The organism is Luteimonas sp. YGD11-2 (assembly GCF_004118975.1).
Lineage (GTDB): Bacteria > Pseudomonadota > Gammaproteobacteria > Xanthomonadales > Xanthomonadaceae > Luteimonas > Luteimonas muca.
Window position 1 is genome coordinate 792,543 of the sequence record NZ_CP035376.1, and the last position, 226,462, is coordinate 1,019,004.

At 70.3% G+C, this 226,462-nt stretch carries 202 protein-coding genes, 1 tRNA gene and 2 pseudogenes (1 of these 205 running past the window's edge); 103 read left to right on the top strand and 102 right to left on the bottom strand.

Annotation, left to right across the window (positions count from 1 at the left end; all coding sequences use genetic code 11):
* The first annotated feature begins 179 nt into the window (after positions 1–179).
* The 13 genes from ERL55_RS03595 (at position 180) to tkt (ending at position 15,871) form a co-directional block, all read left to right on the top strand.
* Positions 180–1,238 (top strand): pilus assembly protein PilM, encoded by a 1,059-nt coding sequence (locus ERL55_RS03595; protein WP_129135209.1) that lies wholly within the window; start codon positions 180–182, stop codon positions 1,236–1,238.
* Positions 1,238–1,879, top strand: coding sequence for a PilN domain-containing protein (locus ERL55_RS03600; protein WP_129135210.1), 642 nt, complete (start codon positions 1,238–1,240; stop codon positions 1,877–1,879). The genes ERL55_RS03595 and ERL55_RS03600 overlap by 1 nt, the downstream gene beginning before the upstream one ends.
* Positions 1,880–1,893: 14 nt before the next feature.
* Entirely contained in the window at positions 1,894–2,544 is a 651-nt protein-coding gene (pilO, locus tag ERL55_RS03605) for a type 4a pilus biogenesis protein PilO (protein WP_129137186.1), read from the top strand.
* Entirely contained in the window at positions 2,544–3,086 is a 543-nt protein-coding gene (locus ERL55_RS03610; protein WP_164972110.1) for a pilus assembly protein PilP, read from the top strand. Before pilO ends, ERL55_RS03610 begins: the two co-directional genes overlap by 1 nt.
* Before the next feature lie 13 nt (positions 3,087–3,099).
* Positions 3,100–5,106 (top strand): type IV pilus secretin PilQ, encoded by a 2,007-nt coding sequence (gene pilQ / locus ERL55_RS03615; protein WP_129135211.1) that lies wholly within the window; start codon positions 3,100–3,102, stop codon positions 5,104–5,106.
* A 128-nt stretch (positions 5,107–5,234) separates the two neighbouring features.
* Entirely contained in the window at positions 5,235–6,230 is a 996-nt protein-coding gene (locus ERL55_RS03620; RefSeq protein ID WP_129135212.1) for a MoxR family ATPase, read from the top strand.
* An 83-nt stretch (positions 6,231–6,313) separates the two neighbouring features.
* Positions 6,314–7,246 carry a DUF58 domain-containing protein gene (locus ERL55_RS03625; RefSeq protein ID WP_129135213.1) on the top strand — a complete coding sequence of 311 codons (933 nt, stop codon included), beginning with the start codon at positions 6,314–6,316 and terminating at the stop codon, positions 7,244–7,246.
* Positions 7,246–7,692 carry a DUF4381 domain-containing protein gene (locus tag ERL55_RS03630; protein ID WP_129135214.1) on the top strand — a complete coding sequence of 149 codons (447 nt, stop codon included), beginning with the start codon at positions 7,246–7,248 and terminating at the stop codon, positions 7,690–7,692. The genes ERL55_RS03625 and ERL55_RS03630 overlap by 1 nt, the downstream gene beginning before the upstream one ends.
* Positions 7,689–8,705 carry a VWA domain-containing protein gene (locus ERL55_RS03635; protein WP_241685823.1) on the top strand — a complete coding sequence of 339 codons (1,017 nt, stop codon included), beginning with the start codon at positions 7,689–7,691 and terminating at the stop codon, positions 8,703–8,705. Before ERL55_RS03630 ends, ERL55_RS03635 begins: the two co-directional genes overlap by 4 nt.
* Positions 8,702–10,426, top strand: coding sequence for a VWA domain-containing protein (locus tag ERL55_RS03640; RefSeq protein WP_129135216.1), 1,725 nt, complete (start codon positions 8,702–8,704; stop codon positions 10,424–10,426). The genes ERL55_RS03635 and ERL55_RS03640 overlap by 4 nt, the downstream gene beginning before the upstream one ends.
* Positions 10,426–12,099, top strand: coding sequence for a BatD family protein (locus tag ERL55_RS03645; protein WP_129135217.1), 1,674 nt, complete (start codon positions 10,426–10,428; stop codon positions 12,097–12,099). The genes ERL55_RS03640 and ERL55_RS03645 overlap by 1 nt, the downstream gene beginning before the upstream one ends.
* 108 nt (positions 12,100–12,207) lie before the next feature.
* Positions 12,208–13,512 (top strand): dicarboxylate/amino acid:cation symporter, encoded by a 1,305-nt coding sequence (locus ERL55_RS03650; RefSeq protein ID WP_129135218.1) that lies wholly within the window; start codon positions 12,208–12,210, stop codon positions 13,510–13,512.
* 355 nt (positions 13,513–13,867) lie between these two features.
* Positions 13,868–15,871: a transketolase gene (gene tkt, locus ERL55_RS03655; RefSeq protein ID WP_129135219.1), complete on the top strand. Its 2,004-nt coding sequence runs from the start codon at positions 13,868–13,870 to the stop codon at positions 15,869–15,871.
* 151 nt (positions 15,872–16,022) lie between these two features.
* Here the strand turns inward: tkt and ERL55_RS03660 are convergent, their stop codons facing one another.
* The 11 genes from ERL55_RS03660 to ERL55_RS03710 all read right to left on the bottom strand — a co-directional run bounded on the left by ERL55_RS03660 (position 16,023) and on the right by ERL55_RS03710 (position 23,758).
* A complete protein-coding gene (locus tag ERL55_RS03660) occupies positions 16,023–16,694 on the bottom strand; it encodes a M23 family metallopeptidase (RefSeq protein WP_129135220.1) in 672 nt (223 codons plus the stop codon).
* A 6-nt stretch (positions 16,695–16,700) separates the two neighbouring features.
* The gene (locus ERL55_RS03665) at positions 16,701–17,672 is read right to left on the bottom strand and encodes a L,D-transpeptidase (protein WP_129135221.1); all 972 of its coding nucleotides are present in this window, start codon (positions 17,670–17,672) and stop codon (positions 16,701–16,703) included.
* A 74-nt stretch (positions 17,673–17,746) separates the two neighbouring features.
* On the bottom strand, positions 17,747–18,022 hold the full coding sequence (locus ERL55_RS03670; protein ID WP_129135222.1) for a PQ-loop domain-containing transporter: 276 nt from the start codon (positions 18,020–18,022) through the stop codon (positions 17,747–17,749).
* A complete protein-coding gene (locus ERL55_RS03675; RefSeq protein ID WP_129135223.1) occupies positions 18,019–19,011 on the bottom strand; it encodes a cation transporter in 993 nt (330 codons plus the stop codon). Before ERL55_RS03675 ends, ERL55_RS03670 begins: the two co-directional genes overlap by 4 nt.
* Positions 19,008–19,484: an ABC transporter substrate-binding protein gene (locus ERL55_RS03680; RefSeq protein ID WP_129135224.1), complete on the bottom strand. Its 477-nt coding sequence runs from the start codon at positions 19,482–19,484 to the stop codon at positions 19,008–19,010. Before ERL55_RS03680 ends, ERL55_RS03675 begins: the two co-directional genes overlap by 4 nt.
* 55 nt (positions 19,485–19,539) lie before the next feature.
* The gene (locus tag ERL55_RS03685) at positions 19,540–20,148 is read right to left on the bottom strand and encodes an ATP-binding cassette domain-containing protein (RefSeq protein ID WP_129135225.1); all 609 of its coding nucleotides are present in this window, start codon (positions 20,146–20,148) and stop codon (positions 19,540–19,542) included.
* 4 nt (positions 20,149–20,152) lie between these two features.
* A complete protein-coding gene (gene modB, locus ERL55_RS03690) occupies positions 20,153–20,836 on the bottom strand; it encodes a molybdate ABC transporter permease subunit (protein ID WP_129135226.1) in 684 nt (227 codons plus the stop codon).
* Positions 20,837–20,843: 7 nt separating this feature from the next.
* A complete protein-coding gene (gene modA, locus ERL55_RS03695; protein WP_241685824.1) occupies positions 20,844–21,617 on the bottom strand; it encodes a molybdate ABC transporter substrate-binding protein in 774 nt (257 codons plus the stop codon).
* A gap of 11 nt (positions 21,618–21,628) precedes the next feature.
* Positions 21,629–22,183, bottom strand: a complete 555-nt coding sequence (locus ERL55_RS03700) for a hypothetical protein (RefSeq protein WP_129135228.1) — start codon at positions 22,181–22,183, stop codon at positions 21,629–21,631.
* Positions 22,184–22,266: 83 nt separating this feature from the next.
* A complete protein-coding gene (locus tag ERL55_RS03705; RefSeq protein WP_129135229.1) occupies positions 22,267–23,088 on the bottom strand; it encodes a S1/P1 nuclease in 822 nt (273 codons plus the stop codon).
* Between the two features lie 49 nt (positions 23,089–23,137).
* Positions 23,138–23,758, bottom strand: a complete 621-nt coding sequence (locus tag ERL55_RS03710) for an OmpW family outer membrane protein (protein ID WP_129135230.1) — start codon at positions 23,756–23,758, stop codon at positions 23,138–23,140.
* A 178-nt stretch (positions 23,759–23,936) separates the two neighbouring features.
* Between ERL55_RS03710 and gap the strand changes: the two genes are divergently transcribed.
* The 7 genes from gap to ERL55_RS03745 all read left to right on the top strand — a co-directional run bounded on the left by gap (position 23,937) and on the right by ERL55_RS03745 (position 33,804).
* Complete coding sequence (gap, locus tag ERL55_RS03715) at positions 23,937–24,941, top strand: type I glyceraldehyde-3-phosphate dehydrogenase (protein ID WP_129135231.1); 1,005 nt, start codon at positions 23,937–23,939, stop codon at positions 24,939–24,941.
* 111 nt (positions 24,942–25,052) lie between these two features.
* A complete protein-coding gene (locus tag ERL55_RS03720) occupies positions 25,053–27,743 on the top strand; it encodes a DUF2339 domain-containing protein (RefSeq protein WP_129135232.1) in 2,691 nt (896 codons plus the stop codon).
* On the top strand, positions 27,740–29,092 hold the full coding sequence (locus tag ERL55_RS03725; protein WP_129135233.1) for a DUF3999 family protein: 1,353 nt from the start codon (positions 27,740–27,742) through the stop codon (positions 29,090–29,092). Before ERL55_RS03720 ends, ERL55_RS03725 begins: the two co-directional genes overlap by 4 nt.
* A 206-nt stretch (positions 29,093–29,298) precedes the next feature.
* The gene (locus ERL55_RS03730) at positions 29,299–30,471 is read left to right on the top strand and encodes a phosphoglycerate kinase (protein ID WP_129135234.1); all 1,173 of its coding nucleotides are present in this window, start codon (positions 29,299–29,301) and stop codon (positions 30,469–30,471) included.
* A gap of 148 nt (positions 30,472–30,619) precedes the next feature.
* Positions 30,620–32,083 (top strand): pyruvate kinase, encoded by a 1,464-nt coding sequence (gene pyk / locus ERL55_RS03735; protein WP_129135235.1) that lies wholly within the window; start codon positions 30,620–30,622, stop codon positions 32,081–32,083.
* Between the two features lie 101 nt (positions 32,084–32,184).
* Positions 32,185–33,192, top strand: coding sequence for a class I fructose-bisphosphate aldolase (locus ERL55_RS03740; RefSeq protein WP_129135236.1), 1,008 nt, complete (start codon positions 32,185–32,187; stop codon positions 33,190–33,192).
* A gap of 141 nt (positions 33,193–33,333) precedes the next feature.
* A complete protein-coding gene (locus ERL55_RS03745; RefSeq protein WP_129135237.1) occupies positions 33,334–33,804 on the top strand; it encodes a hypothetical protein in 471 nt (156 codons plus the stop codon).
* Positions 33,805–33,918: 114 nt separating this feature from the next.
* Here the strand turns inward: ERL55_RS03745 and cysK are convergent, their stop codons facing one another.
* Positions 33,919–34,875, bottom strand: a complete 957-nt coding sequence (gene cysK / locus ERL55_RS03750) for a cysteine synthase A (RefSeq protein WP_129135238.1) — start codon at positions 34,873–34,875, stop codon at positions 33,919–33,921.
* Positions 34,876–35,108: 233 nt separating this feature from the next.
* Here cysK and ERL55_RS03755 point away from each other — a divergent pair, with 233 nt between their 5' ends.
* The 5 genes from ERL55_RS03755 to ERL55_RS03775 all read left to right on the top strand — a co-directional run bounded on the left by ERL55_RS03755 (position 35,109) and on the right by ERL55_RS03775 (position 42,417).
* On the top strand, positions 35,109–36,215 hold the full coding sequence (locus tag ERL55_RS03755; RefSeq protein ID WP_241685825.1) for an efflux RND transporter periplasmic adaptor subunit: 1,107 nt from the start codon (positions 35,109–35,111) through the stop codon (positions 36,213–36,215).
* A 32-nt stretch (positions 36,216–36,247) separates the two neighbouring features.
* Positions 36,248–39,385 carry an efflux RND transporter permease subunit gene (locus ERL55_RS03760; RefSeq protein ID WP_129135240.1) on the top strand — a complete coding sequence of 1,046 codons (3,138 nt, stop codon included), beginning with the start codon at positions 36,248–36,250 and terminating at the stop codon, positions 39,383–39,385.
* Positions 39,378–39,914 carry a GNAT family N-acetyltransferase gene (locus tag ERL55_RS03765; protein WP_129135241.1) on the top strand — a complete coding sequence of 179 codons (537 nt, stop codon included), beginning with the start codon at positions 39,378–39,380 and terminating at the stop codon, positions 39,912–39,914. The genes ERL55_RS03760 and ERL55_RS03765 overlap by 8 nt, the downstream gene beginning before the upstream one ends.
* A gap of 92 nt (positions 39,915–40,006) precedes the next feature.
* The gene (locus ERL55_RS03770; RefSeq protein WP_129135242.1) at positions 40,007–41,443 is read left to right on the top strand and encodes an alanine/glycine:cation symporter family protein; all 1,437 of its coding nucleotides are present in this window, start codon (positions 40,007–40,009) and stop codon (positions 41,441–41,443) included.
* A 203-nt stretch (positions 41,444–41,646) separates the two neighbouring features.
* Positions 41,647–42,417, top strand: coding sequence for a TrmH family RNA methyltransferase (locus ERL55_RS03775; protein WP_241685826.1), 771 nt, complete (start codon positions 41,647–41,649; stop codon positions 42,415–42,417).
* A 52-nt stretch (positions 42,418–42,469) separates the two neighbouring features.
* Here ERL55_RS03775 and ERL55_RS03780 read toward each other — a convergent pair whose 3' ends face one another.
* The 4 genes from ERL55_RS03780 to ERL55_RS03795 form a co-directional block, all read right to left on the bottom strand.
* A complete protein-coding gene (locus ERL55_RS03780) occupies positions 42,470–43,867 on the bottom strand; it encodes a M20/M25/M40 family metallo-hydrolase (RefSeq protein WP_129135244.1) in 1,398 nt (465 codons plus the stop codon).
* Between the two features lie 170 nt (positions 43,868–44,037).
* Complete coding sequence (mscL, locus tag ERL55_RS03785; RefSeq protein ID WP_129135245.1) at positions 44,038–44,469, bottom strand: large-conductance mechanosensitive channel protein MscL; 432 nt, start codon at positions 44,467–44,469, stop codon at positions 44,038–44,040.
* Between the two features lie 30 nt (positions 44,470–44,499).
* Entirely contained in the window at positions 44,500–45,219 is a 720-nt protein-coding gene (locus ERL55_RS03790) for a fumarylacetoacetate hydrolase family protein (protein ID WP_129135246.1), read from the bottom strand.
* 10 nt (positions 45,220–45,229) lie between these two features.
* Positions 45,230–45,514 (bottom strand): hypothetical protein, encoded by a 285-nt coding sequence (locus tag ERL55_RS03795; protein ID WP_232141966.1) that lies wholly within the window; start codon positions 45,512–45,514, stop codon positions 45,230–45,232.
* Positions 45,515–45,606: 92 nt separating this feature from the next.
* Between ERL55_RS03795 and ERL55_RS03800 the strand changes: the two genes are divergently transcribed.
* Positions 45,607–45,930: a Rieske (2Fe-2S) protein gene (locus ERL55_RS03800; protein ID WP_129135247.1), complete on the top strand. Its 324-nt coding sequence runs from the start codon at positions 45,607–45,609 to the stop codon at positions 45,928–45,930.
* A gap of 15 nt (positions 45,931–45,945) precedes the next feature.
* Here ERL55_RS03800 and ERL55_RS03805 read toward each other — a convergent pair whose 3' ends face one another.
* From ERL55_RS03805 to thiS, 4 genes are all read right to left on the bottom strand, one after another.
* Positions 45,946–47,784 carry an SLC13 family permease gene (locus ERL55_RS03805; RefSeq protein WP_129135248.1) on the bottom strand — a complete coding sequence of 613 codons (1,839 nt, stop codon included), beginning with the start codon at positions 47,782–47,784 and terminating at the stop codon, positions 45,946–45,948.
* A 20-nt stretch (positions 47,785–47,804) separates the two neighbouring features.
* Positions 47,805–48,554, bottom strand: coding sequence for a tRNA (guanosine(46)-N7)-methyltransferase TrmB (gene trmB, locus ERL55_RS03810; RefSeq protein ID WP_129135249.1), 750 nt, complete (start codon positions 48,552–48,554; stop codon positions 47,805–47,807).
* Complete coding sequence (locus ERL55_RS03815) at positions 48,554–49,351, bottom strand: thiazole synthase (RefSeq protein WP_129135250.1); 798 nt, start codon at positions 49,349–49,351, stop codon at positions 48,554–48,556. Before ERL55_RS03815 ends, trmB begins: the two co-directional genes overlap by 1 nt.
* A 90-nt stretch (positions 49,352–49,441) precedes the next feature.
* A complete protein-coding gene (gene thiS, locus ERL55_RS03820) occupies positions 49,442–49,642 on the bottom strand; it encodes a sulfur carrier protein ThiS (RefSeq protein WP_129135251.1) in 201 nt (66 codons plus the stop codon).
* Positions 49,643–49,780: 138 nt separating this feature from the next.
* Here thiS and ERL55_RS03825 point away from each other — a divergent pair, with 138 nt between their 5' ends.
* On the top strand, positions 49,781–51,598 hold the full coding sequence (locus tag ERL55_RS03825; protein WP_129135252.1) for an autotransporter domain-containing protein: 1,818 nt from the start codon (positions 49,781–49,783) through the stop codon (positions 51,596–51,598).
* A 252-nt stretch (positions 51,599–51,850) separates the two neighbouring features.
* On the opposite strand, the gene ERL55_RS03830 is transcribed toward ERL55_RS03825, so the two are convergent.
* Positions 51,851–51,924, bottom strand: a tRNA-Gly gene (locus tag ERL55_RS03830).
* 171 nt (positions 51,925–52,095) lie between these two features.
* On the opposite strand from ERL55_RS03830, the gene ERL55_RS03835 reads away from it, so the two are divergent.
* Complete coding sequence (locus tag ERL55_RS03835; RefSeq protein WP_129135253.1) at positions 52,096–53,457, top strand: MFS transporter; 1,362 nt, start codon at positions 52,096–52,098, stop codon at positions 53,455–53,457.
* 11 nt (positions 53,458–53,468) lie between these two features.
* Here ERL55_RS03835 and ERL55_RS03840 read toward each other — a convergent pair whose 3' ends face one another.
* A complete protein-coding gene (locus tag ERL55_RS03840) occupies positions 53,469–53,864 on the bottom strand; it encodes a hypothetical protein (RefSeq protein WP_129135254.1) in 396 nt (131 codons plus the stop codon).
* Positions 53,865–53,989: 125 nt separating this feature from the next.
* The gene (locus ERL55_RS03845; RefSeq protein ID WP_129135255.1) at positions 53,990–56,470 is read right to left on the bottom strand and encodes an acyl-CoA dehydrogenase; all 2,481 of its coding nucleotides are present in this window, start codon (positions 56,468–56,470) and stop codon (positions 53,990–53,992) included.
* 155 nt (positions 56,471–56,625) lie between these two features.
* Here ERL55_RS03845 and ERL55_RS03850 point away from each other — a divergent pair, with 155 nt between their 5' ends.
* Both ERL55_RS03850 and ERL55_RS03855 read left to right on the top strand, forming a co-directional pair.
* On the top strand, positions 56,626–57,237 hold the full coding sequence (locus ERL55_RS03850) for a TetR/AcrR family transcriptional regulator (RefSeq protein ID WP_129135256.1): 612 nt from the start codon (positions 56,626–56,628) through the stop codon (positions 57,235–57,237).
* A gap of 131 nt (positions 57,238–57,368) precedes the next feature.
* Positions 57,369–59,150 (top strand): phosphoenolpyruvate carboxykinase (GTP), encoded by a 1,782-nt coding sequence (locus ERL55_RS03855; RefSeq protein WP_129135257.1) that lies wholly within the window; start codon positions 57,369–57,371, stop codon positions 59,148–59,150.
* A 297-nt stretch (positions 59,151–59,447) separates the two neighbouring features.
* Here the strand turns inward: ERL55_RS03855 and ERL55_RS03860 are convergent, their stop codons facing one another.
* From ERL55_RS03860 to ERL55_RS03870, 3 genes are all read right to left on the bottom strand, one after another.
* Positions 59,448–62,420 carry a TonB-dependent receptor gene (locus tag ERL55_RS03860; protein WP_129135258.1) on the bottom strand — a complete coding sequence of 991 codons (2,973 nt, stop codon included), beginning with the start codon at positions 62,418–62,420 and terminating at the stop codon, positions 59,448–59,450.
* Between the two features lie 483 nt (positions 62,421–62,903).
* Positions 62,904–63,791, bottom strand: a complete 888-nt coding sequence (locus tag ERL55_RS03865) for a hypothetical protein (protein ID WP_129137189.1) — start codon at positions 63,789–63,791, stop codon at positions 62,904–62,906.
* Between the two features lie 95 nt (positions 63,792–63,886).
* Entirely contained in the window at positions 63,887–64,792 is a 906-nt protein-coding gene (locus ERL55_RS03870; protein ID WP_129135259.1) for an Hsp33 family molecular chaperone HslO, read from the bottom strand.
* 91 nt (positions 64,793–64,883) lie between these two features.
* Here ERL55_RS03870 and mtgA point away from each other — a divergent pair, with 91 nt between their 5' ends.
* The 3 genes from mtgA (at position 64,884) to ERL55_RS03885 (ending at position 67,164) form a co-directional block, all read left to right on the top strand.
* Entirely contained in the window at positions 64,884–65,627 is a 744-nt protein-coding gene (gene mtgA, locus ERL55_RS03875) for a monofunctional biosynthetic peptidoglycan transglycosylase (protein ID WP_129135260.1), read from the top strand.
* A gap of 120 nt (positions 65,628–65,747) precedes the next feature.
* On the top strand, positions 65,748–66,773 hold the full coding sequence (locus tag ERL55_RS03880) for a glycosyltransferase family 2 protein (protein ID WP_129135261.1): 1,026 nt from the start codon (positions 65,748–65,750) through the stop codon (positions 66,771–66,773).
* Positions 66,733–67,164, top strand: a complete 432-nt coding sequence (locus tag ERL55_RS03885) for a CBS domain-containing protein (protein ID WP_129135262.1) — start codon at positions 66,733–66,735, stop codon at positions 67,162–67,164. The genes ERL55_RS03880 and ERL55_RS03885 overlap by 41 nt, the downstream gene beginning before the upstream one ends.
* 108 nt (positions 67,165–67,272) lie before the next feature.
* Here the strand turns inward: ERL55_RS03885 and ERL55_RS03890 are convergent, their stop codons facing one another.
* The 4 genes from ERL55_RS03890 to ERL55_RS03905 all read right to left on the bottom strand — a co-directional run bounded on the left by ERL55_RS03890 (position 67,273) and on the right by ERL55_RS03905 (position 72,114).
* On the bottom strand, positions 67,273–69,225 hold the full coding sequence (locus tag ERL55_RS03890) for an AsmA family protein (RefSeq protein WP_129135263.1): 1,953 nt from the start codon (positions 69,223–69,225) through the stop codon (positions 67,273–67,275).
* 82 nt (positions 69,226–69,307) lie between these two features.
* Positions 69,308–69,700: a hypothetical protein gene (locus tag ERL55_RS03895; protein ID WP_129135264.1), complete on the bottom strand. Its 393-nt coding sequence runs from the start codon at positions 69,698–69,700 to the stop codon at positions 69,308–69,310.
* Between the two features lie 46 nt (positions 69,701–69,746).
* Complete coding sequence (locus tag ERL55_RS03900; protein WP_129135265.1) at positions 69,747–70,400, bottom strand: hemolysin III family protein; 654 nt, start codon at positions 70,398–70,400, stop codon at positions 69,747–69,749.
* Between the two features lie 109 nt (positions 70,401–70,509).
* Positions 70,510–72,114 carry a peptide chain release factor 3 gene (locus tag ERL55_RS03905; protein ID WP_129135266.1) on the bottom strand — a complete coding sequence of 535 codons (1,605 nt, stop codon included), beginning with the start codon at positions 72,112–72,114 and terminating at the stop codon, positions 70,510–70,512.
* A gap of 143 nt (positions 72,115–72,257) precedes the next feature.
* Between ERL55_RS03905 and ERL55_RS03910 the strand changes: the two genes are divergently transcribed.
* Complete coding sequence (locus ERL55_RS03910; protein WP_206733362.1) at positions 72,258–73,724, top strand: hypothetical protein; 1,467 nt, start codon at positions 72,258–72,260, stop codon at positions 73,722–73,724.
* On the opposite strand, the gene ERL55_RS03915 is transcribed toward ERL55_RS03910, so the two are convergent.
* From ERL55_RS03915 to ERL55_RS03925, 3 genes are all read right to left on the bottom strand, one after another.
* A complete protein-coding gene (locus tag ERL55_RS03915; protein ID WP_129135268.1) occupies positions 73,660–74,547 on the bottom strand; it encodes a peptidoglycan DD-metalloendopeptidase family protein in 888 nt (295 codons plus the stop codon). The two genes, ERL55_RS03910 and ERL55_RS03915, sit on opposite strands and share 65 nt — an antisense overlap.
* A gap of 7 nt (positions 74,548–74,554) precedes the next feature.
* Positions 74,555–75,658 (bottom strand): phytase, encoded by a 1,104-nt coding sequence (locus tag ERL55_RS03920; RefSeq protein WP_129135269.1) that lies wholly within the window; start codon positions 75,656–75,658, stop codon positions 74,555–74,557.
* Between the two features lie 92 nt (positions 75,659–75,750).
* Positions 75,751–77,133: an L-serine ammonia-lyase gene (locus ERL55_RS03925; protein ID WP_129135270.1), complete on the bottom strand. Its 1,383-nt coding sequence runs from the start codon at positions 77,131–77,133 to the stop codon at positions 75,751–75,753.
* 55 nt (positions 77,134–77,188) lie between these two features.
* Here ERL55_RS03925 and ERL55_RS03930 point away from each other — a divergent pair, with 55 nt between their 5' ends.
* A complete protein-coding gene (locus ERL55_RS03930) occupies positions 77,189–77,440 on the top strand; it encodes a glutaredoxin family protein (protein ID WP_129135271.1) in 252 nt (83 codons plus the stop codon).
* 19 nt (positions 77,441–77,459) lie between these two features.
* Here the strand turns inward: ERL55_RS03930 and ERL55_RS03935 are convergent, their stop codons facing one another.
* A complete protein-coding gene (locus tag ERL55_RS03935; RefSeq protein ID WP_129135272.1) occupies positions 77,460–78,101 on the bottom strand; it encodes a YceI family protein in 642 nt (213 codons plus the stop codon).
* A 147-nt stretch (positions 78,102–78,248) separates the two neighbouring features.
* On the opposite strand from ERL55_RS03935, the gene ERL55_RS03940 reads away from it, so the two are divergent.
* From ERL55_RS03940 to pdeM, 6 genes are read left to right on the top strand one after another with little or no spacing between them, the layout of a single operon-like run.
* A complete protein-coding gene (locus ERL55_RS03940) occupies positions 78,249–81,758 on the top strand; it encodes an ATP-binding protein (protein ID WP_164972111.1) in 3,510 nt (1,169 codons plus the stop codon).
* Entirely contained in the window at positions 81,755–85,324 is a 3,570-nt protein-coding gene (locus ERL55_RS03945; RefSeq protein ID WP_129135274.1) for an ATP-binding protein, read from the top strand. Before ERL55_RS03940 ends, ERL55_RS03945 begins: the two co-directional genes overlap by 4 nt.
* A 60-nt stretch (positions 85,325–85,384) precedes the next feature.
* Complete coding sequence (locus ERL55_RS03950) at positions 85,385–86,386, top strand: ligase-associated DNA damage response exonuclease (protein WP_129135275.1); 1,002 nt, start codon at positions 85,385–85,387, stop codon at positions 86,384–86,386.
* A 36-nt stretch (positions 86,387–86,422) separates the two neighbouring features.
* Positions 86,423–88,111 carry an ATP-dependent DNA ligase gene (locus tag ERL55_RS03955; protein ID WP_129135276.1) on the top strand — a complete coding sequence of 563 codons (1,689 nt, stop codon included), beginning with the start codon at positions 86,423–86,425 and terminating at the stop codon, positions 88,109–88,111.
* Between the two features lie 11 nt (positions 88,112–88,122).
* Complete coding sequence (locus tag ERL55_RS03960; RefSeq protein WP_256386145.1) at positions 88,123–90,792, top strand: ligase-associated DNA damage response DEXH box helicase; 2,670 nt, start codon at positions 88,123–88,125, stop codon at positions 90,790–90,792.
* A complete protein-coding gene (gene pdeM, locus ERL55_RS03965; protein WP_129135277.1) occupies positions 90,782–91,447 on the top strand; it encodes a ligase-associated DNA damage response endonuclease PdeM in 666 nt (221 codons plus the stop codon). The genes ERL55_RS03960 and pdeM overlap by 11 nt, the downstream gene beginning before the upstream one ends.
* Before the next feature lie 16 nt (positions 91,448–91,463).
* On the opposite strand, the gene ERL55_RS03970 is transcribed toward pdeM, so the two are convergent.
* The 6 genes and pseudogenes from ERL55_RS03970 to ERL55_RS03990 form a co-directional block, all read right to left on the bottom strand.
* A complete protein-coding gene (locus ERL55_RS03970) occupies positions 91,464–92,309 on the bottom strand; it encodes a DMT family transporter (RefSeq protein WP_129135278.1) in 846 nt (281 codons plus the stop codon).
* Between the two features lie 18 nt (positions 92,310–92,327).
* The gene (gene hemE / locus ERL55_RS03975) at positions 92,328–93,401 is read right to left on the bottom strand and encodes a uroporphyrinogen decarboxylase (RefSeq protein WP_241685827.1); all 1,074 of its coding nucleotides are present in this window, start codon (positions 93,399–93,401) and stop codon (positions 92,328–92,330) included.
* Between the two features lie 43 nt (positions 93,402–93,444).
* The gene (locus tag ERL55_RS03980) at positions 93,445–93,705 is read right to left on the bottom strand and encodes a WGR domain-containing protein (protein WP_100323599.1); all 261 of its coding nucleotides are present in this window, start codon (positions 93,703–93,705) and stop codon (positions 93,445–93,447) included.
* A 75-nt stretch (positions 93,706–93,780) separates the two neighbouring features.
* Positions 93,781–94,875: a 3-dehydroquinate synthase gene (gene aroB / locus ERL55_RS03985; RefSeq protein WP_206733393.1), complete on the bottom strand. Its 1,095-nt coding sequence runs from the start codon at positions 94,873–94,875 to the stop codon at positions 93,781–93,783.
* Between the two features lie 120 nt (positions 94,876–94,995).
* Positions 94,996–95,454, bottom strand: a pseudogene (locus tag ERL55_RS15020) (shikimate kinase); the annotation flags it as partial.
* A gap of 60 nt (positions 95,455–95,514) precedes the next feature.
* Complete coding sequence (locus ERL55_RS03990; protein ID WP_241685828.1) at positions 95,515–96,345, bottom strand: kinase; 831 nt, start codon at positions 96,343–96,345, stop codon at positions 95,515–95,517.
* Between the two features lie 23 nt (positions 96,346–96,368).
* Here ERL55_RS03990 and pdxH point away from each other — a divergent pair, with 23 nt between their 5' ends.
* From pdxH to ERL55_RS04005, 3 genes are all read left to right on the top strand, one after another.
* The gene (gene pdxH / locus ERL55_RS03995; RefSeq protein WP_129137192.1) at positions 96,369–96,965 is read left to right on the top strand and encodes a pyridoxamine 5'-phosphate oxidase; all 597 of its coding nucleotides are present in this window, start codon (positions 96,369–96,371) and stop codon (positions 96,963–96,965) included.
* Entirely contained in the window at positions 96,962–97,783 is an 822-nt protein-coding gene (locus ERL55_RS04000) for a cobalamin-binding protein (RefSeq protein WP_129135281.1), read from the top strand. Before pdxH ends, ERL55_RS04000 begins: the two co-directional genes overlap by 4 nt.
* 63 nt (positions 97,784–97,846) lie before the next feature.
* On the top strand, positions 97,847–98,242 hold the full coding sequence (locus ERL55_RS04005) for a DoxX family protein (protein WP_129135282.1): 396 nt from the start codon (positions 97,847–97,849) through the stop codon (positions 98,240–98,242).
* 19 nt (positions 98,243–98,261) lie between these two features.
* Here the strand turns inward: ERL55_RS04005 and ERL55_RS04010 are convergent, their stop codons facing one another.
* The 3 genes from ERL55_RS04010 to ERL55_RS04020 are packed head-to-tail and all read right to left on the bottom strand — an operon-like array spanning position 98,262 to position 100,319.
* Entirely contained in the window at positions 98,262–98,735 is a 474-nt protein-coding gene (locus ERL55_RS04010) for a DUF4426 domain-containing protein (RefSeq protein ID WP_164972112.1), read from the bottom strand.
* A gap of 7 nt (positions 98,736–98,742) precedes the next feature.
* On the bottom strand, positions 98,743–99,591 hold the full coding sequence (gene proC / locus ERL55_RS04015) for a pyrroline-5-carboxylate reductase (protein WP_129135284.1): 849 nt from the start codon (positions 99,589–99,591) through the stop codon (positions 98,743–98,745).
* A 17-nt stretch (positions 99,592–99,608) separates the two neighbouring features.
* A complete protein-coding gene (locus tag ERL55_RS04020; RefSeq protein WP_129135285.1) occupies positions 99,609–100,319 on the bottom strand; it encodes a YggS family pyridoxal phosphate-dependent enzyme in 711 nt (236 codons plus the stop codon).
* A 166-nt stretch (positions 100,320–100,485) separates the two neighbouring features.
* Between ERL55_RS04020 and ERL55_RS04025 the strand changes: the two genes are divergently transcribed.
* The gene (locus tag ERL55_RS04025) at positions 100,486–101,523 is read left to right on the top strand and encodes a type IV pilus twitching motility protein PilT (protein WP_100323593.1); all 1,038 of its coding nucleotides are present in this window, start codon (positions 100,486–100,488) and stop codon (positions 101,521–101,523) included.
* A gap of 87 nt (positions 101,524–101,610) precedes the next feature.
* The gene (locus ERL55_RS04030; RefSeq protein ID WP_129135286.1) at positions 101,611–102,741 is read left to right on the top strand and encodes a PilT/PilU family type 4a pilus ATPase; all 1,131 of its coding nucleotides are present in this window, start codon (positions 101,611–101,613) and stop codon (positions 102,739–102,741) included.
* Positions 102,742–102,750: 9 nt separating this feature from the next.
* Here ERL55_RS04030 and ERL55_RS04035 read toward each other — a convergent pair whose 3' ends face one another.
* Positions 102,751–103,707, bottom strand: coding sequence for a DUF72 domain-containing protein (locus ERL55_RS04035; protein ID WP_129135287.1), 957 nt, complete (start codon positions 103,705–103,707; stop codon positions 102,751–102,753).
* A 175-nt stretch (positions 103,708–103,882) separates the two neighbouring features.
* Between ERL55_RS04035 and ERL55_RS04040 the strand changes: the two genes are divergently transcribed.
* From ERL55_RS04040 to ERL55_RS04065, 6 genes are all read left to right on the top strand, one after another.
* Complete coding sequence (locus ERL55_RS04040) at positions 103,883–104,503, top strand: superoxide dismutase (RefSeq protein ID WP_129135288.1); 621 nt, start codon at positions 103,883–103,885, stop codon at positions 104,501–104,503.
* Positions 104,504–105,204: 701 nt separating this feature from the next.
* Positions 105,205–105,663 (top strand): peptidylprolyl isomerase, encoded by a 459-nt coding sequence (locus tag ERL55_RS04045; protein ID WP_129135289.1) that lies wholly within the window; start codon positions 105,205–105,207, stop codon positions 105,661–105,663.
* Positions 105,664–105,750: 87 nt separating this feature from the next.
* Entirely contained in the window at positions 105,751–106,317 is a 567-nt protein-coding gene (locus tag ERL55_RS04050) for a YqgE/AlgH family protein (protein WP_129135290.1), read from the top strand.
* Complete coding sequence (gene ruvX, locus ERL55_RS04055; protein ID WP_129135291.1) at positions 106,317–106,781, top strand: Holliday junction resolvase RuvX; 465 nt, start codon at positions 106,317–106,319, stop codon at positions 106,779–106,781. Before ERL55_RS04050 ends, ruvX begins: the two co-directional genes overlap by 1 nt.
* Before the next feature lie 27 nt (positions 106,782–106,808).
* Entirely contained in the window at positions 106,809–107,753 is a 945-nt protein-coding gene (locus tag ERL55_RS04060; protein WP_129135292.1) for an aspartate carbamoyltransferase catalytic subunit, read from the top strand.
* A 129-nt stretch (positions 107,754–107,882) separates the two neighbouring features.
* Complete coding sequence (locus tag ERL55_RS04065; RefSeq protein ID WP_129135293.1) at positions 107,883–109,262, top strand: amino acid permease; 1,380 nt, start codon at positions 107,883–107,885, stop codon at positions 109,260–109,262.
* A 64-nt stretch (positions 109,263–109,326) separates the two neighbouring features.
* Here the strand turns inward: ERL55_RS04065 and ERL55_RS04070 are convergent, their stop codons facing one another.
* The 5 genes from ERL55_RS04070 to ERL55_RS04090 form a co-directional block, all read right to left on the bottom strand.
* On the bottom strand, positions 109,327–109,941 hold the full coding sequence (locus tag ERL55_RS04070) for a cold shock and DUF1294 domain-containing protein (protein WP_129135294.1): 615 nt from the start codon (positions 109,939–109,941) through the stop codon (positions 109,327–109,329).
* Position 109,942: 1 nt separating this feature from the next.
* Entirely contained in the window at positions 109,943–111,304 is a 1,362-nt protein-coding gene (gene mgtE, locus ERL55_RS04075) for a magnesium transporter (RefSeq protein WP_129135295.1), read from the bottom strand.
* A 208-nt stretch (positions 111,305–111,512) separates the two neighbouring features.
* Entirely contained in the window at positions 111,513–113,237 is a 1,725-nt protein-coding gene (gene ptsP / locus ERL55_RS04080) for a phosphoenolpyruvate--protein phosphotransferase (RefSeq protein ID WP_129135296.1), read from the bottom strand.
* Entirely contained in the window at positions 113,237–113,506 is a 270-nt protein-coding gene (locus ERL55_RS04085; protein ID WP_129135297.1) for an HPr family phosphocarrier protein, read from the bottom strand. Before ERL55_RS04085 ends, ptsP begins: the two co-directional genes overlap by 1 nt.
* 33 nt (positions 113,507–113,539) lie before the next feature.
* Positions 113,540–113,932: a PTS fructose IIA subunit family protein gene (locus tag ERL55_RS04090; RefSeq protein ID WP_129135298.1), complete on the bottom strand. Its 393-nt coding sequence runs from the start codon at positions 113,930–113,932 to the stop codon at positions 113,540–113,542.
* Between the two features lie 152 nt (positions 113,933–114,084).
* Here ERL55_RS04090 and ERL55_RS04095 point away from each other — a divergent pair, with 152 nt between their 5' ends.
* Together ERL55_RS04095 and ERL55_RS04100 are read left to right on the top strand one after the other, a co-directional pair.
* The gene (locus tag ERL55_RS04095; RefSeq protein WP_129135299.1) at positions 114,085–114,429 is read left to right on the top strand and encodes a hypothetical protein; all 345 of its coding nucleotides are present in this window, start codon (positions 114,085–114,087) and stop codon (positions 114,427–114,429) included.
* A gap of 4 nt (positions 114,430–114,433) precedes the next feature.
* The gene (locus ERL55_RS04100; protein ID WP_129135300.1) at positions 114,434–114,751 is read left to right on the top strand and encodes a hypothetical protein; all 318 of its coding nucleotides are present in this window, start codon (positions 114,434–114,436) and stop codon (positions 114,749–114,751) included.
* Positions 114,752–114,791: 40 nt separating this feature from the next.
* On the opposite strand, the gene rapZ is transcribed toward ERL55_RS04100, so the two are convergent.
* The 9 genes from rapZ to ERL55_RS04145 form a co-directional block, all read right to left on the bottom strand.
* Positions 114,792–115,658: an RNase adapter RapZ gene (rapZ, locus tag ERL55_RS04105; protein ID WP_129135301.1), complete on the bottom strand. Its 867-nt coding sequence runs from the start codon at positions 115,656–115,658 to the stop codon at positions 114,792–114,794.
* Positions 115,655–116,614, bottom strand: coding sequence for an HPr(Ser) kinase/phosphatase (gene hprK / locus ERL55_RS04110; protein ID WP_129135302.1), 960 nt, complete (start codon positions 116,612–116,614; stop codon positions 115,655–115,657). Before hprK ends, rapZ begins: the two co-directional genes overlap by 4 nt.
* A 264-nt stretch (positions 116,615–116,878) precedes the next feature.
* On the bottom strand, positions 116,879–117,205 hold the full coding sequence (gene raiA / locus ERL55_RS04115; RefSeq protein ID WP_129135303.1) for a ribosome-associated translation inhibitor RaiA: 327 nt from the start codon (positions 117,203–117,205) through the stop codon (positions 116,879–116,881).
* Between the two features lie 147 nt (positions 117,206–117,352).
* On the bottom strand, positions 117,353–118,783 hold the full coding sequence (locus ERL55_RS04120; RefSeq protein ID WP_129135304.1) for an RNA polymerase factor sigma-54: 1,431 nt from the start codon (positions 118,781–118,783) through the stop codon (positions 117,353–117,355).
* Positions 118,784–118,814: 31 nt separating this feature from the next.
* On the bottom strand, positions 118,815–119,534 hold the full coding sequence (gene lptB / locus ERL55_RS04125) for an LPS export ABC transporter ATP-binding protein (RefSeq protein ID WP_100323575.1): 720 nt from the start codon (positions 119,532–119,534) through the stop codon (positions 118,815–118,817).
* Positions 119,534–120,013: a lipopolysaccharide transport periplasmic protein LptA gene (gene lptA / locus ERL55_RS04130; RefSeq protein ID WP_232140887.1), complete on the bottom strand. Its 480-nt coding sequence runs from the start codon at positions 120,011–120,013 to the stop codon at positions 119,534–119,536. The genes lptB and lptA overlap by 1 nt, the downstream gene beginning before the upstream one ends.
* A gap of 4 nt (positions 120,014–120,017) precedes the next feature.
* Positions 120,018–120,578 (bottom strand): LPS export ABC transporter periplasmic protein LptC, encoded by a 561-nt coding sequence (gene lptC, locus ERL55_RS04135; protein WP_129135306.1) that lies wholly within the window; start codon positions 120,576–120,578, stop codon positions 120,018–120,020.
* Positions 120,575–121,114 carry an HAD hydrolase family protein gene (locus tag ERL55_RS04140; RefSeq protein ID WP_129135307.1) on the bottom strand — a complete coding sequence of 180 codons (540 nt, stop codon included), beginning with the start codon at positions 121,112–121,114 and terminating at the stop codon, positions 120,575–120,577. Before ERL55_RS04140 ends, lptC begins: the two co-directional genes overlap by 4 nt.
* A 27-nt stretch (positions 121,115–121,141) precedes the next feature.
* The gene (locus tag ERL55_RS04145; protein ID WP_100323571.1) at positions 121,142–122,140 is read right to left on the bottom strand and encodes a KpsF/GutQ family sugar-phosphate isomerase; all 999 of its coding nucleotides are present in this window, start codon (positions 122,138–122,140) and stop codon (positions 121,142–121,144) included.
* Between the two features lie 128 nt (positions 122,141–122,268).
* On the opposite strand from ERL55_RS04145, the gene ERL55_RS04150 reads away from it, so the two are divergent.
* Positions 122,269–122,505, top strand: a complete 237-nt coding sequence (locus tag ERL55_RS04150) for a BolA/IbaG family iron-sulfur metabolism protein (protein ID WP_100323570.1) — start codon at positions 122,269–122,271, stop codon at positions 122,503–122,505.
* A gap of 61 nt (positions 122,506–122,566) precedes the next feature.
* Complete coding sequence (gene murA, locus ERL55_RS04155) at positions 122,567–123,826, top strand: UDP-N-acetylglucosamine 1-carboxyvinyltransferase (RefSeq protein WP_129135308.1); 1,260 nt, start codon at positions 122,567–122,569, stop codon at positions 123,824–123,826.
* Between the two features lie 87 nt (positions 123,827–123,913).
* Here the strand turns inward: murA and ERL55_RS04160 are convergent, their stop codons facing one another.
* From ERL55_RS04160 to purM, 4 genes are read right to left on the bottom strand one after another with little or no spacing between them, the layout of a single operon-like run.
* The gene (locus ERL55_RS04160) at positions 123,914–124,639 is read right to left on the bottom strand and encodes a DUF3108 domain-containing protein (RefSeq protein WP_232140883.1); all 726 of its coding nucleotides are present in this window, start codon (positions 124,637–124,639) and stop codon (positions 123,914–123,916) included.
* Between the two features lie 2 nt (positions 124,640–124,641).
* A complete protein-coding gene (locus ERL55_RS04165; RefSeq protein WP_129135310.1) occupies positions 124,642–125,361 on the bottom strand; it encodes a DUF3108 domain-containing protein in 720 nt (239 codons plus the stop codon).
* A 9-nt stretch (positions 125,362–125,370) separates the two neighbouring features.
* Positions 125,371–126,039: a phosphoribosylglycinamide formyltransferase gene (gene purN / locus ERL55_RS04170; RefSeq protein ID WP_164972229.1), complete on the bottom strand. Its 669-nt coding sequence runs from the start codon at positions 126,037–126,039 to the stop codon at positions 125,371–125,373.
* Between the two features lie 19 nt (positions 126,040–126,058).
* Positions 126,059–127,192: a phosphoribosylformylglycinamidine cyclo-ligase gene (gene purM, locus ERL55_RS04175; RefSeq protein ID WP_129135312.1), complete on the bottom strand. Its 1,134-nt coding sequence runs from the start codon at positions 127,190–127,192 to the stop codon at positions 126,059–126,061.
* A 58-nt stretch (positions 127,193–127,250) separates the two neighbouring features.
* Here purM and ERL55_RS04180 point away from each other — a divergent pair, with 58 nt between their 5' ends.
* From ERL55_RS04180 to hda, 3 genes are read left to right on the top strand one after another with little or no spacing between them, the layout of a single operon-like run.
* Positions 127,251–128,330 (top strand): DUF2066 domain-containing protein, encoded by a 1,080-nt coding sequence (locus ERL55_RS04180; protein WP_129135313.1) that lies wholly within the window; start codon positions 127,251–127,253, stop codon positions 128,328–128,330.
* Positions 128,331–128,336: 6 nt separating this feature from the next.
* On the top strand, positions 128,337–129,497 hold the full coding sequence (locus ERL55_RS04185; RefSeq protein ID WP_129135314.1) for an AI-2E family transporter: 1,161 nt from the start codon (positions 128,337–128,339) through the stop codon (positions 129,495–129,497).
* 13 nt (positions 129,498–129,510) lie between these two features.
* Positions 129,511–130,254 (top strand): DnaA regulatory inactivator Hda, encoded by a 744-nt coding sequence (gene hda / locus ERL55_RS04190; protein ID WP_241685829.1) that lies wholly within the window; start codon positions 129,511–129,513, stop codon positions 130,252–130,254.
* Positions 130,255–130,272: 18 nt separating this feature from the next.
* Here hda and murU read toward each other — a convergent pair whose 3' ends face one another.
* Entirely contained in the window at positions 130,273–130,977 is a 705-nt protein-coding gene (gene murU, locus ERL55_RS04195; RefSeq protein ID WP_129135315.1) for an N-acetylmuramate alpha-1-phosphate uridylyltransferase MurU, read from the bottom strand.
* A gap of 89 nt (positions 130,978–131,066) precedes the next feature.
* Between murU and ERL55_RS04200 the strand changes: the two genes are divergently transcribed.
* The 3 genes from ERL55_RS04200 to cysC all read left to right on the top strand — a co-directional run bounded on the left by ERL55_RS04200 (position 131,067) and on the right by cysC (position 135,402).
* Positions 131,067–132,470 (top strand): mannose-1-phosphate guanylyltransferase/mannose-6-phosphate isomerase, encoded by a 1,404-nt coding sequence (locus ERL55_RS04200; RefSeq protein ID WP_129135316.1) that lies wholly within the window; start codon positions 131,067–131,069, stop codon positions 132,468–132,470.
* Positions 132,471–132,562: 92 nt separating this feature from the next.
* Positions 132,563–133,567 (top strand): sulfate adenylyltransferase subunit CysD, encoded by a 1,005-nt coding sequence (cysD, locus tag ERL55_RS04205; RefSeq protein ID WP_256386136.1) that lies wholly within the window; start codon positions 132,563–132,565, stop codon positions 133,565–133,567.
* A gap of 8 nt (positions 133,568–133,575) precedes the next feature.
* On the top strand, positions 133,576–135,402 hold the full coding sequence (cysC, locus tag ERL55_RS04210) for an adenylyl-sulfate kinase (RefSeq protein ID WP_241685831.1): 1,827 nt from the start codon (positions 133,576–133,578) through the stop codon (positions 135,400–135,402).
* Between the two features lie 109 nt (positions 135,403–135,511).
* On the opposite strand, the gene ERL55_RS04215 is transcribed toward cysC, so the two are convergent.
* On the bottom strand, positions 135,512–135,775 hold the full coding sequence (locus tag ERL55_RS04215) for a GlsB/YeaQ/YmgE family stress response membrane protein (RefSeq protein ID WP_129135319.1): 264 nt from the start codon (positions 135,773–135,775) through the stop codon (positions 135,512–135,514).
* 99 nt (positions 135,776–135,874) lie between these two features.
* A complete protein-coding gene (locus ERL55_RS04220) occupies positions 135,875–137,368 on the bottom strand; it encodes a M20 family metallopeptidase (protein ID WP_129135320.1) in 1,494 nt (497 codons plus the stop codon).
* Between the two features lie 203 nt (positions 137,369–137,571).
* Here ERL55_RS04220 and ERL55_RS04225 point away from each other — a divergent pair, with 203 nt between their 5' ends.
* Together ERL55_RS04225 and ERL55_RS04230 are read left to right on the top strand one after the other, a co-directional pair.
* On the top strand, positions 137,572–137,913 hold the full coding sequence (locus ERL55_RS04225; protein WP_232140919.1) for a ComEA family DNA-binding protein: 342 nt from the start codon (positions 137,572–137,574) through the stop codon (positions 137,911–137,913).
* Between the two features lie 182 nt (positions 137,914–138,095).
* A complete protein-coding gene (locus ERL55_RS04230) occupies positions 138,096–138,707 on the top strand; it encodes a HutD family protein (RefSeq protein WP_129135322.1) in 612 nt (203 codons plus the stop codon).
* A gap of 51 nt (positions 138,708–138,758) precedes the next feature.
* Here the strand turns inward: ERL55_RS04230 and ERL55_RS04235 are convergent, their stop codons facing one another.
* The 8 genes from ERL55_RS04235 to ERL55_RS04270 form a co-directional block, all read right to left on the bottom strand.
* The gene (locus tag ERL55_RS04235; protein WP_129135323.1) at positions 138,759–141,176 is read right to left on the bottom strand and encodes a TonB-dependent receptor; all 2,418 of its coding nucleotides are present in this window, start codon (positions 141,174–141,176) and stop codon (positions 138,759–138,761) included.
* Positions 141,177–141,342: 166 nt separating this feature from the next.
* Positions 141,343–141,663, bottom strand: coding sequence for a non-heme iron oxygenase ferredoxin subunit (locus ERL55_RS04240; RefSeq protein ID WP_129135324.1), 321 nt, complete (start codon positions 141,661–141,663; stop codon positions 141,343–141,345).
* Positions 141,664–141,761: 98 nt separating this feature from the next.
* Positions 141,762–142,316 (bottom strand): GNAT family N-acetyltransferase, encoded by a 555-nt coding sequence (locus ERL55_RS04245; RefSeq protein ID WP_129137194.1) that lies wholly within the window; start codon positions 142,314–142,316, stop codon positions 141,762–141,764.
* A gap of 234 nt (positions 142,317–142,550) precedes the next feature.
* Positions 142,551–143,798, bottom strand: coding sequence for a cysteine desulfurase (locus tag ERL55_RS04250; protein WP_129135325.1), 1,248 nt, complete (start codon positions 143,796–143,798; stop codon positions 142,551–142,553).
* Positions 143,795–145,075 (bottom strand): Fe-S cluster assembly protein SufD, encoded by a 1,281-nt coding sequence (gene sufD / locus ERL55_RS04255; RefSeq protein ID WP_129135326.1) that lies wholly within the window; start codon positions 145,073–145,075, stop codon positions 143,795–143,797. Before sufD ends, ERL55_RS04250 begins: the two co-directional genes overlap by 4 nt.
* Positions 145,075–145,836: a Fe-S cluster assembly ATPase SufC gene (gene sufC / locus ERL55_RS04260; protein WP_129135327.1), complete on the bottom strand. Its 762-nt coding sequence runs from the start codon at positions 145,834–145,836 to the stop codon at positions 145,075–145,077. The genes sufD and sufC overlap by 1 nt, the downstream gene beginning before the upstream one ends.
* A 56-nt stretch (positions 145,837–145,892) precedes the next feature.
* Entirely contained in the window at positions 145,893–147,368 is a 1,476-nt protein-coding gene (gene sufB / locus ERL55_RS04265) for a Fe-S cluster assembly protein SufB (RefSeq protein ID WP_129135328.1), read from the bottom strand.
* A 13-nt stretch (positions 147,369–147,381) separates the two neighbouring features.
* Positions 147,382–147,849, bottom strand: a complete 468-nt coding sequence (locus ERL55_RS04270; protein ID WP_129135329.1) for an SUF system Fe-S cluster assembly regulator — start codon at positions 147,847–147,849, stop codon at positions 147,382–147,384.
* Between the two features lie 166 nt (positions 147,850–148,015).
* Here ERL55_RS04270 and ERL55_RS04275 point away from each other — a divergent pair, with 166 nt between their 5' ends.
* Together ERL55_RS04275 and ERL55_RS04280 are read left to right on the top strand one after the other, a co-directional pair.
* Entirely contained in the window at positions 148,016–148,492 is a 477-nt protein-coding gene (locus ERL55_RS04275) for an SET domain-containing protein (RefSeq protein ID WP_129135330.1), read from the top strand.
* Between the two features lie 123 nt (positions 148,493–148,615).
* Positions 148,616–150,877, top strand: coding sequence for a DUF5916 domain-containing protein (locus ERL55_RS04280; RefSeq protein WP_241685832.1), 2,262 nt, complete (start codon positions 148,616–148,618; stop codon positions 150,875–150,877).
* Between the two features lie 4 nt (positions 150,878–150,881).
* Here ERL55_RS04280 and ERL55_RS04285 read toward each other — a convergent pair whose 3' ends face one another.
* The 6 genes from ERL55_RS04285 to ERL55_RS04310 all read right to left on the bottom strand — a co-directional run bounded on the left by ERL55_RS04285 (position 150,882) and on the right by ERL55_RS04310 (position 155,121).
* Positions 150,882–151,616 carry a hypothetical protein gene (locus tag ERL55_RS04285; protein WP_206733363.1) on the bottom strand — a complete coding sequence of 245 codons (735 nt, stop codon included), beginning with the start codon at positions 151,614–151,616 and terminating at the stop codon, positions 150,882–150,884.
* A gap of 44 nt (positions 151,617–151,660) precedes the next feature.
* On the bottom strand, positions 151,661–152,092 hold the full coding sequence (locus ERL55_RS04290; RefSeq protein ID WP_129135332.1) for a hypothetical protein: 432 nt from the start codon (positions 152,090–152,092) through the stop codon (positions 151,661–151,663).
* A gap of 77 nt (positions 152,093–152,169) precedes the next feature.
* On the bottom strand, positions 152,170–152,712 hold the full coding sequence (locus tag ERL55_RS04295) for a M23 family metallopeptidase (RefSeq protein ID WP_241685875.1): 543 nt from the start codon (positions 152,710–152,712) through the stop codon (positions 152,170–152,172).
* Between the two features lie 131 nt (positions 152,713–152,843).
* The gene (locus tag ERL55_RS04300) at positions 152,844–153,518 is read right to left on the bottom strand and encodes a tellurite resistance TerB family protein (RefSeq protein WP_129135333.1); all 675 of its coding nucleotides are present in this window, start codon (positions 153,516–153,518) and stop codon (positions 152,844–152,846) included.
* A 682-nt stretch (positions 153,519–154,200) separates the two neighbouring features.
* A complete protein-coding gene (locus ERL55_RS04305) occupies positions 154,201–154,593 on the bottom strand; it encodes an HU family DNA-binding protein (protein WP_129135334.1) in 393 nt (130 codons plus the stop codon).
* A 120-nt stretch (positions 154,594–154,713) separates the two neighbouring features.
* Entirely contained in the window at positions 154,714–155,121 is a 408-nt protein-coding gene (locus tag ERL55_RS04310; protein ID WP_206733364.1) for a DUF2784 domain-containing protein, read from the bottom strand.
* An 86-nt stretch (positions 155,122–155,207) separates the two neighbouring features.
* Here ERL55_RS04310 and ERL55_RS04315 point away from each other — a divergent pair, with 86 nt between their 5' ends.
* Positions 155,208–155,522 carry a hypothetical protein gene (locus tag ERL55_RS04315; protein ID WP_129135335.1) on the top strand — a complete coding sequence of 105 codons (315 nt, stop codon included), beginning with the start codon at positions 155,208–155,210 and terminating at the stop codon, positions 155,520–155,522.
* Here the strand turns inward: ERL55_RS04315 and fusA are convergent.
* The gene (fusA, locus tag ERL55_RS04320) at positions 155,443–157,491 is read right to left on the bottom strand and encodes an elongation factor G (protein WP_129135336.1); all 2,049 of its coding nucleotides are present in this window, start codon (positions 157,489–157,491) and stop codon (positions 155,443–155,445) included. The genes ERL55_RS04315 and fusA overlap by 80 nt on opposite strands.
* 263 nt (positions 157,492–157,754) lie before the next feature.
* Here fusA and ERL55_RS04325 point away from each other — a divergent pair, with 263 nt between their 5' ends.
* Together ERL55_RS04325 and ERL55_RS04330 are read left to right on the top strand one after the other, a co-directional pair.
* Entirely contained in the window at positions 157,755–158,189 is a 435-nt protein-coding gene (locus tag ERL55_RS04325; protein WP_129135337.1) for an OsmC family protein, read from the top strand.
* Positions 158,190–158,355: 166 nt separating this feature from the next.
* A complete protein-coding gene (locus ERL55_RS04330) occupies positions 158,356–160,056 on the top strand; it encodes an amidohydrolase (RefSeq protein ID WP_129135338.1) in 1,701 nt (566 codons plus the stop codon).
* A gap of 39 nt (positions 160,057–160,095) precedes the next feature.
* On the opposite strand, the gene ERL55_RS04335 is transcribed toward ERL55_RS04330, so the two are convergent.
* Positions 160,096–160,980 (bottom strand): PhzF family phenazine biosynthesis protein, encoded by an 885-nt coding sequence (locus ERL55_RS04335; protein WP_129135339.1) that lies wholly within the window; start codon positions 160,978–160,980, stop codon positions 160,096–160,098.
* Between the two features lie 194 nt (positions 160,981–161,174).
* Here ERL55_RS04335 and ERL55_RS04340 point away from each other — a divergent pair, with 194 nt between their 5' ends.
* From ERL55_RS04340 to ERL55_RS04355, 4 genes are all read left to right on the top strand, one after another.
* The gene (locus tag ERL55_RS04340) at positions 161,175–163,790 is read left to right on the top strand and encodes a bifunctional aspartate kinase/diaminopimelate decarboxylase (protein WP_129135340.1); all 2,616 of its coding nucleotides are present in this window, start codon (positions 161,175–161,177) and stop codon (positions 163,788–163,790) included.
* The gene (gene murL, locus ERL55_RS04345; RefSeq protein WP_129135341.1) at positions 163,787–165,148 is read left to right on the top strand and encodes a UDP-N-acetyl-alpha-D-muramoyl-L-alanyl-L-glutamate epimerase; all 1,362 of its coding nucleotides are present in this window, start codon (positions 163,787–163,789) and stop codon (positions 165,146–165,148) included. The genes ERL55_RS04340 and murL overlap by 4 nt, the downstream gene beginning before the upstream one ends.
* Entirely contained in the window at positions 165,129–166,529 is a 1,401-nt protein-coding gene (murD, locus tag ERL55_RS04350) for a UDP-N-acetylmuramoyl-L-alanine--D-glutamate ligase (RefSeq protein WP_241685833.1), read from the top strand. The genes murL and murD overlap by 20 nt, the downstream gene beginning before the upstream one ends.
* A gap of 63 nt (positions 166,530–166,592) precedes the next feature.
* Complete coding sequence (locus tag ERL55_RS04355) at positions 166,593–167,378, top strand: dienelactone hydrolase family protein (protein ID WP_129135343.1); 786 nt, start codon at positions 166,593–166,595, stop codon at positions 167,376–167,378.
* A gap of 31 nt (positions 167,379–167,409) precedes the next feature.
* Here the strand turns inward: ERL55_RS04355 and ERL55_RS04360 are convergent, their stop codons facing one another.
* A complete protein-coding gene (locus ERL55_RS04360; RefSeq protein ID WP_129135344.1) occupies positions 167,410–168,414 on the bottom strand; it encodes a polyprenyl synthetase family protein in 1,005 nt (334 codons plus the stop codon).
* Positions 168,415–168,604: 190 nt separating this feature from the next.
* Between ERL55_RS04360 and ssb the strand changes: the two genes are divergently transcribed.
* Both ssb and ERL55_RS04370 read left to right on the top strand, forming a co-directional pair.
* Positions 168,605–169,108 (top strand): single-stranded DNA-binding protein, encoded by a 504-nt coding sequence (gene ssb / locus ERL55_RS04365; RefSeq protein WP_129135345.1) that lies wholly within the window; start codon positions 168,605–168,607, stop codon positions 169,106–169,108.
* Between the two features lie 161 nt (positions 169,109–169,269).
* Entirely contained in the window at positions 169,270–169,806 is a 537-nt protein-coding gene (locus ERL55_RS04370) for a DUF4019 domain-containing protein (RefSeq protein ID WP_129135346.1), read from the top strand.
* 67 nt (positions 169,807–169,873) lie between these two features.
* Here ERL55_RS04370 and ERL55_RS04375 read toward each other — a convergent pair whose 3' ends face one another.
* The gene (locus tag ERL55_RS04375) at positions 169,874–170,509 is read right to left on the bottom strand and encodes a hypothetical protein (RefSeq protein WP_129135347.1); all 636 of its coding nucleotides are present in this window, start codon (positions 170,507–170,509) and stop codon (positions 169,874–169,876) included.
* Positions 170,496–171,041: a sigma-70 family RNA polymerase sigma factor gene (locus tag ERL55_RS04380; protein WP_129137198.1), complete on the bottom strand. Its 546-nt coding sequence runs from the start codon at positions 171,039–171,041 to the stop codon at positions 170,496–170,498. The genes ERL55_RS04375 and ERL55_RS04380 overlap by 14 nt, the downstream gene beginning before the upstream one ends.
* Positions 171,042–171,156: 115 nt before the next feature.
* On the opposite strand from ERL55_RS04380, the gene ERL55_RS04385 reads away from it, so the two are divergent.
* Positions 171,157–172,212, top strand: a complete 1,056-nt coding sequence (locus tag ERL55_RS04385; RefSeq protein ID WP_129135348.1) for a sensor domain-containing diguanylate cyclase — start codon at positions 171,157–171,159, stop codon at positions 172,210–172,212.
* 9 nt (positions 172,213–172,221) lie between these two features.
* Here the strand turns inward: ERL55_RS04385 and ERL55_RS04390 are convergent, their stop codons facing one another.
* Positions 172,222–173,184, bottom strand: a complete 963-nt coding sequence (locus ERL55_RS04390) for a DMT family transporter (protein ID WP_129135349.1) — start codon at positions 173,182–173,184, stop codon at positions 172,222–172,224.
* An 18-nt stretch (positions 173,185–173,202) separates the two neighbouring features.
* Positions 173,203–174,126: a LysR substrate-binding domain-containing protein gene (locus tag ERL55_RS04395; protein WP_129135350.1), complete on the bottom strand. Its 924-nt coding sequence runs from the start codon at positions 174,124–174,126 to the stop codon at positions 173,203–173,205.
* 100 nt (positions 174,127–174,226) lie between these two features.
* Here ERL55_RS04395 and ERL55_RS04400 point away from each other — a divergent pair, with 100 nt between their 5' ends.
* On the top strand, positions 174,227–175,123 hold the full coding sequence (locus ERL55_RS04400; protein ID WP_129135351.1) for a DMT family transporter: 897 nt from the start codon (positions 174,227–174,229) through the stop codon (positions 175,121–175,123).
* 36 nt (positions 175,124–175,159) lie between these two features.
* Here ERL55_RS04400 and ERL55_RS04405 read toward each other — a convergent pair whose 3' ends face one another.
* The 7 genes from ERL55_RS04405 to ERL55_RS04435 form a co-directional block, all read right to left on the bottom strand.
* Entirely contained in the window at positions 175,160–176,125 is a 966-nt protein-coding gene (locus tag ERL55_RS04405) for an aldo/keto reductase (RefSeq protein WP_129135352.1), read from the bottom strand.
* Positions 176,126–176,201: 76 nt separating this feature from the next.
* Positions 176,202–177,023 (bottom strand): heme ABC transporter ATP-binding protein, encoded by an 822-nt coding sequence (locus ERL55_RS04410; RefSeq protein WP_129135353.1) that lies wholly within the window; start codon positions 177,021–177,023, stop codon positions 176,202–176,204.
* Positions 177,020–178,039: an iron ABC transporter permease gene (locus ERL55_RS04415; RefSeq protein ID WP_129137199.1), complete on the bottom strand. Its 1,020-nt coding sequence runs from the start codon at positions 178,037–178,039 to the stop codon at positions 177,020–177,022. Before ERL55_RS04415 ends, ERL55_RS04410 begins: the two co-directional genes overlap by 4 nt.
* Positions 178,040–178,089: 50 nt before the next feature.
* The gene (locus ERL55_RS04420; RefSeq protein WP_129137200.1) at positions 178,090–179,130 is read right to left on the bottom strand and encodes an ABC transporter substrate-binding protein; all 1,041 of its coding nucleotides are present in this window, start codon (positions 179,128–179,130) and stop codon (positions 178,090–178,092) included.
* Between the two features lie 92 nt (positions 179,131–179,222).
* The gene (locus ERL55_RS04425) at positions 179,223–180,611 is read right to left on the bottom strand and encodes a YncE family protein (RefSeq protein ID WP_241685834.1); all 1,389 of its coding nucleotides are present in this window, start codon (positions 180,609–180,611) and stop codon (positions 179,223–179,225) included.
* Positions 180,612–180,831: 220 nt separating this feature from the next.
* Positions 180,832–181,764, bottom strand: coding sequence for an alpha/beta hydrolase-fold protein (locus ERL55_RS04430; RefSeq protein WP_241685835.1), 933 nt, complete (start codon positions 181,762–181,764; stop codon positions 180,832–180,834).
* Between the two features lie 133 nt (positions 181,765–181,897).
* Positions 181,898–184,132, bottom strand: coding sequence for a FepA family TonB-dependent siderophore receptor (locus tag ERL55_RS04435; protein ID WP_241685836.1), 2,235 nt, complete (start codon positions 184,130–184,132; stop codon positions 181,898–181,900).
* A 251-nt stretch (positions 184,133–184,383) separates the two neighbouring features.
* Here ERL55_RS04435 and ERL55_RS04440 point away from each other — a divergent pair, with 251 nt between their 5' ends.
* The 9 genes from ERL55_RS04440 to ERL55_RS04480 all read left to right on the top strand — a co-directional run bounded on the left by ERL55_RS04440 (position 184,384) and on the right by ERL55_RS04480 (position 197,162).
* Complete coding sequence (locus ERL55_RS04440; RefSeq protein WP_129135355.1) at positions 184,384–185,595, top strand: MFS transporter; 1,212 nt, start codon at positions 184,384–184,386, stop codon at positions 185,593–185,595.
* Positions 185,595–186,782, top strand: a complete 1,188-nt coding sequence (locus ERL55_RS04445) for an isochorismate synthase (RefSeq protein WP_129135356.1) — start codon at positions 185,595–185,597, stop codon at positions 186,780–186,782. The genes ERL55_RS04440 and ERL55_RS04445 overlap by 1 nt, the downstream gene beginning before the upstream one ends.
* A gap of 16 nt (positions 186,783–186,798) precedes the next feature.
* Positions 186,799–188,454, top strand: coding sequence for an AMP-binding protein (locus tag ERL55_RS04450; protein ID WP_129135357.1), 1,656 nt, complete (start codon positions 186,799–186,801; stop codon positions 188,452–188,454).
* A 112-nt stretch (positions 188,455–188,566) separates the two neighbouring features.
* Positions 188,567–189,202 carry an isochorismatase family protein gene (locus ERL55_RS04455; RefSeq protein WP_129135358.1) on the top strand — a complete coding sequence of 212 codons (636 nt, stop codon included), beginning with the start codon at positions 188,567–188,569 and terminating at the stop codon, positions 189,200–189,202.
* Positions 189,203–189,231: 29 nt separating this feature from the next.
* Positions 189,232–189,456 (top strand): phosphopantetheine-binding protein, encoded by a 225-nt coding sequence (locus ERL55_RS04460; RefSeq protein ID WP_129137203.1) that lies wholly within the window; start codon positions 189,232–189,234, stop codon positions 189,454–189,456.
* Positions 189,457–189,630: 174 nt separating this feature from the next.
* Positions 189,631–193,596: a non-ribosomal peptide synthetase gene (locus ERL55_RS04465; protein ID WP_129137204.1), complete on the top strand. Its 3,966-nt coding sequence runs from the start codon at positions 189,631–189,633 to the stop codon at positions 193,594–193,596.
* 35 nt (positions 193,597–193,631) lie between these two features.
* Positions 193,632–194,390 (top strand): 2,3-dihydro-2,3-dihydroxybenzoate dehydrogenase, encoded by a 759-nt coding sequence (locus tag ERL55_RS04470; RefSeq protein WP_129135359.1) that lies wholly within the window; start codon positions 193,632–193,634, stop codon positions 194,388–194,390.
* Positions 194,391–194,656: 266 nt separating this feature from the next.
* Positions 194,657–195,898: an HD-GYP domain-containing protein gene (locus tag ERL55_RS04475; RefSeq protein ID WP_129135360.1), complete on the top strand. Its 1,242-nt coding sequence runs from the start codon at positions 194,657–194,659 to the stop codon at positions 195,896–195,898.
* A 31-nt stretch (positions 195,899–195,929) separates the two neighbouring features.
* Positions 195,930–197,162: a GGDEF domain-containing phosphodiesterase gene (locus ERL55_RS04480; protein ID WP_164972113.1), complete on the top strand. Its 1,233-nt coding sequence runs from the start codon at positions 195,930–195,932 to the stop codon at positions 197,160–197,162.
* Between the two features lie 40 nt (positions 197,163–197,202).
* Here the strand turns inward: ERL55_RS04480 and ERL55_RS04485 are convergent, their stop codons facing one another.
* Entirely contained in the window at positions 197,203–199,014 is a 1,812-nt protein-coding gene (locus tag ERL55_RS04485; protein WP_129135362.1) for a DUF885 domain-containing protein, read from the bottom strand.
* 189 nt (positions 199,015–199,203) lie between these two features.
* Here ERL55_RS04485 and ERL55_RS04490 point away from each other — a divergent pair, with 189 nt between their 5' ends.
* The 10 genes and pseudogenes from ERL55_RS04490 to ERL55_RS04535 all read left to right on the top strand — a co-directional run bounded on the left by ERL55_RS04490 (position 199,204) and on the right by ERL55_RS04535 (position 212,515).
* Complete coding sequence (locus ERL55_RS04490; protein ID WP_164972114.1) at positions 199,204–200,832, top strand: TldD/PmbA family protein; 1,629 nt, start codon at positions 199,204–199,206, stop codon at positions 200,830–200,832.
* Between the two features lie 161 nt (positions 200,833–200,993).
* On the top strand, positions 200,994–202,625 hold the full coding sequence (locus ERL55_RS04495; RefSeq protein ID WP_164972115.1) for a TldD/PmbA family protein: 1,632 nt from the start codon (positions 200,994–200,996) through the stop codon (positions 202,623–202,625).
* A gap of 17 nt (positions 202,626–202,642) precedes the next feature.
* Positions 202,643–203,977, top strand: a complete 1,335-nt coding sequence (locus tag ERL55_RS04500; protein ID WP_129135363.1) for a TldD/PmbA family protein — start codon at positions 202,643–202,645, stop codon at positions 203,975–203,977.
* A gap of 190 nt (positions 203,978–204,167) precedes the next feature.
* Complete coding sequence (locus tag ERL55_RS04505) at positions 204,168–204,869, top strand: DUF4159 domain-containing protein (RefSeq protein WP_129135364.1); 702 nt, start codon at positions 204,168–204,170, stop codon at positions 204,867–204,869.
* Positions 204,870–204,948: 79 nt separating this feature from the next.
* The gene (locus ERL55_RS04510; protein ID WP_129135365.1) at positions 204,949–205,950 is read left to right on the top strand and encodes a MoxR family ATPase; all 1,002 of its coding nucleotides are present in this window, start codon (positions 204,949–204,951) and stop codon (positions 205,948–205,950) included.
* A complete protein-coding gene (locus ERL55_RS04515; protein ID WP_129137207.1) occupies positions 205,947–206,840 on the top strand; it encodes a DUF58 domain-containing protein in 894 nt (297 codons plus the stop codon). Before ERL55_RS04510 ends, ERL55_RS04515 begins: the two co-directional genes overlap by 4 nt.
* A complete protein-coding gene (locus tag ERL55_RS04520; RefSeq protein WP_129135366.1) occupies positions 206,840–208,003 on the top strand; it encodes a BatA domain-containing protein in 1,164 nt (387 codons plus the stop codon). The genes ERL55_RS04515 and ERL55_RS04520 overlap by 1 nt, the downstream gene beginning before the upstream one ends.
* Positions 208,000–210,264 (top strand): hypothetical protein, encoded by a 2,265-nt coding sequence (locus tag ERL55_RS04525; RefSeq protein ID WP_129135367.1) that lies wholly within the window; start codon positions 208,000–208,002, stop codon positions 210,262–210,264. Before ERL55_RS04520 ends, ERL55_RS04525 begins: the two co-directional genes overlap by 4 nt.
* Entirely contained in the window at positions 210,261–212,132 is a 1,872-nt protein-coding gene (locus ERL55_RS04530; protein WP_129135368.1) for a carboxypeptidase regulatory-like domain-containing protein, read from the top strand. The genes ERL55_RS04525 and ERL55_RS04530 overlap by 4 nt, the downstream gene beginning before the upstream one ends.
* A gap of 31 nt (positions 212,133–212,163) precedes the next feature.
* A pseudogene (locus ERL55_RS04535) lies at positions 212,164–212,515 on the top strand (GFA family protein).
* An 18-nt stretch (positions 212,516–212,533) separates the two neighbouring features.
* On the opposite strand, the gene ERL55_RS04540 reads toward ERL55_RS04535, so the two are convergent.
* Positions 212,534–212,836: a hypothetical protein gene (locus ERL55_RS04540; RefSeq protein ID WP_129135369.1), complete on the bottom strand. Its 303-nt coding sequence runs from the start codon at positions 212,834–212,836 to the stop codon at positions 212,534–212,536.
* An 85-nt stretch (positions 212,837–212,921) separates the two neighbouring features.
* Complete coding sequence (locus ERL55_RS04545; RefSeq protein WP_129135370.1) at positions 212,922–213,836, bottom strand: peptidylprolyl isomerase; 915 nt, start codon at positions 213,834–213,836, stop codon at positions 212,922–212,924.
* 134 nt (positions 213,837–213,970) lie between these two features.
* On the opposite strand from ERL55_RS04545, the gene ERL55_RS04550 reads away from it, so the two are divergent.
* Both ERL55_RS04550 and ERL55_RS04555 read left to right on the top strand, forming a co-directional pair.
* A complete protein-coding gene (locus ERL55_RS04550; RefSeq protein WP_129135371.1) occupies positions 213,971–214,348 on the top strand; it encodes a PadR family transcriptional regulator in 378 nt (125 codons plus the stop codon).
* Positions 214,345–215,253, top strand: a complete 909-nt coding sequence (locus ERL55_RS04555; protein WP_129135372.1) for a sensor domain-containing protein — start codon at positions 214,345–214,347, stop codon at positions 215,251–215,253. Before ERL55_RS04550 ends, ERL55_RS04555 begins: the two co-directional genes overlap by 4 nt.
* A 159-nt stretch (positions 215,254–215,412) precedes the next feature.
* On the opposite strand, the gene phaZ is transcribed toward ERL55_RS04555, so the two are convergent.
* Together phaZ and ERL55_RS04565 are read right to left on the bottom strand one after the other, a co-directional pair.
* A complete protein-coding gene (phaZ, locus tag ERL55_RS04560; RefSeq protein ID WP_129135373.1) occupies positions 215,413–216,714 on the bottom strand; it encodes a polyhydroxyalkanoate depolymerase in 1,302 nt (433 codons plus the stop codon).
* 78 nt (positions 216,715–216,792) lie between these two features.
* Positions 216,793–217,386, bottom strand: a complete 594-nt coding sequence (locus ERL55_RS04565) for a class I SAM-dependent methyltransferase (protein WP_129135374.1) — start codon at positions 217,384–217,386, stop codon at positions 216,793–216,795.
* 58 nt (positions 217,387–217,444) lie between these two features.
* Between ERL55_RS04565 and ERL55_RS04570 the strand changes: the two genes are divergently transcribed.
* Both ERL55_RS04570 and ERL55_RS04575 read left to right on the top strand, forming a co-directional pair.
* Positions 217,445–217,897, top strand: coding sequence for a CopD family protein (locus ERL55_RS04570; protein ID WP_129135375.1), 453 nt, complete (start codon positions 217,445–217,447; stop codon positions 217,895–217,897).
* A gap of 85 nt (positions 217,898–217,982) precedes the next feature.
* Positions 217,983–218,330, top strand: a complete 348-nt coding sequence (locus ERL55_RS04575) for a hypothetical protein (RefSeq protein ID WP_129135376.1) — start codon at positions 217,983–217,985, stop codon at positions 218,328–218,330.
* Positions 218,331–218,391: 61 nt separating this feature from the next.
* On the opposite strand, the gene ERL55_RS14900 is transcribed toward ERL55_RS04575, so the two are convergent.
* From ERL55_RS14900 to ERL55_RS04585, 3 genes are all read right to left on the bottom strand, one after another.
* Positions 218,392–218,538, bottom strand: a complete 147-nt coding sequence (locus tag ERL55_RS14900) for a hypothetical protein (RefSeq protein ID WP_164972116.1) — start codon at positions 218,536–218,538, stop codon at positions 218,392–218,394.
* Between the two features lie 130 nt (positions 218,539–218,668).
* Positions 218,669–219,454 carry a 3-hydroxybutyrate dehydrogenase gene (locus tag ERL55_RS04580; protein ID WP_129135377.1) on the bottom strand — a complete coding sequence of 262 codons (786 nt, stop codon included), beginning with the start codon at positions 219,452–219,454 and terminating at the stop codon, positions 218,669–218,671.
* A gap of 219 nt (positions 219,455–219,673) precedes the next feature.
* Entirely contained in the window at positions 219,674–221,368 is a 1,695-nt protein-coding gene (locus tag ERL55_RS04585; RefSeq protein WP_129135378.1) for an alkaline phosphatase, read from the bottom strand.
* A gap of 134 nt (positions 221,369–221,502) precedes the next feature.
* On the opposite strand from ERL55_RS04585, the gene ERL55_RS04590 reads away from it, so the two are divergent.
* From ERL55_RS04590 to ERL55_RS04600, 3 genes are all read left to right on the top strand, one after another.
* Positions 221,503–222,795, top strand: coding sequence for a dicarboxylate/amino acid:cation symporter (locus ERL55_RS04590; protein WP_129137208.1), 1,293 nt, complete (start codon positions 221,503–221,505; stop codon positions 222,793–222,795).
* A 79-nt stretch (positions 222,796–222,874) separates the two neighbouring features.
* Positions 222,875–224,296, top strand: a complete 1,422-nt coding sequence (locus ERL55_RS04595) for a pitrilysin family protein (protein ID WP_129135379.1) — start codon at positions 222,875–222,877, stop codon at positions 224,294–224,296.
* A gap of 10 nt (positions 224,297–224,306) precedes the next feature.
* Complete coding sequence (locus tag ERL55_RS04600; protein WP_129135380.1) at positions 224,307–225,770, top strand: pitrilysin family protein; 1,464 nt, start codon at positions 224,307–224,309, stop codon at positions 225,768–225,770.
* A 48-nt stretch (positions 225,771–225,818) separates the two neighbouring features.
* Here the strand turns inward: ERL55_RS04600 and ERL55_RS04605 are convergent, their stop codons facing one another.
* A protein-coding gene (locus tag ERL55_RS04605; RefSeq protein WP_129135381.1) for a bile acid:sodium symporter family protein crosses the window boundary here: on the bottom strand, positions 225,819–226,462 show its 3' portion. It continues 235 nt past the right edge of the window; the window shows 644 of its 879 coding nt (coding positions 236–879); its start codon lies off the right edge, out of view; the stop codon is at positions 225,819–225,821.

The following is a 226,462-nucleotide window of genomic DNA, read 5'->3' on the forward strand; positions in this document are numbered from 1 at the left end:
TCACGCGGCAATGGCCCGCCTGACGTGGTCCGGCAGGGGAGCCGGGCAGGAAGCACGCCGGAAGCGGGTACTGCGGCACGGTCCCGCGGTTCGCGTGTTGCCAAGGGGTGAAAAGTCCGTTATTTAATGCGCCGGGGCACGTAGCGCAGCCAAGCGCCCGTGGCATAAGGGGAAATCCTGTGGGGCTCATCACAAAAAATCAGTCGCCACTCGTGGGCGTCGATATCAGTTCGACTGCGGTCAAGCTGCTGCAGCTGTCGCGCTCGGGAGAGCGCTACCGGGTCGAGCACTATGCGGTCGAGCCATTGCCGCCCAACGCGGTGGTGGAGAAGAACATCGTCGAGGTCGAGGCGGTGGGCGATGCCATCCGCCGCGCGATGTCGCGCTCGGGTTCGAAGGCGAAGCATGCCGCGGCGGCCGTGGCCGGTTCGGCGGTGATCACCAAGACGATCCCGATGCCCGCCGAGCTCGACGAGGACGAGATGGAATCGGCCGTCGAGCTGGAGGCCATCAACTACATCCCGTACCCCATCGACGAAGTGAACCTCGACTTCGAGGTGCTCGGGCCGGTGCCCGGCAATCCCGAGATGGTCAACGTGCTGCTGGCGGCCTCGCGTTCGGAGAACGTGGAGATGCGTGCCTCGGCGCTGGAGCTGGGCGGCCTCACCGCCAAGGTGATGGACGTCGAGGCATTCGCGATCGAGAACGCCTACGCGCTGCTGGCGGGAGGCCTCAACGCCGCGCACGACGGCATCGTCGCGCTGGTCGATGTCGGCGCGACGATGACCACCCTCAACATCCTGCGCGGCGGGCGCAGCCTCTACACCCGCGAGCAGGTCTTCGGTGGCAAGCAGCTCACCGACGAGGTGATGCGCCGTTACGGCCTCAGCTACGAGGAAGCGGGCCTGGCCAAGCGCCAGGGCGGCCTGCCCGAGAGCTACGAGATCGAGGTGCTGGAACCCTTCAAGGAAGCGCTGGTGCAGCAGATCAGCCGCCTGCTGCAGTTCTTCTATGCCGGCAGCGAGTTCAACCGCGTCGACCACGTGGTGCTGGCCGGCGGCTGCGCGTCGATCGGCGGGGTGCCGGAGATGGTCGAGGAGCAGCTGGGCGTGCAGACCGTTGTCGCCAACCCGCTGGCGCAGATGACGCTGGGTCCGCGCGTGCAGGCGCATGCGCTGGCCCAGGACGCCCCCGCGCTGATGATCGCCTGTGGCCTGGCCCTGAGGAGCTTCGACTGATGGCGCGGATCAACCTGCTGCCCTGGCGCGCCGAACGCCGCAAGCAGCGTCAGAAGGAGTTCGGCGTCATGCTCGGCCTGGCCGCACTGGCCGGTGTCGTGCTGTGGTTCCTGGTGAACATGTATTACAACGCGCAGATCGAGGGTCAGCAGGCGCGCAATGCCTACCTTGACCAGCAGATCGCGCAGGTCGAGCAGAAGATCACCGAGATCGACGAACTCGACCGCCAGAAGGCCCGCCTGCTGGCACGCAAGGAAGTCATCGAGAAGCTGCAGGCCAGCCGCTCGCAGATGGTGCACCTGTTCGACTCGCTGGTGCGCACGATCCCGGACGGCGTGATGCTGACCTCGCTCAAGCAGGAGGGCGAGCGCCTGACCCTGGAAGGTCGTTCGCAGTCCAACGCACGCGTCAGTACCTACATGCGCAACCTCGAAAGCTCGGGCTGGATGACCCGTCCGGAGCTGTCGATCATCGAGGCGCGTCCCGCAGAGGGTGGCGTGTCGAATACCGGCCTGCCGTATGCCTTCACCCTGGTGGTGACGCTGGCCAATCCCAGTGCGCGTGACGACGACGCCGACGGCATCGATACCGAAGCCGCCCCGGCCGATGCCGCCGCCCCGACCGCAGGAGCCGCCCCGTGAGCCAGAAGCGCAAGATGTCGCTCAAGGAACTGGACTTCAACAACACCGGGTCCTGGCCGCGCGAGTACAAGATCGGGTTCTGCATCCTGATGGGCCTGCTGATCTTCGGCCTGCTGTGGTGGCTGGTGATCCGCGACAAGCGCGCCGAGCTGCAGACACTGGAAGGCCAGGAGGTCACCAAGCGCGAGGAGTTCGCCCTCAAGCAGGGTCGTGCTGCCAACCTCGAGCCGCTCAAGCTGCAGCTCGCGCAGATGGAACAGCAGCTGCAGCAGATGCTGCGCCAGCTGCCCAGCCGCACCGAGATGCCCGACCTCATCGTCGACATCTCGCAGACCGCGCTGGCCACCGGCATCCAGAACGACCTGTTCCAGCCCGGTCCGGAGTCGCCGCAGGAGTTCTACGCGGAGAAGCCGATCGCGCTGCGCATGCAGGGCAGCTACCACCAGTTCGGTGCCTTCGTCAGCGGCGTGGCTTCGCTGCCGCGCGTGGTGATCATGACCATGCACGACATCTCGCTGAGGCCGCGCGATGGCACCGCCATCCGCCCGGGCGGGCAGCTGGAGCTGGCGGGCACGGTCAAGACCTATCGCTACCTCGACGAGGAAGAAACCGCCGCGCAGGAATCGACTGCCGCCGCGGCAGCGAACGCTGGGGGGAGCCGCTGATGCGCAAGCCGTTGACTACTGCCGGACGCGCATTCGTGTTCGCCGCCGTTGCCATGTCGCTGGCTGCGTGCGGCCGCGACATCACCAGTTCGCCGGGCGATGCGCCCAATCTCGAGGAATGGGTCGCCGACGTGCAGGCGCGCCCGGCACCGCCGCTGGATCCTCTGCCGGTGATGCAGCAGTTCGAGACCTTCGAATACGCCGCGCAGGGCCTGCGCGATCCCTTCAGCGATGCCTTCACCTCGGACAGCGGGGGCAGCGGGCCGCGGCCGGATTCCAACCGCCGCAAGCAGCCGCTCGAGGAATTCCCGCTCGACAGCATCGACATGGTCGGCACGATCGGTCGCGGCAGCGGGCTGGTGGCACTGTTGATGGCACCGGACAAGGTGACCCACCGGGTCCGCGCAGGGGACTACGTGGGCCAGAACGATGGCCGCGTGACTTCGGTTGCCGAAGATCGCGTGGAACTGGTGGAACTTGTGCCGGATGGCGCGGGCGGCTGGCTGGAGCGGCCGGCTTCGATTGCGCTCAATGACAATTGAAAGGGGATTCAAGATGATCGTGAGTAAAGCGCAAGCTCCGCGTCCGGCGCGCAGCATCCCGTTCGGCGTGGTGACCGGCCTCGTGGCCGGCCTGCTTGCCGCCACCGCGGGCGTCCACGCCGCACAGCCGGTGTCGTACGCGGTTCCGCTGCTGGCCCAGTCCGGGCTCCCGGCCGCGGCCGACCCGGCCCGCCAGCTGCCCGGTGCGGTCGGCGTCTCCAAGATCGACTTCAAGCGCGGAGAAGGCGGCTCCGGCAAGCTGATCCTGAGCTTCGACGGCGAGGGCGCCGCGCCGGACATGCGCGCGCAGGGCAACAGCATCGTCGTCGACGTCGGCAACAGCACGCTGCCGCCGGCGCTGCAGCGTCCGCTCAACGTCTCCGACTTCGCCACCCCGGTGCAGCGCATCGATGCGGTGCAGAGCGGCACCGGCACCCGCATCGTGCTCAGTGCACAGGGTGACTTCGAGCCGATGGCCTACCAGACCGGCCGCGACTTCATCGTCGAGCTGGTGCCGCGCGCGGCCGCACCGCAGCGTGCGGTCGGCGGCACCGCGCTGGCCACCGGCGCACAGTCGTCGACCACCAGCGTCCTCGCCGAGGACGCGCCGCGCGCCTACAGCGGGCAGGCGGTGACCTTCAATTTCCAGGACATCCCGGTCCGTACCGTGCTGCAGATGATCGCCGAGGAATCGGGGCTCAACATCGTGGCGTCGGACAGCGTGCAGGGTAACGTCACCCTGCGCCTGATCCAGGTGCCGTGGGACCAGGCGCTCGACATCGTCCTGCAGGCCCGCCAGCTCGACAAGCGCCGCAACGGCAACGTCGTGTGGGTCGCTCCGCAGTCCGAGATCGCCGCGTTCGAGCAGGCCCGCGAGGACGCGCGCCTGGCGATCGAGGATCGCGCCGAGATGGTCACCGAGTACATCCCGATCAGCTACGGCAATGCCGAGGACATCGCCAAGCTGCTGACCGAGGAGAGCAAGACCGGTGCCGGTGGTGGTTCGGCCGGCGGTGGCGGTGGCACGCAGACCAGCCGCGGCTTCCTGTCGTCGCGAGGCAGCCTGAGCTTCGACCGTCGCACCAACACCCTGCTGGCAATCGATATCCCGGCCCGGGTGCAGGAGCTCAAGCGCATCGTCGCTGCGCTCGACAAGCCGGTGGACCAGGTGGTGATCGAGGCACGCATCGTGATCGCCAACGAATCGTTCGCCCGTGACATTGGTGCGCGCTTCGGCATCAACAATCACGGACTGATCGGCGGGCGCGCGATCACTTCGGGTTCGCTCGACAGCAACGTGAACTACCAGAACTCCTTCGCGGAGTACCAGCAGGCGGCGCAGAACGCGCGCGCGCAGAATCCGACCAATCCCAACCCGCCCGTCGACGCCGACCTGCCGTCCCACCTGTTTCCCTCCGGCCTGAACTTCGCCCGCGCAGCCCCTTCCGGTGCCGGCGCACTGGCCCTGACCATCCTTGGCAACACGATTGACTGGAACGTCGAGATCTCGGCGCTGCAGCAGGAAGGTCGTGGTGAGGTGATCTCCAACCCGCGCATCATCACCAGCAACCAGCGCGAGGCGGTGATCAGCCAGGGCCAGGAGATCGGCTATCTGACCGTGACCGGCGGACAGAGCAACAACGTGCCGACCGTCGAGTTCAAGGACGTGCTGCTGGAGCTGCGGGTCACCCCGACCATCACCAACGATGGCCGCGTGTTCCTCGCAATGGACATCAAGAAGGACGAGATCAGCGGCTACACCGACGTCGGCGCCTTCGGTTCGATCCCGAACCTCAACAAGCGCACGATCACCACCGCCGTGCTGGTCGACGACGGCCAGACGGTGTCGATCGGCGGTGTGTACGAGTTCCGCGACCGCAACGACCTGTCGAAGATTCCGTTCCTTGGCGACCTGCCGATCGTCGGCAACCTGTTCAAGAACCGCAGCCGTTCGAAGGAAAAGGCGGAACTGCTGATCTTCGTGACGCCCAAGGTCATCCGCGTGGCACAGCGCACCTGATCTGGCGGGACGATGCGTTACACGACGGGGCCTTCGGGCCCCGTCGTCGTTCAGGGCGGGCTTGAATCCCCGCCGGCGTCATGGGGCACACTGGACGCCCGCCGCATGCGCTGCCGACACGCCGCCCCATGGATTCACAGGCTGTTTCCGATATCCCCCGCCTCCACGATGCCTTCCGGGCGCTGCGCGATGACCTGTCCGCGGAGATCGTCGGACAGTCGGCGCTGATCGAGCGGTTGCTGATCGCGCTGCTGGCCGATGGCCATCTGCTGGTCGAAGGCGCACCGGGGCTGGCCAAGACCAGCGCCATCCGCGCACTGGCCGCGCGTCTGGAGGCCGACTTCGCCCGCGTGCAGTTCACTCCCGACCTGCTGCCTGCCGATCTCACCGGCACCGAGGTCTGGCGCGCGCAGGACGGCCGCTTCGAGTTCCAGCCCGGGCCGATCTTCCACCCGCTGCTGCTGGCCGACGAGATCAACCGCGCGCCTGCGAAGGTGCAGTCGGCGCTGCTGGAGGCGATGGGCGAACGCCAGGTCACCGTCGGGCGCGAGACCTATCCGCTGCCGGCGCTGTTCCTGGTGATGGCCACGCAGAATCCGATCGAGCAGGAGGGCACCTTCGCCCTGCCCGAGGCGCAGCTCGATCGCTTCCTGATGTATGTGCGCATCGGCTATCCCGATGTCGACAGCGAAACCGAGATCCTGCGGCTGGCGCGCGAACGGGCGCGGCAGACCCTGCGAGAACCGGCATCCGCGCCTGCGCGGATGCCGATCGGCGACGTGTTCGATGCGCGTTCCGCAGTGCTCGACCTGCACCTGGCACCGCAACTCGAGCGCTATCTCGTCGAGCTGGTGCTGGCATCGCGCGATGCAGGCCGGTACGACGACGCACTTGCGCGTCGCATCGCCTGGGGCGCCAGCCCACGGGGCTCGATCGCACTGGAGCGCTGCGCGCGGGCGCGGGCGTGGCTGGCCGGTCGCGATTACGTGACGCCCGAGGACGTGCGCGCGGTGGCACCGGACGTGCTGCGTCATCGCGTGCTTCCGAGTTACGAGGCGACGGCCGAAGGCTGGGATGGCGACCGCCTGGTCGCCGAGCTGATCGAGCGGGTGCCGCTGCCGTGATCGCGCCGGGCCTGTCGCGGATCGGCCGGGTCGACGTGGAGCAGACGCTGCGGTCGCTCGACCGCCACCTGTCCGTGTAAGCCATGGCGGAAGACCTTTCGACCGTGGAACAGCCCGGGCGCCCTGTGGGCGACGACGGCGTCGTGCCGACGCTTGCGGAACTCGTCGCGCTGCGCGCCACTGCACAGGGGCGCCGGCCGCGCCGCGTCCGCCATGTGTCCGCGGGGCAGTCGCCTTCACCATTGCGGGGGCGCGGAATGGAATACGCGGAATCGCGCGAGTACACCGCTGGCGACGATGCCCGGCATATCGACTGGCGGCTGACCGCGCGTACCGGCCGTGCCCACACCAAGCTGTTCCAGGCCGAACGCGAACGGCTGTCGCTGGTGGTGGCCGATACCGCCCCGGCGCTGTACTTCGGCACCCGCACGCGCTTCAAGTCGGTGCAGGCGGCGCGTGCGGGCGCGGTCGCGGCATGGCGCGCGGTCGGCGAGGGCGATCGGGTCGCCGCATTGCGCGGCAGCCTGCGCGAGCCGCCGGTGCCCCCGGCCGGTGGGGCGCGTGGCGCGCTGCGCGTGCTGGATGCGCTGGTGCGCTGGTATGCGCGGCCACCCGACGAGGATGCCGGACTGACGGTTGCACTCGACCATGCAGCACGGGTGCTGCGTCCCGGCGCGCGCCTGCTGGTACTGGCCGATGCCGGCAGCCTGCAGGACATCCCGCGTTCGCGCTGGACCGGCCTGGCGCTGCACGCCGATGTCACCGTGGTGCTGCTGACCGATCCGCTCGAAACCGCGCCGCCGCACGCCCGGCTGGCGTTCGAGGCGGGGCGACAGCGCGTCGAGCTCGACCTTGCCGCCGCCGCGCAGCGGCAGCGCTGGCACGAGCGTTTCGTGGCGCCGCTCGACGCGATGCTCGCCGAGCTGCCCGGCCGCGGCGTGCGGGTGCGCACGCTCGCCAGCGACATGGCCAGCGATGCATGGCTGCAACCGCAGCCCACAGGAGCGGACAGCTGATGGCCACCGGGCTGGTCCTGCGCGACATCCACCAGCCGCAGGCGCCTGGCTGGTGGCCTCCGGCGCCGGGCTGGTGGCTGCTGGCGGCCGTGCTGCTGGCGCTTGTGGCCGCGGGGCTGTGGTGGCGCCGGCGCGCGGGTCGTCGTCGCCTGCAGATGCAGGCCCTGTTCGATGACGCGGTGGCTGCAGCGCCCACCGCCGCCGCGCAGGTGGCGGCGATCTCCGAACTGCTGCGCCGGGCCGCCCGCCAGCGGGAACCGCACGCGGCCGCGCTGGCTGAAGCCGAATGGATCGGCTTCCTGCAACAGGCGACGACGGAGCTGGGGCCGGAATCGCTCGGGCTGTTGCGCGATGGTGGCTACCGTCGCGAGGTCGACGCCGATGCGGTGGCACGGCTGCGTGGTGAAGCACGCGCGGTATTCCTGGCGTGGAGCCTGCGGCGGTGAGCTGGCTGCAGGATCTCGCCTGGCCGTGGCTGCTGCTGGCGCTGCCGCTGCCGTGGCTGGTCCGGCGGCTGCTGCCTCCGGTCGCTACCGGTGCGGCGCTGCGGGTGCCGTGGGCGGACCGGCTCGATACGGCCGCCGGGGTCACGGGCGGCCGCAGGGGCGCGCGCGGCGGCCTGCGGTTGTGGCTTGCCGCCGTGGCCTGGGCCTGCCTGTGCGTGGCCGCGGCGCGCCCGCAGGCACTTGGCGAGGCGGTGCAGCCGCCGCAGGCCGGGCGCGACCTGATGCTGGCGGTAGACCTCTCCGGCAGCATGGCCGAGGAGGACATGCTGCTCGGCAACCGGGTGGTCGACCGGCTCACCGCGGCCAAGGCGGTGATCGCCGACTTCCTCGACCGCCGCGGTGGCGACCGCGTCGGCCTGCTGGTGTTCGGGCGTCGCGCCTATGCGGTGGCCCCGCTCACCCTGGACCGCGACAGCGTGCGCGAGCAGCTGATGACCAGCGTGGTCGGCCTTGCCGGCAGAGAGACCGCCATCGGTGATGCGATCGGTCTCGCCGTCAAGCGCCTGCGCGGCCAGCCGGAAGGGCAACGGGTGCTGATCCTGCTGACCGACGGCGTCAACACCGCCGGCCTGCTGGAGCCGCTCAAGGCCGCCGAGCTGGCCCGCGATGCCGGGGTGCGCGTGCATACGATCGCCTTCGGTGGCGCTGGCGGCGCGATGCAGTCGCCGTTCGGGTTCCGCCTGCCCGGTCCGGTCGAGGAGATCGACGAGGACACTCTGCAGCGCATCGCCGACATGACCGGTGGGCGCATGTTCCGGGGCCGCGACACCGGGGAACTCGCCGGCATCTACGCCGAGATCGATCGCCTCGAGCCGGTGGAGCGCCCGGCGGAGGCGGTGCGGCCGCGCATCGAGCGCTACCACGTGCCACTGGCGTGGGCACTGGGCCTGGCGTTGCTGGCGTGGATGCCGTGGCCGCGTCGCCGGCGTGGCCTGATGGAGGCAGCCGGATGAGCCTGGTGTTCCTGCGCCCCGAGTGGCTGTGGGGCCTGCTCGCGCTGCCGCTGCTGGTGCTCTGGTGGCGGCGCAGGCGCCAGCGCGACGACGCCTGGCGCAATGTCGTGGATCCACACCTGCTGCCACACCTGCTGGGTGCGCGATCACGCCGCGGCGGCTCCGGGCTCGTGGCGCTGCTGATCGGCTGGACGCTCGCGGTGGCGGCACTCGCGGGCCCGAGCTGGCGCAGCGGCGACCAGCCACTGGTGCAGCCGGCGGCACCGCTGGTGATTGCCCTCGACCTGTCCGGCGCCGCGCTCGCAAACGACCTGCCGCCCAGCCGGCTGGCGCAGGCACGATCGAAGATCGCGACCCTGCTGCGCGAGCGCGCCGGCGGCGAGGTCGGGCTGGTGGTATGGGCGGACGACGCGTTCACCGTCGCCCCGCTCACCAGCGATACCGCGAACGTGGCGCTGTATCTCGACGCGCTGGCGCCGGGCGTGATGCCGGTCGACGGCCACCGCCCCGATCGTGCGATCCGGCACGCCGCGCGCCTGCTGGAACAGGCCGGCTTCCGCCGCGGCGAGATCCTGCTGCTCACGGGCGAAGGGTCAGGCGCTGCCGAACGTGCGGCTGCCGCGGTGGCAGCCGACGGCTACCGCGTGTCGGTGCTCGGCCTCGGCACGGCTGCCGGCAGTGCCTACCGCAAGGCGGATGGAGGCTTCGGGCGCGCGCGGCTGGATGCTCCGGCAGTGCGCGCGATCGCCGGCGCCGGCGGTGGCGCCTACGCGGCATTGCAGGCCGACAGCGGCGACCTGCGCGCGCTCGGCGTGCTCGAGCCGCGCAGTGCGTCGGGCGATGTCCGGGATGCCACCACGATGCTGCGCCTGGACGACGGCTACTGGCTGCTGCTTCCGCTGATGCTGCTGGCGGCGTTCGCCTTCCGGCGCAACGCGCTGGCACTGGTGCTGGCGGTCGCGTGTCTGCCGGCATGGATGTCCGCTCCCGCGCATGCGCAGGCCCCGGCGCAGGATCCGCCTGTGCTGGACGGGAGTCTCTGGCGGCGTGCGGACCAGGTCGCGCATGCACGCATGCAGGCCGGTGCCGATGCCTATCGCGCCGGCGACTACGCAGCCGCCATCGCCGCCTGGCGCGGGCTGCCCGGTGCCGATGCCGCCTACAACCTCGGCAATGCGCTGGCCCGTGCCGGCCGCTACGAACAGGCGGTGGCCGCCTACGACGAGGCCCTGCGGCGCGAGCCGGGCATGGACGACGCCCGTGCCAACCGCGAGGCGGTGCTGCAGGCGATGCAGCAGCAGCCGCCACCGTCCGGCCCGCAGCCGGATCCGGACGGCGATTCGGGGGAGCAGGGTAAGCCGCAGCCGGGCAACGAATCGCCGCCGGACCGCCAGGACGAGGGCCAGGCTGGCGACGACCCCGGCGACGCACCCGCGTCCGATGCGCCGCCGGCCGAGGCCCCCGCGGCACCCGATGCACAGGCGCAGGAAGCTGCCGACGAAGCGCAGCGCCGGCGGATGGAGGAGGCGCTGCGCCAGGCCGACAACGCCAATGGGCAGGACGATCCGGCAGAGCCTGCGATCTCCGAAACCCGCGAGGAGCGCGAGCAGCGCGAGGCCAATGAAGCCTGGTTGCGTCGGGTGCCCGACGACCCGGGTGGGCTGCTGCGCGAGAAGTTCCGCCTCGAACACCTGCGACGCCAGCAAGGCGGAGGACCCTGATGACGATCCATCCAATGCGTGCAGGCTTCCTGCCACTGCTCTGCCTGCTCGCCCTGCTCGCGGGCTGGCCGGCGACAGCCGCGCAGGCCCAGGCACGTGCCTGGCTGGATCGCGACCGCATCGCGCTCGACGAGACCGCGACCCTCAACGTGGAGACCACCCAGGCTGGCGCGGGTGCGCCGGACTGGTCGGCCTTGGAGGCCGATTTCCGGCTCAGCGGGCACACCAGCAGCCGCCAGGTGGAGATCGTCAACGGGCGCAGCCAGGCGCGGGTGCTGTTCGCGGTGGCGCTGTCGCCGCGGCGCACCGGCACGCTCACGGTTCCACCGCTGCAGGTCGGCAATGCAAGCACGGATGCGCTCGCACTGACCGTGACCGCGGCCGATGCCACGCCGGCGCGCGCAGGCGACCCCGCCTTCATCGAATCCGAGCTCGATGCCGACCGTGCGTACGTGCAGCAGGCGATCGGTTACGTCCTGCGGCTGTACTACGCAACGCCGCTGATTTCCGGCGAGCTCGAGCAGCCGTCACCGGAAGGCGCCGCGTTGCAGCGCATCGGCAATGACGTGCAGTACAACCGCGACATCGGCGGCCGGCGCTACACGGTGGTCGAACGCCGTTTCCTGCTGGTGCCCGAGCGCAGCGGCACGCTTGCCATCCCCGGCGCGCGTTTCACCGGCCGCGGCACCGGCAACTTCTTCGATGACCTGTTCCGCGACGGTTCGCGGCTGCTGCGTGCCGATGGCGCGCCACGTTTCCTCGAGGTCCGCCCGGTGCCCGACGGCGCGCCGCAGCCGTGGCTGCCGTTGCGCGGGCTGCAACTCAAATACCTGTCCACGCCGCAGCAGGCACGTGCCGGCGAGGCGGTGGAGATCGTGGTCGAGGCGCGCGCCGATGGTGCCAGCGGCAGCCAGCTGCCGGCGCTGGAACTTGCCGTCGATGGCGGCGCGCAGGTGTTCCCGGAGCCGCCAGAGGTGGAGGAAAGCTTCGACCAGGGCCGCCCGGTGGTGCGGGTGACGCGACGGTTCGCGGTCGTGCCCGCAGCCGCCGGCACGCTGACGGTGCGCGGCCCGCGGCAGTCATGGTGGGACGTGGCGGCCGATGAGGCGCGGATCGCCGAGCTGCCTGATCTCACCCTGGATGTGGTGGCCGGGCAGGGCGGCCGCGGAATCGCTGCGATGGACGACGGCGTGCGCAACGCACCGGGCGGCATCCGCCTGCCCGGCGTGCAGGATCCGATCGGCGCCTGGCCGCTGGCGACGGTGGTGTTTGCGCTGCTTTGGCTGGTGACGCTGGGCTGGGCACTGCAGCGTCGTACCCACGTGGCGGGAGCTGTCACGAACATCGGCGTTGCAACACGCGAGACCACCGGTCCGCGCGTGGCGCAGCGCGCGCTGCGTGATGCGCTGCAGACCGGCGACCTGCACGCCATCGCCGACGCGCTGTGTGCGCTGGCACAGCCCCCGGCGGACGGTCTCGATGCGCTCGCCGCGCGCCTGGCTGATCCCGCGCAACGCGACGCGATCGACCGGTTGCAGCGTGCGCGCTGGGCGGGCGGCGATGCGGTCTCGGCGCGTGCGGCGGTACGCGACGCGTTCCGCGACGGACCGCGCTGGCATGAACCGGTGGGCGGTGGGCCTCCGGCCGTGCTGCCGCCGTTGTATCCACGCTGACGCGCCCCGCGTGCCGCGGTCAGGGACGCCCGCATACGCTTTGTTAAGCTTGCCGGCCTTCTCGATGAGCCTTGCCGCATGACGCCAGCCACTCCGGATGTCCGCCGTATGCCGTTGCACACCCGGATGCTGATCGGCTTCATCGTAGGCGCAAGCCTGGGCCTCGCCGCCAACGTGCTGGTCGGAGAGGCCGCATGGCTGGCTGGCGTGATCACCTACGTCACCGATCCGATCGGCCAGCTGTTTCTGCGCCTGCTGTTCATGCTGGTCGTACCGCTGGTGTTCTCGGCGCTGATCCTGGGCGTGGTGGAGATCGGCGATCCGCGCTCGCTCGGGCGCCTTGGTGCGAAGACGCTGGCATGGGTGTTTGGCAGCACCTCGATCGCGGTCGTGATCGGCATGGTGGTAACGCACCTGCTGCAGCCGGGCGCGGGCATCCCCGACGAGCTGCGTGACCAGGTGATGGCCGACGTCAGTGCATCCGGCACGGCGATACCGAGTGGCGGCATGCCCATCGGGTTCGTCGAGATGCTGCTCAACATGGTGCCCCGCAACCCGATCGCCGCAGCCGCCAGTACCGACCTGATCGGCGTGATGTTCTTCTCGCTGGTGTTCGGCGTGGCCGCGACGGTGCTCAACACCGCCGGCACGCGCAGCTTCGTCGGCGCGGTGCAGGGCGTCTACGACATCAGCCTGAAGCTGATCGACTGGGTGATCCGGCTGGCGCCCTACGCGGTGGCTGCGCTGCTGTTCACGCTGACCGCGCGCATGGGCCTGGGGCTGATGGTGCAGCTGGGCTGGTTCGTGCTGACCGCGGTGCTGGCGATGGCGCTGCACTTCTTCGGCACCTATTCGGTGGCGATCGCGGCCATCGCCCGGCGCTCGCCGCTGGACGTGTTCCGCAAGTCGCAGCCGGCGCTGCTGACCGCGTTCTCGACCTCGTCGAGCGCGGCCACGTTGCCGACATCGCTGAAGGTGGCCGAGGAGAACCTCGGCGTGCCGCGGCGGGTGGCGCGCTTCGTGTGCACCCTGGGTTCGACCGTGAACATGAACGGCACGGCGCTCTACGAGGGCGTGACCGTGCTGTTCCTGGCGCAGCTGTTCGGGGTGGAGCTCACCCTGGTGCAGCAGGTCATGATCCTGGTGATGTGCATCATGGGAGGCATCGGCGCCGCCAGCGTGCCGGGCGGGTCGCTGCCGGTGATCGCCACGATCCTGGTGATGTTCGGGATCCCGCCGGAAGGCATCGGCATCATCCTCGGCGTCGACCGTTTCCTCGACATGTGCCGCACCACGGTCAATATCGGCGGCGACATGGTCGGCTCGGTGGTGATCGCGCGCAGCGAGCCGGATGACGCGGACCCCGGGTCCGTGCAGCCGCATCCCGTTGGGGTGGCGCTCGAGAACGGCTGAGGGAGCCGGCGTGCTGCGGTGACGTCAGACCTCTGGCTGCCTGTGGTTCGGCGCGGACTGTACGAAGCGCATCGAGCTCATGCCGCACAGGTGAAGATGTCCGTGTTCGTCCGGAGCGGTACGCAGGGGCGCCAGCCGGGTATTCCGCCGGGTCGGCGCCCGATCCCGCCCTGGTCGTCGGAACACCCGGCAGGCGCCTGAGCGCAGCACCACGAGCCCAGGGGAAAGCACGCTTACGGGTCCGGATGACCGCGGCGTCCGGGCGTGGCGATTGAACAGACGCCCACGGGCCGCGGAGGCACGTCGTGGGCCGCCGTGGGACAATAGCGGGCTCCCGCCGCCGCCCGCCGATGACATGACCCAGCCGACCCGTCGCGATCTCGCCAACGCCATCCGTTTCCTTGCCGCCGACGCCGTCGAGGCCGCCAAGTCCGGCCATCCGGGCATGCCGATGGGCATGGCGGACATCGCCGAGGTGCTGTGGAACGACTACCTCAGCCACAACCCGAACAACCCGAAGTGGTTCAACCGCGACCGCTTCGTGCTCTCCAACGGCCACGGCTCGATGCTGCAGTACGCGTTGCTGCATCTGTCCGGTTACGACCTGCCGATCGAGGAGCTGAAGAACTTCCGCCAGCTCGGCCACCGCACGCCGGGCCACCCGGAAAACTTCGTCACCCCGGGCGTCGAGACCACCACCGGCCCGCTCGGCCAGGGTTTCGCCAACGCGGTCGGCTTCGCGCTGGCCGAAAAGCTGCTGGCGCAGCGCTTCAACCGCCCCGAGTTCGCGATCGTCGACCACCGCACCTGGGTCTTCCTGGGCGATGGCTGCCTGATGGAAGGCATCTCGCACGAGGCCGCTTCCCTGGCCGGCACGCTGAAGCTGGGCAAGCTGGTGGCGTTCTGGGATGACAACGGCATCTCCATCGACGGCGAGGTCCGGGGCTGGTTCACCGACGACACCCCGAAGCGTTTCGAGGCCTACGGCTGGCGCGTGATCCGCGACGTCGACGGCCATGATGCCGATGCCATCAAGGCCGCGATCGAGGACGCGCTGTCGCAGGACGAGCGCCCGACGCTGCTGTGCTGCCGCACTACGATCGGCTTCGGCTCGCCGGCCAAGGCGGGCAAGGAGTCCTCCCACGGTGCGCCACTGGGTGGCGACGAACTCGCCGCCACCCGCAAGGCGCTGGGCTGGGAGCACGGTCCGTTCGAGCTGCCGGCGGCGATCCAGGACGGCTGGCGCGCGGGCAATGCCGGCCTGGTGCGCGAGGAACAGTGGAACCGCCTGTTCGACGCCTACGCGCAGAAGTACCCCGACATCGCCGACGAGTTGACCCGCCGTTCGCATGGCGAACTGCCGGAAGGCTTCGGCGCGGCCGCGGATGCGTATATCCGCAAGCTGCAGGCCGAAGGCCCGGTAGTGGCATCGCGCAAGGCCTCGCAGATGGCGATCGAAGCGTTCGCGCCGCACCTGCCGGAACTGGTCGGCGGTTCCGCGGATCTCGCAAGCTCCAACCTGACGATGTGGAGCGGCAGCAGGGACGTCGGCAGCGACGACCCCTCCGCCAACTACATCTATTACGGCGTGCGCGAGTTCGCGATGACCGCGATCTCGAACGGCCTGGCGCTGCATGGCGGCTTCATCCCGTACGACGCCACCTTCCTGGTGTTCTCCGACTACGCCCGCAACGCGGTGCGGATGAGCGCGCTGATGGAAGCGCACGCCATCCATGTCTACACCCATGACTCGATCGGCCTCGGCGAGGACGGCCCGACGCACCAGCCGGTCGAGCACCTGGCCAGCCTGCGGCTGATCCCCAACAACGACGTGTGGCGCCCGTGCGACGCGGTGGAATCGGCGGTGGCGTGGCGCGCGGCGATCGAACGCCGCGACGGCCCGTCCTGCCTGGTCTTCAGCCGCCAGAACCTGCCGCACCAGGCACGCGACGAAGCGCAGCTGGGCGATATCGGGCGTGGCGGCTACGTGCTCGCGGAGGCCGGTAATGGCGCGCCGGAGATCATCCTGATCGCCACCGGCTCGGAAGTCGGCCTGGCGGTGGAAGCGCGCACGATGCTGGAAGCCGAGGGCATCGCCACGCGCGTGGTGTCGATGCCGTCGAGCGACGTGTTCGACCGCCAGGATGCGGAGTACCGCGAAGCGGTGCTGCCGATGGCGCTGCGTCGCCGCGTCGCGGTGGAAGCGGGCGTGACCGATGCATGGCGCAAGTACGTCGGCCTCGACGGCGCTGTCATCGGCCTCGATCGCTTCGGTGCGTCGGCACCGGCGGGGGTGCTGTTCAAGCACTTCGGTTTCACCGCGCAGGCGGTGGCCGACGCGGCGCGCGCGTTGCGCTGAGCAATACCCTCCCTCTCCCGCGTGCGGGAGAGGGAGCCCGGCAGGGCGGGTGAGGGCGTTCTCCGGGGCGCAGCAGCTCCTGGTCGCTGTCGCGCACCAGCGGATCCTGCAACAGCAGGGGCCGCATCCGTCGTGCATGGGGCCCAGCCCCTCAACGCGGCACTGTGCCCTCGCGCAGATGCGGGTACGGGTTGATCGCCTCGCCTTCCCACCAGCGCCGTTCCGGCCCGAGCCGGAAGATCGCGAAATGCAGGTGCGGGGCGTCGTCGCTGGCATTGCCGGTGCTGCCGACCGTTCCCAGCACGTCGCCGCGGCGCAACTGCTGGCCTTCGGCGAGCCCCGGTGCGTAGGCCTGCAGGTGGGCGTAGTAGTAGGCGAACTGTCCGGACGGATCGAACTGGTACACGGTGAGCCCGCCGCGCTCGCTGTCGAACAGCTTCTCGACGTGGCCGTCGGCGACTGCCAGCACCGGCGTCCCGGCGGGGGCCATGATGTCGATCGCGTCATGCGGGCGGCCCTCGCTGCGCGCGTCGGTGAAGGTGTCGGCCAGCTGCCCACGGTCGATGCCCTGCACCGGCACCAGCAGGGCATCGCCGGGCGCCGGCTGCAAGCGCGCTGCGGGTGCGGTACCGGGCCCGGGTGCGGCCGGCTGCCTGCCGGTGTCGGGCGGATAGGGCGCGGGTTCCGGCATGGCCCGCGGCGGGACAGGCGCCGTCGTGTCCATCGTGGCTGCCGCCGGGGTCACCCGGATCGGCCGTGACCACCACGCCCAGGCGGCGAGCGCCACCGCCAGCAGCATGGCGAGAAGAGCGGTGATCCGCATGACGGCCTACTTCCGCATTTCCACCGGGGTGCCGGCCTCGACCGCGTCCACCAGCGCCAGAACGTCCCAGTTGGTCAGGCGCACGCAGCCGTTGGAGGCGGTTTTGCCGACGCGCGCCGGCTCCGGGGTGCCGTGGATGCCGTAGTGCGGCTTCGACAGGTCGATCCACACCGGGCCGACGGGGTTGTTCGGGCCCGCGGCGACGGTCGCCTTGCTGTGCTCCGGGTCGGCGTCCCAGAACAGCTCCGGGTTGTAGTGGAAGGTCGGGTCCATGGCCACGGTCTCGACCGTCCATTCGCCGATCGGCAGAGGATCCTTCTCGCTGCCGGAAGTAACCGGGAACTGCGCCATCACCCGGTCGTTGCCGTCGAGCACCACCAGCGTGGCGTCGGATTCGCTCACCACGATGCGCGCGGCCTTTGCCAGCGGCGGCAGGTCACGCACGTTGGGCACGCGCAGGGTCGCGCCCACGCGCGGATCGACATCGGGATTGAGCGACTGCAGCAGTTCCGGGCTGGAGTGGAAGCGCTCGCCAAGAGCCTCCCAGGCCGATGCATAACCGAGGCGGTCGAGTTTCGACTTCTCCATCATGTCGTCGGGCACCTCGACGTACGGCGCCGCGAGGTCCTCGGCGGTCAGTGTGTGGTCGATCAGCGCCGGCGACACATCGGCCGCCAGCGCGTCCCAGGTGGCGTCGTCGAGTTCACCGCTGACCTCGAGACCGCGCGCGGCCTGGAAACCGCGCAGTGCGCGTGCCTGGTTGGAACCGGCGACGCCATCGATCTCGCCCGGGGAGAATCGTGCCCGCGCCAGCAGCACCTGTGCATGCAACGGCCGGCTCACCTCTTCCTGCGCAGCAGCCGGTTGCGTGTCTGCTCGCGCCGATCCGGCAGCGGCGGGCGCCGGGGTCGGCGGGTCCGCGGCGAGCGCGGGAAGCGAGCAGGCGAGCGAGAGGAGCAATACGGGCAACAGGCGCATAAGCGGGTTCCATCGGGACATTGGCGCAACCATGGCGACGCCGGCGCCAGCCACGCGTGAAGACAACGCCCCTGTTATTGCGTGGCGTTCTGTCGCCGACGCTTGATCACCGTCAGCACCTGGCCGACCACGGCGGTGCCGAGGATCAGGACGTTGGTCACCACGAACACCGGGTTGGAGACCAGTGCGCTGTAGATGATGAAGAGCACCGAGGCGGCGATCTGGCCGACGAACAGCCACACCGAGACCGATTCGACGCTGTCGGCGATCCACTGCTTGCGGATCTGCCGGATGAGGGTGGCCATCAGCACCGCGGTCGCGGCCCAGCCGATCCAGTCCGCGCCAGTCATGCCGTCGTGTCCATGTGGTGCCCGTCCTCGTCGATGGTCACGTCCACGGTATCGATCCGCCAGTGGGTATCGCGTACACGCCGCTCGGCCTCCACCCGCTGGGTGGACGTCAGCGCGCCGGAGCCGGTGCGCACCCACACCACGCCGCTCAGGCGCAGGCCCTCCTCGTGCAGGCGCACGCGCACGCCGCGGACCCACGCGAGCCCGGCAACCGCATCGTGCACCCGGTCAACGAGGTCGTCGGTATCGTTGCGGTCGACCTGCTGCGGGCGCGCGTCGTGGTGGTCGCGGATCGCGTTGCGCAGGTTGCGCACGCCGTCGCGCAGCACTTCGACCGCGATGAAGATCGCCGCCGCCGCATCCGTCCACCACAGCCCGAAGCCGATCCCCGCCACGCCGACGATGCCGGCCAGCGCGGTCATCCAGTCGGCCTTGTTCATGTCGGCGTCGGTGTGCAGCGGCTTGAGCTGCAGCTCGTGCGCGAGCTCCAGCTTCATCCGCCCCAGGACCACCGGCGGGATCGCCGACAGCGCCAGCACGCCCATCATCAGCCAGCCTTTCCAGATGATGGTGCCGGCGATCTCGACATTGCCGATCACCGGGTGCGCACGCGTGGCCAGCGTATGCACGCCATCGAACACCAGCAGCAGGCCGACGGCGGTCAGCGCCACCGCCGAAGCCAGGAACGCGACATCGAACGCGCGCTCGCGCCCGTTGAGGTATTCGGTGTCCGCCGCACGGCGCCGGAAGCGCGCCGCGACCAGCAGGCCGATCGGCGGCAGCAGGCTCAGCAGGTCCTCGGCCAGCGCGGTCTTCATCGCCTGCGAGCCGCCCATCGCCAGCACCATCAGCACGCTGGTGGCGCCCAGCAGCACGATCGACCACCAGCTCAGCCGCGCGGCCTGCGCAAGCAGCCGTTGCTGGGCATCGGGCAGTGGATGCGCATCGCGCGGGCGCGACGGGCCCGCGGGCGGGTCGGTGCGGGTCATCGCGATGCTCCGTTCGCCAGTGCGGGCGCATCGGCATGCAGCTGGCGGTCCAACACCAGCTGCCAGGCATTCTCGCCGGGCGGCAGCGCGAAGCGACGTTCGACGAGACCGTCGGCGGTGGCGATCTTCACCGGCAACGACCACGAGGCATCCTTCCACGGCGAATCGCGGCGGTGGCCGCCAGCGACCAGGTGCAGGCGGAAATCGAGCAGTTCAAGCATCAGCGCGTCATGGCCGTCGACCACCCACTCCACCTCCATGCCGCGGCCGTGGGCGAAGCGGCGGATCCAGTCGACCTCGATGCCCGCAGGCTCGCGGCCCGAGAGGTCGACGAATGGCGGGTCGTGGCTCAGGCCCACCCGCAACCCATGCTCATGGGCGCGCGCCAGGCTGTCTTCGGGATCGCGGGGGTAGTCGCTGCAGGCGCACAGCACGAGGAAAACGCACAGGCAGGCGAACCGGGTCATCGACATGGCCGGCGTTATCCGCTGGCCGGTGTGCACGGCTGGCGAAGGCCCGGGGCGTGCGCTACCCGAGGTGATGCACCGCGCCGGCCAGGCGGCGCACGTCGTCGAGCGTGTGGCTGACGTAGAGCATGGGCAGGCCGGTCTCGTCGCGGACCCGTTGCAGCCAGGGGATCAGTTCCGCGCGGCGGTCCTGGTCGAGCGCCGACAACGGCTCGTCGAACAGCAGCAGCGCCGGCTGCGACAGCAGTGCGCGGCCGATCGCGACCCTCTGTGCCTCGCCGCCCGACAGGTTGCCGGTGCGGCGCCCGAGCAGCGCGCCGATGCCCAGCAGTTCCACCACCGCATCGAACGCGAAGCGTTCCCCGGCGCGGCGCGCGTAACGCAGGTTGGCGCGCACGTCGAGATGCGGAAACAGGCGTGCGTCCTGGAACACGTAGCCGACCCGGCGGCGATGTGCCGGCAGGTCCACGCCCGCTGCGTGGTCGAAGAGCACGCGGCCGTCGATCTCGATGCGCCCGGATCGCGGTCGCAGCAGGCCGGCGATGGCGTTGAGCACGGAGCTCTTGCCGGCGCCCGATGGCCCGGTCAGCGCGACCACGCGCGAGGCCTCGTCGATGCGCACATGCCGGCGGAAGCCGCCGCGGACGAGTTCGATGTCGATATGCAGCATGCGCTCAGTCCGCCACGTCGCCGCGCTGGCGGCGCACCAGCCAGTCCGACAGCAGCAGCGCGCCGAACGACAGCGCCAGCGATACCGCCGCCAGGCGCCAGATCGCCGCTTCGCCACCCGGCACCTGCATCAGGCCGTACACCGCGGACGCGATGGTGAGCGTTTCGCCCGGGATCGCCGAGACGAAGGTGATGGTGGCCCCGAACTCGCCCAGTGCCTTGGCGAAACCGAGCACCGCGCCGGCGACCACGCCGGGCCAGGCCAGCGGCAGCGTGACGGTGCGGAACACCCGCCACGGCGATGCACCGAGCGTGGCCGCGGCCTGTTCCAGCCGCCGGTCCACCTGTTCGATCGACAACCGGATCGCCCGCACCATCAGCGGGAAGCCCATGATCGCGCTGGCAAGCGCGGCACCGGTCCAGCGGAACGCGAACTCGATGCCGGCGGCGCCCAGCACACGTCCGATCGTGCCCTGGCTGCCGAGCGCCACCAGCAGCAGGTAGCCGACCACCACCGGCGGCAGCACCAGCGGCAGATGGATCAGCGCGTCGAGCACGGCCTTGCCGGGGAAGCGCCGGCGCGCCAGCAACCAGCCGGCGGCGATCGCGAACGGCAGGCTGGCCACGGCGGCTGCCACTGCCACGCGCAGGCTCAGCGCGACGATCTCCCATTCCGCGGGCGTCAGCATGCGTGGCTCATGGGGCGGTGAACCCGCGAGTGCGGAAGATCGCCTGTGCCGGTGGCGTTTGCAGCCAGTCCACGAATGCCGCCGCCTGCGGATGGTCGCTGGACGCGATGCGTGCGGCCGGGTAGACGATGGGTGGATGGCTGCGGGCGGGGAAGGTCGCCACCACCCGTACCGCTGGCTCGGCCAGTGCATCGCTGGCGTACACCACCCCCAGTGGTGCTTCGCCACGTGCCACCAGCATCAGCGCGGCGCGCACGTTGTCGGTCTCCGCGACGTGCGCGGCAATGCCGTCCCACATTCCGAGGGACTGCAGAGCGGCCTTCGCATAGCGGCCTGCGGGCACGCTGCCGGTCGCAGCCAGCGCGAGCCGGCCGCCCTGCAGGCGGGCGGCCAGGTCCGTGCCGGGCGCGAGCAGGAACGCGGGTGCAGCCTCGCCGGCCGGCGCGACCAGCACCAGCGTGTTGCCGGCAAGCACCCGGCGCGTACCGGTATCGATGCGTTCGCGCTGCTGCAGCCACTCCATCCATGCGAGGTCCGCCGACACGAAGACGTCCGCCGGTGCACCGTGATCAATCTGCCGCGCGAGCGCCGGGCTCGCCGCGTACGAGACCTGCACTGCCTGCCCGGTGTGTGCATGGAAGTCCGCTGCCGTGATATCCATCGCCTCCTTGAGGCTGGCGGCGGCGAACACGGTCAGCGGCCGGCTGGTGTCGGCGTCGCTCTGGCGTGGGCTGCAACCGGCAAGCAGAGCGAGCGCGGCCAGCACGATGATGAGGCGCATGGCCGGCTGCCTCATGGCGCGACCACGACGGTGAGCGTGTGCAGGCCGGTCAGGGTCCGTGCATCGTCCAGCCGGCCATCGACCAGCAGCAACAAGGCATCGTCAGGTATCCCGAGGTCGTGGTCGCAGGTGTCGACCACCGCAACCGCGCGGCTGCCGCCGGCGGGGGCGAGTTCCGCCAGCGAGAACAGCACGCGGCGTCCGTCGCGTGCCTGCGCCAGCACGTAACGCGCCAGGTGCGGACCATGCAGCGCGTCCATCGGAGCCGCGCCGCTGGTGCGCAGCAGGTCGATCAGCGCGACGCCCACGCAGCGCAGGGTCTGCCCGGCAATCGGTATGGCGATCGGCCTGCGGGCAGCGTGTGACAGGGTCCTGGCATCCAGCGGCACTGCGACCGGCGACGGCACCGCCGGTGCGCGCGGAACGGACGCGCGCAGTCGCGGGTCGTGGGTCGTGCGGGCGGGCGGGGAAACGTCAGCATCCACGGTGGCGATCGACGGATGTCCGGCACAGCCCGCCAGCAGCGGGACCAGCAGCAGCGGACGGAGGCGGGCGGCGCAGGGCATCGGACGCTCGACGTGCGGATGCGCCGCAGTCTACGCGCTCACCCCAGCGGTACAGGCCTACGCGCGCTGCGCGCAGGCGCCGGTCAGTCGTCGTCGCGCGGCGCCAGCGCGTGGTTCAGCAGCGCGGCCAGGCGGCTGCCGGCCAGTGCGATCTGCTGTTCCGCCACCGGCCGCCAGGTGGCGATATAGCGGCCGTCGATCTTCGGCCGCGGCGGGTAGACACCGTCGGTGGTGGCGATGCGGCAGGCCCCTTCCGCCCAGCCGGCCGGGTCGCCGGCATCCGCCGCCATCGCGCCCTTGCCGGTCAGCCGCGCGCGCTGCGCCGCTTCGCTTTCCTGCATGTCGCGGAACAGTCCGCTGTCCCACAGCGAATGCAGGTTGGTGCCGCGGCCGTCGCGGGTGCCGTCGGGCTGGTTGATCTGCGTACTGTTGCCGCCGCGGTCGTGCGCGTAGCCCGCGTGCATCGGCTGGTGCACGTCGCCGACGAAGTGGACCACGAACTTCAGCGCCTGGCGGCGCGCATCGACGGGCTGTCGGGTGTCGGCGAGGATCGCCGCCTGCGTACGGATCGCCTCGACCACGCAACCGCCGGAACGGCAGTGGCGGTCGGCGTCGTAGTTGCAGTCCTGCTCGGCGATGTTGACGTAGTGCCAGCTCGCGGAGCGGCGGCCGAGGTCGGGATCGTTGGCGCGCAGTTCGTCGGCCCAGGTGGCTACCCCGCCAAGCGTCGGTTCGGCCTCGCCCCGCAGCAGCGCGTCCACCTGTGCGCGGACCTGCGGCTGCAGCTGTGCTTCGGCGATATCGGCCACCAGCCGGTGGCCGCGCGGGCCCCAGGCGTAGGCGGGGGCGGAGGCCAGCACGAGGCCGGCGGCGAAGGTGGCGATGGCGAGAGCAGTCCGGGTCATGCCGGCAATTCTACCGGCATGACCCGCTGCACCCCTTGATCGGATCGGCTCAGAACCGGTGCACGTAGGCGGCGCCGTAGACCCAGGGGTCGATATTGGCGGTGCCGAGCCCGGCGCCATCCAGGCGCACGCTGCTGTCGATGTCGATCCAGCGCGCATCGATGCGGATCGCACCGCCGTTGCCGAGGCGGAAGTCCACGCCGGCATGCGCGGCCAGGCCCCAGGAATCGCCAAGCTCGAGGTCGGCGCCGGCCAGCGCGCCGCGGGTGTCCTCGCTGAAGAAGGTGGTGTAGTTCACGCCCAGGCCCAGCAACGGCGACACCGCGCCGCCATGGTTGAAGTGGTACTGCAGGCTCACCGTGGGCGGCAGGTGCTTCGTGGTGGCCACGGTGCCGAGGCCGTCGATGGCGATGTCGTGCTGGAACGGCAGTGCGGCCAGGACCTCGATGCCGAGGCCGTCGCGCACGAAATACTCGAGCGCGATGGTCGGGCGCACGTTCGAATCCACCGACACCGGCAGGGTGCCGGCGGCGAGGGTGCCGTTGTCGGACTTCGGGTCGACGTTGTGCGCGCCGATGGCGACGGTCCAGTCGCCGGCGGTCTGGGCGGCGGCCGGCAGCGCGACGGTGGCGAGTGCGAGGGCAAGCAGGGAAAAGCGCGTGAATCGCATGTGGGGGTCCGTTTCTTGTGGTGGTCAGGTACGGGCCCAGTGTCGGCATCCCGGGCACGGCACGCCTTGATCGCGATCAAGGCGGCAGCACGGACCGCCCGGCGCCCGGCTGGTAGAATGGCCGGCCACGCTTTCCACCCATCCAGGCCGCAACGTGCGGCGTGAGGAGTCTTCGGTAATGGCGATCAAGGTTGGCATCAACGGCTTCGGCCGCATCGGCCGCAACGTGCTGCGCTCGGCAGTGGAGAACTTCGACGGCGACATCGAGATCGTCGCGATCAACGACCTGCTGGAGCCGGACTACCTGGCCTACATGCTGCAGTACGACTCCGTGCACGGCCGCTTCAAGGGCGAACTGTCGGTCGATGGCAACACCCTGATCGTCAACGGGAAAAAGATCCGCCTCACCCAGGAGCGCGACCCCGCCAACCTGAAGTGGGACGAGGTCGGCGCTGACGTCGTGATCGAATCGACCGGCCTGTTCCTGACCAAGGAGACCTGCCAGAAGCACCTCGATGCGGGCGCGAAGAAGGTCATCCAGTCGGCCCCGTCCAAGGACGACACGCCGATGTTCGTCTACGGCGTCAACCACGACAGCTATGCCGGCGAGGCGATCATCTCCAACGCCTCGTGCACCACCAACTGCCTGGCGCCGCTGGCCAAGGTCGTCCACGACAAGTGGGGCATCAAGCGTGGCCTGATGACCACCGTGCACGCCGCCACCGCCACCCAGAAGACCGTCGATGGCCCCAGCAGCAAGGACTGGCGCGGCGGCCGCGGCATCCTCGAGAACATCATTCCCTCGTCCACCGGCGCGGCCAAGGCCGTGGGCGTGGTGATCCCCGAACTCAACAGGAAGCTCACCGGCATGTCGTTCCGCGTGCCGACCTCGGACGTGTCGGTGGTCGACCTCACCGTCGAGCTCGAGAACCCGGCCAGCTACGACGAGATCAAGGCCGAGATGAAGGCGCAGAGCGAAGGCGCGTTGAAGGGCATCCTCGGCTACACCGAGGACAAGGTGGTGGCTACCGACTTCCGCGGCGAGACCTGCACCTCGGTGTTCGACGCCGACGCCGGCATCGCGCTCGACCCGACCTTCGTCAAGCTGGTGGCCTGGTACGACAACGAGTGGGGCTATTCGAACAAGTGCCTGGAAATGGTGCGCGTGGTCGCGGCGAAGTAGTCGCCGGCCCAAGCGTAGCCCGGAGCCCCGCCACTGGCGGGGCTTCTTGTTTGCGCGGACGGTTGGGTAAGGTGTGCGCTGCGCCGGCCGGCGCGAACGGATGCGCGAACGATGGAATTGCTGGTGCTGCTGGGTCTGGCGTTGCTGGCGGTGCCGGTGCTGCTGGTGGTGGCGCTCGTGAAGCTCTCGGGCCTGCGCCAGCGGGTGGTCGAGCTGGAGATCGCGGTCGACGCGTTGCGACGCGCCCCGGTGGCAACGTCGGCGCGCGCGGACTCCGCGTCGGCGGATGCGATGTCCCGCGTGGTCAGCCCGCCGCTGCGCGATGACGGCGCGCCGCGGCCCGCGTCCGTCGGGCCTGGCGTCGAAGCAGCGCCGGCGTCGGCATCGCAGCCGTATGCAGCGGTGGAACGCGGAACCGCCGGGCCGGTGCATCCCGCGCCCGCCGGCGAACTGCCGCCGCCGCGGACTCCGCCACCGCCCGCGCCCGCACCGCCAGGCATGGTCGAGCGTGCCGCGGCGGCCGTGCGGCGCTGGTTCACCACCGGCAATGTGCCGGTCAAGGTCGGCATGCTGGTGCTGCTTGCAGGCGTGGGCGCGCTCCTGAAGTACGCCAGCGACCAGGGCTGGCTGGCGGTGCCGGTAAGCCTGCGGCTGGCGGGCGTCGCCGCGGCGGCCGTGGCCGGGCTGGTGTTCGGCTGGCGGCGTCGCGCGAGCCATCGCAGCTTCGCGCTCAGCGTGCAGGGCGGGATGATCGGCATCCTGCTGCTGGTGGTGTTCGCGGCGTACCGGCAGTTCGATCTGTTGCCGCCGTCGCTGGCCTTTGCCGCGAGCGTGGTGCTGGTCGCGGCCACCGGTGTGCTTGCTGTGGCGCAGAACGCACGCGCACTGGCGGTGTTCGCCATCCTCGCCGGCTTCCTGGCACCGATCTGGCTGTCGACCGGCGGCGGCAACCACGTGGCGCTGTTCGCGTACTACGCGGTGCTCAATGCCGCGATCCTGGCAATCGCCCGGTTCCGTGCCTGGCGCGAACTCAACCTGCTCGGCTTCGCCTTCACCTTCGGCATCGCCACGCTGTGGGGCGTGCTGTCGTACGCACCTGCGCACTACGCCTCGGCGCAATCGTTCCTCGCGCTGTTCTTCGCGTTCTACCTGCTGATCCCGCTGCTGTACGCACGCCGTCGCGCACCCGCGCGGCGCGACATCGTCGATGGCGCACTGGTGTTCGGCACGCCGCTGGTGGCGTTTTCGCTGCAGGCGGGACTGTTGCACGACCGCACGATGGCGCTGGCCCTGTGCGCGCTCGGTCTCGGCGCGCTGTACGCGATGCTTGCACGCGCGCTGCTGCAGCGGCCGGGACATGCGGTGCTGGTGCAGTCCTACGCGCTGCTGGCGGTCGGCTTCGCCACCCTGGCGGTTCCGCTGGCGCTGTCCGCGCAGGCCACCGCCTGCGTGTTCGCGCTGGAAGGCGCGGCGCTGGTGTGGCTGGGGTTACGCCAGCAGCGGCGCTGGCCGCAGGTGTCCGGCGTGGGCCTGCAGCTCGCCGCGGCGGTGGCGTACATGCTGGCGGGACCGTTGCCGATCGGCGCGGTGGTCATGCCCTTCGCCCACGGCCGGTTCGCCGGCGGGATGCTGATCGCGGTGGCGGGACTGGCCACCGCGTGGTCCTTCCGGCAAGCCGGGTCGAGGTCGCTGGCCGGCATTGCCTACGGATGGGGGCTGGCGTGGTGGCTGGGCGCCTGGACCGCGGAGCTGCTGCGGGTGGCACCTGCGGCAATGGAGCCGGACCTGCTGCTGGTACTGGCCATCGGCAGCGGCTGGCTTGCGGCCGAACTGCATCGTCGCCGGCCGGAGCGCATGCTCGCCGCCACGTTCTTCGCCGCGTTGCTGGCGGCGGTGCCGCTTGCGCTGTGGCAGTCGTCGGTGCATGCGCAGCCGTTCGCCGGCCATGGGGCATGGGCGTGGGCGGTGTTCGTGATCTGCGGGTTGCGTGGGCTGGCCTGCCTGCGCAGCGGCGATGCGTCGATCGCACGGGCGGCGCAGTTCGCATGGTGGCTGTTGTGGCCACTGCTGCTGTCGCTGCTGGGCAGCTGGCTGGCCGGGCGTTTCGGGCTGGGGGCGGGCTGGTGGTCGCTGGCGGTGGTGGCGCCATGGCTGCTGGTCACTGCGCTGGCGCTGTGGCGGTGGACATGGCTCGCCCGTCCGCTGGGCGATGCGTTCATGCCTGTGCGCGGGGCGTTGCTGTGCACCTTCCAGGTCCTGCTGCTGCTGTGGTGGCTGCCGGCGCTGCGCAGTGCCGGCGATGCCTCGCCGCTGCCGTGGCTGGCGGTGCTCAATCCGCTGGACCTCGCCCAGTTCGCGGTGCTGGCGCTGCTTGCGCGCTGGCTGTGGTCGGAAGATGCACCTGATGCATGGACGCGCCATCGCCTGCCGTTGCTGGCCGCGGCGGGCTTCCTGCTGCTGACCGCGATCACCCTGCGCGGCGCCCATCACTGGGGCGGGGTGGCGTGGGATGCGGGGCTGCCGTCGAGTGGCCTCGCACAGGCCGCGCTCACCGTGGTCTGGAGCGTGCTCGGCGTGCTGGGCTGGGTGCTGGGCTCGCGGCGTGGCCATCGGGCGCTGTGGCTGGCCGGTGCACTGCTGATGGCGGTGGTGCTGGCCAAGCTGGTGCTGGTCGACCGCGGGCACCTGGGCAACCTGTGGGGTATCGCCTCGTTCATCGCCTACGGGCTGCTGTGCACGGTGGTCGGCTTCTTCGCGCCGGCGCCGCCGCGCGCCGTCCACGCCACGGAGCAACCCGCATGATCCGCTGCATCACCCGCTGTGCCGCCGCCTTCGCGGTGCTGGTCCCCCTGGCCACCGCCGGCGCGCAGCCGCTGGATGCCGATTACGGTTGGCAGTGGCCACTGTCGCTGTCGAGCGGCGATGCCGGCGCCTACCGCGTGGAGCTGACGCCCGGTATCTATGCCGCCGCGTGGTCGCCAACGCTCGCCGATGTGGTGGTGGTCAACGGCGACGGCCATGCGGTGCCGGCGACACTGGTGCCGGCGGCCGTCGACGATCGCCCGCTGCTGCACGAACTGCCGTGGTTCCCGCTGCCTGCAGACCGCGCGCAGCGCGACATCGCCGCGATCAGCGAGATCGCCAGCGACGGCCGCCTGCGGCGCGTCGAACTGCGCGTCACGCCGGATGCCGCCACCGCGTGGCTGCTCGATGCCAGCCAGTCCGACGGCCCGCTGCACGCGCTGCGGCTGTCGTGGGCGGACGACCAGGTCCCGTTCGAACAGGTCTTCCGCGTGGATGCATCGGATGACCTGCGCCAGTGGACGTCCGTGCAGCCGGAGGGACGGGTGTTCGACCTGCGCCGCGATGATGCCCGCCTGGTGCAGGGACGGATCGCCTTCGTCGCGCCCATGCGGTCAAGCTATCTGCGGCTGGTCCCGCTGCGCGCAACCATGCCCGCGCTGCAGCTCACCGGCGTGCAGGCGGAGACGCGCCCGCCGCTGGCGGCGGCGTCCTGGCAGTGGCGCCGGCTGGAACCCGTGCAGGTGCGGCGCGATGGCCGCGACGGCTACGAGTACCGCCTCGACGGCCGCTACCCGGTGACCCGCGCGGACCTCGCCACGGCGGGACACGCGGGCAGCCGCTGGACCCTGTCGGTACGCGATCACGACGATGCACCGTGGCGCGTGGTGGCCGCGGACTGGGTCGCGTTCCGGCTCGGCGGGGATCCGGCCACGCGCTCGCTGCCGCGCGAGCTGCCGACGGTGATGCGCGACCGCATCTGGCGGCTGGAGCCGCAGGCCCCGGTGGCCGCGCCGCCCGCGTTGCTGCTGGGCTACCGTCCGGAGGCGCTGGTGTTCGTGGCGGAAGGCTCCGCGCCGTTCGCCGTGTATGCGGGCAGCGCACGCGCGGCGCGCGTCGCGGCCCCGGTCGGGCAGGTGCTGGAGGTCCTGCGCAGGCGCCACGGCGCGGGATGGCAGCCGGCGACGGCGGTGCCTGGCGCGCGCGTCGACCTGGCCGGCGAGGATGCGCTCCGGCCCGTACGCGACTGGACCACCTGGGTGCTGTGGGCGGTGCTGCTGGCGGGCGTGGCGGTGGTCGCCGGCTTCGCGGTCAGCCTGCTGCGTCGCCGTCCGGCCCCTTCGCAATAGCGCAGCCGCCGGCACGGCGGGCGCCGGGCATCGCCGTGCCGGCAGTGCGGACGGGCGCGACCACCTTCACGCGAGGCCGGCGGGGCGATCCCGCTCCGGTTTGCCCCCCTGTGCGCACAGGCCGACAATAGCGCGCTGCCGACGCCGGTCCGGCCCGTCCAGGGTCGCCACGTCGGCGCTTCCTTCCTGAGCGAGTCTTGCGTCCCATGTCCATCCTGCGAATGACCGACCTCGACCTGACCGGCAAGCGTGTGCTGGTGAGGCAGGACCTCAACGTCCCGATCGAGGACGGCCGCATCACGTCCGACCAGCGCATCGTCGCATCGCTGCCCACCCTCAAGCACGCGCTGGACCAGGGCGCGGCGGTGATGGTGATGTCCCATCTCGGCCGCCCGACCGAGGGCAGCTGGAGCGAGGCCGACTCGCTGGCGCCGGTGGCCGCGCACCTGGGCAGGCTGATCAGGCGCGAGGTGCGGCTGGTGCGCGACTGGGTCGATGGCGTCGACGTGCAGCCCGGCGAACTGGTGATGCTGGAGAACTGCCGCATGAACGTCGGCGAGAAGGCCGACGACGAAGCGCTGGCACGCAGGTACGCCGCGCTGTGCGACGTGTATGTCATGGATGCCTTCGGCACCGCGCACCGCGCGCAGGCCTCCACCCATGGCGCGATCCGCTTCGCGCCGGTGGCCGCGGGCGGCCCGCTGCTGATGGCCGAACTCGACGCACTCGGCCGTGCGCTCGGCGACCCCGCGCGACCGCTGCTGGCCATCGTCGGCGGCAGCAAGGTGTCGACCAAGCTGGAGCTGCTGACCAACCTCGTCGGTGAAGTGGACCAGCTGATCGTCGGTGGCGGCATCGCCAACACCTTCATCGCTGCGCAGGGCTATGCCGTCGGCAAGTCGCTGCACGAGCCCGACCTGCTCGACACCGCGCGCCGGATCCTCGCCGAGGCCAAGGCCAAGGGCGCCGAGATCCCGATCCCGCTGGACGTGGTGGTGGCGCGCGAGTTCAGCGCCAGCGCCGAGGCGGTGGTGAAGCCGGTGGATGCGGTGGCCGCCGACGAGATGATCCTCGACATCGGCCCGAAGACCGCCAGGCACTACGCGCAGCTGCTGGGCGAGTCCGGCACGGTGGTGTGGAACGGCCCGGTCGGCGTGTTCGAGTTCGATGCCTTCGCCCGCGGCACCGAGGCGGTGGCGCGTGCAATCGCGCGCTGCCATGCGTTCTCGATCGCCGGAGGCGGCGACACCATCGCCGCCATCGACAAGTTCGGCATCGCCGGCGACATCGGCTACATCTCCACCGGCGGCGGCGCGTTCCTCGAGTTCCTCGAAGGCAAGACCCTGCCGGCGGTGGCCGCGCTGCGCAGCCGCGGCTGACCGCATCGGGGCCCGCCCGCGTGCGCGTGGGCCGGGCTCCGACGGCCCGGTGCGGCGTGCCGCGCCGGATCGGGCAGGGCACCGCACTACCGCGTGAACGCGCTATGTTTGCGTTCACATTTCAAGCCCAGCCTCATTGCGAGCTTCCATGGACCACCGCCGCCGCACCCGCATCCTTGCCACCCTTGGCCCCGCCACCGACCCGCCCGGCGTCCTCGATGCCATCCTGCGTGCCGGCGTCGATGTGGTCCGGCTGAACTTCTCGCATGGCGATCCCGCCTCGCAGAAGGCGCGCGCGCAGGCGGTGCGCGAGGCGGCGGCACGGGTCGGCACGGAGGTCGGCATCCTCGCCGACCTGCCGGGGCCCAAGATCCGCATCGAGCGCTTCGAACAGGGCCGCGTGCAGCTGCGCGCCGGCGAGCGCTTCGACCTGGTGGCCAGCGACGACGCCGGCCCCGGCACCGTGCACGAGGTCGGCGTGAGCTATCTCGGCCTGCCCGATGACCTCAATGCCGGCGACGTGCTGCTGCTCGACGACGGCCTGATGCAGCTGCGGGTGGAGTCCATCGACGGCCCTCGCATCGTGACCACCGTGCTCAACGATGGCGCACTGTCCGACCGCAAGGGGCTCAACCGCCTCGGCGGCGGGCTGTCGCTGGGCGCACTCACCGACCACGACCGCGCGCTGATCAGCGTGGCTGCCGAGCTCGACGTCGACTTCATCGCGGTGTCGTTCTGCCGCAACGCCGCCGACATGGAAGAGGCGCGCGCGCTGGCGCGTGCCGCCGGCAGCGATGCCGCGCTGGTGTCGAAGATCGAGCGCGCGGAGGCGATCGAGAACCTCGGCGAGATCATCGATGCCAGCGACGTGGTGATGGTCGCGCGCGGCGACCTCGGCGTGGAGATCGGCGATGCCGAGCTGCCGGGCCTGCAGAAGAAGATCATCCGCGAGTCGCTGGCCCGCGACCGCGTGGTGATCACCGCCACGCAGATGCTGCAGTCGATGGTGGAGTCGCCGATCCCCACCCGCGCCGAAGTGCTGGACGTGGCCAACGCGGTCATCGACGGCACCGACGCGGTGATGCTGTCGGCCGAGACCGCGGCCGGCAACTTCCCGGTGCGCGCGGTCGAGGCGATGGCGCGCATCTGCCTCGGTGCCGAGCGCCAGTTCAACCACGACACCAATTTCGAGCAGGCGCAGCGCAACCTCGAGCGTGCCGACCAGGCGATCGCGATGGCGGCGATGTTCCTGACCGAGCACATCGGCGTGCGCGCGATCGTGGCGATGACCGAATCCGGCGGCACCGCGCGCTTCCTGTCGCGGTTCCGTTCCAACGCACCGGTGTACGCGTTCTCGCGCCACCCGGGTGCGCGCCGGCGCATGCGGCTGATGCGCGACGTGTTCGCGTTCGACTACGACAGCCGCGGGCAGACCCCGCGCGAAGCCGCGCGCGGCAGCATCCAGCAGCTGGTCGAGGCCGGCATGCTCGAGTGCCGTGACCGGGTGGTGTTCACCAGCGGCGAGCACATGGAAACCCACGGCGCCACCAACACGCTGCGGCTTCTGCGGGTGGGCGAGCAGGGCCGCGCCGAAGGTCTGGGCGAGCTGTAGGGCATCTGCGCCGCGGCGCGCCTGCGCGGCCGCCGCCACCCGGGGGCGCAAGGGGCGCGGGCTATACTCCGCGGCCCTGACGCCCTGCCGGAAACGCCCCCATGAGCATCGAACAGCTTGCCGAAACCGCCCAGGCGATGGTCGCCCCCGGCAAGGGCATCATCGCCATCGACGAGTCCAACGGCACGATCGGCAAGCGCTTCGAGGCCGTGGGCATCGCCAACAGCGAGGACAACCGCCGCGCCTACCGCGAGATGCTGTTGACCACGCCGAAGCTCGGCGAGCACATCAGCGGCGCCATCCTGTTCGACGAGACACTGCGCCAGTCCACCCGCGACGGCGTGCCGTTCGCCCGGGTGATGCGCAACGCCGGGATCATCCCGGGCATCAAGGTCGACCGGGGCACCCAGCCGCTGGCCGGCTTCCCGGGTGAAGTGGTGACCGAAGGTCTCGACGGATTGCGCGAGCGCCTGCGCGAGTACTACCGGCTCGGTGCGCGCTTCGCCAAGTGGCGCGCGGTGATCCACATCGGCGAGGACATGCCGTCGGGCACCTGCATCGAGGTCAACACCCATGCGCTGGCACGCTATGCCGCGCTGTGCCAGGAAAACGGCCTGGTGCCGATGGTCGAGCCGGAAGTGCTGATGGACGGCGACCATGACATCGAGACCTGCTACGAGGTCTCCGAGGTGGTGCTGCGTTCGCTGTTCGATGCGCTCTACAACCAGAGCGTGATGCTCGAGGGCACCATCCTCAAGGCATCGATGGTGCTGCCGGGCAAGGGCTGCGACGAGCAGGTGGCGGTGGACGAGGTGGCTTCGTCGACGCTGATGTGCCTGAAGTCGGCGGTGCCGGCGATCCTGCCGGGCATCGTGTTCCTGTCCGGCGGGCAGTCCGACGAGGACGCCACCGCGCATCTGGACGCCATGAACCGGATGGGTCCGAACCCCTGGCCGCTGTCGTTCTCCTACGGCCGCGCGATGCAGCAGGCGGCGCTGAAGCTGTGGGCGCAGGACCCGGCCAGCAATGTCGCGCGCGCGCAGCAGACGGTATACGCGCGGGCCCGCGACAATGGCCTCGCCGCACTGGGCGAGTGGACGCCTGCGTAAGGCGGGCGGGCCGCGCCGCGCGGTGGCCCGGGTGGTTCGACGCCTCGCCTGAGGCGCGCGCGACCGCCTCGGCCCCGCATGGCGACCCTGCCATCATCGCGGGCGCGCTAGCCTCCCGGGAATTGGACCGGGAGGCTGCAGATGTCCGCGACCACCACTTCTTCTTCGAGACTGCACGTGCCACTGGCGGTGCAGGATGCGTTGCGCCGTGGCCGTCCGGCCGAGGCCGCGCAGCGGCTGCGCGAAGCCAACCCCGGGCTCGACCTGCGCCAGGCGCGGACCGCGCTTGCCGAGGTGGCGCGACGCCCACCCGGCGTGATGGACAGCGGCAGCGATCCGGTCGGCCAGGACACGCTGCCGTCGGAGGTGGCTGCCAAGCTGGCGACCGGCAACACCGAGGACGCCGCCCGGCGCCTGCGCGAAACCCAGCCCGGGCTCAGCGAGGACGAGGCGCGCGAGGCGGTGGAGCGGCACGCCTCGCCGCTGTTGCGCAAGCAGGCCCGTACCGAGACCGTGGTGCGCGGCGACAGCGGGCGCATGGGCTGGGCGGGATGGCTGCTGGTGCTGCTGGCCGCGGCCGGTGCGCTGATGGTCTGGCAGGGCCTCGGCTGACCCTGGCACGCAGCAGGCCGGCCCGTCGGGTGGATCCCGGTGACCGATCCACGCGCGCGGACCGTCACGCCAACGGCACGGGTGTCGTCGGCAACCGACCGTCCCTGCTGGCGCCTACGGCAGGCCCGCGAGCCAGTCGTCGTCCGAACCTTCGCTGACGCCCTCGAACAGGGGCGTGGAGAAGTAGCGCTCACCGGTATCGGGCAGCATCGCCAGCACCACCGCACCGTCGTCCGCGCCGCGGGCCACATCGAGTGCCGCCGCCATGGTCGCGCCGGCCGAGATGCCGACGAAGATGCCTTCTTCCGCCGCCAGCCGGCGGGCGATCTCGATGGCGTCGACATCGGTCACCGACAGCACCCGGTGCGCGGCGTCGCGGTCGAGCACCTCCGGCACGAAGTCCGGCGTCCAGCCCTGGATCCGGTGCGGCGCCCAGTCCTTGCCCTGCAGCATCGCCGCACCGGCCGGTTCGCAGGCGACCACCTCCACCTCGGGCCGCGCCAGCCGCAGCATCCCGCCCACGCCGGTCAGGGTGCCGCCGGTGCCCCAGCCGGTCACGAAATGGTCAAGCCGGCGGCCGGCGAAATCGCGCAGGATCTCGGCGGCGGTGGTGTTGCGGTGGTAGCCGGGGTTGGCCGGATTGGTGAACTGGCTGGCGAGGAACCAGCCGTGCTGTTCGGCGAGCTCGCGGGCCTTGCGCACCATGCCGGTGCCGCGTTCGGCGGCCGGGGTCAGGATCACCCGCGCACCGTACGCGCGCATCAGCTTGCGGCGCTCGATCGAGAACGTCTCCACCATCGTGGCCACGAACCTGTAGCCACGCGCGGCGCAGACCATCGCCAGCGCCACGCCGGTATTGCCTGAGGTGGCCTCCACCACGGTATCGCCGGGCTTGAGCAGGCCGCGCGCCTCCGCATCGAGGATGATCGCCAGTGCGAGCCGGTCCTTGACCGAGCCGCCGGGGTTGAAGCTTTCGACCTTGGCGTAGAGTTCGACGTTGGCCGGCCCGAGGCGGTGCAGGCGGACCACCGGGGTCCGGCCGATGGTGTCTAGGATGGAATCGTGGATCATGCGCATGCTCCGGTAGGGGTGGGAGGCGCGGGGCCGCATGCGGCCGGACGTCAGCCGGGAGAGGATCGCGCGTAACGCGTGAAGGCCACAACGGTTGACGTGGAACACTCCGTCGTCGTCTGTGCCTGACGGCACAGGGAGCTCACGGCGCCGCCCCATAGAATGGTCGGGTTTTTCCCCGTCGGTCCCCCTCGATGCAGCTTTCGCGTTTACCGTCCCTGGCCACCCGCGCCGTGGCTCCCGTCCTGTTTCTCGTGGCACTGGCCGCATGCGGCAGTGGCGATCCGGCCCCGCAGGGCGGCCCGCAGGCCGCAGTCGTCACCACCGCCGGGATCGCGCTTCGCGACTGGAACGACACCATCCCGGCGCTGGGCACCGTGCAGTCGCGCGAGTCCATCACCGTCACCGCCAAGGTGAGCGAGGTGGTGGACCGGGTGCACTTCGAAAGCGGCCAGGAAGTGGAGCGGGATACCGTGCTGGTCACGCTCAGCGGCAACCAGCAGCAGGCGGCGCTCGCGGCCGCCGAGGCCGCGGCCGCGGAAGCCGACCGCCTGTTCGAGCGCCAGCGCCAGCTGGCCGAGCAGCAGCTGATCTCCACCGCCTCGCTGGATACGCAGTCGGCGCTGCGCGCGACCGCACGTGCGCGCGTGGACGAGATCCGCGCCAACCTCGGCGACCGCCTGATCCGGGCGCCGTTTGCCGGCGTGGTCGGCATCCGCCGTGTCAGCCCGGGCGCGCTGGTGCAGCCGGGCACCGAAATCGTCACCCTCGACGACATCTCCAGCGTCTATGTGGACTTCACCGTCCCCGAAGCGCAGCTGGCCAACCTCGCCGTGGGCCAGGTCCTGCTGGGCACCAGCGTCGCCTACCCGGACCGTACCTTCCAGGGCCGCGTGGACACCATCGACGCGCGCATCGACCCCGCCACCCGCGCGGTCACCGTGCGTGGCGACTTCCCGAACCCCGATCGCGTGCTCAAGCCCGGGATGCTGATGCAGGTCGACCTGCAGCGGCCATCGCGCCAGGCGCTGGTGGTGCCGGAGATCGCGGTGGTCCAGGTCGGCCGCGAGACATTCGTGTACCGGGTGCTTGCCGATTCGACCGTCGAGCAGGCGCCGATCCGCGTCGGTTCGCGCGTGGCGGGGCTCGCCGAAGTGGTGGACGGCCTGTCGCCGGGCGACCGCATCGTCGTCGATGGCACCGGCAAGCTGCGCCCCGGCATGCGCATCGAGGAGGCCACGCGCGCCGCAGCGCCGCAGCCCGGCGCGGACGAGGACGGCCGCGCGATCGTGCCTGAAACCACGGTCGCGCCGGCGCCCGACGCCGTGCCCGCGGGCTGAGCCCGCCTCCCCAAGCACCACTACGGGTTCCCATGCGTCTATCCGATCTTTCCATCAAGCGCCCGGTGTTCGCGGTCGTGATGAGCCTGCTGCTCATCGTGCTCGGCATCATGTCCTTCACCCGCCTGACCCTGCGGGAGATGCCCAATATCGATCCACCGATCGTGTCGGTCTCGGTGACCTATCCCGGCGCATCGGCGGCGGTGGTGGAAACCCGCGTCACCCAGATCATCGAGGACGCGCTGGCCGGCATCGAGGGCATCAAGACGCTGGAATCGCGCAGCCGCAACGGCAGCTCCAGCATCACCATGGAGTTCAACCTCAACCGCGACATCGAGGCTGCCGCCAACGACGTGCGTGATGCGGTCAGCCGGGTGATGGACCGCATGCCGCTGGAAGCGGACCCGCCGGAGGTGGAGAAGGCCGAGTCCGACGGCGACGTGATCGTCTGGCTCAACATGCGTTCCGACACCATGGACACGCTGGAGCTGACCGACTACGCGGACCGCTATGTGGTCGACCGGCTGTCGTCGCTGGATGGCGTGGCGCGCGTGGTGCTGGGCGGCAACCAGCGCTACTCGATGCGCATCTGGCTCGACCGCGATGCGATGGCCGCGCGCGGCATCACCGCCGCCGACATCGAAAGCGCGCTGCGCAGCGAGAACGTGGAACTGCCGGCCGGCAGCATCGAATCCGAATCGCGTGACTTCACCCTGCGCGTGGAACGCGGCTACCGGGAGCCCGAGCAGTTCGCCCAGGTGCCGCTGCGCAAGGGCGACGACGGCCATGTGGTGCGGCTGGGCGACGTGGCGCAGGTGGAGCTGGGCCCGCGCGAGCGCCGTGCCTACCTGCGCAGCAATTTCGTGCCCAACGTGGGCGTGGGCATCGTGCGCACCTCGACCGCCAACGCGCTCGACGTGGTGCGGCTGGCGCGTGCCGAGGCCGAGCGCATCCAGGAGACCCTGCCGCCGGGCACCGACATCTTCGTGGCCTACGACGGCACCGTCTTCATCGAGGAGTCGATCAAGCGGGTGTACTGGACGCTGGGCGAGGCGATGGTGCTGGTGGTGCTGGTGATCTGGCTGTTCCTGGGCAGCATCCGCTCGGCGCTGATCCCCGCGGTCACCGTGCCGGTGTGCCTGGTGGCGGCGTTCATCGGCCTCTACGCGTTCGGGTTCTCGATCAACCTGCTGACCCTGCTCGCCCTGGTGCTGTGTATCGGCCTGGTGGTGGACGACGCGATCGTGGTGCTGGAGAACGTGCAACGTCGAGCCGACCTCGGCGAACCTCCACTGGTCGCGGCCAGCCGCGGCACCAGCCAGGTCGCCTTCGCGGTGATCGCCACCACCGCGGTGCTGGTGGCGGTGTTCCTGCCGGTCGGTTTCATGGAAGGCAACAGCGGCCGCCTGCTGCGCGAACTCGCGGTCGCGCTGGCGGGTGCGGTCGCGCTGTCGGCGTTCGTCGCGCTGACGCTCACGCCGATGATGTGTTCGAAGCTGATCCGCCCGCATGGCGCGAAGCAGAGCCGCTTCAACCAGTGGATCAATCGCCAGCTCGAGCGCACCAGCGCCGCGTACGGGCGCCAGCTCGGGCGCCTGGTCGCGCTGCCGGGCAAGCGCATCCTCGCGCTGATGGTCGCGGTGATGCTGGTGTGCCTGGGGCTGATCGTGCTGCTGATGGCGCGGGTGCCCAGCGAGCTGGCACCGGCCGAGGATCGCGGGCGCTTCTTCGTGATGGTCGACGGGCCGGAAGGCGCGGGCTTCGACTACACGGTCGAGCAGCTGCAGCAGGTGGAACGGATGATGGCCGGCTACATCGGCGACGACAAACCGATCCAGCGCCTCAACTCGCGCGCACCGCGCGGCTGGGGTGGCGGCACCGAAATGCATACCGCGCAGATCATCGTGTTCATGCAGGACTGGTCCGACCGCGACGTCAATGCCGAGGACGTGATCGCCGAACTGCGCCCGGAGTTCAACTCGCTGCCGGGCGTACAGGTACGCGCCAGCGTGCCGGGGGGCCTGATCAGCACCCGTGGCCAGCGCTACCAGCTGGTGCTGGGCGGGCCGAACTACGAGGAGCTCGCGCAGTGGCGTGACCGCATGCTGGCGCGCATCGAGGAGAACCCCGGCATCGTCGACGTCGACAGCGACTACAAGGAAACCCGCCCGCAGATGCGCGTCGACATCGACCGCGTGCGCGCGGCGGACCTCGGCGTCGGCGTCACCGAGATCGGCCGCACGCTGGAAACGATGATGGGCGCGCGCCAGGTGACGACCTACGTCTCCGACGGCGAGGAATACGACGTGATGCTGCAGGCCAGCCGCGGCAACCGCATGCAGCCGTCCGACCTCGAGAACACCTACGTGCGCGCGCGTGATGGCGAGCTGGTGCCGCTGTCGAACCTGGTGACCTTCAGCGAGATCGCCGAGCCGGGCTCGTTCAACCGCTTCAACCGCATGCGCGCGATCACCCTGTCCGGCGGGCTCGCGCCGGGCTACACCATGGGCGAGGCGCTGGACTGGAGCTACCAGGTGGCCGCCGAGGAACTGCCGCACTACGCGCAGATCAACTGGAAGGGCGAGTCGCGCGAATACCAGGAAGCCGGTGGCGCGGTGGTGCTGACCTTCACGCTTGCGCTGCTGGTGGTGTACCTGGTGCTGGCGGCGCAGTTCGAGAGCTTCCTGCATCCCATCGTGATCATGCTGACGGTGCCGCTGGCGGTGCTCGGCGCGCTGCTGGGCCTGTGGGTGACCGGCGGCACGCTCAATCTCTTCAGCCAGATCGGCATCATCATCCTGGTGGGCCTGGCGGCGAAGAACGGCATCCTGATCGTCGAGTTCGCCAACCAGCTGCGCGACGAAGGTCGCGACGTGGCGAAGGCGATCGTGGAGTCGGCATCGATCCGCCTGCGCCCGATCCTGATGACCGCCGCGGCAACCGTCATGGGTGCGATCCCGCTGGTGGTCGCCGGTGGGCCCGGTTCGGCAAGCCGCGGCACCATCGGCGTGGTGATCATCTCGGGCGTTGCCTTCGCGACGCTGCTTACGCTGTTCGTGGTGCCGGCGTTCTACACCCTGCTCGCCCCGTTCACCCGTTCGCCGGAAGCGCTGGCCCAGGAGCTGGAGCGGCTGGAGCAGGAGACGCCGACGGTGGGCGGCCATGCCTGAGGCCTGGGTGCCGCCGGATGTCGGGCACGGCATCGCGCTGCGGCCATGGCACAGCGGTGATCTCGATGCGCTGGTCGCGCATGCCAACGACGAACAGGTCTCGCACGGCACCAGCGACCGCTTCCCCTATCCCTACACCCGCGAGGACGGCGTCGCCTTCCTTGCCGGGCGTGTCGTCGACCTCTCGGCGCCGGTCTTCGCGATCACGCTCGACGAGCATGCGATCGGCGGCATCGGCGTGCGCACGTTTGCCGGCGAACGCCGCATCGGCGCGGAGTTCGGCTACTGGCTGGGCAGCCGCCACTGGGGCCGCGGGATCATGACCAGGGTGGTCGCTGCGTTCGCGCCATGGGTGATGGACGCGCTGGAGCTGCAGCGGCTGCAGGCCACCGTGCTCGACTTCAACCATGCGTCGGCGCGGGTGCTGGAGAAGAACGGCTTCAGCGAGGAGGGCGTGCTGCGTCGCGCGGTGCACAAGCGTGGCAGCGTGCACGACCTGCGGATGTTCGCGCGGCTGCGCGTGCACTGATCACGGCGCAGCGGGTTTCCCCCCGCCGCGGTCATGGTGGAGAATCGGACGCTGCCCCGCCGCAATGGCGGGCGCCGAACGGGGAGTACTGCGTGGAACAGATCGTCAACACACTCAACGGGCTGATCTGGAGCCCGCCGCTGATCGTGCTGTGCCTGGGCGCCGGACTGTACTTCTCGCTGCGTACGCGTTTCATGCAGATACGGCATGTCGGGGAGATGGTGCGGCTGATGCTCAGCGGGACCCGGTCCGAGGCGGGCGTGTCGCCGTTCCAGGCGCTGGCGATGTCGCTGTCGGGCCGCGTCGGCATCGGCAACATCGCCGGTGTCGCCACTGCGATCGCGTTCGGCGGACCCGGTGCGGTGTTCTGGATGTGGGTCATGGCGTTCCTCGGCGCGTCGACGTCGTACGTCGAGTCGACGCTGGCCCAGATCTACAAGGAAAAGGACGAGGAAGGGCGATACCGCGGTGGTCCGGCGTATTACATCGAAAAAGCCATGGGGCAGCGGTGGTACGCATGGTTGTTCGCGGTCGTCACCGTGATCGCGGCCGGGTTCCTGATGCCGGGCGTGCAGGCCAACGGGATCGCCTCGGCCGCCTTCAACGCGTGGAGTGTTCCACCGACCGCCACGGCGGCGATCGTCGTGATCGGCCTGGGCTTCATCATCTTCGGCGGCGTCAAGCGCATCGCGCGTTTCGCGGAACTGGTGGTGCCCTTCATGGCGCTGGCCTACATGCTGATGGCGCTGGTGATCATGCTGCTCAACCTCGAAGCGGTGCCGGTGATGTTCCGGCTGATCTTCGAGAGCGCCTTCGGCATGCACGCCGGATTCGGCGCGATGCTCGGCCTGGCGGTCGAGTGGGGCGTGCGTCGTGGCATCTACTCCAACGAAGCGGGCCAGGGTACCGGCCCGCACCATGCCGCCGCGGCGGAGGTCTCGCATCCCAGCAAGCAGGGCCTGGTGCAGGCGTTCTCGGTGTACGTCGACACCCTGGTGGTCTGCAGCGCCACCGCCTTCATGATCCTGTCGACCGGGATGTACAACGTCGTCGGCCGTGCCGGGAACATGCTGTATGAAGCGTTGCCCGGCGTGGAGGTGGGCCCCGGCTTCGCGCAGAACGCCGTCGAATCGGTGATGCCGGGCTGGGGCGCGGGCTTTGTGGCGCTCGCGCTGTTCTTCTTCGCGTTCACCACGATCATCGCCTACTACTACATGGCCGAAACCAACATCACCTACATCAACCGCAAGGTGCGGCGCCCGTGGATGGTGTTCGTGTTGCGCATCGCGCTCCTGGCCGCCGTCACCTTCGGCTGCGTGCGCACCGCGGAGATGGCCTGGACGCTGGGCGACATCGGGGTGGGCACGATGGCGTGGCTCAACATCATCGCGATCCTGATCCTGCAGCGCCCGGCGCTGGTGGCATTGCGCGATTACGAGGCGCAGAAGAAGGCGGGCCTGGACCCGCAGTTCGATCCGTTGAAGCTCGGGATCCGCAATGCGGATTTCTGGGTCGACAGGAAGCCTTGAGCATGGCCGGTTCCGGTCCTGACGATCCCGGCCCCTGGGGCCGCGGCCCACGCCGCCAGGGCGATGCGCCGACTCATCCACCGGCGCGCGGCGAGCGCACCCCGGCCCGCGACCAACGCTCGCCATGGGGCGGAGCACGCACGCAGGAACGCGATGAGCGACCCGCGCCGCGCCGCGAGGGCCCGCCACCGGCCGCGGCCGCCGTGGACGAGCCTGCCGCCCCAGCGGCACCGCGTGGTGGCCGCGGCGGCGAGCTGCGTCTGCACGGCTTCAATGCCGTGCAGGCGGTGTTCGCACGTCGCCCGGATGCGATCCGCAAGGTCTATCTCAACCAGTCGCGGATCCCGCACCTGCAGCCCTTGCTGAAATGGTGCGTGGCCCATCGTGTCGGCTACCGCGTGGTGACCGACGAGGAGCTCGGCAAGCTTACCGCCAGTGCACACCACGAGGGCGTGGTGGCGGACGTGCTGCGTGCGCAGCCGCTGCCGCTGGCCGGGTGGCTGCCGACGCTGCCTGCCGGGCCGCAGTGCCTGCTGTGGCTGGACGGCGTCGGCAATCCGCACAACTTCGGCGCCATCCTGCGCTCCGCCGCGCACTTCGGCGCGGCCGCGGTGCTGCTTCCGGAGACCAGCACGCTGACGCTGTCGGGCGCCGCGGCGCGCGTGGCCGAAGGCGGCGCGGAAGCATTGCCGCTGGTGCGGCTCGGCCCGGTCGGCGAATCAATGGAACTCCTGCGCGCGGCGGGTTTCAGGCTGGCCGCGACCGTGGTGCGCGATGGCAATCCGCTGTTCGCCACACCGGCACCGCAGCGGCTGGTCTATGTGCTGGGCGCGGAAGGCGAGGGCATGGATGCGGACCTCGCCGGCGCCTGCGACCTGCGCGTGTCGATTCCCGGTACCGGCGCGGTGGAAAGCCTCAACGTGGCCGCCGCCACCGCGGTGCTGCTGGCGCACTGGGCGGCGCGGCCCGCCTGATCCGCGCTGCAACGCGCGGCGTGGACGCCGCGCCTGCAATTGGCGCTCCGCGTTACTCGCTGGCTGCCGGCACCCGGAAATCCGCAGCCGCCTCGGCCGCCAGATACGCGAACACCACATAGGCGGCGACGTTGTGCTTCACGTCGGCGGCGTCGACCTTGTCGAGGGTGTCGTCGGCGTTGTGGTGCAGGTCGAAGTAGCCGCTGCCGTCCTGCCCCAGCCACGCCCAGGGCATGCCGGCCTGCGCCAGCGGGATGATGTCGGGCCCCGGGCCGCCCTGCTGCGGCTGGAACTCGATGCCAAGCGGTGCCAGCGCACCGGCGATCTGCCGCGACAATGCATGGGTGGCGTCCTTGGCGCTGGTGTTGAACGCATAGATGCGCCCGGAGCCGAAGTCGCTTTCCGCGCCGATCACGTGCTGCGCCATCGCACCCGCGTGGCGCTGCGCGTACTGGCGGGCGCCTATCAGCCCCTGCTCCTCGTTGGCGAACGCGATCACCCGGATGCTGCGTCGCGGCCGCTGCGGCAGCTGGGCGATGAGATGCGCGGCCGCCGCGGTGATGCCCACGCCGGACGCATCGTCCACGGCGCCGGTGCCGTGGTCCCATGAATCGAGGTGGCTGGCGATCACCACGATCTCGTCGGGCGCCTCGCGGCCGGTGAGCTCGGCGATCACATTGTGCGAGGTGTATTCGCCGTTCCAGCCGCAATCGAGTTCCATGCGCACGCGCACCGGGCCACGCTCGAGCAGGCGCACCAGCTGTTCGGCATCCGGCAGCGAGGTTGCCGCGGCGGGGATCGGGGTCACGCCTTCGGCGAAGCGGGTGATGCCGGTATTGGCAACGCGGTTGCGGCTGGTGCTCAGCGAACGCATCAGGAAGCCCGCCGCGCCTTTCGACGCCGCCACCGACGGACCGCGGCTGCGCACCGGGCCTGCTGCGTCATAGCCGGAGCCATCGCGCGTACGCTCCATCACGAAGTCGACGAACACGATCTTCCCCGCCACCGCGTCGGCGGGCGCGGCTTCCAGCTCGGCGAAGGTCGCGTAGCGCACGATCTCGGCCTCCACCGTGCCGCCGGGGCTGCCGCCCAGGGCGGTCACCACCAGTGGCTGCGCATGCGCACCCACCACTGCGGCGCGCTCGCTGCGGCGCTCCCACTTCGGGAACGTCACCGGCTCGGTCCACACCCGGTCGAACCCCAGCGACTCGAACTTCGCCACCGCCCACGCCACCGCGCGTGCATCGGCCTCGCTGCCCGGCAGGCGCGGACCGACCTCGGTGGTCAGCGATTCGATGATGCGGTAGCCAGTGTCGTCGGCCAGTGCGCGCTCGCGCAGTTGCGCGGCGGTGTCGAGCGCATGCGACGGCAGCGGGTCCTGCGCCTGCGCGGTGAACGCGGATGCGAACGGCGCGGATCCAAGGGCGAACAGCAGGGCGGCAACGCGCATCGCACACTCCAATCGGCAGAACGGAAAGGTCGCGAGCTTAGCAGCCGGCGGCCGTGTCGCTCGAACGCAGGTTGCCTTCGCACGTGTCGCCACGGCCAGCGTGGGTCGCGTGTGTCAGCGGCCGGTCATGCGCCGGAACGCTGCACTCGTGGGTCCGGACCCGGTTCGCTTCAGCCGACGCTGCCCGGCGGCTGCTTCAGCGCATCGCGGATCTCGCGCAGCAGCAGCACGTCCTCGGCCGGTGGCGGCGCCTCCGCCGGCGCCTCGGCCTGTTTGCGCTTGAGGCGGTTGATGGCCTTGACCAGCAGGAAGATCGCGAAGGCGACGATGACGAACTGCACCATCGTGTTGAGGAAGATGCCGATCCCGATCGTCACCGCCGGCACGGTCTCGCCTGCGGCATCCACCGTCTCGCGACGCAACATGATTTCCCAGTCGGCGAAATCGACACCGCCAATCAGCAGCCCCAGCGGCGGCATGATCACGTTGTCGACCAGCGCGGTGACGATCTTGCCGAACGATGCTCCGATGACCACGCCGACCGCGAGGTCGATGACGTTGCCGCGCACGGCGAATTCCTTGAACTCGGCGAGTACGCCCATCGCACACCTCTTCGTGAAAAGACGGCGCGACTATACGTGCGCAGGCGTGATCCGGCACTCCATGCGCGCCACCTCGCCGAGCATGGCCACGCAGTGGTCGCCGGGCGACAGCGCGGCGACGCCGGCCGGTGTGCCCATGAACACCAGGTCGCCGGCGCGCAGGTGGTACAGCTGCGACAGCTCGTGGAGGATCTCCTCCACGCTCCAGATGAGCTGTGACAGCGGTGCGCGCTGGCGCACCTCGCCATTGACGGCGAGCGACAGTTCGAGGGTGGCCAGTGCATCGCCGCCGATCGCGGACGCCGGCACCAGTTCGCCGATCGGCGCGGAGGCATCGAAACCCTTGGCGATATCCCAGGGTAGGCCATTCGACTTCGCCTCGGCCTGCAGATCGCGGCGGGTCAGGTCGAGACCGACGCCGTAACCGAACACCAGCCCGGAGGCGTCTTCCACGGCGAGAAGCCCGTGCGGGGCATCGCGGCCGATGGCCACCACCAGCTCGACCTCGTGGTGCAGGTCCGAGGTCGCGGACGGGTAGGGCACTTCGGTGCCGGTCACCACCGCATCGGCCGGCTTCATGAAGAACACCGGGCGGCCACGTGCTTCGCGTGATGCCGGCACCGCGGCGCCCATCTCGCGCGCATGGTCGGCGAAGTTACGACCGACGCAGTAGATGCGGCGCACCGGGAAACGCCCACCGCCACGCACGTTGACGCGCGGCGCCGCCGGCGCCTGGATCACGTCGTCCATGTGAAGTCCCTCAGCGCAGCAGCGGCTTGTCGACGATGCGGAACTCGGCATCGAGCACGTCGGCCGGCGCCACCGGGCGGGCGCGCTGGCGCAATGCGCGCGACACCAGGCCCACAGCCAGCATGCCGGCGCCGATCACCACGCCGAACACCAGCAGTACCGCCAACAGGGCAAGGCCCACGAGGCCGATGCCGATGCGCAGCAACGGGTGCCGCGGTTTGCGGGGCGCGAACAGCGCGTCGAACATCGACGAATGCATGCGCAGGCGGAGGGTATGCAGGGTGCTGGAGAACATCGGTCGTGTGACAATGTGAAGACTGTGTGTTGGACAGTATCCGACGCCACAGGTTCCTGGAAGTAAGCAGTTCGTTAAAACGGAGTTCGCACATGTCGTTGATCGCCCTGTCCGCCATCCCCGATGCGGGCTTTGCCGATGTCGAGGCAGTCGTCGACGGCGTGGCGGAATCGCTGATCGTGCATCGCGATGGCGACGACGTGCGCGCCTGGCTCAACATCTGCCCGCATGCAGGGCGGCGGCTGGACTGGGCGCCCGGCCAGTTCCTGAAGTCGAAGGATGGCCTGCTGATCTGCGCGGCCCACGGCGCGAGCTTCGAAACGGCTGCCGGCATGTGTGTGTCCGGACCGTGCCGTGGCCAGAGCCTGCGGGCGGTGCCGGTGGAGGTGCGCGACGGCGAGGTCGTCCTGGCCTGAGCCGTCGGGCGGCGGTCAGAAAAACAGGTTGACCATCAGCACGATGACCATCGAATAGGCCATCGACAGCGGCAGGCCGGCGCGCCACAGGTCGCCGGCGGTGTAGCCGGCCGGGCCGGTCATCATCGAGATCACCGGATTGGACTGCGTCATGAAGTTGTTGGACGCCGACAGCGCGACGATCAGCGCGAACGCGGTCGGGTCGGCGCCCGCGGCCAGCGCCAGGTTGATCGCCAGCGGCACCACGACGATCGTCGCGCCGACATGGCTGATCACCAGCGAGAACGCCGTGGTCAGCAATGCCACCGCGATCTCCAGCACCCATACCGGCAGCCCGGTCGGCAACTGGTCGATGGTGTTGCCGGCCACCCAGGCGGCCGCGCCGCTGGAGTCCATCGCCCAGCCCAGCGGGATCAGGCACGCCATCAGGAATACGGTCTTCCAGTTGATCGCGCTGTAGGCCTCGTCCATCTTCAGCACGCCGCAGACCAGCATGCCCGCCACGCCGGTCATCAGCGCGATCGAGGTGGGGATGCGCGACGACAGCGCGATCAGCATCGTCACCGCGAAAATCGCCATCGCGATCTTGAACTTGTGCGGGCGCTGCTCGCCCTTGGGGTAGTCGGTGACGACCACGAAGTCGCGGCCCTTGGCGTTGTCGGCCAGTGCATGCCAGAAGCTGTGCAGCACCAGCATGTCGCCGGCGCGCAGGGTCAGGTTGCGCACGTCGTCGGTGATGACCTCCTTGTCGCGGTTGACCGCCAGCAGGCGCAGGCCGAGCTGGCGGCGCAGCTGCAGTTCGTTGGCGGTCTTGCCGATGTAGCTCGACGTGGGCGGCACCACCGCTTCGGAGATGCCGGCGCGCGCCGGGTTGAACAGGTCACCGAAGTTGCGCAGCCGCGCGCTCATGCGCAGGAACTGGTTCTGCGCGAAATCGGCCACGTGCTGGCGCGGGCCCATCACCCCGATCACGCTGCCCACCCAGATGCGGGTGTCGGCTGCGGGCGCCAGCTTGGCATCGCCGTCGGCCTTGAGTGCCAGCATCACCGGTGCGTTGTGCAGGGCCTCGGCCTCACCGAAGGTCATGCCCACCAGCGGGCTGTCGGCGGTGACGGTGAGCTCGAACACGTCGCCCTCGATGCCGTAGGTGCGCGCGAAATAGCTCTGCGTGCGGCCTGGCGTGACGCTGGTATCGGGGCCTTCGCGCAGCAGCTTTTCACCGAAGAAGTGGAAGTAGCCCAGCCCAAGCGCCAGCAGTGCCAGGCCGATCGGCAACGGCGCGAACATGTTCAGCGGCACCAGCGTCGCCACGCCGGAGGGCAGGTTGGCATTGGCCGCGACCAGCAGGTCGTTGAGCAGGATCAGCGGCGAGTTGCCGACCATCGTCAGCGAGCCGCCCATCACGATTGCCGCGCCCACCGGCATCAGCATCCGCGACAGCGGCAGGCCGGTGCGCGATGAAAGCCGCGACAGCACCGGCAGGTACAGCGCCATCACCGACGGGTTCTGCATGAAGGACGAGTTCACTCCGGCGACGGCGGAGGTCAGCAGCAGCAGCCGTCGTTCAACGCCGTGCGCACGCCGCAGCAGCCAGCCGGCGAGGCGGTTGAGCGCGCCGGTGCGCTCCAGCCCCATGCCCAGGATCATCGTGGCGATGATGCTGATCACCGCGTTCGACGAGAAGCCGTTGAACACGTCCTCGGGCGCCACCTGCCCGGTCAGGCCGAGCAGCACCAGGATCACCAGCGCCACGAGGTCGGCGCGCACCCGCTGGAACACGAACAGGACCATCGTCAGGCTCACCAGGCCGAGGACGATCTTCATGTCGGTGGTGAGCGCGAGTGCGGTGTCCATGCCCGGGTGGAGTCAGAACCTCAGCAACGGTCGTAGAGCAGGTCCCAGACTCCGTGCCCGAGTCGTTGACCACGGGTCTCGAAATGCGTCTGCGGGCGCCAGTCGGGACGCGGTACATGCCCGCGCACGCCAGCGCGGTTGCGCAGTCCGGCGGTGGCATCGAGCACGTCCCACATCTGCTCGGCATAGTCCTGCCAATCGGTCGCAAGGTGCAAGCGACCATCCGGCGCAAGTTTGTTCACCAGCAGCGCGGCGAACTCCGGCTGCACCAGGCGGCGCTTGTTGTGGCGCTTCTTGTGCCAGGGATCGGGGAAGTAGATACGGACCTCGTCGAGAGAACCGTCGGCGATCTCGTGCTCGAGCACTTCCACCGCGTCGTGGTGGTAGAGGCGCACGTGGTCGCTGCCGTCATCGCCCAGCGCATTGAGCAGGCGGCCCACGCCCGGTGCGTGCACCTCGATGCCGATGTAGTCGCGGGTCGGGTCCTGGCGCGCGGCAAAGCGCAGCGCCTCGCCATTCCCGAAGCCGATTTCCAGCACGCGTGGCCCGCTGCGGCCGAACACCGCGTCGAAGTCGCGCGGCGCGCCGCTGTAGTCCAGCCCGAAGCGTGGCCACAACGCATCGAACGCGCGCTGCTGTGCTTCGGTGAAGCGGCCCTGGCGCAATACGAAGCTGCGCACCGCGCGATGGCCGGGTGTCAGCGTGAACGGCTTTTTCGCCAGCCGTCCGTTGTCGGCGCCTGCGGCGCCGTGCCCGTCCTGCTCGTCCATCAACCGATCAGTCCATCGACCGGCGACGAGGCACTGGCATAACGCTTGCGCGGGATGCGCCCGGCGAGGAACGCGTCGCGACCGGCCTGCACGGCGAGCTTCATCGCCCGTGCCATCCGTACCGGATCCTTCGCACCGGCGATGGCGGTGTTCATCAGCACGCCATCGCAGCCGAGTTCCATCGCGATGGCCGCGTCCGAGGCGGTACCGACGCCGGCGTCGACGATGATCGGTACCTTCGCGTTCTCGACGATCTCGAGCAGGTTGTAGCGGTTCTGGATGCCGAGGCCGGAGCCGATCGGCGCGGCCAGCGGCATCACCGCCACGCAGCCGATCTCCTCCAGCCGCTTGGCGAGGATCGGGTCGTCACTGGTGTAGACCATGACCTCGAAGCCATCGGCGACCAGCTGTTCGGCGGCCCTGAGCGTCTGCACCACGTCGGGGAAGAGGGTCCTGCGGTCGCCCAGCACCTCGAGCTTGGTGAGGTTGTGGCCGTCGAGCAGTTCGCGCGCCAGCCGGCAGGTGCGCACGGCTTCCTCGGCGCTGTAGCAGCCGGCGGTGTTGGGCAGCAGGGTGTAGCGGTCCGGCGGCAGCACGTCGAGCAGGTTGGGCTCGTCGGGGTTCTGCCCGATGTTGGTGCGGCGGATCGCCACGGTCACGATCTCGGCCCCGGCGGCCTCGGTGGCGGCGCGGGTCTGGTCGAGGTCGGCGAACTTGCCGGTGCCGGTGAGCAGGCGCGAGCGGTAGGCCTTGCCGGCGATGACAAGCCTGTCTTCGGAGGGGAGGAGTGAGGTCATCGCGGGATTATCGCGCAGATGGATGTGATCGGCCTGAAGCCTTTCCATCCCGCGTCAGCAGTGCCGGCCTGGTCGGCCGCGCCGGGGAACTCAGCCTCCGCCCAGCGCGTGCACGATTTCGACGCGGTCGCCATCTGCAAGCGTGTGTCCGTCGTGGCGCCCGCGCGGCACGATCTCGCCATTCACTTCCACGGCGACCCGGCGCCCGGCAAGGCCGCGCGCGACCAGCAGCTCGGTGATGGTCTGCGCCGCGTCGAGGTCCAGGCGCTCACCATTGAGGATGATATGCATGCCGGCATTGTCGCCCTTTCGCCGCGGCCCTGCATCCGCATGACGCAGTGCGGCTTGTGTCGTGCCGGGCGCGCATGGAACATGCGCCACCGTCCGCCGGCGTACGCTGCCGGCGACCCCACCTGTTCCGGAGGATGCATGCGTCCGCTTGCCCGTACCGTTCTTGCCGCCGCGCTGGCCGCGGCCGCCCTGCCTGCCGTGGCCCAGCAGGGCCAGTTCTCGCGCACCGTGTTCTTCGGCGACAGCCTCAGCGATGCCGGTTATTACCGGCCGGTACTGATCCAGTCGATCGGCCCCTCCGGCGGCCTGGTCGGGCAGTCGACCACCAACCCGGGCTTCGTCTGGGCGCAGCACCTGGCCGAGCATTACGGCACCAATGGCGCGGCCAATGGCAATGGCCAGACCGGTGACAACTACGCGGTGAGCGGTGCGCGCGTGGCGGTGGATACGGTGGGCGCCCTGGGCCCGACGCCGTCCACGGCCACCCAGGTGCAGCGCCACCTCGCCGGTGGGCGTGCCGATCCCGATGCGCTCTACACGCTGTGGACCGGCGCCAACGATGTGTTCGCGATTGCCGCAGGTGCTCCCCCGGAAGCCACACTGGCCAGTGCGGTCACCGCGCAGGTCGGCCTGGTCGGCACGCTGCAGGCCGCCGGGGCGCGCTACATCATGGTGCCGACGCTGCCCGACATGGGGCAGACCCCGGCCGCGCGGGCGCAGGGCGCGGTGGCCCAGGGCCAGCTGACCGCGCTCGCCACCGCCTACAACGGCGCGCTCTACAACGGCATCAACAGTGCCGGCCTGCGGGTGATCCCGCTCAACACCTTCGGCTTCCTGCAGGAAGTGATCGCGAACCCCGGTGAATTCGGCTTCCGCAACGTGACCGCGCCGGCCTGTACGGTCGCGCAGTCGATCACCTGCAACCCGGGCACGCTGGTGGCCGCGGACGCGGCCAGTGCCTATCTGTTCGCCGATGGCGTCCACCCGACCACCGGTGGGCACCGCGCGCTGGCGGACTTCGCCATCTCGGTGCTGGAAGCGCCGGCGCAGATCGCGGTGCTGCCGCAGTCGGCCGCGGTGGTCGGGCGTGCCCGCGCCGAGCGCGTGGCCTGGCACGTCGACGGCACGCCGGGCGCCGAGGGCAGCGGGGTGTGGTTCGACCTGCGCGGCGACTACCAGCGCTATGGCGACGGCGACCACTACGACGGCTTCGCACCCGCGCTCACGGTCGGCTTCGACTGGACCCGCGGCAACACCGTGTTCGGCGTGTTCGGCGGCTACGGCGTGACGAAGCAGGACTGGGGCCTGCGCCGCGGCGACTTCCGCCACCGCGACGCCACCATCGGCGGTTTCGCCGGCTGGTACGGCGACAACGGTGCCTGGGTCAACGGCCAGCTGAGCTGGTCGAGCATCGACATCGACACCCATCGTCGCGTGCAGCTGGGGCAGGCCGTGCGCTGGCATGAGGGTTCCGCCGACGGCGAAAATCTCACCGCCGCCGTGCATGCGGGCTGGAACTTCGCTGCCGGCAACCTGCGCCATGGCCCGGTGGTCGGACTGGTGTCGCAGCGGATCGATGTGGATGGCTTCGACGAAAGTGACCCCTCGCGCTCCACCGCGCTGGGCTATCCAGACCAGAGCTTCGACTCGATGGTCGGCAGCGTCGGCTGGCAGGTCGCCTTCACTGAAGGCATGTTGCGCCCGTACGCCCGCGCCACCTGGGACCGCGAGTTCGAGGACGCGCCGGAAGAGGCGTTCGCGCGGGTGCTGTCGCTGCCGGCCACCAGCGAATTCGCGGTGCCGGGCCTGCGCTACGACGACAGCTATGCGACCGTCACCCTGGGCGCGCGCGCCGGGCTGTACGGCATGGAGGCGAACTTCGGTCTCAGCACCACGCTGTCGCACGCCGACAGCGGCAACTCGACGGTGTTCGTGAGCCTCAACCGCTCGTTCTGACCTGGAGCCGCGTTGCCCTCACCCCAATCCCTCTCCCGCACGCGGGAGAGGGGCTCGAGAAGTGCACAGCCGTCGCTCCTCTGGCGCGCGCAGGAGAGGCTCGAGAGGTGCCCAGCCGTCGTTCCTCTTCGCGCACGTGAGAGGGTTCCCGCAGTGCACCGCCGTCGCTGTCCCTCTCCCGTGTGCGGGAGAGGGTGCCCCGGAGGGGCGGGTGAGGGCGGAAGGCGGAGAAGATCTCGACGCCGGGGAAAGTGGAGCGGGTGATGGGAATCGAACCCACGCTATCAGCTTGGGAAGCTGAAGTTCTACCATTGAACTACACCCGCGTGCGCTGAAGTCTAGGCGCGGGCGCCGCCGCTGGCAATCCGTTCGCGCGCGGTCCACAGGCTTCCGCGGAGACCGATCCGCACGGCCTGCCGCCCCGCACCCGGGCAGTGATTGCCCTCCCGGGCGCCAGCGCCGATCATTCCGCCGACGTTTTCCCTGCGCAGCCGGCGATGCCTCGTTCCGTTCCGACATCGCGTTCCGCGCGTTTCCGCAATGCCCTGGCCGCCTCCCCGGCGCTGTGGTGGGCGTTGCTCTACTTCTTCTGCCTGCTGTGCGGCTATTACGTGCTGCGCCCGGTGCGCGATGCGATGGGCGCGTCCGCCGACCCATCCGCGGTGTTCCCGCAATGGCTGCTGGCCGCCGGCGAGCGCGCCGGCTTCGCGCTGGGGGACTACACACTGCAACTGCTGTTCACCGGCACTTTCGTGGCGATGCTGGTGCTGCAGCCGGTATACGGGGCGCTGGTGGCGCGGTTTCCGCGCCGCGTGTTCCTGCCGGTGGTCTATCTTGGCTTCGTCGCCTGCCTGGGCGGGTTCTGGTGGGCGTTCCATGCCGGCATACCAGGGCGCGGCGCGGTGTTCTTCATCTTTATCGCGGTGTTCAACCTGTTCGCGGTGACGGTGTTCTGGAGCTTCATGGCCGACGTGTTCGACAACGAACACGCCAAGCTGGTGTACGGCTATATCGGCGCCGGCGGCACCATCGGCGCGCTGTCAGGGCCTGCGATCACGCGGCTGCTGGTTGAACAGGTGGGCGTGGCGAACCTGCTGCTGGTGTCGATGGCGCTGCTGTCGGTCTGCCTGCTGTGCATCGTGCAGCTGCGGCCGTGGGCGGTCGCCCGCGAGCGCGCGCACCGCGAAGCCAGCGGCGAACGCGCGATGGGGGGCTCGGTCTGGGCCGGGCTGCGGCTGGTGGCGCAGGACCCGCTGCTGCGCGCGCTCGCACTGCTGATGTTCTTCGGTGTCGGCGTCGGCACGCTGCTCTACAACGAGCAGGCCGCGATCGTGCGCGAGTTCTATCCCACCGCCGAAGCCGCCACCCGTTATTACTCGACGCTGGACTGGGCGGTGAACGGGCTGACGATCGTGGTGCAGCTGCTGCTCACGCGCTGGCTGCTGCGTCGCTATGGCGTGGCGCCGCTGTTGCTGCTGCCGGCACTGGCGATCCTTGCCGGATTCGCGCTGCTGTCGGCCTCGCCGTTGCCGCTGCTGGTGGCGGTGGTGCAGGTGACCACGCGCGCCAGCGAGTTCTCGCTGGCCAAGCCCGCGCGCGAGACGCTCTACACGCGCATGGACCGCGAGGCCCGCTACAAGGCGAAGTCGGTGATCGACACCGCGGTCTATCGCACCGGCGACTTCAGCTTCGTATGGCTGCACAAGTTCCTCGCGGGCTTCGGCTCCAGCGTGGTGTTCGCAACCGGTGTGGCGGTTGCCGCCGGCATGGCCTTCGGCGCGTGGCGGGTGGTGCGCGAGCAGCGTGGCCTGCCGGAGAACTCCCCCGGCGATGCGATGGCGGAGCCGGCGCGGGCCTGATCCACGCCGGCTCAGGTGGCCGGCGCCACCAGCCACAACGGCAGCGCGAACAGCACCGCGCCGAGCTCGAACACCGCTGTCAGCGCGTGCACGGCCGGGTGCCGCAGCCCGCGCAGGAACACGAACTGCTCGATCGTGCGGCCGACCCAGAACAGCACCATCACCACCAGCAACGCGCGGCCCAGCGGTGTGGTGGCCAACGCGTCCGGGTAGAGCAGGCACAGCACCGCGACCGCGAAGAACACGAAGGCCAGGCGCAGGTTGAGGATCTGCATGATCGCGCGGTTGGGGCGGTCCAGCTTCGCCAGCGCACGTTTCCAGTCGAACAGCCGCCAGAAGCACAGGTGGAATACGCCGAGTGCCGCGCTGTGCAGGGCGCACAGCAGCATGAGGGAGTGCGTGCTCATGCTGGCCCCGGTGCCGCGGGTTGCCATTGCGTTCGCGTGAGGCAGTGACGCGCCATCCCGGTCTCCGGAAAGAACAACGCCCGGCACGTGGCCGGGCGTCTGTGTGGTCAGGGGTGGGCCGGGCCTCAGGCCACCGCGCGGGCCGGTTGGGAGCCTGGCTCGTCACGATCGTAGTGGGTCGCGGCACGCAACTCGTGCACGTCGAAGTCGTCCACGGTGATGGCATCGAGGGTGATCTCGCGCAGTTCCGCCAGCTGGTTGCGCTCGTCGGCGGTCAGCACGCCCTCGCGCACCGCCTCGTCCAGCTGCGCATCGTAGTCCAGCGCCTGGATGCCCTTGCCCTTGAGCGCCTTGAGGAACTTGCGCTCCACCGGCTCGGCTGCCACTGCCTTCGCAAGATAACTGGCGATGCGGCCGCCCGGATTGTTCTCGCACGGGGTGAGGAACACGCCCTGCGCCAGCCGCTCGCGGGCCTCGTTGACGTTCATCAGCAGCGAGGCGACGCGATGACCCAGGCGATCGCCGGGCGCTTCCGCACGACGGCCAAGCGGGAAGATCAACGCCCACATCAGCCAGCCGATCGGGCGGATCGGGAAGTTGCGCAGCGCGTCCGACAGCGCCGTCTCGATCCGGTGCACGCTGTCGTGGAACGCCCAGGCCAAGAGCGGCTTGTCGCCTTCCGGCGCGCCGTCGTCGTGGTAGCGCTTGAGGATCGCGCTGGTCATGTAGATGTGGCTCAGCACATCGCCCAGGCGCCCGGACAGCGATTCCTTGAACTTCAGCTTGCCGCCGAGGGTCAGCATCGACACGTCGGCCATCAGCGCCAGGTTGGCGGAATAGCGGTCGAGCTTGCGGAAGTAGCGACGGGTGTAGTCATCACCCGGGGCGGCACCGAACTTCGCACCGGTGATGCCGAACCAGAACGAGCGCACCGCGTTGGAGATGCCGTAGCGGATGTGGCCGAACAGGTTGCGGTCGAAGTCCTCGAGCCCCTGGCGGTGGTCGGGGTTCTGCGCGGCCTGCATCTCCTTCATCACCCACGGATGGCACAGGATCGCGCCCTGGCCGAAGATCAGCAGGCTGCGGGTCATGATGTTGGCGCCTTCCACGGTCACGCCAATCGGCGCGGCCTGCCAGGCGCGGCCGGCGAAGTTGCGCGGGCCGAGGATGATGCCCTTGCCGCCGATCACGTCCATGACGTCGCTGATGACCTCGCGGCCCATCGACGTGCAGTGGTACTTGGCGATCGCCGACGGCACCGAAGGCACGTCGCCGCGGTCGACGGCCGCGGCCGTGGCCTGCGCCAGTGCACTGATCGCATAGGCCTTGCCGCCGATGCGCGCCAGCGCCTCCTCCACGCCTTCGAAGCGGCCGATCGACAGCCCGAACTGCTTGCGGATGCGCGCGTAGGCGCCGGTCACCACCGCGCCGGCCTTGGCGCCGCCGCTGGCGGTCGAGGGCAGGGTGATCGAGCGGCCGATCGCCAGGCACTCGTTGAGCATGTTCCAGCCCTTGCCGGCCATGTCGGCGCCGCCGACCAGCTGGCTGAGCGGGATGAAGACGTCCCGGCCACGGATCGGCCCGTTCTGGAACGGCGAGTTGAGCGGGAAGTGGCGGCGGCCGATCTCGACACCGGGGGTGTCGCGCGGCAGCAGCGCCAGGGTGATGCCGATGTCCTCGACGTCACCGAGCAGCGCGTCGGGGTCGTACATGCGGAACGCCAGGCCGATCAGCGTCGCCACCGGCGCGAGCGTGATGTAGCGCTTGTCGAAGGTCAGCCGCACGCCGAGCACCTGCGCGCCGTTCCACTCGCCCTTGCAGACGATGCCGTAGTCCGGAATCGAGGTGGCATCCGAGCCGGCAAACGGGCCGGTCAGGCCGAAGCAGGGCACTTCGCGGCCATCGGCCAGGCGCGGCAGGTACTGCTCCTTCTGCTCCGGGGTGCCGTAATGCACCAGCAGCTCGCCCGGGCCCAGCGAATTCGGCACGCCGACGGTGGAGCTGACCACGCTGGAGATCGACGACAGCTTCTGGATCACCTTGTGGTGGGCGAGTGCGCTGAAGCCGAGCCCGCCGTATTCCTTCGGAATGATCATCCCGAAGAAGCGGTTCTTCTTGATGTAGTCCCACAGCTCCGGCTGCAGGTCGGCGTGGATATGGGTGATTTCCCAGTCGTTGACCATCCGGCACAGCTCTTCCACCGGGCCGTCGAGGAATGCCTGCTCTTCCGCGGTGAGCTGCGGCTTCGGGTAGTCGAGCAGCATCTGCCAGTCGGGATCACCGGTGAACAGTTCGCCCTCGAAGCCGACCGAGCCGGTTTCCAGCGCGATCCGCTCGGTCTGCGACAGCGGCGGCAGCACCTTGCGGAAGAACGACAGCAGCGGCGTGGTGATCAACGCCTTGCGCAGCGGCGCCACCAGCAGCGGAATGGCGATCAGGCCGAGCAGCACGAACGCGACGATGGTGGCGGTCGCACTGGCACCCAGCAGCCAGCAGGCGATCAGCGCGGTGGCGGCCATCGCCACCCACACCGGCAGGCGCATGCGGTGGTAGGCCGCGAACATGCCCGTCAGCAGCAGGGCGAGAAACGGAACGACGACGCTCATGGAAGGCTCCGGGGCAGGCTTGAAGGAATGGGGTCGGGAATGCCGACAACACCATACGCTTTAGTATGGTGTCGCGGCGTGCGAAGTCAATCCCGGCCCCGCATTGCCCGCAACGATACGCATGCGGCTGCATCCGTACGGTAAACTCCGCACCCATGAAAACCCCCAACGCGGCGAAGTCCGCCGATACGCCGCGCACCGCGGAGCGCCCCGGACGCCTGAGCGCCGACGACTGGGCACAGGCCGCACTCGACCTGATCGCCGAGCAGGGCGTGGCCGCGGTGGCCGTCGAATCGCTGGCGCGGCGCCTCGGTGTGACCAAGGGCAGCTTCTACTGGCATTTCCCTTCGCGCGACGCGCTGCTGCAGGCCGCACTCGAACGCTGGGAGAGCGTCGAGCAGGAAGCGGTGTTCGGCGAGCTGGAAAAGATTTCCGATCCGCGCGACCGCCTGCGCGCGCTGATCGAGATGGTCGCCCACGAGATCAAGCTGCACGTCGTCTACAGCGCGCTGCTGCAGGCGCTCGACCATCCGATCGTGAAACCGGTGATCGGTCGCGTGTCGGAGCGTCGCCTCGAGCACCTTGCGCGTTCCTATCGCGAAGTCGGCTTCGGTGTCGACGACGCGCGCCATCGCGCACGCCTCGCCTACACGGCGTACGTGGGGTTCCTGCAGCTGTCGATCCAGCTGCCGCAGTCGCGGCTCGACCACGAGCAGTTCGATGCCTACATCGCACACGTGATGGCGACGCTGATTCCGCCACGCTGAAAACCGCGGGAAAACCCGCCTGTTTCCGGCGGTTTTCCGTTTCATGACGCAGGTGCAGCAGATCCACCGCGCCATGTCCCCTAAAATGTCCTGCTGGACTGACATGGCGCGTGGCGCCAGGAGCACGCATTTTGAACGCCGCCCGACCCCTCCCCCCTTCCAATACCGAATCCGGAACGTCGCTTGCGGCGCTGCAGGCCTGGGTCGACGATGTCGCCCGCCTGACCCGGCCGGACCGCATCCACTGGTGCGACGGCAGCGATGCGGAGAACCGTGCCCTGCTCGCGTCCATGGAAGCCGATGGCACGCTGATCGCGCTGAACCCGGACACGCATCCCAACTGCTGGCTGCACCGCTCCGATCCTGACGACGTCGCCCGCGTCGAGCACCTGACCTTCGTGTGCACGCGCGAGCGCGACGACGCCGGTCCGAACAACCACTGGATGGACCCGGCCGAAGCCAACGCGAAGATCGACGCGCTGTTCGATGGCTGCATGCAGGGGCGCACGATGTACGTGATCCCGTACTGCATGGGCCCGATCGACTCGCCGCTGGCGCGTTGCGGCGTGGAGATCACCGACTCGCCGTACGTGGTGGCCAACATGCGGATCATGACCCGCATGGGCGCGGACGCGCTGCGCCGCATCGAGCGTGAAGGCAGCGGCGCCGGCGAGGGCGCGAATACCTTCGTGCGCGGCCTGCACTCGCTGGGCGAGCTCGACCCGAACCGCCGTTTCATCATGCATTTCCCCGAGGAACTGACGATCAAGTCGTACGGTTCCGGCTACGGCGGCAATGCACTGCTGGGCAAGAAGTGCCACGCACTGCGGCTGGCCTCGTGGCAGGCGCGCCAGGAAGGCTGGCTGGCCGAGCACATGCTGATCGTCGGCATCGAGAACCCGCAGGGCGAGACGCACTACATCGCGGCCGCGTTCCCGAGTGCCTGCGGCAAGACCAACCTGGCGATGCTGATCCCGCCGGCGAGCTATCGCGAGGCCGGCTGGAAGGTATGGACGGTCGGCGACGACATCTGCTGGATGCGCCCCGGCGCCGACGGCCGCCTGTGGGCGATCAATCCGGAAGCCGGCTTCTTCGGCGTGGCGCCGGGCACCTCGGCGAAGTCGAACCCGAACGCACTGGCGACGATCCAGCACGACACCATCTTCACCAACGTCGGCCTGACCGACGACGGCCAGCCGTGGTGGGAAGGCCTCGACGACCGTGTGCCGGCGTTCGACTGGAAGGGCCGCCCGTACGATCCGGCCAACGGCCCGGCCGCACATCCGAATGCGCGCTTCACCGTGTCCGCGTCGCAGTGCCCGTCGTACTCGGAACGCGCCGAGGATCCGCAGGGCGTGCCGATCTCGGCGATCGTCTTCGGCGGCCGGCGCGCCTCGCTGGTGCCGCTGGTGTTCCAGGCGCGCGACTGGACCCACGGCGTGCAGGTCGGCGCCGCGATGGCCTCGGAAACCACGGCCGCTGCCACCGGCCAGGTCGGCGTGGTGCGCCGCGATCCGATGGCGATGAAGCCCTTCTGCGGCTACAACTTCGGCGACTACTTCGCGCACTGGCTGTCGTTCGACACCGCCGACGCGAAGCTCCCGAAGATCTTCCACGTCAACTGGTTCCGCAAGGGCGACGACGGCAGGTTCCTGTGGCCGGGCTTCGGCGACAACATGCGCGTGCTGGAGTGGATCATCGGCCGCGTGACCGGCAAGGCGGACGCGGTGGAAACCCCGATCGGCCTGCTGCCCGATGCCTCCGCGCTGAACCTGGAAGGCCTCGACATGCCGGTCGGCACGCTGGACACCCTGCTGGCAGTCGACGAAGCCGGCTGGGCTGCCGAACACGCGGACGTGCAGGCGCAGTACGCGGTCTATGGCGACCGCCTGCCGGAGGCGCTGCGCGGCTGATCGCGTAACCGGTCCAGGTGTATCGAAAGGCCTTCCCTCGCGGGAAGGCCTTTTTCGTGGGGCTTTCGCAACGATGGGCCTGCGGCCGCACCCCACCCTGCGTACGCGACAGCGTGGCGACCTCGGGAGTCCGGGTGCAGTCGTGCGGTCAGCGAGGGAGCAGGCCCATCCGGCGGCGCATGCTGCAGGGCGCGCAACGAGCGGGGCCGATGAAGACACCTGACATCCCGTTCCGTGCGACCCAAAAAACTACGGCCCCTTTCGGGGCCGTAGTGGTCTTACGTCACAGCGCGTGGATCAGAAGCGCTGCTGGTACTTCATGTACACGAAGCGACCGATGTCGAAGCCACCGTAGTAGGCGAAGTTCGCGCTCGGCTGGGTGTACATCGGCGGGCCGTACTTCTCGAACACGTTGTTCGCACCAATGGCGATCGTCGCATTCCACGGAGCCTGCCAGCGGACCTGCATGTCGTGGAACGTCGTCGAACCATTCACGTGGCGGCGGCGCAGCGCGCTTGCCGGCGAGCCGTCCGCATTCAGCAGGCCAGTCGGAGCGTACTGGATCTGGTTGCACTCCGGCTGCGGGTTGTTGTCCGCGGCGTTGAAGAACGTGCAGCCCTCCGCCATGCTCGAGTAATAGCGCGCGGTCCAGCTTGCTCCGAAATCACCGTACTGCCAGCTGAGCCCAAGGTTCGAACGCAGGCGGAAGCTGGAGGTGACACCGACCGAGGACAGCGGCTTGCGCGGGTCGTTGGTGCTGACCAGCGCATCGTACGCGGTGTAGGTGGAGTTCGAGTTGACCGTGAAGTTGCCGTAGTCACCGGCATCCCAGCGGTAGGTCAGGTCGATGTCATACCCTTCGGCCTTGCGGAAGCCGGCGTTGCGGCCGCCGAAGTTCATGAAGTTGATGTAGCCATCGGTTCCATCACGCGTGAACAGCTGCGGCGAGCAGCGGCTGGTGATGCCCTGGATGTAGCAGTCGTTGAGGATGGTGGTCGGCGAGTCGGCAACGATGGTGTCGGCGATACGGATCTTCCACCAGTCGACGGACGCGTTGAAGCCTTCCAGGAAGCCCGGGCTCCAGACGAAGCCGATGGTCTGCGACTTCGACAGTTCCGGGGTCAGCAGCGGGTTGCTGCCAGAGGTGAAGGCCACCGGGGTCTGCGAGTTCGGCTGTGCCACCGGCGAGAAACCCTGACCCAGCTGGCGGTAGCTGTTGGCCAGCGCGCCCATGGCCGCGACGCAGTTGGCGCGGGTGGTGGCGTTGTTGGCCGAACTGCCGAAGTTGGTGTCGCAGGGATCGGTGAAGAACGAGAAGGTCTGCGAGCCGCCACCGTACAGATCCGAGATGGTCGGAGCGCGGAAGCCGTCGGCGACCGTGGCACGCAGCATCAGCGACTCGATCGGCTTCCAGCGCAGGCCGAACTTGTTGTTGGTGGTGTCACCGAAGCTATCGAACTCGGAGTAGCGGGTGGCCGCGGTCAGGGTCAGCTCTTCCGCGAACGGCAGGCCGGACAGCAGCGGGGCCTCGAGCTCGAGGTAGACCTCGTCCACGCGGTAGCCGCCACCGGTCGGGCCAGCCGCCAGGTTGGTCGAGCCGCCCGTCTGTGCCAGCGCGTCGGGCGAGAACATGCCGGTTTCCTTGCGGCTTTCCACGCCGACCGCGAAGCCCAGGTCGCCGCCCGGCAGGGTCACGATGGAGCCGGCCAGGTTGGCCGAGAAGATCTGCGTCTCGGTCTCACCGGTGCTGTGCTCTTCCTGGAACAGGAAGCGCTGCAGTGCGTCGTTGCCCGTCAGGCCGCCCACACCGGTATCACCGTAATGCAGGAAGGGATTCCACGGCACGCAGCCGGTGTCGACCGCGCCCGGCGCGCCGCAGACGACCTGGCCCTGGGCATTCATGAAGGAAGGACCCACCGCGCGCGAAACGTTGGCGAGGTTGAGGTTGCCGAACGATGCCTGGGTCAGCTTGCTCTGGCTGTTGAGGTAGCCGACGTCCCAGTCGAAGATGCGGTCGCCGATCTCGAAGTAACCCTCGAAGGTGCCGCTGAAGCGGTACTGGTTGAAGTCCGACGAGGTGGAGCGCGGCACTTCCCAGGTCCGGCGCCACCAGTTGCCGATGTTCTGCCCGATCGGGTTGAAGTAGCTGTCGGCGTCCATCGGGGTGCCGAACGAGGCCGCCTGCATCGGGTAGCCGGCGATCAGGCGATCGGTTTCGCGGTTGAAATACGCCAGGTTGGTGCGGAAGCGGATGGTGTCGGTGATGTCATAGCTGCCGTCGACGAAGAGCGACTTCGTCTGCAACGGCGTGTGCACGTCCATCTGGTCGTTGGTGTTCGTCTTGTGCTCGGTGGAGGTCGAGTCGACGTTCTGGTTGATGTAGTCGGCCGGATTCCGCGGATCGCCACCTTCGCGCAGGATGACGCGGGTCACCGGATTCGCGCTGTTCGCGGTCGGCGGGTTGAACGTCACGTTCGGGAACAGGCCGCGCTGGCTGTAGCTGGGCGTGAAGCCGCCGTACTGACCTGCGGTGGTCCAGCCCTCGTTCCAGCGACGGTCGGTGCGGGTGTAGGCACTGAACCAGCGATCCTGGCCTGCGACCACGTCTTCCTTGCGCCAGTCACCGGTCACGGTCAGCGAACCGCGGTCACCGGCGAAGCCCAGGGTGAAGTCACCGTTGGTGATCGCGCCGTCGCCCTGGCTGTACTGGCCGTAGTAGACGTTGGCTTCCGCTCCTTCGAAGTTGGTGCGGGTGATGATGTTGATGACGCCGGCCATCGCGTCGGAGCCGTAGATCGACGAGGCGCCGTCCTTCAGCACTTCGATGCGCTCGATGGCCGAGGCCGGGATGGCGGCGATGTCCTGCAGGCCGCTGGTCGAGATGCCCAGGCGCTTGCCGTTGAGCAGGATCAGAGTGCGGGACGCACCGAGGTTGCGCAGGCTGATGTAGCTGCCGCCCACGTTCTCACCCGACGACAGCGGTGCTGCGCGGCTGATCGGCGGAGCGCCGACGGCGCTGATGTTCTGCAGGATGTCCGCGACGGACTGGAAGCCCTGGCGCTGGATTTCCTCACGGGTCACGAAGGTCACCGGCTGGGCGGTTTCCACGTCCACCTGGCGGATACGCGAGCCGGTGACCTGGATGCGGTCCAGCGTGGTCGCCTGCTGGCCTTCCTGGGCGAAGGCGACGCCCGTGCCGGCGGCGGCGGTGGTGCCCGCAACGAGCGCGAAGGTGATCGCGTCGCGGAGCTTGTTGGTCTTCAACATCATCTCTCTCTCCAAGTGTGTCTTGGGAAATTCCCATGGGAACCCGCCAGTGGTGTCAACCGAGACGCCAAATCCGGCAAGGCCGGGCCCGATACTAGACCCCCTTGGAGAGAAATTAAAGTGTCGTTAACAAATGGGGTGGATTGCGTAACCTCGCCGTGATAGGCGCGTCGAGAGGCGCCCGACGCAAGCGCTGATCAGGAGGGTGGCGCAGAGGACGCCACAGGGGTCGGTTGCTGCGCGAAGTCCGCGGCGGTGTGCAAACCGTCGCGGCGGGCGGATACGTCGTCGATCCCGGAACGGCCGAAGGCCGTGCACGCAGTAGGGGTTCCAACGGCGCCCGGGAGCAATCCACACCCTGGTAGGTGAGCCATGGCCCCACGGTCACGTCGCTTCAGGAAAAGGAGGAGTCCGCCTCATCCGCTGCGCGGTGACGCAGCTTTCCAGGTGCCAGGCTCCGGCCAGAAGGCCGCGCGAGGGCAGGTGTCAGAGATCCTGCTCGTAGCGGACGTAGGGCACGGTGCCCTCGTCCTCGCCATTCTCGCCGCGCAGGGCGAACGGATTGCGGCCGCGGGTGACGATGTTGTCGGCACCGACCGTGAGCTGGCCGCTCCAGGGCGTGCGCCAGGTCAGGCCGACACCGAGGCCTTCCCAGCGCGGCTGGCCGGGGCTGTCGATCACCTGGCCGATGATGCTGGCACCGAAGCGGCCGTAGCCACCGCCCACGGTCAGCGACTTGCTGTCCCAGCGGTCGGCGAGGTCAAGCGGCGCCTGCGCATAGGGAATCAGGCGCGCCTTGGCGACGGTGCCGGCGATCGACACATATCCCTGGTCGCTGATGTTCTTCTGCGCGAAGACCGTGAGGTCGTTGGAATCGAAGTCGCTGCTGCCGGCACCGGCGCGGCCGGACGTCAGCCAGGCCGGCAGGTGACCGCGGGTCTCGCCGACGCTTACACCGATCCGGCTGCCATCACGGCTGAGCGCCGCACTGGCAACGCCGCGACGGGCGTCCTCGGCGTCGCCGTCGAGATCGAGCGAGGCGAGCGCACAGTTGTTGGCCAGCGTGCCCAGTGCATGCGTCATCGCACCGCGGTAGTCGCAGAGCAGGCCCAGCGAATCGCCGGTATCGAGACCGAAGGCGGCGTCGAGGCGATTACCGCCGAAGCGCCAGCGTGCACCGGCCTGCGCACCACCTTCTTCGGTGGGCTCGAGCACCAGCAGGGCTTCGAGGCGGCCGCTGGTGTTGTTCCAGATCGGCAGGACGGCCTGCTGTTCCGAGGCGGCCGCGCGGCTCTGCGCGTGCACATCCGCTGCCACGCCAAGGGCGAGCAGGGCGGAAAGTGCAAGCGGAGCAAGGCGCAGCAGCATGATCAGATCGACTCTGGCAAGAGCCGGTAGTTCCCGGTATCGGGATCCGACTGTATTTCGTTTATGTTTATTTAACAATCCCCGGCGCCGCAGCCGGCCACCTATTGCAGGCGGTCGGGTGCCGCCATTGGAACCGGCGCATCGGTGAACAGCGCGTCAACCTCGGCGGGATCGAACGTATAGCTCTGGCCGCAGAATTCGCAGCGCACTTCGGCGTGGCCATGTTGCGTGGTTGCGGCCATCGCCTCCTCATGGCCGAGCGACATCAGCACGCCCTCCACGCGCTCGCGCGAGCAGGAACAGCCGAATGCCAGCGCCCGGCCCCCAAGCGGCTGGGCCTCCTCTTCGGCAAACAGGCGGCGCAACAACTGCTCGCTGGTCCATGCCTGCAGTTCGTCCTCGCGCAGGGTGTCGAACAGCGCATTGGCGCGGTTCCAGCCGTCATCGTCGCCACTGTCGCCGGGCAGTTTCTGCAACATGAGTCCGGCACAGCTGTGGTCGGTCGTGGTCAGCAGCAGGCGGGTGGGCAACTGCTCGGATTGCCGGAAATAGGTCTCGAATGCTTCGGCGAGGCCCGCAGCGGCCATCCCGACCAGTCCCTGGTAACGGGTGGGGTCGCGCCCGGGACCGGGGTTCTCGATGGTGATCGCCATGACCGCATCGTCGCCGGCCAGCCGGCGCAGATCGGGGCCGGCGGCCTGCGCCGCGGCCGGGTCGAAGTGGGCGAGGCCACGCAGGGTGCCCTGCGCCGTGCATTCGGCGAACAGCGCGCGCATCGGGCCTTCGCCACGCAGCTGGACCGACAGCCTGCCGTCCACCTTCGCATGCGCGGTGAACAGTGCGCAGGCCGCAACCGCTTCGCCCAGCGTGCCGCCCACCGCGGCGGGGTAGGCCTCGCTGGCGGCGATCCGCTGCCAGGTCTCATGGAGATGGACGCGCACGCCGCGCACACCGGCATGGGGGAGCAGGAAACGGTCGAGGCGATCGGTGTCGGCGGGCAGGGTCATGGAAGGTCCGTAGGGCGCGATGTGCCGGATAATGCCGCGGTCGACATCACGGCGGCAGCAGACCCCCCGATCTGGGGGCAACGGGAGCGGCATGCAAGCACGGCGGAACAGGGTCAGCGGGACACACGATCGCCCCCGGAAGCGACGCAGCCTCTGGCGCTGGTTGTGGAAGCTGCCACTGCTGCTGCTCGTGCTGAGCGTGCTGCAGGTGCTCGTGCTGCGGGTGGTCGATCCGCCGTTCTCCGCGTACATGGCCGCGCGCCAGATTGCCGTCTGGACCGGCAACGGGCCGGAGCGCATCGCTTACGAGTGGCGCGACTGGGATGCGATCGCACCGGCGCTGCCACTGGCGGTGATCGCATCCGAAGACCAGAACTTCGCCCGTCATCGCGGCTTCGACTTCGATGCCATCGAGAAGGCGCGTGCCCACAACGCGCGTGGCGGGCGCACGCGTGGCGCCAGCACGATCAGCCAGCAGGTGGCGCGCAACCTGTTCCTGTGGAGCGGCCGCAGCTGGGTGCGCAAGGGGCTGGAAGCCTGGTACACGGTGCTGATCGAACTGCTGTGGCCCAAGCAGCGCATCCTGGAGATGTACGTCAACATCGCCGAGTTCGGCGATGGCGTCTATGGCGCCCAGGCGGCAGCGCAGCGGTTCTATCGCCGCGACGCGTCGGCGCTGGATTGGCAGCAGAGCGCGCGGCTGGCGGCGGTGCTGCCGAGCCCGCGCCGCTACAGCGTGACGCGGCCCGGGCCGTACGTGCAGCGGCGCACGCAGGCGATCCAGCGGCAGATGCGCCAGATCGGCGGCGAGGCGCATCTGCGCCAGCTGCAGTAGTGGCGTCCGATCGCAGCGGCGTACGGCCGCGGGCGCTGACATATATATACGGCCGTGCTTCGAACCGCTTTCCACCGCACTGGCGCGCAACCGCCGGTGCCAGCCGCTAGCATGCGCGGCATGAGCCATGACCGCCTGACCATCGTCGTTGCCGCCTTCAACGAAGCCGACGCGCTGCCCGTGCTGCACGGGCGGATCCTCGACGTCCTCGACGCCCTGCGCGTCGATGGGATCGATGGCAGCGTGCTGTACGTCGATGACGGCAGCCGCGACCGCACCTGGCCGGTGCTGCAGGAACTCGCCACCGCCGATGCACGCGTCGCGCTGGTGCGGCTGTCGCGCAACTTCGGCAAGGAAGCCGCGTTGACCGCCGGCCTGGACCTGGTCGAGGAGGGCGCCGCGGTGATCCTCGATGCCGATGGCCAGGACCCGCCGGAACTGATTCCCGGGTTCGTCGCGCTGTGGCGCGAGGGCTATGACGATGTCTACGGCACCCGCACCGAGCGCGAAGGCGAGACCTGGCTCAAGCGTGCATCGGCACACCTTTTCTACCGGGTGATGCTGCGGCTGTCGAAGACTCCGATCCCGGTCGATACCGGCGACTTCCGCCTGTTGTCGCCACGGGCGCTGGCGGCATTGCGGCAGCTGCGCGAGCGCCACCGTTTCATGAAGGGCCTGTTCGGCTGGGTGGGTTTCAACCGCATCGCGGTGCCGTACCAGCGCGATGCGCGGCTGGCCGGGCGCAGCAAGTTCAACTTCTGGCGGCTGTGGAACTTCGCGCTGGAGGGGGTGACCAGCTTTTCCACGGCTCCGCTGCGGCTGGCCACCTATATCGGCCTGGGCACCGCGCTGCTGGCCTTCCTGTACGCGCTGTGGATCATCATCAAGGCGCTGATCTGGCGCGATCCGGTCGCCGGCTGGCCGACGATGATGGCGGTGATCCTGTTCCTGGGTGGCATGCAGCTGATCGCGCTCGGCCTGATCGGCGAATACCTGGGCCGGCTGTACGAGGAGTCGAAACAGCGACCCCTCTATCTCGTGGACACCTGGCTTCCGGCACGCGGGGTATGCTGCCCGTCCGTGTCGACGATGGAGGTGGAACGCCATGCGTACCGTGCGGCAGGTGCTGGAATCGAAGAACCCTGAGGTGCATGCGGTCGGTCCCGACGCACCGGTGATCGACGCGCTCCGGCTGATGGCCGAACACGGGATCGGGTCCGTGCTGGTGCTCGATGGAGAGAATCGCCTGGTCGGGATCGTTTCCGAGCGCGACTACGCCCGCAAGGTGGTGCTGACCGGTCGCACGTCGCAGCAGACACCGGTGCGCGACATCATGGTCGACACCGTGACCACCATCGGCCCCGACGACACCGTTGCGCACTGCATGCAGCTGATGACCGACGGCCGCTTCCGCCATCTGCCGGTACTGGAGGACGGGCGGATCGTCGGCATCGTATCGATCGGCGACCTGGTCAAAGCGGTCATCGAGGACCAGCAGGTGGAGCTGGACCAGTTGCAGCGCTATATCGCGTCGTAGGGCGCTATGACGTGCGCGGCATCGCGTCGTAGGCGATATGGCGTGGGCGGCGCGCCGCGCCGCGGGTCCCGCCCTGGCGGGGCCAACGGATGATCCCGGTCCTGCGGATCAGCGCGCGTACTCGCCACCGCAGTCGCTGTCCTCGCCGGGGCCGAGTTCCAGCGTGGCCAGCAACGCGGCCGGCGGTGCGATCGAACCCAGTGCCAGCGCGATCGCGCCACGCAGGCCTAGACGGGCGAGGTCGGGGCGGAAGCTCGGGTCGGAGAAGGTGCCGCCAATCACCAGTGGCGAGCGCAGGCTGAGCAGGCTGCGGTCCTTCGGCCGCGGACGCAGCAGCAGGTCGAGTTCCTCGCCGTCGAGGTCGATGGTGCCCTCGCCGATGATCAGCGTGTCGGTGGTATCGAAGGCCAGCGCGTTGGCCGACATCACGCCATCGGCCACCGCGAAATCGGCGAACGCGCAGCGGATCGGGATCTTGCGGTCGTTCGTGAAGAGAAATCCCAGTGCCTCGGCGATGTCGATGCCGGCCAGTTCCACCAGCAGGGCGCTGACCTCGCCCTTGCCCATGCCCACCGCCAGTTCGCCATCCGAACTGCCGAGCATCGCCGCGATCGAATTGCCGGTGCCGGCCAGCCTGGCATGGCCACCGATGCGGCCCACCGCATCGCCGGCGAGCGCGGAATCCGGGAACAGGCTGCCGAGGTTGAGGCCGCGCACATCGGCATCGAGCGTGGTGCGGATCGGTGCCTCGCGGGCGTCCATGCGCACGGTCGAGCGGATGTCGCCGTCGGCCACGCCGAAGTTCAGTGGCTCGAGCCGGAGCAGGCCGTTCTCGAGGAAGAGGTGCGCATCCATGTCGTCGAGCGGCAGGTCGGCTTCTATGCGCTGCGCACGCAGGCGCACGTCGGCATCCATGGCGTTGAGCTTGTCGAGTTCGTAGGGGGTGTCTGGAATCAGCCGCCCGTCGTCGGCGGCTTCCGCTTCCTGTTCGGGGCTCGGGGTCTCGCCGGCGCCGGACTCCGGTGCGGCGCCCAGGAAACCCGCGAGGTCGTCGAGGTCGAGCAGCTTCGACACGAGGTCGGCCTTGAAGAAGTTGCGTTCGCCCCCGGTCTCCACCGTGACCGAGCCGGCCAGGTCGCTGTCGCCGACCTTGCCGCTGAAGTCGCGGTAGTGCCAGCTGGTGCCTTCGCGCCGCAACTGGCCATCGACGGAATACGGAGGCGTCGGCGGCATCGCCAGCCCGAGCAGCGGATACAGGTGTTCGAGGTTCTGGCCCGCCAGCGCCATCTGGAAGCCGAAGTTCTCGAACTGGAATGCATCCACCAGCGAGCCGCGCGCGTGTGCGCGGGTGGCACCGGCACGCGCATGCAGGTCGAAGCGGTAGGGACTGTCGGCGTCCTGCAGGTCCAGCGGGGACTGCGCGGTGCCCTCGAGCTCGAACTCGGCGGCGCGCCAGCGGCCCTCGCCGGTGATCGCGACCGGCGGTGCGGCATCGCCCTCACCCGGGGTCTCGCTGGCCACCTGCACGTCCACCTCGGTCTCGCCTTCCGGGTCCAGGAACAGCAGGTTGCCGTCGTCGATCCACAACCGCTGCAGCTGGATCGGATTGCCGCCATCGCCGTCGCCCGCGAACGCATTCCAGTTGCCCTCGCGGTCGGGGCCGATCTCCAGGCGCACCTGCGGACGCTGCAGGCGGATCTCGGGGATCCGCACCTGGCCACGCAGCAGTGGCAGGATCTCGATGGACAACTGCAGCCGGTCGGCGGCGGCCATGCGCGCATCTTCCGACCAGTCCGCGTTGCCGAGCTCGAGCGCATCGGCGCGGATGGTGGTCACCCGGCCCAGGTCGACGTCGAGATCGCCGCCGATCGTGAAGCTGCGTCCGGTGCGCGCTTCGACTGCGCGCTCCACCGGCCCCTTGAACCAGTTCCAGTCCCACAGCAGCAACAGCACCAGCAACCCGACTGCGGCCACCGCCAGCGCGGTGCGCCATGGATGGTCGGCAATGGTGTCGAACCGGCGACGTGAGCGTGCGGAGGGCGGAACGGGCGCCTCGGACATGGGGGCTTCGCCTTGCGGGTTCCCGCCACCTTCGGCGCGCCGGTATCAAACCATGGTGAATGCGTTGCTGGCCGTTCAGCGCTCAGCCGGTGGCGTTGTCCGCGTCGACCGTATCGGAGGCGGCCTGTTCCTCGCAGCGCAAAGTGCGCCCGTTGTCCTGCGACAGTTCGACGTAATCGGCGCCAACGATGAAGCGCAGGCCGACATCCGACCAGGTGGGGGGCTGGCTCTTGTCCATCGCGCCCAGCTGCACCACGCGGCCATCGCTCATCGCGATGCGGGCGAATCGGCGGTTCTCGATCAGGTCGACGCGGTTGCCGCCATCGCAGAGATACGTCGCATCCACCGGGCCGATCGGCGGTTTCGCGCCGTCCTGCTCGAAAGCCTCGCTGACGGGCGTGGCGGGGGTCGGGGCCGGGTCCTGGCCGCATGCGGCAAGCAGCAGGCAGGTGGTGAGGGCAGCAGCGGTTCGCATGGCGGAACTCCGTTGAAACGATACGGTCAGGCTACGCGTGCGCGGGTCAGCGTGGCGTCACCACCTGCGCCATGACCGCGATGTAGTGGCACACGCTGCCCGCGATGCAGAACAGGTGCCAGATCGCGTGCGAGTAGGGGATCGATTCGCGATGGTAGAAGATTGTGCCCAGGGTATAGAACAGCCCGCCCGCGATCAGCCAGCCGAAAGTCCAGCCATCCAGCGCCGCGAGCACCGGCTTGATCGCCACGATCACCAGCCAGCCCATGGCCACGTAGATCAGCGTCGACAGGCGCTTGAAGCGGCCTGTGTAGAACAGCTTGAACACCACCCCGGCAAACGCCAGCGTCCAGATCGCCGTGAACAGGGTCCAGCCCAATGGTCCGCGCAGCCCGATCAGGGTGAATGGCGTGTAGGTACCGGCGATCAGCAGGTAGATCGCGCAGTGGTCGAACACCTTGAGCCGGCCCTTGAGCACCGGGTGGTGGAACGCGTGGTAGAGCGTGGAGGCGAGGTACAGCATCAGCAGGCTGACGCCGAAGACGATCGCGGCGCCGAGCTGCCAGGCGTCGCCGTACAGTGCGGCCAGGGTGATCAGCACCGCGCCGGCGGCAAGCGCGGCGGCGGCGCCGAGCCCATGGGTCAGCGCGCTGGCGAGTTCCTCGCGCTTCTGTCGCAGGCTCATGGTGGTGGTGCTCATTGCGGCCCCGGGGGAAAGGTCCGGGGCGCATTAGACCATACGCGTGCGTGCTGTCAGTGGGCAGCGCGAACGGATGGCAATGGAGCGAACGCGATTGCCGCGGGCCCGGTCAGGTGGTTCCGGCGGTATGCGCGTGCTCGCGGGTCGCGGCGAATCGCACGTCCGGCCAGCGTTCCTGCGCAAGCTGCAGGTTGACCCGCGTCGGGGCGAGGTAGACGAGTTCGCCGGCGGCATCGATGCCGAGGTTGGGCGCGTTCTTCTCGCGGAATTCCTCGAACTTCTTCGGGTTGTCGCAATGCACCCAGCGCGTGGTCACCACCCCGACCGGTTCGAAGATCGCATCGACGCCGTACTCGTCCTTGAGCCGGTACGCGGCGACGTCGAACTGCAGCACGCCGACCGCGCCGAGGATCAGGTCGTTGCTCATCAGCGGGCGGAAGAACTGGGTGGCGCCTTCCTCCGACAGCTGCGCCAGGCCCTTCTGCAACTGCTTGAGCTTGAGCGGGTCGCGCAGGCGCGCGCGGCGGAACAGTTCCGGGGCGAAGTTGGGGATGCCGGTGAATGCCAGCGTCTCGCCCTCGGTGAACGTGTCACCGATCGAGATCGTGCCGTGGTTGTGGATGCCGATGACGTCGCCGGGGTATGCCTCGGCGGCGATCTCGCGGTCCGAGGCCATGAAGGTCAGCGCGTTGGCGAGCTTCACTTCCTTGCCAGTACGCGGATGGAATGCCTTCATGCCCGCCTCGAAACGCCCGGAACACACGCGCATGAACGCCACCCGGTCACGGTGCTGCGGGTCCATGTTGGCCTGGATCTTGAACACGAACCCGGTGAGCTTTGGTTCCTGCGGGGCGACGTCGCGGGTGGTGGTCGAGCGGGTCTGCGGCGACGGCGCATGCTCGACGAAGAAGTCCAGCAGCGGTTGCACGCCGAAGTTGTTGACGCCGGACCCGAAGAACACCGGGGTCTGGCGTCCGGCGAGGTATTCGGCCTTGTCGAACGGATGGCTGGCGCCCTGCACCAGTTCGAGTTCCTCGCGCAGGTCGGCCAGCATCTTCTCGCCGATCTTCTCGACCAGGCCGGGTGCGTCCAGCGACGGGAAGATGGTGGAATCCTGGCGGGTGAAGTTGCGGCCGGGCTCGTACAGGTGGACCTCGCCAGTCAGCAGGTGGACCACGCCCTTCAGGCGCTGACCCATGCCGATCGGCCAGGTCACCGGCGCGCACTGGATGCCGAGCACGGTTTCCACTTCGTCCAGCAGTTCGATCGGGTCCTTGCCCTCGCGATCGAGCTTGTTGATGAAGGTCATGATCGGGGTGTCGCGCAGGCGGCACACCTCCATCAGCTTGATGGTGCGCTCCTCCACGCCCTTGGCGACGTCGATCACCATCAACGCCGAGTCCACCGCCGTGAGCACGCGGTAGGTGTCCTCGCCGAAGTCGGCGTGGCCGGGGGTGTCGAGCAGGTTGACGATCTTGCCTTCGTACGGGAACTGCATCACCGACGAGGTCACCGAGATGCCGCGCTCCTTCTCCAACGCCATCCAGTCGGAGGTGGCGTGGCGGGTGGTCTTGCGCGACTTGACCGAGCCGGCCATCTGGATCGCACCGCCGAACAGCAGCAGCTTCTCGGTGAGCGTGGTCTTGCCGGCGTCGGGATGCGAGATGATCGCGAACGTACGGCGGCGGGCGGATTCTGCGGAAACGTCAGGCATGCGGGAATGCACGCGCTGCGTGCGGCAGGGTCAGGGGGCTGGCGATTATACGCGGCGCCGGGCCACCTATAATCCGGGGCCCGCGCGGCGCGCGTCATGCAGTCAGGGCGATGGATCAGCCGCAACCTCGGGCGCACCTGCAGTTGTCGAAAACCGGAGGCCCGCCGTTCAACGGTTCGGTGGGATACGTCAACGACCGCGTCGCGCCGCTGTTGCGCGCGTGTGGCTGGCGGGTGCAGGCGTTCGTGCCGCCCCGCCCGCGGCTGCGCGCCGCGCAGGAATCCATGGTGCCGATGGGCCTGGCGCGTGCGCTGGCCGACCAGGCGTCGGGGCCCACGCCGCTGCTCGCCGTGCACGACGGCGCCGGGGTTTCCCTCCGCGGACCGTCCAGGCAATGGGCGTCGCACCATCTGGTGCTCTACCACGGGCTCGCATACGGCACCGGTGCATGGATCGGCAACGAGGCCATCGATGTCCATTGCGCGAATTCCCCCTATCTCGCACGTAGCTTGCGCGCGTTGTTCGCGACCCCGGACTGGCAGGGACGTCGGGTGCTCGACCCCGCCGGGTTCACGCGGGTGGTCGATGCCCCGATGCCGGTGCCGTGCGTGTCCACGCCGGCGGGCGAGCCGGGCTTCCCCATGGGGTCGGACGTGCCGTTGGCGGTGCGTCGCGCCGTGGATGCCGGTGTTGTCGTCGGGCATGCGCTGCAGCCCGGCAAGCAGGACCTGATGGCCACGGTCGGCATCCTGTACGCCCTCAACGACATCGCACGCAGGCGCGGTGGCACGCGGGTGATGCTGGCGATCTCCGAACAGTCGCTGCCGCCCGCGCACCAGGCCTCGATCGACGCGATGCTGGCCGGGTCGGGGCTGCGCTGCGCCGACCTGTTCCTGCCGGTGCCGCACCTGCACCAGCGCGCGGTGTTCGAACTGTTCGGCATTGCCCGGTTCGGGTTGGCCTACAACCTGTTCCCGGAGCCGTTCGGCTTCTACGTGCTGGAGTCGGTGCACGCCGGTTGCCCGGTCTACACCAATGGCGTCGGCAACAACCGCTTCCTGCTGCCCGACGGGCACGGCATCACGGTGATCGAGGATGCCGGAATGGCGGCCGATGCCAGCGGCCAGGTGTCGCCCGCGGCCTTTGTGCCGGTGGCCGAAGCCATCCTGGAGGGGCTTCGGGAACCGCAGGCGGTCAGCGCGGCATGCGCGCAGGCGCGGGCATTCATCGACGCCCACTGGTCACCGGCGGCGTTCGAGGCAGGCTTCATGACCGCCGTGGAACGCGCGCTGCAACCGCCGCCGCCGCCGGTGGACTTCGAAGCCCTGGAGGTGCAGATCGGGCCGCTGGTGCGCGGTATCGACCGGGCCTCCGGTGTGGTCCGGGGCGACTATGCCAACCGCATCCTCGACCACCGCGAGCTGGCGCTGGTGCAGGAGCTGGCCGGACGCCCGGCAGCGGCGCTCGATGCCGCCGACATGCAGCGGCTGGAAACCGAACACCGCCTGTTCGAGGAGGGCGTACTCGCCCTCGGCCTGCCGGAAGCTACGGCTGGAAGCGCAGGATCCCCTGCGGGCCGAACATCCGGAACGGGATCGATTCCAGCCTGAGCCCACGGTTGACCTGCACCACGAAATGCAGGTGCGGACCGCTGGACAGCCCGGTGTTGCCCGATCGACCGATAGGGGTGCCGCGGCGCACCCGCTCGCCCGGGCGCACCAGCACGCCGCCCGCGTCGAGGTGGGCGTACAGCGCCATGCTGCCGTCATCGTGCAGCACCCGCACGAAATTGGCGCGCGTCACGGCTTCGTGGTCGCCGGGCGCGGCGTCCTCGAAACCGGCCTCGGCATGCATGACGGTGCCGTCGCGCGCGGCCAGCACCACGGTGCCGACCGGGGCGGCGAAGTCCACCGCGTGGCGGTTCTGCGCATCGGAATGGCTGTAGCGGCCCCCCCAGCCCTGTTCGACACGCAGCGCTCGCGTGTCCAGCGGATAGGCGTACTCGACGTCGCGCGGGCGTGCACCCGGATGCCCGGGCACCGCGGTGAGCGACAGCTGCGCGGCGGCACCGTAGCCGGCGATCCGCGTCAGCAGGACTTCGGTGCGCGCCGGCACCGTGGCGCGCGCGGGCAGCGCCGGCATTGCCTGCGGCGCGGGGCCGGTTGCGCGCAGCAGCACCTCGATCGGCCCGTCCAGCAGGTTCTGCACCCAGGTCAGCGATTCGCCGTCGGCCTGTTCCATGCGCAGGCGCGCAATCGCCGCGGGTGCACTGTCGGCGGTACGTCGCGGGCTGCGGGCATCCGGTGCCGGCCGGTCGGCGTAGTGCGGCGTGCCGTCGGCATCGGTCCAGCGCCACACTTCGCCGGCGCTGGCGTCGGTCGCCGCGGCGAACAGCGCGGCCGCGGCAAGCAGCGCGAGGGCGGGGGAAGACATCGTCGACCTACTGCGCGCAGGCGGGATCGAGGTCGAGCGCGCGGATCACCTCGCCGAGGTCGAACGCCGCCAGTGCGCGGTCATCGTGCACCGCGTACAGCACGCCGGCGTGGAAGCGCGGGGTGGCCGCGGCGTGCAGTGCGATGCCGTCGGTGTTCGCCGTGACCTCGCCACGGAAGCTGCCGCGCGGCGCCAGGGTGGTGCGGTCGAACAGGTGGAAGCCGGTGTGCGGCATGGTCTGGTCCACCGCCAGCCAGTAGCCGGCATCGAGGCCGCAATCCCACAGCGCCACGCCCTCGGCCTCGCCGGAAAAGGTGCCGCCGGGCAGGCTGCGGCCGGTGTAGTCACCATCGAAGCCGTACTCGTGCAGTGTCGAGCCCTGGCGGGTGTCCTCGTCGGCGATCAGCAGCCGCTGCTGCGCCGGATCGCCGGCGATCGACTCCACCATGTGCAGCACGCCATCCCCATGGGTGGCGCCGAATGCGCCGAGATGCGTCGTGCGCACGCCGTCGGCGTCGGCCTCGATGCGGTAGCGGCGCACGCGCTGGTCGAGTTCTTCCGCGGGTGGAACCGTGCGGTGGTCCGCGCCATGCATGAAGCTGTCGGTGACGAAGCCCTCCAGCACGCCGGGCGCGATTTCATGCACCCAGATGCCGTAGGGGCTACGCAACTCGTCCTCGCCGAAGCTTGCGAGATGGGTGAGCCGGGGCAGCTGCAGGACCTGCACGCGCGGCGCGTCGCGTTCGGTCACCAGCACCAGGTCACCGAAAACCGCGATGCCATTCGGGCGCTCGAACTGGCCGGGCCCGCGTCCGCGGCCGCCGGATTCGCCAGCGTGCGCTCCGGTGTCGCCGTCGAAGATCACCAGCCGGTGCGAGGACTTGCCGGTGGCGATGACCTTCGTGGCGCCATCCGCATCCACCCAGGTGGCCAGGGAGTCGAGCTCGTCCGCGGGGCGCGGCGTCGCCACGAACGCTTCGCGGACCACCACCGCTGCCGACGGCGCCACCTGGGGCCGCCCGGCTGATCCCCGCGCGTCGTGCTGCAGGCTTGCGCAGCCGGCGATGCAAAGCGGCAGGACGACGAGGAATGCGACGCGGGACGGAATCATCCGCCGATTATGGCGGAGACGCCCATGCGGGCGATGCCCTGCATGCGGCGGTGGGCGTTCGCCACGAAGCGCCCCACCGCCGGACTCGACGCTCAGCACTCGATGACATTGACCGCGAGGCCGCCGCGCGAGGTTTCCTTGTACTTGTCGTGCATGTCGCGGCCGGTGTCGCGCATGGTCCTGATGACCTTGTCGAGGCTGACCTTGTGCTTGCCATCGCCGCGCTTGGCCATGCGCACGGCATTGATCGCCTTGACCGCGCCCATCGCGTTGCGCTCGATGCACGGGATCTGCACCAAGCCGCCGATCGGGTCGCAGGTCAGCCCGAGGTTGTGTTCCATGCCGATCTCGGCGGCGTTCTCGATCTGGCTGGAGCTTGCGCCCAGCGCCGCCGCCAGCCCGGCTGCCGCCATCGAGCAGGCCACGCCGACCTCGCCCTGGCAGCCGACTTCGGCGCCGGAGATCGACGCGTTCTCCTTGTAGAGGATGCCGATCGCCGCGGCGGTGAGCAGGAAATCGAACACCCCCTGTTCGTTGGCATTCGGACAGAAGCGGTCGTAGTAATGCAGCACCGCCGGGATGATGCCGGCCGCGCCATTGGTCGGTGCGGTCACCACGCGGCCGCCGGCGGCGTTTTCCTCGTTGACCGCCAGCGCGTAGAGATTCACCCAGTCCAGCGTGGTGAGTGGATCGCGCATCGCCGCTTCCGGCTGGCTCGACAGCTCGCGGTACAGCGCCGGTGCGCGGCGCGACACGTGCAGGCCACCGGGCAGCACGCCGTCCTGGCCGATGCCGCGCGCAACGCAGTCCTGCATCGCCCGCCACAGGCTGCGCAGGCCGTCCTCGATCTCCGCCTGGCTGCGCCAGCACAGCTCGTTCTCCATCATCAGCCGCGCGATCGACAGCCCGGTCTCGCGGCTGCGTGCAAGCAGTTCGTCGCCGCTGGAGAACGGGTGCGGGACCGCGGTCTCGTCGGCCACGATGCGGTCTTCCGCCGCCTCGTCCTGGTTGACCACGAAGCCGCCGCCGACCGAGTAGTAGTCGCGGGTGGCGATCAGCTGGTCGGCGCCGTCGAAGGCCGAGAAGCGCATGCCATTGGTGTGGAACGGCAGCTTCTGGCGCTTGTTCATCACCAGGTCGCGCTTCTCGTCGAACTCGATCGCGTGCAGGCCCTGCAGGAGGATGCGCCGCTCGCCGCGGATGCGTTCGAGCGCCGCCGGGATGACGTCGGGGTCGATGCGGTCGGGCCAGTGGCCCTCCAGGCCCATCAGCACGGCCTTGTCGGTGCCATGCCCGCGACCGGTGAGCGCCAGCGAGCCGAACACCTCGGCGCGCACCCGCGCCACCTGGTCCAGGCGCCCCGGCTCCACCAGCCACTTCTCGACGAAGCGTGCGGCGGCGCGCATCGGCCCGACGGTATGGGAGGAACTCGGCCCGATGCCGATCTTGTAGAGGTCGAACGTGCTGACGGCCATGGGCGCTATTCTACGCGGCCCTTGTTGAACCCCGCCGTCCGGGCCGCGCAACGCCATGTCCCAGCCAACGCCTGCGCTGCAGCTGTTCCAGCGCGACCACTGTCCGTTGTGCGACCAGGCGCTGGACGTGCTGGCGCAGGCCCGTGTCCCGGACTTCGAGACCGTGTGGATCGACGATGACGAGGCGCTGGAGGCCCGTTACGGCATCCGCGTGCCGGTGCTGCGATCAGCCGATGGCCGTGAACTCGACTGGCCGTTCGACGTGGCGGCCGTGGTGGCGTTCATCGGATCCCCGTCGGGGCCCTGATCCCGCGATAGGCAGCCGGTCAACCGGCTGGCGCGGGCGAATCCAACGGGCCTTCCGGCGCGGTCTCGTCGCTGAAGCGCGCCGTGCGCGAGGCGAAGGCTTCCGCCTCGATGCGCAGTTCGACGCTGTCGCCGATCATCGCGGGCCACGCGTCGATGCCGAAGTCGGCACGGCTGAGGGTGGCGGTGGCGGAGAACCCGGCGGTGCGCCGGAACGGCGGCATCGGGTGGCGCTTGAGCGCGTTCATGCGTACCTGCAGGGCCAGTGGCCGGGTCACGCCGCGCAGGGTCAGCTGCCCGTGCACGATGGCCTCGTCCCCGGCGACCGGCTCCACGCGGGTGGAGATGAAGTGCGCTTCCGGGGTACGCGTGGCATCCAGCAGGTTGGCCGCGGCCACCGCCCGGTTCCAGGCCGTATCGCCGAAATCGAGCCGCTGCAGTGGCACCCGCGCCTCCAGGCGCGCCTGGCGCCAGTCGGTGGGATCGAACGCAAGCACGCCGGTGCTGCCCGAGGCCGTGCCGATGGCCTTCGAATAGCCGGCGTGGTCGACCGCCACCATCACCCGCGTGTGCACCGGATCGAGCGCGAAGCGCTCGGCGGCCGCGGCCATGGGGGAGAGCAGGGCCAGCAGGAAAACGAGCGGAGCCAGGCGCAGGGGCATCGCGGCAGTCTACGGCGGGCGGCCACGCCGTATGTGCAGGCGCCGCGACCAATAGCTTGATCGCCGTCACATCGCGCCTTGCACGGGCAGACGGGCATTGCGACGATGGCCGTCCGCCGGGGAGGCGGAGCAGGGGAAACATCCGATATGCGCACGGCGCTGTTGACGGTGCTGCTGTGGCTGGGCACCTGTGCCCTGGCCGCCGCCGCGCTGCCGGAAACGCCGCGTTTCCGCCCGGTCGGCGCGCAGGAAGGGTTGCCGTCCAGCGACATCATGGGCATCGCCCGCGACCGCGCGGGTTTCGTCTGGATCGCCACCGGCGACGGCCTGGCGCGCTACGACGGCATGCAGATGAAGGTATGGCGGCATGATCCCGGCCGCGCCGGGTCGCTGGGCGACAACTTCATCCAGGCCGTACACGTCGATGCGCGCGACCGGGTCTGGGTCGCCACCGAGAAGGGCGGCCTTGCACGCTATGTCCGCGATGGCGACCGCTTCGAACCGCTCGACGACGGCGGCCTGATCAGCGATCCCAACATCCTGTCGCTGACCGATCGTGATGGCGAACTGTGGTTCGGGGCGATGGACGGTGCGCTCTACCGCTGGTCGGACAGCGCCGGGCTGACGCGCTTCGCACCCGACGACGATGCGCCCGATGGCCTGACCTCGCAGCCGATCCTGGACCTGGACGTCGATCCGCAGGGCCGGGTGTGGGCGGCGACCTTCGGCGGGGTCGTCGTGGCCGACGGCAATGGCGCGCGCCGTGTCGCGCTGCCGGGCGCGGTGCCCTATCCGCGCGTGTACACCGCGCGCTGGATGGGCGAGGCGCTGTGGGTCGGCACCGCGGAGGGCACCTTCGTGATGGACGCCGATGGCAGCTGGAGCCGACCGGCCTGGAGTTCGATGTTCGAGGCGCCCAACGCCGCGGTGAGCTTCGCCCGCGATGACGACGGCGCGCTGTGGATCGGCTCGCAACGGCGGCTGTGGCGGGTACCGGCGAACGGCGTGCCACGGCCGGTGGAGACCGGTGCGCCGGTGCAGGACCGCGGGATCATGCAGATCCTGCGCCAGGACGATGGCGCGGTGTGGGTACCGCTGCCCGGCATCGGCCTTGGGTATCTGCGCTCCGACTGGCGCCAGGTGGCGCAGTTCGATACCCGCGACGGCCTGCTGCCCACGCTGTACACGGCGCTGGCGCCGGCGCACGACGGTGGCATCTGGCTGGGCAGTGCTGCCGGTGTGCAGTGGCTGTCGGCGGCCGGCGAGGTGGAGGCGTTCGAGGAGCCACTCGACAGTCAGCTGCGCATGCACCGGGTGGCGGCACTGGCCGAGACCGCCAGTGGCGTGCTCTGGATCGGCGTGCGCCCCGGGCTGCTGCGGGTGGGCGCGCAGGGGTCCGTCGATTTCTGGGGCCCCGACAGCCCGCAGGATGCCGCGACCGGGCGCATCACCGACCAGGTCCAGATTGCGCCGGATGGCACGTTGTGGACCGCGGCGCGGCAGGGCGGCCTGCAGCAGCGGGATGCCGACTCCGGGCGGGTGCTGCGCGAAATCCCGGCCGACGACCGTGGTGACCACGAGGCCATGGGGTTCGATGCCGAGGGCCGGCTGTGGACCGCGGGCGATTACGGCCTTGCGGTGTTCGACCCGGAGAGCGGCCGCCTCGAGCCGCGGATCGCCACCGGCGGGCGCACGGTCGTCGCGTTCGCGTTCGACGGTGCCGACACCCTGTGGCTGCAGAGCATCGAGGGCCTCGACCGCTACCGCCGCATCGACGGTCGCTGGACCTTCGACGACCGCGTCGATGCGGGTCGCGGCATGCCGCCCCTGTCGGCGTCCGCGCTGCGCATCGACGCACGCGGGCGGGTATGGGTATCGACCACGCGCGGCCTGTACCGCTGGGATCCCGCGGCGGGGCGCATGCGCCATCTGGGTGTCGGCCTGGGCTTCCGCAACCAGGAGTTCGTCTACCGCGCGCTGGCGCTGACCACCGATGGCGTGCTCGCCGGCGCCACCGGCGATGCCGGCGTGGTGCTGATCGACACCAGTGCCGACGCCGATCCGCCCGTGGTGCCGGCGCTGGAACTCGACAGCTTCGCGGTACGCGAGGATGGCGAATGGCGCGAGCGGCCCGGGCATGGTGCCGCGGTGCTGGCACCGGGACGCAGCGAACTGCGCATCAGCGCGCGACTGCTGGCGTTCGACGACCCCCAGAACAACCGCTACTGGTCGAAGTTGGAGGGGGTCGACCGCGACTGGCAGGAGCAGGGTGCATCCGGCGACCGCGTGCTGGTAGGGCTCGCGCCCGCCCGCTACACGCTGCATCTGCGCGCGGCCGATGCGCACGGCTCGGTGGCCGAACGCAGCGTCGAAGTGCTGGTGCAGCCGCCCTGGTGGCGCACCCCCGTGGCACTGGTGGCGTGGGTGCTGCTGGCGCTGGCGCTGGTGGCGGCGCTGGCTGCCGGCTACCGCGCGCGCCTGCGCCGGCGCCACGCATGGCAGCTGGCCGAGCGCGAGCGCGCACTGGCCGAGCAGGCCTCGGTGGCCAAGAGCCGCTTCCTGGCAACGCTCGGCCACGAGGTGCGTACGCCGATGACCGGCGTACTGGGCATGAGCGAGCTGCTGCTCGATTCCCCGCTGCAGCCTCAGCAGCGCCGTTACGCGCAATCGATCCGCCATGCCGGCGAGCACCTGATGCGCCTGCTCAACGACGCGCTGGATCTTGCCCGCATCGAGGCAGGTCGCCTGGAGCTGGACCCGCGGCCGTTCGACCCGCGCGCGCTGCTGCAGGATGTCGCCGGATTGATGGCGCCGCTGGCGGGGCAGCGTGGCCTCGGGTTCGTGGAGGAAGTCGACCCGGCGCTGCCGCGCTGGCTGGTGGGCGACGCGATGCGGGTGCGGCAGATCCTGCTCAACCTGCTCGGCAACGCCATCAAGTTCACCGAGCGCGGCCATGTCGGGCTCGCGGTGGCGTACACGGATGGCGACGTGCGCTTCGAGATCCGCGACACCGGCCCCGGCCTCAATGATGCGCAGCGCGACCGCCTGTTCCGCCGCTTCGAGCAGGCCGACGGCGCGCGCACGGCCGCGCGCTACGGCGGCAGCGGGCTGGGCCTGGCGATCTGCCAGGAGCTGGCGGCGGAAATGCGCGGGCGCATCACCGTCGACAGCACGCCCGGCGAGGGCACCTGTTTCCGCGTGTGGCTGCCGCTGCCGGCTGCGACCGCCGGACCCGAGGAGGTCGCGGTGCCTGCGGAGGCGTCCGCGGCGCCAGCCGGGCTCGATGTGCTGCTGGTGGAGGACGACCCCACCGTGGCGGAGGTGATTGCCGGCCTGCTGCGCGCACAGGGACATGCGGTGGTGCATGCCGGGCACGGGCTGGCGGCGCTGGTCGCCTTGCGCGCGCAGCCGATGGACGTGGCGCTCGTTGATCTCGACCTGCCCGGCATCGATGGCATCGCGGTGGCCGGGCAGTTGCGCGCGCAGTCGCCGGGCATCGCGCTGGTGGCCATCACCGCGCGCGCCGATGCCGATGCGGAGCCTGCGGCACGGGCCGCCGGCGTCGACGGCTTCCTCCGCAAGCCGCTGACAGGCAGGATGCTCGCCGATGCGCTGCGCGAAGCCTGCGCGCGCCGCCTGGAGGATCCGCTCGAATGAGCCTGTTGTACGCCCCGGCGCGCTGGTTGCGCCGGTCGGCGGTGGTGCTGGTCCTGGCGCTGCTGTCGGCAGTGGCCGCGGCCAGCCCGCATCCGGAGAACCTGCGCCTGCGCCAGATCGGCGTGGCCGAAGGCCTGCCGTCGAACCGCGTCAACGCGCTGCTGCAGGATCCGGCCGGCTATCTGTGGATCGGCACCGGCGACGGCCTGGCGCGCTACGACGGCACTGCCATGCAGGTGCTGCGGATGGAGGACGGCCTGCCGGCGAACTTCATCTGGTCGCTGGCCTGGCGCGCGGACGGCACCCTGTGGATCGGCACCCGTCACAACGGCCTGGTGGTGCACGACCCGGTGCGTGGCGACATGCGTCGTATCGACCGCAGCACGCTGCCGGGCCTGGGCGGCAACGACATCTGGGCGCTCGATACCCATGAGCCCGACGCGGTGTGGATCGGCACCGCCGATGCCGGCCTGCACCGTCTGCGTGATGACGGCAGCATCGAGCGCTGGATGCCCGAGCCCGGCAACCCGCGCAGCCTCCCGCACGCCGGCGTGGTGCGCCTGGAACGCGACCCGCAGGGCCGGCTCTGGGTGGCGACGCTGGGTGGGCTGGCGCGCTGGACCGGCGACGGCTTCGAGCGCGTCGACGGCGTTCTTCCCACCAGCATCCGCTTCGACCGCGACGGCGTGCTGTGGGTGGGTGCCGCCGAGGGCGCGCACGTGCTCGATCCCGACGGGGCGCTGCGCCCCGCGCCGGTCGCGGCGCCCGACCCGCGGCTGCGCCCGATCCAGCTGCTGGTGCAGGACCAGCGCGGCGCGCACTGGGTGGACGTGGCGGCCGGGCTGGGCCATGTCGACCACGGTGAATCACACGAGGTGCCGCTGTACAGCCCGCTGGCGCAGGACCGGGTGCGGCCACAGTGGACGATGGGCATCGAGGACCGCGAGGGCGGCATCTGGCTGGCCAGCCACACCCATGGGCTGTGGTACCACCCGGCCGGATGGAGCCTGTTCTCCGCGCGCACCCTGCGGCCCGGGCAGCCGGGCGGCATCCACAACTCGCACGTGCGCGGCATCGCGGCATCCTCCGACGGCCCGATCTGGCTGGTCGGCAGCGGCGGTGCGCTGGAGTCGCTGGACCTGCGCAGCGGCCGCCTGCGCAAGCACCTGCACGACGTGGCGGACGGCCGCCTGCTGGACTGCGTGCACGAGGACCGCCATGGCCAGGTGTGGATCGGTTCGCGCCGCGGACTGGCGCGCTACACGCCGTCCACCGGCGCGCTGCAGCGCTGGGCCGATGCCGACGGCCTGGCCGGCGAGTCGGGCTCGGTGGTGCGTTTCGCCGAGAGCGCGCAGGGGCTGTGGATGCTGTTCGATAACGGCGTGATCCAGCTGCGCGACCGCGACGGCCACACCCTGGACATCCACCAGCCCGGTGGCGGCGGGCTGGAGTCGGGAGAGAACGTCTACGACCTGGCGATCGGCCCCGACGGCGCGCCATGGCTGGCCACCGCGCGCGCGTTGCGGCATCTGCGGGACGGCCAGTGGCGACAGGTCGACGGCGCCCCGGTCGGCGGCTGGACCGCGCTGCGCTGGGATGCCCGGGCCGGCCAGGTGCTGGCCGCGGGGGCCGGCAACGTCGCCGTCTTCGACTGGCGCGACGGCCGCCTGCAGCCGCACGCGCGCGTCGGCACTGCCGAGGGTCTGCCGCAGGTGGCCTTCAGCGGCGTGGTGCGCGATCCCGGCGGGGTGCTGTGGCTGTCGAGTTCGCGCGGGCTGTGGCGGGTGGATCCGGGCACCGCGGCAGTGCGCGCCTACGGCATCGACGACGGCCTGCCGAGCCAGGATTTCCCCACGCCACTGTTTGCCGACCCGCACAGCGGCCGGGTACTCGCGGGTTCGCCCGACGGGCTGGTGGACTTCGATCCGCTGCAGGTGGTGCCGGCCACCGACGAGCCGCGCGTGCTGGTCGAGGAGATCGGCCTGCGCGGGCAGGCGCCGATCCAGCGGATGTCGCACGCACCGTTCATGATCGGCCACGACGACCGCGAACTGCAGGTGCGGGTGCGGCTGATGTCGTTCCGCAACCCGGGCGCGCACCGCTATGCGTTCCGCCTCGATGGCGAGGACGCCGGCTGGGTGGAGAGCGCCACCGGCGAGCGCGCGTTCTCGCAGCTTGCGCCCGGCAGCTACACGCTGTGGGTGCGCTCGCGCAACGAGGAGGGCGTGTGGTCGACACCGCAGGCGCTGCGTTTCGAGGTCACCCCGCCGTGGTGGCGCACGCTGGCCGCGCAACTGCTGTTTTCCGCGCTTGCGCTGGCCGCGGTGTGGTGGATCGCGTGGAGCTACCGCCGCCGCCTGCGCCGCCGCCATGCCTGGCAGCTCGCCGAGCACAAGCGCGAAGTGGCCGAACAGGCCTCGCTGGCCAAGACCCATTTCCTGGCCACCCTCGGCCACGAGGTGCGCACGCCGATGACCGGCGTGCTCGGCATGAGCGAGCTGCTGCTGGGCACGCCGCTCGACGAGCGCCAGCAGCGCTATGCCGAATCGATCCGCGATGCCGGCGAACACCTGCTGCGGCTGGTCAACGATGCGCTCGATCTCGCGCGCATCGAGGCGGGCAAGCTCAAGCTCGACATGCGTCCGTTCGACCTGCGGGCGCTGCTCGACGAGACGCTGTCGCTGATGGCCCCGGTGGCGCACCAGCGTGGGCTCGAGTTCCGCGAACGCATCGCCGGGGACCTGCCCGCCTGGGTCTCGGGCGACGTGGTGCGGGTGCGCCAGATCCTGCTCAACCTGCTGGCCAACGCGATCAAGTTCACCGAGCACGGCCATGTGGAACTGAGCGCGGAACCGGCCGGCGAGGGGCAGGTGCGCTTCGTCGTCGGCGACAGTGGCCCCGGGCTCAACCGCGAGCAGCGCGAGCGCCTGTTCCGGCGCTTCGAGCAGGCCGAGGGCGCGCGCACGTCCGCGCGCTATGGCGGCAGCGGCCTCGGGCTTGCGATCTGCCAGGAGCTGGCCGCGGAAATGGGCGGGCGCATCGATGTCGACAGTGCGCCCGGCCAGGGCACGCGTTTCGCGGTGGAGCTGCCGCTGCCGGAGGTGCGCCCGCCGTCGGCGGAGGCGTCCGTGGACCCGGCGCCGCGCCCGCCCGGCACGCTGTTCCTGCTGCTGGTGGAGGACGACCCGACGGTGGCCGAGGTCATCAGCGGGCTGCTGCAGGCGCAGGGCCATCGGGTGATGCATGTCGCGCACGGGCTGGCGGCGCTGGTGTCGCTGGCGACGGCCGAGGTCGATGCCGCGCTGCTCGACCTCGACCTGCCCGGCATCGACGGGCTGGCGCTGGCACGGCAGATGCGCGCGCAGGGCTTCGGGCGGCCGCTGATCGCGATCACCGCACGCGCCGACGCCGACGCCGAACCGCTGGCGATGCAGGCGGGCTTCGACGGCTTCCTGCGCAAGCCGCTGACCGGCGGCATCCTCGCCGATGCACTGGCGAAGTGGGTGCAGCCGCCGGCGCCGGTCGACGATGCACACGGCCGGCCGCCGGCCGACGAGAGCCACTAACGCGACCGCGTGCACGCGGGCTTGGCACCGCGTGCACGCCGGACATGCCCGAATGCGCCCATGAGCGCATTCAGCGGCGACCTGGTCGTCCTCACGCCGGAAGGCCTGTACTGCCCGCCGGGTGATTTCCATATCGATCCCTGGCGGCCGGTGCCGCGCGCGGTGATCACCCACGGCCATGGCGACCATGCGCGGGCCGGCATGGGCGAATACCACTGCAGCACCGGCTCGCTGCCGATCCTGCGCTGGCGCTTGGGCGAGCAGTGCTACCACGTGCATGCGCATGGCGAGCCGTTCGTGATCGGCGACGCGCGGGTGTCGCTGCATCCCGCCGGGCACGTGCTGGGTTCGGTGCAGGTGCGCATCGAGGCCCGGGGCGAGGTCTGGGTGGCCTCGGGCGACTACAAGCGCCAGCCCGACCCCACCTGCGCCCCGTTCGAGGTCGTGCCCTGCGACGTCTTCATCACCGAGGCGACCTTCGGCCTGCCGGTGTACCGCTGGCCGCACACCCCCGACGTGGCCGCCGATATCGTCGACTGGCGCAGGCGCTGCGAGGCGCGTGGCGAGGCGGCGGTGCTGTTCTGCTACGCGCTGGGCAAGGCGCAGCGCGTGCTGGCCGAGATCGCTGCGCATGAGGACCGCCCGGTGCTGCTGCACGGGGCGATCGCCACCGGCGTGCAGGTGTATCGCGATGCCGGCGTCGCGCTGCCGGACACCCGCGCCGTGGCCGAGGAGGAGAAAGGCCGCGATTTCGCCGGCGAGCTGGTGCTGGCACCCCCGTCGGCCGCCGGCAGTGCGTGGATGCGCCGTTTCCGCCGCGCGCAGACCGGGTTCGCGTCGGGGTGGATGCGCATCCGCGGCAACCGCCGCCGCCGCAACGTCGACCGTGGTTTCGTGGTCTCCGACCACGCCGACTGGCCGGACCTCGTGCGCACCGTGCGCGAGACCGGCGCGCGGCGGGTGATCGCGACCCATGGCGATACCCACGCCATCGTGCGCGCGCTGTGCGAGGAGGGCATCGAGGCCGAGGCCTTCCGCACCGGGTACGGCGATGAGGACTGAGCGCCGCTGCAGCGTGCAGGCACGGAGGGCCGGCACATGAAACGCTTCGCCGCGCTCTACACCGAGCTCGACCGCAGCACCGCGACGCTCGACAAGCGCGCGGCGCTGGTGGCGTACTTCCGCGAGGCACCGCCGCGCGATGCCGCGTGGGCGCTGTACCTGTTGAGCGGCGGCAAGGTGGCAGGGCCGAAGCGGCGCATCGCCGGCACCCGCGAGCTGCGCGAATGGATCGTGGCCGAATCCGGGCTGCCGGACTGGCTGGTCGACGCCAGCTACGACCAGGTCGGTGATCTCGCCGAGACCCTGGCACTGCTGATGGACGAGCCGGCCGAACCCGGCGACGACATCGGCCTGGCGGACTGGATCGAAGAGCGCCTGCTGCCGGTCGCCAACCGCGAGCCGGAGACGCGCCGTGCGGTGGTCACCGGCGCATGGCGCTCGCTGTGCTTCGACGAGCGCCTGGCGTTCAACAAGCTGCTGACCGGTGCACTGCGGGTCGGGGTGTCGCAGCGGCTGGTGCAGCAGGCGCTCGCCGGGATGAGCGGCATCGACATCGCGCTGATCGCCCAGCGCATGCTCGGCAACTGGGCGCCGACGCCGGCGTTCATGCGCGACCTGCTGTCGCCCGACGCGCTGCCCGCCGACCGCCAGCAACCGTACCCGTTCTTTCTGGCGTCGCCGCTGGAAAGCACGCTGCGTGCCGCGCCCGGCGACGAGGCCGGCATGGCGGAGGAGCCGGCGCCGGAGGCGCTGTCGCTGGCCGGTGATCCGGACGCGGTCGCCCGCGCGCTGGGTCCGATCGACGACTGGTTGCTGGAATGGAAGTGGGACGGCATCCGCCTGCAGCTGATCCATCGCGACGACGACGCCGCGCTGTGGTCGCGCGGCGAGGAGCGCCTGGATGGCCGCTTCCCGGAGATCGAAGCGGCGGCGGCAACGCTGCCGCGCCACTGCGTGATCGATGGCGAACTGCTGGCCTGGGGCGATGCCGACGTGCCGATGCCGTTCACCGTGCTGCAAAAGCGCATCCAGCGGCTGAAGCCCGGCGCGAAGACGCTGGCCGATGCGCCTGTGCGGGTACGCGCCTACGACCTGCTCGAACTCGATGGCGAGGACCTGCGCGAGCGGCCGCTGCGCGAACGCCGTGCCCTGCTGGAAGTGCTGCTGGCATCGCATGGCGATCCGCGCATCACCGTCTCGCCGCGGGCCGAGGTGCGCGACTGGGTCGAAGCCGCGGCGCTGCGCGAAGGCGCGCGCGAGCGCGGCGTCGAGGGGCTGATGCTCAAGCGGCTGGAGTCGCCATACCAGGCCGGGCGGCGTCGCGGCGACTGGTGGAAATGGAAGATCGATCCGCTGACCGTGGATGCGGTGCTGCTGTACGCGCAGTCCGGCCACGGCCGCCGCAGCACGCTGTACACCGACTACACCTTCGGGCTGTGGGATGGCGAGGTGCTGGTGCCGGTGGCCAAGGCGTATTCCGGGCTCGACGACCGCGAGATCCTGCAGCTCGACCGCTGGATCCGCGCCAATACGCTGGAACGCTTCGGCCCGGTGCGCTCGGTGACCGCCCACCATGTCTTCGAGCTGGGCTTCGAGGCGGTCAACCGCAGCAGCCGCCACAAGTCCGGGATCGCGGTGCGCTTCCCGCGCATCCTGCGCTGGCGCCACGACAAGCCGGTGGCCGAGGCCGACCGCCTCGAGACCCTGAAGGCGCTGGCGCGGTGAGCCGCGCACGCGTGGCCGGGCGCCGCGAGGCGCAGGCACGGCTGTCGGCATGGTTCACCGCACAGGGCTGGAAGCCGGCAGCGTTCCAGCGCGAGGTCTGGCGGCGTTACCTCGCCGGCGAGTCCGGCCTGCTGCACACGCCCACCGGCAGCGGCAAGACCCTGGCCGCGTTCGGCGGGCCGTTGCTGGAAGCGCTGGCCGCCTTGCCTTCGTCTGCTTCCGTCGAGGCCGGCGCGGATGGTGATGGCGCCGATGCCGCGCACCCTGCCGGAACGGGTGCCGGGCATGCGGGCGCCGCTGCCGCGTCGAGGGGTGGCGATGGTCGCGGCCAGGGCCGCCTCCGGAGTGCGCTTGGAGCGCGCGTGCCGTCGGTTGCGGGCGGCGCCCGCAAGCGCGTCTCCGGGCCGGTTCGCACCCGTGCACCTGCAGCCGCAAAGCGCACGCCGCATCTGCAGGTGCTGTGGATCACGCCGCTGCGCGCGCTCGCCGCCGATACCCTGCGCGCGCTGCGGGTGGCGACGGAGGCCGTCGGCCTCGACTGGCAACTCGGCCTGCGCACCGGCGATGCCTCCGCGCGCGACCGGCGGCTTGCACGTGCCGGCAGGCTCGACCTGCTGGTGATCACCCCGGAATCGCTGTCGCTGCTGCTGAGCTATCCCGACACCGCGCCACAGCTGGCACGCCTGCGCTGCGTGATCGTCGACGAATGGCACGAGCTGCTGGGCAACAAGCGCGGCGTGCTGCTGCAGCTGGCGCTGGCGCGGTTGCGCGTGCTGAACCCCGCGCTGCGCACCTGGGGGCTGTCGGCCACGCTCGGCAACCTGCCGGAAGCGCGCGACGTGCTGCTGCCGCATGCGCCGGAGGCCGCACTCGTGAGCGGTGCGCGCCCGCGCGGTTTCGAGCTCGAGACGTTGATGCCGGCCGCCGACGAACGCTTCGCCTGGGCCGGCCACCTCGGCCTCGCGCAGCTGCCGCGCGTACTCGACACCCTGATGGCCGAGCGCACCAGCCTGCTGTTCGCCAACACCCGCTCGCAGGCCGAGCTCTGGCATCGCGCGCTGGCTTCGGTCTGGCCGGAGGCACCGGAAACGCTGGCCCTGCACCACGGCTCGCTGGACCCGGCATTGCGTGCCGCGGCCGAGCAGGGGCTGCGTGAGGGCCGCATCCGCTGCGTGGTGGCGACTTCCAGCCTCGATCTGGGCGTCGATTTCCCCGCGGTCGACCAGGTGCTGCAGATCGGCAGCCCGAAGGGCATCGCGCGGCTGCTGCAGCGCGCCGGGCGTGCGCGGCATCGGCCCGGCGAGAGCGGGCGCGTGGTCTGCGTGCCCACCCACGCGCTGGAGCTGGTGGAATACGCCGCGGCACGCGAGGCGGTTGCACGCGGCGCGATCGAGGCGCGGCCACCGCCGCGGCTGAGCCTGGACGTGCTCGCCCAGCACTGCGTCACCCTGGCACTCGGCGGCGGTTTCGATGCCGATGCGTTGTATGACGAAGTGCGCACCACGCATGCCTTCGCCGCACTCAGCCCGCCGATGTGGCAGGCGGTGCTCGAATTCATCGTGCAGGGCGGGCGCGCGCTGTCGAACTACCCGGATTTCCAGCGCGTGGTGCGCGGCGAGGACGGCCTGTACCGGGTCGAGGACCGGCGTATCGCGCTGCGCCACCGGCTGTCGATCGGCACCATCGCCAGCGACGGCGCGGTGGTGGTGCGCTTCCTGCGCGGCGGCGCGCTGGGGTCCGTCGAGGAGAGCTTCGTCGGCCGCCTGCGCCGTGGCGACCGCTTCCACTTCGCCGGCCGCTTGCTGGAACTGGTCAGGCTCGAGGACATGACCGCCTACGTGCGCAACGCATCGGGCGTGGGCGACGGCACGGTGCCGCGCTGGCTCGGCGGCAAGATGCCGTTGTCGAGCGAACTCGGCCGCGAGGTGGAGCGCGCCTTCACGGGCGCAGTGGCCGCGCCCGAGCTGGATGCGATCGCCGGCCTGCTGCAGCTGCAGGCGCGGCTGTCCGCTTTGCCCGGCCCCGATCGTTTGCTGGTGGAGTGGATACGCGCGCGTGGCGGTCGCTATCTCTTCGTGTATCCGTTCGCCGGGCGGCAGGTGCACGAAGGGCTCGCGGCGCTGCTGGCACTGCGATGGGGCAGGATGGCACCGGACAGTTTCGCCTTCTCGGTCAACGACTACGGCTTCGTGCTGTCGGCCGCGCGTGCCGAAGGCGTGGACGAGGCGCAGCTGCGCACGCTGCTCGATCCGGTGGCACTGGAGGACGACCTGCGCGAAAGCCTCAACCTCGGCGAACTCGCGCGTCGGCAGTTCCGCGAGATCGCACGCGTCGCCGGGCTGCTGCCGCCGTCATTGCCGGGGCGCGCGCCACGTTCGATGCGCCAGCTGCAGGCCTCGAGCGGCCTGCTGTTCGATGTGCTGCAGCGCTTCGACCCCGACCACATGCTGCTGGACCAGGCCGAGCGCGAGGTGTTCTCCGCGCAGCTGGAAGTGCGGCGCCTGCGCGAGACCCTGGACGACTGCGCAGGGCGCGACATCGTGCTGCGCACGCCGCGCTCGTTCACCCCGCTCTCTTTTCCGCTGTGGGCTGAAGCCGTGCGCGGTCGCCTGAGCACCGAGGACTGGCGTACCCGCGTGCAGCGTGCCGCCACGCAGCTGGAGCGCCGCCATGGCGGATGAGCGCGAGGTCCTCGTCGCCGGCGAGCCGGTGCAGCTGCATGCCGAGCGCGCGCTGTACTGGCCGCGCACCCGCACCCTGGTGATCGCCGACCTGCACCTGGGCAAGGCCGACCACTTCCGCCGTGCCGGCATCGCCTTGCCGGTCGGCGGCACCTCGCACGACCTCGAACGCCTCGATGCGCTGCTCGAACTGACCGGCGCCGAGCGCCTGCTGGTGCTGGGCGACCTGCTGCACGGGGAGGTCCCCGAAGCCCCGTGGCTCGCCCGCTGGTATGCGTTCCGCAACCGCTGGGCGACGCTGCAGGTGGACGTGGTGGCCGGCAACCACGACCGCGTGCTGCGCCGGCACCCGGAGCGCGCCGCTTCGATGGGCCTTGCGCTGCATGCGCCGTACCTGCACGAGCCGCCGTTCCTGTTCGTGCATGCCGCCGAGGACGCGCCGGCCGGTGGCGAGGGCTACGTGCTGGCCGGGCACCTGCACCCGGTGCTGCGCCTGCCGGGGCTGCCGCGGCTGCCGGTGTTCCGCTTCGCCGAGATCGGCATCCTGCCGGCGTTCACCACGTTCGCCGGCGGCATGCCATTCGATCCGGCACGCGATGAGCGCGTGTTCGTGTGCGCGCCCGGTGCACTGGTGGAGATGCCGGTGATGGCCTGAGCGCGGCGGCTGTCGCCTAGGGCCGACGTGGCCGCAGGCTCACCATCGCGATGCCACCGAGGATCATCGCCGAGGCCAGCAGCAGGCGTGCATCCAGCGATTCGCCCAGCAACAGGATGCCCGCGAGCGCCGCCGCCGGCGGTACCCCGAGTTGCACGCCGGCCGCACGCGCCGCGCCCAGTGATGGCAGCACCGCATACCACAGCGCGTAACCGAGCCCGGAGGTGACCGCGCCCGACAGCACCGCCAGTGCCACGCCGGCCGCGTCGGCGTGCACGCGGTCGGCGGACACCAGCAGCAGCGCCAGCCCGAGCGGCAGCGCACGCAGGAAATTGCCCGCGGTATCGGCCAGCGGATCGCGGCTGCCGCGGCCGCGCAGCGAATAACAGCCCCAGGCGACGCCGGCGGTGAGCATCAGCGCCGCACCCCACGGCGAGGGCGCGGACAGGCCGGGCATCAGCATCGCCACCAGGCCGACGACCGCCAGCCCGAAGCCGGCCCACTGGGCGATCGACAGCCGCTCGCCGGCCCATAGCGCGGCAGCGACCATCGTCGCCTGCACCGCGGCGAACAGCAGCAGGGTGCCGGTGGACACCGGCACGTACATGAAGGCGTAGGAGAACGCCGCGGCATACGCGAACAGCGCCAGTGCCGGGTCCCAGCTGCCGCCGGCCCGCGCTGCGGCGCCGGCGCGCCTGCGCACCAGCAACCACAACACCAGTGCGCCGGACCCCAGCCGGATCGCGGTGAAGCCGGCCGGGTCGATATGCGCGTCCTGCAGCGCCCAGCGGCACAGCAGCGAATTGCCGGCGAAGGCCGCCAGCACCGCCGTGGTCAGCACCACCAGGCGCAGCGGCGTCATCGGTGTGGCTGCCGGGCTTCAGCGTGCGCTGTGCGCGTGCACCGCCTCGACCAGCACCGCGACGTGTTCCGGGTCCATGTCCGGCGACATGCCGTGGCCGAGGTTGAACACGTGGCCGTCGCGCGAGCCGCCGTTGCCGTCGCGGTAGGCGTCCAACACGGTGGCCACCTCGCGGCGGATCGCCTCCGGGCTGCCATAGAGCACGCACGGATCGAGGTTGCCCTGCAGCGCGACCCGGCCGCCGGTGCGGCGTGCGGCTTCGTCCAGGCCGACCATCCAGTCCACGCCGACGCCATCGGTGCCGGTGGCGGCAAGCTCTTCCAGATACGCGGCGGTGCCCTTGCCGAACAGGATCAGCGGGGTGCGGTCGGCACCCTCGCCACGCTCGAGTTCACGCGCGATGCGCTCGAGATAGGGCAACGAGAACTCGCGGTACATTGCCGGGCTCAGCACGCCGCCCCAGGTGTCGAACACCTGCAGCGCCTGCGCGCCGGCGGCACGCTGTGCGGCGAGGTAGGCGATCACCGCATCGGTGTTCACCGACAGCAGCGCATGCAGCGCCTGGGGGTCGTTGAGCGCCATCGCCTTGATGCGCGAGAAGTTCTTGCTGCCGCCGCCCTCGACCATGTAGCAGGCCAGCGTCCACGGGCTGCCGGAGAAGCCGATCAGCGGCACGCTGCCGTCGAGCTCGCGGCGGATCACCCGCACCGCATCCATCACGTAGCGCAGCTCGGTTTCCATGTCCGGCACGCCGAGCGCGGCGATCGCCGCGGCGTCGCGCACCGGCTTGCGGAACTTGGGGCCCTCGCCGTCGACGAAGTACAGCTCCAGCCCCATCGCATCGGGGATGGTGAGGATGTCGGAGAACAGGATCGCCGCATCCAGCGGGAAGCGCCGCAGCGGCTGCAGGGTGACCTCGCAGGCGAGATCGGGGTTCTTGGCCATCGCCAGGAAGCTGCCGGCCTGCGCGCGGGTGGCGCGGTACTCGGGCAGGTAGCGGCCGGCCTGGCGCATCAGCCAGACGGGGGTGTGGTCGACGGGCTCGCGCCGGAGGGCGCGCAGGAAACGGTCGTTCTTCAGCGGTGCGGACAAGACGTGATCCTTGCAAGGCGCGGCGGCGCGAGGCCGCGGGGACTCAGCGCGGTGGTGGCGCGGTCGCGCCCTGGGCATAGACCAGCCGGAAGCCGCGCTTGAGCTGGGCGTCGCGCGCCTGCTCGAGCGCGCCCACCGCGCTGGTCTGGTCGAGGAACTGTTCGCGGCGCACCTGGCTGCGGCCGCCGATCTGGCCGGACTCGCGCACCAGCGTCCAGCCGCCCAGCAGGTCGGGCTGGAGCATCAGCTGGACGAAGCGCGGCGCTTCACGTCCTTCGGCGGGTTGTTGCAGCAGCAGGCGCATAGGCGGCCATTGTACGGGGCCGCGGGCGCCGGGAGCCGGGCCGGCGCGGCACGTCCGCGGGAACGCGCTGGTGGTTCAGTCTGCGCGCAGCACCGCCAGCACCGCGCTCTCCGGCACGTCCGGCAGCACCTCGGCGCGGCCGGCGCCACGCCAGACGATGAAACGCAGCCCGCCGGCCTGCGCCTTCTTGTCCAGACGCATGTGCGCGAGCAGCTGTTCGGGGTCGAGCCCGGGCGGCAGTGCCACCGGCAGGCCGAAGCGCTGCAGCAGCGCACGCAGTCGGTCGCCGTCGGCCGCCGGCGCCAGTCCCAGCGCTTCCGACAGCCGTGCCGCCAGCACCATGCCCACCGCGACGGCCTCGCCATGGTTGAGCCCGCCGTAGCCCTGTGCGGTCTCGATCGCATGGGCAAAGGTGTGGCCGAAGTTCAGCAGCGCGCGCTCGCCATGTTCGAACGGATCACGCGCGACGATCGCCGCCTTGTGCGCGCAACTGCGCGCGATGGCTTCGGCGAGTGCATCGTCGTCCATGGCCAGCAGTGCGTCAGCATGTTCTTCCAGCCAGCCCAGGAACGCGGCATCGCCGAGGGCGCCGTACTTCACCACTTCGGCCAGGCCCGCGCGCAGTTCGCGCGCCGGCAGCGACGCAAGCGTCGCGGTGTCGGCGATGACCGCGCGCGGCGGGTGGAAGGCGCCGACGAGGTTCTTGCCCTGCGGCAGATCGACCGCGGTCTTGCCGCCCACCGAGGAATCCACCATCGCCAGCAGCGAGGTGGGCAGCTGCACGCAGTCGATGCCACGCATCCAGCAGGCCGCGGCAAAGCCGGCGAGGTCGCCGACCACGCCACCGCCGAGTGCATAGACGCAGGCATCGCGACGCGCCCCCAGCGTCGCCAGTGCATCGATGGCGCCGGCGAAGCCGTCGAGGGTCTTGGAGGCCTCGCCCGCCGGCAGCACGAACTCGCCGATCGCGATGCCGGGGCGCGCCCGGCGCAGCGCGTCCGCCACCCGCGCGGCATAGCGCGGCGCGACCTGGCTGTCGCTGACCAGCAGGGCCTGGCCGCCACGCAGCGGGCCGGCCAGCAGGGTGCCGTCATCGAGCAGCCCGGGGCCGATATGGATGCGATAGGGCGCGGTACCGCCGACGTCGACGGTGCGGGGTGGGGAGGGCATGCGGACAGCTTCCGGTGAGGGTGGGGCGACGGCTGGGAATGGCGCGGATGCAACGCGCTGCCAGCGCTGGTCGAGCAGGCGTCCCAGCCGCGCGACCGCGACCGGGGGCGCGCAGCCGCCGGTGTCGAAGCGCAGGTCGGCGACCTCGCGGTACAGCGGCTCGCGCGCGGTCGTCAGCGTGCGCAGCACCTGTTCGCGGTCGCCGTTGGCCAGCAGCGGACGGGTGCGGTCGCGCGCCAGCCGTTGCAGCTGCTCGCCGGGTTCCACGTGCAGGTGCACGACGAACCCGCGCCCGGCCATCACGCGGCGGTTGTCGGGATCGAGCACGGCGCCGCCGCCGCTGGCCAGCAGGAGTCCTTCGCCTGCCAGCAGGTCCGCCAGCACCTCGCGCTCGCGCAGGCGGAAACCCGCCTCGCCCTCGCACTCGAAGATGGTGGGAATCGTCGCGCCGGTGCGCTGCTCGACTTCGCGATCGAGATCGACGAACGCCAGCCCGAAGCGGCCGGCGAGGCGGCGGCCGATCGAGGACTTGCCGGCACCCATCGGGCCGACCAGGACGAGGTTGGGAGCGGGGTTCATGAGCACGCCATGGTAGGGCCTGCCCCCGGCCACGGCATCCGCCTGCAATCTTCAATGCAATCAGGCGGTGATCCGCGGCGAGCGCCGCGCGTCCAGCCGCACCCGCAGGTCCGCGCGTGGGGGCAGGGTGCGCAGCGCCTGGCGGCTGACACGCTCGTAGTGCTGCACGAAGCGGTCGCACTGTGCGCGGTCCATGCCGGGGTGGGTCGGGTTACGCGCATGCGCGGCGCATTCCTGTTGCCAGCGCCAGTCCGGCACCACCTCGAAGCCGGGCGCCTGGAGCAGCAGCAGGCGGTCGATGCGCGACCACAGCGCCGGATAGTCGCGTGCGAGCGCGTCGTTGCAGTGGCGGCGCCAGAGTCCGTCCGGGTCCTCGTCGCGCTCCAGGGCGTTGACCGGCTGCACCAGCGCTTCGGGAGATTCCGCAGGTGTACCGAGGAACCAGCCCTCGAACACCACCAGGTCGGCGCGCGCGACGCGCTCCCACGCAGACTCGGGCAGGCGGCGGTCGGCGCGCTTGTCGAAGCGCGGGATCGACACATCCCGGCCCGCGCGCAACGCGTCCAGCGTGCGCAGGGCCAGCGCGATGTCGTGGGTGCCGGGCGGGCCGCGTGTGCACAGCAGCGGATGCACCTCGCGTGCAAGCGCCTCGCGCTGCGGGCGGTCGAGGTAGAAGTCGTCGATCGACACCACCGCGACGCGCACGCCGGCGGCGGGACCCGCCTGCGCGAGCTGCGCGGCCAGCGTGGACTTGCCGCTGCCCTGCAGGCCACTGATGCCGTAGATCCGCACGCTGTCGCGGCGCGCATCGGCGAGCACCGCGTCCACCAGGGCGGCGCTGAAGCCGGTGGCCGTGCGTTCCGGGGCGGCCGGATGCGTGGTCTGCGTCATCGGGCCACAATAGCCCGATGGACATCGACCCTCTCCACGCGGAAGCGCTGGCCACCTTCGACGTGCTGTTCGCCGAAGCCGCCCGCGCCGGCGAACCCGATCCCACCGCGATGGTGGTGGCCACTGCTGGCATCGACGCGCGCCCGTCGGCGCGCATGGTGCTGCTGAAGGCACACGACGCCCGCGGATTCGTGTTCTACACCCACCTCGATGGGCGCAAGGGCCGCGAGCTGCAGGAAAACCCGCGTGCCGCGCTGCTGTTCCACTGGCCGCGCGTGCGCCAGGGCGTGCAGGTGCGCATCGAGGGCGAGGTGGTTCTGGTCGACGACGCCGAAGCGGATGCGTATTTCGCCAGCCGCCCGCGTGGCAGCCAGGTCGGTGCCTGGGCATCGCTGCAGTCCGAACCGCTGGCGTCTGCGGAGGAGTTCGCGCAGCGGCTGGCCGATGTCGAAGCCGAGTTCGATGGCCGCGACGTCCCGCGCCCGCCGCGCTGGGGCGGGCTGCGCGTGCGCCCGGAACGCATCGAGTTCTGGTACGGCGCGCAGTTCCGGCTGCACGAACGCTGGCTGTATTCCTGCGACCCCACCGACGCGTGGTCGAAGCGGATGCTGTTTCCTTGAAGGGCCAGCCCGCCGGCCCGCAGCGCATCGTCTGCCTGACCGAGGAACCGACCGAGACGCTGTATGCGCTCGGCGCCCAGGACCGCATCGTCGGCATCAGCGGCTTCACCGTGCGCCCGCCGCAGGCGCGCCGCGAGAAGCCGAAGGTCAGCGCGTTCACCAGTGCCAAGGTGGAGGCGATCCTCGCGCTGAAGCCGGACCTCGCGATCGGCTTTTCCGACATCCAGGCCGATATCGCCGCCGAACTGGTGCGCCGCGGGGTCGAGGTGTGGATCGCCAACCATCGCAGCGTGGACGGCATCCTCGACTACATCCAGCGCCTGGGCGCGCTGGTCGGCCTGCCGGTGCAGGCGCGTGACTATGCCGACACCCTGCGCCGGGGCCTGGACACCATCGAGCGCCAGGCGGCAACGCTGGAACGGCGCCCGAAGGTCTACTTCGAGGAATGGGACGAGCCGATCATCACCGGCATCCGCTGGGTCGCCGAGCTGATCGGCATTGCCGGTGGCGATGACGTGTTCCCGGAGCTTTCGGTCGAGCCGCTGGCAAAGGCACGCATTCTCGCCAACGGCGATCCGGTGATCGCGCGCGCGCCGGACATCATCCTGGGCTCGTGGTGCGGCAAGAAGTTCCGGCCCGAACGCGTGGCCGCACGACCGGGCTGGGAGGCGATCCCGGCGGTGCGCGATGGCGAGCTGCACGAGATCAAGTCGCCACTGATCCTGCAGCCGGGTCCGGCGGCGCTGACCGACGGGATCGGCGAAATCGCGGCGATCATCGTGCGCTGGTCGCAGCGGCAGGCGCGGACGGGCAGCTGACGCGGGCTATCGCGCCCGTGCGCGGCTTGCGATGATGCGCGCCCTTCGAACACGGAGCGCGCGATGAACCAGGCAACCATGCAGGACCTCGGCCGGCTGCTGCTGCGGCTTGCGGTCGGCGTGCTGGTGCTGCTGCACGGACTGGCCAAGCTGCGCACGGGGGTACGCGGTATCGAGCGGATGGTGGAAGCGCACGGGCTGCCGGGCGAACTCGCCTGGCTGGTGCTGGTCGGCGAGATCGTGGCGCCCTTGATGCTCATCATCGGCCTGCACGCGCGCATCGGCGGCGTGCTGGTCGCGATCAACATGCTGGTGGCGATCTTCCTGGTGCACATGGGCGACCTCGGCCGAGTGAACTCGACTGGCGGCTGGGCGATCGAGCTGCAGCTGATGTTCCTCGCCGGCGCGGTGGCAGTGGCCCTGCTCGGCCCGGGACGGTTCTCGGCGAACCAGCGCTAGGTGCCTGTTCGCTCCGGAACTACCGGTAGACCTCGCGACTGAACTGCAGCCGCGTGACCTCGCCATCGGCGGTGTGGGTTTCGACCAGGAAGCGCAGCGTGTCCGGCGGGGTGACGCGGACGATGCCGATATGGTCGGTGAGTTCGCCGACGGCCACTTCGCGCAGCAGCACGTCGTGGCGCACGCCGCGCAGGTCGACCGCGCTGGCGCTCACCCGCGCCGGCACCGCGCGTTCGTCGGCGTCGTCGCCGCGGCGCACGCCAACCATCAGCAGCAGGTTGCGGGGCCCGCGTTCGATCCGGTATTCGCGTGCGGCCGCTTCGCTCAGTGCCGAGGTGGGCACCACGCTGGCGCGCACGCTGAGGTCGCCGTTGCGGGCGACGGCCGGCGGCTCGGGCGCGCCCTGACCCGCGGGCGGGGTCGGCGCTGCTCCGCAGGCGGCGAGCGCGACCACGCAGGCCAGCACGCCGGCCATGCCGGATACCCGGGACATCGCGGTCTCAGTCATTGGCGGCCGACAGTTCCTGCCCGCGCCGACGCGCCGCATCCACGGCATCCGCGACCAGCGTGCGCAGATCGCCGGCCTCGAAGGTCTCGAGTGCGGCCTGCGTGGTGCCATTGGGCGAGGTCACCCGCCGCCGCAGTTCGCCCGGCGCCTCCCCGGATTCGGCCAGCATGCGCGACGCGCCCAGCAGGGTCTGCTGCACCAGCAGGCGGGCGCTCGCGGCGGGCAGGCCCTGGGCGATCGCGGCCGCCTCCATCGCTTCGGCAAACAGGAACACATAGGCCGGGCCACTGCCCGAGACCGCCGTTACCGCGTCCATCAGCGCTTCGTCGTCGATCCATTCGGTGCGGCCGGTGGCGGCCAGCAGCGTCTCGGCCTGCGCGCGGCCGGCGCCATCGACGCGCCCGTTGGCGTACAGGCCGGTCATCCCGGCGCCCAGCAGCGACGGGGTGTTGGGCATCGCCCGCACGACCGCGGCCGTGCCGCCCAGCCAGCGTTCGATCTGCGCGGTGGTGATGCCGGCTGCAACCGAGACCACCAGCGGTGCGCGGCTGCGCGCGGCGTCCCCCAGGCCCTCGCAGACACCGCGAAGCACCTGCGGCTTCACCGCCATCACCCAGACGTCGGCGTCCGCCACCGCCGCGGTCGCCTCGGCGAACGTGCTCACGCCGAAATCGGTCTCCAGGCCGGCACGGGTGGCCTCGCCCGGATCCGCCACGCGGATCGACCCCGCAGCGACGCCGCCAGCCACCAGGCCACCGATCAGGCTGCGGGCCATGTTGCCGCCGCCGATAAAGGCGACCGTGTGCCCGTCGCGCGGGGTGGGTTCGGGTGTGTTGGCCATGGATATCCTCGGGTTCTTCAGTCTTTCGGCGGGCGCGGGCCGAACAGGGCGGTGCCCACGCGCACCAGGGTCGCGCCTTCGGCGATCGCCTGCTCGAGGTCGTCGCTCATGCCCATCGACAGGGTATCGATGCGGGGGTGGTTGGCCGCCAGCGCGTCGAACAGCGCCCGCATGCGCGCGAACGCGGGGCGGCGCTGCTCAGGGTCGGTGTGCGGGGTGGGGATCGCCATCAGGCCGCGCAACCGCAGCGCGGGTTCGCCGGCGATGGCCTCGGCCAGCGCGGGGATGTCGTCCGGGCGGCAGCCGTGCTTGCTGCCTTCGTCGTCGACATTGACCTGCACCAGCACGTCGAGCGGCCGGGCCGGGTCGCGCCACTGCGCCAGCGCGGCGACGAGCTTCGGGCGGTCCACGGTCTGCACCCAGTCGAACAGTTCCGCGGCGTGGCGCGCCTTGTTGGACTGCAGGTGGCCGATCAGATGCCATTCGATGCCCGTATCGCCGAGCGCCCCGATCTTGCCCGCGGCTTCCTGCACGTAGTTCTCGCCGAAGCCCGGGCGGTCGTCACCCAGGGCGCGTCGCAGCGCGGCCAGCGCCGCCACTTCGGCAGCGTCGCGGGTCTTGCTGACGGCCAGCAGCCGCGGCGGTGGCCGGCCGGCGGCGCGCGCGGCGTTGATGATCCTGTCTGCAACGCAGCGCAGGCGGTGTTCGTGATGGGGGTCTGGGGTCATCGCGGGGGCTTGCGGTGGGCGCGGGAAGCGTGCGCGCATCCGCTGGATTTACGGTGCGGTCCGGGCGCTATACTGCGCCGCAGGGGTGGGCGGATGCCAGTCGCAAGGCGCATCAGGCCCGATTTCGGCCGCGAGGTCGTGCGGCAAGGGGCAAGCAGGGGACACCATGGATATCGCCGAACTGTTGGCGTTTTCGGTCAAGAACAAGGCATCGGACCTGCATCTGTCGGCAGGCCTGCCGCCGATGATCCGCGTCGACGGCGACGTGCGCCGGATCAACATCCCCGCACTCGACCACAAGCAGGTGCACGCGCTGGTCTACGACATCATGTCGGACAAGCAGCGTCGCGATTACGAGGAATTCCTCGAGGTCGACTTCTCGTTCGAGATCCCGGGCCTGGCGCGCTTCCGTGTCAACGCGTTCAACCAGAACCGTGGCGCCGGCGCGGTGTTCCGTACCGTGCCGTCGGAAGTGCTGACGCTCGAGGACCTCGGCTGTCCGCCGGTGTTCCGCCAGCTCATCGACCAGCCGCAGGGCCTGATCCTGGTGACCGGGCCGACGGGTTCCGGCAAGTCCACCACGCTGGCGGCGATGGTCGACCACATCAACAAGAACGAGTACGGGCACATCCTCACCATCGAGGACCCGATCGAGTTCGTGCACACCTCGCAGAAGTGCCTGATCAACCAGCGCGAGGTGCACCGCGACACCCATGGCTTCAACGAGGCACTGCGTTCGGCACTGCGCGAGGACCCGGACTACATCCTGGTCGGCGAAATGCGCGACATGGAAACCATCCGCCTCGCGCTGACTGCCGCCGAGACCGGCCACCTGGTGTTCGCCACCCTGCACACCTCGTCGGCCGCCAAGACCATCGACCGCATCATCGACGTGTTCCCGGCCGGCGAGAAGCCGATGGTGCGTTCGATGCTGTCGGAGTCGCTGCGCGCGGTGATCTCGCAGGCGCTGCTGAAGAAGGTCGGCGGCGGGCGCACCGCGGCCTGGGAAATCATGGTCGGCATCCCGGCCATCCGGAACCTGATCCGCGAGGACAAGGTCGCGCAGATGTACTCGGCGATCCAGACCGGCCAGCAGCACGGCATGATGACGCTCGACCAGCACCTGCAGGACCTGGTCAAGCGCGGACTGATCACCCGCGCGCAGGCCAAGGACTACGCCAAGGACAAGCGCACGTTCGAGTGACGCCGGACCGGCGGATCCGCTCGATGGATCCGCACACAGCCACGGTGCGCGGCGGCGTGACGCACGCGACGCCCGCAGGAGCCACACATGAGCAGCATCGACTTCACCTCGTTCCTCAAGCTGATGGCCCACCAGAAGGCCTCGGACCTGTTCATCACCGCCGGCATGCCGCCGTCAATCAAGGTGCACGGCAAGATCTCGCCGGTGACCCAGAACCCGCTGACGCCGCAGCAGGCGCGCGACCTGGTGCTCAACGTGATGACCCCCGCGCAGCGCGAGGAATTCGAGAAGACCCACGAGTGCAACTTCGCGATCGGTGTGTCCGGCGTGGGCCGGTTCCGCGTGTCGTGCTTCTACCAGCGCAACCAGGTGGGCATGGTGCTGCGCCGGATCGAGACCAAGATCCCGACCGTCGAAGAGCTCAACCTGCCGCCGATCATCAAGACGCTGGCGATGACCAAGCGCGGCATCATCATCTTCGTCGGTGCCACCGGCACGGGTAAGTCCACGTCGCTGGCGGCGATGATCGGCTACCGCAACCACAACTCGACCGGCCACATCATCACCATCGAGGATCCGATCGAGTTCGTGCACAAGCACGAGGGCTGCATCATCACCCAGCGCGAGGTCGGCATCGACACCGACAGCTGGGAGAACGCGCTGAAGAACACGCTGCGCCAGGCGCCGGACGTGATCATGATCGGCGAGGTGCGTACCCGCGAGGGCATGGACCACGCCATCGCCTTCGCCGAGACCGGGCATCTCGTGCTGTGCACGCTGCATGCGAACAACGCCAACCAGGCGATGGACCGCATCATCAACTTCTTCCCCGAGGACCGTCGCAGCCAGCTGCTGATGGACCTCTCGCTCAACCTCAAGGGCGTGGTCGCGCAACAGCTGATCCCGACGCCCGATGGCAAGGGCCGCCGCGTGGCGATGGAAGTCCTGCTCGGCACCCCGCTGGTGCAGGACTACATCCGCGACGGCGAGGTCCACAAGCTCAAGGATGTCATGAAGGAATCCACCAACCTCGGCATGAAGACCTTCGACCAGAGCCTGTTCGAGCTCTACCAGGCCGGGGAGATCTCCTACGAGGACGCGCTGCGCTACGCCGACTCCGCCAACGAGGTGCGCCTGCGCATCAAGCTCGCCCAGGGCGGCGACGCCCGTACGCTGAGCCAGGGCCTGGACGGGGTGGAGATCGCCGAGCTCCGCTGATCGCGGAGTTCATGCCAGGGGCGGATGCCGCGAAGCGAGTGGCGGGCCTTGCGGTGCCACCACCGCGGATGGCCCCGTGCGCAACGCCACGCGACGCGCGAGCTCCTGCGCGTCGTAGGGCGCATGGGTCTTGATGTCGTTGTCGAAATAGCAGTAGACGTCGCGCGGGACCCGGTTCGGCGCCGGCCCGCCGGCACGGCGTGCGCCACGCGGTTCCGTGCCGCGCGTCCATGCGGCCATGCGTCGCGCCCAGTCGTCGAGCGCGTCATCGCTGTAGCCGCTGGCGTACAGCTCCTCGTCGCCGTGCAGGCGCAGGTAGACGAAATCCGCGGTCAGGTCCTCCAGCAGCGGCCAGCGCCCTGCGGTGTCGGCAACCACCAGTGCAACCCCGTATTCGCGCAGCAGGTCGACGAAGCCCGGGTTGTTGAAGTTTGCATGACGCACTTCCAGCGCATGGCGTAGCGGCCGTTGCGCATCGGTGGTGAGCGCGCAGCGCCCCTGCATGCGTGAGGTCTCGCGCTGGCGGGCCAGTGCCAGCGCCTGTTCGGTGTCGTGCGGCAGCACCGCGAGGAAGCCGCGTAGCCGCTCTTCGTCATACAGGAAATTCGGCGGCAACTGCCACAGGATCGGCCCCAGTTTCGGCCCCAGCCGCAGCAGCCCCGACGAGAGGAAATTGGCCACCGGGATGCGCGGGTCGCGCAGGCGCAGGTGGTGGGTGATGAAGCGGTGCCCTTTGACCGCGAACACGAAGTTGTCAGGGGTCTCGTCGTGCCAGCGCTGGTAGCTGTCCGGATGCTGCAGCGAGTAGAAGCTGCCGTTGATCTCGATGGTCGGGAAGGTGCGCGAGGCGAATTCCAGCTCGCGGCGCTGCGCCAGGCACTGCGGATAGAACACGCCACGCCACGGCGTGTAGCGCCAGCCGGAAATACCGATGCGGACCTTCCCGGGGTGGGTGGCAGTGCTCATGCGTCGAGGTTTCGGGCGGCAGGAGTGGCTGCAAGCATCCCTGTGCGGTCGGCGAGCGCCCGTGAATTCCACCTGCGGGGCGGCACCAGGGCGGTCCGGGGAGGCGGTTGACCCCTTTTTTACCCTCGCCGCGTCACAATGGCTGCCCTGTTCAGACATAGGCTGGAATCCCGACATGGCCCATACCCTTCCCGATCTCCCGTATGCCTACGACGCGCTTGAGCCGCATTTCGACCGCCAGACGATGGAGATCCACCACACCAAGCACCACCAGACCTACGTCACCAACCTCAATGCCGCGATCGAGGGCAGTGAGCATGCCGACACGCCGATCGAACAGCTGATCGCCGACATCGACGCGCTGCCGGAAAAGATGCGCAAGGTGGTGCGCAACAACGGCGGTGGCCACGCCAACCATTCGCTGTTCTGGACCGTGCTGTCGCCGCAGGGCGGCCAGCCGACGGGCGAAGTCGCGAAGCGCATCGAGAGCGATCTCGGAGGGATGGACAAGTTCAAGGAGGACTTCGCCACCGCTGCCAAGGGCCGCTTCGGCAGCGGCTGGGCGTGGCTGACGGTCGACGGCAGCGGCACGCTGGCCATCGAGGATTCCGCCAACCAGGACAACCCGCTGATGAAGGGCATCGGATCCGGCAACACGCCGATCCTGGGCCTGGACGTGTGGGAACACGCCTATTACCTGAAGTACCAGAACCGCCGTCCGGACTACATCTCGGCGTTCTTCAACATCATCAACTGGGAAGAGGTCGAGCGCCGCTACCAGGCCGCGCGCGGCTGATTTTTCGCGCAGCGCTGATCGTCACGACGCCGGGCATTGCCCGGCGTTGTCGTTTCCGGCCGAGTCGTCGGGTCGTGTGGGCCCGGGGGCGGCAGAGGAGAGCCCGGTTTCCGACAGGAACATGGCTGTCCTCTGCGATGGGGCTCGCCGGATGTCCGGGCGGCCCGCCGCGGCCGCAGGGGGAAGCCCAGCCGGATATCTCCGCGTCCTGCTACCACATCCGGCCGCCGGCCATCCATGGCCGGCTCTGGACATCCCCCTACGTCCGCGGCGGGCCCAGAACCGTCGCTGCGTCCGGAAGAGGTCAACAGCGAACAACGTCAGGCCGTCAGACCGTGGTGGCGGCGACTCTCGACCTGCCGCTGCTGCCGCGCTTTCGCACCTGCCGACCTCGATGTCCGGAAGTGCCGGACGCACGAGCGTGTCAGCGGCAGGCGACGCTGGCACAACCGCTGTTGATTTCCGTGCCGGAGCCGGCGGATGCCCGGGCCCGTCGCGTGTGCACCGGGGGAGCACGCCCCCCGGTGCGCGCGACGGGCAGCGCGAATCCAAACGAGGTGCCGCCCGGCGCGCAAGGACATCCGGCCGCACGCCCCCGGAGTGATCGCCCATCGATGTCCGGTTCGAAATGATGCTGCCCGCGCTTGCGTCCGCCATGCTGCGCGCGCAAAGATCGGCCACCCGTTTTCGATGGAGCACGCATGGAGATCGCGAACCGCAGGGTCGGCACCGTCCACTTCACCCTGCGCGACGAGCAGGGTGCGGAAATCACCAGCACCCGTGGCCACCAGCCGCTGGTGTACCTGCATGGCACCAACAGCATCGCGGCAGGGCTGGAGCAGGCGCTGGAGGGGCGCGCCGCGGGTGACCGCTTCACCGTGACCGTGCCGCCGGAGCAGGGTTTCGGCCCGCGCCACGAGGCGCTGGTGCAGACCGTGCCGCGCGATGTCCTCGACGTGCGCTCGGAACCGGTGGTCGGACAGAAGCTGCAGGCGCAGACCGCACGCGGCCCGCTGGACGTCGTGGTGACCGCGGTGGAGGCCGATTGCGTGCATGTCGATGGCAACCATCCGCTTGCCGGGCGCCCGTTCGTGGCCGACGTCGAAGTGGTCGACGTGCGGCTGGCAACGCCGGACGAGCTGCAGTTCGGGCTTGGTTGATCCTCCCGGCCCATCGGCCCGGTCAGGCACGCCAGCGGCGCAGGCGCGGGCCGCCACCTGCGCGGCGCGTCGGCCTAGAATGTACGCATGCAGACCGACCCCACGCCGCTCGCCAGCCAGTTGCTGATCGCGCTGCCGGCGCTGTCCGATCCGAACTTCGCGCGCGCGGTCGCGCTGATCTGCCAGCACGACGACGACGGCGCCATGGGCGTGATCGTCAACCGTGTCTCCGAGTACACGCTGGGCGACGTGTTCGAACAGATGGACATCACCAGCGAGGACGCGCTGCTGTGCGCGCAGCCGGTGCTGGCCGGCGGCCCCGTGCATCCCGAACGCGGCTTTGTCGTGCACGACGGTACGCGCAGCTGGGATTCGACCCTGCGCATCGGTGACGACCTGCACGTGACCACCTCGCGCGACGTGCTCGAGGCGATGGCGCGTGGCGACGGGCCCGAGCGCGCGCTGGTGGCGTTGGGCTGCGCCGGTTGGGGCGCAGGGCAGCTGGAGTTCGAGCTGACCGAGAACACCTGGCTGACCGTGCCGGCCGACGCCGAACTGCTGTTCGCGGTGCCGCTTGAAGCGCGCTGGAACGCCGCGGCCGATCGCATCGGCGTCGACCTGCAGCGCGTCGCGGACTATTCGGGCCACGCCTGATGTCCACCATCCGGGCCGACGGCACCGTATTCGGTTTCGATGTCGGCGCACGGCGGATCGGCATCGCGGTCGGCAGCCGCTTCGGCCACGGTGCACGTGCGCTTGCGGTCATCGACGTCCATGACGGGCAGCCCGACTGGCATGCGATCGACCGCCTGCGGCAGGAGTGGAAGCCCGACGGCATCATCGTCGGCGATCCGATGACCCTCGACGGCGGCGACCAGCCCATCCGCCGACGTGCCCACCGCTTCGCACGCGAGTTGCGTGCGCGCTACCGCCTGCCGGTGCTGCTGATGGACGAGCGCTCGAGTTCGGTCGAGGCCGCCCAGCGCTTTGCCGAACAGCGTGCCGAAGGGCGCCGCCGGCGCCGCGATGCCGCCGCGCTGGACGCGATGGCCGCGGCCATCATCCTCGAACGCTGGCTGGCCGCACCCGACGATGCGTTCGCACTGCCGGCGGACTGACTCCCTGTGCGCGGCATGTGCCGCCAAATGACGGAACCGATGAACGAACAGCTCGCCCCCGATGGCCGCCTGCGCCACCTGCTCACCCTGGACGGCCTTCCCCGCACTGCGGTGGAGGCGCTGCTCGACCGTGCGCAGGCGATCGTCGACGACGGCGTCGCCGGCGTGCCGCTCGCGGGACAGGCGGTGTGCACGTTGTTCTTCGAGCCCTCGACGCGCACCCGGATGAGCTTCCAGCGCGCCGCGCAGCGGCTGGGTGCCGACGTGCTCGCCTTTGACGCGTCGACCTCGTCGACCACCAAGGGCGAGACCGCGCTCGACACCCTGCGCAATATCGAGGCGATGGGCGTGCGCGGCTTCGTGGTGCGCCATGCCGCCGACGGTGCGGTGGCGGCGCTGGCCGCGGCGGCGGGGCCGGGCACCGCGCTGGTCAATGCCGGTGATGGCCGCAGCGCGCATCCCACGCAGGGGCTGCTGGACATGCTGACGCTGCGCCAGGCCAAGGGGCGCGACTTCTCCGGCCTCAGGGTGGTCATCGTCGGCGACATCCGCCATTCGCGGGTCGCGCGTTCCGACCTGCACGCATTGCGCACGCTTGGCGCCGGCGAGATCCGCGTCTGCGCACCCGCCGCACTGCTGCCGGCCGATGCGACCCTCGACGGCTGCCGGGTCTTCGATGACCTCGATGCCGCGCTCGACGGCGTGGATGCGGTGATGATGCTGCGCCTGCAGCGCGAGCGGATGGAGGAGGGGCTAGTGCCCTCGTTGGAGGGTTACCACCGCGAGTTCGGGCTGACCGCCACACGCCTGCGTCGCGCGCGCGCGGATGCGGTGGTGCTGCACCCGGGGCCGATGAACCGCGGGGTGGAGATCGACGACGATGTCGCCGACGGCCCGCAGTCGCTGATCCTGCGCCAGGTCGCCAACGGCGTGGCGGTACGCGCGGCGGTGCTGGAAGCGCTGCTCGGCTGATTCGCGCGGTGGCGCGACCACGTCCGCAGCCGCGATTCGTGCCGGTCACGGAATGATGCGGCGCGGCCACGGGCGCCGCAGCGGCGGGCGGCCGGGGTATCGTGCGCAACCCTCCCATGTGCGCCCCGCATGTCCGTTCCCGACACCTCGATCCCCGCCCGCGCCGCCGCATCCCCGGCCCACGCGCTCAAACCGCGCCAGCTGGTGATGATGGGCCTGGGCAGCGCGATCGGCGCCGGGCTGTTCCTGGGTTCCGGGGTGGGCATCCAGATCGCCGGGCCGGCGGTGCTGCTGTCGTACCTGATCGCCGGTGCGCTGGTGATCGTGGTGATGCACGCGCTCGGCGAGATGGCCGCGGCCAAACCCGCCAGCGGCGCGTTCTCGGTCTACGCCGAGGATGCGATGGGTGCCACCGCGGGTGCCACCGTCGGGTGGCTGTGGTGGCTGCAGGTGGGGGTGGTGGTGGCCGCCGAGGCGGTGGGCGCGGCCGGCCTGCTGGCGACGATCTGGCCGGGACTGTCGGTGCCGGGGCTGACGCTCACGTTCATGGCGGTGTTCACCGCGATCAACCTGCTCGGCGTGCGCAATTTCGGCGAGTTCGAGTTCTGGTTCGCGATCCTCAAGGTCATCGCGATCCTCGCCTTCATCGCCATCGGCATCGCGCTGGTGATGGGCTGGCTGCCGGCGGTCGCGTCGCCGGGCTTCGCCAACTTCACGGGCCACGGCGGCTTCGCGCCCAACGGGATGATGGGCATCGGTGCCGCGCTGCTGGTGGTGGTGTTCGCGTTCGGCGGCACCGAGATCGTGGCCATCGCCGCGGCCGAGACCGCGGACCCGGCGCGCAGCCTCGCCCGCGCGATCCGCACGGTGGCCTGGCGGATCCTGGTGTTCTATCTGGGCTCGATCGCGGTGATCGTGGCGGTGGTGCCCTGGAACAGTCCGGCGCTGGCATCGCCGTTTGCCGCCGTGCTGGAGACCGCGCGCATTCCCGGTGCGGCCACCGCCATCACCCTGGTCGCGGTGATCGCGCTGCTGTCGGCGCTCAACGCCAACCTCTACGGCGCCTCGCGGATGATCTGGTCGCTGGCGCGGCGCGGCGAGGCCCCGGCGGTGCTGGGCCGCAGCGATCGCCGCATGGTGCCGGTCGCCGCGGTGCTGGCGAGCGTCGCGTTCGGGTTCGCCGCGGCCGCGCTCGAACTGCTGTATCCACAGCGCGTGCTGCCGATGCTGCTCAACATCGTCGGCGCGACCTGCCTGCTGGTGTGGACGATCGCACTGGTGTCGCAGTTGATCCTGCGCCGGCGCGCCGATCGCGCGGGGGTGACGCTGGCGTACCGCATGCGCGGGTTCCCGCTGCCGACGCTGTGCGCACTGGCGATCCTCGGCGTCATCTTCGCGCTGCTGGTCGCTTCGCCCGACACGCGCACGCAGTTCCTGTCGATGGCGGCGCTGACCGCCGCGATCGCCATCGTCAGCGCACTTGCGCGCCGGCATCGCGGACCGGCCTGACGCCGACGGCGCGTGGCAAGGCACTCCAGAGCGCGAAGGGTCGTCCGCCGACGCGGGGAAGGCCTCAGCCGGCAAGCTCCGGCCAGGCGACCACGGCGGACACGTTCAACGCGACCACGATCCAGAACACCGCCTGGTAGGAGCGCTTGCGACTCTTGTGGTGGAGCATGCGCTGGGCGAGCAGGGCGCCCGGCCAGCCGCCGGCAAGCTCCAGGGCGTGCAGATGGATCTCGGGCACGCGCCGACGCCGGCCCTGTGCGGCGCGCTTGTCGGCCGCATACACCAGCCAGGTGATCAGTGACAGCGCGGGCACGCAGACCGCGACCGCGAGCGGCAGGCGGCCTGCGGCCAGCGACCAGGCCAGCAACGCCGCGTAACCTGCGAGGAGCGCCATCGCCGGCGCCCAACCGATCCGCGGCGCATCCGTCGATACCGCGCGCCGTACTGCGCCGCGCCGGCGCTGCGCGACCCGGTCCACGTCCTGCGCGCACCAGCGGCCATCGGCCTGGCGCGACAACCGGAAGCGCACGAGTTCGCCCAGCTCCGGACGGCGGCCGGACCTGCGGTAGTCGCGGATGTGGAAGAACAGCCGGCGATCATCGTCGTGCGGCCGGATGAAGCCGAAACCGCGGGCATCGTCCCACTCGATGACCTTCCCGAGCCCCGGCGCCCCCACCATGTCAGCGCAGCAGCACCAGCGTGGCGAGACCGAGGAAGCTCAGGAAGCCCATGACGTCGGTGACCGCGGTGACCACCACGGTGCCGGCAACCGCCGGGTCGATGCGCATGCGCTTCATCACCAGCGGGACCAGCACCCCGGCGAGCGCCGCCGAGCAGAAGTTGATCACCAGTGCCGCGCCGATCACCAGCGAGAGGTCCCAGTCGCGGAACCACGCCAGCGCGATCAGCCCGACCAGCCCGCCGATCAGCAGGCCGTTGATCAGCGCCACCCGCAGCTCCTTCCACAGCAGGATGCCGGCGTTGCTGCTGCCCACCTGGCCCAGCGCGATGCCGCGCACCATCAGCGTAAGCACCTGCACCGAGGCGTTGCCGCCGATGCCGGCGACGATCGGCATCAGTACGGCCAGGGCGACGATGCGCTCGATGGTGGCCTCGAACTGGCCGATCACCGATGCCGCCAGGAACGCGGTCAGCAGGTTGATGCACAGCCAGACCACGCGGCCGCGCACCGCGCGCCGCACCGGCGAGAACAGGTCCTCGTCCTCGTCGAGGCCGGCCGCACCCAGCACCTGGTGCTCGGCCTGCTCGCGGATGATGTCGACCACGTCGTCGATGGTGATGCGGCCCAGCAGCACGTTGCCGTCGTCGACCACCGGCGCCGAGACCCAGTCGTGGTCGGAGAACTGCCGCGCGACTTCCTGCGCGGATTCACCGACATGGATCGAGGTCAGCGAATCGTCGATGAGCTGGTTGAGCGGAGTGCCCGGCTCGCAGGTCACCAGGTCCTGCAGCGCGACCCAGCCGATCAGCTGGTGCCGGCGGTTGACCACGTACAGGTGGTCGGTGTGCTCGGGCAGTTCGCCGCGCAGGCGCAGGAAGCGCAGCACCACCTCCACGGTGGTATCGGCGCGCACGGTGACCACGTCGGGGTTCATCAGGCGCCCGGCGCTGTCCTCCTCGTACGAGAGCGCCTGCTCGAGCCGCTCTCGGTTCTCGCGGTCCATCGACCGCAGCAGCTGCTCGCTCACCGCCTCGGGCAGGTCGTCGACGAGGTCGGCGAGGTCGTCGATGTCGAGATCCTCGACCGCGGCCACCAGCTCGTCGGGATCCATGTCGGCGATCAGGCTTTCGCGCACCTCGTCGCCGACGTGCACCAGCACCTCGCCATCGTCCTCGGCATCGACCAGCCCCCACACCACCATGCGCTTGTCGTGCGGCAGCGATTCGAGCAGGTTGCCGATCTCGGCTGGCGCCAGCGTGTTGACCAGCCGGCGCACCGGGCCCAGCCGCCCGCTGTCCAGGGCGTCGGAAAGCAGACGCAGCTGGCGTGCGGTCTTGTCGTGGCGGGCGTTCTCGGCCATGGGGTCGCGTCTCGCGCCGGCATCCGCTGTCCGCGTGCTCCGCAGCCACCCGTGACGGGCGACGTGCCGGAACTTCGCGCCATGGATGACGGCCTGGAAGTGACATCGCGGCCCTGGGGCGCGACAGGTCAGGTGTTCATGCGCGGCATTATCGCGCGTTGCCGATGGCGGTGCCCACCCCGCCGACAGCGACCGCAATGCACCTGGCTCAGGCTGCGGTTGTTGCCTGGCGCATCCAGCGCTCGATCCCGGTACGGTCGCACGCGCGCATCAGTGCACCGGCGCGCCGACGCAGTGCGCCAAGGTCGCTCGCGCGGATTGCCCGGCGTACTTCCAGCAGCGTGGCGGGATGCAGGCTGAACTCCTCGAGCCCCAATGCCAGCAGCAGCGGTACGAAGGCCGGGTCGCCGGCCATTTCCCCGCAGACCGCTACCGGCAGCCCGCGCGCGCGGCCGGTGCGGATGACATCGCGCAGCACCCGCAGCACGGCCGGATGCAGTGGCGAGTGCAGGTCCTCGAGCGCGTCATTGTTGCGGTCGGCGGCGAGCATGTACTGCACGAGGTCATTGGTGCCGATGGACACGAAGTCGACGGTATCGGCCAGTGCGGGCAGGGCCAGCGCCGCCGCCGGCACCTCGATCATCGCGCCCAGGGGCACCTCGTCGGCGACATGGTGGCCCTCGGCACGCAGTGCCTCACGTGTGCTGCGCAGCAGTGCGGCAACCTGCAGCATCTCGTCGCGGGTGGCCACCATCGGCACCAGGATGCGCAGCGGGCCGTAACCGGACGCGCGCAGCAGCGCCCGCATCTGGATGGCGAAGATGTCGCCGCGCGCCAGCGACAGGCGCACGCCACGGCAGCCGAGCGCCGGGTTGGGCTCGCGCGGGAGGGTGAGGCCGGCACGGTCGGCCTTGTCGGCGCCCAGGTCGAGGGTGCGGATGGTCACCGTGCGACCGGTCATCCCCAGCACGGCATCGCGGTAGGCGCGGAACTGGGTGTCCTCGTCGGGCGCGGCGCTGCCCTGCAGGAACAGGTACTCGGTGCGGTACAGGCCAAGGCCCGCCGCCCCCAGCGCATGCGCCTCGGCGACATCGTCGCGTGACTCGGCATTGGCGTACAGGCGGATGTCGACCCCGTCCAGCGTGCGCGTCGGCTCGCGCCGCAGCCGGTGCAGCTGCCGGCGCTCGTGCTGCTCGTCGCGGCGGCGGGTGCGGTACTCGCGCAGGTCGGAGGCATCGGGCGACACCACCACCCGGCCGCGTGCGCCGTCGACGACCAGCACGTCGCCGTCGTTGACGTGCTGCAGCACCTCGCCTGCGCCGACCACCAGCGGTATGTGCAGGCTGCGCGCCAGGATCGCGGCATGCGACAGCATGCTGCCGCCGGTGGTGACGATCGCAAGCACGCCCTGCGACTGCAGCTGCACAAGCTCGGCCGGGGCCACGGTATCGGTGACCAGGATCTCGCCCGCCACCCCGCCTGCATGCGGCTCGCCACGGTGCAGGGCGGCGTGCAGGCGGCCGATGACCTGGTCGACGTCCTCGCTGCGGCTGCGGAAGTAGTCGTCGTCCATCGCCGCGAACACCGCGGCCAGGCGGTCACGCTGCAGGCGCAGCGCATAGTCGGCGCTGTAGCGGCTGTCGCGGATCAGCGCGTCCAGCCCCTGCAGCAGCTCGGGATCGTCGAGCAGCAGCGCATGCAGGTCGAGGAATTCGCCGACCTCGTGCGCGAGCGCCCCATGCAGCCGCTCGCGTGCGGCATGCAGTTCCGCGCGCACGTCCTGGATGGCCGCATGCAGGCGTGCGAGTTCCGTTGCGACGTCGGCTTCGGCGATGTGCTGTTCGCTGACCTCGAACAGGAACGGCAGCCGGACCCGTGCATGGCCCAGTGCGCTGCCGCGTGACGCGCCGTGCCCGGTGAAGGCACGCCGCATCAACTGTCCTCGTCGAAGCGCCGCTCGAACAGCGCCGCGACGGCGTCGGCCGCGGCCGCCTCGTCCTCGCCGTCCACGCGCAGCACCACCGGTGTTCCCGGCCCGGCGGCGAGCAGCATCACGCCCATGATGCTCTTGGCGTTGACCTCGCGGCCCTTGGCCACCAGCGTCGCGTTGCAGCGGTAACCCGACAGCAGCTGCACGAGGCGCGCCGTGGCGCGCGCGTGCAGGCCGAGCCGGTTGGTGATCATCAGGTCGCGCTGGATCATGTCGGCACTCCTCCGCTGCGCGTCCGGCCCGGGTCAGGCATCGTCATGGATCACCCCGATCCGCGCGCCGGCCGCCGCCACCGCCGGCAGCTCCTGCAATGGAAGTTCCGGGTAGTTCAGCACGCGCAGCAGCATCGGCAGGTTGAGGCCCGACACCCGCCGCGCCGGCGTGCCGAGGCGGGCGACGCGGGCGGCGAGGTTGCTCGGGCTGGCGCCGTAGAGGTCGGTGAGGACCAGCACGCCATCGCCGCCGTCCACCCGCCGCAGCGCGGCACTGGCTGCGGGCAGCAGCGCGTCGGGGTCGGCATCGAACGGCACCTCGAACGCCTCCACCTTCAACGGCAGCGGGCGCAGCAGGCGGCCGGCCACCGCCACCAGTGCGGTGCCGATGCCTTCATGGGTGACGAGGAGGATGCCGACAGTCATGGCCACAAACTAGCAGACGGCCGTGGAGCGCAGAAGACACATGCGCGCGCGTGCGCGCGACGACCTAGGGCGCGCCCCATCTGGTGCGGCTGAGGGTGGCTACGGAATATGGCCGCACACGCCGTTGCAGGCCCGAGCCAAGGAACCAGCGCATGTTCGATTCCATCACCAGCAGCCTGTCCAGCATGGCCGGGAACTTCGCCGGCAATCTCCTCGACAACATCCTGGACATGGCCCCCGGGCTCGTGACCAACCTGCTGTCGGTCGCCGCCAACACCGCGCTGCCGGGCTCCGGCATGCTGGTGCAGGCACTTGCCGGCCCGATCGTCGATGCCGGCTTCAGCGCTGTCGAGTCGCTCGCCCGCGATGCGCTGCTGCCCGCCCTCAGCGACACCCTGGGCGTCGCCGGCCAGCAGGACTTCGGCGACCTCGGCAACTTCGCCACCGGCCTCGCCAACACCTTCATGGATGGCGTGCAGAGCGGCTGGGCGGGTTGATCCGGTGAACGAGGACGCCTGGCATAAGCGCCAGCGCTGGGCGGAGTCCGTCATCGGGCTCCGCCAGATCGACGCCATCACCGAGGCCGACCGCGAGCTGCTGTTCCGCGAGTACGACGGCATGCAGCAGGCGATCCAGGACGAACTGCAGTCGGCGGCTCCCGAGTTCGGGCGTCGTGCCCGCGATGAGGGGCGCGAGGCCGCCGAATCCTGGATGCACGCTCGCATGCATGCGCTGGGCGTCGAGCGCGGCCGGCGCCTGAAGCAGGTGCTGGGCGAACTCAGCATCGCCGACCAGCTGGAGCTCGACCGCACCGCCTGAGTGCTCGCTGCCGTCGGCGACGGCGCCTGCCGGAGGGGGCTCAGTCGAGTTCGCGGTGGTAGGTCGCCACGTCGTCCCAACCGTTGTCGCGCGCGTGTGCGGCGAGCTTCTCTGCCAGATAGACCGAACGGTGGCGTCCGCCACTGCAGCCGATCGCAACCGTCACGTAGCTGCGCGTGCCCGAACGCATGCGCGGGAGCCAGTTGTCGAGAAACCCCGAGACCTGGCCGAGGTATTCCGCGAAATCGGTGCTGGCATCGAGGTACTCGGCAACGTCCGGATCACGTCCCGACAGCGGCCGCAGGCGCGGCTCCCAGTGCGGGTTGGGCAGGCCGCGCGCGTCGAACACGAAATCCGCGTCGGCCGGTACCCCGCGCCGGTAGGCGAAGGATTCGAACAGCAGTGACAGCGACGAATCGGCCAGGCCGAGTTCGGTGATCACCATCCGGCGCAGCTGGTGGACGTTGAGGCTGGTGGTGTCGATGTGCACGTCGGCCAGCGATCGCAACGGCTTGAGCACCTGGCGTTCCAGCGCGATCGCATCGGCGAGCGCCAGGCCGAAGTGGCTGAGCGGATGCCGCCGGCGGGTGTCGGCATAGCGCTTGATCAGCACCGCGTCGTCGGCATCGAAGAACACCAGCCGCGGATCGAAGCCGAGCTCGCCCACCGCCGACAGCCATTGCGGGATCTGCGCCAGGTCCTGGTGGCGGTTGCGCACGTCGATACTCACCGCCAGCCGCTGCGGTGCCTCGTCCTGGCGGCCCACGCTGCGCACGAACGACGGCAGCAGGTCGGCGGGCAGGTTGTCGGTGCAGTAGTAGTCGAGATCCTCCAGCGTCTTCAGCGCCACCGACTTGCCACTGCCGGACAGGCCCGATACCACCACCATCGAAGGCCGTTCACTCATGGACTCCCCCTCTCCAGGAAATGCGAATGGCGCGCCAGGAAGGCGGCGGCAGGATCCACCCCCTTGGCGCGCAGGATATGCGTGCGTGCGGCGGCCTCGGTCAGTACCGCGAGGTTGCGACCGGGCATCACCGGCAGGGTGATCGTCGGGACGTTCAGTTCCAGCACCTCGCGCGTGCCGAGGTCGCCGGTCAGGCGCGCCATGCCGTCCTGTTGCGCGTCGGCCTCGTAGTGGTCAGGGCGTGCCAGGTGCACGATCAGGCGCAGGTACTTGTTCCGCTTGACCGCGGTGTCGCCGAACATCTCGCGGATGTTGAGCACGCCCAGGCCGCGCAGCTCCAGCAGGTCCTGCAGCAGTTCCGGGCAGGTGCCGTCGAGCACGTCCGGCGCGATCTGGGTGAACTCCGGTGCGTCGTCGGCGACCAGCCGATGTCCGCGGGTGATCAGCTCCAGCGCGAGTTCGCTCTTGCCGGAACCGGACTCTCCGGTGATCAGCACGCCAATCGAATAGATCTCCATGAACACGCCATGCAGGGTGACCCGTGGCGCCAGCATCCGCGCCAGGTGGTACTGCAGATGGTTGAGCAGCTCGTGGCCACGGCGCGGTGACAGCCACAGTGGCGTTGCGGACTCCTCCGCGGCCTCCAGCAGGTCCTCGGGGCAGGACTGGCTCTTGCTCACGACCAGCGCCAGTGGCCGGAACTCCATGATCTTGGCGATCGTCTCCCAGCGCAGGCGGGCGTCGAGCGCGTCCAGCCAGGCCAGTTCCTCGGTGCCGAGGATCTGCACCTTGTTGGGATAGATGATGTTGAGATAGCCCGCCAGCGACGGCCGCCGCGCCACCGTCTCCACCGACTGCAGCACGCGCTGCTGCCCGCTCTGGCCGGCGACCCAGCGCAGCTGCAGGCGCTCCTGCTGCTGGTCGAACAGTTCCTGCGCGGTGATGCTGGCGGTCATACCTGCAAGCCCCTGTGTCGCGGGCCCGGGTGCCATGCGGGCGATGGGAGGGCGGCGTATCCGCCGCATGTGCGCGGACGCCTGCAAACAGGCGCCCGGCGATATGGCCGGGCGAGAGTAACCGCAGATGGTGCCGGCTGTAATCCCGGACGCGCTGACGCTGCGATTGCGGAGACGCAAACGGCGCGTCGGAGGATCCGGCGCGCCGTGGAATGGTGCTGCAGGGAGCCCGGTCGCTGGACGCGACCGGGCCGTGAGCCGGGCTCAGCCGAAGCTGGCGGCCCGTGCCGGGTTCTCGCCGCGGTGATGGTCGACCATCTTGCTCTTCTGCTTGACCAGCAGCCGGTCGAGCTTGTCGGCGAGCAGGTCGATCGCGGCGTACATGTCGATGCCGGTGGCGTCGGCGTGCAGGGTGCGGCCCGAGATCGACACGGTGCCTTCGGCCTTGTGGTGGGGCTTGTCGATGCCGAGCTGGATACGCAGGTCGCACGGCCGCTCGAAATGCCTGGCAAGTCGTTCCATCTTGCTGTCGACATAGTCGCGCAGGGCGGGGGTGACCTCGATCTGATGGCCGTGGATGTCGGTACGCATCGCGGTGTGCCTCCTGTATGACGGACGGGAACAGCATTACCCGGAACGCGGCCGCTGTTGTTGCCAAGAGGTTAACCAGCGGCCGCCACCGGTACCGGATGGGACCGCGCTTACGGCCGGAGGTTCACCGGGCCGGCGAACGGCGGATCAGGCCAGCCGTACGCGCTCGTGGGAGGAGGCGATGTTCATCGCTTCGCGGTACTTGGCCACGGTGCGCCGCGCCACCGGGACGCCGGCGGCCTTGAGCTCATCGGCCAGCCGCGCATCCGACAGCGGCTTGCGCGGATCCTCGGCCTCCACCAGGCGGCGGATCATCTGCTGGATCGCGGTGCTCGAGGCCTGGCCGCCGGTATCGGTGTCCACCCCGGAGGCGAAGAAGCTGCGCAGCGGCAGGGTGCCGCGCGGGGTGTGCACATACTTGCGGGCGATCGCCCGAGACACGGTGGATTCGTGCATGCCGATCTCGGCCGCGACCTCGCGCAGCGTCAACGGCCGCAGCGCCTGCGGGCCGAACTCGAGGAAGCCCGATTGCTGGCGGGCCAGGCAGCGGGCCACCTTCAGCAGCGTCTCGCCACGCGCCTGCACGTTGCGCAACAGCCAGCGCGCCTCCTGCAGGCGGCCCTTGAGGTAGCCGGCGTCGGCTTCGCTGGCGTGGCGGATCATCCGCTCGTAGCCGCGGTGGATGGTCAGCCGCGAATGCGGTCCGCCGACCAGGCGCACCTTCCACACCCCGTTGCGGCGCTCGATCGCGCAGTCGGGGGCGACGTAGGTATCGCTGTCGACGCCACCGATCTGCGCGCCCGGGCGCGGATCGAGCGAGCGCAGCAGCTGCAGCGCGGTGGCCGCCTCGCAGGCGTCGCAGCCGAGCGCGCCGGCCAGGCCCTGGGCGCCGAGCCGTGGCAGCGCCTCGATGAACTCGTCGACGATGCGCCGCGCCAGCGTGCGGCCGGGCAGGTCCTCGGGCAGGGCATGCAGCTGCACCTCGAGGCATTCGCGCAGGTCGCGTGCACCCACGCCCACCGGGTCGAGCAGCTGGATCCGGCGCAGGACGGCGAGGATCTCGTCGTGTTCCCACGGCCCGTCGTCGCGCAACGCCGCGGCGATGTCGTCGAAGGAGGCACGCAGGTAGCCATCGTCGTCGATGGCGTCGATCAGCGCCTCGCCGATCAGGCGGTCGCGCGGCGACAGGTGGCTGAGGTTGAGCTGCCAGGCGAGGTGCTCGCGCAGGCTCTCGGTGTGGACGATGCGGTCGGCGGGGTCGTCGCCGCCGTCCTCGTCGCTGCCGTGTCCGCTGCCGGTGGAATACCAACTGTCGTCGAGGCCGCCGTCCCAGGCATCGGGGGCGGTATCGGCATCGCGGATGCGCGCGGTTTCGTCGGCGGCCGTGCCGTCGCCATCGCTGGCGCGCACCGCGACGTCGTCCTCGCCCTGCCAGTCCAGCAACGGATTGCTCTCGACCGCGGCGGCGATCTCCGCCTCCAGCTCCAGCGCCGACAGCTGCAGCAGGTGCAGGGCCTGGCGCAATTGCGGCGTCAGGACCAGATGCTGTCCAAGCGATGTCTGCAGACGCGGCTTCATCTTCCCCTACGAGCCAGGTGCGGCGACCGGCCTACAGGCGGAAAGCATCCCCCAGGTAGACCCGACGCACGTCAGGATCCATCAACAGCGCGTCCGGCGCTCCCTGCGCCAGCACGCTCCCCTCGGCGAGGATATACGCCCGGTCGCAAATGCCCAAGGTTTCGCGCACGTTGTGGTCGGTGATCAGCACGCCGATGCCGCGGTTCTTGAGGTGCCGGATGATGCGCTGGATCTCGCCGACGGAGATCGGATCGACGCCCGCGAAGGGCTCGTCGAGCAGCATCAGGCGCGGCTTGGCGGCGAGTGCACGGGCGATCTCGACACGCCGCCGCTCGCCGCCGGAGAGGCTGGCGCCGACCTGGTCGGCGACGTGGGTGACCTGCAGTTCCTCCAGCAGCTGCGCGAGCTCCTGTTCGCGGCCCTTGCGGTCGAGGTCGTCGCGCAGCTCCAGCACCAGCCGGATGTTGTCGGCCACGCTGAGCTTGCGGAATACCGACGGTTCCTGCGGCAGGTAGCCGACGCCAAGGCGCGCGCGGCGGTACATCGGCTCGGCGGTGATGTCGGTGCCGTCGAGCACGATGCGACCGGCATCGGCCGGCACCAGGCCGACGATCATGTAGAAGCAGGTGGTCTTGCCGGCGCCGTTGGGGCCGAGCAGCCCGACCACCTCGCCGGCATCGAGGGTGAGGCCGAATTCGCGGACGACCTCGCGCTGCCGGTAGCGCTTGCGCAGGCCTTCGGCGACCAGCATCAGCCGCCGCCCTGCGCGCTGCGCGGGTTGATGCGCATCCGCACGCGGCCGTTGTCCCCGCCGCCGCTCTCCACCTGGCCGGTGGCCATGTTGTAGACGATGCGCTGCCCGGCCATGGTGCCGCGCGGCTGCTCGATGCGGGCGTCACCGGTGAGGGTGATGATGTCGGAGGCGAGGTTGTAATCGACCCGCTGCGCGCGTGCGTTCATCGGCGAGCCGTCGTCCATCTCCTGGCGCATCTGCACCGGCCCTCCCGTCAGCACCGCACGGTCGATTTCGCCGTCCCTGAGGTGGATCTCCGCACGATCGGATGTGATGTGCAGGGTGCCCTGGGTGATGATCACGCCATTCGACAGCACGGTCGGCGAGCGGTCATCGAGGGTGCCCTCGGTCCGGCCCGCGTCGATGTCCATCGGCTGGTTGCGGTCGGCCTGCTTCGCCTGCGCCGTCAACGGCAACAGCAGCACGGCCAGGACCACTGCGCTAACGGCGCCTGGGTTCATAGCGTTGTTTCACCTGGGAGAAGAATTCGTAGCGCTTGGTCGTCAGGTCCACCTGCATGCCAAGCCCCTGGATTCTAGAGCCGGGCTGCTGGATGGTCACCAACTCCTCGCTGCGGGCGATACTGGTTTCCGGCAGCAGGGTCATGCGCGTCGTCGTCAGCAGCAGGTCGCGCCCGCCCTCGTCGGGGCTGGTCATGCGCACGTCGCCTTCCAGCCGCAACTCGTCGTGGCTGGCCGAGACCCAGCCGGTGTCCGAACGTGCCTGCCAGCGGCCGCCCTCGCGCTCGGGCACCAGGAACAGCGGCGTCTCGATGGCGATCGTGCGGTCGGCGGGGTTCTGTTCGAGCCGCGGAGCACGCAGGGTGAAGGATTCGCGGCCTTCGTTGTTGAGCGCGATCAGCTCGAAGTCGCGCAGCACGTAGTCCGAGCGCAGCGGCCCGGCGGCGACGCCCGGTGCATCGGCACGCTGGCGCCACGCCGACCAGGCGGACACGACCGCGGCGATGACGAGCACGATCGCCAGCCAGCCACGCCAGCTCATTGCGCACCTCCCGGCAGCGGGTTGTCCGCATGGCCGTGCGCAACCAGCAGCAGGTCGCAGAGTTCGCGCGCCGCGCCTTCGCCCCCAACGGCGGTGGTCCGCCAGTGCGCGTGGCGCGCGGTCCAGGGGTGCGCGTTGGCGGGCGCGACCGCGAAGCCGGCCACCCGCATCGGTGCGAGGTCGGGCAGGTCGTCACCCATGAAGGCGACGCTGTCGAGGTCCAGCCCCAGCTCCTCGCACAGCGCGGTCAGGCGGGTGAGCTTGTCGCCCACGCCGCAGTGCACGCGAACCCCCAGCTCGGCGCCACGGCGCTCGACCATCGGGCTGGTGCGCGCGGTGATCATCGCGACCTCGATCCCGGCGCGCCGCAGCAGCACCAGGCCCTGGCCGTCGTGGACGTGGAAGGTCTTGCTCTCGTTGCCGGCGCTGTCGTAGGTGAGGCGCCCGTCGGTCAGCGTACCGTCGACGTCGAAGCACGCCAGCCGGATCCGCGCGGCGCGGGCGAGCAGGTCGTGCGGATAGGCATCGGCAGGCATTCGGCGGTCCGGAAGTCGGGGGTCGAGCTATACCACGCGTGCGCGCAGCAGATCGTGGATGTTCAACGCACCGACCACGCGGCCCTGCGCATCGGTCACCAGCAGGCCGTTGATCTTGTGGGTCTCCATCAGGCGCGCGGCTTCCACCGCCAGCGCGTCGGCGCCGATGGTCACCGGCGAGCGTGTCATGACGTCGACCACGCGGGTGGTGCGGATGTCGGTGCCCTCGTCGGCCAGCGTGCGGCGCACGTCGCCGTCGGTGAGCAGGCCGAGCAGATGGCCTGCGTCGTCGACGACCGCGGTCATGCCCAGCCGCTTGCGGCTCATCTCCAGCAGCACCGCGCCGAAGGTGGCATCGGCGGCAACCCGCGGGACGTCGTCGCCGACATGCATGACGTCGGCGATATGCAGCAGCAGCCGGCGGCCGAGCGCGCCGGCCGGATGCGAACGCGCGAAGTCGTCGGCGGTGAAGCCCCGCGCGTCCAGCAGCGCCACCGCCAGCGCATCACCCATCGCCAGGGATGCGGTGGTGCTGGAGGTCGGGGCGAGGTCGAGCGGACAGGCTTCGGCGGGCACGCTGACGTCGAGGTGCACCTCGGCCTCGCGGGCGAGCGTGGAACGTTCGCGGCCGGTCATCGCGATCAGCGGGTTGCCCTGGCGCTTGAGCACCGGCAGCAGGGTGAGGATCTCGTCGGATTCACCCGAGTACGACAGTGCCAGCACCACGTCGGCGTCGGTGATCATGCCGAGGTCGCCATGCCCGGCCTCGCCGGGATGGACGAAGAACGCCGGGGTCCCGGTGGAGGCCAGGGTGGCGGCGATCTTGCGCGCGACGTGGCCGGACTTGCCCATGCCGGTGCAGACCACGCGGCCACGGCAGTCGAGGATCAGGCTGCAGGCGGCCGAGAATGCGCCGTCGATGCGTGCGCCGACCGCGGCCAGCGCCTGTTGTTCCAGTTCGAACACGCGGCGGCCACTGGCTGCGAAGTCGCTGCCGGGGGCGTGCTGTGTTGCGTCGACGGCCATTTCTCGGCGGCACCCTTTCCGTTAGGCTAAGCGGCCTATCTTAATGCGTTCCCGGGCCATGGCGCCCGGGGCGGCCCGCTGCCGGCATCCCGGCTCAGGCGGGCTTAATCGAGCAGGAGTCGAGCACGTTGGACGCACTCACCATCCAGAACCTCATCCGCGACGGCCTGCCCGGCGCACTGGTGGAGGTGCAGGGCGATGACGGCGTGCATTTCGAGGCGCTGGTGGTCAGCGAGGCGTTCCGCGGCAAGCTGCCGCTGGCGCGCCACCGGCTGGTCTACGCCACCCTCGGCGACCTGATGGGCGGTGCCATCCACGCGCTCGCCCTGCGCACCCTGACCCCGGAGGAACACGCCCGCTCCTGAGGCGTGTCCTGACCGGTCCATGGCCGGCGTGGGGCGACCACCGGGCCGGCCAGATCGAATCATGCAGAAAATCATCATCCAGGGCGGCGTGCCGCTGCACGGCGACGTCGTCGTTTCCGGTGCCAAGAACGCGGTGCTGCCGATCCTGTGCGCGGCGCTGCTGGCCGACGGGCCGGTGGAGATCACCAACGTTCCCAATCTCCACGATGTCGCCACCACCGCGCGGCTGCTGCGCGAGCTGGGCGCGGACATCCGCCACGATGTCGAGGCGAGCCGCTTCCTGATCGATGCACGTGATGCGCGCGGCCATGTCGCGCCGTATGACCTGGTGCGCACGATGCGCGCCTCGGTGCTGGTGCTGGGGCCGCTGCTGGCGCGCCATGGCGCCGCCGAGGTGTCGTTGCCGGGCGGCTGTGCGATCGGGTCGCGCCCGGTGGACCTGCACATCCAGGCGATGCAGGCGCTCGGCGCCGAGGTCGAGGTCGAGCACGGCTATATCAAGGCGCGCGCGCAGCGCCTGCGCGGCGGCCATATCGAGTTCCCGATGCCGAGCGTCGGCGCCACCGAGAACGCGCTGATGGCGGCGTCGCTCGCGGCGGGCACTACCATCATCGACAACGCCGCGCGCGAGCCGGAGATCGTCGATCTCGTCGACTGCCTGCTGGCGATGGGCGCCGACATCGAAGGCGCCGGCGGGTCGCGCATCGTGGTGCGCGGCGTGGAGCGGCTGCACGGTGGCTGCCATGCGGTGGTGCCCGACCGCATCGAGACCGGCACCTTCCTGGTCGCGGCGGCGATGACCGGCGGCCGCGTGACCGCAAGGGCCGCGCGCGCCGACACCCAGCAGGCCGTGCTCGAAAAACTCGAGCAGGCCGGTGCACGGGTTGACGTGGACGGCGATGCGATCACCCTCGACATGCAGGGCCGTCGCCCGCGCGCGGTGGACATCGTGACGGAGCCGTATCCGGGGTTCCCCACCGACATGCAGGCGCAGTTCATGGCGCTCAACTGCGTGGCCGAGGGCAGCGGGGTGATCGACGAGCACATCTTCGAGAACCGTTTCATGCACGTCAGTGAGCTGATGCGCCTGGGTGCCGACATCCACGTCGAGGGCAACCGTGCGCGCGTCAACGGCGTGGAACGACTGACCGGGGCGCCGGTGATGGCCACCGACCTGCGCGCATCGGCGTCGCTGATCCTGGCGGGGCTGGTGGCCGAGGGCGAGACGGTGATCAACCGCATCTACCACCTCGACCGTGGCTACGAGCAGATCGAGCGCAAGCTCTCCGCGCTGGGTGCACGCATCCAGCGGGTGGATTGAGGCGGGGGGCAGCCACGCGCGCCCACCCCGGTCAGAACGAAGAAGCCGCCCATCGGGCGGCTTCATTCGTTGCGGGGTTCGCCCGGATCAGTCCAGCGACTGCAACTGCAGGTCGATATGGTCGCGGCCATTGCGGCGCTGCAGGATGCGCGCCGGCACCGGCATGCCATCGACGACCCACGCGGTGATCTGGCGACGCCCGTCGTCGCGTACCACCTTCGTGGCCTCGCGCGACTGCCCGCCGACGGTCACGGTCTCCTTGCCCTGCACCTCGTAGGTGTGCTCGCGCGCGCGGCCTTCGTCGACCAGCCGGTAGGTGAGCGGGCGGCCGGCCTGCACGTCCTGCACCAGCACGAGGTTGAGCAGCAGGCCGTCGACGTCGCCCTGGCGCAGCGTCACGGGACCGGCCTCGTCGGCGTCCACGTCACCGGTCCAGCGTGCCTGGTTGCGGTTCCAGTCGTAGGTGGCCTCGATCGTCTTGCGCTTCACCAGCATCGCCGCAAGGCCGGATTCACCACCCTGGAAGTCGGAACTCGACAGTGGCCGCCAGCCATCGCCGTGGCGCTCGAAGGTGGTCTTCTGCGCCAGCCGCGCGCCCATGCCGGCGACGTCGAGGCTGTAGTTGAAGCGGTTGTCGCCGGCGGCTTCCAACTTCATCGTGCCGGTGGCCTCCATGCCCATGAACTTCGCGTTGTAGCGGGCGGTGAAGGGCTCCATCGCGCTGGCGGCGCCGCATGCGGCCAGCAGCAACGCACCGGCGGCAAGACGCTTCCACGCGCGCGGCGCGGCAATCGGGGTGGTACGGGTCATCATCGTCATTGGACTCCCTGGTATTCGATCAGTCGCAGGTCGACGTCGTCTTCGCCATCATCGTCCAGCTGCAGGATGCGTACCGGCGTCGGCACGCCATCGGCGATCCACACGATCATGTCATCGCGGCCTTCGTCGACCCGTGAAACGCGCAGTGCGTTGTAGCTGAGTTCGCCGACCTCGACGATCTCGGGCTCGGGCGCCACCTGGTAGACATGCTCGCGCGCGCGGCCGCCATCGACGAAGCGGTACTGCAGGGTGGCACCGGGTTGCGCGTCGCGCATGATCGCGAGGTTGATCAGCAGCCCACTCATGTCGCCATCGCGCAGCGGCACCGGTGCGCGGCGCCGCTTGCTGACATCCCCGGTCCACTGCGCCTGGCCTGCGTTCCAGTCGTAGCTGCCGGTGGCGCGGCGGGTGAACACCAGTGCCTTGCGCATGGTCTCCTGGCGCAGCGGGCGGTAATGGCCGCCGGCGATGTCGAACTGGGTGCTCTGCTCGATGTTCACCCGGGCGAGGCCGGCAAAGCCGTGGCGACCACGGATGCCGAGACCGACTTCCCACAGGCCGTCGCCCGCCTGCTCCACCCGCATGGTGGCGTCACCGGCGTGCCGACCCTGGTACCACGCCTCGTAGCTCGCAAGGAACGGGGCGAGTTCGGCCGCGCGCGCGCCGCCGGGCAGGATGGCGGCAAGGGCGAGGAAGACAGGGAGGAGGGTTTTCATGTCGCGGCATCATGCGAAGCGGTTGTTGGCTGCCAGCTGAAGCGGCGCCTGCAGCGGCCTGCCGTCGAAGTGGACGCCGTCGTCGCCGAGCGCGATGCGCCGCCAGGCCAACAGGCGCACGGTCTCCACCAGCAGCGGATGTTCGCGCTCCAGCACGCGGGCGGACAGGCTGGCTTCATCGTCGCCTTCGAGTACCGGCACCGCTGCCTGGGCAATGACCGGGCCGCCATCGAGATCGGCGGTCACGAAGTGCACGCTGGCGCCGTGCCGGGTCGCACCCGCGGCCAGCGCCTGCCGGTGCGTGTGCAGGCCCTTGAAGTCCGGCAGCAGCGAAGGGTGGATGTTGATCATGCGCACGCTGCGCGGCGCAACCACCGCGTCACCAAGCAGACGCATATAACCGGCGCAGATGATCAGGTCGGGCGCGCTGGCGTCCACCGCATCGAACAGTGCCGCATCGAAGGCGTCGCGGCTGGCGTGGCCGCGTGGTGACAGTGCATGTGCCGGAATGCCTGCATCGCGCGCACGCCCCAGCGCGGGCGCTTGCGCACGGTCGGAGAACACGCCGACCACCTGCGCATCGAGCGCGCCGGCGGCGATCGCGTCCAGCAGCGCCTGCAGGTTGCTGCCGCGGCCCGATGCGAGCACCGCGATCCGGAAGCTCGCCGGTGCCGGCACCGGATCGGGCGCCACCGGCTCAGCCGATGCGGACGCGGTCGCCGGCGCCGGCGGTGACCACTTCGCCGATCCGCCAGTGCGCCAGGCCCTGCCGGTCCAGATGTGCCGAGGCAGTGGCAACCGCATCCTCCGGCAGCACCAGCACGAAGCCGATGCCGCAGTTGAAGGTGCGCCACATCTCCTCGCGTGCGACCGCGCCCTCGCGCTGCAACCACTCGAACACCGGCGGCAGCGGCCATGCGCCAGCATCGATGGCGACACCGAGGCCCTCGGGCACCACGCGGACGATGTTCTCGGTGAGCCCGCCGCCGGTGATATGGGCCATCGCATGCACGGTGCATCCCGAGGCGTCGTCGAGCAGCGCCAGCACCGGCTTCACGTAGAGCGTGGTCGGCGCCATCAGCGCGTCGATCAGCCGCACGCCGCCGAGGTCGAGGTCGGCCGGTTGCCCGGCGCGGTCGTAGATACGCCGCACCAGCGAATAGCCGTTCGAGTGCGGGCCGGACGACGCGATGCCCAGCAGCACGTCACCGGCACGCACGGCCGAGCCGTCGAGCAGGCGCGACTTCTCCACCGCGCCCACGGTGAACCCGGCGAGGTCGTATTCGCCCGGTGCGTACATGTCGGGCATTTCGGCGGTCTCGCCGCCGATCAGTGCGCAGCCGGCGAGTTCGCAGCCGCGCGCGATGCCGCCGACCACCGCGGCGGCGGTGTCGACGTCGAGCTTGCCGGTGGCGAAGTAGTCGAGGAAGAACAGCGGCTCGGCGCCCTGTACCAGCACGTCGTTGACGCACATGCCGACCAGGTCGATGCCGATGGTGTCGTGGCGGCCCAGTTGCTGGGCCAGCTTGAGCTTGGTGCCGACGCCGTCCGTGCCCGAGACCAGGACCGGTTCGCGATAGCGCCCGGAGAGATCGAACAGCGCGCCGAAGCCGCCGAGCCCGCCCATCACTTCCGGGCGCAGCGTGCGCCGGACCAGCGGCTTGATGCGTTCGACCAGGGCATTGCCCGCGTCGATGTCGACGCCGGCATCTCGATAGGTGAGCGGGGTGGGGTGGGTCACGGATGCGGCCGAGGCGGGCGGACCGGCGATTTTAGCAGGCCGCGGCAGTCGCCGGCCGCGCGTGGCGCGTGCGGCGGAGCGGCCGTGCATGGGCGATGGCCCACTTGTGGCACCATTCGCGCGTTTGTCGCAGCGCGAAGGATCAGGCATGTCGTTGGTTGGCCGGATGGCGGGGTGGATCACGGGGCTGCTGCTGGCGGTCGCGCTGGTCGCGCCCGTGCAGGCGCAGCGCGTCGAAGGCGACAGTGCGCGCGCACAGGGGCTGTACGAGGCGGAAGTGCCGGTGGGCAGCCAGAGCGATGCCGCACGCGGTCCGGCACTGAGCCGCGCACTGGCGCAGGTGCTGGGCAAGATTTCCGGCGATGCCTCGGCGGGGTCGCGGCCCGGCGTGGGCCAGGAGCTGCGCCGCGCGGCGCAGTACGCCGAGCATTACGACTACCGCCAGGACGAAGGCGTGTCGGCCACCGGGGCGCCGAGCTTCCAGACCACGCTGGTGGTGCGCTTCGACCGCGAGGCGGTGGACGGACTGGCCGCGGCGCTGGGCCTGCCGATCTGGCCGGAGCCACGGCCGAAGCCGGTGCTGTGGCTGGCCATTGACGACGGCTCGGGGCCGCGCCTGGTGAGTCTGCAGCAGAACAACGTGGTGCGGCCGGTGCTCGACCGCGCCCGCCAGCGTGGCTACCAGCTGGGCCTGCCACGCGGCAGTGCCGCCGAACAGGCGGGCGTGGGGGCGATCTGGCGCGGCGACGCCGCGGCGATCGCACGGCTGTCGGCCCGCTACCAGCCGCCGATGCAGCTGATCGGCAAGCTGCAGCGCGCCGGCAGCGGTTGGCGCGCGGACTGGACGTTTGTCGACAACGGCCGCGTACTCTCGGAATGGACCAGCGAGCACGCCGATGCCCGTCGCGCGATGAGCGCCGGCGCCGATGGCGCCGCCGATGCACTGGTCAAGCGCTATGCGCGGGTGGCGCCGGTGGGCGAGCCGGGCAACTACCGGGTGGTGTTCACCGGGCTGGCCAGCAGCGACGACTTCATCCGCCTGGCGTCGACCCTGCAGGCGATGCCGGTGGTGCGCCGGGCGGTGCCGATGCGCGCGACGGCTGACGGGGTGGAATACGAACTCGAACTGGTGACCGGCCTGCCGGGCTTCCGGCGCATGGCCAACCGCGACGTGCTGGTCGAGGTCGAGGACGTCAGCGACACGCCCACCTTCCGGATCGTGCGGTGATCCGCCATGGCTGAGCATGCCGACCAGGCCATTGCGATCTTCCTCAAACGCCTGCAGTGGGGCCTGGTGGCCCTCGCGGTGCTGTGGCTGATCGGCGCCCTCGGGCCGATCCTGACGCCGTTCGTACTGGCGGCGCTGCTGGGCTGGCTGGGCGACCCGCTGGTGGACCGGATCGAGCGCACCGGCCGCTCGCGCGGTGTCGCGGTGTCGCTGGTGTTCCTGCTGATGGTGCTGCTGGTGGTGCTGGTGCTGCTGATCCTGGTGCCCTTGATCGAGCGCCAGGTGGTGACGCTGATCGACAGCCTGCCGGTCTACCGCGAGTGGCTCATGGGCACCGCGATCCCGTGGATGGAGCGCCGTTTCGGCATCGAGATCTCCGAGTGGATGGACCCGGATCGCCTGATCGAATGGGTGCGCGGGCACTGGCAGCAGGCGGGTGGGGTGGCGACCACGTTCATGTCCTACGTGTCGCGCTCGGGCTTCGCGCTGATCGCGTTGATCGTGAACCTGGTGCTGGTGCCGATCCTCACGTTCTACTTCCTGCGCGACTGGGACGTGCTGGTGGCGCGGGTGTCGCAGCTGATCCCGCGCGACCACTACGCCACCGTGACGCGGCTGGCGCGCGAATCCGACGAATCGCTGGCGGCATTCCTGCGCGGACAGTTCCTGGTGATGCTGGCGCAGGGCGCGTTCTACGCGATCGGCCTGCAGCTGATCGGCCTGCGCCTGGGCATTCTGGTCGGCCTGATCGCCGGGCTGATCAGTTTCGTGCCGTACCTGGGCGCGACCGTCGGCCTGATCATGATGCTGCTGGCCGCCGTGGTGCAGGCGCAGGGGTTCGACTGGCAGCTGCTGATCCTGGGCACGATCGTGTTCACCGCCGGCCAGCTGTTCGAGAGCTATGTGCTGACGCCGCGCCTGGTCGGCGACCGCATCGGCCTGCATCCGGTCGCGGTGATCTTCGCGGTGATGGCGGGTGGCCAGCTGTTCGGCTTCGTCGGCATGCTGATCGCGCTGCCGGTGGCCGCGGTGGCCAACGTACTGCTGCGCTTTGCGCATGAGCGCTACCAGGCCAGTCGCCTGTACACCGGCACGCCGAGCACGCTGGTGGTGGATGACCGCGCGCTGGTGGTGACCGACGGCGCGCCGCGGGTCGACAAGGACTGACAGGGCACGCACGGTGAATCCCCCGGTGCCCGGCGCCGCGCAGCTGCCGCTTGCGCTGCGTTATCCGCCTGACCAGCGCTTCGATACCTTCGTCGGCGCCCCCGACGGTGCGCTCGCCCAGCTGCAGGCCCTCGCCACCGGCCACGAACGTGGCGGCGTGCTGCTGCAGGGGCCGCCGGGCGTAGGCAAGACCCATCTCGCACTGGCGGCGTGCGCGCATGCGGAAGCCGCGGGCCTGCGCAGCGCGTTCCTGCCGCTGGCGACTGCCGTCGGTCGCCTCGGGGCTGCGCTGGAAGCGCTCGACACCTGCGACTTCATCGCGCTCGATGGCCTCGATGCGGTGCTGGGCACCCGCGAGGACGAAGTCGCGCTGTTCCATTTCCACAACCGCGCGATGGATGGCGGGCGGCGGCTGCTGTACACCGCCGGTACGCCGGCCGCGGGTCTGACGATCGGCCTGCCGGACCTGGGCTCGCGCCTGGCCGCCTGCACCGGCATCGCGCTGGCGCCGCTGGATGACGAGGGACGGCGTGAGCTGCTGCAGTGCCGCGCGCTGCGACGTGGGCTGGTGGTCGAGCCCGCGGCGATCGACTGGCTGCTGCGCCGGGTCGGCCGCGACCTCGGCGGGCTCACCCGGCTGCTCGACCAGCTCGACCGTGCATCGCTGGCCGCCCAGCGCCGGGTGACGGTGCCGTTCCTGCGCCAGGTGCTGGCTGCGGAGCCGGCCTCCGACGACGCCGGCACTCCGGGCGGCTGATCGCCGCCTGCAGCGGCCTCACGCCGCGGACAGCTCCGCGTCGAGCAGCTGCAGCCGCTGCGGCGTGCCGACATCGGTCCAGCGCCCGCGATGATGGGTGCCGGTGACCTGGCCTTCGCGCATCGCCGCACGCAGTAACGGCGCCAGCCGGAAACGCGCCGGGGTTGCGTTCGCGCCTGGCGCGTCGCCGATCACCTGTGCCCAGTTGTCGAACAGCGACGCGCGGTAGATGCCGATCCCGGCATAGGTGAGCCGCGGCGCGCCCCCGGTGCGCACATCGCCCGACGGGTGGAGCGCGAAGTCGCCGTCGGGGTTGTGATCCGGGTTGTCGACCAGCACCAGATGCGCGTCCCCCGGTGGGTGCGCGGGCAGTTGCGCGAAATCGAAGTCGGTCCAGACATCGCCATTGACGGCGATGAAGGGCGCATTGCCCAGCCGCGACAGCGCCCTCCACATCCCACCGCCGGTTTCCAGCGGCACGTCGCCCTCGTAGCTGTAATGGATGCGCAGGCCCCAGCGCTCGCCGTCGCCCAGTTCCGCGGGGAAGCGCCGTGCCAGCCACGAGGTGTTGACCACGACCTCGTCGACCCCCAGCGCGGCCAGCTTCTCGAGGTGCCAGACGATCAGCGGCCTGCCGCCCACCACGAGCAGCGGCTTGGGCGTGGTCTCGGTCAGCGGGCGCATGCGCTCGCCGAGTCCGGCGGCGAAGATCAGCGCTTTCATCGGATACTCCGGTGCACGGCCGGCAACGCCGGTGGTCGGGGCGGCCAAGGGTAAACTGCGCGTCCAGTCGGCGCGAACAAGCGAAGGGGATGGCCATGTTGCAGGTGGTGTTGCTGTCCGGTGGATCCGGCACGCGGCTGTGGCCGTTGTCGCGCGAGGCGTATCCCAAGCAGTTCCTGCCGCTGGCAGGCGAGACGACGATGGTGCAGGACACCTGGTCGCGCGCGGCCGCGCTGACCACGCTGAAGCCGATCGTGGTCGCCAACGAGGAACACCGCTTCCTTGTTGCCGAACAGTTGCGGCAGATCGGTGCCCCGGTGCCGGACATCGTGCTTGAGCCGGTGGGGCGCAACACCGCGCCGGCGATTGCCGCCGCGGCACTGCAGGCGCGCGCGGCAGGCGCGGACCCGGTGCTGCTGGTGCTGCCCTCCGACCACGTCGTGCGCGATGTCGCCGCGTTCCACGCCGCCGTGCGCCAGGCCCTGCCTGCGGCCGAGGACGGCGCGCTGGTGACCTTCGGGATCCGTGCGTCGGCACCGGAGACCGGCTTCGGCTACATCCAGGCCGCTGCCGGCGAGGGCGTGCGCCGGGTGCTGCGCTTTGTCGAAAAACCGGATGCGGACACCGCGCGAGCGTACCTCGCAAGCGGCGATTACGTCTGGAACAGCGGAATGTTCCTGTTCCGGGCCTCGCGCTATCTCGACGAGATCGCGCGCTTCCGCCCGGACATCCTCGACGCGGTCCGCCGCGCGTTCGACGCCGCCAGCCGCGATGGCGACTTCGTCCGCCTCGAACGCGGGGCATTCGCGGCCAGTCCGTCGGATTCGATCGATTACGCGGTGATGGAGAAGACCTCCGACGCACGCGTGCTGCCGGTCGACATCGGCTGGAACGATGTCGGCTCGTGGTCGGCGCTATGGGACGTCAGCGATCAGGACGAGCATGGCAATGCCGGCCACGGCGACGTGATCGCGGTGGACAGCCGCAACAGCTATGCGTATTCGCGCCGGCTGGTGGCGCTGGTCGGCGTCGACGACCTGGTGGTGGTGGAGACCGATGATGCGGTGCTGGTGGCGCGCAAGGACCGCGTGCAGCAGGTCAAGGACGTGGTGGCGCGGCTCAAGGCCGACCAGCGCAGCCACGCGGTGATGCACCGCGAAGTGCACCGGCCCTGGGGCAGCTACGATTCGGTCGACGTCGGCAACGGCTTCCAGGTCAAGCGGATCAAGGTGAAACCCGGAGCGCGGCTGTCGCTGCAGTCGCACGCGCACCGCGCCGAGCACTGGGTGGTGGTGCGCGGCACCGCGCGGGTCACCCGCGACAACGACGTGTTCGATCTCCACGCCAACCAGTCCACCTACATTCCGCTGGGCGCGCGGCACCGGCTGGAGAATCCGGGCGTCGATCAACTGGAACTGATCGAGGTGCAGTCCGGCGACTACCTCGGCGAGGACGACATCGTCCGCTACGAGGACGTATACGGGCGGTCCTGAGTGGCCGGGGCTTGCTGCCACGGATGATGACGCGGATCGACGCATAGCGAACCGACAGCAGGCACGGTCGAGCTGGTTTCCCGCTGACCGGCGTGGATTCGCGGCAGTACGCGTTCGACCCCCCGCGTGCCGCGAGTCTCCGGCGCCACGCGACGCTAGAATGCGTGCATCGCGGCGAGGCCGCCGTCACCCGCAGACCCGTGACCGATCATCTCGACCGCCTCGAGGCGGAAAGCCTGCATATCCTGCGTGAGGTCGCGGCGGAAAGCCGTCGTCCGGTCATGCTGTATTCGATCGGCAAGGACAGCTCGGTGCTGCTGCACCTGCTGCTCAAGGCGTTCGCGCCTGCGACTCCTCCGATTCCCCTCCTGCACGTGGATACCACGTGGAAGTTCCGCGAGATGATCGCGTTCCGCGATCGCCGCGCGGCGGAAACCGGGGTGGACCTGCATGTCCACATCAATCCCGATGGCGTGCGCGAGGGCATCGGTCCGTTCAGCCACGGTGCCAGCGTGCACACGGAAGTAATGAAGACGCTCGCACTCAAGCAGGCGCTGGAGGCCGGCGGCTACGATGCCGCGATCGGCGGTGCCCGCCGCGACGAGGAGAAGTCGCGCGCGAAGGAGCGCGTGTTCTCGTTTCGCGACGCCGCCCACCGCTGGGACCCGCGCCGGCAGCGGCCGGAACTCTGGAACCTCTACAACGCGCGTGTCGGCAGCGGCGAGAGCGTGCGGGTGTTTCCGCTGTCGAACTGGACCGAGCTGGACGTGTGGCGCTACATCCGCCGCGAGGCGATCGACGTGGTGTCGCTGTACTTCGCGGCCGAGCGCCCCGTGGTGCATCGCGACGGCACCTGGATCATGGTCGACGACGACCGCTTCATGCTTCGCGATGGCGAATCCGTGGAACAGCGCCGGGTCCGCTTCCGCACCCTCGGCTGCTATCCGCTCACCGGCGCGGTGGAATCGGAAGCCGCCGACCTCGATGCGGTGATCCGCGAGATGGAGCGCAGCGCACTGTCCGAGCGCGCCGGGCGGCTGATCGACCACGCAGACGGCGACTCGATGGAAAAGAAGAAGCGGGAAGGGTACTTCTGATGGCGGGCATGGATTTCCTGCGCCTGATCGCCTGCGGCAGCGTGGACGACGGCAAGAGCACGCTGATCGGCCGGTTGCTGCACGAAGCCGGGCGCGTTCCCGACGACGAGCGCGCCGCACTGGCGCGCGCGAGCGCCAGCCATGGCACGCGCGGCGGCGAGGTCGATTACGCGCTACTGCTCGATGGACTCGATGCCGAGCGTGAGCAGGGCATCACCATCGACGTGGCCTGGCGCCACCTGCAGACCGCGGGGCGCCGCTTCCTGATCGCGGACTGCCCGGGGCACGTGCAGTACACCCGCAACATGGCGACCGGCGCGTCGGTCGCGGACCTGGCGATCGTACTGGTCGATGCCAGCCGCGGCCTGCTTCCGCAGACGTTCCGCCACGCCGCGATCCTGTCGCTGTTCGGCGTGCGCCACGTGCTGCTGGCGGTCAACAAGATGGACCGCGTCGGATACGCGCAACCGGTGTTCGAGGCGATCGCGTCCCGCTTCTGGGAACATGCCGGCAGGCTTGGCATCGCGGATGTCATGGCGATCCCGGTGGCCGCGGCTGTGGGCGACAACGTCACCACGCGCTCGACGGCGATCGACTGGTACCACGGCCCCAGCGTGCTCGAACATCTCGAGGGCGTGCGCGTCGATTCGCCGGATCCCGGCCTGCCGCTGCGGCTGCCCTTGCAGTCGGTGCTGCGCGACGCCGATGGCGGGCGCTGGCTCACCGGCACGCTGGCCGCCGGTCGCGTGCGTATCGGCGACGAGGTCCGCATCGAGCCCAGCGGCATCGCAAGCCGGATCGCGGCACTCACGGTTGCCGGCGTGCCGGCCGCCTCGGCAGAGGTGGGGCAGGCGGTGGCGGTGCAACTCGCCGATGACGTGGACGCAGGGCGCGGGCACGTGCTGGCGGCGGTGGACGCACCGCTCGCCCATACCGACCAGTTCGTTGCCGAAGTGCTCTGGTTCGACGAGGCGCCGCTGCTGCCCGGGCGCCGCTACCAGTTCAGGAGCGGCGCGCGTGCGGTGGGTGCGCGCATCAGCGAACTGAAGTTCCGCCACGACCCCGAAAGCCTGCAACCATTGGCCGCGAAGCGGCTGGAGTTCAACGAGATCGGCGAGGTGGTGATCTCGCTGGATGCGGTGGTCGCCTACGCGCCGTATGCGGAGAACGCAACGCTCGGCGGCTTCATCCTCGTCGATCCGCTCAGCCGGGCCACGGTCGGTGCCGGCATGATCCGCCACGGCTTGCGGCGCGCCGATAACATCCATTGGCAGGTGCTCGATGTCGACCGCAACGCGCGTGCGGCGTTGAAGGGGCAGCGGCCACGCTGCATCTGGTTCACCGGGCTGTCGGGCGCCGGCAAGTCGACGATCGCCAATCTCGTTGAACGCGGCCTGCTGGCGCGGGGGCTGCACACCTATCTGCTCGACGGCGACAACGTGCGCCACGGGCTCAACCGCGATCTCGGCTTCACCGACGAGGACCGGGTGGAGAACCTGCGGCGCATCGGCGAGGTCGCGCGCCTGATGACCGATGCCGGCCTGGTCGTGCTGGTGAGTTTCATCTCGCCGTTCCGCGCCGAGCGCGCCGCCGCACGCGCGCTGTTCGATCCCGGCGACTTCATCGAGGTCTTCGTCGATACGCCGCTGGCCGACGCCGAGCGGCGCGACGTCAAGGGCCTGTACGCGAAGGCACGCCGCGGCGAACTGCCGAACTTCACCGGCATCGATTCACCCTACGAGCCGCCGGAAGCGCCGGAGCTGGTGCTCGACACCAGGCACGACGACGCGCAGGCGCTGGCGGACCGGGTGATCGGCTATCTGCTCGACAGTTGAGTCCGCGCCGGTGATGCGGCAACGGTGAGTCGCCACGATCGGGCCGACGCCTCGCCGGCCTGGTCCTTGCAGTGGGCTGAAGTGCTGACCGGGCGTCAACCGCGAGGAATCAGCGCGGTCGCACCAGCTGCAGCAGGCCGAGAATGACCACCGCGCCGAGCAGCGCACCGAAGAAGCCGGCGGCCTGGCCGATCGCATACCAGCCCATCTGTTGCCCGCCCCAGGTGCCCAGCAGGGCGCCGCCGATGCCGAGCAGGCAGGTCAGGATCACGCCCATGCGGCGGCGGCCCGGGGTGATCGCCCGCGCGAGGATGCCGACCACCAGGCCGATCAGGATGATGTAGAGCCAGTTGCTGCTGCCGAACGGTGCCATGTCGCCCCCTGTGAAGATCCGGGCGCAAGCATAGCCGCAGCCGCGGTCGTCGCCCTCTCCCTCTCCGCGGCACGCGCGGAGAGGGAACGGTCCGCGGCCTCAGCAGCAGCCGTGGTCGCCGTGGCGGCTGCCGCTGTCGGCGGCAACGGCGGAGCCGGTGGTCTCGCCGCGCAGGCTGGCCTGGTGGTGCTCGGCGAGCACCCGCGCCACGCACGCGGTCACCCGCTTGCCCATCGGGATGTGCAGGAACTCGTTGGGGCCGTGCGCATTGGAATGCGGGCCGAGCACGCCGGTGATCATGAACTGTGCGTCCGGGAACTTCTCGCCCAGCATGCCCATGAACGGAATCGAGCCGCCTTCGCCCATGTACATCGCCGGGCGCCCGAAGAACGCCTCGCTGGCGTCGTTGATCGCGGTTTCCAGCCACGGCGACAGCGCCGGTGCGTTCCAGCCGGTCGCGGCCTTTTCCAGTTCCAGCGTGACCTGCGCGCCGTTCGGCGGATCCTGCGTCAGCGCCTGCTGCAGCAGTTCGCCGGCGCGCTTGCCGTCGACGGTCGGCGGCAGCCGCAGCGACAGCTTCACCGCGGTATGCGGGCGCAACACGTTGCCGGCCGAATCCAGCGACGGGATGCCACCCACGCCGGTCACCGACAGCGCCGGGCGCCAGGTGCGGTTGAGCACCAGTTCCGCGAGGTCGTCGTTCATCGGCCGCATGCCCTGGAGCAACGGGAACTTCGAATAGACCTCGTCGCCGAGCACGCCGGACGCACGCTGCGCCTGTTCCTGCCGTTCGGCGGGAATCTCGGCGTGCAGGCCCTCGAGGAGGATGCGGCCGGTGGTCTCGTCCTCGATGCGCGACAGCAGCTGGCGCAGCAGGCGGAAGCTCGACGGCACCACGCCCGAGGCATCGCCGGAGTGCACGCCCTCGTCGAGCACCTTGACCGTGAGGTTGCCGCCGGCCAGGCCGCGCAGCGACGTGGTGCACCACAGCTGCTCGTAGTTGCCGCAGCCCGAATCCAGGCAGACCACCAGCGACGGCCTGCCGATGCGGTCGGCAAGATGGTCGACATAGGCGGGGAGGTCGTAGCTGCCGGATTCCTCGCAGGCCTCGATCAGCACCACGCAGCGCGCGTGCGGCAGCTGCTGCTCGTGCAGGGCCATGATCGCGGCCAGCGAACCGTAGATCGCATAACCGTCGTCGGCGCCACCGCGGCCGTACAGCCTGTCGCCGCGCAACACCGGCTTCCACGGCCCGAGATCATCGTCCCAGCCGGTCATCTCCGGCTGCTTGTCGAGGTGGCCGTACAGCAGCACGCAATCGTCGTCGCGGCCACCATGCGCGGCGGGGATCTCGATGAAGATCAGCGGCGTGCGGCCTTCCAGCTCGATCACGTCCACCTGCATGCCGGGGATGTCCTGCCGGCGCGCCCAGCCGGCCATCAGTTCCACGGCCTGGTCCATGTACCCGTGCGCCTTCCACTCGGCATCGAACATCGGCGACTTATTCGGGATGCGGATGTATTCGACGAGCTGGGGCACGATGTCGTCGTCCCATTTCTGGGCGACGAAACGATCGACCTTGCTGGCGTCCATGGCGACTCCTGGAAAGCGGGGGAAGGCCCCATTCTAGCCGGCGCGTCGCGGTCGGAATTTTCCGACGCCGGCTGCCGGCTTTGCCCTGTGGGCGCACGGCGCGGCGGGCGATAGGCGCGGCCGCGGCGGTTGCGGACACTCTGCATACCGGCGCGGGCGCGCCGGCAGGAAGCCACCCACATACGGAAGGAATCGCCATGAACATGTTCACCAGGACCCTGTGCACGTCACTGCTTTCGCTGTTGCTGGCCGGCGCCGCCTGGGCCAGCGAGAAGGTCAATATCAACACCGCCGACGCCGCCACGCTCGACCGCGTGCTGGTCAACGTGGGCCCGGCCAAGGCCGAGGCCATCGTCGAGCACCGCAAGGCCAACGGCGCCTTCCGCAGCGTCGAGCAGCTCGCCCTCGTCAAGGGCATCGGCCTGCGTACCGTGGAGCTCAACCGCGATCGCATCGAGCTCGGCGCGGCGCCTGCGCGCCGTCCGGCCGAGCGTCCCGCGGCCGCCGCCACCACCGCGACCGCAACCGCGCGTCCGCAGCGCTGAAGAGGCACCTGGGGGCCGCACACGGACGCGCGGCCGCCAGTCGGGAGCAGGACCGCTCCGGGAGTCCGGCACGGAGGCCGGAATGACAGGGATGTTCGCCGTCCCCCCGTGCAGGACGCACGGGGGGCGGCGTCCGCTGGTGAGAGGCGTGTCGGCGCCGGGCCGCCCGCTACACTGCGCCGATGGACGCTTCCGCCGGAAGCCGGGTGATCCCGGCCAACGATTACCTCCGCAGCCGCTGGCGCAACGGGCGCGGATGGACCCGCGAGATCTGCGCATCCGACGCGCACGACGGCGGATGGGACTGGCGGCTGTCGATCGCCGACATCGAACAGGCCGGCCCGTATTCGGCATTCCCCGGCGCCATGCGCGAACAGGTGCTGCTGCGGGGCGAGGGGCTGCAGCTGGAATTTGCCGATGGCCGACGCGGGGACCTGCAGCCGCCCTACGGGCGCCTCCGCTTCGACGGCGACCCGCCGCCCCGGGCCGCGCCGGACGGCCGGGTCGAGGTGTTCAACCTGATCTGGCGCCCACAGGCGGTGGACGTCGATCTCTGGCACCGGCCACTGGTCGGGCCGATGCTGTTCTTCGCCGATCCCGGCACGCGCTGGGCACTGCATCTGCTGGCCGGGCAGGCGCGCTTCGAAGGCGCACTGTTGCCGCCGCTGGCGCAGGGCGATACCGCGGTGCTCGATGAACCGGTGCGCCGGCGTTTCCTGCTCGATGGCGGCGGGGAACTGCTGGCCATCCGCATCCGCCCACGCGGCGCCGTTGCCGACGGGCCAACCGACTGACGTCGGCCGACGGATGCGCCGCGTGCGTATCCGTCGGGCCGCAGCACTGGTTCAGAAGCGGTAGCTGGCCGATAGCCAGAGGTTGCGCCGCTGGTCCTTGACCAGGTAGTCGTCGACGCAGACATAGCTGTCGCGGGTATCGGCCAGCGTGCAGGTCTGCTCGATGAAGTCCTTGTCGAACAGGTTGTTGATGCGCGCGTTGAGCCGGAACGCATCGGTGATGCGCCAGGACGCGCCGAGGTGGAACACGGTGTAGTCGCTGTACCAGCGCTCCTGCCCGGCGACGGCGTCGTAGTCGCGGTAGCGGTCGTAGCGGCCCTCGCCGATCAGCGACAGCGTCAGTACGTCGGTCGGCGTCCATTCCAGCGTCGCGTTGGCGATGTGCTCGGCGGGGTTGCCGGTCACCGGGCGCCCCGCGTCGTCGCCGCTCTTCTGTTCCGAGCGGGTCCAGGTGTAGTTGCCGCGCAGCGCCAGGGTGTCGGTGAGCCCGGTGTGGGCGGCGAGTTCGACGCCGCGCGTTTCGGCGCGGTCGATATTCACCCGCTGGCTGAAGGTCGTATAGCCGAGCGCCGCCCAGCCCGGGCCGATGTCCACGCAGTAGCCGCCACCGGCCGGCGCGACCTCGCAGTTGGCGAAGTTGTCGCCGGTGGCGATCTTGTCCTTGAAGCGGTTGTAGAACGCGGTGGCATTGAAGCCCCAGCGGCCGCCGTCGTAATACGTTGCGAGTTCGATGTTGGTGCTGGTTTCCGGCTGCAGCGTCGGCGTGCCGACCATCGGGATGACGCCCTGGCCGCCGAAGCCGGTGATCCCGGCAAACAGGTAGTTCGGCTTGGGCGCCTTGTAGCCGGTGCTGATGCCGCCCTTGACCGTCCACGCCTGCGTGGCATCCCAGACCAGGTAGGCGCGCGGACTGACGTGGCTGCCGAAGATGTTGTGGTGGTCGTAGCGCAGGCCGAAGGTCGCGGTGAGGTCCTCGGTGAACGCCCAGTTGTCCTCGGCGAACAGCGCCCATTGGCGGTGCTTCTGACTTGTGCCGTCGCGGAAACCCGCACCGTCCATGCCGAACACGCCGTCTTCCATGTCGGTGTCGTCGTACTGGCCGCCGACCGTGACCACATGGTCGCCCAGCGGCAGTTCCAGCATGGTGTCGAACACCAGGCCCTCGAGTTCCAGCGTGCGCAGCTGCCGCGGCAGGAACGCCTGCAGGCGTGCGAGTTCCTCCGCGGTGAGCCCGCTGGATTCGATGCCGGCAAGGCCGGTGCCGTTGTTGCAGTAGGCGGCCTGCCCGCGGCGCGCGCAGACGTCGTTCCACAGATCCTGCAGCTCGCCGCGTTCGGCGACCGTCAGTGGCAGCGATCGGCCGAGGTTGCTGCTCTCGTGCCGGGTGATGCTGGTCGTGCTGGTACCGAACGACCAGCGGCCGACATGGCTCAGCGCGAGCTGGTCACGCTCATAGCGCTGGTAGGCGGTATAGCCGACGCGAGGCTGCACCACGCGCCGGGTCACGGTGCCGGTGCCACCGGGCGCGGGGATCACCGCGTTGCCGGTCCGCCACAGGCTTTCGAGGCCGTCGAGCGTGCCGGTCTGGCCGCTGGAGTTGTCGTACTTCAGCCGCGAGCGGTCGTAGTCGAGCATGATGTCGTGGTCGTCGTTCGGGGTGAACGCGAGGCGCACGCCGGCATTCCAGTTGGTCGCCGCCACCTGCTTGCCGCCACCACCGAAGCCGAGGGTGCGGTCCCACACCGTGCCGTCGGGCAGCGGCAGCGGATCCCAGTCGGGTGTCGACTCGTCACGGTCATACCAGCTGCCGCGCACCGCCAGGCCGAGCCGGTCGGCCACCAGCGGCCCACCGACGTAGAGATCGGTCCTGCGGGCATCGCCGAATTCGTTTTCCTGCTGGAAGGTGTGCGCCTGGGTCACCGCGCCATGCCAGACGGTGCCGACCTTGCGGGTGATGATGTTGACCACGCCGCCCATCGCATCGGAGCCGTACAGCGTCGACATCGGCCCGCGCACGACCTCGATGCGTTCGATCGCCTCCATCGGCGGCACGAAGCTGAACTGCCCGCCGCCGAAGTTGTTGGGATAGAGGTCGCCGACATTGCTCTGCCGGCGGCCGTCGATCAGCACCAGCGTGTAGTCGGACCCGAGCCCGCGCATGCTGATGGTGGCCTCGCCGTTCTTGTCGGTGCTCTCCATGCCGACGTCGAGCCCCTCGATGTCGCGCAGCGCATCGACGAGATTGGCGTAGGGGCGACGGGCCAGTTCCTCGCGGGTGACCACGGTGATGCTCGCGGGGGCATCGGTGATCTTCTGTTCGAAGCCGGTGGCGGTCACCACGATAGTGTCGAAATCGCGGGTCTGCGGGCCCGGGTCGGCAAAGGCATGGCCGGCCAGGCCGAAGGTGAGGGCGACGGCCAGCAGATGGCGTCGAGGCGCGGTACGCCGGTACGGGGTGACTGCGTGCATCCAGGGGCTCCGTGGGGTCGGTGCGTAGGGAATCCTGAAGCCGGGTCTGGCGGTGGCTGGACGGCATCGCAGGAGGCGGGCATGACGCCCTTGGATGCGAATTATAATGAGAACGATTCTTGATAAAAGATCCTGCGGGATCTTTTTTGCAGCCGCGGTGCGGGTTTCAGCGGTCGTCGCGGGTCCAGACCCCGCCGTCGCGCACCTCGACCGGGAAGCGCACCACCGGCCCATAGGCTGGCGCGCACAGCGGGCGTCCATCGCGGATATCGAAGCGGGCGCCGTGCAGCGCGCACTCGATGCTGCCCTCGGCGGTATCGAAGTGGCCCGCGGAGAGCTCGAAGTCCTCATGGCTGCAGCGGTCTTCCAGCGCGTAATAAGTGCCGTCGAGGTTGAACACCAGGATCGGCGTATCGCCATCCCAGGCCACGCGGGTTTCCCCGGGCAGCAGTTCGGCGGTGGTGCACACGAAGGTCCAGTCGCTCATGCGGGCATTGTAGGGAGGCTGGCCCGCGGGGTCAGCCAGAGGGCCGCATCCGCCTGCGGGCTTCGCGGATGCCGCGGCCCGCCGGCACCGCGATGGCGTCAGGACACCCCCGCGTCCTCGGACACGGGCGGCAGCGGCTTCTCGAGCACCTCGAAGCGCAGGTCATCGCGCCGGGGGATGCCGAAGCGGGTGTCGCCATAGGGGAACGGCAGGTGTTCGCCGGTGCGGCGGTACCCGAGGCGCTCGTACCAGGCGATCAGCTCGGCGCGGACATCGATCACCGTCATCCGCATCCGCGCAAGGCCCCAGTCCTCGCGGGCGATGCGCTCGCATTCGTGCAGCACCGCGCGCCCGATACCGCCGCCCTGTCGCCGTGGATCCACCGCGAACATGCCGAAGTAACCGCTGCCGTCGACATCGGCCACGTGCGCGCAGGCGACCGGCCCCGCGGCGTCATCGGCAATGAGCACCCGGCTGCGCGGGCGTGCGATGTCGTCACGCAGCACAGCGGCGTCGATGCGCTCGCCATCGAGCAGGTCGGCTTCCGTGGTCCAGCCGGCGCGGCTGGCATCGCCACGGTAGGCCGAAGTCACCAGCGCCACCAGCGCAGGCACATCGGCTTGGCTGGCGACACGGAACCTCAGGGGCTGCAGGACAGGCATCGGCGTCGGCTTCGGAAAGGAGAGCGGGCTTTCTGCCCGAGACGGCCGGTTGTTGCAACCGGACGGGCGCCGGCGGGAGATGGGAACGCGGCTCGCAGCAGGATTCGCCACCAGCGCGGGAACGCGTTACGGCAGTAGCGTAGCTGCCAGCGGGAACTGGGGCTCAGTCCGGATAGCGGTACGGCTGTCGACGCATGTCGATACCCGGCCGTGGCCGGGTGGTTCTCAGCCCAGCAGCAGGCGCACCTTGCGCAGGGCGGCGATGAAGGCGTCGATCTCGGCGTGGGTGTTGTAGAACGCCGGCGACGCACGACAGGTGGCGGCGACCCCGTAGAACTGCAACAGCGGATGCGCGCAGTGCTGGCCCGACCGCACCGCCACGCCTTCGAGGTCGAGCAGGGTGGCGAGGTCGTGCGCATGCGCGCCTTCCACCAGGAACGACACCACCGCGGCCTTGTCCGGCGCGCGGCCGAGGATGCGCACGCCGGGTTCGGCGTCCAGTGCCGCGGTCAGGTACGCCAGCAGGTCGGCCTCGCGGGCCTCGATGTTGGCCATGCCGATGGCGTCGAGGTAGTCGACGGCCGCGGCCAGGCCGACGAAACCGGCGATGTTCGGGGTGCCGGCTTCGAAGCGGTGCGGCGGATCGTTGAACACGGTGCCGTCGAAGCTGACCTCGCGGATCATCTCGCCGCCGCCCAGGAACGGCGGCATCGCCTCGAGATGCTCGCGGCGCGCCCAAAGCGCGCCGGTGCCGGTCGGTCCGCACATCTTGTGACCGGTGAAGGTATAGAAGTCGCAGCCGATCGCCTGCACGTCGACCGGTCGGTGCGGCACCGCCTGCGAACCGTCGACGACGGTGACGATGCCGCGCCGGCGTGCCTCGCGGCACAGCTCGCGCACCGGGTTCACCGTGCCCAGCAGGTTGGAGACATGGGCGATCGCGAACAACCTGACGTCCGGCGTCATCGCACGCACCAGCGCCTCGCGGTCGAGGGTGCCGTCCTCGAGGATCTCCGCCACGCGCACGGTCGCCCCGGTGCGTTCGGCCACCAGCTGCCAGGGCACGATGTTGGCGTGGTGTTCCATGCGCGACACCAGGATGGCGTCGCCCGCCTTCAGACGCGGCAGCGCCCAGGAGTAGGCGACCAGGTTGATCGCGAAGGTGGTGCCGCTGCACAGCACCAGCTCGTCCGCGCGCACGTTGAGGAAGCGTGCCAGCCGCTTGCGTGCACCCTCGTAGGCCTCGGTCGCCTCGCTGCCGAGCTGGTGCACGGCACGGCTGACATTGGCATTGAAGCGACGGTAGTAGCCATCGACCGCTTCGATCACCACAGCCGGCTTCTGCCCGGTGTTGGCATTGTCGAAGTAGACCAGCGGCTTGCCGTGCACCTGGCGTTCGAGCAGCGGGAAATCCGCGCGCACGCGCGCCCAGTCGATCGGCGATGCCGCCGTCTCGGGGGCAGTCGCGCTCATCCGGAGACGATGCCGTCGAGCATGCGCGACAGCGCGTTCTCGAGGGTCTGGCGCAGCGGCCCGTCCATGGCCGCGAGCGGTTCGCGCACGAAGGCCGCGGTCAGCAACGCGCGTGCCTGGCGCTCCGGGATGCCGCGCGCGCGCAGGTAGAACAGCGCGTTGTCGTCGAGCTGCCCGACGGTCGCACCGTGCGCGGCCTGCACCTCGTCGGCGTGGATCACCAGCACCGGCTGGGTGTCGATCTCCGCATCGGCCGACAGCAGCAGGTTCTTGTTCGACAGCTGTGCATCGGTGCCGTCGGCGCCTTCGCGGATCAGGATGCCGCCGTGGAATACGACGCGGCCACGCGCGGTCGCGGCACCACGCCACACCAGCTCGGCCGCGGTGTCACGTGCGACATGGTCGATGCCGAGGCGGGTGTCCACGTGGCGGCGCCCGGTGCCGAGCAGCACCCCATTGGCGGTCAACCGCGCGCGTTCGCCTTCCAGGCGCACGTTGAGCTCGTGCCGCGACAGCGCGCCGCCCAGTTCGACGTCGACGCGGCGGTACTCGGCGGCTTCCGCCAGCACCACGTCCGTGCGCAGGAACAGCGTCGCCCCGGTGGCGTCATCCTGCACGCGGGCGTGCTCCAGGCGCGCGCCATCGGCCACGTGCACATGCGCGAGGGCATTGGTGAGATGGCGGCCTTCGCCGACATGCAGGTGGTGCTCGACCACCGCAAGCGAGGCGCCCCGGCGCAGTTCGATCAGGTGGCGCAGGTGCCAGGCGAGGTCCTGGCTGGCGCTGCCATCCGCGTCCGACGGCGCGCCGACGAACACCAGCTGCAGCGGCACGTCGACCGCGGTGTCGGCCTCGACGCGCAGCAGCACGCCTTCCCCGGCAAGCGCGGCATTGAGCCGGGCGAACACTTCATCGGTGCGGTCGAAGCGGCGATGCAGGAAGCGCAGCACCTCGTCGCCATCGGCCAGCGCATCGGACAGCGGGCGCAGCGAGACGCCCGCGGGCAGCCCGTCCAGCAAGGACAGCGCCGGCACATGCCGGCCATTGACGAACACCAGCCGCGGCGCGGGGATCGCGTCCAGCAGCGCGGGGTCGACCGGTGGCGGCTGTGCCGGGGCAACGCCGAAGCTGCGGCGCTCGAGCGCGCGCAGCGGGGTGTACTTCCAGGCTTCGCTGCGCGGCCCCGGCAGCCCGTCGCGCAGGGCCTCGTCGAGGATCGAGCGGCGCGCGGGGTCGCCCTGGAAACCCGCGGCCAGCGAATCGAGCAGCACGCTCATCAGACCGCCTCCGGCACCACGCGCTCACGGATCCAGCCGTAGCCGTGCTCTTCGAGCTCGAGCGCCAGTTCCGGCCCACCGCTTTCGACGATGCGGCCATCGGCCAGCACATGCACCACGTCCGGGCGGATGTACTCCAGCAGGCGCTGGTAGTGGGTGATCACCACGAACGCGCGGTCGGGTGCGCGCAGCGTGTTGACGCCTTCGGCCACGGTCCTGAGCGCATCGATGTCGAGGCCGGAATCGGTCTCGTCGAGGATCGCAAGCTTCGGCTCCAGCACCGCGAGCTGGAAGATCTCGTTGCGCTTCTTCTCGCCGCCGGAGAAGCCCTCGTTGACGCCGCGATGCAGCAGCTTGTCGTCGAGGTGCAGCACCGACAGCTTCTCGCGCACCAGCTTGAGGAACTGCATCGAATCCAGCTCCGGCTCGCCACGCGACTTCCGCTGCGCGTTGAGTGCGCTGCGCAGGAAGTAGGTGTTGTTCACGCCGGGGATCTCGACCGGGTACTGGAACGCAAGGAAGACGCCCGCGGCGGCGCGTTCTTCCGGCTCGAGTTCCAGCAGCGGCCGGCCTTCGAACTCGATGGTGCCCTGGCTGATGTCGTAGCCGTCGCGGCCGGCGAGGATGTTGCCCAGCGTGGACTTGCCGGCGCCGTTCGGCCCCATGATGGCGTGCACCTCGCCCGGCTTCACGTGCAGCGAAAGGCCCTTGAGGATGTCGCGCCCGTTGATGGAGGCGTGGAGGTCTTGGATCTTGAGCATGATGGGTTCCGTTGTTGTCTTCTGCGTCCCCGCACGGCGGGGAGTTGCGGCATCTCTCAGCCGACGCTGCCTTCCAGCGACACTTCCAGCAGCTTCTTGGCTTCCACCGCGAATTCCATCGGCAGTTCGCGGAACACCTGCTTGCAGAAGCCGTCGACGATCAGGCTGACCGCGTCTTCCTCGCTGATGCCGCGGCTGCGGCAATAGAACATCTGGTCGTCGCTGATCTTGGATGTGGTGGCCTCGTGCTCGACGGTGGCGCCGGGATTCCCCACCTCGATGTAGGGGAAGGTGTGCGCCCCGCACTTCTTGCCGATCAGCAAGGAGTCGCACTGGGTGTGGTTGCGTGCGCCATCGGCATTGCGGTCCACCTTCACCAGGCCGCGGTAGGTGTTCTGCCCGCGGCCGGCGCTGATGCCCTTGCTGACGATCTTCGACTTGGTGCGCTTGCCGATGTGGATCATCTTGGTGCCGGTGTCGGCCTGCTGGCGATGGTGGGTGAGTGCCACGGAGTGGAACTCGCCCGAGGAGTCATCGCCCAGCAGCACGCAGCTTGGGTACTTCCAGGTGATCGCCGAGCCGGTCTCCACCTGCGCCCAGACCACCTTGCTGCGTGCGCCGCGACATTCGGCGCGCTTGGTCACGAAGTTGTAGATGCCGCCCACGCCGTTCTCGTCGCCGGGGTACCAGTTCTGCACAGTCGAGTACTTGATCTCGGCATCGTCGAGCGCCACCAGCTCGACGACGGCCGCGTGCAGCTGGTTCTCGTCGCGCATCGGCGCGGTGCAGCCCTCGAGGTAGGACACGTAGCCCTGGTCCTCGCAGATGATCAGCGTGCGCTCGAACTGCCCGGTATGGCCGGCATTGATGCGGAAGTAGGTGGACAGCTCCATCGGGCAGCGCACCCCCTTCGGGATGAACACGAAGCTGCCGTCGGAGAACACCGCCGAGTTCAGCGCGGCGAAGTAGTTGTCGCCCACCGGCACCACGGTGCCGAGGTACTTCCTCACCAGTTCCGGATGGTCCTGGATGGCTTCCGACATCGAGCAGAAGATCACGCCCTTCTCGGCGAGCTCCTTGCGGAAGGTGGTACCGACCGAAACCGAATCGAACACCGCGTCCACCGCAACGCCGGCCAGGCGCGCGCGCTCGTGCAGCGGCACGCCGAGCTTGTCGTAGGTGTCGAGGAGCTCCTGCGGCACTTCGTCGAGCGACTTGTACTTCGGGCCCTTTGGCGCGGAGTAGTACGACAGCGCCTGGAAGTCGATCGGCGCGATCGCAAGCTTCGCCCACTGCGGCACCGGCATCGTCAGCCAGTGGCGGTAGGCGGCCAGGCGCCACTCGGTCATCCACTCCGGCTCGTCCTTCTTCGCGGACAGCGCGCGGATGGTGTCCTCGTCGAGGCCCGGGGGCAGCGAGTCGGATTCGATGTCGGTGATGAAACCCGCTTCGTACTTGCGCCCCAGCTGCTCGTGGATCTCACGATTGGCGATGGGTTCTTCGACGACGGGTTCGATGATGTCGGTGGCCATGGGCTGCCTACTGTCAGGTGTCCGCCAGACGCGCCTGGATGCGGCGCGTGGACGGCACGGGGGAAGGAGAAGGGGCGGAAACGTCGCCATGCAGGCTGGCGAGGGTGAAGCCGCGCAGCGCATCGGCGACCACGTCGTTGATGCGGCGCCAGTTGGCGCGCAGCCCGCACTGGTGGGAGATGCCGCACTGGTTGTCGTCGAGGCTGCACTCGGTGATGGCCAGCGGGCCTTCCATCGCCTCGACGATCTCGATCAGGGTGATCGCCGTGGCCGGGCGCGCCAGCCGGTAGCCGCCGTTGACGCCGCGGAAGCCCTCGACGAGCCCCGCCTGTGCCAGCGGCTTGAGCACCTTGCTCACCGTCGGCGTCTCCAGGCCAGCCAGTTCGGCCAGCTCCGACGCGCTCAGTACCGCTTCCGAGCGCGCGGCAAGCGCGGTCAGCACGACGGTTGCGTAATCGGTGAGGCGGGTGACGCGGAGCATGGCGGATCCATGAAAGAGGACCGAAATTGTACTCTTTCGATCCGCGTCGGCCAAACCCGCGGGTACGCGGGGTTCAGCAGCCGTGCAAGCGGGAGTTGGCCCGCCGGCTTCCGGAGCGCAGCGCGACGCGTGGCACAATGCCGCCTCTCCACGAACGCGCGACCCGATGTCCACCAAGCCCCTGAAGATCGAAGCCCGCAAGTCCCCGATCCACGGCAATGGCGTGTTCGCCACGCGCAAGATCAAAAAGGGCGAAAGGATCATCCGTTACACCGGTGCGCTGCGCACGCACGAGGAAGTCGACGCGGATTACGCGGATCTCGAGGAGAACGGCCACACCTTCCTGTTCACCCTCAACGACCACTACGTGGTCGACGGCAACAAGCGCGGCAACATCGGGCGCTGGATCAACCACAGCTGCGCGCCCAACTGCGAGGCGCTGGTGGAAGAGGACGCGAAGGGGCGGCCCGAAAAGGACCGCATCTACATCGAGGCGCTGCGCGACATCAGCCGCGGCGAGGAACTCACCTACAACTACGGCATCCGGCTGGCCGAGCGCCACACGCCGCGGCTGAAGAAGCTGTGGGGTTGCCGCTGCGGCCAGCCAGGCTGCACCGGAACCCTGCTCCAGCCCAAGCGCTGAAGACCTGCGTCGCGCCGGGGATGCGCGACGGCCGGCAACGGTCGCAATGACCAACGACAGGCGTCGCACGGCGGCTGCGCGCGTACCGTGCGCGCCAGCGGGCCGCCCGGCCCGGATGGAACCATGACGATGCACCGACCGATGCGTCCCGCGATACGCGTCCTTGCACCCGCCGCCGCGCTTGCGCTGCTGCTGGCGTCGCCCGTGCTGATGGCGGTCGGGATCGATGGCCGTATCGACGCGGCCGAATGGGCGGATGCACACGAGTTCACCGACTTCCGGCAGACGCAGCCGCTCAGCGGCGCGCCGGCATCGCTTGCGACCCGCGCCTGGGTGATGGCCACGCCGGAAGGACTGGCGGTTGCGTTCCGCAACGAGCAACCGGCGGACGTGCCGCGCACGCGGCAGTGGGTGCAACGCGATTTCGATGCCCAGGTCGATCGCGTCAACCTGATGGTCGACTTCGATGGCGATGGCCGCACCGCATACAACTTCACCGTCGCCTCCACCGGCGGCATCTATGACGCGGTGATCAGCAACGAGAACCAGTTCAACGACGACTGGGATGGCCTGTGGATGCATGCCGTGTCGGAGGACGACAGTGGCTGGTCGGTGGAGATGCTGATTCCCTGGCATACCGCGCCGATGGCCGATGGCCGCGACGGCATGCGCCGTCTGCGCATCTATCTCGACCGGGTGATCGGTGCCACCGGCGAACGTGCGGCGATGCCATTCGCAAGCTACGAACGGGCGCGCTTCGTCTCCGACTTCCATCCGCTGGAGGTGCCGGCGTACAGCCAGTCGCTGCTGGCGATCACGCCCTACGTTTCCGGGTTGTACGACGCCACCGGCGGCGACAGCGGGCTCGACGGGGGTGCCGACGTGTTCTGGAAGCCGAGCGGGCGCTTCCAGCTGTCGGCGACGGTGAACCCGGACTTCGGACAGGTGGAAAGCGACGACCTGGTGGTGAATTTCAGCGCCACCGAGACCTTCGTCAGCGACAAGCGCCCCTTCTTCACCGAGAACCAGGGCCTGTTCGAACTGACCACGCCATCCGACTTCAGCCAGCAGCTGTACACCCGGCGGGTCGGTGGCCCGGCCGATGATGGCAGCGGCGCCAGCGACATCACCGCGGCGGTCAAGCTCAACGGCAACTTCGGCGGAATGAAATACGGCCTGTTCTCGGCCGACGAGCGCGGCGAGGCCGGCCGTTCGTTCCACGCGCTGCGCCTGGTGCGCGATTTCGCCAACCAGAACCTCGGCGCACTGCTGACCCGGGTCGACCGCCCGTGGCTGGACCGCGAAGCCAGCGTGCTCGGTGTCGACCACAACTGGCGGCCGACGCAGCGCTGGAACGTGCGCACGCGCCTGCTCGGCAGTCGCATCGACCAGGCCGGCGCGCGCAGCGAGGATTCCGGCGCCACGGTGTGGGCCGATTACGAGATGGACGGCGGCTGGCGCCAGCAGTGGATCGCCATGCATTTCGGCGACGAACTGCAGATCAACGATTTCGGCTATCTCCCGCGCAACAGCGTCAACTACCTGCACTGGGAACTGCGCAGGCGTTTTGCCGACCAGCCGGAGGATTCGCGCTACGCGTCCAAGGACTGGCGCTGGCGTGCGACGACCAGCCACAACGACCGCGGTGACAAGCTCAGTGACCAGTTCCGCGTGAGCCGCGAGGGCAGGTTGCGCGACGGCAGTTACGAGTATGCGCAGTTCAACCTCAACAGCGCCGGTGTGAGCGACCAGCTGCTGCGCGGCAACGGCCTGGTGCGGCTGCCGGCGAGCTTTTCGGCGATGTACGAATACGAACGCCCGCGCAAGGGACGCTGGGCGCATGACGTGGAGCTCGAGGTATCCAGCGGCGGCCTCGCAGGCAACGACCGGCCCGGCGCGGCGTTCTGGTACGGCGCGACCTGGTTCCTGAGCGACGCGATCAGCATCAATGCCGGCGCTACGTACATCCATCGGCCGGACTGGCTGATCTGGCAGGGCGGCAATCTCGTCGGCGGCTTCCTCGGCCGCGAGGCCCATCTGCTCGCGGGGCTCGACTGGAGCATTGACCCGCGCCAGGAACTGCGCATCAAGCTGCAGGCGATCGGCATCGACGCGCGACTGCGCCAGGCCTGGCGCTTCGATCCCGGTGGCCACGCCATCGCCACCGCCGATCCGGTGGACGATTTCGGCGTACGCAATCTCGGCTTCCAGGTGCGCTACCGCTACGAGCTCGCGCCGCTATCGCACCTGTACGTGGTGTACGCACGCGGCGGCTACGAGCAGCTGTTCGATCCCGACGGGGTCGCCCGCCAGCTGCAGGACAGCTTCAGCCTGCGCGACGACGAGCAGTTGCTGGTCAAGCTCAGTTACCGCTTCGGGCTCTGAGCGCTCAGAGCCGCTCTTCGCGCAGTTCGGCGGACGCGATCCGCCATGCCTGGGACCCCGCGCCATCGGCCATTGCGCGCCGCAGGGTGTATTGCCCGGCGAAGCGGCGGGTGCTGCCGTCGGCCTGCGTGGCAACCACCGACACCGGCACCCGTACGTACTGCGAGCCCGCCGCGCCGTCCGGTGCACCGGAAGTGCCGACCTGCACGTCGACCGAGCGGGTGTCGGCAAAACCGGCCGCGAACTGTTCGGGCGACTGCCCGCTGGCGCGCCCGCCATCCGACCACAGCGCATACGCGCGGCGGTAATCGCGCGAGCCGATGGCGGCGTAATAGGCCTGGACCACCGCCGCGGCCTGCGGGCTCGCGTCGGCCGGAGCCGTCGTCGATGGCATCCCCGCGGTAGCGGACACGGCAGGGGCATTGTCCGCGGCCCCGGCGGGTGCGGGCACGATCGGAACCAGTTCGGCCAGCCCGGCCTCCGGGTTGTCCTCGAGCGGCGGCAGTCCGTCCACACCAGCGGTCTCGATCCAGGCGTCCTGTACCGGTTCGTCGCCCAGCGAAACCTCGCCCGGTGCGGGCGGCGGTGGTGCGCCGGTCACGCTGCCGCCGCCCGGTGCCGGGGCGGGCAGGGTGGCGACATCGCTGGCCGAAGCCGGCGCGCCGCGTCGCTGTTGCTGGGCATCGTCGTTGCCACCGCAGCCCGCGAGCAGCGCGGCCAGCAGCAGGCCGGACACCATGCGGGCGGGCCGCAGCCGGGCACACCGCGGGTGCTGCGGGCCGCTCATTCCGGAAGGCTCAGCGGTGCGCGATTGGGCCGCAGCCAGACCAGCAGGCGGCCGAGCAGCAGCATCGACAGCAGGTCGAACAGCACCTGGCGGGCCAGCAGGCCGGACGGCAACGGCTGGCCCACATAGGCCAGCAGATGCCACGGCAGGAACGACACCAGCGCGATCGCGAGCCCGAACTGCAGGCCATCGCGTGCCCGTACCCGGCGCTCGGGATACATGCGGCGGAACAGCCAGGTCATGCTGAAGCCGATCAAGGCATAGGCGACCACGATCCAGACCAGCCGCGCGTTCGCCTCCGCCGGGTCGCGGTAGAGCGCGGCATGGGCAAGGTAGTCGGCGCGCAACAGGCCGCCGTGGACGAGCACGCCCAGCAGCATCGCCGCCAGGCTCATCATCAGGCCACAAACGAGGAAACGCTTGTCCATCCGGGTGTCGTGTCCACGGCGGGCGGGAGGCTGGATGCTAACCGTGCCGCGGTGATCGGTCGATGCAGTCGGCGTGGTCATGGGCTCTGTTGGCTCTGCGGGGATGATCCGGTGTCGCGACGTGCGCCCGCACGCAGCAGCGGCAGCGGGTCATAGGCGCCGTCGGAGCCGTAGATGCCGTAGTGCAGGTGCGGCGGCGTGCCGCGGGCATTGCCGGTGTCGCCGACGCTGCCGAGCACATCGCCGGGCACCACGACCTGGCCCTCGGCGAGATCCGGCGCCCAATCATCGAGGTGTGCGTAGTAGTGGCGCTCGCGTGCCGGGCCCAGCACCCAGACCTGCCGGCCGCCGAGGCCGCCTTCGCGGACCGAGGTGACGATGCCCGGCGTGGTGCTGAGCACGTCGGTGCCGCGCGACGCGAAGATGTCCACGCCTTCGTGCTGGCGGTCACTGCCGCGCGGCGCGCCATAGGTATCGGCCACCCGGGAGGCGGCGACGCCACGCACCGGCATCGGCAGGGCATCGGGCGCGGGCATGCGCGCCAGTTCGTAGCCCATGCGCACCGGGGCCATGAACGGTTGCCGCCACGCCCACGACGCCGCGAACCAGGCCAGCAGCAGGAACACGATCCAGCCCGTGGCGCGGATCGCGGGCCGGCGGTAGTCGCGGCGGGGAGGGGAAGGCGGTGGCGTCGACACGGCTACAGCCTAGCCGGCGCGGGTGAAGCCGATGTCCCCGCGCCCGCATGTGCTCAGGCCGGCACGCGCACCTGCGCTTCCAGCCGGGTCTTGAGCGCGTCGTCGATGCCGAGCCTGCGTGCGAGCTCGTCGAGGTAGGCGCGCTCCATGAAGTTCTGCTCGTCCACCACCAGCAGGCTGGCCAGGTACATCTCGGCGGCGATCTCCGGCGCAGCCGCGGCGCCTGCAACCTCGGCGGGGTCGAGCGGCTTCTCCAGTTCCGCGTGCAGCCACTGCTGCAGTTCGCGGTCGGCCTCGACGCGCCGGAACTCGCCTTCGATCAGTTCGCGCTCGCGGGCGTCGACATGGCCATCGGCCTTCGCCGCCGCCACCAGTGCGCGCAGGATCGCTTCGCTGTGCAGTTCGGCCTGCGGCGGCGGCAAACGGTCGATCGTCTGCGGCTCGATCGTCTGGCCGGTCTGCTGGCGCTGGTAGTCGCCATAGGCGCGATAGGCCATCACCCCGATGGCGGCCAGCCCGCCATAGGTGGCGAGCTTGCGTGTGGTGCGGTTGCGGCCAAGCAGCAGGCCCAGTGCACCACCCGTCAGCGCACCACGCCCGAAGTCCTGGTTGAGCATTCCGCCGAGGTTGCCGAGCGGACCGCCGGCGGCGGAAGGCTCACGCGTCGCGGGTGCGGCGGGGTCGGTGGCGGAGCGGAGCAGCTGGTCGAGGAAGCCTTGCAGTTTCATCGGTCGGTCCTGGGAGGGTAAGGCAGGCGAGATAACGCGTTCGCGGCTTAATCGGGAATCAACGCGGGTGGCTTCGCCGCGGACGCCGCTTACTGTTCGGTCGCACTGCGGTCCCGGGCGCAGCTTGGGTGCCATCCGCATGGGCACACGGCAGTGCTGCACGGGCCTCCGTGCCAGGCAGCAAGAGTGTCTGCGCGCCCGGGGTTGCTCCGTTGTGATGCGCGCTGCCCGTCGCGCACACAGGGGGGTGTGCTCCCCCGGCCGAAGCCCGCGTCCAGCTACCACGGCCGGCCGCCGGCCATCCATGGCCGGCTGTCCGCACACCCCCCCTGTGCACGCGATGGGCTCAGGCGTTCGCCGGCTTCGGCCAGAAGAGCGACAGCGTTGCAGCCGGATTCGTCGACTGCCAATGACGGCTTGGCCGTGCTTCGCCGTTGCTCTTCGTGCCAACGCGACAACAGGTCGGGGCCCGCCGCGGACGCAGGGGGATGCCCAGAGCCGGCCATGGATGGCCGGCGGCCGGATGTGGGAGCAGGACGCGGAGATATCCGGCTGGGCATCCCCCTGTGGCCGTGGTGGGCTGCCTGGACTCTCCCCGCTGATCCGCCAAGAAAAAAAGGCCGGTCGCTCGATGAGCAGACCGGCCTTCAGCCCCGTAATGCGGGCAGTGCGGACGAATGCCTTAGACGGCAGCGTCCTTGAGCTTCTTCAGCGGACGCACCTTGACCTTGACGGTCGCCGGCTTCGCCGCGAACACCTGCTCTTCCTTGGTGAAGGGGTTGATGCCCTTGCGCTTCGGCTTTGCCGGCACCTTGACCGAGGTGATCTTCAGCACGCCCGGCAGGGTGAACGAGCCGTGGCCCTTCTTGCCGATGGATCCGTGGATCGCGCCTTCGAGCGCGGCGAGGATCGAACGGACGTCCTTCGCGACCACGCCGGTGGTCTCGGCGAGGTGTGCCACCAGGCCCGACTTGCTCAGCGGTTCCTTGATCGCCTTCGGTGCGGCCGACTTCGCTGCAGCGGCCTTCTTCGGAGCAGCGGCCTTCTTCGCCACCTTGGTTGCTTTCTTCGCCATGTGTCCTGTTCCGTGATGGATGGTTGGATGTCGGCCATACCCGCCGGCCAGTCGGAATGTAGGCCATGTCAAGGCCGCCGCCAATAGGAAACCGCAAAGAAACCCGGGGTTTTCGCGCATTCAAGACCGTCGAAGCGGTGGCCAGCGCCACCAGGCGAGCACCGTCAGCCCGACGGCCAGGCTGTAGGCGGCGATGAATGTCCACCACGGCGCCTCGAAGAACAGCAGGCGCGACAGCCAGTATTCGACGAACGACCCCGCATGCGGCGACTGCCCGGCATGCGTGCGCAACGCCTGTTCCCAGACCGTCAGCGGACACAGCCGCCCGAGCCACGCCTGCAGCGCGACGACGGCGAGCAGCGCGAGGTGCAGGCGGCGCAGCCACGCGTGGCGCACCCAGCGCCACCCGAGCGGGCCGCCGATAAGCAGGGCACCCAGTACCGCCACCGCGAACAGCGCGATGCCGGCATGCAGGGCCAGCACGGCATCGGCGAGATGCGCCGCCAGCGCCGGGGAGATCAGCTGCACGTTCTGGCACCGGTGCGACGGAACGCTGCAACCATCGGCCCCGCCGGTGCATCCATGAAGGAGTGACCCGCCGAGTGACCGCCGCCATGCCCCGTCTTCCGAGTCTGCTGATCGTGCCGCTGCTTGCCGCGGTGTCCACCATGCCGGTCCACGGCGGCACGCCGGCCACGGGCCGCGAAGTGCTGCGCGTAGGCGACCTGCAGCTGATGTCGCAGCGCCACTGGTGGTGGCTGATGGCCGGGGCCGCGGCGCGGCGCCTCGAGGCCGTCGGCGCCGACGATTGCAGCGTGCCGCCGGCGCCTGTGACCGCGGCGGTGGAGGTCAGTCCTCATCGCGACGCGGATTCCACGCTTCGGCCAGCCGCTTCTGCACCTGCGGCGGTGCCGGTTCGTAATGGCTGAAATCCACCGCATAGCGGCCGCGCCCGGCGGTGACCGACTTCAGCTCGGCGGCATAGCCGTCCAGCTCGGAGAGCGGCACCTGCGCGCGGACCACGATCTCCCCGGCATCGCCGCCGTCGGTGCCGTGGATGCGCGCGCGGCGTGAGGCCAGCCCGCCGCTGATGTCGCCGGTGTGGGCGTCGGGTGCGTGCACCTCCATCTCCACGATCGGCTCCAGCAGTTGCGGATGCGCACGCGAGACGGCATCCAGGAAGGCCTTGCGGCCCGCGGCGACGAACGCCACCTCCTTGCTGTCGACGGCATGGTGCTTGCCGTCGTGGACCACCACCCGCACGTCCTGCAGCGGGTAGCCGGCGAGCGCGCCTTCCTTCAGCACCTGGCGCACGCCTTTCTCGACCGCGGGCAGGAACTGCCCGGGGATCACGCCGCCCTTGACCTCGTCGACGAATTCGAAGCCGGCCCCACGCGGCAATGGCTCCACGCGCAGGAACACTTCGCCGAACTGGCCGGCACCGCCGGTCTGCTTCTTGTGGCGATGGTGCCCTTCCGCCGGCGCGGAAATCGTTTCGCGGTAGGCGATGCGCGGCGCGCGCGTCTCCACCTCCAGGCCGTGGCGTTCGCCCAGGCGCTGCAGCTGCACCCGCAGGTGCAGGTCGGACAGCCCGCGGATCACCGTTTCGTGCGTCTCCTCGTCCTGCTCGACCCGGAAGCACGGGTCCTCCTCCGCCAGCCGCTGCAGCGCGATCGCGAGCTTCTGCTCCTGGCCCTTGCGTGCGGGCGTGACCGCAAGCCCGAACATCGGCTGTGGAAAGCCGGGCGGCGCGAGGTGGATGTGGTCCTCGTCGTGGCTGTCGTGCAGCACGGCATCGAAGTGCAGCTCCTCGACCCTGGCCACCGCGGCGATGTCGCCGGGCACGGCGGCGTCGATCTCGATGTGGTCCCTGCCATGGATGCGGAACAGATGGGCGACGCGGAACGGCTTGCGGCCATCATCGACCAGCAGCTGGCTGTCGCGACGCACGGTGCCCTGGTACACCCGGAAGATGCCGAGCTTGCCGACGAACGGGTCGTGGACGATGCGGAACACGTCGGCAACGACATGCGCCGCCGGATCGGGCGTGAGCTGCAGCGGTCGGGCGTCCGCGCGGGTGCCGGCCACGAACGGCGGCGGATTGGCTTCGCCGGGGTGCGGCAGCAGCTCGCGGATGGTAGCCAGCAACGCGTCCACGCCAACGCCGGTACGTGCCGACACGAAGCACACCGGCACCAGGTGGCCTTCGCGCATGCACCGCTCGAAGGCGTCGTGCAGTGCCGTCGTCGACAGGCCGTCCTCGCCGCGCTCGAGGTAGCGGTCCATCACGGTCTCTTCGATCTCGACGACCTGGTCGAGCACCCGCTGGTGCCAGTCACCGACCGGTCCGAGGTCGCTGTTGCCTTCGCGCAGGCGGAAACAGTCGACCACGCGCTGGCCGCCGTCGGCCGGCAGGTTGAGCGGCAGCACCTCGGGGCCGAAGGCCTCGCGCAGGGCGTCGAGCACGCGCGCAGGGTCGGCGCCTTCGGCATCGATGCGGTTGACGACCAGCATCCGGCACAGGCCGCGCCCGGCGGCGCGCGCCATCAGCCGGCGGGTGCCGTGTTCCACGCCACGCACCGCGTCGACGACGATCGCCGTGGTGTCGACGGCCGCCAGCGCCGCCAGCGCAGGGCCGCGAAAGTCGGGATATCCGGGGGTGTCGATGAGGTTGACGTGGACGCCGGCATGGTCGAACGAGGCCAGCGCGGCATCGATCGAATGGCCACGTTCGCGCTCGATCGGATCATGGTCGGACACGGTGTTGCCGCGTTCGATGGTGCCTGCCGTTGCAATCGCGCCACCGGCGTGCAGCAGGGCTTCGAACAGCATGGTCTTGCCGGTGCCGGGGTGGCCTGCGAGGGCGAGGTTGCGGATGGCTTCGGTGCTGTGGGACATGGACGCGACTCCGTGGCTGTCGGCCCGGGGGCCAGGACGCGGCCCGGGCCGCGCAGGAGGCGTCATGGCTGTCCGCGTGTGTCACCGCGGCGCGGATCGGCCGGCGGTGCGGGCCGCTGCAGACGGCCTGCAGGCGGGCGGTCATGGCCCGTCGACGATAGCCCGCGACCCCGCCGAAAACCCGTTGCGACGCAGCACGTGCGCACCTCGCTAACAACCCGGCGCCTAGGCTGGGCGGCACATCCACACCGAGGACGACCACGATGGGTATTTCGCGCAAGGCCCGCGCCCGCTGGGAAGGCGACCTGAAATCCGGCGGCGGCACGCTGGACACGCCGCAGAGCGGCCTGATGACCGGCACCCGTTACGGCTTCAACAGCCGGTTCGGCGAGGAGAAGGGCACCAACCCCGAGGAGCTGATCGCCGCCGCGCATGCGGGCTGCTTCACGATGGCACTGGCCGCCAAGTTGAGCGACGCCGGGCATGCACCGGACTCCATCGACACCGAAGCCAGGGTCGACCTGTCGATGGAAGGCGGCCCGACCATGAGCGCGATCACCCTCACCACCCGCGCGCGGGTGCCGGGCATCGATCCGGTGAAGTTCCGCGCACTGGCCGATGATGCCAAGCAGAACTGCCCGGTTTCCAAGGCGCTTTCCGCGGTGTCGATCACCCTCGAGGCCGAGCTGCTCGACTGACCACAGGCGCGCGCAGCGTGGATCGCACGCTGCACGGCGCACGACGCGGCGCAGGAGCGGACTGATCCGGGTCCTGCCGCGTCGTGCGACGTGCCGATCGTCGTGATTGCCGCGGGACGCCGCGCGCGTCCATAGTCTGCGCTCGCGACGATCGAGGGGTTGGGGAATGCGTGGAACCATGAAGGGCCCGGCGACGGGCATGCGGGCCGGCGTGCTCGCCTGCCTGTTGGCGACACCGTCGGCGTTTGCCGCGGAGCACACCATGCTGGTCGGTGCGCGCATCCACACGATGGATCCGCAGCAGCCGCAGGCCGAGGCAATGGTGTGGAACGCCGACGGCGTGCTGGTCGATATCGGCAGCGCCGCGACGCTGCGAAGCCGCCATCCGCAGGCCGAGGTCATCGACGCGGATGGCGCGGTGGTGGTGCCGGGCCTCATCGATGCGCATGCGCACCTGATGGGCCTGGGGCTCGCCCTGCTGCGTGCCGACCTGGTCGGCGCGAGCAGCAGGGATGAGGTGGTCGCGCGGCTGACCGCATTCGCCCGCGAGCTGCCCGACGGCGCATGGCTGCTGGGCAACGGCTGGGACCAGAACCTGTGGCCCGACACCGCGTTCCCCACCGCCGCCGACCTCGACGCCGCGTTCCCGGACCGCCCGGTGTGGCTGCGGCGGATCGATGGCCATGCCGGCTGGGCCAACAGCGCGGCGATGCGTGCCGCCGATGCCGCAGGCGCCCGCCTTGCCGATGCCGCCGACCCGCAGGGTGGGCGCATCGTGCGCGAATCGGGTGCACCCACCGGAGTGTTCATCGACGAGGCGATGGGCCTGATCGAGGCCGCGATCCCCGCGCTGTCGGCGGATGACAACGCGCGCGCGCTGGAGCTGGCGCTGGACGCCGCGGTCCGCAACGGCCTGACCGGCGTGCACGACATGGGCGTTTCGCGCGAAGGCCTGGCGCTGTACCGGCAGTTCGCCGATGCCGGTCGCCTGCCGCTGCGCGTGTCGGCCTACGCCGACGGCGAGGGTGCGGCACTCGATGACCTCTGCAGCAACGGTCTGTACGCCCACGATGGCGGCCGCCTGCAGATGCGCGGGGTCAAGCTCTACATCGATGGCGCGCTGGGCAGCCGTGGCGCGGCCCTGCTTGCGGACTACAGCGACGACCATGGCAACACCGGCCTGCTGGTGACCGACCCCGACGCCTTCCGCGCCACCGTGGCCAAGGCCGCGGGTTGCGGCGTGCAGGTGGCCTCGCATGCGATCGGCGATCGTGGCAACCGGCTGGTGCTCGATACCTACGAGGCGGCGCTGCCGCAGGCCGCCGATGGCCCGCGCTGGCGCGTGGAGCACGCGCAGATCGTGGCCGTCGAGGACATCCCGAGGTTCTCGCGGATGGACGTGATCGCATCGATGCAGCCCACCCATGCCACGTCGGACATGCCCTGGGCCGGCGCACGCCTGGGCGATGAACGCCTGGCCGGTGCGTATGCATGGCGGAAGCTGCTCGACAGCGGCGCGCGCCTCGCGCTGGGTTCCGACTTCCCGGTCGAACAGGTGGATCCGCGGCTGGGCCTGTATGCCGCCGCCACCCGCCAGGACCTGGACGGACAGCCGCCGGGCGGTTGGCTTGCCGACCAGAAGCTCACCGCCGTCGAAGCACTGCGCGGTTTCACCGCTGACGCGGCCTATGCCAGTTTCGACGAGGCCCACGTGGGCCAGCTGCGCACCGGCATGCGCGCGGATTTCCTGATCGTCGAGGACGATCCGCTGGCGATGCCGGTCGGGCGCCTGCACGCGCTGCGGCTGCGTTCGACCTGGGTCGACGGCACGCCGGTGTACGAGGCGGGCCAGGCGCCGCGCGACTGACCTGCGCGTTGCCACCGCACGCCCGGGTGGGCGGGCGTCTCAGCCCGCCCAGTCCAGCGTGCCCTCGATGACGAAGGCGACCCGGCCACCCGACCAGACCTCGCCTTCGTCGTCGATCTGCAGCTGCAGCCGCGCGTCATACCCGACCTCGCGGCCCTGACTGACGACGTAGTGGCGCTTGCCGCCCGGCAGCGCATCGCGCGATGCCAGCCACGCGGCGAGCGTCGCATTGGCGGCGCCCGAGGCCGCGTCCTCGAACTGCGCCGGCGCGCCGACCCAGGCGCGCACCACCAGATCCCAGGGGTTGCCGGCATCGGCGCGCGCATAGGCGCACAGCCCCATGGCCGCGGTGGATTCGGCCAGCGTGCCGATCGCGTTCCAGTCCGGCTGCGCCTCGCGCAGGCTGCGTTCGTCGGCAAGCTCGGCCAGCCACCAGCGACGGCCGCCATCCACCAGCGCCGGCGGCAGCGCACCGGGCGGCAGGCCGTCGAGTGCACTGCGCAGGCGCGGATCATCGCGCTCCGCGGTTTCGACCACGCGCGCCTTCGGCGTGCGTACGGCGACGGTGCGTTCATTGCCGGTGCCGGTCACCCGCAATGGCAGCCGGCCGGCGATGCCGTCCTGCCAGACGAGTCCGTCGGCGTCCGGCGCGATGCGTCCCGCGGCGAGCAGCGCCTGCGCGGTGCCGACGCTGGGGTGGCCGGCGAACGGCACTTCGCGGCGCGGGCTGAACATGCGGATGCGGTAGTCGCTGCCGGCGTCCGGCGCGAACACGAAGGTGGTTTCCGGCAGCCGCGTCCAGCGCGCGATCGCCTGCATGGTCGCGTCATCGAGACCCCCGGCATCGAACACCACGGCGAGGGGGTTGCCTGCGCCGGGGCGGTCGGCGAAGACATCGAGCTGGACGAAGCGGCGGGCGGTCATGGCAGGGGGCGGCGTGAGGGCCGCGCAGCTTACCAACCGGCGCCCACCACGGCCCCGGCAGCAGACGTCGCCGATGGCATCGGGTCAGCTTCGACCTGCCTGTGTTGCAGGTGTCGACCGCCGCTGCTGCGTGCGATTCCATAGAATGTCGCGCTTCGCGCGCCGCTTGCGCGCCCGCCCCGTCCAGGACCCCGATGGCTTCCACTTCCTCCTCCCCGCGCTGGATCGTGCTCAAGTTCGGCGGCACCAGCGTCTCCGAGCGCACGCGCTGGGACACCGTCGGCCGGCTCGCGCGCGAGCGCCATGAACGCGGCGGGGCGCGCGTGCTGGTGGTGGTCTCGGCCTTGTCCGGTGTGACCAACGCGCTGCAGGCGATCGCCGAAGGCGCGGACGACCCGGGCGGCCGCATGCAGGCGCTGGTCGAACGTCATCGCGTGTTCGCCGGGACTCTCGGGCTGGATGCCGATGAAGTGCTTGGCGAGCGGCTGGCGGCGCTGCGTGCGCTGGCCACCGATGCACGTGCGCAGGCGCGGCCGTACGACTGGCAGGCCGAGGTGCTGGCGCAGGGCGAGCTGCTGTCCTCGACCCTGGGCGCCGCCTACCTGGGCAGCCAGGGCCTCGACTTCGGCTGGACCGACGCACGCAACTGGATCGATGCGCTGGAACTGCCGCACCAGAGCGACTGGGCGCGCCGGCTGGCGGTGAGCTGCCAGCGCGAGGCCGACGACGCCTGGCGCGCCCGCTTCGACGCCCACAGCGATGCGCCGATGCTGCTGACACAGGGCTTCATCGCGCGGCATGGCGATGGCGGCACCGCGATCCTCGGCCGCGGCGGCTCGGATACCTCCGCGGCACTGTTCGGCGCACTGCTGCGCGCGCAGCGCGTGGAGATCTGGACCGACGTGCCCGGCATGTTCAGCGCCAACCCGCGCGAGGTGCCGGATGCGCGCCTGCTGACCCGGCTCGATTACGCCGAGGCGCAGGAAATCGCCACCACCGGGGCCAAGGTGCTGCATCCGCGCGCACTAGGGCCCTGCCGCACGGCGGGCGTGCCGCTGGCGATCCTCGACACCGGCCGCCCGGAGCTGCCGGGCACGCTGATCGAGGCCAGCGTCGACCCGGTGCCCGGGGTCAAGGCGATCAGCCGCCGCAACGGCATCGTGCTGGTGTCGATGGAAACGGTGGGCATGTGGCAGCAGGTCGGCTTTCTCGCCGACGTGTTCGAGCGCTTCCGCGCGCATGGCCTGTCGGTGGACCTCATCGGTTCGTCGGAAACCAACGTCACCGTCTCGCTCGATCCCAGCGACAATCTGGTGAGCACCGACGTGCTGGCGCGGCTGTCGGACGATCTCGCGCAGTTCTGCCGGGTCAAGGTGATCGCACCGTGCGCGGCGATCACCCTGGTCGGGCGCGGCATGCGCTCGCTGCTGCACAAGCTCTCCGACGTGTGGGCGACGATGGGCCGCGAGCGCGTGCACCTGATCTCGCAGTCCTCCAACGACCTCAACCTCACCTTCGTCATCGACGAGGCCGATGCCGATGGCCTGCTGCCCGAACTGCATGCCGAGCTGATCGACAGCGAGGCGATGCCGGTGCGCGAGACCCGCGTGTTCGGCCCGCGCTGGCGCGAGATCGACGGCCAGCTGCGTCGTCGTCCGCAGCCGTGGTGGCAGGCGCGTCGCGACGGGCTGCTGGCGCTGGCCGCCGGGGCAACGCCGCGCTATGTCTACGACCTCGCCACAGTGCGTGCGCGTGCGCGTGCGCTGGCCGCGGTCACCCCGGTCGATCGCCGCTACTACGCGATCAAGGCCAATCCGCATCCCGCGATCCTGCGGCTGCTGGTGGATGAAGGCTTCGGCCTCGAGTGCGTGTCACAGGGCGAGATGGCGCATGTGTTCGCGACCATCCCGGACCTCGCGCCGGAGCGGGTGCTGTTCACGCCGAGCTTCGCGCCGATCGAGGAATACGCCGCCGCGTTCGCGCGCGGCGTCACGGTGACGCTCGACAATGTCGAGGCGCTGATGCGCTGGCCGGACGTATTCCGCGGCCGCACGTTGTGGCTGCGAGTGGACCTCGGCCGTGGCGAAGGCCACCACGAGAAGGTGATGACCGGAGGGCTGGCGTCGAAGTTCGGCCTGCCGGTCGACCGCATCGGCGCGTTCCTCGCCGCCGCGCGCCCGCTCGGCGTGCGCATCAGCGGCCTGCACGCGCACCTCGGCAGCGGCGTCGATACGCCCGAGCACTGGCGTTCGGTCTGCGACGAGCTTGGAGGGATCGCCGAGCGCATCGGCAGCATCCTCACGATCGACATCGGTGGTGGCCTGCCGATCCCGTACCGCGACGAGGACGAGCCGTTCGACCTCGAGGCCTGGAGCGCAGGGCTGGCCGAGGTCAAGGCCGCCTATCCGGGTTATCTGCTGGCAATCGAGCCAGGCCGCTACCTGGTCGCCGAAGCGGGTGCGCTGCTGCTGACCGTCACCCAGGTGGTGGAGAAGAGTGGCATCCGCCGCGTCGGCGCCGACGCCGGCATGAACGCATTGATGCGGCCCGCGCTCTACGACGCCTGGCACGACGTGCACAACCTGTCGCGGCTCGACGATACGGACACCGCGGAGTTCGACGTGGTCGGCCCGATCTGCGAGTCCAGCGACGTGCTCGGCCGCCGCCGCCTGCTGCCCGCGGCCACCCAGCCCGGCGACGTGCTGCTGGTGGCCGATGCCGGCGCCTACGGCCATGCGATGGCCAACACCTACAACATGCGCGAACTGCCCGGCCAGGCCGTGCTACCCGTGCAGGGAGGAACCCCGTGAGCCAGGCCTTCGACCGCGACGCGATCCAGAGCTTCCGTTTCGTCGACTGCGGCTTCGATGCCGGCAGCGGCGTCGCCCGGCTGGTCTACGCCTTCGACGACGGCCCGGAGCTGGTGGAGACGGTCACCGTGCCCGGCGCTCCGTTCGCACTGGATGCGGCGCGTGCGGCGGCAGTGCAGCGCGCCACGCGGCTGCTGCACCTGATCGCCGGCGTCAGCTACTACAAGGCGGCGGTGCCCGGCACCATCCACATCGACGGCTATGCCATCGATGCCGCGACCGCGGCACTGCTGGACGACGTCTACCTGCATGGCCTCGGCGAATTCGCCTACCGCAACGGGCTCGACCTGCGCGGCCGGATCCGCTTTCCGGTTGATGACCCCGGTGGCGACGGGCAGGCATCCGCGCTGGGCCTGCGCGAACACGCGCTGGTGGCGATCGGTGGTGGCAAGGATTCGCTGGTGTCCATCGAGGCGCTGCGCGATGCAGGCGTCGCGCAGACCGTCAGCTGGATCGGCGGTTCGCAGCTGATCCGCGCCTGCGCCGAGCGCACCGGCCTGCCGACGCTCAACATCCAGCGCGAGCTTGCGCCGGAGCTGTTCGACTACAACCGGCACGGTGCGTACAACGGCCATATCCCGGTCACCGCGATCAATTCCGCGATCCTCGCACTCGCCGCGCTGGTGCTCGACGCAGACCAGGTGGTGTTCTCCAACGAGCGCTCCGCCAGTTACGGCAGCCTGATCGAGGGCTCGGGCGAGGTGAACCACCAGTGGTCGAAGGGCTGGGCGTTCGAACAGGCCTTTGGCGGATACCTGCAGCGGTTCGTCGCCGCCGACCTCACGTACTACTCGCTGCTGCGGCCGCTGTCGGAGCTGGCGGTGGCGCGGCAGTTCGCGCGCATCGACCGTTACGACGCGCACTTCTCCAGCTGCAACCGCAACTTCCACCTGCTGGGCGAGCGCCCGGTCAACCGCTGGTGCGGGGTGTGCCCGAAGTGCCATTTCGTGTTCCTGGCGCTGGCGCCGTTCATGCCCAAGCCGCGGCTGGTGGCGATCTTCGGCCGCAACCTGCTCGACGATGCCTCGCAGGTGCCGGGTTACGACGCGCTGATCGAATACCGCGACCACAAGCCGTTCGAATGCGTCGGCGAAGCGCGCGAGTCGCGCGCGGCGCTGGCCGCACTGGCGGCACGACCGGAATGGCGCGAGGACGCGATCGTCGAGCGCTTCGCCCGTGAGATCGCGCCACAGCTCGACGGCGCCGGTGCCGATGTCGCGCGGCTGCTGGAACTCGAGGGGGAGCACCGCATCCCCGCCGCGCTGTGGGAGCGGTTGCGTGCACGCTTCGCCGCCTGACATCGCATCGCTGGATGGCCGGCGCGTCGGCCTGTGGGGCTGGGGGCGCGAGGGCCGTGCGGCGTGGCGGGCCATCCGCAGCCGCCTGCCGATGCTGCCACTGACGCTGTTCTGCCAGCCACCCGAGGCCGGGGATGCAGCGGGGCTCGGCGATCCGCTGTTGCAGGTGCGCACGGCGGTGGATGCCGACACGCTTGCCGCCTGCGACATCGTGGTCAAGTCGCCAGGGATCAGCCCCTATGGCGAGGCCGCGCAGGCTGCGGCCGCACGTGGCACCCGCTTCATCGGTGGGACCACGCTGTGGTTTGCCGAACGTGGCGATGCGCGCACGCTGTGCGTGACCGGCACCAAAGGCAAGAGCACCACCACCGCGCTGCTCGCGCACCTGCTGCGTGCCGGCGGCGTGCGCACCGCACTGGCCGGCAATATCGGCCTGCCGTTGCTGGAGCTGCTGGATGCGCAGGCCGACGCCTGGGCGATCGAACTGTCGAGCTACCAGACCTGCGACGTCGCGGCTTCCGGCGTGCGCCCGCAGCTTGCGATCGTCACCAACATCTTTCCCGAGCACCTCGACTGGCATGGCGGTGAAGCGCGCTATGTCGAGGACAAGCTGGCGCTGCTGACCGGGGCCAGGCCGCATGTCGCCGTGCTCAATGCCGCTGATCCGCGGCTGGCTGCGCTGCAACTGCCTGACAGCGATGTGCGCTGGTACGGGCGTGCCGAAGGCTGGCACCTGCGCGAGGACACCGTGTTCCGCGGCGACATGGCCGTGCTCGACACCCGCGACCTGCCGCTGCCCGGCCGCCACAACCGCGGCAACCTGTGCGCGGTGCTGGCGGCGCTGGAAGCGTGCGGCCACGACGCCGCCGCACTGGCCGTGCATGCGCGTGGCTTCCAGCCGCTGCCGCACCGGCTGCAGGGGCTGGGCAGGTGCGGTGGGCTCGACTGGGTCAACGACTCCATCAGCACCACGCCCCACGCCAGCATCGCCGCGCTCGAGCTGTACCGCGATCGCCCGGTGGCGATCCTGGTCGGCGGCCACGACCGCGGTCTCGACTGGACCGCGTTCGTCGCCCATGTGCGCACGCAGCCACCGCGCGCGGTGGTGACGATGGGCCAGAACGGGCCGCGCATCCATGCGGCGCTGCGTGCGGCCGCGAGCGAGGCCGGCTTCGTGCTGGGCGAGGCCACGGACCTCGAATCGGCGGTCGCCGCCGCGAAGGGCGTACCCGGCATCGACGGCGGGGTGCTGCTGTTGTCGCCCGGTGCACCCAGCTTCGGCGCCTACCGCGACTACACCGAACGCGGCCGCCATTTCGCCCGGCTGGGCGGATTCGACCCCGATGCGATCACCGCGATCGCGGGCCTCGGCATCGCCTGAGCGTGCACGCGCGCGGCGGCAGCGCCGCGCTACGCTCGGGGCCCCAGACCCCGAGCACGACCCATGCGCCGCATCCTGTTTGCCGCCTGCTGTGCCGCCTTCGCCGCCGCCGCCCAGGCGGCTCCGAAGGCCGAACCCGTGCAATGGACCCTCGACGGCACCCCCTTCGAGGGCGTGCTGGTCCACGACGATGACGGCGACCGGCGCAAGCCCGGCCTGCTGATGGTGCCGAACTGGCGCGGCGTGAATGCCTCGGCGGTCGAGAAGGCCCGGCAACTTGCCGGCGACGACTACGTGGTGCTGGTGGCCGATGTGTACGGCCGCGACGTGCGTCCCGCCAACGATGGTGAGGCCGGCAAGGTCGCCGGCGCCCTGCGTGGCGAGGACGGCCGCGCCACCCTGCGGGCGCGTGCCCGCAAGGCGCTGGAGGTGCTGCAGGTGCAGCCGCAGGTGGATGCGGAGCAGGTCGGCGCTGTCGGTTTCTGCTTCGGCGGTACCACCGTGCTCGAGCTCGCCCGCGACGGCGCGTCCCTCGCCGGGGTGGTCAGCCTGCATGGCGGCCTGTCGACATCGGCGCCGGCGGCGTCAGCGGTCGCGCCGGCGATCCTGGTGCTCAACGGTGCCGACGACCGCGGCGTCAGCGCGGAGGAGATCGCGGGTTTCCAGCAGGAGATGGATGCCGTCGACGCCGACTGGCAGTTCGTCAACTTCGCCGGGGCAGTGCACTGCTTCGCGGAATCGGATGCCGACAGCCCACCGAACTGCGTCTACCACGAGCGCTCGGCCAAGCGCGCCTGGCGGATGATGGACGACTTCTTCGAGGAGCGTTTCGGGCAGCGCAGTCCGTAAGCGCATACGGTCAAAGGCCGGACGCCGGCCCTCAGTACGCGCGATCCACTGCGTACTTCGCCAGCCCGCGCAGCGCCGCCACGGCGTCGTTCTCCGGTAGCCCGTCGAGCGCGCGTTGCGCGGCCTCGGCATGCACGCGGGCACGGTCGCGGCTGTATTCGAGGCCGCCGGTGGCATGAATCGCCGCCAGCACCTCCGGCATCGCATCGGCATCGCCGCGCTGCACGATGCCGCGCAGGCGCTCGCGGGTGGCGGCATCGGACTCGCGGATCGCGTGGATCAGCGGCAGCGTGGCCTTGCCCTCGGCGAGGTCGTCGCCGAGGTTCTTGCCCAGGTCGGCCGCATCGGCGGCGTAGTCGAGCACGTCGTCGGCGATCTGGAAGGCGTAGCCCAGCTGCATGCCGAAGTCGTGCAGCTTCTGGCAGGTGGCGGCATCGGCACCGGCGGCCAACGCACCCAGGCGCGTGCCGGCGGCGAACAGCACCGCGGTCTTGCGCTCGATCACGCCGAGATACGCGGCCTCGTCGGTATCCGGGTTGTGCACGTGCAGAAGCTGCAGCACCTCGCCCTCGGCGATGCGGTTGGTGGTGTCGGCGAGGATCCGCATCACCTCCATCGAGTCCAGCTCCACCATCAGCTGGAAGCTGCGCGAGTAGAGGAAATCGCCGACCAGCACGCTGGCGGCGTTGCCCCAGATCGCGTTGGCGGTGCTGCGGCCACGCCGCAGGTCGGATTCATCGACCACGTCGTCGTGCAACAGGGTGGACGTATGGATGAACTCGATGATCGCGGCGAGCTGGTGGTGGTCCGGCCCGCCGGCGCCGCAGGCACGCCCGGCCAGCACCACCAGCATCGGCCGCAGCCGCTTGCCGCCGGCGGAGACGATGTGCTCGGCCACCTGGTTGATCAGCAGCACGTCCGACGCCAGCCGGCGCCGGATCAGCGCGTCCACGGCCTGCATGTCGGGCGCGGCGAGCGCCTGGATGGTCGGCAGGTCGGTGGTGACGGCGGCGGGGGTCGGGGCAGTGGCGGACATGCGCAGGGACGTGCTGGAAACGCCCGAGTATAAAGGGCCTGCGCCGGACGCCGACACGATGGCGCGGTGTTTCCCGACGGCCCCGGGCGGCGTCGCCGGGGGCCGGAGCCCGGAGGCTCGCTTATACTTCCGCCCCACACACACGCAAGCCGCCGGCGCCGCCGGTGGCGATCGAAGAAGGTCCCCACACATGGCACGCGGAATCAACAAGGTGATCCTGGTCGGCAACCTCGGCAACGATCCCGACGTGAAGTACACCCAGGGCGGCATGGCCGTGACCACGATCAGCCTGGCCACGTCGAGCGTGCGCAAGGACAAGGACGGCAACCAGCAGGAACGCACCGAGTGGCACCGGGTGAAGTTCTTCGGCAAGCTCGGCGAGATCGCCGGCGAGTACCTGCGCAAGGGCTCGCAGGTCTATGTCGAAGGCTCGATCCGCTACGACAAGTTCACCGGCAGCGACGGCGTGGAGAAGTACTTCACCGATATCGTCGCCGACGAGATGCAGATGCTCGGCGGCCGCGGCGAGGGCGGTGGCGGCGGCGGTGGCAACTACGAGCGCAGCAGCGGCGGCGGTGGTGGCGGTGGGCAGCGCCCGCAGCGGCAGGAATCCGGCGCGCCGCGTCGCCAGGCCCCGGCCCAGCAGCCGCAGCCGGCGATGGACGACTTCTCAGACGACGACATTCCGTTCTGATCGGCGGAGGCCGGCGCGCCGCACGAAGCTGTTTCCTGCACGGGCGGGCCCACGGGTCCGCCCGTCTGCTGTCAGCGATCGGCACGGCCACCGGAGGTGCCGCTTGCGGCGCAGGGCGGGGAGTGCGATAGATAGCGCCTCTCCCGACGGAAGCAGGCAGCATGAGGCAGCAGACGAAGTCCACCCGCGTCACCCTGGCGGCAGCGGTCGCCCTCCTCGTCGCCGGCAGTGCGTTCGCGCAGCAGCCGCAGGCACAGCCCCGCCCGCAGCAGCCGGCGCAGGCGGCGCCACAGGCGCAGCTCACGCCCGAGCAGCAGGCGCAGCTCGCCCGCCAGGACGCCGAGATCACCCAGGCCGCGCAGCAGGTCGTGCAGATGATCGATGGCAACCGCACCGGCGAGGTGTGGGACATGGCCACCGTGCGGGTGAAGAGCATGATTCCGCGCGAGACGTTCGTGCAGGAAGTCGCCAACGACCGCGCTCGCGTGGGCGCCGCCGCCCAGCGCGGCCAGGCCGTGGTGACGCGTTCGCAGTTCCAGGCCGGCGGCGAGGTCCCCGAGGGCCTGTACCTCAACGTGGTGTTCCCGACCCGGTTCGCGAACACCCCCGAGCCGGTGCGCGAGCTCGTGTCGTTCCGGCTTGACGAGGACCGCACCTGGCGCGTCTCGGGCTACAGCGTGCGCGCCAACGACCAGTAAACCGCCCCGGCGCTTCGTGCGCCGGCGGCGTGGTGTCACCGGACCCCGGCGCCTGCGCCGGGGTTCTTCATTCCTGCCCGCCGTCGGCCAGTTCCTCGAGCACGCGTTCGCCGCGGCGGATCCCCGCGCTTTCGTCCGACAGCGCGCCCGGCCCGCGCCCGCTCCGGCGCCGCCAGACGATGAAGATCGCGGTGGCCAGCAGGCCGATGCCGCCGATCGCCAGATTGATCAGCACCCAGGTCGGCGTCGCCGGGCCGGGCTCCACATCGGCGAATGCCAGCACCACGAACACCCAGAAGATCCACCAGGGCAGCCCGCAGACGTTGGAGTTGATCCGGTAGACGCAGCGCAGCTGCGCCAGCTGTTGCTGGATGCGCGCCACCGGCGCCGCGTAGTCGATGCGCAGCACCAGCGCCGCAGTCAGCAATGCCATCAGCAGGGTGACCACGCCGAAGGCATGCACCAGCAGGCCGGTGGCCAGCATCGCGGGCACCTGCAGATGCGCCGTCCAGCAGGACACGCCGAGCAGGATCAGCCCCACGCCCAGCGTACCCTGCGCCAGCTGCGCCCAGAACAGCGGCCGCAGGCCGCGGCGCATCCGCTCCAGCCTGCGTTCGCGCAGCAGCTCGCGCTGCACCGCGCCCTGCTGTTCCAGCTGGCGGCCGAGCACCTGCCAGGCGTGCCTGAGTTCATCGAGTTCCATCGTGTGCCTCCGGGTGGTTGCTGCGCACGTGTTCGCGCAGGCGCTGCTTCAGTCGCGAGATCCGGGTGGTGACGTTGCTTTCGCCGATGCCGAGGACTTCGGCGATCTCGCGGGTGCTGCGTTCTTCGAGGTAGAGCAGCAGCAAGGCGCGTTCGAACGGCGCGCGGCTGCGGATGAAGTCCTGCAGCAACCGCAGCTGGTCGTGGAGCGCGGAGTCGGGACCGGGTGCGGCGACGTCATGCAGGCATTCGTCGAACGCTTCCGCGCGTCCGCGCTGTCCGCCCTGGCGGCGCACATGGTCGATCGCCACGTTGAGGGCGATGCGATACATCCACGTAGGGAAGCTGCGCGCCGGGTCATAGCCGGGCCAGGCGCGCCACAGCTGCAGCTGGATCTCCTGGGCGAGCTCGGCGCGGTCCTCGCGGTGCAGCGCGTAGCTGGCCGCCACCTTCACCACGATGCCGCGGTGGCGGGCGAGCAGCACTTCGAATCCGTCGGTGTCGCGGGTGGTCACGGAACCGGCAATCTCCATCGGCGTGCACGGGTAGCGGATATACATGGGTGATTCGGTGCACGGCGGCCGATGTCACAGCGCGTTCAATCCGACCCGCGCATCATCGCTGCGTTCCAGACGGAGACGCGACCCGATGGTAAAACCCGAGCGTCCCGCCAACGAGGCGCGCCGCCTCGACGCCCTGCGCCGGGCGCGGATCCTCGACACCGCGCCCGAGGACGGCTTCGACGATCTGATCCGCATCGCCGCCGCGATCTGCCGCATGCCGATTGCGCTGGTGAGCCTGGTCGACGAGGACCGCCAGTGGTTCAAGGCGCGGCGGGGGATCGATTTCGAGCAGACGGCCCGCGACGACTCCTTCTGCGCACATTCGCTGTTGCAGCCCGAGCAGCTGATGATCGTCCCGGACGCGCGGCTGGACCCGCGATTCCGCGACAACCCCTTCGTCACCGGCGAGCTGCGCGTGCGGTTCTACGCCGGTGCACCGCTGCTCGATCCGGACGGGCTGCCGCTGGGCAGCTTCTGCGTGATGGATCGCGAGCCGCGGGCGCTCGACGAGGAGCAGAAGCTGGCGCTGGTGGCACTGTCACGGCAGGCATCGCGGCTGATCGAACTGCGCCGCGTCAGCGGGGAGCTGGAGCTGCAGCTGCGCGAGCGCGAGTGGTACGAGGAGCAGCTGCAGCAGTACCAGCTGGCACTGGAACAGGAAAACGCCAGCCTGGTGGAACTGACCCGCACCGACCCGCTGACGGGGCTGCCGAACCGCCGTGCGTTCGCCGAGGAGCTGCAGGCGGTGGCGGACACCGGTGCCGCATATTCGGTGGCGATCTGCGACATCGACCACTTCAAGCAGGTCAACGACGAGCACGGCCACTCCGAGGGCGACCGGGTGCTGGTGGCGGTGGCCGATGCGCTGCGTGAACACCACGCCGCCCGCGGACGGGTGGCGCGGGTGGGTGGCGAGGAGTTCGTGGTGCTGTTTCCCGGCCAGCGGGCGGATGCCGCCATGCGCGAATGCGAGACGCTGCGGCAGGCGGTCGCCGACCTGTCCATCGGCCTGCCGGTGACGCTCAGTTTCGGCGTGGCCGAGGGCCGCCCGGGCGAAATGGTGGAGGACGTGCTCGCGCGTGCCGATGTCGCGCTGTACGCGGCCAAGCGCGGTGGCCGCAACCGGGTCGAGGCCGGCTGAGGCGCGCGCTCAGTCGCGCCGGGTGTCGAGCAGGTCGCGCGCTTCGCCGGTGACCAGGTTCTCGGCATGCAGTTCCGGCGGTGCCGTGGTGCGACGCCGCGACAGCAGCGGATGCACCAGCACCGCCGCCATGATGATCGCCACGCCGGCGTAGAACGCAGGCGTCAGCTCACGCTGCTCGCCCAGCAGCAGGATGGCCAGCACGATCGCGTAGACCGGTTCCAGGTTCACCGCCAGCTGCGCCGAGAACGCGCTCATGTGCCGCAGCGCCACCAGCGAAAGCGCGAACGGCAGCAGGGTGCAGGCGAAGGCCAGCAACAGCAGCAGGCCGGCATCGCGCGCCCCCGGCACCACGAAGCCGCCGGCGAACACCGGCGCGGCCACTGCCAGCACCGGCCACAGCAGGGTCAGCGTCAGCGTGCCGGCGCCGAGTTCGATGGTGGTGACGGTGAGCGGATCCGCGCGGTCGACGAGGCGCTTGTTGAACGAGCCGAACAGCGCGACGAACAGTGCCGACAGCGCACCCACCGCCACACCGGCCCGCATCTCGCCCGGCACGCCGCCGACCACCAGCGCCACACCCGGCAGCACCGCGATTCCGAGCGCGAGGTCGCGCATCGACAGCCGGCGCCCGGCCAGACGTGGCTCGATCACCGCCACGAACACCGTGGCCAGCGCCATGCAGGTCGCCGCCACCGAGGCGTTGGCGAGCTTCACCGCCCCGTAGAACGTGAGCCAGTGCAGGCCCACCAGGGCACCGACGCCGGCGTAGCTCCAGGCCAGCCGCCGCGGCAGTGCGCGCAGGCCACGCCAGACGCGCGGCACCAGCAGCAGCGTGCCGGCCACCAGCAGCATCCGCCACCACACCAGCGGCAGCGCCGGCAGGGTGATCAGCTTGCCGAGGATCGCGGTGAATCCCCACAGCAGGACGCAGAAATGGATCTGCCAGTGCGCCTTGGTGGCGGGGGTCATCGGTGGATATCCGGCACGTCAGGGGCGCGCATTATCCATCGCGTCAGCTGCCGCCGGGGTGGCCGCCGCTTCCGCAAGCAACCAGTCGCGGAACAGGCGCGCCGGCGGCCGCAGCCGGCGGTGCCCCGGGTGCACCAGGTGATAGGCCCGGCGCCCGGACACCCATTGCCCGGGCAACGCGCGCAGGCGCCCGTTCCCGAGCCACGGCGCCGCCACGTGCTCGCGCGCCAACGCGATGCCCAGGCCGTGGGCAGCGGCTTCCAGCATCGCGGTGCTGTCGCTGAAGACGATGCGCGCATCGGCGTCGGCGCCATGCACGCCATTGGCACGCAGCCAGTCGTGCCAGCCGAAGTGCGACAGGTCGGCGAGCAATGGGTGCGCGGGGATGTCGGCCACCGAGCGGATGCGCGCCAGGCCCGCGTACGTCGGCGCCGCGGCGGCGAACAGGCGTTCCTCCAGCAGCAGTTGCGACGACAGGCCGGGCCAGCTGCCGGGCCCGAAGCGGATGCCGAAATCCGGGCCGCCGTCGTCGAAACGGGTGAGTGCGAACCCGGTGTCGATGCGCAGGCGGATCCCGGGATGCGCCGTGGTGAAGCGCGGCAGCCGCGGGATCAGCCAGCCGTGGACGAACGAATGCAGCGTGGTGATCGCCACGGTGTCGCGGGCATCGGGGCCGGCGCGCAGCTCGCGCATCACGCTGTCGAGATCGCCGATGGCGTGGCTCGCGGAATCGGCGAGTCGGCGACCTTCGGCGGTCAGCGAGACACCGCGTGCATGACGCTGGAACAGGGTGACGCCCAGGCGCGCCTCGAGCTTGCGCACCTGGTGGCTGACCGCGCTGGCGGTGAGGTGCAGTTCCTCGGCCGCGTGGGCGAAGTTCTGGTAACGCGCGGCGGTTTCGAACGCCGCCAGTGCGGACAGCCAGTCGCTGCGCGTTGCCATCGAGACGCGAATCCTGTTTGTGGCTGGCGCCCAAACTATGCGCTTGTGCGCGCTGCCGGCAAGCGGAGAATCCGCGGCACCACGTACCGGAGTGCCGCCGATGAACGCAGGGGTGGAACAGGCCGTACGCCGCGACGCGGGCATCGATGGCCGCACGCTCGCCGAGCTGGCTCTGCTGGCTGCGATCTGGGGCGCGTCATTCCTGTTCATGCGGGTGGCCGCGAACGACTTCGGCGCAGTGCCACTGGTCGAGGTGCGGCTGGCGCTGGGCTCGCTGGTGCTACTGCCGTTCCTCTGGCATCACCGTGGCGCGTTTCCGTTGCAGCTGTGGCCGAAGCTCGCGCTGATCGGCGCGATCAATTCGGCGATTCCGTTCGTGCTGTTCGCATGGGCGGCCCAGCGCGCGCCGGCCGGCATCGGCGCGATCGCCAACGCGATGACCGTGCTGTTCACCGCACTGGTGGGCGCGATGTTCTTCGGCGAGCGGATCGGCTCGCGCCGTGGTACCGCACTGCTGGCAGGGTTTGCCGGCGTGGTGGTGCTGGCCAGCGGCAAGGTCGCGGGGATGAGCGTCGGCGGCGCGGTGCTGGCGGGTGCCAGCGCATCGCTGTTCTACGGGCTGGGCATCAACCTGGTGCGACGGCACCTCACCGGGCTGCCGCCTGCCGCGGTCGCGTCGGCCACGCTGGGGATGGCGTCGCTGCTGCTGGCACCGCTGGCCGTGGCGCACTGGCCCACGGTGCCCGTCCCGATGGCCGCATGGCTGTCAGCCGCCGCGCTGGGCGTGGTGTGCACCGGCATTGCGTTCGTCATGTACTACCGGCTGATCGCGCGCATCGGCGCCAGCCGCGCATCGACCGTGACCTACCTGGTGCCGTTGTTCGGCGTCGCCTGGGCCTGGCTGCTGCTGGACGAACCGCTGACCTGGTCGATGGCGCTGGCCGGCGCGATCATCCTCGGCAGCGTCGCCGCCAGCCAGCGCGGCGGCGCACGCTGAGGGCGCCGCAGGCGACGCGGCCTGCGGCAACTGTGGTCAGGCGAACATCGCCACCAGTTCCTCCTGCTGCGCGCGGCTCAACAGCTCGCCGCGACCGGCCTGCAGGTTGTCGGCCTGGCGGTCCGGCTTGCCGGTGGCGGGGATCACCGCGGTCACCGCCGGGTGGCTGATCGCGAACTTCAGGAACATCTGCGCCCACGAGGTGATGCCGAGCTCCGCCGCCCAGCCCGGCAGCGCACGGCCCTGCACCTCGGCGAACAGCTTGCCGTCGTCGAAGGCGCGGTTGACCAGCACTGCCACGCCCAGTTCCTGCGCGGCCGGCAGCAGCGAGCGCGCGGCTTCCGGTGCGTTGACGGAGTAGTTGACCTGGATGAAGTCGGGCTTTTCCGCGCGCATCACCCGCTCGAGATCGGCATGGCTGCGTTCGACGAAGTGGGTGAGGCCGATGTACTTCGTCGCGCCCTGCGCCTTGAGCTCGCGCGCGTAGGGGAGTGCGATCTCCCAGGCGCGCAGGTTGTGGACCTGCAGCAGCTCGACCCGGTCGGTCCGCAGGCGGCGCCTGCTCTCGGCCCACTGCGCTTCCATCTCCGCGCGGCTGTCAGCGGCGATCTTGGTGGCCAGGAAGCAGCGCTCGCGCCAACCACCTTCGTCGAGCAGCGCGCCCAGCACCTCGTCGGCGTTGGTGTAGTTGGGCGAGGTGTCGAACACCCGGCCGCCGCCCTCGAAGAACACCTGGATGGTCTCCTGCAGGGTGTTGTAGTCGGCGGACCCCAGCGGCACCTCGTAGCTGCCGGACGTGCCCGCCCCGATCGCCGGCACCTGCTCGCCGGTGGCGGGGATGGTGCGCATGACCAGGGCTCCGGCGGCGGGCGGCGCCGGGGTCGCCGGCATCGGCGCCGCTGGTTGCGCGGCACCGTTGCCGCTGCATGCCGCCAGCGGCGCAAGGGCGAGGCCGCCGGCGGCCAGGGAAACCGTGGTCAGGAAATCGCGGCGTGTGCGCATGGCGGCCTCCGGTGTGATGTGGGCCGATACTAACCGCGCGGTCGCGTCGCCCGCGCCGCAGTGCAGCAGTCTGTGGTCAGCGCACAGGCGTCGGGCTGTCGACGGCGATGTCGCGCGGCATGTCGGTCAGCACCAGCGGCACCCCGCGGGTGGGGTGCTCGATCACCAGCACCGGCTGCCGGTATACGCGCTCGATGGTCTCGCGCTGCAGCACCTCGCGCGGGGTGCCGTCGGCGACCACCCGGCCTTCGCACAGCATCACGATGCGGTCGGAGTACGCCGAGGCGAGGTTGAGGTCGTGCAGCACCGCCAGCACGCAGGCGCCGTCATCGGCCAGCCGGCGCGCGTGCTGCAGCAGGCGCTCCTGGTGGTGCAGGTCGAGCGCGGCGGTGGGCTCGTCGAGCAGCACCACCGGCGTGTCCTGCGCCAGCACGCGCGCGAAGGCGGTGCGCGCGGCTTCGCCACCGGAAAGCGTCTGCACGTTGCGTTCTGTCAGCGCGAGCAGGTCGGCAGTGGCGAGCGAGGCTTCGACGATGTCGTCGTCGCGTGCGGGGTCGCTGTCGTGCGGCAGCCGGCCCATCGCCACCACCTCACGCACGCCGAAGCCGAAACGCACGCTGTGGTCCTGCGGCATCACCGCGCGCTCGCGCGCAAGTTCGCGCACGCGCCACTCCGGCAGCGCGCGGCCACCCACCGACACCAGGCCTTCGCTGGGCCTGCGGTCACCGGCGGCAAGCGACAGCAACGATGACTTGCCCGCGCCATTGGGCCCGACCAGTGCGGTCAGTGTGCCCGGTGCGAAGCGCAGGTCGACATGGTCGACGATCACCCGCCCGTCGATCACCAGCGCTGCGTGTTCCAGCGCGAGCGCCGGCGTGCGGTTGTCGGCGGCGCTCATGGCGCGCCCCGCGGCTTGCGGCGCAGCACCAGCCACAGGAAGAACGGCGCACCGATCGCGGCGGTGAACAGGCCCAGCGGGATTTCCGACGGCGGATCCAGCGTGCGCGCCGCGGTATCGGCCAGCACGACCAGCAGTGCACCGAGCAGTGCCGACAGCGGCAGCAGCAGGCGGTGGCCGGGGCCGACAATCAATCGCACCACGTGCGGCACCACCAGCCCGACGAAGCCGATCGAGCCGGCGAACGCCACCGCGGAGCCGACCAGCAGGGCGCTGAAGGTGATCAGCCGCAGCCGCGCGCTGCGCACGTCCAGGCCGATATGGCGTGCCTGGCGTTCGCCCAGCGCCAGCATGTCCAGCGGCGTGGCCATCGTCAGCAGCGCGCCCACGCCGACCGCGAACACCGGCGCGGCGGCGGCCACGTCGGTCCAGCCCACGCGCGCCAGCGAGCCCATCTGCCAGAACACCAGCGACTGCAGCTCGGCGGAATCGGCGACATAGGTCAGCAGGCCGATCGCCGCCGAACATGCCGCGCCGATGGCGATGCCGACCAGCAGCAGGGTGGCGGTGCCCTCGCCGCGACCGGGGCGTGCCAGCAGGTAGATCAGGGTGGTCGCCAGCGCACCGCCGAGGAAGGCCGCGACCGGGATCGTCCAGTAGCCCAGTGCCGAGGCGCCGAGCACGATCGCCGACACCGCGCCCAGCGAGGCGCCCTGGGTCACGCCGACGATGCCGGGGTCGGCCAGCGGGTTGCCGAACAGCCCCTGCAGGCTGGCACCGGCAAGCGCGAGGCTGGCGCCCACCATCGCGCCGAGCAGGGCACGCGGGATGCGCAGGTTCCACACTACCGAGATATCGCGGGTGCTGAGGTCGCCGGGTGCCACCAGCCCCAGCTGCACGCCGATGGCCTGCAGCACGTCCACGGGGGCCACCTTCAGCGGGCCGACGCCGAACGACAGCAGGATGCCGGCCAGCAGCGCGAACAGGGCCACCGGCACCGCCAGCTGCCGCACCATCGCCGGGCGTGCGCGGCGCGGGCCCGGAGCGGACGCCGCGTACGGCGTGCTCAAGGCGCCTGGTCCGCCAGTGCCGACAGCGCCCGTGCCAGCGCGATCGCGCCGGCGCCCGACGCGACGCTGGTGTACTTCAGTTGCACGTCGGGCATCACCCAGACGCGGCCTGCGGCACCGGCAGGCGTCTGCCGCAGGGTGGGGTACTGCGACCACAGCGCGTCGGCGCCGCCGAACAGTTCGAGGTCGTGTTCGCTGACCAGGATGACGTCCGGTGCCGCGGCGACGATGCCTTCCTGGCTGAGCACCGAGTAGTCTCGCACCCCGGCGGCATCGCCGATGTTGTCGCCGCCGGCGAGGCGGATCAGCGCCGCGGCCGCGGTGTCGGCGCCGCCGACCGTCGGCTGGCCGCCGGCACCGGTGGCCGACACGTGGATCACCTTCGGGCGCCGTGCGTGCCCGCTGGCGATCCGTGCCGCCTCGTCCAGCTGCGCCTGCACCTGCGCGGCCAGCCGTTCGCCGGCTTCGGCGGCACCGAACAGCGCCGCGGTCTTGCGCACCTTGTCGGGTGCGGGCTGCAGGTCGTCGACGATCACCGCCGGCAGGCCGGCATCGCGCAGCTTGGCGGCCAGGCCGCTGTTGCCGTGGCGGCGCAGGCTGTTGCCGACGAACAGCGTGGCGTCCAGGCTCAGCACGCCCTCGGCACCGGTGGTGCGGTTGAACAGGAACTGCTTCGGCGCGGCGCGCCCGGCCGCGGTGGCGGTGTTGATCGGCGCGGCGAACACGTGCGCGTCGAGGTCGAGCGCCTCCATCACCGAGATCACGTCGTCGCCCCCGGCAATCGTGCGGCGGCTGTCGGTCACGGTGACCTCGACGCCGTCGTCGGAACGCACCGTCGCCGGCAGCTGCTGGACCACCGGGCCGGCGTCCGGCACGTCGACCCCGACCACGTGCTGCCAGCCCTGTGGCAATGCCGTGGTGTCGGCGGTATCGGCCGACGCGGCACCCTCCGCGCCTGTAGACGTCGGTGCAGGCGAGCACGCGGCCAGCGCCAGCGCCAGGCAGGCGGCGAGGGCAGGGATGGACAGTCGGGGCATACGGCGGTCAGGCATGGAGGAATCCATCATTGCCTGCAGGACGGGGCGTCCTGCAGGCGGAAGCGCGCATTTTACCGGTCCCGGCAGGGCCCTCAGCGCGTCTTCGGGGTGATGCGGCGGATATGGTCGCCGGCGGGGTCGTTCTCGCCGCGCGACTTGTTGGTGGCGAAGATGTGGCCGCGGCCGTCAGGGAACACGTGGTTCGGGAAGGTGCCGCCGTCGAGGTTGGCGACGATGTTGCCGTCGCTGTCCACCACCGCGATGGTGCCCGCCACCCGGGTCGGCACGTAGGCCAGGCCCGACTGCGGGTCGACCGCGACATACACCGCGCCGGCGCCCACGTAGACGTCATGCAGCACCTCGCCGCTGTCGGCATCGGCGATGACCAGGTTATCGCTGCCCTGCGCGGCGACGTAGACGCGACGCTTCTGCGGGTCGACCGCCACACCGATCGCGCCCTTGACGCCCGGCACGCGGAACACCCTGTCGATGGTGCCGGTGGCGACGTCGAGCACGGCGACCTCGCCGGTGGACAGGCTCACGGAGTACAGCTTGTGTGCGACCGGATCCAGCGCCAGCGCCATCGGGCTGAAGGTCTCGCCGCGCTCGCCGGACGGGATCGTCACTTCCTGCACCACCTCGAGCGTTCTGGTGTCGAACGCGACCAGTACGCCGCCGCCGAAGCTGCTCGCCCAGGCGCGGCCGGTGGCGGCATCCACCACCACGTCGCGCGGCTGCGCGATCACCCCGGGGTCGAACTGCTTGACCAGCGACAGGTCGGACTGGCGGTAGACGGCCACGGTGTCGTCGCGGGTGTTGGTGACCCAGACATTGCCGTGGGTGTCGTCGACGCCGACGCCGTACACCGCGAACACGCGGCCGTCGTCGTGGCCGGGTACCGCGGCCGGGGTGATGCGTGCGGTGACCTCCAGCGTCTGCGGGTCGAGCTTGAGCAGTTCCGACTGCGTCACCGGCGGCCGGCCCACCGCGGCGGTCACGAACAGCGCATCGCTGGCCGTGCCGTGCGCGACCTGGTAGAGCCCGCGCACCAGCGGCTTCGCGCTGACATCGAAGCGGTCCTGGCCCGACAGCGCGACCTCCTTCGACACCTTGAGATCGAACACCGCCGCCGCATCCGGGTTGGCGACGCGCACCACGACCGGATGCTGGCCGGCGGCGGCATCGGCGGGGATCGCCAGCGTGGCCTTGAAGCCGCCCTCGCCATCGGCGATGTAGGGCTGCGGGTTGAGCACCGTCTCGCCGCGCAGCAGCGTGACCGACTGTCCGGGCTTGAAGCCACTGCCGGCGATCTCCGCCTCGCTGCCGGGCAGCACCAGCGGGGTAGTCGCCCGCACGCTGCCGCGGAAGTCGTTGTCGGGGGTGCCGAACACCTGCGCGCCGGCGATGCCGGCGGCCATCGTCAGGGCCAGGCCCAGCGCCGCCAGGCGCAGACGGGAATTACGGGAACGCGTGCTGCTCATTGCGGACTCCTTGCGATGGATGCCGGCCCGGGCCGGGAGTGATGGGGTGTGGGTGGCGGTGCGGCGGGGGCTGCTGCATTGGCGAGAGCGGAACATCCGGCGTCGGGCCGGCCACTGGCGGCGCGGACGGTCGATGGCCTACGCCGGGGATTTAGTGGGGTCGGCCCGCGATGGGCACGGCCGCGATGGGAGGACGTGTTCGACAGGCCGGCCAGGGTGCTCATTCGCCGGCGGGCGGTCGTGGCGTGTCGCTGCGGTCGGCGACGCCGGTCACCGCGTGCAGCGCGCCCATCAGCGAGGCGCGGAACATCGGGCCATGGCCGAGGCCGGGAAACTCGCGGTACGAGGCATCGACCCCGGGCACCGTCGCCAGCGTTTCGGCGAGCCGCATCGCGGCATCCGGCGTCGCTGCCTGGATGCGCCTGAGATGGGCGACCACGCGCGGGTTGCTGAGGTCGCGCTTGCCGCGGTCGCCAACGCGCTCGGCGCCGCCGAGGTGGATCATCACCCGCGCCGGATGCCCCGTGTTGTGGGCGATGAAGCGCTCGCTCTCGCGCACCGCATGCGCGTTGCCCCACCACATCGACGGGCTGCCGGCGACATAGGTCTGGAACGCGCCGGTGCGGGTGTACAGCGTATGCAGCACGAACAGACCGCCCAGCGAATGGCCCCACAGCGTCTGCCGCTGCGGATCGACCGGCAGGTGCTGTGCCAGCTGCGGGCGGATGCGGCGCTCGATGAGTTCGGCCAGCGCGTCGGCGCCGCCACTGCCCAGTGGCGCGGTCTCCGCATCCTCGGGTGGCAGTACTGCCGGGGTGTAGTCGCGGTTGCGTTGCGGGGAATCGATGCGCAGGTCGTTGTCGTAGCCGATGAACACCAGTGCGTGCGGCTCCGGCTGCGCCGCCAGTTCGTCGAGCAGTGCATCGTCGAACTCGATCAGCGCGGCGTTGCCGTCGAGCATCCAGAACGTCGGCCAACCCGCCGCGGGCACGGGGCTCTTCGGCACCGCCACATGGACGCGCCAGCTGCGGCTGCCGTCGTCGCTGGTCACGGTGAAGCGCTCGAAGGCGTAAGCCTGCGACGCGCGATCGGCCACGGTCTGGCCGATGGTCTGCAGCGGGTTGCGCTGCTGGGCGGAGACGGGCGTTGTCATGGCGAGCGAGGCGAGGAGCAGCAGGCCGGCCGCGGCGGTGGCCGCGGCACGGCAGCGCAGGGTTGTCCGGCAGCTGGCCGGTCGGGAACTCAAGGAGTGGAAGCGGGCTGTCATGCGGGGACCGTCGAACACGTCAGAAGCCGATGTGGGTGCTGACGAACCAGGCGCGTCCCGGTTCGTTGTAGGTGTAGGCGCCGGCGCCCTCGATGGCGTTCGGCGTGCCGAGGTTGACGCCGGATGCGTTGCCGCGGCGGAAGATGCGCTTGTCGAGCAGGTTGTCCACGCCCAGGACCACGTTCACACGGTCGGTGATCCGGTAGCGGCCACTCAGGCCGACCAGCGCATAGGGCGGCATGCGGTCCGCGGCGCTGCCGGTGACCGGGCGGCCCTGGTAGTCGAGGCGCTGCGGCACCTGCTCGCCATAGAACGTGGCGCGCGCCAGCAGTGCCAGGCGTTCGCTTGCCTGCCAGTCGAAGGCGGTGTTGACGGTGTATTCGGGGATCGTCGACAGCGCATCGCCGGTCGTGCGGTTCTCCGACTCCAGCATCCAGGTGACGTTGGTATTCCAGCGCAGCGAATCGCCCAACGGCAGTTCCAGGCTGCCTTCCAGGCCCTCGATCACCGCCCTGGGCACGTTGTCCCAGCGGAACACGTCGACGTTGCGCACGCGGTCGACGGCGACGCGCCCCGCTTCCACCTTGTCGCGGTAGTCGTTGTGGAACCAGGTCAGTCCGGCCTGCATGCGGCCGTCCGCGAACTGCACGCCCAGTTCCTTGTTGATGCTGGTCTCGGCCTCGAGCGCGTCGTTGCCGACCAGGAAGCAGGGGCCACCCCCGCCCCAGCAGCCGATGCCGTTGCTGTAGAGCGAATACCCGGCATTGCTCTGGTAGAGATTGGGTGCCTTGTAGGCGCGGGCGATGCCGGCGCGCAGGGTCCAGTCGGGCAGGAACCCGAACGCGGCGTTGAGCGCGGGGCCCAGGTTGCCGCCGTGGCGGTCGTGGTGGTCGTAGCGCAGCGTCGGCGTCACCGTCAGGCGCTCGCCGATGTAGATGTTGTCCTCGACGAACACCGAGGCGATGCGCGCATCGGCACGGCCGTCCCATGTGCCCGGCGGCACCGGCACGTTGGGCTGTGGGTTGCGGTCCTTGAGGCCGGAGGCGGCGTCATGCAGCCGGCTGTCGACCCATTCCGCACCGACGGTGACCACATGGTCGACGCTGTCGCCGATGACGGTGTGGTTGACCTCGCCATGCAGCGTCAGCGTGCGCAGGTCGATGTCGCCGAAGCCGCCATCGACGATGAAGATGCCTTCGGTGCCGCCGGCCAGGCCTTCGAGCAGCCGCGTGTTGCGGGTGTCCTCCAGCGCGGCGTACACCAGCGAGCGCGTGGAATCGCCGTACTCGCCACGGTGGCTGATGTCGAAGGTGCGGCGGTAGCTGCGGTTGGTCTCCGCGCCGATCCACTTCAGCACTTCGGCATTGCGGTTGGTGTTCTGGCTGTCGCCGGTATAGATGTTGCCCTGGCGGCTGAAGCCGGCGCCGATGTCGATGCGTTGGCCGGGCAGCAGTTCCCACAGCAGGCGGGTGGAGACGTTGCGGTTGCGCACGCCTTCGCGGCCGGCCGGGAAGGTGCCGGCGTTGCTGCCGGTGCGCACCGACGCGTGGTCACGGTTGATCCCGAAATCGTCCGCATCGGCCTTGCCGACCGTGCCGGACACGCGGAACGAGAGGCGGTCGGACAACGGGCCGCTCATCTGCAGGCCGGCGCGCTGGCTGCCACCGTCGACGCCGTGGGTCGGCACCGATCCATAGAGGTTCAGCGAGCCGGTGAACGCATCGGATGGCGCCCGGGTGATGATGTTGACCACGCCGCCAGCGGCGCCGTTGCCATAGCGTGCGGCGGCCGGCCCGCGCAGCACCTCGACGCGTTCGATCTGCTCGGGCGCCACCCAGCCGGTGTCGCCGCGCGAATCGCGCTCGCCGCGCCAGCCGTAGCGCACCGCATTGCGGCTCGAGACCGGAATCCCGTCGACCAGGATCAGGGTGTTTTCCGGGCCCATGCCGCGGATATCGATCTGCCGCTGGTTGCCACGCTGGCCACTGGTCGAGTTGCCGGTCAGATTCACGCCGGGCAGCGTGCGCAGGAACTCGGCGATGTCGTTGCGCGGGGGCAGGCGCTCGATATCGTCGGCGAGGATGGTGGATGCACCCAGCGCCTGGCGCGCGATGGCCTCGGCGGTGACGTGGAGGGTGTCGAACGTGCGTACGCCGGTGGAGTCCGCAGGTTCTCCTGTCGCCGGAGAGACGTCCTGCGCGGCCAGCGGCGCACACAGGATCATCAGCGCGATGGTCGAAGCGGACAGGGACACGCGGCGTGGGCAGGGCATCTCGGGTTCCGGCACGGGTGGTCGGGCGTCGCTGCGGCGGCTGATCCCGCCGCCGGCAGCCGTCCATCCTAGGGTGACTGAGAATCGTTATCAACTGTGTTCGCGTTCGCCATCGACGCCGTGCATGGCAGTGAATGAGACCTGTTATCATTCACGGCTGCGCAGCAGCTTGGCGCTGCCTGCACCCGAGCCCGAGCGTCGATGACGTGACCGGGGTACCGATCCGGAGCCGCATGTCCGCCGTCAGTCCTCCAACCCACACCATTCCCGGGCTGCCCGCGCTGGTGTTCACCGCGCTCGCCGGCACCATGGCAATGATGGCCTTCGTGGCTGTCGTCGGGCCCGTGGTCCGCTTGCTGGGGCTGGCGGAGTGGCATGCCGGTCTTGCGGTCACCGCGGCCGGCCTGCTGTGGATGCTCGCCGCCCGGCGCTGGGGCCTGCTGAGCGACCGCATCGGGCGTCGGCGCGTGCTGCTGATCGCGCTGGCCGCATATGCCGCGGTGTACCTGGCGATGGCGGTGTTCGTCGATGTCGCCCTGCGCAATCCACCGGTGGTGCTGGTCTCGGTGCTGGCGCTGGTCGGCACCCGTGCGCTGGTGGGCCTGTTCTATGCGGCGGTGCCGCCCACTGCGGCCGCGCTGGTCGCCGATGGCGCGCGCCCGGGCCACCGTGCCGCGGTGATGGCACGGCTGGGTGCCGCCAATGCCCTGGGCATGGCGGTCGGGCCGGCCGCGGCGGGCTGGATCGCCTTCCACGACCTGTCGCTGGCACTGTACGTGGCGGCGGCGCTGCCACTGCTGTCGCTGCTGGTGGTGTGGTGGCGGCTGCCGCTGGACGGACCGCTGGTGGGCGACGCGCCGCGGCCGCCCCGGCAGGCGCTGACCTGGCGCGACCCGCGGCTGCGGCTGCCGATCGGCGCGGTGTTCGCGGCGATGGTGTCGGTGACCATCGCCCAGGTGGTGGTGGGCTTCTTCGCGATCGACCGGCTCGGCCTGTCGCCGGCCGATGGCGCGCGGGTGGCAGGCCTGTCGCTGACCGCGGTCGGTGTCGGGCTGATGGTGTCGCAGATGCTGGTGATGCGGCTGAAGTCGGTGCCGCCGGCGCGCTGGATCGCGCTCGGCGCCGCGATCAGCGCGATCGGCTTCGCCTCGCTGGCGCTGATCGACGTGCAGTGGCAGCTGCTGCTGGCCTATGCGGTGTCGTCGTTCGGGATGGGCTTCGTGTTCCCGTCGTTCCAGGCGCTGGCGGCGGATTCCGTCGAGGCCCATGAGCAGGGTGCGGCCCAGGGCACGGTGGCCTCGGTGCAGGGGTTCGGCATGGTCATCGGGCCGCTGCTGGGCACGCTGCTCTACAGGGTGTCGCCCGGGGCGCCCTATCTGATGGTCGGTGCGGTGCTTGCGGTGCTGGCGCTGGCGGCGGTGCGGCACCGCCCGGGGTTGGCGTGATGAGCGAAGGTCCGATGTCGGCTGCGCCCGACCCGGTCGCGCCGGCCCCCTGGTGCGGGCCGGCCCCCTCCGGCGCATTCCGCCTGCACACCCCTGCCGAACGGCTCGACGCCGAGGGCTGCCTGGCGCGGCTGCCGTCGGGCCCCGCCGGGACCCTGGGTGCGCGGGTCGATGCATTCTTCGCGGCGCGCCCGGCCGGGCCGGCATTGCTGGTGGGCGCGCTGCCGTTCGACCCGCACGCCGACGACGCGCTCTACCAGCCGGAGCGGCAGGTCGTCGCCACCCCGGGCAGCCGCGACGACCGTGCCTGGCTGCGGCCGAACGCGGCGGTGGCCGAGCCGTCCGAAGCCGACTATGCCGCGGCGGTGTCACGTTGCATGGCCCGACTGGGGCAGGCGGACGATCCGCAGGCCCTGCACAAGGTGGTGCTGGCGCGCAGCCTGCGGGTGGAAACCGCCACCCCGGTGGATCCGCAACGGCTGGCGGCGCGGCTGGGCGAGGACGCCAGCGTGACCACCTACGTGGTGCCGCTTCCGGTCACCGCCGCCGAGGCGCCCGCGTGGCTGGTCGGCGCGACCCCGGAACTGCTGGTATCGCGGCGTGGCACCGCGGTGGTCTCGCATCCGCTGGCCGGATCAGCCCGGCGCTGGCACGACCCGGCGCGCGATGGGGCCGCGGCGAAGGCGCTGCTGGCGTCCGCCAAGGACCACGACGAACACCGCCATGTGGTCGAGGCGATCCTCGACACGCTGGCGCCGCTGTGCAGCCGCCTGCACGCACCGGTGGCGCCGTCGCTGCATGCCACCCGCACCATGTGGCACCTCGGCACCCGCATCGAGGGCACGCTGAAGGATCCGGCGGTGTCGTCGGCGATGCTGGCCGGCCTGCTGCATCCCACCCCTGCCGTCTGCGGAACCCCGCGGCTGCCGGCGCTCGAGGCGATCCGCGCGCTGGAGCCGGTCGACCGCGGCTTCTACGCCGGCGCGGTCGGGTGGACGGATGCCGCGGGCGATGGCGAATGGCATGTGTCGATCCGCTGCGCACGCGTGCAGGGGCGGGTGCTGCGGCTGTTCGCCGGTGCCGGCATCGTCGCCGGCTCCGAGCCCGCACTGGAGGTCGACGAGACCGCCGCCAAGTTCCGCGCCATGCTCGATGCGCTGGGCATCGACGACGTGCGCGCGGCATGACCGACGACGACGCACGATGAGCGAACCGCACGCTTCAACCCGACTTCCATTGCGCCAGGTCTGGCCCGATGCGTTCGTGGCCCGATACCGCGATGCCGGCTACTGGCGCGGCGAGACCTTCCCCGGTTTCCTGCGCGAACGCGCGCAGCGCCATGCCGGCGAAGTCGCGGTGGTGGGTGGCGACATCCGCTGGACCTATGCGCAGCTGTGGCAGGAGGTCGAGCGCATCGCCGCAGGCTTCCTCGCACAGGGCCTGGTGCCCGGCGACCGCGTGATCGTGCAGCTCGGCAATATCCCGGAATTCATCGCCGTGGCCTGCGCGCTGTTCCGCGCGCAGCTGGTGCCGGTGTATGCGCTGCCGGCACACCGCATCACCGAGGTCGCGCACTTCGCGCGCAAGGCCGAGGCCAGCGGCTACGTGGTGGCTGAGCGCTACGAGGGTTTCGACTACCGCACGCTGGCGCGTGAACTGCAGGCCGAGGTGCCGTCGGTCCAGCACGTGTTCGTGGTCGGCGATGCGCAGGAGTTCACCGCGGTGTCCGCGCTCGATGGCGACCGCGCCATGCTGCCGGGTGATCCCGATCCGCAGTCGGTGGCGTTCCTGCAGATCTCCGGCGGCAGCACCGGGCTGTCGAAGCTGATCCCGCGCACCCACGACGACTACATCTACAGCTTCCGTGCCAGCAACGCGCTGTGCGGCATCGGCCGCGACAGCGTGTACATGGTCGCGTTGCCGGCCGCGCACAACTTCCCGATGAGTTCGCCCGGCTTCTTCGGTGCGCTGTACGCCGGCGCGCGCGTGGTGCTGAGCCCGGGACCCGGACCGGACGCGGCGTTTCCGCTGATCGCGCGCGAACGGGTGACCTGTGTCGGCCTGGTGCCGCCGCTGGCGCTGCTGTGGGCGGACGCCGCGGCGAAGACCATGCATGACCTTTCCAGCCTGCAGGTGGTGCAGGTGGGTGGCGCCAAGCTGGTGCCCGAAGCCGCGCGGCGCGTGGTCGCGGGACTGGGCTGCAACCTGCAGCAGGTGTTCGGGATGGCCGAGGGGCTGGTGAACTACACCCGCCTGGACGACCCCGACGACATCGTGCTCGGGACCCAGGGCCGCCCGATCAGCCCCGATGACGAGGTGCTGGTGGTCGACGACCACGGCAACCCGGTGCCGGATGGCGAGGTCGGCCACCTGCTCACGCGCGGGCCGTACACCATCCGCCGCTACCACAACGACGACGCCGCCAACGCGCGATCGTTCACCGACGACGGCTACTACCGCACCGGCGACATGGTGCAGCAGCTGCCCGGTGGCTATCTCGTCGTGCAGGGCCGCGCCACCGACCACATCAACCGCGCCGGCGAGAAGATGTCCGCCGAGGAGATCGAGGACCATCTGCTGGCGCATCCGCAGGTGTTCGATGCCGCGGTGGTGTCGATCCCGGATGACTTCCTCGGCGAGCGCAGCTGCGCCTTCGTGATCGCGCGTGGCGAACAACCGAAGCCGGCCGCACTGAAGGCCTGGGTGCGCGGGCGCGGCCTGGCCGCGTTCAAGGTGCCCGACCAGATCGTGTTCGTGGATGCGTTCGACACCACCGCGGTCGGCAAGATCAGCCGCCGCGAACTGCGCGCGCAGCTGCGCGCGCGCTTTCTGGCGGCGCAGGAGGTGCCGACCCCATGACCGCGCGAGCGCACCGTTTGTATTCCCCGCAGGACCTGCGTGCCGGCGCGCCTGCCGCGACGCCGGGCGGCCGGCGCAACCGCCGGGCGCCACTCCCGATTTGAAGAAAAGCATGGCACTCCCCACCATCCCCACGTATCAACTCCCGCGCGCCGACGAGCTGCCGACGCCGCGTGGCGCCTGGCAGCCGCAAACGCAGCGCATCGCGCTGCTGGTGCACGACATGCAGCGCTATTTCCTGTCGCGCTTCGACGCCGATGCCGCGCCGCTGGCGCCCGCCGTCGCCAATTTGGCGCGGCTGCTCGAACGCTGCCGCGCGCTCGGCATCCCGGTGTTCTACACCGCTCAGCGCGGCAACCAGGATCGCCGCGACCGCGGCCTGCAGGCCGACCTGTGGGGACCGGGCATGCAGGCGATCAAGGCGCACGAGACCATCATCGACGCACTGGCGCCCGCGCCGGGCGACCATGTGCTGGTCAAGCACCGCTACAGCGCCTTCCAGCGCAGCAACCTCGAGCAGCTGATGCGCGTGCGCGGCCGCGACCAGTTGCTGGTCACCGGCGTCTACGCCCACATCGGCCTGCTGTCGACCGCGACGGAAGCCTTCCAGCGCGACATCGAGACCTTTGTCGCCGCCGATGCGGTGGCCGATTTCTCGCGCGCCGATCACGATATGGCGCTGGCGTGGATCGCCCGCACCTGCGGCGTGCCGCTGGCCACCGACCGCCTTCTGGAGATCCTGCAGTGAACGCACCGAACGCTCTCACGCTCGAGCGCATGCGCGCCGACGTCGCCGACCTGCTCGGCGAATCGCCCGCCGACATCGGCGACGAGGACAACCTGATGGATCTCGGCCTGGATTCGATGCGCGTGCTCGGCCTGGTGATGCGCTGGGGCGAGACCGGCATCGCGCTGGAATTCCCGCACCTGGCCGAGCACGTCACCCTGGCGGGATGGTGGGCGACCGTGCAGCAGCTGCAGAAGCAGGCGGGGCAGGGCTGATGGCGGTAGTGGTACGCGCCTGCCGCCCCGTGCAGTGGACCCGGTTCACCGCGGAAGCGCGCTCGCGCGCGATCGCGGATGTCCGTCAGGAGCGTCTGCCGCCATGTGCGTGACCCGCGGTAACGGCGTCGGATCCGGCTTGCCATGAGCGTCGTTCCCGATGCCGGTGAGGCCATGCCGCAGGTCGCTGCCGACACCGGCTGGCCGCTGACCGAGGCGCAGGCCGGCCTGTGGTATGCGCAGCGGCTGGCGCCGGACAACCCGGCGTTCAATACCGCGCATGCGCTGTGGATCGATGGCGCGCTCGATGTCGCGGCGTTCGCCAGCGCTGCCGACCGCGCCGCGCACGAAGCCACTGCGCTGCGGCTGCGCATGCGTGATGGCGACGACGGTCCCCGGCAGGTCGTCGACGACGCGCACCTGCCGCGGCTGGAAGTGATCGACCTGTCGACGGCCGTCGATCCCGCGGCCGCCGCGCGCGACGCCATGGGGCGCGACCGCGGCACCCCCGTCGATCCGGCGCGCGACCGCCTCGCGGTGCAGCACCTGTACCGGCTGGGTGCGGATCGCTTCGTCTGGTACTTCCGCGTGCATCACCTCGCCACCGACGGTTACGGCATGGCGCTGTTCGCCGGTCGGGTCTGCGCGTTGTATGGCGCAAGCGGCGATGCAGACGCCGGCGCGCCGCTTGCGGCATTGCTGCCGGTGTTCGAGGAGGACGCCGCCTACCGTGTCTCGGAGCGTCGCGGGAAGGACGCCGCCTTCTGGCGTGAGGCCATGGCCGGCATGCCCGCGGCGACCGGCCTCGGCGGCGGTTTCGCCGCGGCCGCGCATCACTGCCACCGCCATGTCGTCGCCGTCGACGGGGACCTGCGCGCGGCACTGCTGGCCAGCGCGCAGCGCATCGGCCAGCCGTGGCCGGACGTGCTGACGGCGTTCACTGCCGAATACTGCCGGCGCATGTCCGGGCAGCAGGAAGCCGTGGTCGGTGTGCCGTTCATGGGCCGCCTGGGCAGCGCGTCGGCGCGGGTGCCGGCGATGGTGATGAACGTGCTGCCGCTGCGCGTACCGGCGACGCCGGAGACGGACGCCGCCGCTTTCGTGCAGGCGATCGCGCGCGCGCTGGTGCGTGGCCGCCGGCATGGCCGCTACCGCGGCGAACAGCTGCGGCGCGACCTCGGCCTGCTCGGTGGCCAGCGCCGCCTGCACGGCCCGCTGGTCAACGTGCAGCCGTTCTACCGCGCGCCGCGACTGGGGGCTCTGCAGGTCTCGCTGGAGATCCTCGGCACCGGCCCGATCGACGATGTCACCATCGGTTTCCGTGGCGACGCGACCCATGCGCTCGACCTGGAGATCGAGGCCAACCCCGCGCTCTACGACGCCGACGACGTGGCCGCGCATGCCACGCGCCTGCTGGCCTTCCTTGCCGCCGCCTGCAGTGCGGAGCACATGGACGACGTGCCGCTGGCCACTCCGGACGAGGCCTGGCGCTACCTGTTCGAAGTCAACGCCACTGCGCACCTGGTGCCGGACACCACCCTGTCCGCGCTGATCGAACACACCATGCAGGCGACGCCCGACGCGCTCGCGGTGGAGTTCGAAGGTGCGTCGCTGACCTACGGCGAGCTCGAACGCCGCACGCGCGCGCTCGCGCGGCAGTTGCAGGCGCTGGGTGCGGCCGCCGATGCGGTGGTCGCGGTGGCGCTGCCGCGTTCGCTCGAACTGATCGTCGCACTGGTCGCCACGCTGCGTGCCGGTGCCGCCTACCTGCCGCTGGACCGCGCCCATCCGGACGCGCGGCTGCAGCGCATCCTGCAGTCGGCGAAGCCGGTCTGCGTGCTGGCGGGCCAGGGCGATGCACCGCGTTTCGGCAATACCGCGCCGGTGCTGGTGCCGGACGCCTGGGGCACCGACACCGATGCCGCGCTCGCAGGCATGCCGCAACCGGGCGACGCCGCCTACGTGATCTACACCTCCGGCTCCACCGGCGAGCCGAAGGGCGTGGTGGTGGAGCACCGCGCGATCGTCAATCGCCTGGAATGGATGCGCACCCACTACGGCATCGACGCCTCCGACCGCATCCTGCAGAAGACCCCGGCCACCTTCGACGTGTCGGTGTGGGAGTTCTTCCTGCCGCTGCTGGCCGGCGCGCGGCTGGTAGTGGCGGCGCCCGACGCGCACCGCGACCCGCTGGCGCTGGCCCGGCTGATCCGCGACCGCGGCGTGACCACGCTGCACTTCGTGCCGTCGATGCTGGAAGCCTTCCTCGCCGCGCCGCAGGCGCAGGGGCTGGCAGTCCGGCGCGTGTTCTGCAGTGGCGAGGAACTCGGCGCCGACCTGCGTGACCGCTTCCACACCACCGTGCAGGCGGAACTGCACAACCTCTACGGTCCTACCGAGGCGGCGGTGGACGTCAGTTACTGGCCGGCGTCGGCGGACGACATCTCGCGCCCTGTGCCGATCGGTTTTCCGGTGTGGAACACGCGGCTGTACGTGCTCGATGCGCGGATGCGGCCGTTGCCGGCGGGCGTGGTCGGTGATCTCTACCTTGGCGGCGTGCAGCTCGCACGCGGCTACCTCGGCCGCGACGACCTCACCGCCGAGCGCTTCATCGACGATCCCCACGTGCCCGGCGCGCGCCTCTACCGCACCGGCGACGTCGCACGCTGGAGGCGCGATGGCGCGGTGGAGTTCCTCGGCCGCAGCGACCACCAGGTCAAGTTGCGCGGCCTGCGCATCGAACTCGGCGAGATCGAGTCCGCGATCCTCGCCAGCGCTGCGGTGCGCCGGGCCGGCGTGATCGTGCGCGAGGACCGGCCGGGTGACCGCCGCCTGGTCGCCTACCTGCAGCCGGAAGGCGCGGTGGACCTCGCCGCGCTGCGCACCGCGGTGGCCGCACGCGTGCCCGACTACATGGTGCCGGCCGCATTCGTGGTGCTGGACGACTGGCCGGTGACCGCCAACGGCAAGCTCGACCGCGGCGCGTTGCCGGCACCGGTGCACGGGGCAGCCGCAGGCGAGGCACCGCGTTCGCCCACCGGACAGGCGCTGGCCGCGCTGTTCGCGCAGGCCTTGGGCGTGGATGCCGGGGCGGTTCCCGCCGACGCCGACTTCTTCGCCCTGGGCGGCGATTCGCTGTCGGCGGTGCACCTGCTGATGGCGATCCAGCGCCGCTTCGGCCGCGACCCCGGTCTTGGCGCGCTGTTCGCGACGCCCACGGTCGCGGCGCTCGCCGCGCGCATCGACGCCGAAGAGGAAGCGCCGGACCACGGTCTCGCACCGCTGGTGCGCCTGCGCCGTGGCGATCCGGGGCAGGCACCGCTGTTCGTGGTGCATCCCGCCGGCGGCATCAGCTGGTGTTACCGCGAACTCGCGCGTGCGCTGTCGTCCGCGCGCGACGTGCATGGCCTGCAGTCGCCGGCGCTGGACCTGGCGCAGCCGTTGCCGGCCAGCATCGATGCACTGGCGGCGGGCTACGTCGAACGCGTGGCCATGCTGCAACCCGAAGGGCCGGTTCACCTGCTCGGCTGGTCGGTCGGCGGCATCCTCGCCCATGCGATGGCGGTGCGCCTGCGCGCGCTCGGGCGCGAGGTCGGCGTGCTGGCACTGCTCGATGCCTATCCGGCGGAGTGCTGGCGCGCCGAGCCGGAACCCGATCCCGTCGCCGCCCTGCGCGCCCTGCTGGCCATCGCCGGCTACGACCCCGAGGGGCATCCGGAACTCACCACCCGCGAGGCCATCGTCGACTTCCTGCGCCGCGGCGAAAGCGCGCTCGGCAACCTGCCGGGCGGGGTGCTCGACGGGGTGGTGCGCACGGTCACCGATACCAACCGGCTGGTGCGCCAGCACCACCACGCGCGCTACGACGGCACCCTGCTGCATGTGCGCGCCGGCAACGACCATGCCAACCGTCCGCAGCTGCAGCCCTCGCTGTGGGCGCCGCACGCCGCGCACGTCGAAGCGGTGGAGCTGCCGTTCCTGCACGCCGAACTCACCGGTCGCGATGCCACCACGCGCATCGCCCCGCTGCTCGATGCCCGGTTGCGGTGGTTCGAATCGGACCGCACGCACGATCGCTTGCCCGCGCAACGCCCGCACTCCGCAACCCCTCTCCCGTCGACGGGAGAGGGGCAGGGGTGAGGGCAACCTCTCCATCGATCACCCCAGGACCCGCCATGCATCTCACCGGCTTTGAAGGCAGGATCGCGCTGGTCACCGGCGCCGCGGGCGGCATCGGCGCCGCGGTCGTCGCGCTGCTGCGCGATAGCGGTGCGACGGTGATCGCCACCGACGTCGCCGTACCGGCAATCAAGGCCGACAACGTCCATGCCTTCGCCCTCGACGTCACCGATTCCGCCGCGGTCGATGCACTGGTCGCGCGGGTCGAAGCCGACATCGGCCCGATCGACCTCGCCGCCCATGTCGCCGGGGTGCTGTCCACCACTGCCGTCACCGGGACCTCCGACGCCGAATGGCGCCGCACGTTCGCCGTCAATACCGACGGGGTCTTCCACGTCGGCCGCGCCCTGGCCCGCGTGATGGCGCCGCGCCGGCGTGGCGCCCTGGTGGTGGTCGGCTCCAATGCCGCCGGGATTCCCCGCCAGGCCATGGCCGCCTATGCCGCGTCGAAGGCCGCGGCCACGATGTTCGTGCGCTGCCTCGGCCTCGAACTGGCACCACACGGCGTGCGCTGCAACGTCGTTGCTCCCGGCTCGACCCGGACCCCCATGCAGACCGGCATGTGGGCCGACGACGGGGGCGAGGCCCGGGTCATCGCCGGCACCCTGGAGAACTTCAAGAGCGGGATCCCGCTGGGCAAGCTCGCCGAACCCGGTGATATCGCCAACGCGGTGATGTTCCTGCTCTCCGAGCAGGCCGGGCATATCGCCATCAGCGACCTCTATGTGGACGGTGGCGCCACCCTGCGGGCCTGAGCCGGACCGGGGGGCGGCCCGGCGGTGCAGCCGCGGGAGGGTCCGGTGACCGCCACCCGGGCCTCACGGCCCGCGCCGCGGTTCGCGCATACTCCGGCCTGGTGTCCAGGCTGTAGGGGGTGCGTCGTGGCGGCCCGCGCGCGGGACCGGTGGCCCTCAAGAAACCGCGGGAGCGGCCGATCTCACCGGGATAGCGGGCAGGGCGCCAGGCGTGTCCGTGCGGCTCATGTGGGTCACTGTCAGCAACGGATCCGGAGAACGAGGGAATGGCCCTGAGGGTTGAGGAACGCAAGGTCGCCGTCGCGGACCTCGTCGAGGGCATGTATGTCTGCCGGCTCGATCGCGACTGGGAAGGCACGCCGTTCCCGCTGCAGGGGGTGATGATCGCCGACCAGGCCGACATCGACCTGCTGGCGTCGCTGTGCGAGTGGGTCTATGTCGACACCCTGCTGGGCGTGGCACCGCTGGAACCGGTGGTGGTCGCCGCACCGGCACGCGACGTGGGCCCGGTGTTCGACAACAGCGAGATCGAGGCGCTGCAGCACAGCCAGGCGTATCCGCAGCTCGCGGCGTTCGACACCGAGCTGCCGCAGGCGCGCGAGGCGCAGGCCGAGGTGGTGCGCCTGGCCACGCGCATCCTCGACGAGGTCCGCGCCGGCCGGCCGATTGCCGCCGGCGAGGTGCGCGAGGCGGTGGAGCCGATGGTGCGCAGCATGGTGCGCAATGCCGACGCCTTCCTGTGGGTGGACCGGCTGCGCGAGCGTGGCGACTACGCCTACGACCACGCGCTGGGTTGCAGCGCGCTGGCCGCCGCGCTCGGCCGCCACCTGGGGCTGCCGGAGCCGTTGCTGGTGGATCTGGCCGCGGGGGCGCTGCTGCTCGACATCGGCAAGCTGCGCGTGCCGCCCGAGCTGCTGGCGCGTCCCGGAACGCTGGACGCGCAGGAAATGCGCGAGGTGCAGGCCCATGTCCAGCATGCGCTGGACCTGCTTGATCATGGCGCGGCGGTGCCGGCGCACGTCTGCGAGATGATCGCGACCCACCACGAGCGCATCGACGGCAATGGCTACCCGGCCGCGCTCGAAGGCGACCGCATCCCGCTGCTGGGGCGCATCGCCGCGGTGATCGATTCCTACCACGCGATGACCAGCCCCCGTCCGCACCGGCCGGCGATGGCGCAGCACGTCGCGCTGCAGCAGCTCTACCGTGGACGTGGTACCGCGTATGCCGGCGAGGTCGTCGAGCAGTTCATGCAGTGCATGAGCGTGTACCCGGTGGGTTCGCTGGTCGAGCTCAATACCGGCGAGGTGGCCATCGTCATGGCGCAGAACGCCGCGCGCCGGCTGATGCCGCGGGTGATGGTGCTGACCACCCCCGACCGCGAGGTGCTGGACCACTTCGGCACGCTGGATCTGATGATGCAGGGCGATCGCGATGCCGCCATCCGCATCGTCGGGGCGCTGTCGCCGGACGAATGCGGCCTCGATCCGGTCGAGCTGTTCCTGTGAACCCGGCAACCGCGCGGCTGGCGCGCGACCGGTGCTGAACCGCGGCGCGACCATGCAGGCGGTGGCGCAGGCGATCGCTGCCGGCGGCGGCGACGACGAGCTTGCCGTGCTGGTGGTGCGTGGCCGGCGCACGCGCGAAACCGAGCTGTCGCTGGGCTACGCGGTGGCCGATGCGCTCGCCGCCGCGATGGAAGCGAAGCTGGTCGCCAGCCTGCGTGCCCAGGACACGGTGCTGCGGATCGGCGAACATGCGTTCGTGGTGCTGCTGCCCGGTGTGCGCGGGCGCCAGCACGCCGCGCTTGCGGCGGCCAAGCTGGTGCGCGCGCTGGGGCAGCCGTTGATGCTGGAAGGCTGGCAGCTGCATCCGTCGGTGACCGTGGGGTTGGCGTTGTACCCGTCCGATGGCACCGACGCCGACGCGCTGTGCCTGCACGCCGACCAGGCCTGCCACGAGGCACGCAACGAGGCGGACGGGTTCGCCTTCTGGCACCGGCCGGTGCATGCCGACAGCTTCACCCATGACGAACTGCGCGATGCCCTGGCCCGCAACCAGCTGGAGCTGTACCTGCAGCCGGTCCTCGACCTGCACGACAGCCGCATCTCCGGCTACGAAGCGCTGGCCCGCTGGAACCACCCGCGCATCGGCATGGTGCCGCCACCGGCATTCGTCGGCGAGGCCGAACGCACGGGCCTGATCGGTGAACTCACGCGCTGGAGCCTCACCGTGGCGCTGCGCCATCTCGCGCAGCTGCGGCGCGAGGGCCATATGGTGCGCATGAACGTGAACCTGTCGGTGGTGGCGCTGCAGATGCCCGGCTTCGCGTTGCAGGTCATGGATCTGCTGCGGGTCTGGCAGGTGCCGCCAGCGGCGCTGGCGCTGGAAGTGACGGAGAGTGCGCTGATGCGCGACGTCGTGCGCGCGCAGGGCGTGCTGGCGGAGCTGCACGACGAGGGCATCCGCATCTCCATCGATGATTTCGGCACCGGCTATTCGTCGATGGCCTACCTGCAGCGGCTGCCCACCGACGAGCTGAAGATCGACCGCAGCTTCGTGATCGACATCGCCACCAGCGACCGCGCCCGCCATCTCGTCGGCTCGATGGTCGATCTCGGGCACAACCTGGGCCTCGAGGTGGTCGCCGAGGGGGTGGAGGACGAGGCCACGCTGGCACTGCTGCGCGACCTCGGTTGCGATCGCGCGCAGGGCTACGTGATCGGCCGCCCGCGCCCGGCGACCGACATCGTGTCCGCCGCCGGGGTCTGAGCGCGGCATCCGGCGACGGCGCGCCGGTACCGGCTGCGGGTCAGCCGATCGGTTCGTCGAGGATCAGCTGGCGCACGAAGCGCACCGGCGGCGCGCCCTTCGACAGCACCTCGTCGTGGTAGGCCTTGAGGTCGAACGCATCGCCGCGCTTCTCCTCGACCGCACGGCGCATGTCGAAATGTTCCTGCGCGCCAACGAAGTAGGTCGGCAGCTGCGCGGAACTCACCTGGGCGCGGATCCACTTGCCGGCGGCCTCGCTCTCCTGCTGGAAGGTGGTGCGCACCATCAGTTCCATCGCCTGCTCGCGCTCCCAGCCATCGACGTGCACGCCGATGTCGAGGATCGCGTTGGCCACCGAGCGCAGGTAGAACTTCAGTTGCACCAGCCGGAACAGCGGGTCGTGGTCGAGGTAGCCGGCCTGCGCCATCACCTCCTCGGTGTACACCGCCCAGCCTTCGGCGAACGGGCCGGAGCGCAGTACAGCACGCAGCGTGGACGGATGACCCACCGAGTGCGCGCCCTCCAGGTAGTGCCCCGGCACGCCCTCGTGGATCGACAGCAGGTGGATCATGCGGTCGTTGTACTCGCGCAGGAACGAGGTCGCCTGCGCGTCGCTCCACTCGTCCGGGATCGGCGAGATCGCGTAGTAGGTCTCCAGCCCCTTGTCCAGCGGGCCGGGCGAGTCGCAATAGGCCACGGCCACCCCGCGCTGGAACTCCGGCATCTCGATGATGCGCACCGGTGCATCCGGCACGGTGACCAGGTCGTGCTCGCGGGTGAATGCGGTGGCGACGTCGAGCGTCTGCCGCGCGAAGTCGAACACCTGGTCGCGGGCGGGGCGTTCGGCATAGGCGAGTTCGAGCGCTGCCTCGATCGCCGCCTGCTGCTGCGCATCGTCGGGTGTCGCCGGCAACGCCGGGGCGCCGTCGCGGTCCTTCAGGACGTTCTGCGCGATGGCGTACATCTCGCTTCGCACGCGCGCGATATCGGCCTCGGCGCGCTGGCGGATCTCCTCGCGCGACAGCGAGGCGTTGAGCGAGTAGCGCAGCTTCTGGTCGAACAGCTCCGCACCGATGCGGAAGTCGCCTGCGGCATTCGGCACCAGGGTGCCGTCGATCCAGGCCTGGTGCTCCTCGACCGCGGCGCGCAGACCGGCTACCGCGGCATCCAGGCGCGTGCGTGCCTCGCCATCGAGGCTGCCGGCGTGAGGGGTGATGAACTGGTCCATCAGCGACAGCAGGCCGCGGTTCTGCCGTGCCACGGTGTCCGCATGCACCTTCGGCACCCGCGCCGGATCGAGGTTGTCGCGCATCTGCGCGAACAGCGTCGGCAGCGCTTCCATGCGCGCGGTCGCCGAGGCCAGGCGTTCCGGCAGCGGCGCGAACTCGCGTGCCATCAGGTTGTAGATCGCGCCACCGGCCAGGCCGTTGTAGAGCAGCGGGTCCCAGGCCCAGGACTGCAGCGTTTCCACGTTCCAGATGGTGGCTTCAAGCCGGTTGCGCAGCAGCAGTGCGTCGACCTGGTTCTCGCGCGACAGCTGGCTGGCGTCGATGCCATCGAGTTCGGCCAGCAGGGCGCGGTTGGCATCCACCGCGCGCTGGCGTCCTTCGGCGCTGAGGTCGTCGATGCGCGCATCGTGGCGATGCTCGCCGGTGCGGGTGGCACTGATCGGCGACTGCTCGAACCAGGTGGCCAGCGCGCGGTCGGCGAGTGCGGCAAAGGCCTGGTCGGCCTCACCCTGTGCGGCCACGGTGGTCGTGGCAGCAGGGCTGTCCGTGGTGGCGGGGGTGGTCGACGGCTGGCAGCCGGCGAGGACAGCGATCAGGGACAGGGCAAGCAGGCTGTGGCGCATCGAAGCACTCCGCGAACGTGGGACGGCAGGGCGGCAAGCGTAGTCGCCGCGTCCGATGTGCGCACCCTGCATCGCGATGCATGACCATCGGCCTATGCCTTTCACGCGCCGCAGTGTCGAGAATCGGGGCAGGGCCGGCATGCGTCGGTGACATACCCGCATCGCCGTGATGCACGCTGGAGCACTGCCTTGAAACGACGCGACTTCATCGCCCTCGGTGGCCTGGGTGCCGCCGGTGTCCTGGTGCCGGGCTGGTTCGGCCGCGCCGTCGCCGCCGAGGTGCTGGCCACGCCACTCGACGCGGCGATGAAGAAGCCGCTGGCCGATGCGGGCCTGCAGGCCGCACGCGATGCCGGCGCCAGCTACTGTGACGTGCGCATCGGCCGCTACCTGCGCCAGTACGTGATGACCCGCGAGGACCGGGTCGAGAACGTGGTCAACGGCGAGTCGATCGGCGCCGGCATCCGCGTCATCGTCGACGGTGCCTGGGGCTTCGCCGCCACCAACACCCTGACCACGCAGGCGGTGGCCGATGCCGCACGCCAGGCGGCGGCGATCGCGCGCGCCAATGCGCGGTTGCAGGTCGAACCGGTGCGGCTGGCACCGGCACCGGCGCTCGGCGAAGTGGCCTGGCGCACGCCGGTCGTGCGCAATGGCATGGAAGTGCCGGTCGAGGAGAAGGTCGACCTGCTGCTGGGCGTCAATGCCGCGGCGATGGGGGCGGGTGCCAGCTTCGTCAGCTCGCGCATGTTCGTCATCAACGAGCAGAAGTACTTCGCCTCCACCGATGGCTCCTACATCGACCAGGACGTGCACCGCATCTGGGTGCCGTTCACTGTGACCGCGATCGACAAGGCCAGCGGGAAGTTCCGCACCCGCGACGGGCTGTCGGCACCGATGGGCATGGGATACGAATATCTCGACGGCGACCGCTCGCAGCGCTTCGAGCTGCCGGGCGGCGTGGTTGCCTACGGCCGCAGCTACGACATGCGCGAGGACGCGATCGCGGCCGCGCGCCAGGCGCAGGAAAAGCTGCGCGCGCCCTCCGTGCAGCCGGGCAAGTACGACCTGGTGGTGGATCCGTCCAACCTGTTCCTCACCATCCACGAGAACGTCGGCCACCCGCTCGAGCTCGACCGCGTGCTCGGCTACGAGGCCAACTACGCCGGCACCAGTTTCGCCACGCTCGACAAGCGCGGCAGCTACCAGTGGGGCAGCGACATCGTCACCCTGTTTGCCGACAGGACCCGGCCGGGCAGCCTCGGCGCCGTCGGCTACGACGACGAGGGCGTGCCCACCAAGCAGTGGGACCTGGTGCGCGACGGCATCCTCGTCGACTACCAGGCCACCCGCGACCAGGCCCATATCCTCGGCAAGACCGAATCCGATGGCTGCTCCTATGCCGATTCGTGGTCGAGCGTGCAGTTCCAGCGCATGCCCAATGTCTCGCTCGCACCGGGCAAGGCGCCGCTGACGGTGGCGGAGATGATCGCCGGCGTCGAGCGCGGCCTGTACGTGCACGGCCGCGGTTCGTACTCGATCGACCAGCAGCGCTACAACTCGCAGTTCGGCGGCCAGCTGTTCTACGAGATCCGGAACGGCGAGATCGCCGGCATGGTCGAGGACGCCGCCTACCAGATCCGCACGCCGGAGTTCTGGAACGCGTGTTCGGCGATCTGCGACGAACGCGATTTCCGCCTCGGCGGCTCGTTCTTCGACGGCAAGGGGCAGCCGGGACAGGTGTCGGCGGTGTCGCACGGCTCGGCCACCACGCGTTTCGACGGCATCAACATCATCAACACGGCAAGGAGCCTGTAGGCGATCCACCTTGCCGGCGGCCGTCGCCGCAGGCGCAACCAGCCCGATCCGTGCACCATGCCGGAACCATCGAGCGTCGCGAGCAGCCACGTGAGGCCATCGCGACCACCGCTGTACCACCGCCGCGGCAGCCGTCGCGCGCATATTTGGGGAGAACTGCCTTGCAACGACGCGACTTCCTGGCCCTTGGCGGCCTTGGCATCGGCGGGCTCGTCCTGCCATCGGTGTTCGGGCGCGCGATCGCCGCCGACGAACTCGTCACCACCATCGACGTGGCCACGAAGAAACGGCTCGCCGACGCCGCGCTGCAGGCGGCCACCGGCTCCGGCGCCAGCTACTGCGACGTGCGCATCGGCCGCTACCTGCGCCAGTTCGTGATGACCCGCGAGGACAAGGTGCAGAACGTGGTCAACACCGAGTCGACCGGTGTCGGCGTGCGCGTCATCGCCAACGGCGCCTGGGGCTTCGCCGCCACCAACACGCTCACCGATGACGGCGTGGCCGAGGCCGCTCGCCAGGCCACCGCCATCGCACGTGCCAACGCGAAGATCCAGACCGAGCCGGTGCGGCTTGCGCCGGCGCCGTCGCTGGGCGAGGTCTCGTGGCGTACGCCGATCCGCAAGAACAGCATGGACGTGCCGGTCAAGGACAAGGTCGACCTGCTGCTCGGCGTCAACGCCGCGGCGCTCGGCGCCGGTGCCAGCTTCGTCAACTCGATGATGTTCCTGGTCAACGAGCAGAAATATTTCGCCTCCACCGACGGCTCGTACATCGACCAGGACGTCCACCGCATCTGGGTGCCGATGACCGTCACCGCGATCGACAAGACCAGCGGCAAGTTCCGCACCCGTGCCGGTCTGTCGTCACCGATGGGCATGGGCTACGAGTACCTCGATGGCGACGCGTCGCAGAAGTACGTTTCGCCCAACGGGGTGGTGAACTACGGCACCTCCTACGACATGCGCGAGGACGCCATCGCCGCCGCGAAGCAGGCACAGGAAAAACTGCGCGCGCCGTCGGTGAAGCCGGGCCGCTACGACCTGGTGCTCGATCCGTCCAACCTGTGGCTGACCATCCACGAGAACGTCGGCCACCCGCTGGAACTCGACCGCGTGCTCGGCTACGAGGCCAACTACGCCGGTACCAGCTTCGCCACGCTCGACAAGCGCGGGAACCTGCAGTACGGCAGCGACATCGTCACCCTGTTCGCCGACAAGACCCAGCCGGGCAGCCTCGGCGCGGTGGCCTACGACGACGAGGGCGTGCCGACCAAGCGCTGGGATCTGGTGCGCGACGGCACCCTGGTCGACTACCAGACCATCCGCGACCAGGCGCATATCGTCGGCAAGACCGAGTCCGACGGCTGCTGCTATGCCGATTCCTGGTCGAGCGTGCAGTTCCAGCGCATGGCCAATGTGTCGCTGGCGGCAGGCAGGACGCCGCTGACGGTGGCCGAGATGATCGCCGACGTCGAGGACGGCATTTACATCGTCGGCGACGGTTCGTTCTCGATCGACCAGCAGCGCTACAACGCGCAGTTCGGCGGCCAGCTGTACTACGAGATCAAGAACGGCGAGATCACCGGCATGGTCGAGGACGTCGCCTACCAGATCCGCACGCCGGAATTCTGGGGCGCGTGCGCGGCCATCTGCGACGAGCGTGACTACCGCCTCGGCGGCTCGTTCTTCGACGGCAAGGGCCAGCCGAGCCAGGTCTCGGCGGTCTCGCACGGTTCGGCAACGACCCGCTTCAACGGCATCAACATCATCAACACCGCCCGCTCGCTCGGCTGACCAGGAGACTCCGCAACATGACCATCTATACCGAAGAGCAGGCGCGCACCATCCTCGAGAAGGTCGTCGCACTGTCCACCGCCGACGAGTGCACCGCCACCCTCAATGGCGGCATCGACGGCAATATCCGCTTCGCCCTCAACAACGTGTCCACCAGCGGCATCGTCAGCAATGTGGAGCTCGCCGTGCAGGTCGCGTTCGGCCGGCGCGTGGGCACCGCCACCGTCAACGAGTTCGACGATGCCGCGCTCGAGCGCGTGGTGCGCCGCGCCGAGGACCTCGCCCGCCTGGCGCCGGAGAACCCGGAGTTCATGCCAGCGATCGGCAAGCAGAACTACCGCCCGAGCCCGACCTTCAGCGAATCCACCGCGGCGATCACGCCGGAATTCCGCGCGCAGGTGGCCGCCGATTCTATCCTGCCGTGCCGCGAGGCGGACCTGGTGGCAGCCGGCTTCCTGCTCGACAGCCGCAACTTCACCGCGTTCGCCAATTCCAACGGCAACTTCGGCTACCAGCAGGGCACCAACTTCAACTACACCTGCACCGTGCGTACCGCCGACGGCACCGGCTCGGGCTGGGTCGGCCGCAGCCTCAAGAACGCCAGCGACTTCGACGCCAGCCGCGACATCCGCGTGGCGATGCGCAAGGCGTCCGAATCCGCCGATGCCAGGGCACTGGAGCCGGGCAAGTACACGGTGATCCTGGAGCCGCACGCGGCCGCCGGCCTGATCTCCTTCATGATGCGTTTCTTCGATGCGCGCACCGCCGACGAGGGCCGCAGCTTCCTGTCGAAGGCCGGTGGCGGCAACAAGCTCGGCGAGCAGATCTACGACCCACGGGTGAACATTTCCGCCGACCCGTGGCATCCGGATGCACCGGTGATGCCCTGGGACGGGGAGGGCCTGCCGCGCGAGGCGATGCCGATCATCCAGGACGGCAAGGTCGTCAACCTCAACTACTCGCGTTACTGGGCGCAGCAGCAGGGCCAGCGTGCGGTGGGCAGCCCCGGCAACCTGATCATGGCCGGTGGCGAAGGCACCACCGCAGATCTCGTGGCGGGCACCGACCGCGGCATCCTGGTCACCCGCACCTGGTACATCCGCATGGTCGATCCGCAGACCGTGCTGCTGACCGGCCTGACCCGCGACGGCACCTTCTACATCGAGAACGGCCGCATCGTGCATCCGGTGAAGAACTTCCGCTTCAACGAATCGCCGGTGATCATGCTCAACAACATCGACGAGCTCGGCCGCCCGGTGCTGGTCTCCGGTGACGAGTCCAGCTTCGCGATGCTGCTGCCGCCGATGCGCCTGCGTGACTTCACCTTCAGCTCGCTCTCCGACGCGGTGTGATGATGGAAGGCCGGCCCTCCTCCGTCCCTGTGGGGCACCTTCTCCCGCCTGCGGGGGAAGGGAGAAGCGCGGGACACCTCCCTTTTTCCGCAAGCGGGACACCTCCCTTGTTCCGCAAGCGGGAGAAGGTGGCGCGAAGCGCCGGATGAGGGCGTTTTTCGCCGTTTGACCCGCTCGCTCCCCAGCCCCCATGAACCGTTCGCAGTTCCTCAAGGCCATGCTCGGCGGCGCCGCGTTGCTGGCGCTGCCGCCCGGCCTGCGCGCGCAGTCGACCAGCTACGATTTCTGGTTCACCCGCCTGAAGTACGACTCCGGCGACTGGGACGTCGACGCGCGGATGCCGTCCAACGTCATCACCTCGCTGATCGACTACACCAGCCTGCGCGTCGACCCGGAAGAACACGTGGTCGAGCTGGCCGACCCGAAGATGCTGTCGGCGCCGTTCTGCTACCTCGCCGGGCACAAGCTGGTGGAGTTCAGCCCGGCGGAACGGCGCAACTTCGAGCGCTATGTGCGCAACGGTGGCTTCGTCTTCGTCGACGACTGCAACCACGACATCGACGGCCTGTTCGCGAAGTCCTTCGAGGCGCAGATGGCGTCGATCTTCGGCAATGACGCATTGCGCAAACTGCCCGGCAACCATGGCATCTACCGCAGTTTCTTCCAGTTCCCCGAAGGCCCGCCCGCCACGAGCTTCGAGCTCAACGGCTGGGGCGACGACCTGGTGCACGACTACCTCAAGGGCATCAGCATCGATGGGCGCCTGGGCGTGCTCTACAGCAACAAGGACTACGGCTGCGAATGGGACTACGACTGGCGCAACAAGCGCTTCCTGGCCGAGGACAACACGAAGTTCGCGGTCAACATCGTCGTCTACGCACTGACCGCATGAGGCCCGTCCCGGCGGTGCTCCTGCACGGTGCCCGCATACGCCGCTCCGCCACCGGCGCTCTCCATAGAGGATTCCCCACATGAGCACACCGATCACCGAATCCGACCTCGACGCCTGGCGTGGCCGCCTCGACAACCTGCGCGCCGCCATCGGCCAGGCCGTGGTCGGCCAGCATGACGTCGTGGAACAACTGCTGGTCGCGCTGCTGGCCGGTGGCCACGCGCTGCTGGAAGGCGTGCCCGGCCTCGGCAAGACCCTGCTGGTGCGCACGCTGGGCGACGCGCTGGCGCTGGACTTCCGCCGCGTGCAGTTCACCCCCGACCTGATGCCCAGCGACCTGCTCGGCACCGAGCTGCTGGAAGAGGACCACGGCACCGGCCACCGCGCGTTCCGCTTCCAGCCCGGGCCGGTGTTCACCAACCTGCTGCTGGCCGACGAGCTCAACCGCACGCCGCCCAAGACCCAGGCGGCGCTGCTGGAGGCGATGGCCGAGCACACCGTCAGCTATGCCGGCACCACCCACCGGCTGCCGGCGCCGTTCTTCGTGCTGGCCACCCAGAACCCGATCGAGCAGGCCGGCACCTATCCGCTGCCGGAGGCGCAGCTCGACCGCTTCCTGCTGCAGATCGTGCTCGGCTATCCCGACGAGGCCGAGGAACGCGACATCCTGCTGCGCACCACCGGCAGCGCGAAGGCGGCGGTGCCCCAGGTGATGAGCGGCGACGACGTGCTGGCGCTACAGGCGCTGGTGCGCGAGGTGCATGTCGGCGATGAACTGCTGGCGTGGATCGCCCGGCTGGTGCGCGCAAGCCGTCCGGGTGCGGACGCGCCGCAGGCGGTGCGCGACTACGTGCGCTGGGGCGCCGGCCCGCGTGCCGGGCAGTCGCTGGTGCTCGCGGCCAAGGCCCGTGCGTTGCTGCGTGGACGGCTGGCGGCCACCCGCGAGGATGTGGTCGCGCTGGCGGCGCCGGTGATGCGCCATCGCCTGCTGCTGTCATTCGCCGCCGAGGCCGAGCAGCGCAGCACCGACGACATCGTCACCGCCCTGCTCGACAGCGTGCCGTTCCCGGGCACGCGCTGACCGCCGACGTGCTGACGCTGTCGCCCGAACTGCGCGCACGCCTTCGCGGCCTGCGCATCGCCCCGCGCCGCGTACGTGCGCGTGGCGGCATCGGCCAGCACCGCGGCCGTGAGCGCGGCAGCGGCATGGAGTTCGCGCAGTACCGCGCCTACGAGCCAGGTGACGAACCGAAGGCGATCGACTGGAAGCTCTATGCGCGCAGCGCCCGCCTGTTCGTGCGCGAGGCCGAGCGCGAGAGCCCGCTCACCGTGTGGCTGCTGCTGGATGCCAGCGCGTCGATGGGGCAGGCCGACGAGTCGCGTCCGGGCTTCGCCCGGCTCGACGCCGCCTGCCAGCTCGCGCTTGCCATCGCCGAGCTGGCGATCGCGCAGGGGGATCGCATCGGCCTGCTGGTGGTCGGCAACGACCGCGTCGATGGCGTGGACGCTGGCAGCGGCCCACGCCAGCGCGATCGCCAGTTGCTGGTGCTCGATGGCGTTCGCGCCACCGGCGCCTGGCCCGGCAGCGAGCGGCTGGCTCCGGTGTGGGAACGCATCGGGGCCGAAGACATCGTGGTGCTGCTCGGCGACCTGTTCGATCCCGCATCGGTCGATCTGGCCACGCGGCTGGCGGCAGCACGCCGCGAGGTGCTGGCCATCCAGCTGCTGACGGTGGGCGAGCGCGACTTCGACTACCGCGGCGGCCGCCGCTTCGAGGATCCGGAAACCGGCGAGGTGCTGCCCGGCGACGGCGCCGCCCTGCGCACGGGCTTTCTCGAACGTTTCGGCGCCGCACAGGCGGCGCTTGCCGCACGGCTGGACGCGGCCGGCATCCGCCATGTGCGGCATGTGCTCGACGAGCCGCTCGATGCACCGTTGCGCGCGCTGTTCGCACCGCAGGGCCGCGCCTGATGCCGACGCTGCTGTTGCCGGCCGGCCTGTTCGCACTGGCGGCGCTGCTGCTGCCACTGCTGGTGCACCTGGCACGCCGGCAGACGCTGCTGCCGACGCCGTTCGCCGCGTTGCGCTGGCTGCGCGCGAAGGCGCGTCCGCGGCGGCAGGTGCGGCTGGACGAATGGCCGCTGCTGCTGCTACGCCTGCTGCTGCTGGTGCTGTTCGCGCTCTGGCTCGCCCATCCGGCGGTACCCGATGCACCGGCGGTGCAGCGCTGGAGCGTGCTGGTGCCTGGCGTCGATCCCGCCTCGCTGCCGCCGGCCGAGGCCGGGGAGGAACGTCGCTGGTTGGCGCCGGGCTGGCCGCTGGTCGAGGGTAGGGATGATCGCGCGGCTGCGGCTGCGGCTGCGGCTGCGCCGGCTGGCAGCCTGCTGCGCCAGCTCGACATGGAGCTGCCGGCGAACGTGGCGCTCACGGTCCATGTGCCCGACCCGCTGGATGGTGCCGATGCGCAACGCCCACAGCTGTCGCGCGCGATCGAATGGCGTCCGGTGCCGCACGCCGCCGTCGACACGCCCGCCGCCACCGGACCGCCACGGCTGGCGATCCGCCATGACCCGGAGCATGCGCACGCGGTGCGCTACCTGCGCGCGGCGGTGCTCGCATGGCGCACGCCGGACGCCGGCAACGAGCTCGATACCGGTGGCCCCGGACGCGCGGTGCCGGCCACCGCGGACGCGCTGGCGTGGCTGGTCGCCGGCGAGGTGCCGCTGGCCGTGGGTGACTTCGCCGCGGCCGGCGGCACCGTGCTGCTCGCCGCGGATGCGACATGGGCCGACGCACCGGTGATGGTGCCGGCCTGGCGCGATGGCGACGGTGCGGTGCTCGCGCACGGCGCGCGCCATGGCCGCGGGCGCATCCTGCATCTCGAACGCGCACTGCGCCTGGCCGACTGGCCGCAGCTGGCCGATGCGGCGTTCCCCGCGGAGCTGCGCCGACAGCTGCAGCCCATGCCGGCGCCAATGCGTGCCCCCGCAGCCGACTACACGCCGGTGCGGGCCGACCTGCACTGGCCGGCGGCGCTGCGTGATCTGCGCGCGCCGCTGCTGTGGCTGATCCTGCTGCTGTTGCTGGCCGAGCGCTGGCTCGCCACCTCGCCACGCCGGGCTTCCGCACCATGAGTGCAGCGGCGCTGGCAAGGTTGCGGCAGGCGCGCATGCGCGCTGCGCTGGTGGCATCGCTCATCGCGTTGCCCTGGCTGGCGGTGCTGGCGGTGCTTGCCTGGCGGATGGGCGGGGCCATCGCCGCGCTCGTGGTCGGGTCGATTGCCGTAGGCGCGCTGGTCGCCACGATCGCGCACCGGCTGCGGCGCTTCGACCGTGGCTGGCTGGCGTCGATGCTCGATACGCGACGCGCGGATATGGACGACAGTGCTGCGCTGCTGTTCGTCGATGCGGAGGCATTGCGGCCGCTGCAGCGCCTGCAACGTGCGCGGCTCGACGAGCGGCTGCGCAGCCAGCCGCCGCCGGATCTGCGTGCGCCATGGCCGTGGCGCGCACTGGCACTGTCCTGGGGCGTCGCTGTCCTCGGGCTGGCGTTGCTGGCGTGGTGGCCATCCACCGACACGCTGCGCACCACGACGGCGCCGGCGCAGCGCGATCCGCGCGCTGCTGCGGCGGTGCCACGCCTCGAGACATCCACGCTGCGGATCGAGCCACCGGCGTACACCGGCATCGAACCGCACACCGTGGCCGTGCTGGATGCGAAGGCACCGGCCGGCTCGCAGCTGGGCTGGCGGCTGCGCATCGCCCCGCAACCGGCAGCGGTCGCGCTGGAATTCCTCGATGGCGAGCGCGTCGCGCTGCAGCGCGACGGTGAGCACTGGACGGTGTCGCAGCGGCTGGAACGCTCGCGCCTGTACCGGCTGCGCATTGCCGGCGCCGCCGCGCAACCGATGCCGCCGTTGCACAGGCTGGATGCGGTGGCCGACCGCGCGCCGCAGGTGCGCGTGCTGGAACCCGAAACGACGCTGCAGTTGCGCGCCGACGGCCAGCGACAGTGGCGGCTGCTCTTCGAAGCCAGTGACGACTACGGTGTCGCCGCGCAGGCGCAGCTGCGGATCGTGCGTACCGAGGGCAGCGGCGAGAACCAGACCTTCCACGAGCACCTGCGCACGCTCCGCGGGCAGGGGGAGCCACGGTTGCGACGCTTTACGGTCACGCTCGATATCGCGGAGTTCGGCCTGCAGCCGGGCGAGGACCTCGTCGCCCGTCTCGAGGTGCGCGACCAGCGCCAGCCGCAAGCGCAGACCGGTCGCAGCGCCAGCGTCATCCTGCGCTGGCCGCCGCCGGCGCCACCGGATGTCGCCGGGCTGGAAGGCCTCGCCCGACAGGTGCTGCCGGCGTACTTCCGCAGCCAGCGGCAGATCATCATCGATGCCGAGGCGCTGATCGCCGAACGTGCGCAACTGGATGCACCGCGCTTCGCCGAGCGTTCGGATTCGCTGGGTGTCGACCAGCGGCTGCTGCGGCTGCGCTATGGCCAGTTCCTCGGCGAGGAATCCGAGCGTGCGCCGCAACCGCCACCGGTGGCCGGTGAGGCACCCGCGCCGCCGCCGCGCCCGGCGGTGTCGCCGGGCGGGATCTTCGCCGACGGCTCCGATGCGCTGCCCGAGGCCGGCGCGACTGCCGATGCGCACGGGCACGGGCATGCCGATACCGACGCCGACGCCGACGCCGCGTCGCCCGACACCCCGGCAGCCCACGACGACCACGACCACGCCGAGGCCGCCCCCGAGGACGGCGTGTTCGGCCGCGCCGGCGACGTGGTCGCCGCATTCGGCCACACCCATGACATCCCCGAGGCGGCGACCCTGCTCGATCCCAGAACCCGCGAAACCCTGCGTCGTGCGCTCAACGAGATGTGGCAGTCGGAACTGCACCTGCGGCAGGCCGAGCCGTCGGCGGCGCTGCCGTATGCCAACCGCGCGCTGGAGCTGATCAAGCAGGTGCAGGAGGCCGACCGCATCTATCTGGCGCGGGTCGGTGCGCAGTTGCCGCCGATCGACGAGAGCCGGCGTCTCGGTGGTGATCGCGAGGGTCTGGCCTCGCGCGCGCTGCCGGCACTGGCAGGCCCCGCCGATGACGCACGGCTGCACGAAGCGTGGTGGGCGCTCGCCGATAACGCGGCCGATCCGCTGCCGCTGCTGGATGCGTTGCAGGCCTGGGCGGGCAGCGCGCCGCTCGACGATCCGCTGGCGCTGGTCGCCGCGATCGATGCCGTGCGCAACGATCCCGGATGCGACGACTGCCGCGACACCTTGCGCGGGCTGCTGTGGCACGCGATGCGTCGGCCGGCCGCCGGCATCGCCCCGCGCGCCGCCGACGACAGCGGCGCCCGTTACCTGCGCGCATTGCAGGACACCGCGGAGCCCGCGCAATGATGCTGTCGACGCCTTCGCTGGCGGTCACCGCCACCATCACCGCGGCGCTTGCGCTGCTGGCGGGCGTGCGCATCGTGCTCTGGCAGCGGCGTGCGCCGCCCGGCACGCGTTCGCGCGGCTGGCGGCTGGCGCTGCTGTTGCTGGCGCAACCCGCGTGGGCGGTGCTGCTGGTCCTGGCCATCCATCCGCCGGCAGGCCTGCAGCCGGACGCCACGCTGACGGTGCTGACCGGCGGCCGCGCCGACGCGCCGGCGGTCCGGCCCGGCAGCGCTGTCGTCGCTCTGCCGGAAGCCGAGGCGGCCGCTGGGGTGCGCAGGGTGCCCGATCTCGCCACCGCGTTGCGTCTGCATCCGGACACCCGGGTGCTGCGGGTGTTCGGCGATGGCCTGGTCGCGCGCGACCTCGACGTGCCGCCCGTGGTCGCGGTGGAGTTCGATCCGCCACCGCCGGTGCGGGGCTTCGCCGACATCACCCGGCCGGGCTCGACGGTGGCCGGCGACGCCCTGCGGGTGAGCGGCCGCGTACATGGCGTGGTCGACGGCGCGGTCGAGCTCGTCGATCCCGCGGGCGTGCGCGTGGACAGCACGGTCCTGGACGACAGTGGCCGTTTCGTCGTGCAGGCGCCGACGTTCGCGGCCGGTCCCGCACGCTTCCAGCTGCGCCTGCGCGACCCCGCCGGTGTCCTCGTCGAGGAGGCGCCGCTGCATCTCTGGATCGACGCAGCGGCCGCGCCACGGCTGCGGATGCTGGCCGGCGCTGCGAATGCCGAAACACGTTTCCTGCGGCGCTGGGCGGTGGATGCCGGGCTGCCGCTGCAGATGCGGATCACGCTGGGTGCAGGCATGGCGCTGGGCGCAGGCGGCGGCATCGATGCGGCGAGCCTCGCGCAGACCGATGTGCTGGTGGTGGATGCCCGCAGCTGGGCGGGTCTCGGCGCCGGCGGTCGCGCTTCGGTGCTGACTGCGGTGGAGTCCGGCATGGGGCTGGTGCTGCGCGCCGACGCGCCCGGTACGCCTGCCGGCCTGGCGGGTGCCGGCTTCCGCCTGTCGGGCGGGCAGGGCACCGTGCCGCTGCGGTTGCCGCTGGCTGGTGCCGGCGACGCCGAGGCCCTGCGTGCGCGTCTCGGGCCCGGCACCGCCGATGCGCCGTTCGACCTCGAGCAGGCGCAGGCAGCGGTGCCTGCGCCGCTGGCGCGGCAGTTGCAGGTCGACGGTGCACAGGCGGTTGCGCTCGGCGGTGGCGGCGAGGGCGGGCCATGGGCATGGTGGCGCCCGCACGGGCAGGGCCGGGTGCTGGTGTGGACGCTGCAGGACAGCTACCGGCTGGTGCTCGCGGGCCGTGCGGACCTGCACGGTGCGCTGTGGAGCGAGGCGGTGGCGACGGTCGCACGCGCGCAGGCGGTGCCGGCAGTGCGCATCGATGCACCGGCATTCGCCGACCAGCGGGTGCGTATCTGTGGTGCCGGTGCGCGGGCGCGGGTGCTCGCGCCGGATGGCGGCGCATCGCCGCTGTGGCCCCGGGCCGTGGGCGGCGACAGCTGCGCCGGCTACTGGCCGCGCCAGCCGGGCTGGCATCGCGTACTGGAGGGCGACACCGTGCGCACGGCGTTCCATGTCCATCCCGTGGATGCCTGGCCGGCACTGCGTGCGGCGCGACGGGCCACTGCCACCCAGGATCTGGTCAGCCACTGCGAAGGCGGCTGCGCGGACACGCCCGTGGCGCAACCGGCGCAGCCCGTGCCGGGCCCGGCATGGCCGTGGTGGCTCGCCTGGCTGGCGGTCTCCGCAGCGCTGTGGTGGTTCGAACGCAGCCGTCATGGACGCCGGCATGACGACGACGGCGGCCCACCAGCCCGGGGCGCGCCGTAGACTCCCGGCATCCCATCCCCGGTACGCCCCCATGCATTACACAGGCAGCTGCCATTGCGGACGCATCGCCTTCGCTCGACGCCGGCGAAGGCCTCGGCGAGGTCTATGACTGCAACTGTTCGATGTGCCGCCGGCGCGGCGGCCTGCTGGCGTTCTTTCCGCGCGAGGCGCTGGAGCTGACGACCGACCCCGGCGACCTCGGCACCTACCGTTTCAACAGGCGGCAGCTGCAGCATCACTTCTGCGCCACCTGCGGGATCGCGCCCTTCAGCGAGGGCACCGACCCGCAGGGCAATCCCACGGTTGCGGTCAACGTGCGCTGCCTGGACGGGGTCGACCCCGGCGCGCTCACCGTCGTGCAGGTCAACGGCGCGGAGTTCTGACCCCCGCGCCGCGGCGCATCAGCGGGTGTCTTCCTCGTCGTCCTCGAACTCGACGATCGCGCCCATCTGGTAGGCCAGCTCGGTCACCGCCTCGCGCACCTTGCGGGCGGTGGAATCGTTGGGCGCGTCGATCTCGATCTCGTGCATGTTCGGCCCGCGTTCCTCGGCAAGGCCGGCGGAACTGGAGTCGTCGTCATCCATGTGCGGCATGAGGTCTGCGATCTCCTCGACGTGTTCGATACCGTCCAGGCTCTGCAGCAGGTTCATGATGCCGCGGACGGTATCGTCCTCGCCGGTGATGCGGATGCGGAGCATGGGCATGGACGACAACTCTCTCGTTCGGGATGGATCGGCAGGCTAGGCACGCATCCGGGAAGGCCGCGTGAGGGCATTGCAGGCCTGCGGCTCAACCCTCCGGCGGCGTGCGCACCGGCACCGGCACGTTGCACAGATCGATGTGCCCGGCCGGATGCAGGTACCACGTGTCGCGGCGGTTGCGGCGCGATTCCACCACCGCATCGAACAACGGTGTATCCGTGCGCAGCACCTCGAGCGCGGTGCGTTCGGACTCCGGCACCTCCGACGCGAGGCGGATCGAACGGATCGGCGTCGCCTGCGACGGCTCCTCGTAGAAGCCCAGCGGTCCGCTGCCGCGCGGCAGCGCACTCAGCAGTTCCATGCCCTGCAGCACCCGGCCCACCTGGGTGATGTTGCGGTCGAGCTGGCGCGGGGCCTGGCCGATCACCACGTACAGCTCGGTGCCATTGCTTGAATCCGCGGCCGCGCCGCGGCCTGCGCCCAGCACGCCGTAGCAGTGCGCCATCCACGCCAGCCCCGCGGCCGGATCGCGTGCCGCCGGCATGCCGTCGACGAAGCCGGCCTCCGGCGCCCAGCCGTCCGGATCGGGCAGGCGGTGGAAGGCGAGCCCTTCGGCAGGACGTTCGAATTCCGCCGGCAGCTGCGCGCGCGCATCGCCCAGCGGCGGACCCGCGGCCTCGTCCTCGACATTGGCGCCGAACTGCACCACGAAGTTGTCGTGCGAGCGGTAGATGGTCTGCCCGTCCCAGAACCGCTGGCGGGCCAGCGTGCGGATGTTGTCGACGTGCTCGGGCGCGAAACGTGGCGCCAGCTCGACCACCACGCGGCCGGCCTCGAGGTCGATATAGAGCAGGTTGTCCGGGTCCGGCGTGCGCCAGTCCGCGGCCTGCGAGGCATCCAGCAGCGCCTGGGTGGTCGGCGGCGGCGGCGGGTCCGCCGCGAAGGCGGGTGCGAGCAGCAGGGCGGCGCACAGCGTGGACAGGCGCAGGACAGGTCGCGGCATCTTCGGAATCCCCTGGAACGGTGACCGTCGATTCTCGCCGCAACCGCGCCCGAGCGCGCGCCCCGGACTTCCGGCACATCCACTAGTGCGAAGTTGCCAATAGCATCGATCTCGACATAGCGAAGCCCCGTGCCATGACCAGCTACGAATCCGCCATCGACCTGCAGCTGCGCAAGTTCCAGAAGGAACTGAGCGCCGGCACGGTGTCGCTGGTGCTGCTGGCGGTACTGGCCACGGCGCCGGCGCCGATGTACGGCTACCAGATCGCCAAGCAGCTCGAAGGCGTGGATGGCGGGGCGCTGGCCGGCAAGCAGAGCGCGCTGTACCCGGTGCTGCGCAACCTCGAGGCGGCGGGGTTGCTGGCCAGCCATGTCGAGCCTTCGGTGTCGGGCCCGCCGCGTCGCTACTACCGCATCACCACCGCCGGGCGCGGGGTGCTGGGCCGCTGGATCACGGCCTGGACCGCCACCCGCGATTCCGTCGATTCCGTCCTCAAGGGAGTGCCCGAATGAACGCCAACCGGTTGCCGACGACGATCCCCGAATACCTCGAGCATCTCCGGCGCTCGCTGGCCGGGGCCGATCCCGCGCTGATCCAGGACGCGCTGTACGACGCCGAGGAATACCTGCGCTCCGAGCTTGCCGAGAACCCCGGCCGCAGCGAGGCCGAGGTGATCGCCGCCGTGGCCTCGAGCTACGGGGCGCCGGAGGAGGTCGCCGACATCTATCGCGACACCGAGGTCACTGTGCAGACCGCGCTGCGCGCACCGCCGCCGAAGTCCCGCGATTCGCTCCTCGGCCGGTTCTTCGGCGTGGCCGCCGATCCGCGCGCCTATGCATCGCTGTTCTACATGGTGCTGGCGCTGGCGACGGGCATCTTCTACTTCACCTGGGTGGTGACCGGGCTGTCGCTTTCCGCAGGCCTGGCGATCCTGATCATCGGCATCCCGTTCGTCATCCTGTTCTTCGGTTCGGTGCGGATCCTGTCGCTGGTGGAAGGCCGCATCGTCGAGGTGATGCTCGGCGAGCGCATGCCGCGGCGGCCGCTGTACAACGCACGCGGGCGCAGCATCCTGCAGCGCATCGGCGACATGTTCACCGACCCGCGCAGCTGGAGCACGCTGCTGTACATGCTGCTGATGCTGCCGCTGGGCGTCATCTACTTCACCATCGCGGTGACGCTGGGCAGCCTGTCGCTGACGATGCTGCTGTCGCCACTGGCCCTGCTGCCGGGCGTCGACTATGCGGTCTGGTTCTGGGGTGTCGATCTCGTCGAGGACGCCGCCTGGCTGCTGCCGCTGGTAGCGCTCGTCGGCGCACTGCTGCTGTTCGTCACCCTGCACCTGGCCCGCGCGATCGGCCGCATGCACGGCCTGCTGGCCAAGCACCTGCTGGTCAAGACGGCGCAGTACGCATGAGCAAGCGTCGTCTCCGCCCTTCTCCCGCTCGCGGGAGAAGGTGGCGCGTAGCGCCGGATGAGGGCGTCTTCGAGCCGCTGCACGCGCCTTCTGCCCGCACCGCGACCCTCTCCCCGTGAACCGGAGAGGGACTCATGCAGGCCGGTGACTGCAGCGCCGTCAGGTCGCGCCGGAGCGGGATGAATGCGCCGCCGGTGTCGTCGACGCAACCCGTTTGCCCGCGTAGCGCGCAATGAAGTCGCGCACCTGCGGATACACCCGGGTGCGCCAGCGGCGGCCGCTGAAGATCCCGTAATGGCCGGCGCCGTCGACGGTGATGTGTGCCCGATGCGCTTGCGGCACGCCGGTGCACAGCGTGTGCGCGGCGCGCGTCTGGCCGAGGCCGGAGATGTCGTCGAGCTCGCCCTCGATGGTCAGGATGGCGGTATCGCCGATCGCCGCCGGCGTCACCCGTTCGCCGCCCACGTCCCACTCCCCGCGCGGCAGCAGGTGCTGCTGGAACACGATGCGCACGGTGTCCAGGTAGTACTCGGCCGGCATGTCGAGCACCGCGTTGTATTCGTCGTAGAAGCGGCGGTGTGACTGCGCGTCGTCGAGGTCGCCCTTGACGAGGTTGCGGTAGAAATCCCAGTGCGACATGAAATGCCGTTCCGGGTTCATCGCCATGAAGCCGGAATGCTGCAGGAAGCCCGGGTAGACACGCCGGCCGCGGCCGGGATAGTTGGCCGGCACCTGGTGGATGAGGTTGTTCTCGAACCACCACAGCGGGCGCTGGGTGGCGAGGTTGTTGACCGAGGTCGGGGATTCGCGCGCATCGATCGGCCCGCCCATCAGCACCAGCGAGCGCGGCGTGGTTTCGCCGCGCGCGGCCATCAGCGACACCGCGGCCAGCACCGGCACCGTCGGCTGGCAGACGCTGATCACGTGCAGGTCGTCGGCGCCGATCAGGCGGATGAAGTCCTCGATGTAGGCGACGTAGTCATCCAGCGTGAACGCACCTTCCTCGCCCGGCACCATGCGCGCGTCGACCCAGTCGGTGATATAGACCTTGTGGTCGCGCAGCAGGGTGCGCACGGTGTCGCGCAGCAGGGTGGCATGGTGACCGGACAGCGGTGCCACCACCAGCACCGGCGGTTGGCCCTTCATCTCGCCGATGGCGCCGGCGTCGTCGCTGAAACGCTTGAAGCGCAACAGACGGCAGAACGGCCTGCGCGCGACCTCGCGCTCGACCACCGGGTACACGCTGCCGTCGACTTCCACCGAGTGGATGCCGAACTCCGGCTTCTCGTAATCCTTGGCGACGCGATGGAACAGCTCGCTGGCCGCCGACACCTGCTCGGCGCCGGGCAGCATCGCCAGCAGGCTGCCGGGTGCGGAAAAGGCCCGCGCATTGGCTTCCGCCCAGTAGGCATGCGGTGCCAGGAAGGCGCGGCCGAACTCGTGCAGCTGGTAAAGGAACATGGGCGGATCGCGCCTCGCAGGCGTCAGGATGCTGCGTCGCAGCATATCGGATGTACCTGCATTGCGCCTGTCCAGGGCTCAGTCGATGACTTCGAGCGCCGTGGCGCTGTCGGCAAGTGCCGGTGACAGCCAGCAATGCGAGCCCAGCGGGCGGAACCCGGCGGCCGCGAAACGCCGGCGGTAGAAGCCGGCCGGCCGGCGCAGGTAGCCGTCGTCGTCACCTTCGGCGTCGTCCTCCCGCGTGAACGTCTCCAGGAAGGCGATCCCGCCACAGAGGTCCGCCACGCCACCCAGCCCGCGATCGATCTCGCGCGCCGGCAGGTAATGCAACACGTCGCTGCACACCACCAGGTCAGCGGGCGGGCAGGGGCGCAGGTATTCGAAGTCGGCGAAGTGCGCCAGGTGGAGGTTGCGCCGGGCGCCGTAGCGTTCGACCGCATAGCTGCTGCTGTCGAAGCCGATGTAGCGCGCTTTCGGCCGCAGCTTCAGCAATGGTGCGCGCCATGCGCCTTCGCCGCAGCCGATGTCGAGCACGCTGCGCAGCGGGCGTTCCAGGTGGTATTCGGCAGTGGCCACGGCGAGCGCCACCTTGCGCATCAGGCGTTGCGTGCCGCCGATGCCGCCATTGCGGTACCAGCGGTCGAAGTAGGCACGGTCGTATGTCTTGTCCATGCCGGTACGATACCGGCACCGGGCACGGGCCCGAACGTCGTCGTAAAGGACACCGCGCATGCAAGCCTATTTCTGGGTCAAGACCTTCCACATCGTGTTCGTGGTTGCCTTCATGGCGGCGGCGTTCTACCTGCCGCGCATACTCGTCAACATTGCCGAGGCGGGCGCCGAATCCGCAGTGCGCGATCGCCTGGTGCTGATGGGCCGGCGGCTGTACCGCTTCGGCCATTCCATGTTCGGCTTCGCGTTCGTGCTGGGGCTGGTGCTGTGGCTGGGCTACCGCATGTTCGACGGTTTCCCGACGATGGTCGGGCCGGGCACCGGCTGGCTGCACGCCAAGTTGCTGCTGGTGGTGCTGCTGATGGTGCACTTCGTCATTGCCGGGCGCTGGCTCAAGGGCGCCGGGGCGGGGCGTGCCGTGCCGTCGTCGCGCGCGCTGCGCTGGTTCAACGAACTGCCGGTGCTGGGGTTGATCGTGGTGGTCTGGCTGGTGCTGGCCAAGCCGTTCTAGGCGTGTATTCACGAGGCATTAACATGTCGCTCTCGCATTATCCGATTGCGGCCGAAGGGGCGCAGCGTTTTCACGGAGGATGACGATGAGTAAGGTTCACACCTTGGTTGTGTCTGCCACATTGGCGGTCGCCTGCACGTTTTTAGCACCTGCGGTGAATGCAGCTCCTGGTTCACAAGATCTGGGGCGGATGATTCAGCAGTTAGAGAATAATGCTAACGCGCGCGGCATTCAGATTAGCGACATAAAAATCAGTCGGAATGTTAGTGCAGCGGATGTGGGACGCCAACAGTCGAGCTGTACCGCGACCGCTACTATCTCTATCCCGGGGGGTACCGGTGTGGAGTTGTCCGCGACCGCGCCCACGTGCGGAGAGGCAATTCGGATGCTGGAAGAGGCAATTAATCAGTACTTCTTCAGCCTGATTCGATAGCAAGCTGGGCTGCTGAGCAACGGAGGCGTTGTCGAAACCGACAGCGCCTTTTGATGTTCCGTTATGACACCGAACCCTTGGAGCGCTGGTCGGGCGTCTCTCTCATGCGGTTGCGGCGCAGCAGCCACACCATCGCCAGGATGACTGCCGCGGGGATCGCGACCAGCAACAGCAGAACGAGCCCATTCCAGGGGTCGAAACCTCCCATACCCAACTCCTCCCTCGTCTCGGGCCGTCAGCGAGCGGCGGGAGCGCCGGTCTGTCCGTGACGGGTCCACCCGCCCGATCCTAACCGGCTCGCGCCACGCGTGTTGTTGCACTGCCGCGAAGCGCGCCCGCTACTGCATGAACCAGCCGTGGCTCACGGTGATGCTCTGGCCGGTCAGTGCGTTGGTCTCGAACGCGGCCAGCATCAGCGCCACATTGGCGACATCGTCCACGGTGGTGAACTCGCCATCCACGGTGTCCTTGAGCATGATGTTCTTCACCACTTCGTCCTCGCTGATGCCGAGCTCGCGCGCCTGCTCGGGGATCTGTTTCTCCACCAGCGGCGTACGCACGAAGCCGGGGCAGATGACATTGGCGCGCACGCCGTATTCGGCGCCTTCCTTCGCTACCGTGCGTGCCAGCCCGAGCAGCCCGTGCTTGGCGGTGACGTAGGGCGCCTTGAGCTTCGATGCCAGGTGCGAGTGCACCGAGCCCATGTAGATGATCGCGCCGCCGTCGCGGCGCTTCTCCATGTCGCGCAGGCATTCGCGGGTGGTGAGGAAGGATCCGTCGAGATGGATCGCCAGCAGCTTCTTCCAGTCGGCGTAGCTGAAGTCGGTGATCCGGTTGACGATCTGGATGCCGGCATTGGCGACCAGCACGTCGACCCTGCCCCAGGCATCGACCACGCAGGCGATGCCGTCGACGACCTGCTGTTCATCGGTGACGTCCATCGCCACCGCCATCGCGTGGCCGCCGTCCGCGCGGATGCGCGCAGCGGCCGCTTCGGCACTGTCGTAGCGCAGATCGGCGATGGCGACCCTGCCGCCCGCCTGCGCATACACCTCGGCAATGCGTAGGCCTATGCCGCTGGCGGCGCCGGTGACCACGCAGACCTTGCCGTCGAGTCGGTTCATCGCATTCGCTCCTCACAGGTATGTGGCGAGGATAGCGAAGCGGCGTCCGGCAGCCTGTCGTACCAAAGGGCAGGACCTGGGGCCGCAGCCGGCCTCGCGAAGCGGCGGACCCGGCCGTCACTCCCGCGAAGGCGGGAGTCCGGGGATCGGCAGCCCGGCACCATCGTCAATGGATTTCCGCCAAGGGGAATGCCGGTTCACGGCCGATGCGTCACCCGCTCAATCCAGCCGCGCGCGCGGCCCGAACCCGAAGTCCGCCGGATCCGGCAGTACCACCGGCACGCCGTCGTCCGTGCACAGGCCCTGCGCGCACAGCCGCTCGCGCAGGCGCGGGGTGGCCTGCACCATGAAGTGGAACAGGACGTGCTGTTCGACGTTGCCACGCACCGCCTGCGCACCCGGGCCGCGCGCCCAGATGCCGACGTCCTCGCCGCCGTGGGTCTCGCTCGACAGCGGCAGCGTGGCTTCCTGCATGTAATCCGGATGCGTGGTGTCCACGTCGCTCAGGTCCGGGCGGCCATGCGCGGCCTCGAAGCCGCTGCCGACATGGAAGAAGGTCTTCGGGCCTTCGGCCTGCGCACCGCTGGCGCCGGTATAGCCGGGGCCGTTGGCATAACCCAGCGTGGTGTAGGGCAGGCCCAGTGCGTCGCGGGCGTAGCCGGTGGTTGCGTCCTCGCCGCTGCTGCCGACCACCTTGCCCAGGATCGGATTGCCGCGTGCCGGGTAGCCGGCAAAGGTGAGGGTATGGGCGTGGTCGGCGGTGACCAGGATCAGCGTATCCGCGGCGTCGGTGGCATCCACGGCTGCCTGCACCGCAGCCGCCAGCGCGATGGTGTCGGTAAGCGCGCGGTGCGCATTGCCGTAGTGGTGGGCATGGTCGATGCGGCCACCTTCCACCAGCAGGAAGTAGCCGTCGCCGGCGTCGCGCAGGCGGTCGATGGCTTCCGAGGTCAGTTCGGCCAGGCTGGGCTCGCCGGTGTCACCCGCGCGGTCGTGTTCGAAGTGCAGGTGGTCGTATTCGAACAGGCCCAGCACCGGGGTGCGCCCGCGCGCGGCCTCGAGCTGCTCCCGGTTCCAGACATAGGCGCCGCCGGGGTGGCGCGCCTGCCAGTCGGCAATCAGGTCGCGGCCGTCCAGGCGCAGGCCGACCTTGTCATCCCATTCCGGGTCGCGCTCGCCGGCGGGCATGAAATAGCGGCGGCCGCCGCCGAACACCACGTCGGGCCCGCGCCCCGGCATTTCCACGAGCTGGCGGGCGAGGTCCGTACAGCCGGCATCGATCGCATCCTGCGGCAGGTGCACGTCGCCTTCCCAGTTGCGGTCCGGCGAATGGCCGTAGGTGGCGGCGGGGGTGGCGTGGGTGATGCGGGTGGTGGTGACGATGCCGGTGGCCATGCCGGCACTCTCGGCGAGGTCGCGGATCGACAGCAGCGCATTGCCTGCAAGGTCGGTGCAGTCCGCGCGTGCACGCGCCTGGCCGACGCCGATGACGCCGGCGCGGGTCTTGGCGCCGGTGGCCATCGCGGTCATGGTGCCGGCGGAATCCGGCGTCTGCATGTCGGTGTTGTAGGTGCGTGCGAACGCGGTGTGCGGGAATGCCTCCCAGCTCAGCAACCGCTCCTCGCCCGGCGCGCCGTCGCGCTGTCCGGCAAGGATGCGCGCCGCCGCGACCGTGGTCAGGCTCATGCCGTCGCCCACGAACAGGATCACATTGCGCGCGCGGCCCTCCATCGCGCCGCGTTGCGCGGCCGCGGCGGCGCCACTGCGGAACCACCAGGCGGCGGTTTCGCCGTCCGGGCGGTCGATCGCCGGGACCGTCACCGGTGCAATCGGCGTCTCCGGGTGGGGCGCACGCTGCGGAGCGGCGCAGGCGGCCAGCAGGGCCGCCACGCAGAACAGTGGAATCTTGTGCATGGAATGGAACGACAACGCGGGGAAGCCGCCCATTATGCGCTTCAGTGTTGCAGCCAGACGACTGCACCATGGCAACTGCTCCGGTATCGTCGCCCCCTTGTCTGCTGTCGGGCACCGTGCCCGGGGTGCCCCGAATGTTGGACTGGTGGTTCCGTATCGCGTTCTGGAAGCGGGTGGCGGGCGGTTTCGTGCTCGGCGCCCTGGCCGGCTGGCTGCTCGGCCCGGCGGCCGAGACCTGGCTGCAGCCGCTGGGCACGCTGTACGTCAACCTGATCCGCATGATCGCGGTGCCGTTGGTGTTCTTCGCGGTGATGAATGCCGTGTCCGCGCTGCACGGGCAGCAGTCGATGGCGACCCTGGGGGGGCGCACCTTCGGCTGGTTCGCGGTGACCGCCACCATCGCGGTGGGCGTGGCGCTGGGGGCGGCGTTCCTGTTCAACCCCGGCGTCGGGGTGACGCTGACCGCGCCGGTCGACTACCAGCCGCGTGATGTCCCCACGCCGGTGCAGGTGCTGCTCGACATCGTGCCGACCAACCCGTTCGCGGCGCTGGCCGAAGGGCGCATCCTGCAGGTGATCTTCTTCGCCGGCCTGGTCGGCTTCGCGCTGGTGAAGCTGGGCGACCGCACCGAAGGCCTGCGCCGCCTGATCGGGCAGGCCAGTGACGTGATGATCCAGGTCACCCGCTTCGTGCTCGAGATCACCCCGATCGGCACCTTCGGCCTGATCGCGGGTCTGGTCGGCACCTACGGCTTCGAGCGCCTGCTGCCGCTGGGCAACTTCGTCATCGCGCTGTACGTGGCCTGCGCCTTCCACATCGTGGTGGTGTATGGCGGACTGCTGCTGACCCACGGGCTCAACCCGCTGAAGTTCTTCCGTGGCGCCGGGCCGGCGATGCAGGTGGCGTTCGTCAGTTCGTCGAGCTTCGCGGCGATGCCCGCGGCGATCCGTTCGGTCACCCACGGCCTCGGCGTGAACCGCGACTACGCCGCGTTCGCGGTGCCGCTGGGCGCCAGCATCAAGATGGATGGCTGCGGCGCGATCTACCCGACGCTGGCGGCGATCTTCGCCGCGCAGTACTACGGCATCGAGCTCAGCTTCGCCCAGTACGTGGCGATCCTGCTGGCCTCGGTGCTGGGGAGCTTCGGCACCGCTGGCGTGCCCGGCACCGCGGTGGTGATGGCGACCGTGGTGCTCAGTGCGGCCGGTTTGCCGCTGGAGGTGCTCGGCATCCTGCTCGCGATCGACCGCATCCTCGACATGATGCGCACGATGACCAACGTCACCGGGCAGATGCTGGTGCCGGTGCTGGTCGCGCGCGAGACCGGCCTGCTCGATCGCGAGGTCTACGAGCGTGCCGGCAGCAACCTCGGTATCGGCGGCGAGGACGCCGACGCGCCGGCCGTCCCCGTCGAGCGCAAGGGCTGACGGCTGCCGGATTCCGGCCACCGCAGGCCCCGCGCTATAGTCGGCGCTCGGGCCCTGGGGAGGGCCAGGGAGACGACGTATGCGTTGCAGAACAGTCCTGGGCGGCGCGCTCGCGCTGCTGGCATGGCTGGCGATCCCGGCTGCCGCACAGCAGCCTGACCGCTGGACGATGCCGATCCGCACCCACACCCTCGACAACGGGCTGACCGTGGTCGTGTCCGAGGACCGCAGCTCGCCGACCGTCGGCGTGAGCGTGGTCTACCACGTCGGCATGCGGCTGGAGCCGGAAAACCGCACCGGCTTCGCCCACCTGTTCGAGCACCTGATGTTCCAGGGCACGCCGGTTGCTCCCAAAGGAACCTTCGACCGCGTGATCCAGGGCGGCGGCGGCATGCTCAACGGCTCCACCCGGCCCGATTACACCAACTACATCGAGACCGCACCGGTGTCGGCGTTGAAGCCGATCCTGTGGCTGGAAGCGGACCGCATGAAGACGCTGGACTTCTCCCCGGCGAACCTGAAGAACCAGCAGGACGTGGTCAAGGAGGAGATCCGCGTCAACGTGCAGAACCAGCCCTACGGCCTGTTCTTCGTGTTCGACATGAACCGCCTGGCGTTCTCGAACTGGGCCAATGCCCACGACGGCTACGGCAGCTTCAAGGATCTCGAGGGCGCCACGCTGGCCGATGTCGAGGGCTTCCATCGCGACTACTACGGGCCCAACAACGCGGTCATCGGCATCGTCGGCGATGTGTCCGCCGACGAGGCGTTCGCGCTGGTGGAGGAGTATTTCGGTGGCATCCCGGCGCGGCCCACGCCCGACCGCCCGGACGTCTCCGAGCCGCTCAATACCGAAAGCCGGCGCGAGGCGCAGGCCGATGCGCTGGCGCAGGTGCCGGCGCTTGCGGTCGGCTGGAAGATGCCCGAGCGCGGCAGTGCCGACCATGCACCGATGGCGGTGCTGTCGCAGCTGCTGGCGGGCGGCGACGCCTCGCGGCTCTACCAGGGTCTGGTGAAGGGCCGCGAGCAGCTGATCAACCTCGACGGCGGCATGGGCTGGCCGCTGGGCCATGCCTGGGACTACGACGGTCCCACCCTGATGACGCTGTTCGCGCTGTACAAGCCGAACGTGGATCCGGACGCGGTGCTGGCGGCGATCGACGAGGAGATCGCGCGCATCGTCGCCGAGGGCGTGCCGGAAGACACGCTGGCCGCCGCCAAGACCAAGATGCTGGCCGACTACGTCAACGCGCTGGAGCCCTTCATCTCGCGCGCCGACGAGCTGGCCAAGGCGCAGCTGCTGTGGGGCGATGCGCAGACCCTCAACCGGGTGCCGGAATGGGTGCAGGCGGTGACCGTGGCTGAGGTGCAGCGCGTGGCACGCACCTATCTCACCGAAGGCAACCGCACCGTCATCGACCGCGTGCCGGCCGCGATGGCGCCCGCACGCGGCATCGCCGCGCCGGCCTCCGCGCCCGCCGCCGCCCCGACGCAGGACTGAGGACACCGCCATGGCTATCCACAACCGTTCCGCCCGTGGCGCCATCCTGCGCCCGCTCGCCCTTGCCCTCGGCGCCTGCCTGTTCGCCGGCGTGGCCCACGCACAGCAGCCTGGCACGGCTCCGGTGGCCGCGCCGCCGACCGAACTGCCCGCCGGGCTGCCCGACTACGACGCCGACCGCGCGCTGCCCGAGCTCGGCCTGATCGAGCATCGCCTCGACAACGGCCTGACCGTCTGGGTGCTGCCGCGCCAGGGCGGACTGCCCAAGGTCAACTACGTGCTCGCCGTGCGCGGCGGCCTCGCCAGCGACCCGGAAGGGTTGCCCGGCATGTCCAACCTGCTGGCAGGGCTGCTGCAGGAAGGCACCGCCACCCGCAGCTCGGTGCAGATCGCCGAGGAGCTGCAGCGGCTGGGCGCCTCGATGGGCGCCAGCGCCAGCAGCGACGGCCTGCTGGTCATGGCGTCGGGCCTGTCCTCGTCGGCGCAGCCGCTGGCGGACCTGTTCGCCGACGTGGTGCGCAATCCGGCGTTCCCGGCCAACGAGGTGCAGCTGGCGAAGACCAATGCACTGCAGTCGCTGAAGGCGATGGAAGCCCAGCCCGGCTACCAGGCCAACCGCGCCATGGGCCGGGTGCTGTTCGGCGACCATCCCTACGGCAATACGCTGCCGACCGAAGCCGGCATCACCGGCACCGACGTCACAGGCCTGCAGGCGGCGCACACGGCACGATTCCGTCCGGACCAGGCGCTGCTGGTGATCGCCGGTCCGGTGGACGGCGACCAGGCGCTGGCGCTGGCGCGCAGCGCGTTCGGCGACTGGAGCGGCGAGGGCGAGGCGATCGCCGCCGTGCCCGCGCCTGACTATCCGCAACAGGCGCAATTCGTGCTGGTCCCGCGCGCGGGCAGCGTGCAGTCGGCGGTGCGCATCGGCCGCCCCGCCTTCGATGCCGACGACGACCGTGCGATCCCTGCAGCGCTGGCCAACACCATCCTCGGTGGCGGCTTCGACAGCCGGCTGATGCGCAACCTGCGCGAGGACAAGGGCTACACCTACGGCGCCGGCAGCAGTTTCGGCCTGCGCGCGCAGGGTGGCGCGTTCCAGGCCCAGGCCGACGTGCGCAATGAAGTGACCGGTGCCGCGATCGGCGAATTCCTCAAGGAGTTCGAGGCGATGCGTACGTCGGCGGTGCAGGCCGACGAGCTGCAGCGTGCCAAGCGCTACACCGCCGGCACCTATCTGTTCCAGAACCAGCTGCAGGGCGCAGTGGCTTCGGCGCTGGCGTCGAACTGGGTGCTCGGCCGCCCTGTCGACTACCTGAGCAGCTACGTCGACCGCACCAGCCGGGTGACCGCCGCGCAGGTGCAGGCGGTCGCGCGCGAGTTCTTCGACCCGGCGCGTCAGAGCATCGTCGTCGTGGGTGATGCCGGTGTCGCCGACCAGCTCACTCCGTACGGCGACTTCAGCGCCGATTGACGGCGGTGCCATGCCGGCGGCGGGACACCGTCGCCGGCATCGCGGGATTCAGCCCGGCTGCGCCGCCATCTCCGCCGGGCGTCGCGCCGCCCACCCGGCGAAGGCCGCCGCGGTGAAGAACATCAGCAGACTGTAGACCGCTGCGGGCACCGACATCGTCGCGTTGCCGAGCACGTTGAGCGCGATGAAGATCGCGAGCGTGCCGTTGTGGATGCCGATTTCCATCGCGATGGCGATGGCCTGCCGCCGTGGCAGTTTCAGGCCGACCGGCGCGGCATAACCGATGCCCATGCTGGCGAGGTTGAACAGCAGGCAGGCCAGGCCGACCGCGGCGAACCAGGTGAGCAGGGTCTCCCAGGCCTGCGCCACGGCGGCGACGATCAGCAGCACCAGCACCAGCACCGAGAGCACGCGGATCGGCTTCTCCATGCGCGCGGCGAACGCCGGCGCGAGCGCGCGCACGGTCATGCCGATCGCCACCGGCAGGATGATGATCGCCGCCACCTCGATGATCTTCTGCACCGGCGGCGGCACGTACTGGCCTTCACCGAGGAAGAACCGCAACGAGAGGTCCAGGATCACCGGCAGCGTGACCAGGCACAGCACGCTGTTGATGGCGGTCAGGGTGATGTTGAGCGCGACATCACCACGGGCGAGATGGCTGTAGATGTTCGCGGTGGCGCCGCCGGGTG

Excerpts from the sequence above, each read along its gene's own strand:
- ERL55_RS03600 (WP_129135210.1), top strand. The coding sequence starts at position 1,238 with ATGGCGCGGATCAACCTGCTGCCCTGGCGCGCCGAACGCCGCAAGCAG.
- pilO (WP_129137186.1), top strand. The coding sequence starts at position 1,894 with ATGTCGCTCAAGGAACTGGACTTCAACAACACCGGGTCCTGGCCGCGC.
- ERL55_RS03610 (WP_164972110.1), top strand. The coding sequence starts at position 2,544 with ATGCGCAAGCCGTTGACTACTGCCGGACGCGCATTCGTGTTCGCCGCC.
- pilQ (WP_129135211.1), top strand. The coding sequence starts at position 3,100 with ATGATCGTGAGTAAAGCGCAAGCTCCGCGTCCGGCGCGCAGCATCCCG.
- ERL55_RS03620 (WP_129135212.1), top strand. The coding sequence starts at position 5,235 with ATGGATTCACAGGCTGTTTCCGATATCCCCCGCCTCCACGATGCCTTC.
- ERL55_RS03625 (WP_129135213.1), top strand. The coding sequence starts at position 6,314 with ATGGCGGAAGACCTTTCGACCGTGGAACAGCCCGGGCGCCCTGTGGGC.
- ERL55_RS03630 (WP_129135214.1), top strand. The coding sequence starts at position 7,246 with ATGGCCACCGGGCTGGTCCTGCGCGACATCCACCAGCCGCAGGCGCCT.
- ERL55_RS03640 (WP_129135216.1), top strand. The coding sequence starts at position 8,702 with ATGAGCCTGGTGTTCCTGCGCCCCGAGTGGCTGTGGGGCCTGCTCGCG.
- ERL55_RS03645 (WP_129135217.1), top strand. The coding sequence starts at position 10,426 with ATGACGATCCATCCAATGCGTGCAGGCTTCCTGCCACTGCTCTGCCTG.
- ERL55_RS03650 (WP_129135218.1), top strand. The coding sequence starts at position 12,208 with ATGCCGTTGCACACCCGGATGCTGATCGGCTTCATCGTAGGCGCAAGC.
- tkt (WP_129135219.1), top strand. The coding sequence starts at position 13,868 with ATGACCCAGCCGACCCGTCGCGATCTCGCCAACGCCATCCGTTTCCTT.
- ERL55_RS03660 (WP_129135220.1), bottom strand. The coding sequence starts at position 16,694 with ATGCGGATCACCGCTCTTCTCGCCATGCTGCTGGCGGTGGCGCTCGCC.
- ERL55_RS03665 (WP_129135221.1), bottom strand. The coding sequence starts at position 17,672 with ATGCGCCTGTTGCCCGTATTGCTCCTCTCGCTCGCCTGCTCGCTTCCC.
- ERL55_RS03670 (WP_129135222.1), bottom strand. The coding sequence starts at position 18,022 with ATGACTGGCGCGGACTGGATCGGCTGGGCCGCGACCGCGGTGCTGATG.
- ERL55_RS03675 (WP_129135223.1), bottom strand. The coding sequence starts at position 19,011 with ATGACCCGCACCGACCCGCCCGCGGGCCCGTCGCGCCCGCGCGATGCG.
- ERL55_RS03680 (WP_129135224.1), bottom strand. The coding sequence starts at position 19,484 with ATGTCGATGACCCGGTTCGCCTGCCTGTGCGTTTTCCTCGTGCTGTGC.
- ERL55_RS03685 (WP_129135225.1), bottom strand. The coding sequence starts at position 20,148 with ATGCTGCATATCGACATCGAACTCGTCCGCGGCGGCTTCCGCCGGCAT.
- modB (WP_129135226.1), bottom strand. The coding sequence starts at position 20,836 with ATGCTGACGCCCGCGGAATGGGAGATCGTCGCGCTGAGCCTGCGCGTG.
- modA (WP_241685824.1), bottom strand. The coding sequence starts at position 21,617 with ATGCGCCTCATCATCGTGCTGGCCGCGCTCGCTCTGCTTGCCGGTTGC.
- ERL55_RS03700 (WP_129135228.1), bottom strand. The coding sequence starts at position 22,183 with ATGCCCTGCGCCGCCCGCCTCCGTCCGCTGCTGCTGGTCCCGCTGCTG.
- ERL55_RS03705 (WP_129135229.1), bottom strand. The coding sequence starts at position 23,088 with ATGACCCGGACTGCTCTCGCCATCGCCACCTTCGCCGCCGGCCTCGTG.
- ERL55_RS03710 (WP_129135230.1), bottom strand. The coding sequence starts at position 23,758 with ATGCGATTCACGCGCTTTTCCCTGCTTGCCCTCGCACTCGCCACCGTC.
- gap (WP_129135231.1), top strand. The coding sequence starts at position 23,937 with ATGGCGATCAAGGTTGGCATCAACGGCTTCGGCCGCATCGGCCGCAAC.
- ERL55_RS03720 (WP_129135232.1), top strand. The coding sequence starts at position 25,053 with ATGGAATTGCTGGTGCTGCTGGGTCTGGCGTTGCTGGCGGTGCCGGTG.
- ERL55_RS03725 (WP_129135233.1), top strand. The coding sequence starts at position 27,740 with ATGATCCGCTGCATCACCCGCTGTGCCGCCGCCTTCGCGGTGCTGGTC.
- ERL55_RS03730 (WP_129135234.1), top strand. The coding sequence starts at position 29,299 with ATGTCCATCCTGCGAATGACCGACCTCGACCTGACCGGCAAGCGTGTG.
- pyk (WP_129135235.1), top strand. The coding sequence starts at position 30,620 with ATGGACCACCGCCGCCGCACCCGCATCCTTGCCACCCTTGGCCCCGCC.
- ERL55_RS03740 (WP_129135236.1), top strand. The coding sequence starts at position 32,185 with ATGAGCATCGAACAGCTTGCCGAAACCGCCCAGGCGATGGTCGCCCCC.
- ERL55_RS03745 (WP_129135237.1), top strand. The coding sequence starts at position 33,334 with ATGTCCGCGACCACCACTTCTTCTTCGAGACTGCACGTGCCACTGGCG.
- cysK (WP_129135238.1), bottom strand. The coding sequence starts at position 34,875 with ATGATCCACGATTCCATCCTAGACACCATCGGCCGGACCCCGGTGGTC.
- ERL55_RS03760 (WP_129135240.1), top strand. The coding sequence starts at position 36,248 with ATGCGTCTATCCGATCTTTCCATCAAGCGCCCGGTGTTCGCGGTCGTG.
- ERL55_RS03765 (WP_129135241.1), top strand. The coding sequence starts at position 39,378 with ATGCCTGAGGCCTGGGTGCCGCCGGATGTCGGGCACGGCATCGCGCTG.
- ERL55_RS03780 (WP_129135244.1), bottom strand. The coding sequence starts at position 43,867 with ATGCGCGTTGCCGCCCTGCTGTTCGCCCTTGGATCCGCGCCGTTCGCA.
- mscL (WP_129135245.1), bottom strand. The coding sequence starts at position 44,469 with ATGGGCGTACTCGCCGAGTTCAAGGAATTCGCCGTGCGCGGCAACGTC.
- ERL55_RS03790 (WP_129135246.1), bottom strand. The coding sequence starts at position 45,219 with ATGGACGACGTGATCCAGGCGCCGGCGGCGCCGCGCGTCAACGTGCGT.
- ERL55_RS03795 (WP_232141966.1), bottom strand. The coding sequence starts at position 45,514 with ATGTTCTCCAGCACCCTGCATACCCTCCGCCTGCGCATGCATTCGTCG.
- ERL55_RS03800 (WP_129135247.1), top strand. The coding sequence starts at position 45,607 with ATGTCGTTGATCGCCCTGTCCGCCATCCCCGATGCGGGCTTTGCCGAT.
- ERL55_RS03805 (WP_129135248.1), bottom strand. The coding sequence starts at position 47,784 with ATGGACACCGCACTCGCGCTCACCACCGACATGAAGATCGTCCTCGGC.
- trmB (WP_129135249.1), bottom strand. The coding sequence starts at position 48,554 with ATGGACGAGCAGGACGGGCACGGCGCCGCAGGCGCCGACAACGGACGG.
- ERL55_RS03815 (WP_129135250.1), bottom strand. The coding sequence starts at position 49,351 with ATGACCTCACTCCTCCCCTCCGAAGACAGGCTTGTCATCGCCGGCAAG.
- thiS (WP_129135251.1), bottom strand. The coding sequence starts at position 49,642 with ATGCATATCATCCTCAATGGTGAGCGCCTGGACCTCGACGCGGCGCAG.
- ERL55_RS03825 (WP_129135252.1), top strand. The coding sequence starts at position 49,781 with ATGCGTCCGCTTGCCCGTACCGTTCTTGCCGCCGCGCTGGCCGCGGCC.
- ERL55_RS03835 (WP_129135253.1), top strand. The coding sequence starts at position 52,096 with ATGCCTCGTTCCGTTCCGACATCGCGTTCCGCGCGTTTCCGCAATGCC.
- ERL55_RS03840 (WP_129135254.1), bottom strand. The coding sequence starts at position 53,864 with ATGAGCACGCACTCCCTCATGCTGCTGTGCGCCCTGCACAGCGCGGCA.
- ERL55_RS03845 (WP_129135255.1), bottom strand. The coding sequence starts at position 56,470 with ATGAGCGTCGTCGTTCCGTTTCTCGCCCTGCTGCTGACGGGCATGTTC.
- ERL55_RS03850 (WP_129135256.1), top strand. The coding sequence starts at position 56,626 with ATGAAAACCCCCAACGCGGCGAAGTCCGCCGATACGCCGCGCACCGCG.
- ERL55_RS03860 (WP_129135258.1), bottom strand. The coding sequence starts at position 62,420 with ATGATGTTGAAGACCAACAAGCTCCGCGACGCGATCACCTTCGCGCTC.
- ERL55_RS03870 (WP_129135259.1), bottom strand. The coding sequence starts at position 64,792 with ATGACCCTGCCCGCCGACACCGATCGCCTCGACCGTTTCCTGCTCCCC.
- mtgA (WP_129135260.1), top strand. The coding sequence starts at position 64,884 with ATGCAAGCACGGCGGAACAGGGTCAGCGGGACACACGATCGCCCCCGG.
- ERL55_RS03880 (WP_129135261.1), top strand. The coding sequence starts at position 65,748 with ATGAGCCATGACCGCCTGACCATCGTCGTTGCCGCCTTCAACGAAGCC.
- ERL55_RS03885 (WP_129135262.1), top strand. The coding sequence starts at position 66,733 with ATGCGTACCGTGCGGCAGGTGCTGGAATCGAAGAACCCTGAGGTGCAT.
- ERL55_RS03890 (WP_129135263.1), bottom strand. The coding sequence starts at position 69,225 with ATGTCCGAGGCGCCCGTTCCGCCCTCCGCACGCTCACGTCGCCGGTTC.
- ERL55_RS03895 (WP_129135264.1), bottom strand. The coding sequence starts at position 69,700 with ATGCGAACCGCTGCTGCCCTCACCACCTGCCTGCTGCTTGCCGCATGC.
- ERL55_RS03900 (WP_129135265.1), bottom strand. The coding sequence starts at position 70,400 with ATGAGCACCACCACCATGAGCCTGCGACAGAAGCGCGAGGAACTCGCC.
- ERL55_RS03905 (WP_129135266.1), bottom strand. The coding sequence starts at position 72,114 with ATGCCTGACGTTTCCGCAGAATCCGCCCGCCGCCGTACGTTCGCGATC.
- ERL55_RS03915 (WP_129135268.1), bottom strand. The coding sequence starts at position 74,547 with ATGTCTTCCCCCGCCCTCGCGCTGCTTGCCGCGGCCGCGCTGTTCGCC.
- ERL55_RS03920 (WP_129135269.1), bottom strand. The coding sequence starts at position 75,658 with ATGATTCCGTCCCGCGTCGCATTCCTCGTCGTCCTGCCGCTTTGCATC.
- ERL55_RS03925 (WP_129135270.1), bottom strand. The coding sequence starts at position 77,133 with ATGGCCGTCAGCACGTTCGACCTCTACAAGATCGGCATCGGGCCGAGT.
- ERL55_RS03930 (WP_129135271.1), top strand. The coding sequence starts at position 77,189 with ATGTCCCAGCCAACGCCTGCGCTGCAGCTGTTCCAGCGCGACCACTGT.
- ERL55_RS03935 (WP_129135272.1), bottom strand. The coding sequence starts at position 78,101 with ATGCCCCTGCGCCTGGCTCCGCTCGTTTTCCTGCTGGCCCTGCTCTCC.
- ERL55_RS03940 (WP_164972111.1), top strand. The coding sequence starts at position 78,249 with ATGCGCACGGCGCTGTTGACGGTGCTGCTGTGGCTGGGCACCTGTGCC.
- ERL55_RS03945 (WP_129135274.1), top strand. The coding sequence starts at position 81,755 with ATGAGCCTGTTGTACGCCCCGGCGCGCTGGTTGCGCCGGTCGGCGGTG.
- ERL55_RS03950 (WP_129135275.1), top strand. The coding sequence starts at position 85,385 with ATGAGCGCATTCAGCGGCGACCTGGTCGTCCTCACGCCGGAAGGCCTG.
- ERL55_RS03955 (WP_129135276.1), top strand. The coding sequence starts at position 86,423 with ATGAAACGCTTCGCCGCGCTCTACACCGAGCTCGACCGCAGCACCGCG.
- pdeM (WP_129135277.1), top strand. The coding sequence starts at position 90,782 with ATGGCGGATGAGCGCGAGGTCCTCGTCGCCGGCGAGCCGGTGCAGCTG.
- ERL55_RS03970 (WP_129135278.1), bottom strand. The coding sequence starts at position 92,309 with ATGACGCCGCTGCGCCTGGTGGTGCTGACCACGGCGGTGCTGGCGGCC.
- ERL55_RS03980 (WP_100323599.1), bottom strand. The coding sequence starts at position 93,705 with ATGCGCCTGCTGCTGCAACAACCCGCCGAAGGACGTGAAGCGCCGCGC.
- aroB (WP_206733393.1), bottom strand. The coding sequence starts at position 94,875 with ATGCCCTCCCCACCCCGCACCGTCGACGTCGGCGGTACCGCGCCCTAT.
- ERL55_RS03990 (WP_241685828.1), bottom strand. The coding sequence starts at position 96,345 with ATGACGCAGACCACGCATCCGGCCGCCCCGGAACGCACGGCCACCGGC.
- ERL55_RS04005 (WP_129135282.1), top strand. The coding sequence starts at position 97,847 with ATGAACCAGGCAACCATGCAGGACCTCGGCCGGCTGCTGCTGCGGCTT.
- ERL55_RS04010 (WP_164972112.1), bottom strand. The coding sequence starts at position 98,735 with ATGTCCCGGGTATCCGGCATGGCCGGCGTGCTGGCCTGCGTGGTCGCG.
- proC (WP_129135284.1), bottom strand. The coding sequence starts at position 99,591 with ATGGCCAACACACCCGAACCCACCCCGCGCGACGGGCACACGGTCGCC.
- ERL55_RS04020 (WP_129135285.1), bottom strand. The coding sequence starts at position 100,319 with ATGACCCCAGACCCCCATCACGAACACCGCCTGCGCTGCGTTGCAGAC.
- ERL55_RS04025 (WP_100323593.1), top strand. The coding sequence starts at position 100,486 with ATGGATATCGCCGAACTGTTGGCGTTTTCGGTCAAGAACAAGGCATCG.
- ERL55_RS04030 (WP_129135286.1), top strand. The coding sequence starts at position 101,611 with ATGAGCAGCATCGACTTCACCTCGTTCCTCAAGCTGATGGCCCACCAG.
- ERL55_RS04035 (WP_129135287.1), bottom strand. The coding sequence starts at position 103,707 with ATGAGCACTGCCACCCACCCCGGGAAGGTCCGCATCGGTATTTCCGGC.
- ERL55_RS04040 (WP_129135288.1), top strand. The coding sequence starts at position 103,883 with ATGGCCCATACCCTTCCCGATCTCCCGTATGCCTACGACGCGCTTGAG.
- ERL55_RS04045 (WP_129135289.1), top strand. The coding sequence starts at position 105,205 with ATGGAGATCGCGAACCGCAGGGTCGGCACCGTCCACTTCACCCTGCGC.
- ERL55_RS04050 (WP_129135290.1), top strand. The coding sequence starts at position 105,751 with ATGCAGACCGACCCCACGCCGCTCGCCAGCCAGTTGCTGATCGCGCTG.
- ruvX (WP_129135291.1), top strand. The coding sequence starts at position 106,317 with ATGTCCACCATCCGGGCCGACGGCACCGTATTCGGTTTCGATGTCGGC.
- ERL55_RS04060 (WP_129135292.1), top strand. The coding sequence starts at position 106,809 with ATGACGGAACCGATGAACGAACAGCTCGCCCCCGATGGCCGCCTGCGC.
- ERL55_RS04065 (WP_129135293.1), top strand. The coding sequence starts at position 107,883 with ATGTCCGTTCCCGACACCTCGATCCCCGCCCGCGCCGCCGCATCCCCG.
- ERL55_RS04070 (WP_129135294.1), bottom strand. The coding sequence starts at position 109,941 with ATGGTGGGGGCGCCGGGGCTCGGGAAGGTCATCGAGTGGGACGATGCC.
- mgtE (WP_129135295.1), bottom strand. The coding sequence starts at position 111,304 with ATGGCCGAGAACGCCCGCCACGACAAGACCGCACGCCAGCTGCGTCTG.
- ptsP (WP_129135296.1), bottom strand. The coding sequence starts at position 113,237 with ATGCGGCGTGCCTTCACCGGGCACGGCGCGTCACGCGGCAGCGCACTG.
- ERL55_RS04085 (WP_129135297.1), bottom strand. The coding sequence starts at position 113,506 with ATGATCCAGCGCGACCTGATGATCACCAACCGGCTCGGCCTGCACGCG.
- ERL55_RS04090 (WP_129135298.1), bottom strand. The coding sequence starts at position 113,932 with ATGACTGTCGGCATCCTCCTCGTCACCCATGAAGGCATCGGCACCGCA.
- ERL55_RS04095 (WP_129135299.1), top strand. The coding sequence starts at position 114,085 with ATGTTCGATTCCATCACCAGCAGCCTGTCCAGCATGGCCGGGAACTTC.
- rapZ (WP_129135301.1), bottom strand. The coding sequence starts at position 115,658 with ATGAGTGAACGGCCTTCGATGGTGGTGGTATCGGGCCTGTCCGGCAGT.
- hprK (WP_129135302.1), bottom strand. The coding sequence starts at position 116,614 with ATGACCGCCAGCATCACCGCGCAGGAACTGTTCGACCAGCAGCAGGAG.
- raiA (WP_129135303.1), bottom strand. The coding sequence starts at position 117,205 with ATGCGTACCGACATCCACGGCCATCAGATCGAGGTCACCCCCGCCCTG.
- ERL55_RS04120 (WP_129135304.1), bottom strand. The coding sequence starts at position 118,783 with ATGAAGCCGCGTCTGCAGACATCGCTTGGACAGCATCTGGTCCTGACG.
- lptB (WP_100323575.1), bottom strand. The coding sequence starts at position 119,534 with ATGCTGGTCGCCGAAGGCCTGCGCAAGCGCTACCGGCAGCGCGAGGTC.
- lptC (WP_129135306.1), bottom strand. The coding sequence starts at position 120,578 with ATGAGCTGGCGTGGCTGGCTGGCGATCGTGCTCGTCATCGCCGCGGTC.
- ERL55_RS04140 (WP_129135307.1), bottom strand. The coding sequence starts at position 121,114 with ATGCCTGCCGATGCCTATCCGCACGACCTGCTCGCCCGCGCCGCGCGG.
- ERL55_RS04145 (WP_100323571.1), bottom strand. The coding sequence starts at position 122,140 with ATGGCCGTCGACGCAACACAGCACGCCCCCGGCAGCGACTTCGCAGCC.
- murA (WP_129135308.1), top strand. The coding sequence starts at position 122,567 with ATGCAGAAAATCATCATCCAGGGCGGCGTGCCGCTGCACGGCGACGTC.
- ERL55_RS04160 (WP_232140883.1), bottom strand. The coding sequence starts at position 124,639 with ATGATGACCCGTACCACCCCGATTGCCGCGCCGCGCGCGTGGAAGCGT.
- ERL55_RS04165 (WP_129135310.1), bottom strand. The coding sequence starts at position 125,361 with ATGAAAACCCTCCTCCCTGTCTTCCTCGCCCTTGCCGCCATCCTGCCC.
- purM (WP_129135312.1), bottom strand. The coding sequence starts at position 127,192 with ATGCACGGCCGCTCCGCCGCACGCGCCACGCGCGGCCGGCGACTGCCG.
- ERL55_RS04180 (WP_129135313.1), top strand. The coding sequence starts at position 127,251 with ATGTCGTTGGTTGGCCGGATGGCGGGGTGGATCACGGGGCTGCTGCTG.
- ERL55_RS04185 (WP_129135314.1), top strand. The coding sequence starts at position 128,337 with ATGGCTGAGCATGCCGACCAGGCCATTGCGATCTTCCTCAAACGCCTG.
- murU (WP_129135315.1), bottom strand. The coding sequence starts at position 130,977 with ATGAAAGCGCTGATCTTCGCCGCCGGACTCGGCGAGCGCATGCGCCCG.
- ERL55_RS04200 (WP_129135316.1), top strand. The coding sequence starts at position 131,067 with ATGGCCATGTTGCAGGTGGTGTTGCTGTCCGGTGGATCCGGCACGCGG.
- cysC (WP_241685831.1), top strand. The coding sequence starts at position 133,576 with ATGGATTTCCTGCGCCTGATCGCCTGCGGCAGCGTGGACGACGGCAAG.
- ERL55_RS04215 (WP_129135319.1), bottom strand. The coding sequence starts at position 135,775 with ATGGCACCGTTCGGCAGCAGCAACTGGCTCTACATCATCCTGATCGGC.
- ERL55_RS04220 (WP_129135320.1), bottom strand. The coding sequence starts at position 137,368 with ATGGACGCCAGCAAGGTCGATCGTTTCGTCGCCCAGAAATGGGACGAC.
- ERL55_RS04225 (WP_232140919.1), top strand. The coding sequence starts at position 137,572 with ATGTTCACCAGGACCCTGTGCACGTCACTGCTTTCGCTGTTGCTGGCC.
- ERL55_RS04230 (WP_129135322.1), top strand. The coding sequence starts at position 138,096 with ATGGACGCTTCCGCCGGAAGCCGGGTGATCCCGGCCAACGATTACCTC.
- ERL55_RS04235 (WP_129135323.1), bottom strand. The coding sequence starts at position 141,176 with ATGCACGCAGTCACCCCGTACCGGCGTACCGCGCCTCGACGCCATCTG.
- ERL55_RS04240 (WP_129135324.1), bottom strand. The coding sequence starts at position 141,663 with ATGAGCGACTGGACCTTCGTGTGCACCACCGCCGAACTGCTGCCCGGG.
- ERL55_RS04250 (WP_129135325.1), bottom strand. The coding sequence starts at position 143,798 with ATGAGCGCGACTGCCCCCGAGACGGCGGCATCGCCGATCGACTGGGCG.
- sufD (WP_129135326.1), bottom strand. The coding sequence starts at position 145,075 with ATGAGCGTGCTGCTCGATTCGCTGGCCGCGGGTTTCCAGGGCGACCCC.
- sufC (WP_129135327.1), bottom strand. The coding sequence starts at position 145,836 with ATGCTCAAGATCCAAGACCTCCACGCCTCCATCAACGGGCGCGACATC.
- sufB (WP_129135328.1), bottom strand. The coding sequence starts at position 147,368 with ATGGCCACCGACATCATCGAACCCGTCGTCGAAGAACCCATCGCCAAT.
- ERL55_RS04270 (WP_129135329.1), bottom strand. The coding sequence starts at position 147,849 with ATGCTCCGCGTCACCCGCCTCACCGATTACGCAACCGTCGTGCTGACC.
- ERL55_RS04275 (WP_129135330.1), top strand. The coding sequence starts at position 148,016 with ATGTCCACCAAGCCCCTGAAGATCGAAGCCCGCAAGTCCCCGATCCAC.
- ERL55_RS04280 (WP_241685832.1), top strand. The coding sequence starts at position 148,616 with ATGACGATGCACCGACCGATGCGTCCCGCGATACGCGTCCTTGCACCC.
- ERL55_RS04285 (WP_206733363.1), bottom strand. The coding sequence starts at position 151,616 with ATGGTGTCCGGCCTGCTGCTGGCCGCGCTGCTCGCGGGCTGCGGTGGC.
- ERL55_RS04290 (WP_129135332.1), bottom strand. The coding sequence starts at position 152,092 with ATGGACAAGCGTTTCCTCGTTTGTGGCCTGATGATGAGCCTGGCGGCG.
- ERL55_RS04300 (WP_129135333.1), bottom strand. The coding sequence starts at position 153,518 with ATGAAACTGCAAGGCTTCCTCGACCAGCTGCTCCGCTCCGCCACCGAC.
- ERL55_RS04305 (WP_129135334.1), bottom strand. The coding sequence starts at position 154,593 with ATGGCGAAGAAAGCAACCAAGGTGGCGAAGAAGGCCGCTGCTCCGAAG.
- ERL55_RS04315 (WP_129135335.1), top strand. The coding sequence starts at position 155,208 with ATGCCCCGTCTTCCGAGTCTGCTGATCGTGCCGCTGCTTGCCGCGGTG.
- fusA (WP_129135336.1), bottom strand. The coding sequence starts at position 157,491 with ATGTCCCACAGCACCGAAGCCATCCGCAACCTCGCCCTCGCAGGCCAC.
- ERL55_RS04325 (WP_129135337.1), top strand. The coding sequence starts at position 157,755 with ATGGGTATTTCGCGCAAGGCCCGCGCCCGCTGGGAAGGCGACCTGAAA.
- ERL55_RS04330 (WP_129135338.1), top strand. The coding sequence starts at position 158,356 with ATGCGTGGAACCATGAAGGGCCCGGCGACGGGCATGCGGGCCGGCGTG.
- ERL55_RS04335 (WP_129135339.1), bottom strand. The coding sequence starts at position 160,980 with ATGACCGCCCGCCGCTTCGTCCAGCTCGATGTCTTCGCCGACCGCCCC.
- ERL55_RS04340 (WP_129135340.1), top strand. The coding sequence starts at position 161,175 with ATGGCTTCCACTTCCTCCTCCCCGCGCTGGATCGTGCTCAAGTTCGGC.
- ERL55_RS04355 (WP_129135343.1), top strand. The coding sequence starts at position 166,593 with ATGCGCCGCATCCTGTTTGCCGCCTGCTGTGCCGCCTTCGCCGCCGCC.
- ERL55_RS04360 (WP_129135344.1), bottom strand. The coding sequence starts at position 168,414 with ATGTCCGCCACTGCCCCGACCCCCGCCGCCGTCACCACCGACCTGCCG.
- ssb (WP_129135345.1), top strand. The coding sequence starts at position 168,605 with ATGGCACGCGGAATCAACAAGGTGATCCTGGTCGGCAACCTCGGCAAC.
- ERL55_RS04370 (WP_129135346.1), top strand. The coding sequence starts at position 169,270 with ATGAGGCAGCAGACGAAGTCCACCCGCGTCACCCTGGCGGCAGCGGTC.
- ERL55_RS04375 (WP_129135347.1), bottom strand. The coding sequence starts at position 170,509 with ATGGAACTCGATGAACTCAGGCACGCCTGGCAGGTGCTCGGCCGCCAG.
- ERL55_RS04380 (WP_129137198.1), bottom strand. The coding sequence starts at position 171,041 with ATGGAGATTGCCGGTTCCGTGACCACCCGCGACACCGACGGATTCGAA.
- ERL55_RS04385 (WP_129135348.1), top strand. The coding sequence starts at position 171,157 with ATGGTAAAACCCGAGCGTCCCGCCAACGAGGCGCGCCGCCTCGACGCC.
- ERL55_RS04390 (WP_129135349.1), bottom strand. The coding sequence starts at position 173,184 with ATGACCCCCGCCACCAAGGCGCACTGGCAGATCCATTTCTGCGTCCTG.
- ERL55_RS04395 (WP_129135350.1), bottom strand. The coding sequence starts at position 174,126 with ATGGCAACGCGCAGCGACTGGCTGTCCGCACTGGCGGCGTTCGAAACC.
- ERL55_RS04400 (WP_129135351.1), top strand. The coding sequence starts at position 174,227 with ATGAACGCAGGGGTGGAACAGGCCGTACGCCGCGACGCGGGCATCGAT.
- ERL55_RS04405 (WP_129135352.1), bottom strand. The coding sequence starts at position 176,125 with ATGCGCACACGCCGCGATTTCCTGACCACGGTTTCCCTGGCCGCCGGC.
- ERL55_RS04410 (WP_129135353.1), bottom strand. The coding sequence starts at position 177,023 with ATGAGCGCCGCCGACAACCGCACGCCGGCGCTCGCGCTGGAACACGCA.
- ERL55_RS04415 (WP_129137199.1), bottom strand. The coding sequence starts at position 178,039 with ATGGTGCGGCAGCTGGCGGTGCCGGTGGCCCTGTTCGCGCTGCTGGCC.
- ERL55_RS04420 (WP_129137200.1), bottom strand. The coding sequence starts at position 179,130 with ATGCCCCGACTGTCCATCCCTGCCCTCGCCGCCTGCCTGGCGCTGGCG.
- ERL55_RS04425 (WP_241685834.1), bottom strand. The coding sequence starts at position 180,611 with ATGAGCAGCACGCGTTCCCGTAATTCCCGTCTGCGCCTGGCGGCGCTG.
- ERL55_RS04430 (WP_241685835.1), bottom strand. The coding sequence starts at position 181,764 with ATGACAACGCCCGTCTCCGCCCAGCAGCGCAACCCGCTGCAGACCATC.
- ERL55_RS04440 (WP_129135355.1), top strand. The coding sequence starts at position 184,384 with ATGTCCGCCGTCAGTCCTCCAACCCACACCATTCCCGGGCTGCCCGCG.
- ERL55_RS04445 (WP_129135356.1), top strand. The coding sequence starts at position 185,595 with ATGAGCGAAGGTCCGATGTCGGCTGCGCCCGACCCGGTCGCGCCGGCC.
- ERL55_RS04450 (WP_129135357.1), top strand. The coding sequence starts at position 186,799 with ATGAGCGAACCGCACGCTTCAACCCGACTTCCATTGCGCCAGGTCTGG.
- ERL55_RS04455 (WP_129135358.1), top strand. The coding sequence starts at position 188,567 with ATGGCACTCCCCACCATCCCCACGTATCAACTCCCGCGCGCCGACGAG.
- ERL55_RS04460 (WP_129137203.1), top strand. The coding sequence starts at position 189,232 with ATGCGCGCCGACGTCGCCGACCTGCTCGGCGAATCGCCCGCCGACATC.
- ERL55_RS04465 (WP_129137204.1), top strand. The coding sequence starts at position 189,631 with ATGCCGCAGGTCGCTGCCGACACCGGCTGGCCGCTGACCGAGGCGCAG.
- ERL55_RS04470 (WP_129135359.1), top strand. The coding sequence starts at position 193,632 with ATGCATCTCACCGGCTTTGAAGGCAGGATCGCGCTGGTCACCGGCGCC.
- ERL55_RS04475 (WP_129135360.1), top strand. The coding sequence starts at position 194,657 with ATGGCCCTGAGGGTTGAGGAACGCAAGGTCGCCGTCGCGGACCTCGTC.
- ERL55_RS04485 (WP_129135362.1), bottom strand. The coding sequence starts at position 199,014 with ATGCGCCACAGCCTGCTTGCCCTGTCCCTGATCGCTGTCCTCGCCGGC.
- ERL55_RS04500 (WP_129135363.1), top strand. The coding sequence starts at position 202,643 with ATGACCATCTATACCGAAGAGCAGGCGCGCACCATCCTCGAGAAGGTC.
- ERL55_RS04505 (WP_129135364.1), top strand. The coding sequence starts at position 204,168 with ATGAACCGTTCGCAGTTCCTCAAGGCCATGCTCGGCGGCGCCGCGTTG.
- ERL55_RS04510 (WP_129135365.1), top strand. The coding sequence starts at position 204,949 with ATGAGCACACCGATCACCGAATCCGACCTCGACGCCTGGCGTGGCCGC.
- ERL55_RS04520 (WP_129135366.1), top strand. The coding sequence starts at position 206,840 with ATGCCGACGCTGCTGTTGCCGGCCGGCCTGTTCGCACTGGCGGCGCTG.
- ERL55_RS04525 (WP_129135367.1), top strand. The coding sequence starts at position 208,000 with ATGAGTGCAGCGGCGCTGGCAAGGTTGCGGCAGGCGCGCATGCGCGCT.
- ERL55_RS04530 (WP_129135368.1), top strand. The coding sequence starts at position 210,261 with ATGATGCTGTCGACGCCTTCGCTGGCGGTCACCGCCACCATCACCGCG.
- ERL55_RS04540 (WP_129135369.1), bottom strand. The coding sequence starts at position 212,836 with ATGCCCATGCTCCGCATCCGCATCACCGGCGAGGACGATACCGTCCGC.
- ERL55_RS04545 (WP_129135370.1), bottom strand. The coding sequence starts at position 213,836 with ATGCCGCGACCTGTCCTGCGCCTGTCCACGCTGTGCGCCGCCCTGCTG.
- ERL55_RS04550 (WP_129135371.1), top strand. The coding sequence starts at position 213,971 with ATGACCAGCTACGAATCCGCCATCGACCTGCAGCTGCGCAAGTTCCAG.
- ERL55_RS04555 (WP_129135372.1), top strand. The coding sequence starts at position 214,345 with ATGAACGCCAACCGGTTGCCGACGACGATCCCCGAATACCTCGAGCAT.
- phaZ (WP_129135373.1), bottom strand. The coding sequence starts at position 216,714 with ATGTTCCTTTACCAGCTGCACGAGTTCGGCCGCGCCTTCCTGGCACCG.
- ERL55_RS04565 (WP_129135374.1), bottom strand. The coding sequence starts at position 217,386 with ATGGACAAGACATACGACCGTGCCTACTTCGACCGCTGGTACCGCAAT.
- ERL55_RS04570 (WP_129135375.1), top strand. The coding sequence starts at position 217,445 with ATGCAAGCCTATTTCTGGGTCAAGACCTTCCACATCGTGTTCGTGGTT.
- ERL55_RS04575 (WP_129135376.1), top strand. The coding sequence starts at position 217,983 with ATGAGTAAGGTTCACACCTTGGTTGTGTCTGCCACATTGGCGGTCGCC.
- ERL55_RS14900 (WP_164972116.1), bottom strand. The coding sequence starts at position 218,538 with ATGGGAGGTTTCGACCCCTGGAATGGGCTCGTTCTGCTGTTGCTGGTC.
- ERL55_RS04580 (WP_129135377.1), bottom strand. The coding sequence starts at position 219,454 with ATGAACCGACTCGACGGCAAGGTCTGCGTGGTCACCGGCGCCGCCAGC.
- ERL55_RS04585 (WP_129135378.1), bottom strand. The coding sequence starts at position 221,368 with ATGCACAAGATTCCACTGTTCTGCGTGGCGGCCCTGCTGGCCGCCTGC.
- ERL55_RS04590 (WP_129137208.1), top strand. The coding sequence starts at position 221,503 with ATGTTGGACTGGTGGTTCCGTATCGCGTTCTGGAAGCGGGTGGCGGGC.
- ERL55_RS04595 (WP_129135379.1), top strand. The coding sequence starts at position 222,875 with ATGCGTTGCAGAACAGTCCTGGGCGGCGCGCTCGCGCTGCTGGCATGG.
- ERL55_RS04600 (WP_129135380.1), top strand. The coding sequence starts at position 224,307 with ATGGCTATCCACAACCGTTCCGCCCGTGGCGCCATCCTGCGCCCGCTC.